Annotated in this window: 188 protein-coding genes and 2 tRNA genes (2 of these 190 cut by a window edge); 87 read left to right on the forward strand and 103 right to left on the reverse strand. The window is 33.7% G+C overall.

All coding sequences use genetic code 11. The features are described from left to right. Positions 1-1901: the 5' portion of a transketolase family protein gene (locus tag V6246_RS08300; RefSeq protein ID WP_341559979.1), read on the reverse strand. Its footprint begins 136 nt before the window's first position; 1901 of the gene's 2037 nt are visible here — the first part of the coding sequence; the start codon lies at positions 1899-1901; its stop codon lies beyond the left edge, outside the window. Between the two features lie 523 nt (positions 1902-2424). After that, positions 2425-2506, reverse strand: a tRNA-Leu gene (locus V6246_RS08305). A gap of 103 nt (positions 2507-2609) precedes the next feature. Between V6246_RS08305 and V6246_RS08310 the strand changes: the two genes are divergently transcribed. From V6246_RS08310 to V6246_RS08320, 3 genes are all read left to right on the forward strand, one after another. Next, positions 2610-3998: a dipeptidase gene (locus V6246_RS08310; protein WP_341559980.1), complete on the forward strand. Its 1389-nt coding sequence runs from the start codon at positions 2610-2612 to the stop codon at positions 3996-3998. Positions 3999-4247: 249 nt separating this feature from the next. Then, a complete protein-coding gene (locus tag V6246_RS08315; RefSeq protein WP_341559981.1) occupies positions 4248-5114 on the forward strand; it encodes a DMT family transporter in 867 nt (288 codons plus the stop codon). A gap of 120 nt (positions 5115-5234) precedes the next feature. Beyond that, entirely contained in the window at positions 5235-6335 is a 1101-nt protein-coding gene (locus V6246_RS08320) for a DUF4407 domain-containing protein (RefSeq protein WP_341559982.1), read from the forward strand. Between the two features lie 21 nt (positions 6336-6356). Here the strand turns inward: V6246_RS08320 and V6246_RS08325 are convergent, their stop codons facing one another. Continuing rightward, entirely contained in the window at positions 6357-6635 is a 279-nt protein-coding gene (locus V6246_RS08325; protein WP_341559983.1) for a hypothetical protein, read from the reverse strand. Between the two features lie 322 nt (positions 6636-6957). Between V6246_RS08325 and V6246_RS08330 the strand changes: the two genes are divergently transcribed. After that, on the forward strand, positions 6958-7386 hold the full coding sequence (locus V6246_RS08330) for a YybH family protein (RefSeq protein WP_341559984.1): 429 nt from the start codon (positions 6958-6960) through the stop codon (positions 7384-7386). A 33-nt stretch (positions 7387-7419) separates the two neighbouring features. On the opposite strand, the gene V6246_RS08335 is transcribed toward V6246_RS08330, so the two are convergent. Continuing rightward, positions 7420-7716 (reverse strand): thioredoxin family protein, encoded by a 297-nt coding sequence (locus V6246_RS08335; protein ID WP_341559985.1) that lies wholly within the window; start codon positions 7714-7716, stop codon positions 7420-7422. Positions 7717-7837: 121 nt separating this feature from the next. Beyond that, entirely contained in the window at positions 7838-9073 is a 1236-nt protein-coding gene (locus tag V6246_RS08340; RefSeq protein WP_341559986.1) for a metallophosphoesterase, read from the reverse strand. A 279-nt stretch (positions 9074-9352) separates the two neighbouring features. Between V6246_RS08340 and polA the strand changes: the two genes are divergently transcribed. The 4 genes from polA to V6246_RS08360 all read left to right on the forward strand — a co-directional run bounded on the left by polA (position 9353) and on the right by V6246_RS08360 (position 16397). Beyond that, entirely contained in the window at positions 9353-12202 is a 2850-nt protein-coding gene (gene polA / locus V6246_RS08345) for a DNA polymerase I (RefSeq protein ID WP_341559987.1), read from the forward strand. 112 nt (positions 12203-12314) lie between these two features. After that, the gene (locus V6246_RS08350; RefSeq protein WP_341559988.1) at positions 12315-12713 is read left to right on the forward strand and encodes a (deoxy)nucleoside triphosphate pyrophosphohydrolase; all 399 of its coding nucleotides are present in this window, start codon (positions 12315-12317) and stop codon (positions 12711-12713) included. Beyond that, the gene (locus V6246_RS08355; protein WP_341559989.1) at positions 12706-16158 is read left to right on the forward strand and encodes a DUF3427 domain-containing protein; all 3453 of its coding nucleotides are present in this window, start codon (positions 12706-12708) and stop codon (positions 16156-16158) included. Before V6246_RS08350 ends, V6246_RS08355 begins: the two co-directional genes overlap by 8 nt. 92 nt (positions 16159-16250) lie before the next feature. Further along, positions 16251-16397, forward strand: a complete 147-nt coding sequence (locus V6246_RS08360) for a hypothetical protein (protein ID WP_159018502.1) — start codon at positions 16251-16253, stop codon at positions 16395-16397. An 11-nt stretch (positions 16398-16408) separates the two neighbouring features. On the opposite strand, the gene V6246_RS08365 is transcribed toward V6246_RS08360, so the two are convergent. The 4 genes from V6246_RS08365 to V6246_RS08380 form a co-directional block, all read right to left on the reverse strand. Next, positions 16409-17215 (reverse strand): tryptophan-rich sensory protein, encoded by an 807-nt coding sequence (locus tag V6246_RS08365; protein ID WP_341559990.1) that lies wholly within the window; start codon positions 17213-17215, stop codon positions 16409-16411. A 75-nt stretch (positions 17216-17290) separates the two neighbouring features. After that, a complete protein-coding gene (locus tag V6246_RS08370) occupies positions 17291-19243 on the reverse strand; it encodes a YgiQ family radical SAM protein (protein ID WP_341559991.1) in 1953 nt (650 codons plus the stop codon). Between the two features lie 177 nt (positions 19244-19420). Then, positions 19421-20110 (reverse strand): hypothetical protein, encoded by a 690-nt coding sequence (locus V6246_RS08375; protein ID WP_341559992.1) that lies wholly within the window; start codon positions 20108-20110, stop codon positions 19421-19423. Positions 20111-20409: 299 nt separating this feature from the next. Continuing rightward, entirely contained in the window at positions 20410-22041 is a 1632-nt protein-coding gene (locus tag V6246_RS08380; protein WP_341559993.1) for an ABC-F family ATP-binding cassette domain-containing protein, read from the reverse strand. Between the two features lie 229 nt (positions 22042-22270). Between V6246_RS08380 and V6246_RS08385 the strand changes: the two genes are divergently transcribed. The 12 genes from V6246_RS08385 to V6246_RS08440 all read left to right on the forward strand — a co-directional run bounded on the left by V6246_RS08385 (position 22271) and on the right by V6246_RS08440 (position 35656). Next, positions 22271-23173, forward strand: a complete 903-nt coding sequence (locus V6246_RS08385) for a hypothetical protein (protein ID WP_341559994.1) — start codon at positions 22271-22273, stop codon at positions 23171-23173. A 212-nt stretch (positions 23174-23385) separates the two neighbouring features. Then, the gene (gene rplM / locus V6246_RS08390) at positions 23386-23841 is read left to right on the forward strand and encodes a 50S ribosomal protein L13 (protein ID WP_159018508.1); all 456 of its coding nucleotides are present in this window, start codon (positions 23386-23388) and stop codon (positions 23839-23841) included. Between the two features lies 1 nt (position 23842). Continuing rightward, the gene (gene rpsI, locus V6246_RS08395) at positions 23843-24229 is read left to right on the forward strand and encodes a 30S ribosomal protein S9 (protein ID WP_042496568.1); all 387 of its coding nucleotides are present in this window, start codon (positions 23843-23845) and stop codon (positions 24227-24229) included. Positions 24230-24419: 190 nt separating this feature from the next. After that, positions 24420-25196, forward strand: a complete 777-nt coding sequence (gene rpsB, locus V6246_RS08400) for a 30S ribosomal protein S2 (RefSeq protein ID WP_042496565.1) — start codon at positions 24420-24422, stop codon at positions 25194-25196. A gap of 86 nt (positions 25197-25282) precedes the next feature. Beyond that, positions 25283-26257 carry a translation elongation factor Ts gene (tsf, locus tag V6246_RS08405; protein ID WP_341559995.1) on the forward strand — a complete coding sequence of 325 codons (975 nt, stop codon included), beginning with the start codon at positions 25283-25285 and terminating at the stop codon, positions 26255-26257. Positions 26258-26785: 528 nt separating this feature from the next. Continuing rightward, complete coding sequence (pyrH, locus tag V6246_RS08410) at positions 26786-27493, forward strand: UMP kinase (RefSeq protein ID WP_159018510.1); 708 nt, start codon at positions 26786-26788, stop codon at positions 27491-27493. 49 nt (positions 27494-27542) lie between these two features. Beyond that, a complete protein-coding gene (gene frr, locus V6246_RS08415) occupies positions 27543-28097 on the forward strand; it encodes a ribosome recycling factor (RefSeq protein ID WP_159018511.1) in 555 nt (184 codons plus the stop codon). Positions 28098-28176: 79 nt separating this feature from the next. After that, positions 28177-29445 (forward strand): hypothetical protein, encoded by a 1269-nt coding sequence (locus V6246_RS08420; protein ID WP_341559996.1) that lies wholly within the window; start codon positions 28177-28179, stop codon positions 29443-29445. 47 nt (positions 29446-29492) lie between these two features. Further along, positions 29493-31901: an efflux RND transporter permease subunit gene (locus V6246_RS08425; protein ID WP_341559997.1), complete on the forward strand. Its 2409-nt coding sequence runs from the start codon at positions 29493-29495 to the stop codon at positions 31899-31901. Positions 31902-32015: 114 nt separating this feature from the next. Continuing rightward, entirely contained in the window at positions 32016-33449 is a 1434-nt protein-coding gene (gene asnS / locus V6246_RS08430) for an asparagine--tRNA ligase (RefSeq protein ID WP_341559998.1), read from the forward strand. Positions 33450-33593: 144 nt separating this feature from the next. After that, positions 33594-35051, forward strand: a complete 1458-nt coding sequence (gene rpoN / locus V6246_RS08435) for an RNA polymerase factor sigma-54 (RefSeq protein ID WP_159018514.1) — start codon at positions 33594-33596, stop codon at positions 35049-35051. After that, the gene (locus tag V6246_RS08440) at positions 35051-35656 is read left to right on the forward strand and encodes a hypothetical protein (RefSeq protein ID WP_341559999.1); all 606 of its coding nucleotides are present in this window, start codon (positions 35051-35053) and stop codon (positions 35654-35656) included. Before rpoN ends, V6246_RS08440 begins: the two co-directional genes overlap by 1 nt. Positions 35657-35812: 156 nt before the next feature. On the opposite strand, the gene V6246_RS08445 is transcribed toward V6246_RS08440, so the two are convergent. The 10 genes from V6246_RS08445 to V6246_RS08490 form a co-directional block, all read right to left on the reverse strand. Next, positions 35813-36517, reverse strand: a complete 705-nt coding sequence (locus tag V6246_RS08445; protein WP_341560000.1) for a porin family protein — start codon at positions 36515-36517, stop codon at positions 35813-35815. Between the two features lie 108 nt (positions 36518-36625). Continuing rightward, positions 36626-37099 (reverse strand): ExbD/TolR family protein, encoded by a 474-nt coding sequence (locus V6246_RS08450; protein WP_341560001.1) that lies wholly within the window; start codon positions 37097-37099, stop codon positions 36626-36628. Between the two features lie 18 nt (positions 37100-37117). Beyond that, positions 37118-37708 (reverse strand): ExbD/TolR family protein, encoded by a 591-nt coding sequence (locus V6246_RS08455; protein ID WP_042502548.1) that lies wholly within the window; start codon positions 37706-37708, stop codon positions 37118-37120. Between the two features lie 3 nt (positions 37709-37711). Then, complete coding sequence (locus V6246_RS08460) at positions 37712-38131, reverse strand: hypothetical protein (RefSeq protein ID WP_341560002.1); 420 nt, start codon at positions 38129-38131, stop codon at positions 37712-37714. 21 nt (positions 38132-38152) lie between these two features. After that, positions 38153-38926 carry a MotA/TolQ/ExbB proton channel family protein gene (locus tag V6246_RS08465; RefSeq protein WP_341560003.1) on the reverse strand — a complete coding sequence of 258 codons (774 nt, stop codon included), beginning with the start codon at positions 38924-38926 and terminating at the stop codon, positions 38153-38155. A 75-nt stretch (positions 38927-39001) separates the two neighbouring features. Further along, a tRNA-Ser gene (locus tag V6246_RS08470) sits at positions 39002-39089 on the reverse strand. A 75-nt stretch (positions 39090-39164) separates the two neighbouring features. Beyond that, positions 39165-40187 carry an asparaginase gene (locus V6246_RS08475; protein ID WP_341560004.1) on the reverse strand — a complete coding sequence of 341 codons (1023 nt, stop codon included), beginning with the start codon at positions 40185-40187 and terminating at the stop codon, positions 39165-39167. Positions 40188-40191: 4 nt separating this feature from the next. Continuing rightward, on the reverse strand, positions 40192-40959 hold the full coding sequence (locus tag V6246_RS08480; protein WP_341560005.1) for a TatD family hydrolase: 768 nt from the start codon (positions 40957-40959) through the stop codon (positions 40192-40194). 125 nt (positions 40960-41084) lie between these two features. Next, positions 41085-41834 (reverse strand): tetratricopeptide repeat protein, encoded by a 750-nt coding sequence (locus V6246_RS08485; RefSeq protein WP_341560006.1) that lies wholly within the window; start codon positions 41832-41834, stop codon positions 41085-41087. A 5-nt stretch (positions 41835-41839) separates the two neighbouring features. Next, positions 41840-42421, reverse strand: a complete 582-nt coding sequence (locus V6246_RS08490; protein ID WP_341560007.1) for an RNA polymerase sigma factor — start codon at positions 42419-42421, stop codon at positions 41840-41842. A gap of 143 nt (positions 42422-42564) precedes the next feature. Between V6246_RS08490 and V6246_RS08495 the strand changes: the two genes are divergently transcribed. From V6246_RS08495 to V6246_RS08520, 6 genes are all read left to right on the forward strand, one after another. Next, entirely contained in the window at positions 42565-43008 is a 444-nt protein-coding gene (locus V6246_RS08495; protein WP_341560008.1) for a hypothetical protein, read from the forward strand. A gap of 83 nt (positions 43009-43091) precedes the next feature. Continuing rightward, the gene (locus V6246_RS08500; RefSeq protein WP_341560009.1) at positions 43092-44069 is read left to right on the forward strand and encodes a hypothetical protein; all 978 of its coding nucleotides are present in this window, start codon (positions 43092-43094) and stop codon (positions 44067-44069) included. A gap of 323 nt (positions 44070-44392) precedes the next feature. Continuing rightward, positions 44393-46345: a DUF7849 domain-containing protein gene (locus V6246_RS08505; protein WP_341560010.1), complete on the forward strand. Its 1953-nt coding sequence runs from the start codon at positions 44393-44395 to the stop codon at positions 46343-46345. 62 nt (positions 46346-46407) lie between these two features. Beyond that, entirely contained in the window at positions 46408-48930 is a 2523-nt protein-coding gene (locus V6246_RS08510) for a CHAT domain-containing protein (RefSeq protein ID WP_341560011.1), read from the forward strand. Continuing rightward, entirely contained in the window at positions 48927-49370 is a 444-nt protein-coding gene (locus V6246_RS08515) for a retropepsin-like aspartic protease family protein (protein WP_341560012.1), read from the forward strand. The genes V6246_RS08510 and V6246_RS08515 overlap by 4 nt, the downstream gene beginning before the upstream one ends. A 51-nt stretch (positions 49371-49421) precedes the next feature. After that, positions 49422-50051, forward strand: a complete 630-nt coding sequence (locus V6246_RS08520) for a response regulator (RefSeq protein ID WP_159018525.1) — start codon at positions 49422-49424, stop codon at positions 50049-50051. 504 nt (positions 50052-50555) lie between these two features. Here the strand turns inward: V6246_RS08520 and odhB are convergent. After that, positions 50556-51761, reverse strand: coding sequence for a 2-oxoglutarate dehydrogenase complex dihydrolipoyllysine-residue succinyltransferase (odhB, locus tag V6246_RS08525; protein WP_159018526.1), 1206 nt, complete (start codon positions 51759-51761; stop codon positions 50556-50558). A 41-nt stretch (positions 51762-51802) separates the two neighbouring features. Beyond that, positions 51803-54541: a 2-oxoglutarate dehydrogenase E1 component gene (locus V6246_RS08530; RefSeq protein WP_341560013.1), complete on the reverse strand. Its 2739-nt coding sequence runs from the start codon at positions 54539-54541 to the stop codon at positions 51803-51805. Between the two features lie 157 nt (positions 54542-54698). Between V6246_RS08530 and V6246_RS08535 the strand changes: the two genes are divergently transcribed. The 4 genes from V6246_RS08535 (at position 54699) to V6246_RS08550 (ending at position 58333) form a co-directional block, all read left to right on the forward strand. Beyond that, positions 54699-55229 carry an alpha-ketoglutarate decarboxylase gene (locus V6246_RS08535; RefSeq protein WP_341560014.1) on the forward strand — a complete coding sequence of 177 codons (531 nt, stop codon included), beginning with the start codon at positions 54699-54701 and terminating at the stop codon, positions 55227-55229. A gap of 157 nt (positions 55230-55386) precedes the next feature. Further along, positions 55387-56835 (forward strand): copper-containing nitrite reductase, encoded by a 1449-nt coding sequence (gene nirK / locus V6246_RS08540; protein WP_074936927.1) that lies wholly within the window; start codon positions 55387-55389, stop codon positions 56833-56835. Positions 56836-56843: 8 nt separating this feature from the next. After that, a complete protein-coding gene (locus V6246_RS08545) occupies positions 56844-57617 on the forward strand; it encodes a formylglycine-generating enzyme family protein (protein WP_341560015.1) in 774 nt (257 codons plus the stop codon). Between the two features lie 5 nt (positions 57618-57622). Further along, positions 57623-58333: an SCO family protein gene (locus V6246_RS08550; RefSeq protein WP_341560016.1), complete on the forward strand. Its 711-nt coding sequence runs from the start codon at positions 57623-57625 to the stop codon at positions 58331-58333. Between the two features lie 41 nt (positions 58334-58374). On the opposite strand, the gene V6246_RS08555 is transcribed toward V6246_RS08550, so the two are convergent. The 6 genes from V6246_RS08555 to V6246_RS08580 all read right to left on the reverse strand — a co-directional run bounded on the left by V6246_RS08555 (position 58375) and on the right by V6246_RS08580 (position 63288). Beyond that, complete coding sequence (locus V6246_RS08555) at positions 58375-59562, reverse strand: hypothetical protein (RefSeq protein ID WP_341560017.1); 1188 nt, start codon at positions 59560-59562, stop codon at positions 58375-58377. Between the two features lie 59 nt (positions 59563-59621). Further along, entirely contained in the window at positions 59622-60443 is an 822-nt protein-coding gene (locus tag V6246_RS08560; RefSeq protein WP_341560018.1) for a universal stress protein, read from the reverse strand. Positions 60444-60643: 200 nt separating this feature from the next. Next, positions 60644-61375: an iron-sulfur cluster repair di-iron protein gene (gene ric, locus V6246_RS08565; protein WP_341560019.1), complete on the reverse strand. Its 732-nt coding sequence runs from the start codon at positions 61373-61375 to the stop codon at positions 60644-60646. A 48-nt stretch (positions 61376-61423) separates the two neighbouring features. After that, entirely contained in the window at positions 61424-61858 is a 435-nt protein-coding gene (locus tag V6246_RS08570) for an RrF2 family transcriptional regulator (RefSeq protein WP_282148527.1), read from the reverse strand. Between the two features lie 68 nt (positions 61859-61926). After that, positions 61927-62277, reverse strand: a complete 351-nt coding sequence (locus tag V6246_RS08575) for a hypothetical protein (RefSeq protein WP_282148810.1) — start codon at positions 62275-62277, stop codon at positions 61927-61929. A 36-nt stretch (positions 62278-62313) separates the two neighbouring features. Then, positions 62314-63288 (reverse strand): polyprenyl synthetase family protein, encoded by a 975-nt coding sequence (locus V6246_RS08580; protein ID WP_341560020.1) that lies wholly within the window; start codon positions 63286-63288, stop codon positions 62314-62316. A gap of 125 nt (positions 63289-63413) precedes the next feature. Between V6246_RS08580 and V6246_RS08585 the strand changes: the two genes are divergently transcribed. From V6246_RS08585 to V6246_RS08600, 4 genes are read left to right on the forward strand one after another with little or no spacing between them, the layout of a single operon-like run. Then, entirely contained in the window at positions 63414-64019 is a 606-nt protein-coding gene (locus V6246_RS08585; RefSeq protein WP_042496500.1) for a TetR/AcrR family transcriptional regulator, read from the forward strand. 1 nt (position 64020) lies between these two features. Beyond that, entirely contained in the window at positions 64021-65361 is a 1341-nt protein-coding gene (locus tag V6246_RS08590; RefSeq protein WP_341560021.1) for a TolC family protein, read from the forward strand. Between the two features lie 39 nt (positions 65362-65400). Continuing rightward, positions 65401-66570, forward strand: coding sequence for an efflux RND transporter periplasmic adaptor subunit (locus V6246_RS08595; RefSeq protein WP_341560022.1), 1170 nt, complete (start codon positions 65401-65403; stop codon positions 66568-66570). Positions 66571-66622: 52 nt separating this feature from the next. Then, positions 66623-70150, forward strand: a complete 3528-nt coding sequence (locus V6246_RS08600) for an efflux RND transporter permease subunit (protein WP_341560023.1) — start codon at positions 66623-66625, stop codon at positions 70148-70150. 293 nt (positions 70151-70443) lie between these two features. On the opposite strand, the gene V6246_RS08605 is transcribed toward V6246_RS08600, so the two are convergent. After that, complete coding sequence (locus tag V6246_RS08605) at positions 70444-73332, reverse strand: TonB-dependent receptor (RefSeq protein ID WP_341560024.1); 2889 nt, start codon at positions 73330-73332, stop codon at positions 70444-70446. A gap of 398 nt (positions 73333-73730) precedes the next feature. Next, complete coding sequence (locus tag V6246_RS08610) at positions 73731-76361, reverse strand: TonB-dependent receptor (RefSeq protein WP_341560025.1); 2631 nt, start codon at positions 76359-76361, stop codon at positions 73731-73733. Positions 76362-76649: 288 nt separating this feature from the next. Here V6246_RS08610 and aspS point away from each other — a divergent pair, with 288 nt between their 5' ends. The 8 genes from aspS to V6246_RS08650 all read left to right on the forward strand — a co-directional run bounded on the left by aspS (position 76650) and on the right by V6246_RS08650 (position 85954). After that, positions 76650-78404 carry an aspartate--tRNA ligase gene (gene aspS, locus V6246_RS08615; RefSeq protein WP_341560026.1) on the forward strand — a complete coding sequence of 585 codons (1755 nt, stop codon included), beginning with the start codon at positions 76650-76652 and terminating at the stop codon, positions 78402-78404. 44 nt (positions 78405-78448) lie between these two features. After that, a complete protein-coding gene (locus tag V6246_RS08620; protein WP_341560027.1) occupies positions 78449-79165 on the forward strand; it encodes a DUF6503 family protein in 717 nt (238 codons plus the stop codon). Between the two features lies 1 nt (position 79166). After that, positions 79167-80960 (forward strand): chloride channel protein, encoded by a 1794-nt coding sequence (locus tag V6246_RS08625; RefSeq protein WP_341560028.1) that lies wholly within the window; start codon positions 79167-79169, stop codon positions 80958-80960. 145 nt (positions 80961-81105) lie between these two features. Then, positions 81106-82893, forward strand: coding sequence for a chloride channel protein (locus tag V6246_RS08630; protein WP_341560029.1), 1788 nt, complete (start codon positions 81106-81108; stop codon positions 82891-82893). A 34-nt stretch (positions 82894-82927) separates the two neighbouring features. After that, positions 82928-83164 (forward strand): hypothetical protein, encoded by a 237-nt coding sequence (locus V6246_RS08635; RefSeq protein WP_341560030.1) that lies wholly within the window; start codon positions 82928-82930, stop codon positions 83162-83164. 89 nt (positions 83165-83253) lie between these two features. Beyond that, the gene (locus V6246_RS08640) at positions 83254-84291 is read left to right on the forward strand and encodes an aldo/keto reductase (protein ID WP_341560031.1); all 1038 of its coding nucleotides are present in this window, start codon (positions 83254-83256) and stop codon (positions 84289-84291) included. Between the two features lie 373 nt (positions 84292-84664). Continuing rightward, the gene (locus V6246_RS08645) at positions 84665-85159 is read left to right on the forward strand and encodes a hypothetical protein (protein ID WP_341560032.1); all 495 of its coding nucleotides are present in this window, start codon (positions 84665-84667) and stop codon (positions 85157-85159) included. Positions 85160-85363: 204 nt separating this feature from the next. Then, on the forward strand, positions 85364-85954 hold the full coding sequence (locus V6246_RS08650; protein ID WP_341560033.1) for a DUF6515 family protein: 591 nt from the start codon (positions 85364-85366) through the stop codon (positions 85952-85954). A 30-nt stretch (positions 85955-85984) separates the two neighbouring features. On the opposite strand, the gene V6246_RS08655 is transcribed toward V6246_RS08650, so the two are convergent. The 3 genes from V6246_RS08655 to V6246_RS08665 all read right to left on the reverse strand — a co-directional run bounded on the left by V6246_RS08655 (position 85985) and on the right by V6246_RS08665 (position 88843). Continuing rightward, on the reverse strand, positions 85985-86371 hold the full coding sequence (locus V6246_RS08655) for a hypothetical protein (RefSeq protein ID WP_341560034.1): 387 nt from the start codon (positions 86369-86371) through the stop codon (positions 85985-85987). A gap of 277 nt (positions 86372-86648) precedes the next feature. Then, positions 86649-88196 (reverse strand): ribonuclease E/G, encoded by a 1548-nt coding sequence (locus V6246_RS08660; protein WP_341560035.1) that lies wholly within the window; start codon positions 88194-88196, stop codon positions 86649-86651. A 356-nt stretch (positions 88197-88552) separates the two neighbouring features. Continuing rightward, complete coding sequence (locus V6246_RS08665) at positions 88553-88843, reverse strand: HU family DNA-binding protein (RefSeq protein WP_042496479.1); 291 nt, start codon at positions 88841-88843, stop codon at positions 88553-88555. A 138-nt stretch (positions 88844-88981) separates the two neighbouring features. Here V6246_RS08665 and mutY point away from each other — a divergent pair, with 138 nt between their 5' ends. From mutY to gldD, 4 genes are all read left to right on the forward strand, one after another. Next, positions 88982-90022: an A/G-specific adenine glycosylase gene (gene mutY / locus V6246_RS08670; RefSeq protein WP_341560036.1), complete on the forward strand. Its 1041-nt coding sequence runs from the start codon at positions 88982-88984 to the stop codon at positions 90020-90022. A gap of 155 nt (positions 90023-90177) precedes the next feature. Beyond that, positions 90178-90627 (forward strand): single-stranded DNA-binding protein, encoded by a 450-nt coding sequence (locus V6246_RS08675; RefSeq protein ID WP_159018551.1) that lies wholly within the window; start codon positions 90178-90180, stop codon positions 90625-90627. A 53-nt stretch (positions 90628-90680) separates the two neighbouring features. Beyond that, on the forward strand, positions 90681-91985 hold the full coding sequence (locus V6246_RS08680; protein ID WP_159018552.1) for a gliding motility-associated protein GldE: 1305 nt from the start codon (positions 90681-90683) through the stop codon (positions 91983-91985). Positions 91986-91987: 2 nt separating this feature from the next. Further along, positions 91988-92569: a gliding motility lipoprotein GldD gene (gldD, locus tag V6246_RS08685; RefSeq protein ID WP_341560037.1), complete on the forward strand. Its 582-nt coding sequence runs from the start codon at positions 91988-91990 to the stop codon at positions 92567-92569. A 56-nt stretch (positions 92570-92625) separates the two neighbouring features. On the opposite strand, the gene V6246_RS08690 is transcribed toward gldD, so the two are convergent. Continuing rightward, positions 92626-93135 carry a heavy-metal-associated domain-containing protein gene (locus V6246_RS08690; RefSeq protein ID WP_341560038.1) on the reverse strand — a complete coding sequence of 170 codons (510 nt, stop codon included), beginning with the start codon at positions 93133-93135 and terminating at the stop codon, positions 92626-92628. A 183-nt stretch (positions 93136-93318) separates the two neighbouring features. On the opposite strand from V6246_RS08690, the gene V6246_RS08695 reads away from it, so the two are divergent. From V6246_RS08695 to V6246_RS08715, 5 genes are all read left to right on the forward strand, one after another. Continuing rightward, on the forward strand, positions 93319-93771 hold the full coding sequence (locus tag V6246_RS08695) for a DUF4199 domain-containing protein (protein WP_341560039.1): 453 nt from the start codon (positions 93319-93321) through the stop codon (positions 93769-93771). Between the two features lie 98 nt (positions 93772-93869). After that, positions 93870-94505 carry a 50S ribosomal protein L21 gene (rplU, locus tag V6246_RS08700; RefSeq protein WP_159018556.1) on the forward strand — a complete coding sequence of 212 codons (636 nt, stop codon included), beginning with the start codon at positions 93870-93872 and terminating at the stop codon, positions 94503-94505. A 41-nt stretch (positions 94506-94546) separates the two neighbouring features. Further along, a complete protein-coding gene (gene rpmA, locus V6246_RS08705) occupies positions 94547-94807 on the forward strand; it encodes a 50S ribosomal protein L27 (RefSeq protein ID WP_158846950.1) in 261 nt (86 codons plus the stop codon). 216 nt (positions 94808-95023) lie between these two features. Then, positions 95024-97867 carry a TonB-dependent receptor gene (locus V6246_RS08710; protein ID WP_341560040.1) on the forward strand — a complete coding sequence of 948 codons (2844 nt, stop codon included), beginning with the start codon at positions 95024-95026 and terminating at the stop codon, positions 97865-97867. 5 nt (positions 97868-97872) lie between these two features. Beyond that, positions 97873-98886, forward strand: coding sequence for a phytase (locus V6246_RS08715; RefSeq protein WP_341560041.1), 1014 nt, complete (start codon positions 97873-97875; stop codon positions 98884-98886). Positions 98887-98942: 56 nt separating this feature from the next. Here V6246_RS08715 and V6246_RS08720 read toward each other — a convergent pair whose 3' ends face one another. Then, positions 98943-99404 carry a DUF1569 domain-containing protein gene (locus V6246_RS08720; RefSeq protein WP_341560042.1) on the reverse strand — a complete coding sequence of 154 codons (462 nt, stop codon included), beginning with the start codon at positions 99402-99404 and terminating at the stop codon, positions 98943-98945. 102 nt (positions 99405-99506) lie between these two features. On the opposite strand from V6246_RS08720, the gene V6246_RS08725 reads away from it, so the two are divergent. From V6246_RS08725 to V6246_RS08735, 3 genes are all read left to right on the forward strand, one after another. Next, the gene (locus V6246_RS08725) at positions 99507-99776 is read left to right on the forward strand and encodes a hypothetical protein (protein WP_341560043.1); all 270 of its coding nucleotides are present in this window, start codon (positions 99507-99509) and stop codon (positions 99774-99776) included. 108 nt (positions 99777-99884) lie between these two features. After that, positions 99885-100094 (forward strand): putative signal transducing protein, encoded by a 210-nt coding sequence (locus V6246_RS08730; protein WP_341560044.1) that lies wholly within the window; start codon positions 99885-99887, stop codon positions 100092-100094. Positions 100095-100366: 272 nt separating this feature from the next. Beyond that, positions 100367-101368, forward strand: coding sequence for an NAD-dependent epimerase/dehydratase family protein (locus tag V6246_RS08735; protein WP_341560045.1), 1002 nt, complete (start codon positions 100367-100369; stop codon positions 101366-101368). Here V6246_RS08735 and V6246_RS08740 read toward each other — a convergent pair. Genes V6246_RS08740 through V6246_RS08750 form a run of 3 tightly spaced genes read right to left on the reverse strand, consistent with a single transcriptional unit; the run spans position 101334 to position 104058 of the window. Continuing rightward, the gene (locus tag V6246_RS08740; RefSeq protein ID WP_341560046.1) at positions 101334-101984 is read right to left on the reverse strand and encodes a DUF4296 domain-containing protein; all 651 of its coding nucleotides are present in this window, start codon (positions 101982-101984) and stop codon (positions 101334-101336) included. The two genes, V6246_RS08735 and V6246_RS08740, sit on opposite strands and share 35 nt — an antisense overlap. Next, the gene (locus V6246_RS08745) at positions 101981-103327 is read right to left on the reverse strand and encodes a dihydroorotase (protein WP_159018561.1); all 1347 of its coding nucleotides are present in this window, start codon (positions 103325-103327) and stop codon (positions 101981-101983) included. The genes V6246_RS08740 and V6246_RS08745 overlap by 4 nt, the downstream gene beginning before the upstream one ends. A gap of 8 nt (positions 103328-103335) precedes the next feature. Continuing rightward, positions 103336-104058 carry a polyprenol monophosphomannose synthase gene (locus V6246_RS08750; protein WP_341560706.1) on the reverse strand — a complete coding sequence of 241 codons (723 nt, stop codon included), beginning with the start codon at positions 104056-104058 and terminating at the stop codon, positions 103336-103338. 118 nt (positions 104059-104176) lie between these two features. Here V6246_RS08750 and V6246_RS08755 point away from each other — a divergent pair, with 118 nt between their 5' ends. Both V6246_RS08755 and V6246_RS08760 read left to right on the forward strand, forming a co-directional pair. Then, positions 104177-104824, forward strand: coding sequence for a DUF4271 domain-containing protein (locus V6246_RS08755; protein ID WP_341560047.1), 648 nt, complete (start codon positions 104177-104179; stop codon positions 104822-104824). Positions 104825-104847: 23 nt separating this feature from the next. Continuing rightward, positions 104848-105597 (forward strand): uroporphyrinogen-III synthase, encoded by a 750-nt coding sequence (locus tag V6246_RS08760; protein ID WP_042496453.1) that lies wholly within the window; start codon positions 104848-104850, stop codon positions 105595-105597. A gap of 84 nt (positions 105598-105681) precedes the next feature. Here the strand turns inward: V6246_RS08760 and V6246_RS08765 are convergent, their stop codons facing one another. The 3 genes from V6246_RS08765 to V6246_RS08775 all read right to left on the reverse strand — a co-directional run bounded on the left by V6246_RS08765 (position 105682) and on the right by V6246_RS08775 (position 108552). Then, entirely contained in the window at positions 105682-107286 is a 1605-nt protein-coding gene (locus tag V6246_RS08765) for a S41 family peptidase (RefSeq protein ID WP_341560048.1), read from the reverse strand. Then, a complete protein-coding gene (locus V6246_RS08770; protein WP_042496452.1) occupies positions 107283-107717 on the reverse strand; it encodes a deoxycytidylate deaminase in 435 nt (144 codons plus the stop codon). The genes V6246_RS08765 and V6246_RS08770 overlap by 4 nt, the downstream gene beginning before the upstream one ends. A 244-nt stretch (positions 107718-107961) precedes the next feature. Continuing rightward, a complete protein-coding gene (locus tag V6246_RS08775; RefSeq protein WP_042496450.1) occupies positions 107962-108552 on the reverse strand; it encodes a HupE/UreJ family protein in 591 nt (196 codons plus the stop codon). A gap of 248 nt (positions 108553-108800) precedes the next feature. On the opposite strand from V6246_RS08775, the gene V6246_RS08780 reads away from it, so the two are divergent. Then, positions 108801-109319, forward strand: coding sequence for a hypothetical protein (locus V6246_RS08780; RefSeq protein ID WP_341560049.1), 519 nt, complete (start codon positions 108801-108803; stop codon positions 109317-109319). Positions 109320-109445: 126 nt separating this feature from the next. Beyond that, complete coding sequence (locus V6246_RS08785) at positions 109446-111536, forward strand: M13 family metallopeptidase (RefSeq protein ID WP_341560050.1); 2091 nt, start codon at positions 109446-109448, stop codon at positions 111534-111536. 74 nt (positions 111537-111610) lie between these two features. Here V6246_RS08785 and V6246_RS08790 read toward each other — a convergent pair whose 3' ends face one another. Both V6246_RS08790 and V6246_RS08795 read right to left on the reverse strand, forming a co-directional pair. Next, complete coding sequence (locus V6246_RS08790; protein WP_341560051.1) at positions 111611-112324, reverse strand: hypothetical protein; 714 nt, start codon at positions 112322-112324, stop codon at positions 111611-111613. 75 nt (positions 112325-112399) lie between these two features. Continuing rightward, positions 112400-114700 carry a M28 family peptidase gene (locus V6246_RS08795; RefSeq protein WP_341560052.1) on the reverse strand — a complete coding sequence of 767 codons (2301 nt, stop codon included), beginning with the start codon at positions 114698-114700 and terminating at the stop codon, positions 112400-112402. A 132-nt stretch (positions 114701-114832) separates the two neighbouring features. Between V6246_RS08795 and V6246_RS08800 the strand changes: the two genes are divergently transcribed. Next, complete coding sequence (locus V6246_RS08800) at positions 114833-115300, forward strand: CBS domain-containing protein (RefSeq protein ID WP_042502489.1); 468 nt, start codon at positions 114833-114835, stop codon at positions 115298-115300. Positions 115301-115305: 5 nt separating this feature from the next. On the opposite strand, the gene V6246_RS08805 is transcribed toward V6246_RS08800, so the two are convergent. The 12 genes from V6246_RS08805 to V6246_RS08860 all read right to left on the reverse strand — a co-directional run bounded on the left by V6246_RS08805 (position 115306) and on the right by V6246_RS08860 (position 124778). After that, on the reverse strand, positions 115306-116016 hold the full coding sequence (locus V6246_RS08805; protein ID WP_341560053.1) for a hypothetical protein: 711 nt from the start codon (positions 116014-116016) through the stop codon (positions 115306-115308). Between the two features lie 7 nt (positions 116017-116023). Continuing rightward, a complete protein-coding gene (locus tag V6246_RS08810) occupies positions 116024-116374 on the reverse strand; it encodes a hypothetical protein (protein WP_341560054.1) in 351 nt (116 codons plus the stop codon). Between the two features lie 67 nt (positions 116375-116441). Beyond that, positions 116442-116936 carry a hypothetical protein gene (locus V6246_RS08815; protein ID WP_341560055.1) on the reverse strand — a complete coding sequence of 165 codons (495 nt, stop codon included), beginning with the start codon at positions 116934-116936 and terminating at the stop codon, positions 116442-116444. A gap of 35 nt (positions 116937-116971) precedes the next feature. Further along, a complete protein-coding gene (locus V6246_RS08820) occupies positions 116972-117418 on the reverse strand; it encodes a GNAT family N-acetyltransferase (protein WP_341560056.1) in 447 nt (148 codons plus the stop codon). 144 nt (positions 117419-117562) lie between these two features. Further along, positions 117563-118486: a septum formation inhibitor Maf gene (locus tag V6246_RS08825; RefSeq protein ID WP_341560057.1), complete on the reverse strand. Its 924-nt coding sequence runs from the start codon at positions 118484-118486 to the stop codon at positions 117563-117565. Positions 118487-118560: 74 nt separating this feature from the next. Beyond that, positions 118561-118947, reverse strand: coding sequence for a VOC family protein (locus V6246_RS08830; RefSeq protein ID WP_341560058.1), 387 nt, complete (start codon positions 118945-118947; stop codon positions 118561-118563). A gap of 103 nt (positions 118948-119050) precedes the next feature. Beyond that, positions 119051-120205 carry an alpha/beta fold hydrolase gene (locus V6246_RS08835; protein WP_341560059.1) on the reverse strand — a complete coding sequence of 385 codons (1155 nt, stop codon included), beginning with the start codon at positions 120203-120205 and terminating at the stop codon, positions 119051-119053. A 97-nt stretch (positions 120206-120302) separates the two neighbouring features. Continuing rightward, entirely contained in the window at positions 120303-120914 is a 612-nt protein-coding gene (locus V6246_RS08840; protein WP_341560060.1) for a hypothetical protein, read from the reverse strand. Positions 120915-120987: 73 nt separating this feature from the next. Next, the gene (locus V6246_RS08845; RefSeq protein ID WP_341560061.1) at positions 120988-121449 is read right to left on the reverse strand and encodes a hypothetical protein; all 462 of its coding nucleotides are present in this window, start codon (positions 121447-121449) and stop codon (positions 120988-120990) included. Positions 121450-121684: 235 nt separating this feature from the next. Further along, a complete protein-coding gene (locus tag V6246_RS08850; RefSeq protein ID WP_341560062.1) occupies positions 121685-122986 on the reverse strand; it encodes an erythromycin esterase family protein in 1302 nt (433 codons plus the stop codon). 213 nt (positions 122987-123199) lie between these two features. Next, on the reverse strand, positions 123200-123844 hold the full coding sequence (locus V6246_RS08855) for a hypothetical protein (protein ID WP_341560063.1): 645 nt from the start codon (positions 123842-123844) through the stop codon (positions 123200-123202). Continuing rightward, complete coding sequence (locus V6246_RS08860; protein ID WP_341560064.1) at positions 123822-124778, reverse strand: hypothetical protein; 957 nt, start codon at positions 124776-124778, stop codon at positions 123822-123824. Before V6246_RS08860 ends, V6246_RS08855 begins: the two co-directional genes overlap by 23 nt. A gap of 256 nt (positions 124779-125034) precedes the next feature. Between V6246_RS08860 and V6246_RS08865 the strand changes: the two genes are divergently transcribed. Together V6246_RS08865 and V6246_RS08870 are read left to right on the forward strand one after the other, a co-directional pair. Beyond that, positions 125035-125367: a single-stranded DNA-binding protein gene (locus V6246_RS08865; protein WP_159018578.1), complete on the forward strand. Its 333-nt coding sequence runs from the start codon at positions 125035-125037 to the stop codon at positions 125365-125367. Between the two features lie 290 nt (positions 125368-125657). Then, positions 125658-128024 (forward strand): hybrid sensor histidine kinase/response regulator, encoded by a 2367-nt coding sequence (locus V6246_RS08870; RefSeq protein ID WP_341560065.1) that lies wholly within the window; start codon positions 125658-125660, stop codon positions 128022-128024. Between the two features lie 14 nt (positions 128025-128038). On the opposite strand, the gene nadB is transcribed toward V6246_RS08870, so the two are convergent. The 3 genes from nadB to V6246_RS08885 form a co-directional block, all read right to left on the reverse strand. Further along, positions 128039-129595, reverse strand: a complete 1557-nt coding sequence (gene nadB, locus V6246_RS08875) for an L-aspartate oxidase (RefSeq protein WP_341560066.1) — start codon at positions 129593-129595, stop codon at positions 128039-128041. Between the two features lies 1 nt (position 129596). After that, entirely contained in the window at positions 129597-130523 is a 927-nt protein-coding gene (gene nadA / locus V6246_RS08880) for a quinolinate synthase NadA (protein ID WP_341560067.1), read from the reverse strand. Between the two features lie 188 nt (positions 130524-130711). Next, positions 130712-132520 carry a hypothetical protein gene (locus V6246_RS08885; protein ID WP_341560068.1) on the reverse strand — a complete coding sequence of 603 codons (1809 nt, stop codon included), beginning with the start codon at positions 132518-132520 and terminating at the stop codon, positions 130712-130714. 286 nt (positions 132521-132806) lie between these two features. Here V6246_RS08885 and V6246_RS08890 point away from each other — a divergent pair, with 286 nt between their 5' ends. Then, complete coding sequence (locus V6246_RS08890) at positions 132807-135395, forward strand: phosphoenolpyruvate carboxylase (RefSeq protein WP_341560069.1); 2589 nt, start codon at positions 132807-132809, stop codon at positions 135393-135395. Between the two features lie 360 nt (positions 135396-135755). Here the strand turns inward: V6246_RS08890 and V6246_RS08895 are convergent, their stop codons facing one another. The 4 genes from V6246_RS08895 to V6246_RS08910 form a co-directional block, all read right to left on the reverse strand. Further along, complete coding sequence (locus V6246_RS08895; RefSeq protein WP_159018583.1) at positions 135756-136988, reverse strand: ammonium transporter; 1233 nt, start codon at positions 136986-136988, stop codon at positions 135756-135758. 22 nt (positions 136989-137010) lie between these two features. Then, positions 137011-137349, reverse strand: coding sequence for a P-II family nitrogen regulator (locus tag V6246_RS08900; protein WP_042502472.1), 339 nt, complete (start codon positions 137347-137349; stop codon positions 137011-137013). A gap of 155 nt (positions 137350-137504) precedes the next feature. After that, on the reverse strand, positions 137505-138794 hold the full coding sequence (locus V6246_RS08905) for an ammonium transporter (protein ID WP_159021089.1): 1290 nt from the start codon (positions 138792-138794) through the stop codon (positions 137505-137507). Between the two features lie 80 nt (positions 138795-138874). After that, on the reverse strand, positions 138875-139879 hold the full coding sequence (locus V6246_RS08910) for an outer membrane beta-barrel protein (protein WP_341560070.1): 1005 nt from the start codon (positions 139877-139879) through the stop codon (positions 138875-138877). Positions 139880-140331: 452 nt separating this feature from the next. On the opposite strand from V6246_RS08910, the gene gltB reads away from it, so the two are divergent. Beyond that, positions 140332-144846: a glutamate synthase large subunit gene (gene gltB, locus V6246_RS08915; RefSeq protein ID WP_341560071.1), complete on the forward strand. Its 4515-nt coding sequence runs from the start codon at positions 140332-140334 to the stop codon at positions 144844-144846. 3 nt (positions 144847-144849) lie between these two features. Next, a complete protein-coding gene (locus tag V6246_RS08920; RefSeq protein ID WP_341560072.1) occupies positions 144850-146313 on the forward strand; it encodes a glutamate synthase subunit beta in 1464 nt (487 codons plus the stop codon). Positions 146314-146598: 285 nt separating this feature from the next. Here V6246_RS08920 and fbp read toward each other — a convergent pair whose 3' ends face one another. After that, positions 146599-147606 (reverse strand): class 1 fructose-bisphosphatase, encoded by a 1008-nt coding sequence (gene fbp, locus V6246_RS08925; protein ID WP_074936831.1) that lies wholly within the window; start codon positions 147604-147606, stop codon positions 146599-146601. Between the two features lie 124 nt (positions 147607-147730). Between fbp and V6246_RS08930 the strand changes: the two genes are divergently transcribed. The 3 genes from V6246_RS08930 to V6246_RS08940 are packed head-to-tail and all read left to right on the forward strand — an operon-like array spanning position 147731 to position 151359. Further along, positions 147731-148216: a GNAT family N-acetyltransferase gene (locus V6246_RS08930; RefSeq protein ID WP_159018587.1), complete on the forward strand. Its 486-nt coding sequence runs from the start codon at positions 147731-147733 to the stop codon at positions 148214-148216. A 25-nt stretch (positions 148217-148241) separates the two neighbouring features. Next, positions 148242-149492, forward strand: a complete 1251-nt coding sequence (locus V6246_RS08935; RefSeq protein WP_341560073.1) for an aspartate kinase — start codon at positions 148242-148244, stop codon at positions 149490-149492. A 31-nt stretch (positions 149493-149523) separates the two neighbouring features. Beyond that, the gene (locus V6246_RS08940) at positions 149524-151359 is read left to right on the forward strand and encodes a lysophospholipid acyltransferase family protein (RefSeq protein WP_341560074.1); all 1836 of its coding nucleotides are present in this window, start codon (positions 149524-149526) and stop codon (positions 151357-151359) included. Between the two features lie 79 nt (positions 151360-151438). On the opposite strand, the gene V6246_RS08945 is transcribed toward V6246_RS08940, so the two are convergent. The 6 genes from V6246_RS08945 to dgt form a co-directional block, all read right to left on the reverse strand. Continuing rightward, a complete protein-coding gene (locus V6246_RS08945; RefSeq protein WP_341560075.1) occupies positions 151439-151804 on the reverse strand; it encodes a TM2 domain-containing protein in 366 nt (121 codons plus the stop codon). 67 nt (positions 151805-151871) lie between these two features. After that, the gene (locus V6246_RS08950; protein WP_341560076.1) at positions 151872-152636 is read right to left on the reverse strand and encodes a sulfite exporter TauE/SafE family protein; all 765 of its coding nucleotides are present in this window, start codon (positions 152634-152636) and stop codon (positions 151872-151874) included. A 32-nt stretch (positions 152637-152668) separates the two neighbouring features. Next, complete coding sequence (locus tag V6246_RS08955; protein ID WP_159018590.1) at positions 152669-153052, reverse strand: VOC family protein; 384 nt, start codon at positions 153050-153052, stop codon at positions 152669-152671. A 33-nt stretch (positions 153053-153085) separates the two neighbouring features. Continuing rightward, positions 153086-153541, reverse strand: a complete 456-nt coding sequence (locus V6246_RS08960) for a DUF1801 domain-containing protein (RefSeq protein ID WP_341560077.1) — start codon at positions 153539-153541, stop codon at positions 153086-153088. 24 nt (positions 153542-153565) lie between these two features. Continuing rightward, positions 153566-154501 carry a 2-hydroxyacid dehydrogenase gene (locus V6246_RS08965; protein WP_341560078.1) on the reverse strand — a complete coding sequence of 312 codons (936 nt, stop codon included), beginning with the start codon at positions 154499-154501 and terminating at the stop codon, positions 153566-153568. A 164-nt stretch (positions 154502-154665) separates the two neighbouring features. Continuing rightward, a complete protein-coding gene (gene dgt / locus V6246_RS08970; protein ID WP_341560079.1) occupies positions 154666-156006 on the reverse strand; it encodes a dGTP triphosphohydrolase in 1341 nt (446 codons plus the stop codon). A 167-nt stretch (positions 156007-156173) separates the two neighbouring features. Here dgt and V6246_RS08975 point away from each other — a divergent pair, with 167 nt between their 5' ends. The 3 genes from V6246_RS08975 to V6246_RS08985 all read left to right on the forward strand — a co-directional run bounded on the left by V6246_RS08975 (position 156174) and on the right by V6246_RS08985 (position 161861). Then, the gene (locus V6246_RS08975) at positions 156174-156566 is read left to right on the forward strand and encodes a carboxypeptidase-like regulatory domain-containing protein (RefSeq protein ID WP_341560080.1); all 393 of its coding nucleotides are present in this window, start codon (positions 156174-156176) and stop codon (positions 156564-156566) included. A gap of 269 nt (positions 156567-156835) precedes the next feature. Continuing rightward, the gene (locus tag V6246_RS08980) at positions 156836-159574 is read left to right on the forward strand and encodes a TonB-dependent receptor (RefSeq protein WP_341560081.1); all 2739 of its coding nucleotides are present in this window, start codon (positions 156836-156838) and stop codon (positions 159572-159574) included. 271 nt (positions 159575-159845) lie between these two features. Continuing rightward, complete coding sequence (locus V6246_RS08985; RefSeq protein ID WP_341560082.1) at positions 159846-161861, forward strand: hypothetical protein; 2016 nt, start codon at positions 159846-159848, stop codon at positions 161859-161861. A gap of 73 nt (positions 161862-161934) precedes the next feature. Here the strand turns inward: V6246_RS08985 and V6246_RS08990 are convergent, their stop codons facing one another. After that, positions 161935-162249, reverse strand: coding sequence for a nicotinic acid mononucleotide adenyltransferase (locus V6246_RS08990; RefSeq protein WP_341560083.1), 315 nt, complete (start codon positions 162247-162249; stop codon positions 161935-161937). 389 nt (positions 162250-162638) lie between these two features. Here V6246_RS08990 and V6246_RS08995 point away from each other — a divergent pair, with 389 nt between their 5' ends. From V6246_RS08995 to ppnP, 3 genes are all read left to right on the forward strand, one after another. Further along, complete coding sequence (locus tag V6246_RS08995) at positions 162639-163829, forward strand: porin (protein ID WP_341560084.1); 1191 nt, start codon at positions 162639-162641, stop codon at positions 163827-163829. 72 nt (positions 163830-163901) lie between these two features. Further along, complete coding sequence (locus tag V6246_RS09000; RefSeq protein WP_341560707.1) at positions 163902-166208, forward strand: inorganic phosphate transporter; 2307 nt, start codon at positions 163902-163904, stop codon at positions 166206-166208. A gap of 85 nt (positions 166209-166293) precedes the next feature. After that, positions 166294-166575 (forward strand): pyrimidine/purine nucleoside phosphorylase, encoded by a 282-nt coding sequence (gene ppnP, locus V6246_RS09005; protein ID WP_159018599.1) that lies wholly within the window; start codon positions 166294-166296, stop codon positions 166573-166575. An 84-nt stretch (positions 166576-166659) separates the two neighbouring features. On the opposite strand, the gene V6246_RS09010 is transcribed toward ppnP, so the two are convergent. The 4 genes from V6246_RS09010 to V6246_RS09025 form a co-directional block, all read right to left on the reverse strand. After that, positions 166660-167400, reverse strand: coding sequence for a succinate dehydrogenase/fumarate reductase iron-sulfur subunit (locus V6246_RS09010; protein ID WP_304405480.1), 741 nt, complete (start codon positions 167398-167400; stop codon positions 166660-166662). A 12-nt stretch (positions 167401-167412) separates the two neighbouring features. Continuing rightward, a complete protein-coding gene (locus tag V6246_RS09015; RefSeq protein WP_341560085.1) occupies positions 167413-169425 on the reverse strand; it encodes a fumarate reductase/succinate dehydrogenase flavoprotein subunit in 2013 nt (670 codons plus the stop codon). Positions 169426-169437: 12 nt separating this feature from the next. Next, positions 169438-170115: a succinate dehydrogenase cytochrome b subunit gene (locus V6246_RS09020; RefSeq protein ID WP_341560086.1), complete on the reverse strand. Its 678-nt coding sequence runs from the start codon at positions 170113-170115 to the stop codon at positions 169438-169440. Between the two features lie 182 nt (positions 170116-170297). Next, positions 170298-172025 (reverse strand): T9SS type A sorting domain-containing protein, encoded by a 1728-nt coding sequence (locus V6246_RS09025; protein WP_341560087.1) that lies wholly within the window; start codon positions 172023-172025, stop codon positions 170298-170300. A 153-nt stretch (positions 172026-172178) separates the two neighbouring features. On the opposite strand from V6246_RS09025, the gene V6246_RS09030 reads away from it, so the two are divergent. Further along, positions 172179-173471: an aminopeptidase P family protein gene (locus tag V6246_RS09030; protein ID WP_341560088.1), complete on the forward strand. Its 1293-nt coding sequence runs from the start codon at positions 172179-172181 to the stop codon at positions 173469-173471. 97 nt (positions 173472-173568) lie between these two features. Here V6246_RS09030 and V6246_RS09035 read toward each other — a convergent pair whose 3' ends face one another. From V6246_RS09035 to V6246_RS09050, 4 genes are all read right to left on the reverse strand, one after another. Then, positions 173569-178002: a chemotaxis protein CheB gene (locus tag V6246_RS09035; RefSeq protein WP_341560089.1), complete on the reverse strand. Its 4434-nt coding sequence runs from the start codon at positions 178000-178002 to the stop codon at positions 173569-173571. A gap of 132 nt (positions 178003-178134) precedes the next feature. Next, positions 178135-178713: a nicotinate (nicotinamide) nucleotide adenylyltransferase gene (gene nadD, locus V6246_RS09040; protein WP_341560090.1), complete on the reverse strand. Its 579-nt coding sequence runs from the start codon at positions 178711-178713 to the stop codon at positions 178135-178137. A 12-nt stretch (positions 178714-178725) separates the two neighbouring features. Continuing rightward, positions 178726-179313 carry a guanylate kinase gene (gene gmk, locus V6246_RS09045; protein ID WP_341560091.1) on the reverse strand — a complete coding sequence of 196 codons (588 nt, stop codon included), beginning with the start codon at positions 179311-179313 and terminating at the stop codon, positions 178726-178728. Positions 179314-179331: 18 nt separating this feature from the next. Then, the gene (locus V6246_RS09050; RefSeq protein WP_341560092.1) at positions 179332-180189 is read right to left on the reverse strand and encodes a YicC/YloC family endoribonuclease; all 858 of its coding nucleotides are present in this window, start codon (positions 180187-180189) and stop codon (positions 179332-179334) included. 155 nt (positions 180190-180344) lie between these two features. On the opposite strand from V6246_RS09050, the gene V6246_RS09055 reads away from it, so the two are divergent. After that, positions 180345-181460 carry a formylglycine-generating enzyme family protein gene (locus V6246_RS09055; protein WP_341560093.1) on the forward strand — a complete coding sequence of 372 codons (1116 nt, stop codon included), beginning with the start codon at positions 180345-180347 and terminating at the stop codon, positions 181458-181460. Positions 181461-181552: 92 nt separating this feature from the next. Here the strand turns inward: V6246_RS09055 and dinB are convergent, their stop codons facing one another. Together dinB and V6246_RS09065 are read right to left on the reverse strand one after the other, a co-directional pair. Then, positions 181553-182770: a DNA polymerase IV gene (dinB, locus tag V6246_RS09060; protein ID WP_341560094.1), complete on the reverse strand. Its 1218-nt coding sequence runs from the start codon at positions 182768-182770 to the stop codon at positions 181553-181555. 303 nt (positions 182771-183073) lie between these two features. Further along, a complete protein-coding gene (locus tag V6246_RS09065) occupies positions 183074-185431 on the reverse strand; it encodes a prolyl oligopeptidase family serine peptidase (RefSeq protein WP_341560095.1) in 2358 nt (785 codons plus the stop codon). 309 nt (positions 185432-185740) lie between these two features. Between V6246_RS09065 and nhaA the strand changes: the two genes are divergently transcribed. From nhaA to V6246_RS09100, 7 genes are all read left to right on the forward strand, one after another. Beyond that, on the forward strand, positions 185741-187048 hold the full coding sequence (nhaA, locus tag V6246_RS09070) for a Na+/H+ antiporter NhaA (protein WP_341560096.1): 1308 nt from the start codon (positions 185741-185743) through the stop codon (positions 187046-187048). A gap of 165 nt (positions 187049-187213) precedes the next feature. After that, positions 187214-187717, forward strand: coding sequence for a GbsR/MarR family transcriptional regulator (locus V6246_RS09075; RefSeq protein WP_341560097.1), 504 nt, complete (start codon positions 187214-187216; stop codon positions 187715-187717). A gap of 13 nt (positions 187718-187730) precedes the next feature. Next, positions 187731-188864, forward strand: coding sequence for an efflux RND transporter periplasmic adaptor subunit (locus V6246_RS09080; protein ID WP_341560098.1), 1134 nt, complete (start codon positions 187731-187733; stop codon positions 188862-188864). Positions 188865-188886: 22 nt separating this feature from the next. Then, positions 188887-192024: an efflux RND transporter permease subunit gene (locus V6246_RS09085; RefSeq protein ID WP_341560099.1), complete on the forward strand. Its 3138-nt coding sequence runs from the start codon at positions 188887-188889 to the stop codon at positions 192022-192024. A 4-nt stretch (positions 192025-192028) separates the two neighbouring features. Then, positions 192029-193444, forward strand: a complete 1416-nt coding sequence (locus V6246_RS09090) for an efflux transporter outer membrane subunit (protein WP_341560100.1) — start codon at positions 192029-192031, stop codon at positions 193442-193444. A gap of 6 nt (positions 193445-193450) precedes the next feature. Next, positions 193451-194044 (forward strand): TetR/AcrR family transcriptional regulator, encoded by a 594-nt coding sequence (locus V6246_RS09095; RefSeq protein ID WP_341560101.1) that lies wholly within the window; start codon positions 193451-193453, stop codon positions 194042-194044. Positions 194045-194061: 17 nt separating this feature from the next. Further along, positions 194062-194457 carry a hypothetical protein gene (locus V6246_RS09100; RefSeq protein ID WP_042502440.1) on the forward strand — a complete coding sequence of 132 codons (396 nt, stop codon included), beginning with the start codon at positions 194062-194064 and terminating at the stop codon, positions 194455-194457. 30 nt (positions 194458-194487) lie between these two features. On the opposite strand, the gene V6246_RS09105 is transcribed toward V6246_RS09100, so the two are convergent. The 3 genes from V6246_RS09105 to V6246_RS09115 all read right to left on the reverse strand — a co-directional run bounded on the left by V6246_RS09105 (position 194488) and on the right by V6246_RS09115 (position 198453). Continuing rightward, positions 194488-196614 carry a Tex family protein gene (locus V6246_RS09105; RefSeq protein ID WP_341560102.1) on the reverse strand — a complete coding sequence of 709 codons (2127 nt, stop codon included), beginning with the start codon at positions 196612-196614 and terminating at the stop codon, positions 194488-194490. A 192-nt stretch (positions 196615-196806) separates the two neighbouring features. Further along, a complete protein-coding gene (lysM, locus tag V6246_RS09110) occupies positions 196807-197304 on the reverse strand; it encodes a peptidoglycan-binding protein LysM (protein WP_159018618.1) in 498 nt (165 codons plus the stop codon). 204 nt (positions 197305-197508) lie between these two features. Beyond that, entirely contained in the window at positions 197509-198453 is a 945-nt protein-coding gene (locus V6246_RS09115) for a nicotinic acid mononucleotide adenyltransferase (protein WP_341560103.1), read from the reverse strand. A gap of 176 nt (positions 198454-198629) precedes the next feature. Between V6246_RS09115 and V6246_RS09120 the strand changes: the two genes are divergently transcribed. Next, positions 198630-199631 carry an NAD(P)H-dependent glycerol-3-phosphate dehydrogenase gene (locus V6246_RS09120; protein ID WP_074936793.1) on the forward strand — a complete coding sequence of 334 codons (1002 nt, stop codon included), beginning with the start codon at positions 198630-198632 and terminating at the stop codon, positions 199629-199631. A 140-nt stretch (positions 199632-199771) separates the two neighbouring features. Here the strand turns inward: V6246_RS09120 and V6246_RS09125 are convergent, their stop codons facing one another. The 6 genes from V6246_RS09125 to amaB all read right to left on the reverse strand — a co-directional run bounded on the left by V6246_RS09125 (position 199772) and on the right by amaB (position 207335). Continuing rightward, positions 199772-201142 (reverse strand): hypothetical protein, encoded by a 1371-nt coding sequence (locus V6246_RS09125; RefSeq protein WP_341560104.1) that lies wholly within the window; start codon positions 201140-201142, stop codon positions 199772-199774. 100 nt (positions 201143-201242) lie between these two features. Then, the gene (locus tag V6246_RS09130; RefSeq protein ID WP_341560105.1) at positions 201243-202433 is read right to left on the reverse strand and encodes a DUF1501 domain-containing protein; all 1191 of its coding nucleotides are present in this window, start codon (positions 202431-202433) and stop codon (positions 201243-201245) included. A 2-nt stretch (positions 202434-202435) separates the two neighbouring features. Continuing rightward, a complete protein-coding gene (locus tag V6246_RS09135) occupies positions 202436-203815 on the reverse strand; it encodes a DUF1800 domain-containing protein (RefSeq protein ID WP_341560106.1) in 1380 nt (459 codons plus the stop codon). A 263-nt stretch (positions 203816-204078) separates the two neighbouring features. Further along, positions 204079-204681 (reverse strand): hypothetical protein, encoded by a 603-nt coding sequence (locus V6246_RS09140; RefSeq protein WP_341560107.1) that lies wholly within the window; start codon positions 204679-204681, stop codon positions 204079-204081. Positions 204682-204701: 20 nt separating this feature from the next. Then, complete coding sequence (locus V6246_RS09145) at positions 204702-205637, reverse strand: OmpA family protein (protein ID WP_341560108.1); 936 nt, start codon at positions 205635-205637, stop codon at positions 204702-204704. A gap of 135 nt (positions 205638-205772) precedes the next feature. After that, complete coding sequence (amaB, locus tag V6246_RS09150; protein WP_341560109.1) at positions 205773-207335, reverse strand: L-piperidine-6-carboxylate dehydrogenase; 1563 nt, start codon at positions 207333-207335, stop codon at positions 205773-205775. A gap of 269 nt (positions 207336-207604) precedes the next feature. Between amaB and V6246_RS09155 the strand changes: the two genes are divergently transcribed. Next, positions 207605-213178 (forward strand): alpha-2-macroglobulin family protein, encoded by a 5574-nt coding sequence (locus V6246_RS09155; protein WP_341560110.1) that lies wholly within the window; start codon positions 207605-207607, stop codon positions 213176-213178. An 84-nt stretch (positions 213179-213262) separates the two neighbouring features. On the opposite strand, the gene V6246_RS09160 is transcribed toward V6246_RS09155, so the two are convergent. From V6246_RS09160 to V6246_RS09170, 3 genes are all read right to left on the reverse strand, one after another. Then, the gene (locus tag V6246_RS09160; RefSeq protein ID WP_341560111.1) at positions 213263-213889 is read right to left on the reverse strand and encodes a carbonic anhydrase; all 627 of its coding nucleotides are present in this window, start codon (positions 213887-213889) and stop codon (positions 213263-213265) included. Positions 213890-213926: 37 nt separating this feature from the next. After that, a complete protein-coding gene (locus tag V6246_RS09165; RefSeq protein WP_341560112.1) occupies positions 213927-215789 on the reverse strand; it encodes a SulP family inorganic anion transporter in 1863 nt (620 codons plus the stop codon). 71 nt (positions 215790-215860) lie between these two features. Continuing rightward, the gene (locus tag V6246_RS09170; protein WP_341560708.1) at positions 215861-216508 is read right to left on the reverse strand and encodes a DUF2490 domain-containing protein; all 648 of its coding nucleotides are present in this window, start codon (positions 216506-216508) and stop codon (positions 215861-215863) included. Between V6246_RS09170 and V6246_RS09175 the strand changes: the two genes are divergently transcribed. Continuing rightward, a complete protein-coding gene (locus V6246_RS09175) occupies positions 216495-216542 on the forward strand; it encodes a hypothetical protein (RefSeq protein ID WP_227805568.1) in 48 nt (15 codons plus the stop codon). The genes V6246_RS09170 and V6246_RS09175 overlap by 14 nt on opposite strands. A 5-nt stretch (positions 216543-216547) precedes the next feature. Here V6246_RS09175 and V6246_RS09180 read toward each other — a convergent pair whose 3' ends face one another. From V6246_RS09180 to V6246_RS09235, 12 genes are all read right to left on the reverse strand, one after another. Then, the gene (locus tag V6246_RS09180; RefSeq protein ID WP_341560113.1) at positions 216548-217174 is read right to left on the reverse strand and encodes a carbonic anhydrase family protein; all 627 of its coding nucleotides are present in this window, start codon (positions 217172-217174) and stop codon (positions 216548-216550) included. Between the two features lie 21 nt (positions 217175-217195). Beyond that, positions 217196-218011, reverse strand: a complete 816-nt coding sequence (locus tag V6246_RS09185) for a universal stress protein (RefSeq protein WP_341560114.1) — start codon at positions 218009-218011, stop codon at positions 217196-217198. Positions 218012-218022: 11 nt separating this feature from the next. Further along, positions 218023-219615: a SulP family inorganic anion transporter gene (locus tag V6246_RS09190; RefSeq protein ID WP_341560709.1), complete on the reverse strand. Its 1593-nt coding sequence runs from the start codon at positions 219613-219615 to the stop codon at positions 218023-218025. A gap of 101 nt (positions 219616-219716) precedes the next feature. Then, positions 219717-220013 carry a hypothetical protein gene (locus V6246_RS09195; RefSeq protein ID WP_159018633.1) on the reverse strand — a complete coding sequence of 99 codons (297 nt, stop codon included), beginning with the start codon at positions 220011-220013 and terminating at the stop codon, positions 219717-219719. A gap of 65 nt (positions 220014-220078) precedes the next feature. Further along, positions 220079-220837 carry a tetratricopeptide repeat protein gene (locus V6246_RS09200; protein WP_341560115.1) on the reverse strand — a complete coding sequence of 253 codons (759 nt, stop codon included), beginning with the start codon at positions 220835-220837 and terminating at the stop codon, positions 220079-220081. 1 nt (position 220838) lies between these two features. Further along, complete coding sequence (locus tag V6246_RS09205; RefSeq protein ID WP_341560116.1) at positions 220839-222605, reverse strand: BatD family protein; 1767 nt, start codon at positions 222603-222605, stop codon at positions 220839-220841. Positions 222606-222670: 65 nt separating this feature from the next. Beyond that, positions 222671-223540 carry a tetratricopeptide repeat protein gene (locus V6246_RS09210; RefSeq protein ID WP_341560117.1) on the reverse strand — a complete coding sequence of 290 codons (870 nt, stop codon included), beginning with the start codon at positions 223538-223540 and terminating at the stop codon, positions 222671-222673. A 56-nt stretch (positions 223541-223596) separates the two neighbouring features. After that, the gene (locus tag V6246_RS09215) at positions 223597-224634 is read right to left on the reverse strand and encodes a vWA domain-containing protein (protein ID WP_042496050.1); all 1038 of its coding nucleotides are present in this window, start codon (positions 224632-224634) and stop codon (positions 223597-223599) included. 89 nt (positions 224635-224723) lie between these two features. Beyond that, positions 224724-225731, reverse strand: a complete 1008-nt coding sequence (locus V6246_RS09220) for a vWA domain-containing protein (RefSeq protein WP_159018637.1) — start codon at positions 225729-225731, stop codon at positions 224724-224726. Next, on the reverse strand, positions 225731-227374 hold the full coding sequence (locus tag V6246_RS09225) for a hypothetical protein (RefSeq protein WP_445818996.1): 1644 nt from the start codon (positions 227372-227374) through the stop codon (positions 225731-225733). The genes V6246_RS09220 and V6246_RS09225 overlap by 1 nt, the downstream gene beginning before the upstream one ends. A gap of 73 nt (positions 227375-227447) precedes the next feature. Further along, positions 227448-228314, reverse strand: coding sequence for a DUF58 domain-containing protein (locus V6246_RS09230; protein ID WP_074936765.1), 867 nt, complete (start codon positions 228312-228314; stop codon positions 227448-227450). 99 nt (positions 228315-228413) lie between these two features. Further along, on the reverse strand, positions 228414-229415 hold the full coding sequence (locus V6246_RS09235) for an AAA family ATPase (RefSeq protein WP_159018638.1): 1002 nt from the start codon (positions 229413-229415) through the stop codon (positions 228414-228416). 273 nt (positions 229416-229688) lie between these two features. Between V6246_RS09235 and V6246_RS09240 the strand changes: the two genes are divergently transcribed. Beyond that, positions 229689-230441, forward strand: a complete 753-nt coding sequence (locus tag V6246_RS09240; protein ID WP_341560119.1) for an SDR family NAD(P)-dependent oxidoreductase — start codon at positions 229689-229691, stop codon at positions 230439-230441. Then, positions 230438-230686 carry the start of an HD domain-containing protein gene (locus V6246_RS09245; protein WP_341560120.1) on the forward strand. The gene runs 381 nt beyond the window's last position, so only the first 249 of its 630 coding nucleotides appear in the window; its start codon is at positions 230438-230440; its stop codon lies off the right edge, out of view. The genes V6246_RS09240 and V6246_RS09245 overlap by 4 nt, the downstream gene beginning before the upstream one ends.

A 230686-nucleotide genomic window follows, 5' to 3' on the forward strand; every position in this document is an offset into this window, starting at 1 on the left:
AAACCTTCTAAGTTTACAGGTAAACCAGCTGTTAAACCAAATAATGGTGTGTTAGCAGGAATTACAGAGTTTTGGTATGCTTTAGATTGTAATCTAAAAACACCTTCTGAAATTACCGAAGCAATATTCACTTTTAAGTTGTTTTGAGATTCTAATATTTCGGCTGCTGCAAATAATGTAGCAACTTCAGATCCGTTTGCGATTAAAACCACATCTGGATTTTCAACTTCTTTTACTAAATAACCACCTTTTTCTGCAGCTAAAGCCTCTTCATATCTTGAAGATCCTTGAGGTTCGATATCTTTAATACCTTGACGAGAAAGTATTAAACCTGTTGGTGTATTTTTATTTTCTAAAGCCATTTTCCAAGCGACGCTAGTTTCTGCAGAATCTGCAGGACGTAATGCTAAGAAACTTGGGTTTCCGCTATGGTTCTTTAATTTTTCTAATAAACGAATTTGAGCTTCTTGCTCAACGGGTTGGTGTGTTGGTCCATCTTCACCTACTCTAAAAGCATCGTGAGTCCAAACATATTTTACACCTAATTCTTGAATACCACTTAAACGAATAGCTGGTTTCATATAATCTGAAAACACAAAGAATGTTGCTACAACCGGAATAATTCCGCCGTGAAGCGCAATACCATTTGCAATACAAGCCATGGTTAACTCAGCAACACCTGCTTGTAAGAATGACCCTGTGAAATCACCTTTTTTAAGTGCATGTGTTTTCTTTAAGAATCCGTCAGTTTTATCAGAGTTTGATAAATCGGCAGAAGAAACAATCATGTTTTCTACATTTTCGGCTAAGTAACCTAAAATACCAGAAGATGCTGCTCTTGTTGCTAAACCTGCTTTATGTTCTACTGAAGCGAAATCTAATTCTGGTAACTCACCAGAAAGGAAGAAATCTAATTTTGTAGCTAAAGCTTCGTTTGCTATTCTCCAAGTTGCTATTTCTGCTTTCTTTTCAGCAGCTTTTGCTGTTTTTTCTGCAACTAAGTTTTTATAAAATTCTTGAACGTCATCGAAAATATCGAAAGGACTTTCAGTATTTGCTCCCAAATTAGCTAAGGTTTTTGCGTAATCTGCTCCGGTAGCTCCAATAGGCTGTCCGTGTAATTCACAATGTCCTTCAAACATGCTACCATCTGCAGTAACACAACCTTTACCCATTATTGTTTTACCAATAATTAATGTTGGTTTTTCAGTTTGGTTATTAGCATCTGTTAATGCTTTTCTTATTTCATCGTGGTTATGGCCATCGATAGTTACTACATTCCAACCCCAAGCTTCATACTTCATTGCGGTATCTTCTGTAGTTACCTCATCTGTAGGTGTAGATAATTGAATATCGTTAGAATCGAAAAACATAATAAAGTTACTCAACCCTAAATGCCCAGCTATACGCCCAGCACCTTGAGAAATTTCTTCTTGAATACCACCATCAGAAATAAAACCATATATTTTATGATTCATCCAATCTCCAAAACGTGCTTCTAAAAACTTAGCTGCAATTGCTGCTCCCACACCCATAGTGTGCCCTTGACCTAATGGTCCAGATGTATTTTCAATACCACGTTTTACATCAACTTCTGGATGACCTGGTGTAATAGAACCCCATTGTCTGAAATTAGCAACATCATCCTTTGCATAGTTACCTAATAGGTAATATTGTGCATACATTAAGGTTGATAAGTGACCAGCATCCATGAAAAAACGATCTCTAAACGCCCATTCCATATCTGTTGGATCATAATTAAAGAACTCTGAGTATAAGACGTGCATAAAGTCACCTCCACCCATTGGACCACCTGGATGACCTGATTTCGCTTTTTCTACCATTGCTACAGCTAATGCTCTAATATTATCTGCTGCTCGTTGATCAATTTGTTTGTTCATTTTAAATTTATGGTTAATTTTTAATAACTCTAACTTTAATAGATTCACTATTTCAAAACAATTAAAACCGTTATAAAATAGTACACTGCAAATGTAGTAATTAAAATATAATTAAGTGTCGGCAAAACACTTAATTATTAAAACACTAAATTTTGCGCCGTAAAAATACATCTAATTAAACGATAGGCATAATAAACATGTAACGTTTTATACAACAAATGAAGCTTTTTGTTAATAATTTTAGTTTTAAATTGAATAATTAAAAGATAATTTGCCTTATTATTTTTATTTCACAGAAATACCTTCATATAAACGTGAAATTTTTAATTGAACCAAAAAAGGAAAATTTAAGATGAAGCGCTCTAATATTTAACCTTATTCCGAAGAATTTGCAACACCACAAATTTCAACACATCGAATTTGTAATACAATACGGTTTTATTTTGAAGCCATAAAAACCGCAATACCAAACTATTAAACACAAAAAAGCCGACTAAAAATTAGTCGGCTTTTTTTGTTACTGTGCGGGCGGGGAGACTCGAACTCCCACACCGTGAGGCACTAGATCCTAAGTCTAGCGTGTCTACCAATTCCACCACGCCCGCTTAAGGACTGCAAATATAAACAAGATTTTCAAATTGCAAACTTCTTTGCACAAAAAAACATTCTTTTTTTTATACTTTTGATAAAATAAAGAAAAACAAGCCCATGAACAGTATTCAAAACTACATATTAGAGCATAAAAATAGATTTTTAGACGAACTCATCGAGCTTCTTAAAATTCCATCCATTAGTGCGGACTCCGCATACAAAAACGATGTATTAAAAACAGCCGATGCTGTAAAACTAAGATTAGAACAAGCAGGATGCGATAGCGTAGAAATTTGCGAAACAGATGGCTACCCTATTGTTTACGGACAAAAAATAATAGATAAAAACCTACCAACTGTACTTGTTTATGGACATTACGATGTACAACCGCCAGATCCAATAAATCTTTGGGATTCGCCTCCATTCGAACCCGTTATTAAAAAAACAGAAAAACATCCCGACGGTGCTATTTTTGCACGTGGCGCTTGTGACGATAAAGGCCAAATGTACATGCATGTAAAAGCGATGGAATTTATGACTTCCACTAACCAACTACCATGCAACGTAAAATTCATGATAGAAGGCGAAGAGGAAGTTGGCAGCGCTAATCTAGCCACCTTTGTAAAAAACAACCACGATAAACTTAAAAACGACGTTATTTTAATTTCCGATACTGGAATGATTGCTAACGATGTGCCATCAATAACCACAGGTTTACGTGGCTTAAGTTATGTAGAAGTTGAAGTTACAGGTCCGAATCGCGATTTACACTCTGGACTTTACGGTGGCGCAGTAGCCAACCCGATAAACGTGCTAACAAAAATAATTGCTTCATTACACGACGAAGACAATCATATCACCATTCCTGGTTTTTACGATAACGTAGAAGATCTCTCTACAGAAGAGCGCGCCCAAATGGCAAAAGCACCTTTCAGTTTAGAAAATTACAAAAAAGCATTAGATATCAACGCCGTATATGGCGAAACAGGTTACACCACAAACGAGCGCAACGCCATACGCCCAACACTAGATGTTAACGGTATTTGGGGAGGTTACACTGGCGAAGGCGCAAAAACCGTAATAGCCAGTAAAGCTTACGCCAAAATATCTATGCGTTTAGTACCAAACCAAGATTGGGAAAACATCACGCAACTTTTCAAAACCCATTTCGAAAGCATCGCACCCCAAGGCGTAACCGTAAAAGTAACACCACATCACGGTGGCCAAGGCTACGTAACACCAATAGACAGCATAGGTTACAAAGCTGCAAGCCATGCTTACAAAGACACTTTCGGAAAAACACCAATACCACAACGTAGTGGCGGCAGCATACCAATTGTTGCACTATTCGAACAAGAATTAAAAAGCAAAACCATACTCATGGGCTTTGGTTTAGACAGCGATGCCATACACTCACCAAACGAACATTTCGGAGTTTGGAACTACTTAAAAGGCATAGAAACCATTCCGTTATTCTATAAATATTTCACCGAGTTTTCAAAATAAATAATTTGGGCGTTACCACAACCTCGCTTTTAAGGGCGAGGTTATGGTCGGGCTTTTGGCAGTCGCTTTTTTGCACACCAAGTTCAGTTCTATTTATTTTTCACAAAGGTCAAACCAAGTTTCATCTTAATTAAGAAAATATAAGCTCGTACAAAAAGAGCTTCAACAAAGCCTCAATCCCTAACGCGTTCCAATCCTGCACAATTAGTAATCCACACAAAGTAAGTAGCATATTTGCAACACACACAAATGAAAAACCAACACAACAATCATTTATTTCTACTCGCTTTAGCCACATTACTTATTAGCACATCTGGCACATTAGGTAAATTTATAGATTTACCAACACCAGTAATTATATGGGGACGCAGCGCGATAGCCGCAGTATTTCTATTCGCGTTTTGTTGGTATAAAAAATTCAGCATCAAGATAAAATCAAAAAAAGATGCACCCACCATAATTTTAGGTGCTTCACTTTTAGCACTGCATTGGGTAACCTACTTTTATGCATTAAAATTATCAAACGTTGCCTTAGGCATGCTAGCCATGTTTACATTTCCGGTAATAACCGCATTACTCGAACCCTTTTTCACCAAATCGAAATTAAACCCAATACACATACTATTAGGTTTTATGGTTTTACTAGGCGTCTATATATTAGCGCCAGATTTAAACCTAGAAAATACGCACCTAAAAGGAATTCTTTACGGTATATTTTCAGCCTTATGCTACGCTTTAAGAAACCTCATTTTAAAAGGCCATGTAGATAATTATAACGGCACCGTACTCATGACGCAGCAAGCCATAATAGTTGCCATAATACTTATTCCTGTCATGTTTACCATGGATATTAGTAATCTACAAAGCCAGTTTCCCTACCTTATTATATTAGGCTTGGTAACTACAGCCATTGGTCATTCATTATTTATTGGTAGCTTAAAACATTTTTCAGTAAGTACCGCAAGTATCATTGGTAGCGCACAACCTATATGTGGTATTATTATCGCCTTTTTCTTTTTAAACGAAATACCTACTATAAACACTTTTATAGGTGGCGCTTTAATTTTGGCTACAGTTGTTATCGAAAGTATTCGATCTAGAAAGGCTAATTCTTAATAAAAAGAACATCCATACTTTGAAAGCCTCGTTAATTCGAGGCTTTTTTTTTATACAATTTTGTAACAAAACACCTGCTTTAACGTTCTAATAGTCAATCAATCAAAAATCAATCACATTATGCTAAAGCAATTCTTCATCATTTGCTCTGGCGCCGACACCGATATTCTAGAGCAATGCTCTAAAGGTGAACAAAATAAATATGCGGGCATTGGCGCAACCGTTTTTTTTACTGCACTCATGGCTTTTATAGCCGCCAGTTATGCACTCTACACTGTTTTCGACAATTACTACGCTGCCATTGGCTTCGGTTTTATTTGGGGATTACTTATTTTTAATTTAGACCGTTACATTGTTTCTACAATCAAGAAAACCGGTCGTTTTTTAGACGAGTTACTCCAAGCCACACCAAGAATTATGCTTGCTGTAATTATAGCCATTGTAATTTCTAAGCCTTTAGAATTAAAGATTTTTGAAAAAGAAATTAATCAGGTTTTATTAGAACAGAAAAACCATTTAACCTTAGCCAATCAAAATCAAATATTAGCACAGTTTAATCCTGAAATAACCACTCTAGAAACAAATATAACAACTCTAGAAAGCGAGGTTATCAATAAAGAAGCTGAGGTTAATACACTTTATAACACGTACATCGCAGAGGCCGAAGGCACAGCAGGAACTAATCGCTTAGGCAAAGGCCCTGTTTATAAAGAAAAAAGAGAAAAGCATGATGCTCTACTTGCCGAACTTCAGCAATTAAAATTAGAAAATAAAGAGAAAAAAGCAAATTTAGAAGATCAGATTGCTACTCTAAAAACAAATTACCAATTACAGGTTGACACTACGCAACCTGTAATTAATAATTTTGATGGGTTAATGGCGCGTGTAAACGCTCTAGGCACCTTATCATGGATGCCTTCATTTTTTATTTTTCTGTTGTTTTTAGCAATAGAAACTTCACCCATTTTCGCGAAATTATTATCGCCAAAAGGGCCTTACGATTTTAAATTAGAAGATCTAGAAATGGCTATTAAAACCCATGTTCTTCCAAATAAAAATCAACGAGAAGCTCTACTAAAAACAGATAACGCCATTAACGACCGTGTTTATGCCGACTTAAAAACCGAAGACGAACTTTACACTTATAAACGTGCAAAAACGAGAGAACTTATGCAGTTACAGGCCGATGCTTTTTTCAAACATCAAAAGAACATTTTATAGTTTATAGGCTAACACCAATAATTATGCAGCCACATTGGTTTTAAAATGATTGTATAAGTCTTTACTACCAAAACCAATAATAGCCATACTTTTATTTTTTGCTACGGCTTCGTTGTGTAATTCTGTTAAAGCTTTTACACCGTGTCGATCCATACTTTCAACATCTTCTATACTGATGGTAAGCGTGCTTACACGACTAAAAATATCTTGAAATTCGTTTTGAAAAACAGATAAACTCTTTTTATTTAGTTCACCTTTAATCTTGAAAAAGTTGTTGCAGTTTGTAATACGTAAATCCATAATAAGTTAATTTTTTAGTTAGACAATAAATCTGAGGGAAACATAATCAATTGATTATGAGATAAAAGTATATTATTAAAGAGTTACGCGAAGAATTTTTTCGATTAAAAGAATTCATCCTTGGACGAAAAATAATTACGTGTCAATTTAACCGATGAGTAACCTACTTAAACATCATTTTAAAACAAAAACATCAAAATACAGCAAGAACTAGAATCACTTATTAGCACTTTAACTATATTTCGTTATCATAAACCCATTTTCCATTTCCCTTTTAATTTCAGCATAGATTTGGTATCAAATTTTTTATATAAATTGCAACATGAAAAAAATAGTTCTACTCATCTGTCTTATTTCCGCTTTCAATAGTTATTCTCAAAACGAAGAAAAAGATATAAAAGCTATTAATAAAGTATTAAAAGCACAGCGTATTGCTTGGTCTAAGCACGACTTAGAAGGCTATATGGAAGGGTATTGGAAAAGTGATTCTCTTAAGTTTTACGGTAAAAACGGGGTAACTTACGGCTGGGAAGATACTTTTGATCGTTACGAAAAAAGCTATCCAACCAAAGATCATACGGGGACTTTAAGTTTTAAAATTAACGACATTACCAAAATAAGCGCAGATGCTTATTATGTACTTGGTGAGTTTCATTTAAAACGTGAAGTTGGTAATGCAGACGGTATTTTCATGCTAATTTTCAAGCGCATCAATGGCGAGTGGAAAATTGTTGCAGACACCTCTTGCTAAACTTGTAAAAGCAGCAAAGTATCACCTTACTTATTACAAATATTCTTCAATAACACTAATAAGTGTGTTTGCATCTTGCGTTCCGGTATGGCGCCATTTCATTTCACCATCTTTATAAACAATTAAAGTTGGCAGGCCTTTTACGCGTAACGCTTCTGTTAATTCTTGGTTTTTTTCGACATCAATTTTTATCACCTTAGCTTTATCTCCCAAGGCTGCTGCTACATCTCGTAAAACGTCGTGCATAGCTTTAGATGGCTCACTCTCTTCTGCAAAAAAATCTAGCAGTACAGGTGTATTAACATCGATAAGTTCCCCAAATTTTGACATATTATAAAGTTTTTTTGTCTATTTAATAGTTTTCTAATTGGATAGAAAATCGTGATTAAAAATTCTATTTGATTATTATAAATATAAACAATTTAAGATAAACAGCAACAACAAAGGCCGTTTAAACCGGTTCGGCACCTTTCTTAAGTTCTATTACAGTAATTTCTGGCCAAATACCAACACGCCCAGGGAAAGCCAAATAGCCAAAACCACGATTTACGTTTATGTACTGCCCCATTTCTTTGTAAATACCAGCCCAATATTTATAGCGCCATTTTACCGGACTCCATTTAAACCAACCCGGAATTTCAATTCCAAATTGCATACCATGTGTGTGTCCGCTTAATGTTAAATGATAATGATAATCATCGTCAATCACCTTTTTCTCCCAGTGCGACGGATCGTGACTCATTAAAATTTTAAAATCGTTTTTATCAATAGTAGCGGCTGCTTTCTGCAAATCGCCTGCAGTTTTAAAACCACCAGCACCCCAGTTTTCAACACCCACTAAAGCAATACGCTCACCATTTTTTTCAAGATATTTACTTTCGTTCAGTAAAAGGTTAAACCCTATTTCTTTCTGTAAAGCCTTTAAATCTTCAAGATTTTGATGTTTCGCTTCATCCGATTCCCAATTTACATAATCGCCATAATCGTGATTTCCTAATACAGAATACAAGCCATCTTTAGCTTTCAACTTATTAAAAACCGTTTTATAAGGCACCAATTCTTCAGCTTTATTATTTACAATATCGCCTGTAAATAAAATCACATCACTTTCCTGTTCGTTAATTAAATCTACAGCATATTTCACCTTTTCCATATTATCAAAACTTCCGGAATGGATATCACTAATTTGCGTTAGTTTATAACCATCAAAAGCAGCCGGTAAATCTTCAAAATGCAATGTGTATTTTAAAACTTTATAATTGTAGCGTCCTTTATAAATACCATAAATTATAGAAGCCAACGGAATGGCTGCCAAGCCTAAAGCCACTTTACTTATAAATTGGCGACGCGATGCAAAGTAATTCCCTTTTGCAGCTTCGCCTACCGTAAAATAACGATACAGAGCTTGTGGCACACGAAAAACATCTTCGAAAAACACGCCTAAAACCAAAACCATTTTTGGCACTAAAAGCGCTATAAAAAACCCAATGGCATAAGAGTGCGCATGTGTAAAACCATTACGACGACTAAAGCCATAAAATTGAAACACAAAATTGCCAATAATTAATACCGTAATTACCCAATATAGTAGATGTATCCAGTTGTTTTTAACCACCGTTTTAAAGGCCTGAAAGGCGTAATAATCGGCAATCAGGAAAACAGCTAAAAATATAATCCAACGTAGCATATGCTCTTTTTTTCATCAAAGATAATGGTATTACCAATTAATGCTTGCCATAGCAAATGGATTTAACGAATTGTTAAGAGTCTTCATTTAAAACAAACACCCATATTTTATTGACAAAATGCCGCGTTCTTATCAAGAGTTTTATAAAAATTTCTGAAGTTTTAATTAAAATGAAAACGAGAATTTTCGACTAAAACATTTTAACACGTTTAGGGCATTCAAACTTTAAATTATAACCATAACTTTTTGTAGTTTTGAAATTCTATCAAAATTTATAAAATGTCCGATAACAAACGCGTATTTCTAGTTGATGCCTTTGCATTAATTTTCCGTGGCTACTATGCCTTTATAAAGAACCCAAGAATAAACTCTAAAGGCACTGATACCTCAGCAATTTTAGGATTTATGAACTCACTTTTAGACGTTATTAAACGTGAGCGACCAGACCACTTAGCCGTTTGTTTCGATAAAGGTGGTAGTGCCGACCGTGTAGAAATGTTTGAGGCTTACAAAGCCAATAGAGATGAAACTCCGGAGGCTATAAAAATTGCCGTGCCTATAATCCAAGAGATTTTAAAAGCCATGCACATCCCTATTATGGTAAAAGCAGGTTTCGAGGCCGATGATGTTATTGGTACACTAGCCAAACAAGCAGAAAAAGAAGGTTACCAAACTTTTATGGTAACACCAGATAAGGATTTCGCACAGTTGGTTAGCGAAAATATATTTATGTACCGCCCAATGTTTGGTGGCGGATACGAAACTTGGGGTATTCCCGAAGTACAGAAAAAGTTTGAAGTTACCGATCCATTACAAGTTATCGATTTTCTTGGCATGATGGGTGATGCCAGTGATAACATACCAGGATTACCCGGCGTTGGCGAAAAAACAGCTAAAAAATTCTTGGCCGCTTATGGGTCTATGGAAAACCTTTTTGAACACACCCACGAGCTAAAAGGTAAAATGAAAGAGAAAATTGAAGCCAATAAAGAATTGGGTTTACTTTCTAAAAAATTAGCAACCATTATGCTGGATGTTCCGGTGGAATTTAATGCGAAAGATTTCGAATTAGATCAACCCGATATCCCTAAGGTTACAGAAATTTTCGAAGAGTTAGAGTTTAGACGCCTTATAGATAATTTCACAAAAACTTTTGCAGCTCAAGCAGCAGCAACTTCAACAGAAACTAACGAAAAAAGCAACGAAGAAAAAGCGACACCAAAAGAAGAAGCTTCGGCTGGTGCAGGGCAATTTTCATTGTTTGGTGGCGATCCATCGAGTACAACTAAAGAAGAAACTGTTACCGAGCATACCCGAAAAACAGCCGAAAACACTTCGCATTTTTACCAAAGTGTGGCAGAAGGTATGGGCACAAAATTATTTCTTAAAAATTTAATGAGTCAAACCTCGGTGTGTTTTGATACCGAAACTACAGGCTTAAACCCACTAACCGCAGAACTCGTTGGTATTTCATTTTCATGGGAAACAGGAAAAGGATTCTATTTACCGTTTCCGGAAGATAAAACCGAAGCCCAAGCCCTTATCGAGCAAGTGCGTCCGTTTTTTGAAAGCGAAAGCATCGAAAAAATTGGTCAGAATTTAAAATACGACATCAAAGTTCTTGCAAAATATAATATTGAAGTCCGCGGTAAACTTTTTGATACCATGCTGGCCCATTATCTTATTAATCCAGATATGCGCCACAATATGGATATCTTGGCTGAAACGTATTTAAACTACACGCCAATTTCCATTACCGAGCTTATTGGTAAAAAAGGAAAAAACCAATTATCTATGCGCGATGTGCCTCTGGAAAAACAAACGGAATACGCTGTTGAAGATGCCGATATTACCCTGCAACTCAAAGAACATTTTACAAACGAACTCGGCGAAGCCAATACTCAAAAATTATTCGATGAGATTGAAATCCCGTTACTTCGTGTGCTTGCCGCAATGGAATTAGAAGGGATTAATCTTGATAAAGATTTCCTTAATTCTTTAGCCGAAGCTTTAAATAACGATATTGAAACTTTAGAAAAAAGCATTTACGATGCCGCTGGCGAAGAATTTAATATTGCCTCGCCAAAGCAATTAGGTATTGTGCTCTTTGAAAACCTAAAACTGGTAGATAAACCTAAAAAAACTAAAACAGGACAGTACGCTACAGGCGAAGATATTTTATCTTACCTCGCTAAAGATCATGCTATAATTCAAAATATTTTGGATTATCGTGGTTTAGCAAAACTGAAAAGCACTTACGTCGATGCCTTACCGCTACAAGTAGAACCATCTACAGGCCGTGTACATACCGATTACATGCAAACCGTTGCCGCTACAGGCCGTTTAAGTAGTAACAACCCCAACTTACAGAATATACCAATACGTACCGAGCGTGGTCGCCAAGTGCGTAAAGCCTTTGTGCCAAGAAGTGAAGAGTACACGCTATTAGCGGCCGATTACAGCCAAATAGAATTACGTATTATTGCCGCTTTAAGTAAGGAAGAAACCATGATTTCTGCCTTTAAAAACGGCGAAGATATTCACGCCTCTACCGCATCGAAAGTATTTAATGTGCCTTTAGATGAAGTTACACGCGAGCAACGTAGCAACGCAAAAACCGTAAACTTCGGGATTATCTATGGCGTGTCTGCCTTTGGGTTAAGCAACCAAACCGATTTATCGCGAGGGGAAGCCAAAGAACTTATTGACACCTATTACGAAACCTACCCAAAACTACGCGCATACATCAGCGAGCAAGTCGATTTTGCACGCGATAATGGTTATGTACAAACCGTTTTAGGTCGTCGTCGCTATTTAAAAGATATTAATTCTAGAAATGGCGTGGTACGTGGTGCCGCAGAACGTAATGCCGTAAACGCGCCTATACAAGGTTCTGCTGCCGACATTATTAAAATTGCCATGATTAACATTTTTAACAAACTTAATGCTGGTAATTTTAAAACTAAAATGCTACTACAAGTACATGATGAATTGGTTTTCGATGTATACAAACCAGAACTTGAAAGTATAAAAACTTTAGTAAAAACCGAAATGGAAAATGCTTATACATTAGAAGTGCCACTAGATGTTGAAATTGATACTGGGTTGAACTGGTTGGAAGCGCATTAGTGATTAATTTATTTTAGTTGAAATGAGGAAAACCGTAAAATAAATTAATCCTCTTAGTTTATTTTTGAAACAGATTTTCTAGGTTTTTAAATAAAAAGGATAGAGTTTTAAAATGAAGAAAATTGAAGTTGTAGCAGCAATAATATATTATAAAAATGAAATTTTTTGTGTGCAAAGACCCAAAAACAAGCTAAGTTATATTTCAGAAAAATTTGAGTTTCCTGGAGGAAAAATTGAAAAAGGAGAATCAAAAGAAGAAGCTTTACGAAGAGAACTTATTGAGGAATTAAATTTTTATCCAATTAAGATTGATAATTTATTTGAAACTGTTATTCATGAATATCCTGATTTTGAATTAACAATGCATAGTTTCAAATGTTATTCTGAGACAAAGAATATTCGATTGAATGAGCATATTTCTTCTGAATGGTTAACTGTGAAAAACTTAGAAAAACTTGATTGGGCAGAAGCAGACATTCCAATAGTTAATAGATTAATTGAGAATGAATAAATTATTTAATGATAATTTTAGAGATAGTTTACTAACAGGATTCATCGACAAATCATTAGATTCTGATGCCCTTTATCAACCTGAGTTACTAGTAAACAGAAAAATTCCTCGAAAGAAAGTTCTATCAACAATTATTAAAGAATTAGAAAACTGCGAGAGCTTTTTTATATCTGTTGCTTTTGTTACAACAAGTGGTGTTGCCACTTTAATAAATACTCTTAAAACCCTTGAAGAAAAAGGAGTTAAAGGAAAAATCCTTGTTTCTCAATATCTAAATTTCACACAGCCGGAAGCCCTAAAAAGACTTTCACAGTTTTCAAACATTGAATTAAAAATAATAACTAAAGAAAACTCACATTCGAAAGGTTACATTTTTAAATACTCTGAATACTACAATTTAATTATAGGAAGTAGCAACTTAACTTCCTCTGCATTATCTACTAATAAAGAATGGAATATGAAGGTTTCTGCAAGAAACTCAAGTTCTATAGTAGATAAAGTGATTAATGAATTTCAAGATGATTTTAAGATAGGTGAAATTGTAAATGAAACTTATATTGAAAAATATGAAGAAATTTACAAAAAGCAATTTCTAGTTCACAAAAAAACCGAAGAAGAATTATCTGAAAAACTTAATGTAGAAATTGCGCCGAACTCAATGCAAATAGAAGCATTAGGAAACCTAGAAAACTTAAGAAAAGATGAAAACAACAAAGCTTTAATAATTTCTGCAACAGGAACAGGTAAAACATATTTAGCTGCTTTCGATGCTAAAGCTTTCAATCCCAAAAAACTATTATTTGTAGTACATAGATTAAACATTGCAAAAAAAGCAATGGAAACCTTTACAACTATTTTTGGAAAGTCTAAAACCATGGGCTTATATTCTGGAAACCAAAGAGAACTAGATAAGGATTTTGTATTTTCTACTGTTCAAACAATTTCTAAACCAAATCATTTAGAACGATTCGATAAAGAATTCTTCGATTATATTATTATCGATGAGTCTCATCGTTCAGGAGCAGATTCATATATAAGACTAATAGAATATTTCAATCCAAGCTTTCTTCTTGGTATGACCGCAACACCTGATAGAACAGACGACAAAGATATTTACAGTTTGTTTGACCATAATATAGCTTATGAGATTAGACTTAATAAAGCTATGGAAGAGAATATGCTTATTCCTTTTCATTACTACGGCGTAACTGATTTATCAGTTAATGATGAAATTCTCGAAAGTGAATCAGATTTTAGACTTTTAACTGCTGAAGAAAGAGTCAATAAAATTATTTCTAAAATTGAGTTTTATGGTTCTGATAATGGAATAACAAGGGGTTTAATTTTTTGCTCCAAAAAAGAGGAAGCAAAAGAATTATCAGATAAATTTAACCAAAAAGGTTACAAAACAGTTGCTCTAATTGGAGAAAGTTCAGAAGACGAAAGAACAAATGCGATAAAGCTATTAGAAAGTGACGATTTATCAATCAAATTAGATTACATTTTTACTATAAATATTTTTAATGAAGGAATTGATATCCCAAAAATCAATCAAGTCATTATGATTCGCCCGACCCAATCAGCGATAATATTCATTCAGCAATTAGGGAGAGGATTAAGAAAGACAAACAACAAATATTATTTAACTATTATTGATTTTATTGGCAATTATAAAAACAACTATTTAATACCAATAGCGTTGTATGGTGACACCTCATTCAATAAAGACAAAATAAGAAAGTTGATTTCAGAAGGCAGCAGTATGATTCCAGGTGAATCAACTATCAATTTTGACGAAATTACTAAAGAAAGAATCTATGCTTCAATTGATTCTGCAAAAATGCAATTATTAGCCGATTTAAAAATCGATTATAATAATTTAAAAAGTCGAATTGGACGTATTCCGATGATGATGGACTTTGTTATAAATGATTCAAGAGACCCATATTTATATGTTAATCACTCAAAGTCATATTTTAACTTTTTAAATAAAACCGAAAAGGATTTCGGTTCAACTTTAAGTGAAATACAAATAAAACTTTTAGAATTATTTTCAAAAGAAATAAATAATTCTAAAAGAGTAGAAGAATCAATTATACTTAAAGAAACAATAGCTTCTGGGGTCTATAACGTTAAAACACTAAAAACTGAAATTAGAGAGAAATACAACTATAACATATCGGAAGCGACTATTAATTCATGTGTTTCTAATATTAATTTTGAGTTTATCAGAGAGAAAAAAGATGGGAAATTGGTGTCTGTTAAAGATATTTATAATTTGAACATTCTAAAATTAGAAAAGAACATATTCTCATTAAAAAATGAATTTAAAACACTTTTAAACGATTCTAATTTTAAATATTTTTTATTAGATACAATAGAATATTCACTTTATAATTTCAACAAAAACTTTGACACAAATAAATGGAATAATGGATTTCATTTATATAGAAAGTACTCGAGAAAAGATGTTTTTAGGATTTTAAATTTTTCTGAAAATCCAGTTGCTCAAAATGTGGGCGGTTACTTAGTCAGTTCCGATAATAAATATTGTCCAATATTCGTAAATTATCATAAAGAAGAAGATATCTCTGAATCGACTAAATATGAAGACGAATTCGTGAATCAAAAGGAATTCGACTGGATGTCAAAATCCAACAGAAAAATAGAAAGTAAAGATGTCCAATCTATCCTTGGTAATAATGGTACAATTCGACTTCCTCTTTTTATCAAGAAGAATAACGATGAAGGTACCGACTTCTACTTCATGGGGGATATTAAACCTCAAAAAAAGAGCGTTGAACAAACAAAAATGAATAGTGATAGTGGAAAAAAAGTTTCTGTAGTCAAAATTCGTTTTGATTTAGAAAACCCAGTATCTGATTCTATGTATAAATATTTGGAGGAAAATCCAGATATAAAAACAAAACAAATGGTTAATCAACAGCCAATAGAAAACAAAGCTATTCAACTAAAGATTAATATACCAGAAACAGAATCAATTCACACCATTCCTCTTTACAATTTTTATGCAGCAGCAGGAAGCTTTAGCGAAATGCAAGACGAAAAAGAATACAGTTTAACAGCCGTTCCTGAGAGATATGCTACAAATGAGTATTTTGCATGTAAAGTAATTGGTGAATCTATGAATAAGGTGATTCCCAATAATTCAATATGCATATTCAAAAAAAATGTAACTGGTTCTCGTGGTGGTAAAATTTTATTAATAGAAAATAGTGATTCTTTCGACCCAGATTTTAATTCAGCCTTTACAGTAAAAACTTATTCAAGTGAAAAAACTATTACAGAAGAAGGTTGGCAACATTCTTCTATTGTTTTGAAGCCTAATTCCAATGACAATAGCTTTAAAAACATAATTCTTGATGAAGAGAACTCTAAAGAAATGAGAGTAATTGGAGAATTTGTAAAGGTTTTAAATGAATAACAAAATTCAACCCTCAATCCAGTCAAAATAAATATTTATCAAGTCATTCAACAATGAACTTTATCCATAATTTGTTCTTAAAAATATAAATTATGATAATTACAAAAGTATTAGGACTTACAAGTACATTAACAAAGAGTAAAAAAGCTAAAATTGCAATTCTACTTATAGAAGTCGCTGTGTTAGCACATGCTGTAGCCACAAGAAAAGGGAAAACTCAGAAAAAATTAAAAAAGTAGAACGTTAGGCTTTAGTTTTTTCTAGCATCTAAATACTCCTTACACTTAATCGCAGGGTTTGTTTCTCGGTTAATAAAAGCATGCGTAGAGCTGCTTATAATTAAAATTGCAGCAGCAACTCCTGCAGTATAAGCCACAGCAGTATTGGCGTCGCTATTAGCTACATAAATAGCAATTAAAGCCCAAGCACCTACGAGTGCAAACTCGCGCATGTTTCGTTTCCAGGTTACCATTAAGTTTATTATGGTTGCAATACCTATTAATGCTATAGTCCAAAATGTTGGTGATAAACCGAAACCATCCCAATTATATTTTACTAAAACGGCCGATACATTTGCAATACTAGCCACGGTAATCCAGCCGCTATAAATTACAAAGGGCCACCATAAAAATAGAATAACAGAAATTGGCTCGTCTACCAATTCCATGCTGTTTTTAAGCACAATTTGTAGTAGCGATAATAGAATGATAAAGATAAATATGGAAGATATTAAGGTGTAACCGTAAATCCAGGTTACAATCCAAGCACAATTTGCAATGCAAGAGATTAGAAACCACCAACCTGTTTTTAAAATAAAATCGTCGTTTCTAACGTTTACAAATAGACTGCGCCCTTGGTAGATAATAAACCCTAACAAGAGTAAATAGATTATTCCCCAAATGGAAAACGCATAACCTGCAGGAGTAAATAAGGTGTTATAATCTTTAGAAACTTCCCCTATGGTAGTGCTATTTAATAAACCTGTGTTAGACAAATAGTTCATTACAATAACACACACAAAAGCGACACCGTTAATGATTTGTAATTGTTTTTTCATTGTAATAATATAACAAAAATAAAACGATTTGAAAATACTGTGTGCAAAAATTCTACTTACCGCTTGGTGTATAAATTAACGACGCTTCTTCTTACTTTTAAACTTTGCTTTGTTTTTGCGCTTATTAAACGGCACAGCATCATCAAAGGTGTGTTTAGCATCTCCAGTAGGTGTGTTTTTACGCCACTTCTCGGTTTTCTCAGGTAGTAACACTTTTAGTAAATCTTGACGCCCCAATTTGTTTAAAGTCTTTTTAATCCAGTCTTTATTTTCATCTTTATACCAGAAGAAAAAACGGTGTTGTTCGTCTTTCTCTTTTCTAGTAATAGGCGTATTTACTTTTTTAAGCGTGTATGGATGGTAACCACTGTAATAAATTACCGTAGCCACCGTCATTGGTGTTGGAGTAAACCCTTGTACTTGCTCTAACTGGAAACCCATATCTTTAGTTTCGGCAGCTAGGTTTGCCATATCTTCTACTTCACAAGCGGGATGATTCGAAATAAAATAAGGGATTAACTGAAGCTTTAAACCTTTAGCTATATTAATTTTATCGAAACGCTCTTTAAACTTATGGAAATAAGAAAACGATGGTTTACGCATCAGTTTTAATACCGGATCACTGGTATGTTCTGGCGCTACTTTAAGTCGGCCCGAAACGTGATTCGTCATCACCTCTTCCGTGTAAGCATCAAGCTCTTTTGGGTCGGCATTTTTATTAAATTCTGGCACCAACATATCGTGGCGAATTCCCGAACCAATAAATGACTTTTTAACTTTAGGATGACTATCAACAGCCTGGTATAATTCGGTTAAAGGCTTGTGAGATGTATCTAAATTGCTACAAATTACTGGCGAAATACAACTAGGCGCCACACATTTGTCGCAAATAGATTGCACTTTCCCTTTCATTTGATACATGTTGGCACTTGGCCCTCCAATATCAGATAAATACCCTTTAAAATCTGGCATATTAGCCACCGTATCTACTTCTTTTAAAATAGACTCTTTACTACGCGATGCAATAAATTTTCCTTGGTGTGCCGATATGGTACAGAAGCTACAGCCTCCAAAACATCCACGGTGAATGTTAATAGAAAACTTTATCATTTCGAAAGCCGGAATAGGCCCACGTTTATTATATTTTGGATGTGGTAATCGTGTATATGGATAATCGAAAGAGGCATCAATCTCGCTTTCCGTCATGGTTGGATAAGGCGGATTAATCATCAATGTTTTATCTCCAATTTTCTGAAAAATACGTCGCGCTGCCAATTTATTGGACTCCTGCTCTATCACTTTAAAGTTAGACGCATATTTTTTCTTATCCTGTAAACAAACCTCATGCGAGGCTATCTCAACATCTTCCCAATTACTATTTTTTGGTATTTTTTCACCTTCATCTAAAAGTACAGCCGTTTGTAATACCGTATTTATACTACTAAAAGGCACGCCTCGTTCTAGCAAACGCACTACTTCACGCAAGGGTTGTTCACCCATACCGTAAACCAACATATCCGCTTTCGAAGTTTCTAAAATAGAAGGTAATAACTTATCGCTCCAATAATCGTAATGTGTAACACGACGTAAAGACGCCTCAATACCACCAATTAGAACGGGAGTATCTGGCCATTTTTCCTTTAAAATTTTAGAATAAACGGTTGTCGCGTAATCCGGACGAAACCCAATATCACCGTTTGGTGTATAAGCATCCTTATCACGGCGTTTTTTATTCGCGTTATAATTACTAATCATGGGGTCCATACAACCACCTGTAACACCAAAAAACATTTTTGGCTGTCCCATTTTAACAAAATCCTGAAGATTATCGTTCACATTAGGTTGTGGCACAATAGCAACACGCAAGCCAAAACTCTCTAGCATACGCCCAATAACTGCAGGTCCAAAAGTTGGGTGATCTACATAAGCATCGCCACTAAATAGGATAACGTCTAGCGCTTCCCATCTGCGTATTTTCACCTCTTTGTTTGTGGTAGGTAACCAATCCGAAAGTTTTAAATCTTGCATAACGCTGCAAAAATAGTCAAAAATAGCCGCCTAAACATGATAACTCAATTAATTTGGGCGTTCCTCAAGGGTTGGGTGCTATTCGTTGGTTTGTATTGTGTATGTTGAACTTGTAGTTCTAAATATGGATAATAAGCTTCAGCCTAAGTTGGCGTGCTTAAAACACATCCATTTAATCTATAAAGAAGATAACTCGTTACCAGCAGGTAGTGTTTTATTAAAATCTTTTACTGCTGCTGTATCATAAATCATTTCTTCGCTACGATCTAAGTATACGGCGTAAACAACTAACGTGTTTTTCTTTCCGATACGTGTTGTTAAATCTAGCTCGTTTTTTCTAATTAAAGCATCTTTACGTTTTTCTGTAAACACATTGTATTTACTAGAACTATATTTAAATGCTACGGTAGATACAACACGATAAAACTTGATTTTTTTCTCTTTAACTTCTACTGGAGCCTCAGGAACTTCAACAACCTCTACTACAGCAGGCTTTTTTTCTTTAAGAACAGCAACTTCTGCCGCTTCGGTAGTTTCGTAATTTTCGCTTGAACTTAAACCTACAATATCTAAATTGAATACTTTAACATCGCCATTTACATAAACCATTGCTGTATATACACCTGTTTTAACTTGATCTAAATCGATGGCAATACTTTTTGCTTGATTTGGGAATACACGTTGTTCCAAAGTTTCTTTATTGTACAAAAGCACTTTATTGATAACGTATTTAGAGTCTTCTAAAGCTAATGTATTGTTGGTGATAGTTTGCCCTAAATTTAATGAGGCGTGTATGTTGGGCTGCAATTTACTTTGTGCATTTAAGCCTAATGTAAATAACGCAAAAGCGATTAATATTTTGTTCATAACGTTAAGTTTCTGGTTGAACTTCCTTTTAAATTCTTAGATCTTGAGGGGGATTATCGTAATTTTTTAACCATAACACACTGACAAATTATTGAATTAGAAGTATTACCATCTAATCGTTACAGATATACTATAATTATACCGCAAAGATAATTTGAAAATGAAGTCTGAAAAAATGGTTTAGAAGTAAAAACCTTTTTTTTAGATGAAGCAATAAAAAATTAGGTTAATCGACTTAAAAGGCAAGAAAACTGAATTTTGCCTTTAGATGAAATAACTAGAAAGTAAGATAAACAGAACTACAAATCGATAGCTTTTAGACTTTCTATCCTGTTTCTAACCAAGAAATCGTCAATTGTTTCAAAATGTTCAATAACACGTTTTTCTTTAAATTCGAATACTTTATTTGATAAACCTTGTAGAAAATCTCTATCATGCGACACCAAAATAAGCGTGCCATCAAAATCTTGTAACGCTTCTTTTAAAACATCTTTCGATTTTAAATCTAAGTGATTTGTAGGCTCATCGAGAATAAGCAAGTTAACCGGCTCTAGTAAAAGTTTCACCATAGCTAATCTTGTTTTTTCACCACCAGAAAGCACACTTACTTTTTTATCGATATCGTCGCCTTTAAACATAAAACGACCTAAAATATTTTTAATTTGCGTACGCACATCGCCTTTAGCAACCTCGTCTACGGTTTGAAAAATGGTTAATTCTTCATCCAACAAAGCGGCTTGGTTTTGGGCAAAATACCCAACCTTTACATTATGCCCTAAACTGCATTCGCCTTCTACATCAATTTCGCCTAAAATAGCTTTAATCATAGTAGATTTACCTTCACCATTTCGACCTACAAAACATACTTTTTCACCACGGGCAATAGACATATTAGCATCATGAAATACCACATGCTCTCCATAAGATTTTGAAACATCTTTAACTGTAACCGGATAATCGCCAGAACGCTGTGTTTTTGGAAAACGTAATTTTAATGCCGACGTATCAACATCGTCCACTTCAATAATTTCTAATTTTTCCAGCATACGCTCACGCGATGTTACTTGGTTGGTTTTAGAAAACGTACCCTTAAAACGATCTATAAACGCTTGGTTATCGGCAATAAAACGCTGTTGTTCTTGGTAAGCCTTTATTTGATGTGCACGCCTATCTTCTCGCAATTGCAAGTAATGTGTGTAATTGGCTTTATAATCGTAAATGCGCCCCATAGTGACTTCTATGGTGCGGTTTGTAATATTATCAATAAAGGCTTTATCGTGAGATATAACGACTACGGCTTTAGCTTTGTTCAGTAAAAAATCTTCTAACCAAATTACAGATTCGATATCGATGTGGTTGGTAGGCTCATCTAGTAATATAAGGTCTGGTTTCTGTAATAAAATTTTAGCTAATTCTATACGCATACGCCATCCACCACTAAATTCGTTGGTGTTTCTAGTAAAATCTTCCTGCTTAAAACCTAAACCTTTTAAGGCTTTTTCAACTTCAGCATCATAATTTACATCTTCTAGAGCATAATATTTTTCACCTAAATCGGATACACGCTCAATAATTTTCATGTACTCGTCCGATTCATAATCTGTACGTGTTTCCAATTGTTTATTTAAACCTTCCATTTCGTCACGCATGGTATACACGTGGCTAAACGCTTTAGAAGCTTCATCGAAAACGGTAGTGTCATCTTCAGTTAATAAATGCTGTGGTAAATAAGCAATAATAGCTTCTTTTGGGCAACGTACATGCCCGCGAGTAGATTTTTGCACACCAGCAATGATTTTCATCATTGTTGATTTTCCAGCACCATTTTTCCCCATTAAGGCAATTTTATCATTCTCATTAATAGTAAACGATACATCACTAAATAGCGTGGTTCCACTAAATTCTACTGCTAAATTATCAACTGAAATCATATTATATGTATAAGAATGCGCAAAACTAACAAAAGAGATTCATTAGAAAACATAATAATTTCAAAAATTATTGAATTAAAGCCCTTCACCTAACAACATAAAAACAAATGATTTACACAAAAAAACATTCTAAAACCTTACAAACACAAAATAAACCTTAACATATACTTTGTAATGAATAGTTATTCAAATCGTCCTATAATCTCAATAATCAAAAAAAAAGAATGCTATGAAAACTAAATTATTTTTAACTTTAATTACCGTGTTCAGTATTGCAATACAAAACACACAAGCCCAAATTAACCCTGACGGATTTTTTAACAAAAAAGGAGAAGCAAACATTGCTGTTTCTTATACGTTTGCTACTTATGAAAAATTCTATTTAGGCCTTGATGAAGTAGATGCTGTACCTGCACACAACCAAATTGACCAGAACATATATAATGTATATGCTAATTATGGTATTACAGATAACCTTACTGTAATTGCAAACCTACCTTATATTGATGCAGAAGGACAAGGCGTTGCAGATCCTGTAAATGGGACTACAGAACAATCTAACCTACAAGATGTAAGCTTATTGGTAAAATGGGCGCCTTTTGTAACTCAACACAAAAATGGTACAACTACATTTGTTGTAGCAGTAGGAGGATCTTATGCTTTTGATTACGAACCTACAGGAATACTTTCTCTTGGTAACGGTGCGTCGTCTATTGATACAAAATTAGGTTTACAATATAATAACAACTCTGGTTTCTTCGGAAATGCATTTGTTGGTCACTCTATGAGAGGAGAAGCTGATAATAACTTAGGCCTAGGTGATGGTGCTAAATTTGATGTACCAAATAGTGTTAACGCACAAATTAAATTAGGATACGCAGGAAAAGCATTTTATGCAGATGCTTGGTTTGATGCTCAAAAAAGTAACGGCAGCTTAGATATTAACTCGCCAAACTTTGCAGGTAACTTTCCGGAAACTAAAGTAAGTTTTTCTAGAGTTGGTTTAAACCTTTACGCACCAATAACTAAAACAATAGGTGTTAGTCTTGGTTCTGGCACTATAGTTAGTGGTAGAAATATTGGTAAAGGCACTTACTATTCTGGTGGACTAGTAATAGGTTTAGGTAAATAAACTTAAAGGACGCTTCAATTAGAAAAGCCAGATAAAACATACTTATCTGGCTTTTTTAGTTAACAAATGTTACCATAGGTTAAACCCTTAAATATCAATACTTTTAATTTTATTAAAAGAATATAACCACACTATTTGGTAATCAAATATATAATCGTAAATTTGCAAACTCTTTTTAAGAGAGGAATGTTTAATAAAAATAAATTAAAAACGTGGACACATTAAGCTACAAAACGATTTCAGCTAACAAAGCAACTGCAGATAAGCAGTGGGTTTTAGTTGACGCTGAAGGACAAGCACTTGGTCGTTTAGCTTCTAAAGTTGCAAAACTTTTAAGAGGTAAACACAAGCCAAACTTCACACCTCACGTTGATTGTGGTGATAACGTAATTGTTATCAACGCAGAAAAAATCAGTTTATCTGGTAACAAATGGAACGCTAAAACGTACATTCGTCACACTGGGTATCCAGGAGGTCAAAGAAGTTTAACTGCTACAGAATTGTTTGGAAAAGATCCTGCAAGAGTAGTAGAAAAATCAGTTAAAGGAATGCTACCTAAAAACAAATTAGGTGCTGAGTTATTCCGTAATCTTACCGTTGTTGTTGGAACAGCTCATAAACATGAAGCTCAAAAACCAGCTGTAATTAATCTAGAAGAATTTAAATAACATGGAAGTAATTCACAAAATTGGCCGTAGAAAGACGGCTGTTGCTCGTGCTTATGTTTCTACAGGAACAGGAAACATTACGATTAATAAAAAAGACTTAACTAACTATTTCCCTACAGCTACTTTACAGTACAAGGTAAATCAGCCTTTAGTTTTGACTAACAATGACAGCAACTTTGATATTACAGTAAATGTATATGGAGGTGGTATTACTGGACAAGCTGAGGCTGTTCGTTTAGCAATTTCTCGCGCAATGTGTGAGTTAGATGCTGAGAACAGATTAATCTTAAAGCCAGAAGGTTTATTAACTAGAGACCCTAGAATGGTTGAACGTAAGAAATTCGGTCAGAAAAAAGCGCGTAAGAAATTCCAATTCTCGAAACGTTAATATCCTGGACGTGGTTCAGGATCTGTTTTTCAGATGCCTGGTATCATTTCAAACAAAATAAAAAAACAAGTTATTGTTGTCCTATTATGTTTAAAACAAATAGGATTTAGTTTAGCATCTAAATGAAGCCAAAAGCGTAAAGTGAAATGGAACATTGCTAATTCAACAGAACGTAAACTATTATTACAAAATGGCAGTAGAAGTAAAAGAATTACTTGAAGCAGGTGTGCATTTCGGACACCTTACACGTAAGTGGGACCCAAACATGGCGCCTTACGTATATATGGAACGTAACGGTATCCATATTATCAACTTATACAAAACAGCAGCTAAAATTGATGAAGCTGGAGAAGCATTAGCAAAAATTGCTAACTCTGGTCGTAAAATTTTATTTGTTGCAACAAAAAAACAAGCTAAAGATATCGTTGCTGAAAAAGCGGGATCTATTAACATGCCTTACATCACTGAAAGATGGCCTGGTGGAATGTTAACTAACTTTGTTACTATTAGAAAAGCTGTTAAAAAAATGGCTACTATTGATAGAATGAAGAAAGATGGTACGTTTTTAACGTTATCTAAAAAAGAGCGTTTACAAGTAGATCGTTTAAGAGCGAAGTTAGAAAAAAACTTAGGTTCTATTACTGATATGACTCGTTTACCTGGAGCTTTATTTGTTGTAGATATTAAGCGTGAGCATATCGCGATTAAAGAAGCACAAAAATTAAACATTCCAATTTTTGCAATGGTTGATACAAACTCTGATCCACGCCAAGTGGATTACGTTATCCCTGCAAATGACGATGCTTCTAAATCGATTGATAAAATTTTATCTCACGTAACTTCTGCAATATCTGAAGGATTAGCTGAGCGTAAAGCTGATAAAGATGCTGCTGCATCTGCAAAAGAGGAAACTCCAAAAGCAAAAGCTGCACCAGCACCAAAAGCATCTGCTGAAGAAGAAGAATAAAATAACATTAACAAAACACAAATAAGTCGTTTAGTACTTTTCTTTGTTGAAAATATATTGAACGACTTTTTTAAATTCTAATAACTATGAGTACTACAGTAAAAATTACAGCCGCTGAAGTAAACAAATTAAGACAAGCTACTGGCGCAGGAATGATGGACTGCAAAAAAGCTTTAGTTGAAGCGGAAGGCGATTTCGATAAAGCAATCGAAGTTTTACGTAAAAAAGGACAAAAAGTAGCTGAAAAAAGAGCCGATAGAGACTCTTCTGAAGGTGCTGCTGTTTCTAAAATTAACGCAGACCAAACTGAAGGTGTTGCTATTGTTTTAGGTTGTGAAACTGATTTTGTTGGTAAAAACGAAAACTTTTTAGCTTTAGCTAGCCAATTAGGTGATATCGCTTTAACAGTAGATTCTAAAGAAGCTTTTTTAGCTGCTGATTTTGAAGGCATGACTGTTGCTGAAAAATTAATTGAGCAAACTGGTGTAATTGGTGAAAAACTAGATATTACTAGTTTTGAAAAATTACAAGCACCTTTTGTTGGAACTTACGTTCACATCAACAAAATTGCTGCATTAGTTGGTTTATCTGCAAAAGTTGATAACGCTGATACTTTAGTTAAAGATGTAGCTATGCAAGTAGCATCAATGGGAGCAAGCACATTATCTTACAAAGATTTTGATCCTGCTTTTGTAGCATCAGAAACTGAAGCAAGAATTGCTGTTATTGAAAAAGACAATATTGAATTAGGTCGTTTAGGTAAAACACAAAAAAACGTACCTCAATTTATTTCTATGGCTCAATTAACTCCAGAAGTTTTAGCTAAAGCTGAAGAAGCTGCTAAAGAGGAATTAAAAGCTGAAGGAAAACCAGAACAAATCTGGGATAGAATTTTACCTGGTAAAATGGAGCGTTTTGTTTCTGACAACACAACATTAGACCAAGAAAAATGTTTATTAGATCAAAATTTCATTAAAGACGAAAAATCTAACGTAGCAAAATACGTTGCATCTTACGGCGAAGTTGAAATTACAGATTTCAAACGTGTATCTGTTGGATAATTAATTATTCAATTTTCGTTTACACGGAAATAAAACATAAAAACCACTACTCTTTTTTTAGATGTAGTGGTTTTTTTATGCTTTAAATTGAACCTCATTTATATCTTAACTAAAAGATTAAAACAAGTATAATTACAGAATGTAATATCATGTCTTCTTCTATCGACATGACGGTTGCCTTTAACAATCATTATTAATCAACCTTTACTTGGCAGCCATATAACTGTAATTGGCAAACACACGCGGGAGAGATAGTAACGGCATCCTTTTTAAAACTATAAACCTATAACCCTGCTATTTAAGTTCAAATTAAGTAAACATAAAAGTCCATTGGGTGATAAAACCCTATTTTAAAAAGATATAGTGGATAGCTCGGTTTTTATTTTTCTTAAAAACCCGCCCAAAACATTTTAACTCTATTGAAATTACTGCTTGGTATTCCTTGTAATAAATTCAAAAAAATAAAAATTTTATGTAGCTTTGCTAAACTTTTGTTTCCGCTTAAGCGAACATCTCATAATTCATAAAATGAAATATAAAAGAATACTTTTAAAACTTTCAGGCGAGGCCTTAATGGGTGAACGTCAATACGGTATAGATCCAGAACGTCTAGCCGAATACGCACAAGACATTAAAACCATTACAGACCAAGGCGTACAAGTAGCCGTAGTTATTGGAGGTGGAAACATTTTTAGAGGTGTTGCTGGAGCTAGTAAAGGTATGGATCGGGTTCAAGGTGATTACATGGGTATGCTAGCCACAGTAATTAACGGCTTAGCATTACAAGGCGCTTTAGAAGATGCCGATATACCAACAAGATTGCAAACTGCCATTAAAATAAACGAAGTAGCCGAACCTTTTATTAGAAGAAAAGCTATGCGCCATTTAGAAAAAGGTCGTGTTGTTATTTTTGGAGGTGGAACAGGAAATCCGTATTTTACAACAGATTCTGCAGCCGTTTTAAGAGCTATTGAAATAGAAGCAGATGTTATTTTAAAAGGAACACGTGTAGATGGGATTTACAATGTAGATCCGGAAAAAGACTCTAAAGCCGTAAAATTCGATAATATTTCTTTTGATGATGTATTACGTAAAGGCTTAAAAGTAATGGATACTACAGCATTCACTTTAAGTCAGGAAAACAAATTACCAATTATTGTTTTCGATATGAATAAACCTGGTAATCTACTTAAAGTTGTTGCTGGTGAAAAAATAGGTACTGAAGTAAACCTATAAAATTTGGCGCAATTTTTGAAATAGCTAAACCATATTAAAGTAAAAAACAATGGAAGACATTCAATTTATATTAGACAGCACGCAAGAAGCTATGGATAACGCCCTTAAGCATCTTGAAAAGCAATTTGTAAACATTAGAGCTGGTAAAGCTAGCCCTGCAATGCTTGGGAGCGTAATGGTAAACTATTACGGGTCTCAAACACCAATTGGCCAAGTAGCCAATATAAACACACCAGATGGTAGAACAATAACGGTACAACCATGGGAAAAAAACATGCTACAAGAAATTGAGCGTGGTATTGCTTATGCAAACCTTGGTTTTAACCCAATGAACAATGGAGACATTATTATTATAAGCGTACCACCTTTAACAGAAGAGCGTCGTAGAGATTTAGCAAAACAAGCTAAAGCTGAAGCTGAAGATGCTAAAGTAAGTATCCGTACGGCCCGTAAAGATGCCAACAACGACATTAAGAAAAATGAAGATGTATCGGAAGATTTAAAAAAGAATGCTGAAATAGACGTACAACAAATAACGGATAAGCACGTTAAAAAAGTGGATGAACTTTTCGATGCAAAAGAAAAGGAAATCATGACTGTGTAATTATAGTTTTATTTCAGTTTAAAAAATATAAAGCGGCAAATTTGTCGCTTTTTTTATCACTTTACTCCTTTCTCTCTAGATGAAACATTGTATTCTGTTTTTATTTATTTTATTCTCGGTCGCGCTAAGTGCGCAAATAGAAAATGAAGGTACTAAAGAACCCGCACAAGATTCTATTAAAAAGAAAGCCTTTGTAAAATCATTGGGTAATGGTTTTTTTCCAACAAAATATTTTAATTTCGATTTAAGATATTTGGTAAAATACAACCAATACGAAGGTGTTAGAACCGGTTTAGGAGCAGAAACTAATAAGGCTTTTTCAGAGAAATACCGTTTAAACACCTATCTTGTTTATGGTTTTAGAGACCGTAGATTTAAATACAGCTTAGGTGGTGGTTTTAGAGTCGCAGAGGCTACAAATACTTGGGTTAATTTATCATACACCGATGATTTACAAGAAACAGGAAGCACTAAGTTTTTAACAGACAATCGTTTCTTTCAGTTTTTTGAACCTCGATTGCTTAACATCGATTTATTTCATAAACACATTACCAAGCTCATTTCTCTAGAACATGAGTTTACTCCTAAAATTTTAAGTGAAACTGAGTTTTCAATCAGTAAAATAGATCCAACCTATGCTTACGGTTTCAACCTTAACGGAGATGTTTACAACAATTTCGATATTACTTCGGCAAAAACGGCTTTGCAGTGGAGTCCGTTTAGTAAGTTCGAATCTACCGAATATGGTGTAAAACAAACCAAAGACGGTTACCCTAAATTCACGCTGCAATACACAAAAAGTTTTAAAAGTGTTATAAAAGGTGATTTCAACTTTTCGAAATTAGATTTCAGAAGCATTTACGAAATAGGAGATCCGAAGGGAGCGCATTCTAGAATCACCGTAGTTTCTGGTATTTCCGGTGGAGATACACCCTTAACTCATTTATACCACGCCTACCCTAACAACATTACAAAAGAAACCATTTTACAGCGTTTTTCTGTTGCCGGTTTAAACAGTTTTGAAACTATGTTTTTTAACGAATTCTTTTCCGATAGGTTCGCTACTTTTCAATTTAAACATTACTTAACACCCTTTAATATTTCGGAACGTTACAAACCACAAATGGTTTTAATAACGCGGTATGCTATTGGTGACATGAACAACCCTGAACGCCACGAAGGTGTTCCTTTTGGTTCCTTAGAAAAAGGATATACCGAATCGGGTTTCGAACTTAATAAATTACTATTTGGTTTTGGTTTAAGCTTTACCTATCGCTATGGCGCCTACCACTTGCCCGAAATTGGTGACAATGTAGCTTTTAAGTTTACATTTAACGTCTCTTTGTGAGGTAATCTGCTCCTTTTTTCTACCTTTGCGCATCTTTTAAATAGAGCATGCTTAAACTTTTTACAAAGGACTTTTGGGACGTTATTGCTAGAGTTATTTTACGCAATAAAATTATTATACTTGTAGCTATTCTGGCTACAACAATTTTCTTCAGCCAGCAATGGGATAATATGAGGTTTACCTATACCGAGGCAAACTTACTTCCTGACGATCATGAAGTTAATATTATTTACAACGATTTTCTGGAGGTTTTTGGAGAAGAGGGCAATTTAATTGTTCTTGGTGTAAAAGACTCTACTCTTTTTACTGTTGAAAAACTAAATGCTTGGAACAACCTAACGGAAAGTTTCAAGAACTCATCAGATGCTGTAGAATCTGTAATTTCCATAAAAAAGCTTCAAAAATTAGTAAAAGATACAGAAAATGAAAAGTTTACTTTAGAACCTTTTATTAAAGATTCTATCACTTCAATGGCACAAATTGAGGTTTTAGAAAACGATCTTTTCAAGAAATATCCTTTTTACGATAATTTCTTATTCAACAAAGACACAAAAACAATTCGATCGGCCATTTACATGAACAAGGCCATTGTAAATACTTCGGCTCGAAAAGATTTTGTAATGGATGTTTTAATTCCTAGAGTTGAAGCCTTCGAAGCCAAATACGATTTAGATGTACGTATATCCGGGATGCCATACATTAGAACCTTAAACTCAACTAATATTGTTGACGAAATAGGTCTATTTATTGGTGCTGCCTTATTAGTTACTTCTATAATATTCTTTTTCTTCTTTAGATCTTTCCGCGCCACTTTTATATCTCTTATTGTAGTGTGTATTGGTGTTATGTGGACCTTAGGAATTATTGGTTTATTAAATTATGAAATCACTGTTTTAACGGCTTTAATTCCGCCATTAATAATTGTTATTGGGATACCCAACTGTATTTTCCTAATTAACAAATACCAACACGAAGTTAAGCTACATGGTAACAAAGCCAAATCTTTACAACGTGTAATTACCAAAATTGGTAATGCGACTTTAATGACAAACGTAACTACAGCTTGTGGTTTCGCGACATTCATTCTTACGGAAAGCAAGCTACTTAAAGAGTTTGGTTTAGTTGCGTCGCTTAGTATTTTGTCAATTTTTATATTGTGTATTCTTATTATTCCAATTATATATTCATTTTTACCTTATCCAAAAGACCGTCATTTAGAGCACCTAAATAAAAGATGGATTGGTGGTTTTGTAAACTGGATGGAGCTTATGGTAAGAAAAAAACGTATTGCCATTTACATTACTTCATTAATACTACTTATATTAAGTATTATTGGCGTTTATCAAATAAAAATTTCGGGTAGCTTAATTGAAGATATGCCGCAAGAATCGGAATTTGTTAACGATATCCGTTTCTTTGAAAGTGAATTTAATGGTATTATGCCATTAGAAATCATGATAGATACCAAGCGCAAAAAAGGCGTTATGAAACTATCGACTCTAAAACGCATGAACGAGCTGGAAGATCTTATTATAGAAACTCCAGAACTATCGAAACCTATATCTGTAGTTGGTTTAGTTAAGTATTCAAAACAAGCTTATTATAACGGTAATACCAAGTTTTATCAATTACCAACTTCACAAGAAAATAGTTTTATTTTAAGCTATGCTAAAAACTCAACTTCTAGCACAGATTTACTAAGTAATTTTGTAGATAGCACAGGCCAATATGCCCGCATCACTACATTTATTAAAGATGTTGGTACAGATAGAATGGAGCGCATTCAAGAAGATCTTCAAACTAAAATAGATAAAGTTTTTCCTAAAGAGCGTTACACGGTAACCATGACTGGGAAAGCTCTAGTTTTCCAAAAAGGAACAAAATACTTGGTTAAAAACTTAGCTATTTCTTTATCATTAGCCATTTTACTTATTGCCTTATTTATGGCATACATGTTCCGTTCAGGAAAAATGATTCTTATTTCATTAATACCAAACTTGCTTCCATTAGTGATAACAGCAGGTTTAATGGGTTATTTAGGCGTACCAATAAAGCCATCTACCATATTAGTGTTTAGTATTGCTTTTGGTATTTCTGTAGATGATACTATTCACTTCTTGGCAAAATACCGCCAAGAATTACAAGCCAATAACTGGAAAATTAAAATATCGGTTTATGGTGCTTTACGCGAAACTGGCGTGAGTATGTTCTACACATCTATTGTGTTATTCTTTGGTTTTTCGGTATTCACAATCTCTAGTTTTGGAGGTACAGTAGCACTCGGTGCTTTAGTATCGGCCACTCTGTTGTTCGCAATGCTTTCTAACCTGTTATTATTACCGTCTTTATTACTTTCTTTAGAGCGCAGTATTGCTAATAAAGAAGTGTTACGCGAACCTTCGATTAACATTATCCCAGAAGAAGACGAAAATACAGACGAGAAACAGCCGTTTTAATTACACTTTAAAACAACAATTAGCTATAAATTCGAAATTTTCATAATTTTTCGAATTTATTATTTGAATTTTAAGTACTGAAACCATTATATTTACAGTTCAAAACTAGTTTCTATGCAATCACCTACAGTTTCAGAATTACTATCGCAAAACACTTCTTTACTTGAAGTTGAAATAAAAGGCTGGGTTAGAACCTTTAGAGCAAATCGCTTTATTGCCTTAAATGATGGTTCTACGATAAATAATATTCAGTGCGTTGTAGATTTTGAAAACTTTGATGAAGCCCTTTTAAAACGCGTAACCACAGGTGCCGCAGTACACATAAAAGGAGAATTAGTTGAAAGCCAAGGTAAAGGTCAAAAAGTTGAAATTCAGGTAAAACATTTAGAAGTTTTAGGAGATTCCGATCCGGAAACTTACCCTATTCAGCCTAAAAAACACTCTTTTGAGTTTTTAAGAGAAAATGCTCATTTACGCACCAGAACCAATACGTTTAGTGCTGTAATGCGTTTACGCTCATCATTATCTTTCGCTATCCATAAATATTTTAACGAAAACGGATTTTACTATATGCACGCGCCTATTATTACGGGTAGTGATGCAGAAGGTGCTGGAGAAATGTTTAAAGTCTCTAGTTTAGATAATAAAAATTTACCTTTAACTGAAGAAGGCAAAGTAGATTACACTAAAGATTTCTTCGGAAAGGAAACTAATCTAACCGTATCTGGCCAATTAGAAGCTGAAACTTATGCCATGTCGTTAGGTAAAGTATATACTTTTGGACCTACTTTTAGAGCCGAAAACTCAAATACATCAAGACATTTAGCTGAATTCTGGATGATAGAGCCAGAAGTGGCTTTTATGGATTTAGCAGGCAATATGGATCTTGCTGAAGACTTTATGAAATCGGTAATCACCTATGTTTTAGAACATAATCGTGAAGATTTAGAGTTTTTAGAAAAACGTCTATTAGACGAAGAAAAAGTAAAACCTCAGGCTGAACGTAGTGATATGAGTTTAATTGAAAAATTAAACTTTGTAACAGAAAACAACTTCAAACGTGTTAGTTACACGGAAGCTATTGATATTTTGAGAAATTCTAAACCAAATAAAAAGAAGAAATTCAAATATTTAGTTGAAGAATGGGGAATGGATTTACAAAGTGAACATGAACGTTTTTTAGTTGAAAAACACTTTAAATGTCCTGTTATTTTATTCGATTACCCAGCAGATATTAAAGCCTTTTACATGCGTTTAAATGACGATGGTAAAACCGTACGTGCTATGGATATTCTTTTCCCTGGTATTGGTGAAATTGTTGGTGGAGCGCAACGTGAAGAGCGTTTAGACATCTTAAAACAAAGAATGGCAGCCATAGACATTCCAGAAGAAGATCTTTGGTGGTACATGGATTTACGTAAATACGGAACAGCTGTACACTCTGGTTTTGGTTTAGGTTTTGAGCGTTTAGTGATGTTTGCAACCGGTATGGGCAATATTAGAGACGTAATTCCTTTTCCAAGAACACCGCAAAACGCAGAGTTTTAGTAAAATTTAACTTGATAATTCCGCTTATACTTGGCGATTATTCATGCTTTTATTTATCTTTGATTAGGACTAACTAATCTAAACCTTTGATTTGTTTATTACTTATCATTATATTTAGTTGCCCATTCAATCTTAATAAAAATCATGCTTAAGCAATATTTACAATTTAAACTCTCGCAAAAACTGTCGCCGCAGCAAATTCAGTTAATGAAACTGATACAATTGCCTACGCAAGCTTTTGAGCAACGTTTAAAACAAGAATTAGAAGAAAACCCAGCACTAGAAGGCGGTAAAGAAGAAAACGATAGTGACTACGATTCTGATTTAGATAATTCTGACGATATTAATGATAATGATTCAATAAATGCTGAAGACATTAATGTTGATGAATACTTAAGTGACGATGAAATTCCAGATTACCGCACTCAAGCCAATAATTACAGTGCCGATGATGAAGAAAAAACGATGCCTTATGCAGCGGGAACTTCATTTACGCAACACTTAATTAATCAATTAAACACCTACAGATTATCTGAAGAAGAACGAGACATTGCTGAATTCCTAGTTGGAAGTGTTGATGAGAGTGGCTATATACGCAGAGAGTTAAGCGACATTATGGACGATTTAGCCTTCACACAAAACGTATATACCGAAGAGCAAAACATTGAAAAGGTTTTAAAAATTGTACATCAATTAGACCCAGCAGGTGTTGGAGCAAGAAACCTTCAAGAGTGTTTAAGCATACAATTACATCGAAAAGACAAAACACCCGATACAGAGTTAGCAATAAATATTATCGATTCTGCTTTCGATCAATTTACTAAAAAGCATTATAAAAAATTACTTCAGAAATTTAATATTACTGAAGAACAATTAAAAGATGCTATAAAAGAAATTGAACATTTAAATCCTAAACCTGGTGGATCTTATGCCGGGAATAATCGTATTGTTGAGCACGTAGTTCCAGATTTTGCCATTAAAATTGTTGATGGTGAACTTGAGCTTACCTTAAACGGACGTAACGCTCCAGAGCTTCATGTTTCTAGAGAGTACAACAATATGCTTACAGGATATAAAGAATCTAAAGACAAATCGAAATCTCAAAAAGATGCCGTTGTTTTTATAAAGCAAAAATTAGATGCAGCAAAATGGTTTATTGAAGCTATAAAACAGCGTCAACAGACCCTATTTGTTACCATGAGTTCTATTATGCATTACCAAAGCGAGTACTTTTTAACTGGTGATGAGCGTAATTTAAAACCCATGATTTTAAAAGATATTGCCGACGAAATCTCAATGGACGTTTCTACCGTTTCACGTGTTGCTAACAGCAAATATGTTGACACACCTTACGGAACGAAACTGATTAAGGAATTCTTTTCGGAATCTATGAAGAATGATCAAGGTGAAGATGTTTCAACTCGCGAAATTAAAAAGATTCTAGAAACAGTAATTGAAGAAGAAAATAAGAAGAAGCCTTTAACAGATGAAACCTTAGCTTCTATTTTAAAAGAAAAAGGATATCCAATTGCTAGAAGAACGGTTGCTAAATATAGAGAACAACTTGATATTCCTGTAGCGCGATTACGTAAAAAAATATAATGGATAAGTTACTTAAGAGTATTTCATATATTTTTCATCCCTTATTGATGCCTATTATTGGCGTGGCATTTTACTATTATATCTCGCCGCGTTTTATAGCAGAGCAGATTTTACATGCCAAGCTTATTTCATTATTAATACTCACCATTATACTTCCTATTTTAATGTTTTTTTTACTAAGAACTTTAGGAAAAGCACAAACTATTCATCTAAAAACCACGCGGGAACGTATTTATCCACTAGCTTTAAATTGTTTTATTACTATTTTGGTAATTAAGCGGGTTATAACAATAACACAATCGTTAGAACTGTATTACTTTTTTGTTGGTATATTAATTTCGAATATGGCCTGTTTAACGCTCGCTGTTTTTAAATTTAAGGCAAGTATACACATGATCGGTATTTCGGGACTATTCATGTTCTTTATAGCTATAGGCGTGCAGTTTGGTATCAACATTACAGGAACTCTTGCTTTTATCGCTTTAGCCATTGGTGCTGTAGCAACATCTAGGTTACACTTAAACGCTCACACCTCGAGAGAATTGATTTTCGGTTTTTTTGTTGGATTAATTCCGCAGCTATTGCTGATTAATTTCTGGATGTAGATTAATATATACTTGAACCTTCTAAGGTGTTAGAAACAACAATTAATTTACTTTGACGATTTAAGTAACCAATTAGGCCTTAATTATAACCATTTCCCTTTAGATCACTAAATTGGAGGCTTTATATCCTTTAGGTAAAGTCCAAGAGATTTCAAATTACAAAACATAAAACATTAGTCCAACTTTAATGGCGTGCATATCTATTCTACTACCATCAATCTGAGCGCCATTAGAAAAAACAGGACTTAAAGCATAATACAAATGTAAATTCCATGTATTATATCCAGCACTTAAGGTTAATCCATATTCAAACTTATTAAAGTCTGAGATATCGGTGTATTTAAAGCTTCCTAAATCACCATCGTACTTCGCGGCATGTGATAACATGTAACTAAACTTAAAACCGGCATAAATACGCCAAAAATCATAACTAGTAGCTGTAGATGTACGCCATCTAAACTCCAAAGGCACCTCTATAAAGTTACTAGAAAACCTATTTTTAGTAAATGTATCAGAATCGTCGATTACACTATAACTTACTACACCTGCATCGTCTTTTTGAATCAGTAAATTTTGGTTATATGAGTTTGCAGAAAGTCCGATGCCTAAACCAATGGCTTTATTCCTAGCGGCATTTATTGGCATATCTTTAATAAAACCTAAATGAAACCCGGTTGAAAAACCACTTTGCTTTACATCTTCTGGTCTTAAACCAAGTAAATTATAAGTAACACCAAAGTAAAATTGGTCTTCTTTATACTTATTATCAACTTCGGTCTCAACAACATCTTCATTTTGCGAAAAACACAAACAAGAATTCGCACAAAACAACATGACCATTACAAATTTAATTCTTCTCATTTTGAAACTTATATTATGGTAAGTTACCAATTGCTACTATTATATAAAAGCAAAAGGCGTTTTGAGTATCTCAAAACGCCTTTTACTATAAAATTAAGAGTGTAAAATTTACCTTCCAACAACACTACCCTTTTTAGTGGTGTAGTTTATTTTTAGAGCATTAACTTTACGTAGTTCTTGTTTAATGTCACCAATTAATCCCATATTAGCATCACTATCAACTTTTAAAGCTGTAGTTAAATATGGTACTAATTCCTCTCTTTTAGTTGCGCGTTCTGCATTAATAAACGCAGCGATCTCTTTAACATCAGCAAACTTATCATTCAATTGAATTCTTGACTCGTTTCCATATTGTCTATAGTTCTCACTTGGCTTACCTGCATAAATGTACATTACCAAATCTTTTTTGTCAAGTTTTTCAACTTGATCAGCAAATGGTAAATTATTTTCAATCATTAAAGTATTTTGCCTCATTACTGTGGCTACCATGAAAAAGAATAATAACATAAATACAATATCTGGTAAAGACGCCGTATTAACCGCCGGTATTTCACCACCTTTTTTCTTTTTAAATTTAGACATAGTTTATAAATGTTAAAATTATTTCTGTACTTCTGATAGCTTTTGAGGATACTCAGCTTTGATCTGATCAATCTTCTTCTTTAAAGCTTCTTTATTCCCTGGCCAGTTTACATCCTTTTGATTTGCTTCCATCTCAACGAATGACATACCGAATTGTGCCTGGGCTCTCGCGTTTCTTAAATCGTTATATGCTGCTACTAATTCATTCTGTACAGCGATATAAGTTTTATAAGTAGTTTCTCTATCATTAGCTAAAGAGATGATCGCTTTGTCTGGATTATCCGAAGACTCAGGATCTCTTGGACCTTTACAATAATCACAAGATTTATCACCGCCATTATCTAAAAAAGCAATGGCTGCTTTACGTAAATCTTTAAGTTGCATCGGTTCATCTTCAACTAATAAATCATCATTCTTATTTACAATAACTGTAAAAATATTTTTTTGCTTAATAACAGGTGGATCTGTTTGTTCTTCCATTGGAGGCAGTTTTCTGTTAATACCAGAATCTGTTTCAATAGTTGTTGTTACTAAGAAAAATATTAATAATAAGAAAGCAATGTCGGCCATTGAGCCTGCATTAACTTCTGGTGCTGCTCTTTTTGCCATAATTTATTTATTTAATATTTTTTTCACACCACCGAATAGCATTGATCCAATTGCTATAACTGCTAAAACATAAAATGCATATAAACCAGCACCTACGTTTTTAGAAATACCTTCGGTAATACCAAGACCTTTGTCATTAAATGGTTGTAGATCTAAATCTGTACCAGATGACAAGCCGTAGCTTATAAAAATGATTGCTAAAAAGGCTCCTACAGACATCAAAGTTTTCTTGATATCTCCAGTAACTAACCCTTTCAAAACAAATATTACAACTAATGCTATTACTAATCCTAGTACAGCATAGGTAATATAAAGTATATTATCAATCATAGATTCCGACCCAGTCATGATCATTAGCGCAAAGATAGAGCCAAGAATCGCGAGAGCGAAAGCTACGATTTTTATTATTTTGTGAGTATTCATAATTTTTTCAGTTTTAAATTATTACTTTTTGTGTCTAATCAATAGATCCATTAACGTGATAGAAGCATCTTCCATATCGTTAACAATACTATCAATTTTAGCAATAATATAATTGTAAAAAATTTGAAGAATAATTGCCACTACTAAACCAAATACTGTTGTTAAAAGTGCTACTTTAATACCACCTGCAACAAGAGAAGGTTGCATATCACCAGCAGCTTCAATTTTATCAAAGGCTTGAATCATACCAATTACCGTACCCATGAAACCAAGCATTGGTGCAAGAGCGATAAATAATGAAATCCAAGATACGTTTTTCTCTAATTGTCCCATTTGAACACCACCGTAAGCTACAACAGCTTTCTCAGCAGCTTCGATACCTTCATCAGTTCTATCTAAACCTTGGTAGTAGATAGATGCGATAGGTCCTTTTGTATTTCTACAAACTTCTTTAGCAGCTTCAACACCACCAGATGCAAGAGCATCTTCTACAGATTGTGTTAACTTTTTAGTGTTTGTAGATGATAAGTTTAAAAAGATAATTCTCTCAATAGCAATTGCTAATCCAAGAATTAAACATAATAATACAATACCCATAAATCCTGGACCACCTTCAATAAAACGTTTTTTCAAATCTTGATGAAAACCAACGTCTGCCGCAGGAGCTTCATCATCTTGAGTTAAAGTAGTAGTTACAGTCGTTACAGCTGTACTTGTGTTTGCAATTGTTGTTGCATTTGCAGTTCCGAATGCCACCATTACAGTAATGGCAAGGATAGAAAATAATCTTTTCATGATCTAGATCTTAATTTTATTAGTTAAAGTGTTAAAGATATAAAAAAAAAGCAATTAAAAATAAAAAAATTTAAGCAGAGAGGAAGGGATTCGAACCCTCGATACCCTTTTGAGGTATACACACTTTCCAGGCGTGCGCCTTCGACCACTCGGCCACCTCTCTTTTTTTTTAACAGCTTTTATTCTGGGGATGAAATAACAAAAAAAACTTTGAACGCTAAAATTTTAACAGTTAATTTTAAGTCAATTCTCCAACTAAAGATGTTTCATAGGTGATTTTGAAGCTTTTAGCCTCTACATTTTTTCCTAATAGATACATTAACTTAGCTAGTGCGGCCTCTGTTGTTATGTCTTTTCCGGAGATTACACCTGCTTTTTTTAACATATCACTGGTCTCATAATGCCCCATCATGACACTTCCGCCCGAACATTGGGTAATATTTATAATATGTATGCCTTTTTCAATGGTCTTTTTTAACATATTAATGAACCACATTTCGGTAGTACAGTTTCCAGAACCGTAGGTTTCTAAGATAACCGCTTTTAAATTGGGGGTTTTAAAAATATTTTTTAAAACGACTTTAGAAATACCTGGATAGAGTTTAATTAATGCAATATTTTCATCTAAATTCTTATGAACCTCCAAAACTTTGCTTCCGTTAGGTTGGTATAAATGTTTATGGTTTATTTTTAAGTGCACACCCGACTCCGCCAAGTCTGGATAATTAAACGATGCAAATGCCTGAAAATGCTCGGCATTAATTTTGGTTGTTCTATTGGCGCGATACAGTTTATATTCAAAATACAAACACACCTCCTTTATTAAAGGTTTACCATCCTCTTGTAAGGATGCCACTTGTATAGATGTTATTAAATTCTCTTTAGCATCGGTACGTAAATCGCCAATAGGCAATTGAGAACCAGTAAATATCACTGGTTTTGCTAAGTTTTCTAGCATAAAACTTAGTGCAGATGCTGTGTAACTCATAGTATCACTACCATGAAGTACAACAAAACCATCAAAATCATTATACTTTTCTTCGATAACCTCTGCCATTTGAACCCAATATTTCGGATTCATATTACTAGAGTCAATAGGTTCATCAAAAGAAAACGTTTCGATATTACAATCTAACAACTGCAACTCTGGTATGTTTTTTATAATATTTTTAAAATTAAATACTTTTAGCGCACCGGTTTTAAAGTCTTTTACCATGCCAATGGTGCCACCTGTATATATAAGGAGTATGTTTGGTTTCATAACATTAAACTTTAAAAATAGATTTTGAATTTTCTGTGGTAATTTCAGCCAACGTTTCTTCTGGCATTTGATAAATAGTTGCTAGTTTTTCTAACACCTTTATTATATAGGCACTTTCGTTGCGCTTTCCTCTAAATGGTGTAGGAGCTAAATATGGTGCATCGGTTTCTAAAACAATATGTTTTAAATCTATTTCATTTAAAAACTGATCTATTTTTCCGTTTTTAAAAGTTGACACACCACCAATACCTAATTTCATATTATAAGAAATAGCCTGATGCGCTTGCTCTAAACTTCCAGTAAAACAATGAAACACGCCAAATAAATCGTCTCCTTTTTCACTTTCCAAAACTTCAAAAACTTCATCGAAGGCCTCTCTGCAATGTATAACAATAGGCAAACCATATTGTTTTGCTAATTGTATTTGATGCTTAAATGCTACTTTTTGAATATCTAAAGTTGTTTTATCCCAATATAAATCGATGCCAATTTCGCCAACAGCATAAAATTTATGCGTAGCAAGCATGTGCTCTATATGGTTTAACTCTTCTTTATAGTTTTCCTTTACATGTGTTGGATGCAAACCAGACATTAAAAACATATTGTCCGGATAGTCTTTCTCTAACTGAAGCATCGCTTTAGTATACGTAGAATCTATAGCTGGTATAAAAAACCTGGTAACGCCTTGCTCTATTGCTCGGTTTATCACCTCGCTTCTATCGTCATCAAAAGCTTCACTATATAAATGGGTATGCGTATCTGTAATAATCATTCGGTAAAAATAATGAAGTATTTAAATTTGCCGAGGTATTTATCAATTAGATTAATAAAAAAAGACCTGCAAAGCGATAAACTTAACAGGTCTTTTGTATCCTAATTTATTTTTAAGCGTTGTTGTTAATCTAATTTATTCAGCAATTTCTGCGCACGCTCATAATCTTCAGCATCTTCAGGTATTGTTTTTAAAATATCTATACATGCCAAAACATCTTCTTGTTTTAATTTACTTAAGGCTAAATACCAAATGGCTTTATTTTTATATGCTGAATTTTCATTAGCGATTTCAGTTAACAATTCATCTGCCTTATCATAATCACTCAACTCAATATTACTAATAGCACTGTATAAGTTTAACTCGGCATTGCTTGGATCTATTTGACTTAATTGGGCAAAAGCTTTTTCCGCGGAAGCGAAATCTTTAGAATTAAAGGCGTTTTCGGCCGTTTTTAATAAATCGTCATTTTCGCCTCTAACCGTTAAACTTATAGTATCGTAATTATTAAAGTCGCCATAAGATGGGTTTGAAAACTCACCAAAAGTAAAAACTCCAAGCATTATAATCACGCAGGCGGCAATGGCATATTTATAGAATGTGAACGATTTTTTACTCGTTTTTTCTCCGGAAACAGTTTCGTCTTTTTGAATAAAATATTTACTCGATATACTTTTTAAATTCTCTTTAAAAGCTTCCGATTCGGTTTCATTCCCAAATTTATCACTTAAATAATGAGACAAATTTTTATAGGTTTGAAACGCTTCCGCGAAAGCGCTATCAGTTTTTAATTTATTCTCGAACACCTCGAGCTCTGCTTGATTTAGGCTGCCCGCAAGATATTCTTCAAATTGTATATAATTTTCTTTTTCCATGATGGTTAATTGTTAAACTGGTTAAATTTGGGAGACTCACGAACCAACTCGGTTAGTTTACCAATGCACAATGATTTCTTTTTACGTGCATAGGCATAGGTTACATTTAAACTTGCTGCAACTTCTTCCATCGATTTTATTTTGAAAGTAGCTTTTAACAAATCTTGACATGCATTACCTAGTTTTTCGAACATTTCGGCAAATAAAGCTTGTTTTTCTCCAAATACCGAGGTTTCAAATGCTAGTTCTTGAGCCTCATCTCCTTTAGATAAAACCTCTTCGTTAATTGTTACCTCTTTATTCGATGTTTTTTTCAAAACATTGAGCCACTTCCGTTTACATAACAAGAAAAAATAAGCATCAAAAGGGCAGGTTAATTTCAAACCTTTTTCGCTTGCTTGGTTATAAATAGTAACCAGTGTGTCTTGCACAACATCCTGAGCCTGATCGCGACTACCACTATTCTGCTTAATATAATTAACCACTTTTGGCACAAATTTATCGTAGATGGCTTGTATAACAAAACTGTTGTTTTTTAATAAGCCATCAATATATTTTTGGTCTTCGTGTATTTTTTTTTCACTCATTACCCCTTGTATTTGCTACTAATGTAAAAAAACTTTCAAAAAAAAGGGTAACAATTTTAAAATGGTTTTGATATAAGGGTGTAACAGTCAAATTGACTAACAATTTTAAAACTAATAATAACAACAATAAACATTTAGAACTTATGAGAAATTCAATTTTAATTATCGGAACCGTAGTATTATCAATATTAAATATGAATGCTACTAATGAAAAAACAAACCTTAACACAGTAACAGAAATTAATGCTAACACAGCAAACAATATTGCACAAATTTTTGATTGGGAAGTTAAAACGAATAAAGGCACTTACTCCGGAACAGCTTTAAGTTTCGAAAATGCTAAACGTATGATTTCTTATTCGAGTAGCGGAGAGGTGGTGAAAAACAAAAAAATTACAAGCTATTTTATGCTAGAAGCCGACTTAAACAACTCTACAAACAGAAATTACTTTTGGGAAGTTAAAACTACAAGCGGAACAGCAAAAGGATACTCATCTAGTGAAGCTTATGCACAAAAAATGATTGCTCTTGTAGCCTCTGGAGATGTTATTGTAGAAAAATTAATAATGAGCCAACCACAACAATAAATTAAAATTAGAACCAAAAACAGGGTAACAAAACAAGTGCCCTGATTATATAAAAGAGAAGAACATATTAAAACCCAATAATCATGAAAAATTTAAAACACATTTTAAGCACTTTATTTGTATCAGCTCTAGTTTTCACAAGCTGTTCAACAAAAGAAGAAAACGATACTGAAATTATTATTCCAGCAACCGCTGCCGAGTTTAAAAACATACAAGACGATGCTTTGGAAGGCTTAACACAAACATTTCAGTTTGATGCCGCCGATGGATCGATAACTTTAACTTCAGAAAACGGGGTAGATATTAGCCTCAACACAGCTAATTTAACATTAAACGGAAACCCTATTACTGGCGCCATAGATTTAGAATTTGTTGAATTATTTGACAGAGCCAACATGCTAGTTACCAACAAACCTACTATGGGACTTATGGCAGACGGTAACAAAGCTTTACTAATTTCTGGTGGTGAGTTTTTTATAAATGCCACACAAAACGGTGCGGATTTACAACTAAACGGCACCATGCAATTAGGGATTCCTGCTAATTTAACGGGAGATATTGATCCAGACATGATTTTATGGGACGGAAATATTGACGAAAATGGTGATTTAGTTTGGGAAGAAGCCCAAAATGAAAATGGTGACGAACGCGGTGTATTTGCAGAACACACCAATTACTATGCTTTTATTGGCGACTTTGGTTGGACTAACGTAGATCGTTTTTATAACGACCCAAGAGAAAAAACAACCATTTTAGTTGCTGTTCCAGAAGGTTACGACAACACCAATAGCAGTGTATATTTATCTTACGATGGTGAACCTGCGGCATTAGCAAACTTAGACACTTACGATGCGAGTACAGGGTTATTTAGCGAACATTACGGACAAATTCCAGTTGGATTAGAATGTCATGTTATTTTTGTAAGCGAAGATGCTGGCAACTGGAAATACGCCGTACAAGCCGCAACCATAGTAGAAAATGGCATTATCACTATTACCGAAAGTGAAACTACAACCGTAACACAAGCACAACTTGCAGCTATTATTAACGCACTACCATAACACCTTTTTTGCCCCACTGTGCTCGTCTACTCAAAACGAGACAGACCTAACCTAATTTTTAACCCAGAAACTTTTGTTTCTGGGTTTTTAACTTGAAAAAAGCCAATTAAATAGGGTAACAAAAAGCATTTCTTTTTGATATAATAGTATGAAGAAGAATCTCTTTTTAAAAATATTAATAATCTGTATTGTAGTTATACTCTGGGCAAACCTAGTTGTAATCTACACGCACTTTTTTAAGTGAAAAAGACGTTAAAAACACTTTATAATTTTTATCGACATTCTCTTTTGTATATTTATGAGCATATTAACTAAATGGTACTATGAAAAAATACAACTTCTTACTTTTAACGATAGTCTTCCCTTTATTTATTTTTGGTCAACAACCCATTACCGACACTATTACTAGAACCGCTACAATTAAAGCAAACGTTACCAATAACTCCGTTTTATTAACACCAGAAACACCTGCTTTAACACAAATAGCTGGTGCTCCAAAAGCTTTTTATACCCATTACTGGGAAATGGGAGATGGCGCATACAGTACAGATCCCGAACCAAAGCACACCTACAAAAAGAAAGGTGAATATGAAGTAAAACTTTGGGCAACCAATAATTACGACACCGGAAAACCACCAACAACGCGTCCTAAAAAAATAAACATCACTTCCGTTACCGATGATTATCAAGATGAAGCTTCTTTGGAAGACGATTTCACGCTTAAAAGAAATAGAGAACCAGTTCCTGAAGAAGAAATCGTAACCATTTTAAGCTACAAAAACATAAACAACTATACTACCAACGGGAAAATATTTCTGTTTTATAATGAGCATAAATACAAAGCTGATAATTTCGAGTTAACAGAAACTAGACTACATAATAACGAAAAAAACATATCAACCGATGCTTTTGCTTACACCAAAAACGTTGAAAATAATAACACCTATTTAGCATCTTCAAATAGCGAAATCACAAATTTTAGAAATGTAGAACAAGATTCTACCCTAAAAACCAATTTACCACTAACCTTATCAGAAGCTAAATCCATATACAAAAACTGGCGTGTTCTGGAATTTGATAACATGCAACCCGAAGAAGAACGTAATATCTTTTTCAGCTTAAAAACCACACCAGAAATGGTAAAAGATACCAGTGCCATAATTTCTGTTCGTGGTATTTATATTCCTGATGCTAATTACGACAATCATAAAGTGAAAGACATGGAAATGGAAATTGTAACCTCGCACGACCCCAATAAAATGTCGTCTAACGCTACATTTATGAATTATCGTTTGGTGCGTTTTAAAACTTTAAAGTATAAAATAAAGTTTCAAAATAATGGTGAAGGACCTGCAAATACAATCCGTTTAGAAACTGATATTCCAGACATGTTAGACAAATCGACCTTGAAGGTTCTCGATATGTATCCCAAATGTGAAATATGCCCTAAGCGTGAAGTACTCTACAGTTGCCTCGATACTGCGTTCACAAAAACGCAAGCTATTTTCACCTTTAAAAACATTTACTTACCTGGTAGCGAACAGAAAAACGTAAAAGAATACGATTCTACAAAAGGCTTTGTGCAATACAGCATAAAATTTGCTAAGGATTTTCATAAAACAAAAACAAAAAGTAAAACGGCTATTATTTTTGATAAAAACGATCCCATAATTACTAATTATTCCACCACTCGATTTTTGCCAGGAATATCCATTGGCGCCAAAATGGGTTACAATTCCTTTACCGATTTACGAAATTCCGAAAGTTATTTTATAGGAGCAACACTTTCTCCTTATAAATCGTACAGATTATATTGGCAAGTTGAACTTATGAATAATTTTCATAATTACGATAGTAACATCGAAGTAACAGAAGAGTTTGTAGACGGACCACAAGGTTTTCGCTTCTTTCAAAGTACTACAACCGAAACCTCTAACAAAAACATAGACTGGGACGTTCCCGTTTTACTGCGCTACAATTTAAACAACTATATTGGTCTTGGTGCAGGTGTACAAAACACTATATCTGTAAGTGAAAAATCTACTCAAAATACACTTATTGAACAGTTTGATGGTGACACATCTGAAGGTGATCCATTTAACACCTTTACAGAAACTAGCAGCACAAACGAATCTTTCACAAACTTAAGGACCGGTTTATTATTTGAAGCTACAGCTGGTTTTGCAAGGATAGGCCCTAGTGTAGGCGCACGATATATTCTAAATTTTGAAGACGATTTTAACTACTGGCAATTTTATGCTATATGGAAGTTTTAAGTATTACAATCTATAAAAACCAAAACTGCGGTTTTGGATAAATACATGATTTTCAATATAACATGAAAACATTTAGCTTTCTTCTTTTTTTTATAACGTCACTTAGTTTCTCTCAAAATTTAGAGGAAACTATTTATTTAGCTACGGAGACTTTTATTAAAGCGCCTAACAACAATACATTTAGGGTTTTAAATAAACAAGAAGAAACCTTTAAACGGCAAGTAAAATCGAAAGACGAACAATTAGCTCTCGTGTTTTTACAAACACACAAAGGCTTTTACTTATTTCAAGAATCGGATTTATCAAAAGCAATTTCTACTTACGAAGATGCTCTAAATCGCTATAATAGTAAAGAACTCTCTCTAATTTCAGATTTCGATATTATTGAAAATTGCTTAAATCCGCTCGGTACATTATACACCAAAACTGGCGATTTCACTAATGCCTTAAACACCATAAATCAATATATATACTTAGCTAAAAACAACAAAAACAGCTCACACCAAATAAGTGGCTTCATTAATTTAGCTAAACTATATTACACTTTAGGCAAACATGAAACAGCAATAAGCACAGTGGAAGAAGGCTTAAAAATCAAACCTATTACTCAATTACAAAAAACACGACTACTTCAAATAAAAACAGAATGTCTTGCTGCTTTAAATCAATTAAACAATACTTCAATTACAGATAGCGACAGAAATAATTATTTATTTCATCTGAAAACCAAAAGTTTTAAACAGGCCTTTATAGCTTTTTCATCATATAAGAAAAACCAATTAAAGCAAGGTGTTACAAAACGTAAAATAGCACAACTAGATATTGAAGAAGCCCAACTCCACTACCTTTTAAAACAACCAAACGAAGCCATAAAATACTTGCACGCTGCAATAAAAACATTATTACCGGCGCACGACAGCAATAACTTACCGAATAAAAATCAATTATTTGCCGATAATATCTTTATTGATATTTTCGATATGTATGCTGAAATTGAAACAAACCCAAAAATAGCTCTAGAAAGTTTAGACCTTAGTTTTTATGTTTCTAATTTAATGCAAAACAGCTGGACCTCTCAAGAAACTAAGATATTAAACGAAACAAATAATCGTATACGAAGCGAAAAAAGCATAGACATTCTATATGATACCTATGCTAAAACAAATAACAAAACACTTTTAAAAAGAGCACTAGAATATGCCGAAAGCAGCAAATCTTCGGTGTTGAAAACTATGTTTTTAAAAAAAACACGCTTACAACAATTCCCTAATGACAATTTACTTCTAGAAGAGTTTCAGCTTTTAAAAACTCAAGAACAGCTTACAAGCTTATTAATAAAAGATGGTTTGTCAGCTTCAAAAATCAACAATTTAAGTAGTAAACTTAGTAGTATTAGTATTCAATTAAAAAAGCTTAATTTAAAGATTTTAAAAAAATACCCAGACACTAATGAGCCTTTTAATTTCAACACTTTAAAATCTAAATTAAAAAAAGATAACGCCGTATTAATCGAATATTTTTATGGAAAAAACAGCATCTATCAATTTATAATTTCAGAGCAAGACATAAATTTAAATCGTATCCATTTCACCTTAGATACTAAACAACAAGTTTCTAATTTCATCGACTTATTTAACAAGGCGTCAACCATAAATAATGATATCCATAATTACACAACACAAGCTTTTGAGGTTTATAAGCTATTAAATTTTGACAAGGCTCCTTCAAGCAAAAACATAATTATAATTCCTGACGGTCTAATCAACTTTATCCCTTTCGAGGCTTTATTAACAAACAAAACCAAAACAACATCGTATTCTAAAATGCCTTTTTTAATTAAAAAGCAAAACGTTGTTTACAACAGTAGTATTGTTTTGTATTTAAATGAAAACGCAAAGCAAAACACGAATACCGTTTTAGGTTTTTTTCCGGTTTTTGAAAATGAAACTCAAGCATTAACCTATTCTGTTAAAGAAGCTGAAGCTATTGAAAAACACATGTCTTCAAAATTATTTATGAAAGCGAAAGCTAGTAAAAGCAACTTCTTCACAAACGCTCCAAACTATGGCGTTATACATTTATCAACACATGCAAGTAGTGGCGATTTTGTAACATCATCAAATTTATCCTTTTTTGACGACACCTTGTTTTTGAACGAACTCTACAGTTTAGATTTAAGCCCCGATTTAGTCGTTTTAAGCGCCTGTGAAACAGGTGTTGGTAAATTATACAAAGGTGAAGGTGCTATGAGCATAGCGCGCGGATTTCAATATGCAGGTGCTCAAAATATTTTATTTTCACTTTGGCAAATAAACGATTTATCTACGGCTCAAATTATGGAGTCTTTTTACAAAAACTACAGTACATCACAATCTGCATATACTGCCAACCAAGCTTCTAAAATAAGCTATATTGAAAACGAGTCGATTAATAATTCTAAAAAATCACCGTATTATTGGAGTGCTTTTGTTTGTTACGGAGACCTTACGGAAGTTAAATCGCAAAACTTCACAATTTATATTTGCATTGGTATATTTATTGTACTGTTTATAGTACTTTTAGCAATGAAATTAAAGCGTAAATGACAACAAACCTCCAAGAATTTCTTTTAAATAAGGGTTACACCAAAGTAAAACTTCATTTAACGAAAACAAATCATTTTGAAATAAAGGCCTCCATTAATGGCAGAAAAGGCTTGTTTATTTTAGATACTGGAGCTTCGAGTTCTTGCGTTGGTTTTGAAGCGATTGAAACCTTTAATCTCAATGCCGAAGACTCTCTAATTAAAGCCGCAGGTGCTGGAGCAACAGACATGGAAACCAAAATGTCTAAAAAAAACAAAGTAAAAATTGGTAAATGGAGTCACAACAAAGTTGTTCTGGTTTTATTCAACCTATCTCATGTTAATACAGCTCTTATAAACCACAATGCAAAACCGGTAGACGGTATAATTGGTGCCGATATTTTGAAAAAAGCAAAAGGCATAATTGATTATGAAAAGAAATACTTGTATTTAAAGTTATAATTATTTAAATTACTTCCAAATAGCAATTAACCTCTTCCTAGCAAATAAATAATGAACACAAATATCGTCATAGCAGATGATCATCCGTTAATGCTGCGCGGTCTTACCGATTTTTTAACCAACAAAGGTTTTAATATTATTGGAAGCGCCGAAGATGGTAAAGCGGCCTATAATTTAATTATAAAATTAGAGCCAGAAATTGCCATTCTTGATATTAGAATGCCCTTTAAAACAGGTTTAGAAATTGCTGAAGCTTGTAAAAAGCATAATCTTCCCACCAAAATTATACTTATTACTTTTGATAAAGAAGAAGAAGTGTACGACCAAGCCATTCAATCTGGGGTATACGGATATATTTTAAAGGAATTTGCTGTTGAAGAAATTGAAACCTGTATCCAACACGTACTAGACGGAAAACGCTATTTTAGTGAAGAAATAGCATCTTACCTAAACCACAATAACAACGCGAGACCAAAGAATTTAGGACTTTTAACTAAATCTGAATTAAGAATTGTACGATTAATATCGGAAAGCAAAACAAGCCAAACCATTGCCGAAGAACTTTCTATTTCGGTAAGAACGGTAGATAAACACCGTAGTAATATAGTTTCTAAATTAAATTTGGATAAAAAACCAACATCGCTTGCCATTTGGGCAACTGTAAACAAAGAATTTTTATAAAAATAAGTAGAAGTGCGTATTTTTTCTTACGCAAATATAGTATATCTTTACAGTGCTATTAATTAGTTCTTAGGGAGAATTAAAAAAAGACTCTAAATCATTGTGATTTAGGGTCTTTTGCTTTTTATTACTTTCCATAATATGGATAAAGATGTGCTTCATATTAAACACCATCTTCTCCGCAAAAATACGTACAATTGCGTATTTTTTTTTTCGAGTCTGTAACATACCTTTACGGTGCTATTAATTACCAACAAATCTAGCGCAAGTCAAACCCTTAAAATTCTCGACAAATGCTTAAAGATCAAATCATGGAAGAAAAGAGCAACCCTGTAAATAAACTAGCACTCGCTGTTGTTTTTATTTTGGCTGTCGTAATTGTATCGTTTAACTTATATATGTTGTTGTCTTAGTCTCTCTCAATTAAAACGACTAAAACAAATAAAAAAAGGGTATTTCATAAATATGAAACACCCTTTTTTGTACCTGAAATATTATTATTCCTTAAAGCTCTAAAGCCTTTTTAATATCATTATTCATCAATAATTCTGTTGGGTTTTCTAAAGCTTCTTTTACAGCAACTAAGAATCCTACACTTTCTTTACCATCAATAATTCTATGATCATAAGATAAGGCAACGTACATTATTGGACGAATTACAACTTGACCATCGATTGCCACAGGGCGCTCTACAATGTTGTGCATTCCTAAAATTCCACTTTGTGGAGGGTTAATAATAGGTGTAGATAACATACTACCAAATACACCACCGTTAGTGATTGTAAATGTACCACCCGTCATTTCATCAACTGTAATCTGACCGTCTCTTGCACGAAGTGCTAAACGTTTCACTTCAGACTCTACACCTCTAAATGATAAGTTTTCCGCATTACGAATTACTGGTACCATTAAACCTTTTGGTCCTGATACAGCTATACTAATATCGCAAAAATCGTATGATAACATTTCTTTACCATCCATCATTGAATTCACTGCTGGATACATTTCTAAAGCTCTAACAACTGCTAAAGTAAAGAAACTCATAAATCCTAAACCAACACCATGTTTTGCTTTAAACGTTTCTTTATACTCAGAACGTAATGCAAAAATAGGAGACATATCAACCTCGTTAAACGTGGTTAACATAGCTGTTGTGTTTTTCACCTCAACTAAACGCTCTGCTACTTTTCTGCGTAACATAGACATTTTACTTCTTGAAGTACCACGACTACCACCAGTTGGTGTTCCCATAGAAGGCACTGCATTTACAGCATCATCTTTAGTAATACGACCTGCTTTACCAGTTCCAGAAACAGATGCAGCATCAATTCCTTTTTCAGCTAATACTTTTTTAGCAGCAGGACTTGCAGAACCTGTTGCATAAGTTTTAGCTTCAGCAGCTTTTGGCGCTTCTGCTTTTGGTGCTTCCACCTTAGCTTCTGCTTTTGGTGCTTCACCACCTGCCGGTTTCTCTGCACTTGTATCAATTAAACAAACTACAGCTCCAACTTCTACAGCGTCACCTTCTTCCGCTTTAAGCGTAATAATTCCGCTAACTTCTGCTGGTAATTCTAAGGTTGCTTTATCACTATCAACTTCTGCAATAGCTTGGTCTTTTTCAACGTAATCGCCGTCTTCAACTAACCAACTTGCTATTTCTACTTCTGTGATAGATTCGCCTGGTGAAGGCACTTTCATTTCTAAAATCATTTTTTATAATTTTAATGGTATATGAATTTTATTCTTTTTATTTAATTTCCAAAAACTTCATCGATTACACGACGTTGTCTTCTTTTATCTCTAGTACTAGATCCTGGTGCCGGTACAGAATTAAATGGACGCGATGCTACTTCTAACTTCACTAAATCCATACGCTGTGCCATGTGGCTCCAAGCCCCCATGTTTCTTGGTTCTTCTTGAGCCCAAACATAATGTTCTATATTTGGATACCTATCTATTACGCTTTGTATTTTTTCTAAATGAAGTGGGAATAACTGCTCTATCCTTACTAAAGCAACATCTTCATTTCCTAATTCTTCTCTTTCAGCTAATAAATCGTAATAAAATTTCCCTGTACAGAATACTAATTTCTTAACATTTGTTGGATTAATAGTATCGTCGATTACTTCTTCAAACTGACCTGAAGCTAAGTCTGATAAACTAGACACTGCTTTTGGATGACGTAATAAACTTTTTGGAGTGAAAACAATTAATGGTTTTCTATAATTACGTTTCATTTGACGACGCAACAAGTGATACATATTACCTGGCGTTGTACAATCTGCTACAATCATATTATCCATTCCACATAACTGTAAGTAACGCTCTATTCTTGCCGATGAATGCTCAGAACCTTGCCCCTCGTAACCATGTGGTAATAATACAACAATACCGTTTTGTGATTTCCATTTATCTTCCGCAGCCGATAAATATTGATCGAATATAATTTGAGCTCCATTACTAAAATCTCCAAATTGGGCTTCCCAAATGGTTAATGTATTTGGGTTTGCCATGGCATAACCATAATCGAAACCTAACACACCGTATTCTGATAAAAAGGAATTATAAATATCCATTTTACCTTTATTTTCAGGATTAGTATTTAATAAATTAATACGTTCTTCTGAAATTTCATCGCGCAAAATAGCATGACGGTGGCTAAATGTACCACGCTCTACATCTTGCCCAGAAATACGAACATTGAATCCTTCTTCTAGTAAACTTCCGTAAGCTAAAGTTTCTGCCATACCCCAATCTAAGGTATCGCTTTCGAAAACCATTTTTTCACGTCCGGCAAGTATACGCTCAGCTTTACGTAAAAACTTAACACCTTTAGGAACTGTTGAAACAATTTTAGAAATTTCCTCTAACCTTTCTTTTGGATAACCTGTATCTTCAGAAATAAGCATAGACTCTTCACCTTGACGTTCAAAATCTGTCCAGCGTTCTTGCATAAACTCACGAACTATAGAAGATTTAGCTTCTTTAGCTTTGGTATACTCAGCTTCTAAAGTTTCTTTAAAATCAGAAATAATACCATCAACATAAGCTTGATCAATAGTCTTTTCGGCTATTAATTTATCTGCATAAAGCTTAAACGGGTTAGAGTGCTTTGCAATTTCTTTATATAATTTAGGTTGTGTAAATCTTGGTTCATCACCTTCATTATGGCCATATTTTCTATACCCTAATAAATCGATGTATACATCTTTTTTGTATCGCATTCTGTATTCTAATGCCATTTCTACGGCATGAACAACAGCTTCTGCATCATCAGCATTTACGTGTAAAACTGGAGATAACGTTACTTTAGCAACATCTGTACAATATGTACTAGAACGTGCATCTAAGTAATTGGTTGTAAACCCAATTTGGTTATTTACAACAATATGTACAGTTCCTCCGGTTTTATAACCTGCTAACTGACTCATTTGAGCCACCTCGTAAACAATACCTTGACCAGCAATAGCGGCATCGCCATGTACTATTATCGGTAATATTTTAGAATCATCACCATCATAATCCGCATCAATTTTTGCTCTTGTAATCCCTTCGGCTACTGGAGCAACGGTTTCTAAATGTGATGGGTTTGGCACCAAATTCATCTTGATATCTTTTCCGTTTTGGTAAGTTTTATCAAGTGTTAATCCTAAGTGATATTTTACGTCACCATCAATATCCATATCTTCAAAATCTTTACCATCAAACTCACTAAAAAGCTCATGTAAAGGTTTTCTAAAAATATTAACCAATGTGTTTAGACGTCCACGGTGTGCCATACCTAATACACATTCTTTAACACCATATTTTTCTACGGCATAAAAAAGCACATTACTTATAGCAGGAATTAAAGACTCTCCTCCTTCTAAAGAAAAACGTTTTTGCCCAACATATTTAGTTTGCAAAAAGTTTTCGAAAGTAACCGCTTGGTTTAATTTTGAAAGTATATATTTTTTTGTTTCAGCCGAAAAATTTGGCTGATTATCATTTCGGTTAAGTTGTCCTTGCCACCAAGCAATAACTTCTGGGTTACGCAAGTACATATACTCTACACCAATAGAACTACAATATATATTGTCTAGGTGTATAATAATTTCACGAAGTGTTCTAGTACCAATACCTAAAATTTCTCCGGCAGTAAAAACGGTATCTAAATCGTTTGCGTTAAGTCCGAAATTCGAGATTTCTAGAGTTGGTGAATAGGTACGACGATCACGTACTGGGTTTGTTTTAGTAAACAAATGCCCACGCATTCTGTAGCCATCAATAAGTCTTACAACTTGAAACTCTTTTTGAAGTTGCTCTGGCACATCTGCCGAAACACCTCCTGTTGTTTCCCCGTCTAATTCCGAGTTTTCGCTACCAAAATCATAACCTTGAAAAAAGGCTCTCCAGCTTGGTTCTACCGAATCTGGGTTTTGTAAATATTGATCGTATAAGTCAGCAAAATATGCTGTGTGTGCTGTATTTAAAAATGAAAATTTATCCATTGCTATTTTTAATCCCTTGTAGGTTAGTCAAAATATTTTTCAAAAATACAACTTTTAGTAAAATTAGAGGTTTCTTTAACTATATTTATAGCAAATAATGTTCATTTCACGAATATGGCAGTGAAAACTGTTAAATTATTAATCATTTCTAATTCTTATGAAACTTTTTTTCCCAATTAACAAAGCAGTTATTGTTTTTTCAATATTTTTTATATCTCTGGTTAACCAATCTAATTCTCAAAACTTCAAAAGCGATTTTTGGGAGCATGTAAGATATGGTGGTGGTATTGGTTTAAATTTTGGAGACGGATTTTTCAGTGGCACTTTAGCTCCAAATGCAGTTTACGAGTTTAATAACTCCTTTTCTTTAGGTATAGGTGTAAATGGCACTTACAACAGTCAGAAAAATGTTTATAAATCTACTATTTTAGGAGGAAGCTTAATTGGTTTTTACAACCCGATTAACGAAATTCAATTATCTGCCGAGTTCGAACACCTTAATGTAAACCGTAGATATAATGTAAACTTAAATATCCCAAACGATAACTATTGGATTCCTGCCTTATATTTTGGAGCCGGTTATAGAAGCGGCAACGTTACTTTTGGTATTCGTTACGATGTATTGTACGACCAGGATAAAAGTATATATTCTGAAGCTTGGGCCCCATTTGTACGGTTTTACTTCTAAAAACAAGAACACTTATTATACGAGCTAATGCTTTACTTATAAAACTGACTTTTGTCATATTTTACGAGTAAGCTTAGTATTATTTTTGATAAATCTTAATTAAGATAAATTTATCCTAATTGAAAAATTAAATAAAATCACTAAAAAAATAATACTAATGAGACCATCCAACCTTTTATTAAGCTTAACTTTTCTAAGCACCCTACTATTAACGTCTTGTTTTAAATCGAAAGAACAGGAGTATGAAAATACCGCAGACATACCTGTAAGCAGAGAAATGATTGCAGAGTTAACATCTCCGCCAAACGTACCAACTCCAGTTGGCCGACGTAAAGCAAAAAAACTGATTGTAAAAATGGAGATTCTTGAAAAAGAAGGCGAAATGACAGACGGTGTAAAATATATGTACTGGACATTTGGAGGCACCGTACCAGGCAGTTTTATTAGAACTCGTGTTGGTGACGAGGTAGAATTTCATTTACAAAACCACCCAGACAACAAATTACCACATAATATAGATATGCACGCCGTAACTGGCCCTGGTGGTGGAGCAGAATCTTCTTTTGTAGCACCTGGCCACGAAAAAACCTTCAGCTTTAAAACCTTAAATCCTGGTTTATACGTTTATCACTGTGCTACAGCTCCTGTTGGAATGCATATTGCCAACGGTATGTATGGCTTAATTTTAGTAGAACCAGAAGGCGGCTTACCTCCTGTAGATAAAGAATATTACATTATGCAAGGTGATTTTTACACTAAAGGCGCTAACGGCGAACGTGGCTTACAACCTTTTGATATGCAAAAAGCCGTTGACGAAAAAGCCGATTACGTGGTTTTTAACGGAAAAGTAGGCGCTCTTACTGGCGACAATGCATTAACAGCCAAAGTAGGCGAAACCGTGAGACTCTTTGTTGGTAATGGTGGACCAGGATTAGTATCTTCCTTTCATGTTATTGGTGAAATATTCGATAGAGTACATGTAGAAGGCGGCGATCTTATTAACGAAAACGTACAAACCACATTAATTCCTGCCGGTGGCGCTGCCATGATGGAGTTTAAAGTTGAAGTACCTGGTACATTTATTTTAGTAGACCACTCTATTTTTAGAGCCTTTAATAAAGGAGCCTTAGGAATGCTTAAAGTTGAAGGAGAGAAAAACAAAACACTTTATTCTGGCGAAATACGCGATGATATTTACTTACCAGAAGGTCCTGGAATACAAAACATGCCAACAACAGATGAAATTATAGCTTCGGAAATTCCTGCAAAATCGTTTGAAGAACAAATGGAATTTGGAAAACAAGCCTATATGCAAACTTGTTTTGCTTGTCACCAGGGTGAAGGCCAAGGTATTCCACATGCCTTTCCTCCATTAGCAAAATCCGATTATTTAAATGCAGATGTAGATCGTGCTATCGGTATTGTTCTTCATGGTAAAACCGGCGAAATTACGGTTAATGGCGAAACTTATAATAGTGTTATGACAAGACAAATGCTATCTTCAGATGAAATAGCAAACGTACTAACCTATGTATACAACAGCTGGGGTAACTCTAAAAAAGTAGTTACAAAAGAAATGGTAGACAAAGTAAAAAACAGTAAATAATTAATATTATGAAAAACCTAACCTTTAGATTCTTGCTTGTTTTGTTGGTTGTCCAAACATTGGCGCATAGCCAATCTAAAGGTATGGTTTTTATAGAAGGTAGCCGATATATTCCTCTATATAGCAGGGACTCGACGGTTGTAGAAGTTAAAGATTTCGAAATGGACATCTACCCTGTTACAAATTTAGAATATCTCAATTTTTTAAAAGAAAATCCAAAATGGCAAAAATCTAACATTCTAAAACTATTTTCGGATAAAAGCTATTTGGCAAACTGGAATTCTAATTTAGAATTAAAATCTACAGAAAATTTAAACAGTCCAGCAACCTATATATCTTGGTATGCCGCTAAAGCCTATTGCGAATGTCAAGGCAAGCGCTTGCCAACCGTAGACGAATGGGAATATGCAGCCATGGCAGACGAAACCACAAGAGATGCACGCGTTAAACCATCGTTTAATAAAAAAATACTAGCTTGGTATGAAGCTCCGCACTCTAATGAAGACACTATCGGGTTACATCCAAAAAATGTTTGGGGTGTTTACGATTTACACGGTTTGGTTTGGGAATGGACACTCGATTTCAACTCTGTTTTAATTACAGGCGAATCGCGAAAAGATGTTGATAAAGATTCTAATTTATTTTGTGGAAGCGCCTCTTTAAACGCTACCGATTTAATGAACTATGCTGCATTTATGCGTTACGCTATACGCGGAAGCTTAAAAGCAAAATACGCTATGAAAAACCTAGGCTTCCGTTGCTTGAAACCTGTTAAAAATTAATTATTATGAAAGCATTAAAATTCATCCTTATACTATTTACTTCAGGGTTGTTAATACAAAGCTGCAAGTCTGATAAAAATACTGAAGTTTCTCAAGTTTTTAAATGCCCAATGGCCTGCGAAGGTGATAAAACTTATAGCGCATCAGGGAATTGCGCTGTTTGCAAAATGGATTTAGTAGCTATTAATGAAACTGCTAAAATTATAAAAGACGATGATAACATTTCCGAGGAATCGATATTTAACCTAACCTCAAAATGGCAAACCGAAGAAAACAAAACCATTGAACTCAAAGCACTAAAAGGAAAAACTTTAGTGATGGTAATGATTTACACCTCGTGCAAAGCAGCATGCCCAAGATTAGTTGCCGATATGCGGAACATTGAAGCACAACTTCCTTCCGAGAAAATTAAAGATATTCAGTTTGTTTTAATAAGTATCGATCCATTAACCGATACACCAAAACGCTTAAAATCTTTCGCTATTGAAAATATTATGGATGGTGAACAGTGGATGTTTTTGCAAGGCACAGAAAGTAGCGTTCGCGAATTTGCTAATGTACTTTCTATGAAATACAAACAAATTTCACCTATAGATTTCTCGCACTCTAATATTATAAGTGTATTTAATCCGGCTGGTGAATTAATACATCAACAAGAAGGTTTGGGCGTTAATAATAAAGAAACTATTGAAACCATACTTAAAACGGTGCATTAATAGGTGTATTACATTTCTGTTTACAACTAAAACAAAACCTTTTAATCTTGTTTTTTTCGAATTAAATTAAACAGTATTAAAGTGATTCCGAAAGGCAATAAAATACTGAAATAAAACAATAATTGGTAATAATTTGGTAGCAACCCGCTTCCTGTAAAAAACTTATATCCCTGAATAAGCAACATTAATTCCGTTAAAACAAAACCTCCTAAAAAACTATATATCCCAAGATAAGCAGTTTTAGAATAAGACAGTAAATTGTTTTTCAGAATGAAGGCAAACAAAAACCCAGAAACCACACCAAGCATTAATAAATGGATAAAACCAATTACAAAATTGCGATGTCCATAAACCGCATTGGCAAATTCCGGAAAAATAGAAGATGCTTGACAAATGGTTTTTAAAACAAAACACAGCACAGCAAAACGATACAAATTAATTACAACAAGATTATCTCCACTAGCCACTTTATTCTCCTTAAACTTAATAAGTTTTACAAATAAAACAAGTAGAACTAATTGTAACACAACGCCAACACCATTTATCCAAGGGAATACCATATGCGGTGCAAACCACTGAATAGGTAGAGCAAACGTTAATACAGTTGACACGATTAAAACCCAATAGAAAGCACTAAATAATTTAGAATTTTCTATTTTAAAAAGATGAAAAAACACAGCCAAAACAGCAATTAAGAACCAACCATTAAATTGAAAATGTAAAAAAAATTGAATTGCTATTTGATAAAACGCAGAAGCTTGCCCCAACATAGAAACAGCAGGCCCTAAACACCAAACTCCAATGGTAGAGCTTACCATAAACACGAGCGCTGTTTTTAATAAACGGCTAGTAACTGGCGATTCCGTTTTATGATGTTTCCAAACTAAGTAAGCAAAATAATAACTACAAAAAATATGCAAGGTTGAAAATGAAATTGAAACCATAGCATAACCTTGAAAAGGAAAACTTAAAACCATACCCAAAACAGCAAACTGAGTAACCCAAAATAACTTGTTGTATACCGGCTTTTTTTCAGGAATAAAATAATGTACAATACAAACATAAAGCATTAAATACACCCAACCCAACATAGCAACGTGAGAGTGCGCATGGGTTAAAAACCTATAATTTAAACTTATAGAATCTAAAAAGGAATAACGCAAAGCTAAACCCAATAAGGCTGCAATTAAGAAATTAAATAAACAAATTACTACTAACTTTTTAGGCATTATTATGGTTTCTGGCACACTAAATATAGTAAACCTTTTTATGGTAAATAAATATAAAACTAATTGTGCAACACGAGTATAGGTTTTGATAATTTAGAAATATTGATTTTAGTATTTCCTTTTGAAAACAAATGCTCTAAAAAGCCTTCATGCCTTACAAACAAAGCCATAAAATCTACAGTATTTGTTTGCAGATAACTTAATACAGCATAATCTATAGGTACCATGTTTACAACATTATATTTACAATTTAATATAGATAAGCTAGATCTATCTTGTTTTACTATGTCTAGATTTTCTTTATTCGGCATAAGCCTTAAAACATTAAGATGTAATTGATAGGTTTCCATAAACTCTAACAAATCGGTAAATTGATTTCCGTCTATAACATCTCTAGGCCCAACAGATAAAAGTAACTCCTTAATAGGTGTAAACCTGTAACCTTCTGGAATAGCCAATATTTTACAATCCACTTTCCTGATAACATTAATGGTATTACTACCTAATAAAATTTCTTTGGCACCAGTAGCACCATTGGTTCCCATAACAACAAAGTCTATATTTCTGCTTACTACAGCCTGATTAATAGCATCAATAAATACATCAAAATCAATATAAATTTCAAATTGATAATCGAAGTTTTTATACGTATTCTCTAATTCTGCTTTTAGCACATAAAGTTTCCCTTTAGGCTCTCGCGTAATAGATTGATAAATACTTTCACCAGGGAAACGCATTAAATCATCGGAAGTGAAACTCCCCATTTTATGCACATTCATGAGATGAAATTTACATTTTTGATTCTTAAAAAAATGCATGGCGTAATGTATGGCGTTTATGGAATTAGCCGAAAAATCCGAAAGTAAGAGTATATTTTTCATAATGGTGCCGATTAGTTCTTCAATTTATTTTAAAAAAACCAGAAAAAACATGACCAAAATCACATAAATACCAATTAAGCAAATAGTTACACACTTAAACCTTATCAAAAACCAATGCTTATAGACAAACAAAAACCCTAAAATATTATAAAATTAATACAGTAGGGTTTTTAAATTAAAACAAGAATTACACGTTACTTTTAAACAAAGCGCTTCTCTAATTTTATCGCCTCTGGAAATAAAATATTATTTTCTAAATGTATGTGTAAATGCAAATCTTTCTCAAACTCATCGAGCATGGCGTAGGTTACCTTATAAGTATTACAAGCATCTGCCGGCGGGTTGTAATTATCTGTAAGTCCAGCTATTTGTCTAAAACGTTCACCTTCATTATCATGTTCACTCATCATCATGGCTATTGGGTTTTCAACAGTACCAAAATGTGGTGCTTGCACAGCGCCATCATCTAAAGTCGCCTTCACCATTTTTTTTATAAAAGGAAAAAGGACAAGTTCTTCTTTTTTAAGATGAGCCGATAATTCTCCAGCCGAAGCTATAAACAATTCGTTCACTTTAAAAAGTTCGGGATGGCGTTCTCCATGCACTCTGCAAAGCTTATCTAAAAACTGGCGCAGCACCGGTATTTTCTCTTCTACGTATCTATGGTGGGTTTTTTCAATATATTCTGCTAGCAAATCTAATGGCCAAGATTTATAATCTATAGATTGGCCAGTAGTTGTGCTCAGTACAGACTCCAATTCTTCTAATAACATATTACTATCTATTCCCTTTTTTTCGCAAGCAGCTTCCACAGATCGATTACCGTTACAGCAAAAATCTATTTTATACTTAGAAAAAACAGCAGCAGTTCTAAAATCTTCTGCTACAAATTGCCCGATGTGTTTTTGTGCGTCTTTATGTAGTGTTTCCATAATTATTTTATTTCGGATAAATTTATCCTATTTATATTCAAATTTTTTTTATGTCTTTAAAAATGCAGACCCCGATTTAATATTAAGCGCCAACTCTTCTAAAGTAGTGTTTTCCAACATATTCTGAAGTTCATCTCTAACAATTTTAAATTTATCGTGTGCCGGACATGGGTGATTTTCATCACATTTTTCCAAACCTAAACCGCAGCCCATATAAATACTATCACCATCGATCGCTTTTACAATTTGAGCTAATTTAACCTGACTAATTCTATCTTTTTGTATTTCAAAACCACCGTAAGCCCCTTTAACAGAACTCACAATATCATTACGTACTAAAGATTGTAATATTTTTGCAGTAAATGCCTGAGGCGAATTAATTTTCTCGGCTATTTCTTTGGGACTAACACGCTTGTCTTCATAGGATTTTGTAGCAATAAAAATTGCTGCTTTAATTCCGTACTCACAAGCTTTAGAAAACATAATACTTATTTTATAATACAAATATATGAAGATATTTTTAAATAGGATAAAAACATCTTTATTAAATTTTAAGAATATTTATTTTTAAACCAAACCTTCTGCCACTCGCGTTTCAAAATTAAAAACATAACTTCTTCCGATAGTTTTAAAACATCATCTCCATTCAAAGCTTTCACATCTTTTTCAGGAACATCTATAATGTAAAGCAAATTTAAATACTCGTTAAATTTTTCTTGAATAAGCTTGTACACCGTTTCATGAAGTAACAACTTCAAGCTAGACGGTAAAACTTCTTCATGAAAATCTAAATCTACATTGGCCAACAAAAAGTCTTTGTTAAGCTGTAAAATCAGTTTTTCATATAAATTTAAAGCATTTGCTTCTTCAATTAAATGATCAAAACTAGTGGGTAACTGCATCATGTAAATTTACACTTCCGTGGAAAAAATAAAAACTTAAACCGTACGGTTCATTAAATTACTACCAAACGTTTTAAGTATGGCTTTTTTAGGCTCCGGAATATTTAAAGATTCCAACACTGCAAAGGCTTTTTCAGTATAAGCTAGTATCGCCTTTTTAGTCGCTTCCGCCGAACCTGAATTTACAAAGTATTGTTTTGCAGTTTCTATTTTAGTTGTAACATCTTCCGGATTAGAAGCAAATAATTGGCTTAACGCCACACTATCTTCCTCATTAGAAAACTCTAAAGCTTTTAAATATAAATAGGTTTTTTTATTCTCAATAATATCACCACCAACTTGCTTTCCAAAGGTTTTTGGATCACCAAAAGCATCTAAATAATCGTCTTGTAATTGAAATGCTATACCTAAATAACGACCAAAACTATAAATATTACCCTGATCTTCTTTTGAAGCTTTCGCAACAATGGCACCCATTTTCATGGCAGCAGCAACTAAAACCGCGGTTTTGTATTCAATCATTTTCAAATACTCAGGTACACTAACATCTGTTCTAGTTTCAAAATCAACATCATATTGCTGACCCTCACAAACCTCTAAAGCCGTTTTGCTAAATAACTTAGCAAGCTCTAAAAAAACCGGAGCCTCGTAATTTTCAAAAAGTTGGTACGCCATAATAAGCATAGCATCTCCCGAAAGTATAGCTGTATTTATATCCCATTTTTCGTGTACCGTTTCATGTCCTCTACGTAAAGGTGCATCGTCCATAATATCATCATGAACTAAAGAAAAGTTATGAAACACCTCAATGCTTAAAGCGGCGTTTAAAGCATCTTTATAATCGTCTCCAAAAATATCGGCAGCCATTAAAGTTAAAACTGGCCTTAACCTTTTGCCGCCTAACTCCAAAATATATTGAATTGGCGCGTAAAGATTTTCAGGCTCTTTTACAGTAGAATACGTTTCTAAATATTCTATAAACTCGTGTTGGTATTTTTCTATTGAAAGCATCGCGCAAAAATAAAGGAATTGAACATATTAAAAACCCTGAAAGTAAATTTAATATTAAAAAATGATTAAAACTCAGGAAACTATTTTTGTTTTTAAAGTTTCCTGTTGTACATTTGCCACGAATTATGAGAGAAAAAATAGTACATAAAGCCACCGATTTATTTTTAAACCTAGGATTTAAAAGTGTTACAATGGACGATATTGCTCACGAAATGGGCATATCTAAAAAAACCATTTACGTGCATTTCGCCAACAAAACCAAGTTAGTAGAAGCGGTTTCGTTTTCTGTTTTCGATGTTATTTGCAATGGTATAGACAATATTTGCTGCAATTCGATAAACCCTATTGAGGAATTATACGATATAAAAATGTTTGTAATGAATCATTTAGAGAGTGAAAAATCGTCTCCTCAATTTCAACTTAAAAAATATTACCCTCAAATTTATGCGACACTGCATTTAAAACAATTTGAAAAAATGCACGATTCCGTTAGTGATAGCCTTCAAAAAGGTATTGACACCGGCCTATTTCGTGCCAATATAGATATCAATTTTATTTCTAGAATGTATTTTAATGGAATGACGGGTATTAAGGATGGCACCATATTTCCAACAGATTTATTCTCTATGGATTACTTGATGGAAAGCTACTTAGAATACCACTTAAGAGCCATTGTTACCGAAAAAGGATTTGAAACTTTAAATAAATTTATAACAAAAACTCAATCATAAAATGAAAAACAAACTAATTATATTTTTTAGTTTATTAGTTTCTATAACGGCTATTTCGCAAGAAGAAACCAATAGCTTCTCTTTGGATGCTGCTATAGATTTTGCTCTTGAAAATAACAGAACGGCAAAAAACGCTTCCAGAGATATAGATGCCGCGAAGGAACAAAAATGGGAAACTACTGCAGCAGGTTTACCACAACTTAATGCAGCCGTAGATTACCAAAATAGTATAAAACAGCAATTACAAGTTGTTGAAGCCTCTGCTTTTGGTGGTCCTGAAGGCGAATACACAGCGCTTGCTTTAGGCTTGGAACAGAGCTTAATTGGTTCTGCGACTTTAAGTCAGTTACTTTTCGATGGTTCTTATATTGTTGGTTTACAATCGGCCAAAGTATATTTAGAAATATCTAAAAATGCTAAAACTAAAACAGATTTAGAAGTTAAAAAAGCAGTAGTTAATGCTTATGGCAACGTATTGCTAACAGAAGAAAGTGTTGCTATTTTAGAACGTAACAAAACTGCGCTTCAAAAAAACCTAGATGAAATTACTAAAATTTACGAAAATGGTTTAGAGGAAGAAGAAAGTGTAGAGCAATTAAAAATAACCTTATCAAGCATTAAAAGCACCCTAAACAATAGCATTAGATTGAAAAAAGTAGCTTACCAAATGCTTAATATTACTTTAGGTCTAGATATTGATAATAATACAGTGCTTACCGACAACCTTGAAACATTAACAGCGCAAAACATCGATTTAGAGTTAATTGATAATCCATTTAATATAGAAAACACCATAGATTATAAAATTGCCGAAAACGATAAAACATCTAAGGAGTTATTATTAAAATTAGAGAAATACAAAAACCTACCTACAATTAGCGCTTTTTTAAGTGGTGGTTATACTGCTTACAGCCCAGAATTTACGTTTTTAGATAGTGATCAAAAATACTATGGTTATGCTATTTTTGGAGCAAAATTAAGTGTTCCTATTTTTACTTCTGGAGCAACAAAATCTAAAATACAACGTGCTAAAATAAACTTAGAAAAGGCTGAAGATGATTTAACAGAAACCGAGCAACAATTAAAACTTCAAATCGCATCGGCTAAAAGTGATTATCAATTTGCTATCGAAGAGTATTCAAATAAAAAGGAAAACTTAAACCTTGCCGAGCGTATTGAAACTAAAAACCAAACCAAGTTTTTTGAAGGTATTGCTTCTAGTTTCGATTTAAGACAAGCACAAACCCAACTTTACTCGGCACAACAAGAGTTTTTACAAGCCATGCTTAATGTTATAAACAACAAAGTGGCTTTAGAAACTATATCTAATCAAATAAACTAATTCATCATCAAAATAAAATTTACTAAAATCAACAATACAATGAAACATATATATTCACTCTTAGCCATAGCGTTAGTTCTTTCTTCTTGTGGTAGCGAAAAAAAGCAATCTGTAGAAGATGTTATTGCAACCAATAATTTGGAATTAATTCATCAAAAGAAAGCCGAATTAGAAACTATCGAGCAAGAACTTGCGGGACAATTAAAACTTTTAGAAATAAAAATTAAGGAAATAGATCCTTTAGAAAAAATCCCTTTAATAACTACTTTTGAAGTTAAACATTCCCTTTTTCAACACTATGTAGAATTACAAGGTAACGTAGACACAAAACAAAACATTGTTATTTACCCAGAATATTCGGGCGTTTTATCTAATGTATATGTTAAAGAAGGGCAACGTGTAACCAAAGGGCAATCGCTTGCTAAAATTGACGATGGTGGATTAAACCAACAATTAGCTCAATTAAAAATTCAAACCGCTTTAGCAAAAACAACCTTTGAACGTCAAGAACGTTTATGGAACCAAAAAATAGGTAGTGAAATTCAATACCTACAAGCCAAAGCTAATTTTGATGCACAAGAACAAGCCGTTGGACAACTACAACAACAGTTAAGTAAAACTATAGTTAGAGCTCCTTTTTCAGGAACTATAGATGATGTTATTACAGAGCAAGGTAGTGTAGTTTCTCCAGGACAATCGCAACTTTTCCGTATTGTAAACCTTCAAGATATGTACATTGAAACCGACGTACCTGAGCGTTACATTACTGAACTAGCACCAGGGAAAGATGTAAAAGTAGACTTCCCTATTCTTAACAAACAAATAGATGCTAAAGTGCGTCAGGCAGGAAACTTTATCAACCCATCAAACCGTACGTTTAAAGTTGAAATAGCTATCGATAATAAAGATAGAACTATTAAACCTAACCTAACGGCGAAGCTTAAAATTAACGATTACACTAACGATAATGCTATACTTATTCCGCAAAGTATTATTTCAGAAAATGCAGAAGGCAAACAATATGTTTACGCTATTAGTGATAAAGCCGATAACCAAGCTAAAGCAAAACGTGTTTTTATTGAAACAGGAAAAACGCAAGGCGATTATATAGAAATTCTTTCTGGACTAGAAAACGGAAGCGAAATTATAAACGAAGGTGCCAGAAGTGTAAAAGATGGACAAAGCGTAAAGATTTTAAACATTGAATAAAATCATTCTAAATTCTAGACCAATAATACTAACGTCTAAAGATTAAATACTGATGACTAAAAAGAAGAAAGAAGTACTAAAAGAATTTCGCTTAGCGTCTTGGGCCATAGACAATAAAACAACAATGTATGTTTTAATTGCGCTCATACTTTTTCTTGGAACAGGTTCTTACTTTAGCATGCCTAGAGAGAACTTTCCGGAAATTAAAGAAACCAAAATTTATATTAGCTCTATTTACCCTGGGAATACTGCCGAGGATATTGAAAAACTAATAACCGACCCAATTGAGGATAAATTAAAAACCTTAAGTAATGTTGTTGAAATCACCTCAACATCGCAAGAAGATTACTCTATTGTAGTTGTAGAATTCGATGAAAAAATTACCGTTGAAGCTGCCAAACAAAAGGTTAAAGATGAAATAGATTCGGAATCTTCGGGAGAAGATTGGCCTACATTTAACGGAGCCAAGGTAGAACCTAATGTTTTCGATTTAAGTATGTCGGAAGAAATACCCATTCTCAACATTAATATCTCTGGCGATTATCCTGTAGATAGACTTAAGGAATTTGGGGAATATCTTGAAGATGAAATTGAAAACCTTCAAGAAATTAAACAAGTTGATATTCGTGGCGCCCAAGAAAAAGAAGTTGAAGTTGCTGTAGACATCTACCAAATGATGGCGGCTCAAGTAAGTTTCGATGATATTCTAAATGCCATAGGAAGAGAAAACATGACTATGTCTGCCGGGAATTTAATTTCTAGTGGACAACGACGTACCATTCGAATTTTAGGTGAAATTGAAGATCCAAAAGAGCTAGAAGGCTTTGTTGTAAAATCTGAAATGAACAACCCTATTTACTTAAAAGATGTTGCTAAAGTAAGTTTTAAAGACGAAGACAAAACCACTTACGCTAGAGAATTCGGCCATCAAGTGGTTATGCTAGACGTTAAAAAACGTGCTGGCAAAAACATGGTTGCAGCGGCAGAACAAATAGAAGTTATTGTTAGCGATGCCATAAAAAATGTATTTCCACCCGATCTTAAAGTTACTATTGCTAACGATCAATCGTCTAAAACCATTGGGCAAGTAGACGATTTAGTAAACAATATTATTTTTGGTATTATACTAGTTGTTACCGTTTTAATGTTCTTTTTAGGATTTAAAAACGCACTTTTTGTTGGTTTTGCCATCCCGATGTCTATGTTTATGTCTTTAATGATACTAGACTTATTAGGCTACACCATGAACACCATGATCCTTTTCGGACTTATTATGGGCCTTGGTATGCTAGTAGATAACGGTATTGTAGTAGTAGAAAACGTATATCGCCTTATGAGTGAAGAAGGCATGAGCCGTATTGAAGCTGCTAAAAAAGGGATTGGCGAAATTGCTTACCCAATTATTATATCTACAGCAACTACAGTTGCCGCCTTTATTCCTTTAGGTTTATGGCCAGGTGTTATGGGGCAGTTTATGAAATACTTCCCGATTACGCTTTCAGTAGTTTTAGGATCTTCATTATTTGTGGCTATCTTTTTCAACTCTGTTTTAGTATCTAAATACATGACAGTTGAGGATAAAAACATGCCTTTAAAACAAATTGTTAGAATTTCGGCAATATTCGGAATTATCGGACTCTTAATTATGTTCTTCGGTGGTAGTTACAATGCCTTAGGGACACTAATGGTATTTGTTGTTGTCCTACTTTGGATCTACCGCTTATTCCTTAGAAACTGGTCTAATAGTTTTCAAAATAAAGTACTACCGCTTTGGGAGAAAGCTTACGAGAAATCACTTCGTTATGCATTAAGCGGCAAAAAACCAATACTTATTACTGTTGGTACTTTTATCTTATTAATTGTTGCCTTTATGGGCTTTGGTGCATCGGTAGGCAGCCAACGTACCAAAGTAGAATTTTTCCCAGACAATAAGCCAAATCAAATTATTGTTTACATAGAATATCCAGAAGGTACTGATATTAAAAAAACCAACGCCATTACAAAAGAAATCGAAGGTCGTGTTTATAAAATATTGAACGACGAGGTTTACATGAATGGTGATTTCAACTTTTTAACCGAAAGTGCTGTATCTCAAGTTGGAGAAGGCGCAGGAAATCCGCAAACTGATGGTGGTTCTGCTGCAGAAATGCCACACCGCGCAAAAATTACCGCGAGTATGCGCGAGTACAAATTCAGAGAAGGTGCAGATAGCCAAGAGCTTCTTAAAAAGGTGCAAGCCGATTTAAAAGATGTTTATCCTGGTATTGCTATTTCAGTTGAAAAAGATGCTAACGGACCACCTGCAGGTTACCCTATTAATGTTGAATTAGAAGGAAATGATTATAGCGAACTTATTGCTACAGCAGAAAGTATGCGCGATTTTATAAACTCTAAAAACGTTCAAGGTATAGATGAATTAAAGATTGATGTAAATAAATCTAAACCCTCTATGCAAGTTATTGTTGACCGAAAAAAGGCCGGAGAACTAGGTGTTTCCACAGGGCAAGTTGGTCAACAATTACGTAATGCAATCTTCGGATCTAAAGCTGGTATTTACAAAGAAGATGGTGAAGATTACGATATCTATGTACGTTTCAATAAAGAAGATCGTTATAATACTAGTGCTATTTTCAATCAGAAAATGACATTTAGAGACATGGCTTCTGGGCAAGTTAAAGAGATTCCGGTTTCTGCAGTTGCCAAACAAAGTAATACCTCTGGTTTTAGTGCTATAAAACATAAAGATGTAAAACGTGTTGTAACGCTTTACTCTGCATTGGCTCCTGGTTATACTGATGCCGCTGCTATTGTTTCTAAAATACAGAATGAAATGAAAAGCTTTACCCAAAAGCCTTCTGATGTTACTATAGATTATACGGGGCAAATTGAAGAACAAAACAAACAAATGGCCTTTTTAATGGGCGCCTTTTTTACAGGTTTGGGTTTAATTTTCTTCATATTAATATTCCAATTTAACTCGGTGTCGAAACCAGGAATTATTATGCTAGCCATCTTTTTAAGCTTAATTGGTGTGTTTGGTGGTATAGTACTTACCGGGAGTTCTTTCGTTATCATGATGACCATGATGGGAATTATTTCACTTGCCGGAATTGTAGTAAACAACGGTGTGGTACTATTAGATTACACCCAACTTTTAATAGATAGAAAGAAAGCGAAACATAATCTAGAAGAAGATCAGTATTTACAAACCGCTGAACTACTAGAAGCTATTATTACAGGAGGAAAAGCGCGTTTACGTCCAGTATTATTAACAGCTATAACAACAATTCTAGGGTTAGTACCGTTAGCTATTGGATTAAACATTAACTTTTTTACCTTATTTAGTGAATTCAACCCTCACATCTATATGGGTGGAGATAACGTTATTTTCTGGGGACCACTAGCATGGACTGTGATTTATGGTTTATTTATTGCAACCTTTTTAACATTAGTTGTTGTGCCTATTTTATTTTACTTGGTAACAAGATCTAAAATGAAAATATACAGCAACCGTGTTGTTGCATTAAAACCAATTGATGACAAAGAAGTTTTTAATACGAATAAAAGAATAGAAGAATAATTTAATTGTGTGACTAACTCGATTAATAGCGAAAACCCAGACTTTCTTAATTGAAGCGTCTGGGTTTTTAGTTTTTAAGAAGAATTAAACAAAACATTCCGCTATATAGAACAGATTCATACAAAAGGAAACGTGTGCGACTCCTCCTAGTATCGGCATGACTTAAATACATGTAATCACCTCTCGTCATTTTAGAGCAAAGAGAAATCACATAATGATAATTTGATAAACTAAAAAAAGCCTCGTAAATCGATTGATTTACGAGGCTTTTAAGATTAATAAATACTTTCTTCTTATTTTAAAATAAATGTTAATCTACCAAAAACATAACGTCCGTTAAAACCAAATTGAGAGGTTCTACGTGAAAATATAAATTGATCTCCGTATTGAGAACCTTCAAAAGGAACTTCATCTGGATAAACATCTAATAAGTTATTAGCTCCTGCTGTCAGTTTTAAGTTATCAGAAAAACTATAAGTTAAAGATAAATCTGTAATAATTTTTTCTCCGTAAGTAACTGGTGTGGTTGAACCTCTAAAATCAGGATCATTTACTGAACCAAAATATACGTTACGTAACATAAAATTCCAATCACCATTAGAGTAGTTATTCGTTAAATTCACCTTAGCTCTTGGCATTGCATCTTCAATATAACCTTTAAGTGTTTCATCTAAAATTTCTGTTCCAAGAATAGATTTAACATTCTTCACTTCTGTTTTAGAAAACGTTCCAGATAATATATTATTTAAAGTTCCATTAGTACCAATACTTGTTTTATGATCTATTACAATATCTAACCCTCTAGACTCTGTATCAAAACCATTAGTAAAAAATTTAGCAGCACCTGCAGCGGCAGCATCAAAAATATCTTGTTGCTCCGTTGTAGACGGCGTATAACTTCTTGTTATACCGACTCTATCATCAACATTAACCATATATCCATCAATAGTTATTTTTAAACCAGCGCTCGGTATTTTAGCAGTAAACCCTAAACTAGCGTTAAAAGAAGTTTCTTCTTCCAATTCTGGAATCGACAACAAATCGGCTAATCTACTATTGTTTGCAAAAGTTCCTTGCTCAATTGGAATACCTGCAACAAATTGCGTTGCGGTAGCATTAAAATAAATTTGATGTAAATCTGGAGCTCTAAAACCCGTACTTATTGCACCACGTATAGCACTATTCTCCGTTAATTTATATCTACCAGATAGTTTCCAGTTAAAGGTTTTACCAAAATCATTAAAATTCTCGTAACGTAATGCAGCACTTAATAAAAAAGCTTCAGTTAAATCTGCCTCTAAATCAACATAAGCCGCAAAACTATTTCTGTTTTGATCCACTTCATTTTCTGGTCTATATCCAGGAAAAACTTGAGCTCCACCAGGAACACCTTCACCAAAATAACTCGTTAAAATATTACTCGCATCTGTGTAGTTTGTTACAATTTCTCCGTTTGTATCATATTTTGAATAAGAAGCCTCTTCGCCTGCAATTAATTGATAATTTTCAAGCCTATATTCAGCACCAAAAGCAACATTTAAACCTTCAAAAGTATCTTCATAAAAATTTGACAAATCGAAGTTTGTTGTGTTTTGCGCAAATGAAAACCCACCAGCTTCAAATTCTGTTGGAGAAGAAGCACCTAAAGTTGCATTAACCGTATTTTTAATAGTAAAATCGAAACTATTCACACCGTAAGTATTAGAGAAATCTATATCCCAATCACCTATTTTACCTTTAATACCGGCAGCTATAGATTTATCTATAACACGAGAAGCTATATGTGGTAAAAACCCATTTGCAAAAGCTTCAGTATTAGCTCTACCATCTGTATAAGCTGGTCTTCTATAAAAACCTGCCGCAGAACCATCTCTAAAACTCATGCCTCCAAAAGAGTAAATAGCAGAACCATTATCGTCTAAAGGTATTTCCATGTTCATCATAAACTGTCCACTTCTTAATTTAGACTGCCCTACTTTCATTCTAAAATCATCACGAGTTAAACCACGTTGTGCTAATTCATAATCAGAAATAGGTGAAGAATTTGATGTGTCACCCACAAAAGTTGCCGAATCTGAATTAATAATATCTAAAAAAGAATCGCCTGCCGCAACACCATTATCATAAACAGTTTGTAATGTTGGATCTAAACCAGCAACATAATTAGCTAAATCACTTGGATCCATAGCAAAAGCATTATCGTAACCTAAAGTTCTTGTAGCAATATCAAACATTGTATAAATAGGTTGTCCCATTGAATCACTTCTGTTAGTTGCACCTCTTGTACTTAAAGACCCAGTAAAGTTAATATAACCACCATTGTCTCCTAGATCTACACCATAGTTAGCATCAATTTGAAATTTTTCACCATCAGTCCCTCCTTCATTATACTGATTAGAGTGCTTACTCATATTTGCACCCGAATTCACGTTTAAAGTCAGCTCGTTTGTTGCTTTTTTAAGAACAAGGTTAATTACACCAGCAATAGCATCAGAACCATATTGGGCAGCTGCACCATCTCTTAAAACCTCTATTCTTTCTATTGAAGCCGTAGGAATCGAATTCATATCTGTACCAACTGTACCTGTACCAACTGTACCATTTACATTTACTAATGAAGATTTATGTCTTCTTTTACCATTAATTAAAACCAAAACTTGATCTGGCCCTAAACCTCTTAAAGAGGCCGGATCAACGTGATCTGTACCGTCTGAAACCGTTTGAGTTGTTGATGTAAATGAAGGCGCAACATAATTTAAAATCTCAGTAATAGTTGTTTGAGGTCCTGATGTAGCAATTTGCGACATATCAATAACATCTACTGGCACAGGTGTATCAATAGATGTTCTAGATTTATTTCTAGACCCTATTAATACAACCTCGTTTAAGGCAACACCAGATTGCATGGTAACATTCATAACCATACCTGTAACGGTTTTGTCTTGCGTTTCATAACCTACGTACGAAAACACTAAAACATCACCTTTTTTTGCATTTACGCTATACTTTCCGTCAAAATCTGTGGTTGTACCCGTAGACGTACCTTTTACAATTACAGAAACCCCTGGTAAGGCTCCAGAGTCGTCTTTTACAGTTCCTGAAATTTCTTGGGCTAATGCCGCTCCTGATAGACCTATACAAAATAGAAACATCAGACATTTTAAATGTAGAATTTTACTCATAGTTATAATTTATTTGAATTAGTTCTAGCTAAGATATGCATATTATCTTGTAATTTAAACACTTACCGATAAAACATCACTTACAAAACAGCTTTTTAACAGTAAAAACCTACAAATTAAAGAAATGTTTTTGAGTCATTATTTTTCGAAATAAAAAAATAAAAAATATTACAAACCCATAACAATCAGCATCCTAAAAAATAAACAGTCAACTATTCGCGAAAAAATAAAACGTCCAATTAACGTTTTATTAGCGTTTGAGAATTATTTTAAATTTTCTAAAAAAAATGTTAAACTTAAAACAAAACCCCAGATTTTGGTGTTTTTTCCAAAATCTGGGGTTTCCATAAAATAGAAACGCTTAAATAAACATCTCTGCTAAAACAATAAAATGATCTCTAGAATTTAAAGGCTAAGCTTGCATTTAAAACAGTACCATTAAACCCAAATTGATTTACTTCCCAAGGGTATTTAAAACGACCTCCAAGATCGGTAACCACATCACCTTTAGCATCCAATTCATCTGGATATACATTAAGTAAATTATTTACAGAAATGTTACCCGATAGTTTTTCACTAAACTCATAACCAACAATTAAATCGGTGATTACTTTTCCGGCAAAAGTTTGATCCAATGCAGGACTACTGCCGTGTTGCCAGGTAACTTCTCCAAAATAAGTGTTATTCAAAATAAAATTCCATTTATTCAAATCATAATCTAAACCTAATAATACTTTAGATTTCGGTCTAGATGATGTAATTCTAGCCTGTTCTTTTCTACTAAAAATATCATAGCCGTTTGCAGCAAATATAGGAGGCGTATCAATCTCTCCTTTAATTGTAGTCTCGTTAAAGTTAGCAGCTAACGCAGCATTCAAAATACCTTCACCTAATTCAATATTAGTGTAGTTAATCACTAAATCAACACCCGAAGTATTAGTACTTACAGCGTTTACGAAAAACTTCAAACTTGTAATAGAATTAGCCGCCAACACACTCTCAACAGGATTCATTGACGAGTCATCTCCATCAAACCCAATTTCACCAGTAAATAAAACACGATCATCAACTTTAACATTATAAAAATCCGCTGAAACAGAAAGGTTAGATTTAATTTTATATGTAATACCAGCCGATATATTTTTAGACGTTTCTGCCGTAAGTTGTGGCACACCTAAATCTTCTCTAATAACAGGATCTACATTATTAAATGTTCCTTGGTTAGAAATACTTCCTCCGGAAACTAAAGTTTGCACATTACTTAAATATATTTGATGTAAAGATGGTGCTCTAAACCCAGTACTATAAGAAGCTCTCAATGCCCCTTTATCTCCTAAAGAATAACGCCCACTAACTTTCCATGATACGTTATCGCCAAAATCGCTAAAATCTTCGTAACGAATAGCCCCACCAATCAATAAAGCATCTGTTGGCTCCCACTCTAAATCTCCATAAACACCATAATTATGTCTATCGGCGCGCACTGCATTAGATGGCTGCAAACCAGGGAAAGATTGTGCATTACCATTCCCAGTAGGGTTGTAATAAGATGCCGCATCTCCCGCTCTAGCAGAAAAGTTTTCTTGCTTAATTTCTGCCCCAAAAGCAACATTAACCTTACCTAAAACTCTTGAAAAATCTAAATTCGCTAACGTATTACTAAACGTATAACCTCCAACTGCAAATTCTGTAGGACTGCTGGCTCCCAAATCTGGATTTAACGTGTTGTTTACATCATAATCAATTCTATTTCTTCCGTAAGTTCCACTAAAATCTACATCGAAATTAAATAGTTTCCATTTTACACCAGCTGTTAAATTGTTATCCATAACATCGGTTTCAAAAGTAGGCTGGAATCCATTATAATCTGAACCCGCTTCGTGTAATAAATTAAACGGATCTCCTACCCAATAAGGCGCTCTGTATAAAGCGAAACTTGTACCTTGTCTAGAAGTAAAACCACCAAAAGAATAAAACTCACCAGAATCATTATTAAACGGAATTCCTGCATTAAAAAACAAATCGATTTTTTTTAACTCAGGCTGACCAACATTCATTCCTAAATCTGGATTATCGGCTAACCAAGCTCCCCAAGTTGGATCATCAGCTCCTACTCCAATTAAAGCATCTGTTCCTGGAGATCCCGGTCTATTCGTTTTTTTCTGTTCATAATATCCAGCAGTAACATTTAAATATCCTCCGTTTTCACCAGTTAAACCTGTGTTTAAATCGACTCCAAAATTAAAACCATCGCCTTCAGTCGTAACACCAGAGTTTACGTTTACCGTAGTATATTCAACATTCTTTTTCAATACCATATTAATTACACCAGCAATCGCATCCGATCCATATTGTGCCGAAGCTCCATCACGCAAAACCTCGATACGCTCAATAGCTGCCGCTGGAATACTTTTTAAATCTACACCAACTTCACCTTTTCCTGGTGTATCATTAATATAAACTAAAGCACTTTGATTTTTACGCTTTCCGTTAACTAAAACCAACGTTCTACTTGGCCCTAAACCACGTAAATCTGCTGGATCAAAATGCGCTGTTGCATCAGATACGGCTTGAGTTGTAGAATTGAAAGATGGCACCTTATACGTTAACATTTTATCTATCGTTGGTTGCCCTGTGCTACGCATTTCATCTAAACCTATATTATCAATAGGCACAGGAGAATCTAAAATAGTTCTCGGTTTCGATCTATTTCCTGTTAATACAACAGCATCTAGAGCAACGCCAGATTGCATAGTCACATTCATTTTATTTCCGGTAACGGTATTTTCTTGTGTCTCATAACCCACATAAGAAAACACTAAAACAGCTCCATTACTAGCATTAATGTTATACTTGCCATCAAAGTCCGTGGTGGTTCCACTAGACGTTCCCTGTACAATTACCGATACACCTGGCAACGCGCCAGAATCGTCTTTAACCACACCGGTTACTTGTTGTGCAATTAATAAAGCTGGAGCACTCAAAAAAAAGAGGAACATCAACCATTTTGTGTTCAAAAATTTACTCATAATGTTATTTTATTTAAAAGTTAGTTAATGCTAATATATGCATATAATTATTTCATTTACAAGAATATCGCAAAATTTTAAGCATAATAATTAGATTATAACATCGTTAAGCACAAAAAACCAAAGTATCAGTAAATGCCTAAGCCATTTTATTAACGCATTACACTTTTACAATCTCAATCCATTTTACCAACTCACGAGTTTAAAAGCTTCATTTACTTAAAAAAACAATTATAAAAATTTATACTACGCCGTATTTCATTAAATTTGCACCTCAATTTTACAACAATGTACAGAAGTCATAATTGCGGCGAATTAACAGCCACACATATTAACACAGAAGTAACCCTATCTGGTTGGGTTCAAAAGTCTAGAGATAAAGGTTTTATTGTTTGGGTCGATTTACGTGACCGTTATGGTATTACACAACTTGTTTTTGATGAAGAGCGCACTAGTAAACATTTAATAGAGCAAGCCCAAAACTTAGGTCGTGAATTTGTAATTCAGGTGAAAGGAACGGTAATTGAACGTGCTTCAAAAAACCAAAATATCCCAACAGGGGATATTGAGATTTTAGTTTCAGATTTAAAGATCTTGAACAAATCTGTAATTCCTCCATTTACTATTGAAGATAAAACGGACGGTGGCGAAGACATTAGAATGAAATATCGCTATTTAGATATTCGTCGTAATCCAGTAAAAAACAGTTTAATTTTTAGATCTAAAGTTTCTCAAGAAGTTAGAAACTATTTATCTAAAGAAGGTTTTATTGAAGTTGAAACACCATATTTAATAAAATCTACACCAGAAGGCGCAAGAGATTTCGTAGTACCATCTCGTATGAATGCTGGTGAATTCTACGCACTTCCACAATCGCCACAAACCTTTAAACAATTACTTATGGTTGGTGGTATGGATAAGTATTTTCAAATTGTAAAATGCTTTAGAGATGAAGATTTACGTGCCGACCGTCAGCCAGAATTCACACAAATTGATTGTGAAATGGCCTTTGTTGAGCAAGAAGATATTTTAAATGTTTTTGAAGGTTTAACCCGTCACTTACTACAGGAAGTTAATGGTGTTTCCATTGATAAATTCCCAAGAATGCTTTACGATGATGCCATGCGTTTATACGGAAACGATAAACCAGACATCCGTTTTGGAATGGAATTTGGCGAATTAAATACTGTAACACAACATAAAGAATTTGGCGTTTTTAATAATGCAGAATTAGTTGTTGGTATTGCTGTACCCGGCGGAAATAGCTACACAAGAAAAGAAATTGATAAATTAATAGATTGGGTTAAGCGTCCACAAGTTGGTGCTTTAGGCATGATTTACTCACGTTGTAATGATGATGGAACCTTTAAATCTTCAGTAGATAAATTTTACGATCAAGACGATTTAGCAAAATGGGCAGAAGTTACCGGTGCTAAAGCAGGCGATTTAGTTTGTGTACTTTCTGGCGATAAAAATAAAGTACGCGCACAATTAAGTGCTTTACGTATGGAATTAGCAGAACGTTTAGGTTTACGCGACCCGAAAGTATTTGCTCCTTTATGGGTTATCGATTTTCCTTTACTGGAACTTGATGAAGAAACCGGGCATTACCACGCCATGCACCACCCGTTTACATCTCCTAAACCAGGTCAACTAGAATTACTAGACACGAACCCAGGTGATGTAAAAGCAAATGCATACGATTTGGTTTTAAACGGAAACGAAATTGGCGGAGGATCTATTCGTATTCACGATAAAGAAACACAAGCCACAATGTTTAAACATTTAGGTTTTTCTGAAGAAGAAGCAAAAGCACAATTTGGTTTCTTAATGGATGCCTTTCAATACGGAGCACCGCCACACGGTGGTTTAGCTTTTGGACTAGACAGACTGGTTGCCATTTTAGGAGGCCAAGAAACCATTCGAGATTTTATTGCTTTCCCAAAAAATAACTCAGGACGCGATGTAATGATTGATGCGCCTGCTCGAATTGATGATGATCAATTAACAGAATTGAGTTTAAAGCTTAATTTAAAATCATAATATTAAAATCCTGCTTTTGCAGGATTTTTTAGTAAACTGAATATATGAAAAACTTAACCTTCTTTTTATTAGTTTTCGCTTCAACAATAGCTCTAGCTCAAACTATAACAGGACCAGAATTATTAAAAAAATCGATCCAATTTCACGATCCAAATAGCAGTTGGGAAACTTTCGATGGTCGTTTTACGGTTAGCTTGAAAATGCCAAACAAACCCGAGCGACAAAGCAATATCACAATAAGCTTACCTAAAGAATATTTTTCTTTAAAAACCGTAAAAGACAGCCTAGTAATAGAATCTATTATTAATAAATTAGACTGCACGCTATCTATAAATGGAAGCACCGATTTATCTGAAGCATTAAAAAAAGAACACAACCTAAATTGTAAACGCGCCAATTTATTTAAAGACTACTACACCTATCTATATGGTTTACCAATGAAATTAAATGATGAGGGCACTATTATAGATCCAAACGTAACTCAAAAAACATTTAAAGGAAAAGACTATTTAGTTCTAAAGGCAACCTACTCCAAAGAAGTAGGTAAAGATACTTGGTATTTCTACTTCAACCCCAAAACCTACGCTATGGAGGTTTATCAGTTTTTTAAAGATGAAACTAAAAACGATGGCGAATATATTTTGCTAACCGATTTAGAGACTATAAACGGAATTAAAATGCCAAAAAATAGAGCTTGGTATTACAACAAAAACGATAAGTATTTAGCTACCGATATTTTATCGAAAAACGCATCAAATTAAAATGCCTAAACAAACCGTTTTAAAGAAAATACTAATTTGGAGAGCTAAGCATATTTCCAAAAAGCAATTTGTATACCTATTAAGTATTATTATAGGTTTTACCGCAGGTATGGGTGCGGTTGTTTTAAAAAATCTAACCCACTTTATTCAGCATTTACTAGAGGCTAAACTAATAAAACACTACCATCACGCATTCTATTTCCTATTTCCTATTCTAGGTTTAACCTTAGTGTATTTAGGTATAAAATATATTATACGAAACAAGGTAAGTCACGGTATTCCTTCTACGCTTTATGCTATTTCAAAACGTAAGGCAATCATGAAACCTTTTCAAATGTTTGGCTCTATTTTAACAGCACCTTTAACCGTTGGTTTTGGTGGATCGGTAGGACTAGAAGGGCCAACTGTTGCAACAGGTGCAGCATTAGGTTCAAACATTGCCAGAATGTTCCACATGAACCAAACCACAAGAACACTACTTGTGGGTTGTGCTGCTGCTGGAGCCATGAGTTCTATTTTCAAAGCTCCCATTGCCGCCATTATTTTTGCGATAGAAGTGTTTAGCTTAGATCTAACTATTGCTTCAATGTTACCATTATTATTAGCATCTCTTTCGGCAATTTTAACTTCTCAATTTTTCTTTGGAGACGATGTAATTTTACCATTTAGAATTGAAGACAAATTCTACCTTTCCGATGCACCATTTTACATCCTTTTAGGGGTTATAGCTGCTTTTATTTCTATTTACTTCACTGAAGTTTACGATCGCATCCAAAAGCTTTTTGATTCATTAAAATCGCCTATTAAAAAATTAATAGTTGGTGGTACCGGTATTGGTTTATTGGTTTATTTAATTCCGCCATTATACGGTGAAGGGTTCGATGTAATCAATAACTTAATTGTTGGCAATCCACAAAAAGCGCTTGAAAACAACATCTTCGGTTTAGATTTATCAAACATCTGGAATGTTATTTTACTTCTTATAGCACTTATGCTTTTCAAAATTGTTGCTAGCGCGCTTACCTTTGGTGCTGGTGGTGTTGGTGGAATTTTTGCACCAACTTTATTTATGGGTAGTATTATGGGCTTTTGTTTATCTAAAATCATCAATCATAGTGGTTTATTAAGCACACCGCTTTCAGAAAGTAATTTCACCTTAGTTGGCATGGCCGGCCTTTTAGCAGGAGTACTACACGCGCCGCTTACAGCCATATTTTTAATTGCAGAACTTACAGGAGGCTACGAGCTTTTTGTACCGCTAATGTTAACGTCAACCATTTCTTTTAGTATTACAAAATACTTCAAACCCCATTCCGTTTACAACATGGAATTAGGCCGAAAAGGAGAATTAATAACTCACGATAAAGATCATGCGGTTCTAACTTTAATGGATATTGATAGAGTTATTGAAACCAACTTTACGGTTTTATATCCAACAATGACTTTAGAAGAAATTATTCAAAAGGCTGTAAAAAAATCAAAACGAAATATTTATCCGGTTATTAACAAGGAAAGTAAAAAACTAGTAGGTATTATTTTATTAGATGATTTACGCTCTATTATGTTCGATCAGTCACTTTACAAAGAAGTTACAGCATCAGACTTAATGCAAAAACCACCCGAAGTTATTAATTTGGATAAGGATAAAATGACCGATATTATGAAGAAATTCCAAGACAGTAGCGCATGGAATTTACCAGTTAAAAAAGATGGAAAATATTATGGTTTCATAACAAAATCGAAACTTTTAACATCATACAGGCGTCAATTGATAAATTTACAAGCCGAATCTTAAATCTAATTTTTTATTCAAAACCAAAATTTGTCCGATAATATCATGTAATGCCAAAAAAATTATTGAAATTCGTGTATTGGTGTCAAAACATGCAAATACAAACCATTATCAGTAAGTGATACAGACGTTTTAGTAATTTTAAACCATGCCTACAACTACTAAAAAAAGACTACGTAAATTTTTAATTTGGAAATACAAACATGTTTCCGAACCTCAATTTGTGTATATACTTAGTATTCTAGCTGGTTTTTTAGCCGGAATGGGCACCGTTGTACTTAAAAATCTCACACACTACATCCGCTTACTTTTTGAGTACGAAACGTTCAAAAATCATCACCACGCGCTCTATTTTATTTTTCCTATCATTGGGTTGCTACTTGTTTATATTATAAAACAAACCTGGTTAAAAAAACATATTGGCCACGGTATATCTTCAACGCTACATGCTATTTCAAAGTTAAATGGCATTATACCGCGATATAATATCTACGCATCATTAATAACAGCACCGTTAACAGCTGGTTTTGGTGGTTCGGTAGGTCTACAAGGCCCTGCCGTTAGTGTGGGTTCTGCGTTAGGATCCAATGCCGCTCGCCTGTTTCATATGAGCAGTAAAACAAGACTTCTACTCATTGGCTGCGCTGCTACAGGAGCTATGGCATCAATGTTTAAAGCCCCAATTGCGGCCATTGTATTTGCTGTAGAAATTTTTAGTTTAGACATTGCTTTCACATCATTAGTTCCTTTACTACTTGCATCAGTTTCTGCCGTGTTAACATCTTACATGTTTTTAGGAACCGATGTTTTACTACGTTTTGAACTAACCGATAAATTTGAAATTAAAGACATAGGTTTCTATGTACTTCTTGGTTTGGTAACAGCCATAGCATCAGTATATTTTTCTAAAGTCTTTTTTGCGATAACCAACTTCTTTAAACAGTTTGAAAGCAGAGCAGTCCGCCTTATCATTGGAGGTTTAGCCATAGGCACCATGTTGTATTTTATTCCGCCATTATACGGTGAAGGTTATGGATTAATGAACAACTTATTAAAAGGCGACCATTTAGCCGCTATTGGCAAAACACCTTTTGATTTAGACCTCTCAAATATCTGGATTGTTATTGCCCTACTTATTGGTATTTCAATATTTAAAGCCATTGCCATGACGACTACTTTTGGAGCCGGTGGTGTTGGCGGTGTGTTTATCCCAACATTAGTTATGGGCAGCGCTTTAGGAAATGCTTTTGCCAAAATTATTAACAACATCGGACTCGGATTTCACGTTTCAGAATCTAATTTCACGCTTATTGGAATGACGGGCTTAATGGCAGGTGTACTACACGCACCACTTACAGCTATTTTCCTTATTGCTGAAATCACGAGTGGTTATGAACTTTTTGTGCCATTAATGCTTGTTTCTGCTATATCTTTCAGTTTTACAAAATATTTTATTTCGCATTCTATCTACACCTTGAAATTAGCTGAACGTGGCGAATTAATGACTCATGACAAAGACCAAAATGTACTTATGGTTTTAGATATCGATAAAGTTATTGAAACTAATTTTATAACGCTAAAGCCAGAAATGAAATTGGGAGATATCCTGAATAATGCAGTAGCAAAATCTTCTAGAAACCATTTTCCGGTGGTTAATGACGAACATGAATTTCTTGGTGTAATTAGACTAGATGATGTACGACATATTATGTTCAATTCCGATCTATATGAAACCGTAACAGCCGAAAGCCTTATGCATGCAGATGCCGGAATTATAGAATACGATGCCGATAACATGAACACCATAATGGAGAAATTTAAAACCAGTGGTGCCTGGAATTTACCAGTTATTAAAAAAGGTAAATACTTTGGATATATTTCTAAATCTAAACTTTTAACCGCATACAGACAACAGCTTATAAAATTCACAAAATAACGCTGTTCACCATAAAAAAAGAATAAATTAAAGCATGAAATACCTTATCACAATATTAACCATAGCAGCATTTACCAGTATTCTTCTCGGATTTTTTTTAGAAGTAGATTACGCTCAAAAACTTATAGGTTTTGGGGTTACCGGACTCTTCTTGGTTGTTTTCCCTATATTTTCATACTACCGATGGAAAGATAAAGACCCTAAAGACTATATGCTTACTAAAGAGAATTTAGATAAAATGAACGCATCGCAACGCGACAAAAAATCTTAAATTCTAAATAAACCTCTGGAGATGGACAGGAACTGTTTACTTCTTTTCATTACTAAAACTTCAAATTAAACTTACTCTCAAAACAACACATGAAATACACAACACTTCCAAATACAGATATAAAAGTTAGTAAAATATGTTTAGGCTCCATGACATGGGGAAACCAAAATAGTGAAGCTGAAGGTCATTCACAATTAGATTTCGCATTAGAACAAGGTGTTAATTTTATTGATACTGCCGAACTATATCCTGTTCCCGCAACAGCCGAAACACAAGGCCGAACTAGTAAAGTTATTGGCACTTGGTTGAAAAAAACAGGCCATAGAGAGAAAGTGATTTTAGCATCTAAAATTGCAGGTGTTGGCGATTACACAGCTCACATTCGCACAACTGGTTTTAGTCCGAAAGCTATTGACGATGCTGTTAATGGAGAATTAAAACGCCTACAAACCGACTATATAGATTTGTTCCAGTTACATTGGCCAGAAAGACAAACAAATTATTTTGGAACACGCGACTACAAACACAATCCGGACGATGCTTGGAAAGATAACTTTAATGAGATTTTAAATACTTTAGATCGCATTATCAAATCTGGTAAAATTCGTCATATCGGTATGTCTAACGAAAAAGCTTGGGGAGCCATGCGTTACCTAGCAGAATCTAAAATTAACAACTTGCCAAGAATGGCAACCATACAAAATGCCTATTCTTTAATAAACCGTGTTTTTGAAGGTGACATGGCAGAAGTTTCAATACGCGAAAACTTAGGCTTACTAGCCTATTCTCCTATGGCATTTGGTGTGCTATCTGGTAAATACATAAAGGGAACCGAAGCTAAAAACTCCAGACTAAACCTATTTCCTAGATTTGCAAGATACAGCAGTCCGCAGGCTACCGAAGCCACAAAACGTTACTTAAAGATCGCGGAAGACAATAATATGTCGCTTGCAGAAATGTCGCTTGCCTTTGTTAATCAACGCCCGTTTCTTACTAGTAATATTATTGGAGCAACAAATTTAGAGCAGTTAAAAGAAAACATAAACACTATTAACATCACGTTAAGTGAAGACGTTTTAGAACAAATAAATGCAGTGCATGCAGAGATACCAAACCCTGCTCCATAAAACTAATTTTCTTTTTGTAAGCGGCCGACTGATAAAAATAGATTTTTTATTTATTTAAAATGAATATAAAAAACAATTTTGAATGACAATTATCTAGTGTTTTATACTTATTTCCAATAAATTAACAATCTTTTAAACACAGTACCAGATTTCACGTTAGCCAATGCGTTTGAACATTAAAACACTAATTACAGTTTCTATTATTCTACTTTTAGTAAGCTCGTATTCTATATATCACGAATATCTTGAGACCAGTAGAATATTGCGGCTTACAACTGCTATTAGTTTTTTTATTTTATTTCTGATAAATAAAGGCTATAGATATTACAAATTACTCTTTGCTTTTTTATGCTTTATTGTTTCAGATGTTTTTATGTTATTCTACGAAAATATTGTACTCAATAAACTCACTTCATTAGTAACGGTTATAGGTTATGTTACCCTTATCAACTACATAATTAAAAAAGTACAGGTAAAAAACCTCAATAAATACATTATCAGCTTTTTTGTTGCCTTAATTCTTTTTAACGTTTACAAACTATACGACATTATTCACACTATTAAATACGTGCTTTTAGATCATGTTCAAGAAATGTTACTCTACATGTACGGAGCATCATTAATAACTATGTGTGCACTATCTGTTAATCATAATTTTAAAGAAAACACTAAACGCTCTATGTACTTCATGCTTGCAACATTTAGCTTAGCACTGTCAGATCTGTGTGCTTTTACAGGCTATTATCACAAGATTTATTCAGTTTACTACGCAGATCGGGCTTTTTACATTTTAGCTCTATATTTTATTGTTCGCCACACGCATCAACTCTCACAGAAGGAAGACGAACCTATATTTTTCGAAGAATAATAAGCCTCTTCAGCTTTTATTAGAGTAAAAACACAACAACTTAAAAAACACTTTATTTCACTAACAGACAAACAAATAAGCCTCAAAAACAGCTAATAATACAGTATCCATAAGTGATAAAGAAATGTTAAACTCCATATAACGATTAAACACTACAGTTTTTATATGGTCTAAATGGTATTAATAACATTAAAAAAAATTATCATGAAGACTATATTAAAAACAACCATTGCCCTTTTATTAGTATTAGGTTTTTCAGCAACAAGTGTTGCTCAAAACAATAAAAAAAACACAAAACGAACAACTGTTACTAAAACCGTAACAAAAACTACAGCCAAGGCAAAGCCTATTTCACGAAGTAAAGTGACTTACAAAACACCTACAAGAAAAGTAGTATCGGTTAGAAGTATACCAAAATCTTCTGTGGCTATAAAGCATAATGGTACTTCTATTTATTATACCAACAATAAGTTTTTTAGATTAAATGGTGGTCGTTATTTACCAGTTGTACCAACTGCTGGTTTTCAAATAAAAACACTTCCGGTAGGTTACAAAAGAATTAATTTTAACAACAGAAGCTATTTTACTCATAACGGTATTTACTTCACTCAGGTTAACAATTATTATGAAGTTATTACTCCAGAAATTGGAACTGTAGTTTATGAACTACCAGAAGATGGTGAAAAAGTAACCATTGATGGCGCGAGATATTACGAGTTTAATGATGTGCTTTATGAAAAAGTTCAGATAGACGGTACTAGAGCTTACGAGGTTATTGGCTTTATTGAAAACTAATTAATCTTTTGTATTTATGGTATAAAGGATCTATTCGTCTAAAAACTCGTAACCTTCTAGCCAGCTTACAGCGGCCTCGTGCGTAGAAAACACTTTGTATTTATACTTTTTATTTCTAGCAATTGCACCATAAAGCGTGCTTATTGCGGCAGTTGCGGGGCTGTTTATTACAACAGCGCTTACTACGATAGTGTAGCATTTTAAAGACTCTGTTTTTACTTTATTAAAGGATTTTAATGCTTTGTATGAAAATGAAAAGGTAGCGTCTCTAGCATCAACCATAGTTCTTAATTGCCTTGGGTAACTTGTTTTCTCTTGAAAAGATTTTAAGTAACCAACGATGTCGTGCATACTAACATCGTCTTTAAATTGAGTTTCTAGAATTTTTAATTCTTCGTTATAAACGGAATGTATCATGCGAGGTTAAGTTTGTAATATTTTTTTGGGTTTGCAAATGTATACATTACAGACTATTATATTTAACATGATTACCGTAAAGTACTAAAAATTAACGAAACACGACTAAATTAGTCGATAAACTGCGTTAGGGATTGGAGCATTGTTGGAGCTCTTTTTGTGTGGTTGCACCTATGCAACACAAAAAAGCGACTGCGGAAAGCCCGACCCTTGTGGTAACGCCCAAAATATATTGCATAAAAAAACCCTTACTAGATATTAGTAAGGGTTTTTTATATTATTTAATTTGATTACCATTTTCATCGAAAAAATGATATTCTAGATACGTGTAAGCATCTCTTGGTAAAATTTTAACCCATTTTTTGTGTTCAAAAAACCATTTTGAACGCATAGATGGAAAGCCCTTGGTAATAAAGGCTGCTATAAAAGGATGTGTGTTTAATGTCAGCTTTTTATAGTCTTTTTTAATAAGTCTTTCTAGGTCGTGAGTAATTTTTTCCACGATACCTATTGGTGCTTCTACCTCGGAACCATTAATTATCACGTCGGGATTTTCCTCTCGTGTTTTAATGTTCATTTCTGGTCGAACGCGTTGTCTCGTTATTTGTATTAGTCCAAATTTACTTGGTGGCAATATTTTGTGTTTTGCCCTATCATCCTTCATTTCGTCACGTAAGTGATTGAAGAGTTTTTGCCTGTTCTCAGCATTGGTCATGTCTATAAAATCGACTACAATTATGCCTCCCATATCGCGTAAACGCAATTGGCGAGCCATTTCGGTAGCTGCGATTAAATTAACCTCTAGCGCTGTGTCTTCTTGACTGTTGGCTTTATTAGATCGGTTTCCGCTGTTTACATCAATAACGTGAAGGGCTTCGGTATGTTCTATTACCAAATAGGCGCCTTTTGCCATAGATACGGTTTTACCAAACGATGTTTTAATTTGTCGTTCGATGCCGAATTTTTCGAAAATCGGGGTTTTGGACTGGTGCAATTTAACGATTGATTCTTTTTTAGGTGCAATTTCTTGCAAATAGTCTTTAATTTGATCGAAAAGCGTTTCATCATCCACGGTAATTCCTGTAAAGGTATCGTTGAATATATCTCGTAAAATTGATGAGGCTTTATTCATTTCGCCCAATACTTTACTGGGGTGTTGTGCTTTCGGTAATTTTTTACACATTGCGGTCCAACGACCTAACAATGTTTGTAAATCTTTATCCAGTTCGGCTACTTTTTTGCCTTGTGCTACTGTACGAACAATAATACCAAAACCCGGAGGGGTGATGCTTTTTACCAGTCGTTTTAATCGGTCTTTTTCTTCACGGTCTTCTATTTTTTGAGAAATAGAGATACGGTTTGAGAAAGGAACTAAAACAATGTATCTACCAGCTATAGAAAGCTCTGAGCTTATTCTAGGACCTTTTGTAGATATTGGTTCTTTTACTATTTGTACTAATAGCGATTGGTTTGATTTTAAGGCATCGACAATTTTACCGTCTTTATCGATGTCTTTTTCAAATGGGAAATTTTTTAAAGAAAAATCTTTAAGTTTACCTGTGCTTACACGTTTTGTGAATTTTAAAAGTGAAGGTAGTTTTGGTCCTAAATCGTGATAGTGCAAAAATGCATCTTTCTCGTAGCCTACATTAACAAATGAGGCATTTAGACCAGGAACCGTTTTTCTTATTTTGGCAATAAACACATCGCCAACCGAAAAATTGTTACCATCTTCATCTTTCTGTAATTCAATAAGTTTTCCATCTTTTAATAAGGCAAAATCAACATGCTCGGAACTAGATCGAATAATCAATTCTTTATCCATTTTGTTAATTTTTATCCACCTCGAAAAAATCGAGACAGATGGATTATACAATATTTTGGTTTAGTGAATTACTTCACCAAACTCACAGGATTTTTTAATAAATCTGTGGAGTCCATTATTTTTAATTGAATGAACTCATTTCAAAGAACTTTGTTTGTTTTTTAAAACCAAAAAAAGTAGCTAATCTAACTACTTTTTTGATTTATTTTTTCTTCTTGTGACGGTTAGCGCGTCTACGTTTTTTACGTTTGTGAGTTGCTACCTTATGTCTCTTACGTTTTTTACCACTTGGCATAAATAGAGTGTTTTAAAATTAATAATTCTGTAATACTGAAGCGATTCCAGTACTTGTGTTTTTATTTTACGTCTACATTTGTCTTAACGCCTTCTACAAATACTTTTGCAGGCTTAAATGCAGGGATGTTGTGTGCAGGTATTTTAATGGTAGTATTTTTTGAAATATTTCTACCTGTTTTTTCTGCTCTAGTTTTTATGATAAAGCTACCAAAACCTCTTAAATATACATTATCTCCACCTTCTAAAGAAGTTTTTACCTCTTCCATGAATGTCTCAACAGTTGCTTGAACATCTCCTTTTTCAATTCCTAACTTCTCAGAAATTTTTGCTACTATATCAGCCTTTGTCATTATTGCTATTATTTTTAATGTTACTATAAATTCTAAAAGGGATGCAAATATAGGAATTAAATTTTCAATATTTCAAACCTAATTCATTAAAATTTAAGATTATAAACGTTTATTTTTGCAGCCGCTATAAATTCAATTATGATATTCTCAAAAATTTTAATTAACTGGTATTCAATAAATAAGAGAGAATTACCATGGCGAAAAACCACAAACCCTTTTTATATTTGGCTCTCTGAAATAATTTTACAGCAAACTCAGGTTAAGCAAGGGTTACCATATTATGACGCTTTTACCGCTAAATACCCCACAGTTTTCGATTTAGCAAACGCAAATGAGGACGATGTTTTAAAACTTTGGCAAGGCTTAGGGTATTACTCTAGAGCACGAAATTTACACGCTACAGCAAAACACGTGGCAACCAACCTAAATGGTAACTTCCCAAACACCTATAAAGAACTCTTAAAACTAAAAGGTGTTGGCGATTATACCGCAAGCGCTATAGCTTCTATTTGCTTTAACGAAGTTGAGGCTGTAGTAGATGGTAACGTTTACAGAGTATTATCTCGCTATTTTGGAATTTCGACACCTATAAACTCTACTAAAGGTTTAAAAGAATTTAAATTACTTGCCCAGAAATTAATAGATAAGAAACAACCAGCAGAATTTAACCAAGCTATTATGGAGTTTGGCGCTACACAATGTAAACCTAAAAGTCCAGATTGTAGTGTATGCCCTTTTAGTAAAGGTTGTATTGCTTTTAATAAAAACTTAATTGGCGAGTTACCTGTAAAAATTAAATCGGCCAAAGCCAAAAAAAAGCATTTCAATTTTTTAGTTTTTATTTCTGAAGACGAGCAAACCATTTTACAACAACGCCAAGGTAAAGGTATATGGCAAAACTTATATCAATTTCCTTTAGTTGAAACTGAAAGCACTGTAGATCCAAAAAGCTTTAAAACCTTAATAAAAACCCACGAATTACTAGCAAATCAAAAATTCGAATTACTCCTATATAATAAGGATGCTATTGTGCACAAATTATCGCACCAGCATCTTTACACTCAATTTTGGATTGTTAATGTTGAAAAACTCCCTGTAAATGGTATTCCTATGGAAAACATTCGCGATTTTGCTGTTCCTATTTTAATTGGCGATTTTATTGAAGCTTTTAATTTTTAACTAATTAATACGCGCAAACAACATTTTTTTATTAATTTTAGAAAAAGGAATATAAAATCCTTTTTTGCAAAAATAACAATCCACTTCGGTTGATTTAAAATAAAGATAAATAGGAATTATTTATCTATTTTTGCTTTCTCTTAAAACAAGAAATTATGTCTGGAACATTAAATAAAGTTATGCTAATTGGGCATTTAGGCGACGAAGTTAAAATGCACTACTTTGAAGGTGGCGGCTGTGTTGGTCGTTTTCCTTTAGCAACTAACGAAACCTATGTTAGCAAGCAAACTAATGAGCGTGTTACTAACACCGATTGGCATAATATTGTTGTAAGAAATAAAGGCGCAGAAATTTGCGAAAAATATTTAAGCAAAGGTGATAAAGTATATATTGAAGGCCGATTGAAAACCAGAAAATGGCAAGACGAAAAAGGCAACGATAGATACTCTACCGAAATACAATGCAGCGATTTTACTTTTCTTTCAACTAAAAAAGAAAGCGAAAGTAACGCCAACAACGCACCAACACAACAAAAACCTGCTCCCGCGAGTCCGCAACCAGCAAGTAAACCCATTGAAGACACCGATGACGACTTACCATTTTAATTTTATTCTCGATGCTTTTTCGAGAACCCTGTGTTTAACTAAAACTCAAGCTCTTGGATCCTGACCCCACAAGTTTAATTAGTTTATTTGTAGCGATAGATTTTTCTGTTGCCTTAGGATACTTGCTATTATTTTTACTTTTATTTTGCTCTGCTCTTATTTCTGGAGCGGAAGTCGCTTTATTTTCATTATCAAAATCTGATATTGAAGCCGATTTGGAAGCAAAATCTAAACGTATTCAAATTATTTTACAACTTCTAGAACGTCCAAAAAAACTATTAGCTACTATTTTGGTTGCCAATAATTTTATAAACATTGCCGTTGTTATTTTATTCGCCTACCTAAGCAGTAGTTTATTTGAAGGTATTGCAAACCCCGTTTTAAAATTCACTTTAGAAGTTATCATTGTAACTTTCTTAATTTTATTATTTGGCGAGATTTTACCAAAAATTTATGCAAGCAGAAACAACTTAAAATTTGCCAGTTTTATGGCATATCCGTTAAGGGTTTTAGATGTTTTACTTTCACCTATTAGTTTACCTATGCGCAGTGTAACATTAGCCATACACAGCAAATTAGGGAGACAAAAATCGAATTTAAGTATAGATCAATTATCACAAGCTCTAGAACTTACTAGCGAAGAAGACACTACTAAGGAAGAACAACGTATTCTGCAAGGCATTGTATCTTTTGGAAACACAGATACCAAACAAGCCATGCGCCCTAGAATAGATATTTTTGCTCTTAATATTGATCAAAAATACATGGATATTATGCCCGAAATTGTAGAAAACGGCTATTCTAGAATCCCTGTTTATCAAGACAATATAGACAACATAAAAGGTATTCTTTACGTTAAGGATTTACTTCCTTTTATTGACAGAAAACAATTTGATTGGGCCACCTTAATCCGTGAGCCATTTTTTGTTCCTGAAAACAAAAAGCTAGATGATTTAATGGCGGAGTTTCAGGAGAAAAAAGTCCATTTAGCAGTTGTTGTAGATGAGTACGGAGGAACTTCGGGTTTAATTTCTTTAGAAGATATTATTGAAGAAATAGTTGGAGATATTAGTGATGAGTTTGACGATGAAGACTTAAAATACTCCAAACTAGACGATAACAATTACGTTTTTGAAGGCAAAACAGCTTTAAAAGATTTTTATAAAATTATTAAAATTGAAGATGAAACTATTTTTGAAGACCATAAAGGTGAAGCAGAAACAGTTGCAGGCTTTGTTTTAGAGATTTCAAAAAGCTTCCCCAAACTCAATAGTAAAATAAATTTTAAAAATTACGTTTTCACTATTGAGGCTTTAGACAAAAAAAGAATAAGGCTCGTTAAGTTTACAATAACATAATTATGAAAAAGTTTTACGTGTTTTTTTTAGCCATAGCATGCTTATCTTGTAATGAAGATTACATACCTAAACCAAAAGCTTTTCTAAGCTTAGAGTATCCGGCAGCAAGGTATTCTAACGCGCCATTAGAAGCGCTCCCTTTTACGTTTGAAACAAATGCATTAGCCGAGCAAATTAAAGTAAAACCACTACGTGCTTCAACGGAAAGTTATGGTCTAAACATAGAATATTCAACATTAAAAGGCACCATTTTTCTAACCTATAAAGCTATTGAAAACGATAAGAAAAACTTAGCCGATTTTATTGAAGACGCACAAAAGCTAACACTAGAACACACCAAGAAAGCTGATGAAATCCCTGCTTATCCTTATGAAAACAATGAACGTAAGGTTTATGGATTGTTTTCTGAAGTTATAGGAAACGTTGCATCTCCGGCACAATTTTACATTACGGATAGCGTAAACCACTTTTTAACCGCTTCACTTTACTTTAAAACAAAACCAAATTACGATTCCATACTACCAGCATCACACTATTTACAAAATGATATGAAACGCATTATGGAAAGTATAAAATGGAAATAAAAAAAACGCTTCAGTTAAAAAACCAAAGCGTTTAAATATATTATTAAGTAAAAGTACTAAGCTTTTTTAGCACAACAAGCCTCTTTACAATCGGCAGCGCAACTCATTTTCTCTCCTTCTTTTACACCAGCAGTACAACAAGATTTTTCACATCCTGGCTCACATGTTTTTGCTGTTTCTTTTCCTGTTGAAAAAGCATCTACAGTCTTCATATCTTTTACGCTATACATATCAGCAACACTTGCTACCGTTTTAGTAAGAGATTCTGGAGAAACTTTAGCTTCATCATATTCTACCATTGCTAATTTTTTATCAAAATCAACTTTAGAAGATTTTACACCTTCCATTTTAGCTATTTTTTTCTCTATAGTTGCTGCGCATCCCATAGCACATGTCATGCCTTCAATAGTAAATTCTGCTTTAGCATAAGTTGCATTCGGGTCTAACTGAGCTACAGCATCACTAGCATGCTCAACCGTTTTCACTTCAGCTTTAGCTTCATTCTTACAACTAAATGCAAAAACTGTAACCACTGCAAGCATTAAAATATTTTTTATCATTTTCATAACTAGTTTTTTATTTTATTGAAAAACAAAATTACTAAATACTTGTTATTTAGAGCATAGAATTGATATTTTTTTATGATTCTTATAACAGACTGATTACAATATTTACAATCAAAAAACATTTAAATATTATGATAAATCACAATTTTTCACGAAATTGAAAAGGACTAAACTATAAAAACCATGAAAAAAATATCGCTCTCACTTAGATTCGGACTCGTTACAAGTGCTGTATTAATTGCATATTTCTTGCTTCTCGGGCTATTCGATTTACACAAAAATCCACTGTATAGTTTATTTAATTCTGTAATTACTGGTTTTGGTATATATGAAGTTATACGCCTACGTAAATTACAAAACATTAACACCTTTAGTTATGGCGAAGGTTTTAAAACTGGAGTTTTCACTGGTTTTATAGCAACTTTAATTTTTACATCTTTTTTTTTAATTTACTCTACAGAGATAGATCAAGACTATTTACCCGCACTTACCAATTCCATGAACGGAAACTTCAATATTAACGCGGGTTTAATTACATTTATAGTTGCCGTAATGGGTTTAGCCACAACAGTAGTTTCTGCCTTTGTAATTATGCAACGCTTTAAAATAAGCCGAAATATGCCTGAAAAAGAATAAATCGTTTGTAAATTAATTAATTAGCAGTATATTTGCACCCGCTTATGGACAAAATAAGCACATTTTATAAACAAATTAATTAATAAAAACGTTACGCTATGTACGCAATTGTAGAGATAGCAGGGCATCAATTTAAAGTTGAAAAAGACCAAAGAGTTTTTGTTAACCGTTTAGCAACAGAAGAAGGTAAGGAAGTTTCTTTCGACAACGTTCTTTTAATTGCAGATGGTGACAACATAACTGTAGGCGCCCCAGCTATAGATGGAGCACAAGTAAGTGCTAAAATCTTAAGACACCTTAAAGGCAATAAAGTTATTGTTTTCAAAAAGAAAAGACGTAAAGGTTACCGTGTAAAAAATGGTCACCGTCAATCTTTAACGGAAATCGTAATTGAAAGTATTGCTACTTCTGGAGCTAAAAAAGCTGCACCAGTAAAAAAGGCAGAACCAAAAACCGAAGCTAAGCCAGCTGCTAAAAAAGCAACAGGAAAAGCAGACGACTTGAAAAAAGTTGAAGGTATTGGACCAAAAATCGCTGAAACTTTAGTTGCTGCAGGAATTGCAACATTTGCTGAATTAGCAAAAACTGAAGCTTCAAAAATTTCTGAAATCATCGCTGATGTTCGTGGTAACCACGTAACCGACACATGGCCAGCACAAGCTCAATTAGCTGCTGATGGTAAGTGGGATGAGTTGAAAAAATGGCAAGACGAATTAGATGGTGGTAAAGCTTAATTGCTGAATTACTTAAGTATAACAATATAAAACCTTAGATCATGGCTCATAAAAAAGGAGTTGGTAGTTCGAAGAATGGTAGAGAATCAGAATCAAAACGTTTAGGCGTTAAGATATTTGGTGGACAAGCTGCTATTGCTGGAAATATCATTTTAAGACAACGTGGTAACACGCATCACCCAGGTGAAAACGTATACCAAGGAAAAGATCATACATTACATGCATATGTTGATGGTCTTGTAAAATTTACTAAGAAAAAAGATAATAAATCTTACGTTTCTATCGAGCCTTTCGAAGCTTAGAAATTAACGTTCTTAATAAAATAAAAACCCTTTCTGGAAACAGAAAGGGTTTTTGCGTTGATAAAAATCAATATTTACTAAATGTTCTTTTAATGTTAACTACAGATTAAAAGACAGATTTTTCTTCCAGACAGTTAACGTTAACTTAAAAAAGACATAATCCAATTTCATTCTCATTTTTATTATTTCGTCGAGACAAAATAACTAACAATAATCATGAGAAAAAACAATGCAATTTTAATAATAGCGCTACTGCTTTCGTTGATAGGAATATCTCAAGAAGGTAATATTCAAGGTGTTATTACAGATAGCGATGGATTAAAAGTACCTTTCAGTAATATTATAATCGAATCTTTAAAAAAGGGAACAATTTCCGATGTTGATGGAAACTTTACGCTTATTGGCGTTCCTGCTGGTAACCAAACCGTAACAGTAAAATATATTGGTTATGATGATAGTAGCTCAAATATTTTAGTAAAAGCAAACGCAACTTCAACTTTAAACTTCACTATTACTCCAAAAGCATTAGAACTAGATGGTGTAACTATTACAAGTTATGTAAGCGGACAAGCAAAAGCGCTTAATGCACAGAAAAACAAACAAAATATTACGAATGTAGTCTCTACAGATCAAATTGGTAAATTTCCAGATGCTAACATTGGCGATGCTATAAAACGCATACCAGGCATAACCATGCAAGTAGACCAAGGAGAAGCTAGAAACATAATTGTTCGTGGTTTAGCACCGCAATTAAACTCTGTAACTTTAAATGGAAGCCGCATACCTTCCGCCGAAGGCGATAACCGTAATGTACAAATGGATTTAATTCCTGCAGACATGATTCAGCTTATAGAAGTTAGCAAAGCAGTAACACCAGATATGGATGCCGATGCTTTAGGTGGCTCGGTAAACTTAGTAACCCGAACGTCTCCAGAAGGTTTTCGAGTTTCAGCTACAGCAGGATCAGGTGTTAACTACATCTCGAATAAAAAAATACTTAATGGTTCTTTTTTAATAGGAAATAGAAGCGATAACGGAAAATTTAGATGGATGCTTTCCGCATCGGTAAACGATAACGATTTTGGAAGTCATAATTTTGAAGCCGAATGGGAAGATGAATTTGAATATAACGCAAATGATGACGAAGATAATTTAGAGGAAGTAGCCGTTAACCCTTACGCAAAAACCTTTGAAATTAGAGATTATATTGTACAACGTACAAGACGTAGTTTTTCGGCTAACTTAGATTATAAACTAGATCAAAATAACAGCATCTATTTTAAATCTATTTACAACTGGAGAGACGATCGCGAAAACAGGTTTAGATTAGAACATGAAATTCTAGACGGTGAAGATATTGAGCCAGGTGATTTCACAGTAGACTCAAATGGTAACTTAAGCATGTTTCCGGTAGAAGCAAAACGCCAAACTAAAGGAGGTATTGACAACGACAGAAACCAAAACACCAGACTAGAAGATCAACGTATGCAAAACTATAACATTGGTGGTGCACACTTAGTTAACAAACTACAAATAGATTGGATGGCCGCTTATTCTAAAGCTTCTGAAGAGCGTTTAAACGAGCGCTACCTAGAATATGAAAGTGAGTACACCATTAACTACAACAACGACTCTAGACACCCCCTATTTACTCCAGTTAGCAATAACGATGCACTTTACAATAGCTTTGAATTTGGTGAATTAACCGAAGAAAACCAATACACCGAAGAAAAAGATTTTAACGTTGTGGCGAATTTCAAGTTACCTTTAAATTTATTTGACGATAATAACGGATCATTAAAATTTGGTGTAAAAACAAGATTGAAAAATAAAAACAGAGATAACAATTTTATTGAATATAGCCCAGAAGGCTCAAGCTTCGATCTATTAGGCGGTATCCCAACTAGAAATTACAGTAATCCAGATTTTTTAGCAGGTAGTCAATATGCTATTGGATCTTTTGCAACTACCGAATTTTTAGGACAATTAAACTTAAACGATGCTACTTTGTTTGAAGCTGAAGATTTACCAGAAGAATACCTAACGGCAAACTTTGACGTAGACGAAAATGTATTTTCAGGTTACGCCATGACCAGCCAACAAGTAAGCGATAAGCTAAACATTTTACTTGGTATTAGATTAGAGCATACTAGTATTAACAGTACTGGTAACGAAATTATTTTTGATGAAGATGGTGATTTTGCAGGAAGCAATAGTGTTACAGATAAAAACTCGTACACCAATGTTTTACCTGGGTTACATTTAAAATACGATTTAACAAAACAAACCGTTTTACGTTTTGCATGGACCAATACTTTGGCAAGACCAAACTATATTGACCTTGTTCCGTTTAGAGAAATAAACAATGAAGATGAAGAAATTAAGTTAGGAAACTCAGAACTAGATCCAACAACATCTATGAATTTTGATGTTATGGCAGAACATTATTTTAAATCTGTTGGTATTATTTCTGGAGGTGTTTTCTACAAAGATATTCAAGATTTTATTTATGTTTTTCAATATGAAGATGAAAATGAATACGAAGTTTACCAACCTTTTAATGGAGACCAAGCTTCTATTTTAGGATTTGAATTTGCGTTCCAACGTCAGTTAGATTTCTTACCAAGTTTTGCAAGAAACTTAAGTGTTTACTTAAATTACACCCATTTATCATCTAGCGCAGATGGCATTAGAAATGAAGATGGTGAAGAACGCACCGATTTAGATTTACCAAATACAGCGCCAAATATGTTTAACGCATCGTTAGCTTATGCAGACAAAAAATTTAACGCTAGGCTTTCTGGTAATTATTCAGGAGCTTATGTAGATGAAATTGGCGGTCGTGCTTTTGAAGACCGTTATTACGACAAACAATTTTTCTTAGATTTTAACGCTGGTTATAAATTCAACAAAAATCTAAGTATTTACGCAAGTTTAAATAACATAACAAACCAGGCTTTACGTTATTATCAAGGTGAAAAATCGAGAACTATGCAGTCTGAGTCTTATGGACAACGCTTAACTTTTGGCTTAAAATACGATCTATTTAAAAGAAACTAAACATAATGAATTACAATAAAATAATATTACTAGGAAGCCTAACATTATTAACTGCATGCGGCACTCAATTTCCAGAAATTGCACCAGATGTTATTACAGAAAACACGTTGCATGATACTGATGATCCTGCAATTTGGGTAAACCCGAACGATGCTTCAAAAAGTATCATTTTCGGAACAGATAAAGAAACAAATGGCGCTATTTACGCCTTTGATTTAGATGGGAAGATTATAGAAAATAAAACCATTAGAAACATAAAACGACCAAACAATATCGATTTAGAATATGGTTTTAAACTTAACGACTCTACCCAAACCGATATTATCGCCTTTACAGAAAGAGAAAACAAAACCATCCGTTTGTATTCGGTGCCAGATATGAAACCTTTAGACAACGGCGGTTTCCCTGTTTTTGAAAATGAAACCACACCAGAGTTCGATGCTCCAATGGGTATTGCGCTTTATAAATCGCCGAAAACGAATGATATCTACGCTATTGTTGGACGTAAAAACGGTCCAAAAGAAGGCTATTTACATCAATACTTATTAACTTCGGATAGTTTAGGTGTGCACTCAAAACTAGTTAGAACCTTTGGAACTTTTAGTGGTAAAAAAGAAATAGAAGCTATTGCTGTAGATAACGAAACTGGTATGGTTTATTATTCTGATGAGATGCACGGTATTCGTAAGTATCACGCTGAGCCATCGCAAGGAGATAAAGAAATTTATGTTTTTGGAGGTGAATATTTTGAGCGCGATATTGAAGGTATTGCTATTGCAAAATACGCCGACAAATCGTTTTTAATAGTATCTAACCAACAAGCACATACGTTTTGCATTTTCGATTTAAAAACAAATGCTTTTATTAAGGAATTAAATTTAGGCACTTTGGAAACCGACGGCTGCGACGTTACAACAGTGGCTTTAGGTGACAAGTTTCCGAATGGTGTTTTTGTCTCTATGAATGATGAAAAGAATTTCTATTTCCACGATTTAGCAAAGTTGAAATTATTAGAATAAATCACTTTATATTTTAATTAAAAAGGTTCTTTGAAAGTATTTCGAAGAACCTTTTTTTATGATTTTAAAATATCGCGTATAATTTTAAGATGATGATTGGTATGGATTTCTAAAAAACGAACAGTCTGCTTTTTATTGATCATTCCAAACATAGGATGATTGAAATAAGCGTTTTCCGGAAGTGTTTCAAGTTTTTTAATATATGCTCTAGCAACTTGTAATTGATTATGTATTTCTGTTTCTACAATCGTTTCTGGAGGTCTTACTGATTTTGGTGCTCTAGCTTTACCTCTTGGAAAAAAACCTAATTTAAATAACACTACACGCATAAAGCTAAAGTTCGATTTATAGGTTTCGGGATTAGAATCTATAGCTTGCTCACTTACCGAATTAATCACTTTTAGGGCATGATCTAACTGCCAACCTACGGTAGATTTAGAAATTTGGCTATTCTTTTTATCTTTAGAAGAAACACACTTCTCCAGCTTAAATAACATTTCTGTTAAAATAATACTCATTTAATGTTAATTTAATAATTTTATTGAAAGATATTGAATAAATCATTAACTTTAGAGTATTGCATTTGCAATTACTTATTGTTTAACTTAATACTTACGCCTATGCTACCCTTTAGATCTGAAATTAGAAATTCCCCAAACCAGCAAGCTATCAAGATTTTTTTGAGTGATGAAACTTTAGATGCGCGAATTAAAAAACATTTGGAGCATTTTAATGAAATTGATCTTATTGAAATCACAGAAAGTATTGGGCAAAATAGAGTTGGCGAAAATATTACTGTGTTTTTAAAAGATGATGCGGATATCTCCAAGATGAAATCGTCCATAGATTCCAGTTTATGGTGGTATTTTGAAGAAGACCATGTGGACTAATACGGTTTGACCTTGTATAAAAATAATTCTATTTATTATGAAATAACACTTTATTTTAAACGATAAGGTGTTATTATTTTACGTTAAAATTAATACCAAAAAAAATAAATGAGCTTAACAACCATTAAAAAATCGAACTTAGCTTCGGATTTAATTATACTAAAAGGCAAACTAGAATCTGAAGGCATTACCTGTTACTTAAAAAACGAGTTTACAACACAATTAATGCATTATGTACCTACTTGTGAAGTTGAACTTCAGGTGTCAAATTCTGACTTAGAGCGTGTTGAAGAAATAATGAGCACTATGCAGGACTAATGGCATTGTATTACTATTCAACACACACTTATACTTCACATAACTTTACGCGATAGCGATTGCAGCGGCATCCTTTTTGGTGTGAGCCAGACCTTTGTTAATTAGATTTTCTCTTTTGACAATGCCATGACTTTATTAATTTACTAAAACTTAATGCACCTAAAAGATATAGCGGAAAGCGCGGTTTATTTTGGCCACTAAAAGCCAAAATAAAATTGCCCAAATAATACTAAAACACCGACTATGGTTTAAATATTTATTACTTTAGTTGCATGATTTTAGTTACGGGTGGTACGGGTTTGGTTGGTGCACATTTACTGTATAAATTAACTAGCCAAAAGGAAAAAGTTAGAGCAATTTACAGAAGTGAGCACAAGTTGCAACTGGTTAAAAATGTGTTTGCATCGCTTGATGTTAATGCTGAAACGCTTTTTGCTACCATTGAATGGGTTAAGGCCGATATTTTGGATGTTCCAGCACTTCTAGAGGCTTTTGGAGGTATTCGACATGTTTACCACAGCGCTGCTTTTGTATCTTTTGAGCCCAATAAATACCATCTTTTAAGACGAACAAATATTGATGGCACTGCGAATATTGTTAATTTATGCTTATCTGAAGGTGTTGAGAAACTTTGCTACGTAAGCTCGATTGCTACTTTAGGCAGCGAGTTAAATAACAAACCTGTTAGTGAGGAAACTATTTGGAATCCGGAAGCCGATAATAACGCTTATGCTATTACTAAATATGGTGCCGAAATGGAAGTTTGGCGCGGTACTCAAGAAGGTTTGGATGCTGTAATTGTAAATCCTGGAGTTATTTTAGGTTCTGGTTTTTGGGATAATGGCACCGGTAATTTATTTAAGAAAGCAAAAAAAGGATTTCCGTTTTATACCTCGGGAACTATTGCTCTAGTTACTGTTGATGATGTGGTACGATCTATGACCACTTTAATGAATAGCGACATTACTAACGAGCGTTTTGTTTTGGTAGCAGAACATTGGACCTACAAACGTTTTTTGGAAACTTTAGCGACAGCTGTTAATGGGAAACCACCTGAAAAACTAGCACCAAGTTGGTTGCTAAATATAGGTTGGCAATTAGACTGGTTTAAAACTAAACTTACGGGTATGCGCAGGCAATTAACAAGGAATTTGGTGCGCACACTATCTACCGATACGCAGTACAATAGCGATAAAATAAAAACAGCTTTAAATTTTGAATTTAAAGCTGTTGATGATGTTATTCGCGAGACTGGACGTCTATATCTGAAATAGGTTTAACTAATTTAGACTGTATTTTTGAAAATTTTTCGAGGTCTACACTTTCAATTTTCTCCAACACATCGTCGGTAACGGTTTTATTTTCTTCTATAATTTTATTAAACTTCTCTTTTAACAAAGTGGTGTCTAATAAAATTTCTTTTTGAAGACGTGTTTTAATAGAATCGTGAAGTTTTAAATTAGAAATAGAATCTTTTAATGTGGTTAGCATTTGTAAAGAATCTTGTTTTCTTTTTCTAGCAACTTCGGCCTCTTCTTTTTTCTCTAAGTCTTGGTAAAATACTTTTAATGCTTCTAGACTATCTTTTACCTTTTGGTAAATTTCATCGTATTCCTTAATATTAAACGTGTAATATTCGTTGCTTTCGGCAAATTGTAAACTATCTATATTATGTTTTTCAAACACATAGGTTTCCAAATCAACACCATGGCTTTCCATAATGCGTTTATTCGCCATATTGGCCGAACCTACTATTTTTGCATCAATTAAAATATCGACCATTTTTTCCTTAGAAATTAAATTCTTAGGTTTTTTAGGCGCTTTAAATTGGAAACAAGCTGTTACCAATAGCATGATGCTTAAATATGTTAAAAATCGGTTTAAAATCATCTATCGAAAGTTAATCGTTTCGCTGCTTTTACATCGTTAAACTTACCATTTTGGTACACTAAAGCTCCATTTAAAAACGTATGGGTTATTCTAGATTTAAAGGTGGCGCCTTCAAAAGGAGACCATCCACATTTATATAAAATATTATCTTTTTTAACCGTCCATGGGTTGTTTAAGTCTACTAAAACTAAATCGGCAAAATAACCTTCTTTTACATAACCACGTTTTTCTACTTGAAATAGAATAGCTGGATTATGGCACATTTTTTCGACTACCTTTTCAATAGAAATTTTTCCTTTATGGTACATTTCTAACATGGCAGGTATAGCATGTTGCACTAATGGTCCGCCCGATGGTGCTTTTGTGTAAACGTTATTTTTCTCCTCTATAGTATGTGGCGCATGATCTGTTGCTATAACATCGATACGATCGTCTAGTAAAGCTTCCCAAAGTTGATCGCGATCTTCTTTAGTTTTTACGGCAGGATTCCATTTAATTAATGTTCCTTTTTTATCGTAATCTTCATCACTAAACCAAAGGTGATGTATACAAACTTCGGCAGTAATCTTTTTATCTTTTAAAGGAATTTTATTACTGAATAAGTTTGTTTCTTTACCTGTAGATAAGTGAAAAACATGTAGTCTAGCACCTGTTTTTTTAGCCAATTCTATAGCTCTAGAGGATGAAATATAACAAGCCTCTTCACTACGGATAATTGGATGATATTTTAATGGAATATCGTCACCAAATTTATCGATGTGTTCTTGTAAATTCTTTTTTATGGTAGCCTCGTCTTCACAATGTACAGAAATTACCATATCTGTACTTTTAAAAATCTTTTCTAAAACTGCTGGATCATCTACCAACATATTCCCGGTAGAAGAACCTAAAAATAGTTTTAAACCAGCAACCGATTTTGGGTCAACTTTTAAAATTTCTTCTAAATTATCGTTAGTTCCACCAAACATAAACGAGTAATTAGCATAAGATGTTTTAGCTGCTATATCGAACTTCTCCTCTAACTTTTCTACAGTTGTAGTTTGCGGATTGGTATTTGGCATTTCGATAAACGATGTAATACCACCTGCAATAGCCGCTCTAGATTCGGTTTCAATATTTGCCTTTTGCGTTAAACCTGGCTCTCTAAAATGAACCTGATCGTCGATAGCACCTGGTAAAACATATTTACCTTCGGCATCTAACACATGTACATCGGCAGATTTCGCACTTATAGAATCGTTAATTTCTTTAATGTAATTACCCTCAATTAATATATCGCCTTTTACCGTTTTTCCATCGGTAACAATATGAGCGTTTTTAATAAGTGTCGTTCTTAATTTCATAATCTTTCCTATTTTTTAAATAGACTTTTTAGTTTCATTGTAATAACTCCAAAAATAGCTTCGGAAATAATGCCGCCGCTTAATTTAGAAACTCCTTTTGTTCTATCTGTAAAAATCACAGGGACTTCAATAATTTTAAATTGCTTTAAATAAGCTTTAAATTTCATTTCAATTTGAAAGGCGTACCCAATAAATTTAATGGTGTTTAAATCTATAGCTTCTAGCACCTCGCGCTTGTAACACACAAAACCAGCAGTGGTATCATGAATTTGCATTCCGGTGATAATACGCACGTATTTAGACGCACCGTAAGACATTAGCACACGATTCATGGGCCAATTTACGACATTTACACCTGTTTTGTAGCGTGAACCTATAGATACTCCCGCACCTTCTTCCGCGCAAGCGTTGTATAATTTTATTAAATCGGTTGGATTATGTGAAAAATCGGCATCCATTTCAAAAATATAATCATATTTTTTATGGATAGCCCATCTAAAACCATGAATATAAGCGGTACCAAGGCCCGATTTCTCTTTTCTAACTTCCAAAAACAATCGATTAGTAAATACACCCTGAAGTTCCTTAACCTTTAAAGGTGTTAGATCTGGCGAATTATCATCAACAACGAGTACATGAATGTCATCAGACTGAGCAAACACCGCTGTAATAATAGCTTCTATATTTTCTATTTCGTTATATGTTGGTATAATTACAACACTACCCTTCATCATTCTCCTTTTGAAAGCCTACAATTTTTTAGCAAATGTACATTTTTTAAAATACGGGTTCTTTAAAAATTCCTTAATATTTTAGCTGTTTTACTAATAATTATAATAATTTTATACCGTGATTAGAGCTATTCCATCAAACGAACTATTTACCATACTTTTAATTATAGGTATGGCGGTTATTGCTATAGCAAAACTTACTGCGCCTAAACGTTTTACAGACTTCACTTTTGTGGTAATAAACTCTAAGTATCTTAATATTTATGCTCGAGATCAGAAGTTTTTCGACAAGTTTGATGCTCTACTATTTGGAAACTTAATTCTATCGGCATCTGTGTTTAGCTACATTATTTATAAACACACGTATAACATTACCGATGTTTCTATTAATTTAATGTTTAAAATAGCCGTTGGCATATCGGTTTTTATATTAATAAAGGTACTTTTAGAACGCCTTTTAGGTAGTATTTTCTCTATAGATGGGCTCGTAGACCAGTATGTATTTCAAAAAATTAGTTACAAAAACTTTTTAGGTGTTATTTTACTACCCATAAATGCCCTTTTACTTTTTACTTTATCGCCAACAACACAAGTAATATACGGCTTTATTGGCTTGCTTGTTTTAGTTAATTTAATCGGGCTAATAACCTCATTTAAAAGACATCAAAATTTAATAAAAAACAACTTGTTTTATTTTATTTTGTATCTTTGCGCACTTGAAATCGCACCTTATCTATTTTTATATAAGGTTTTGGCTTCAAAATAACAGAATAAAAACTGATTGCGCTTATGAAAGTGAAAACCATTTTAGTATCTCAACCAGAACCTAAAATAGAAAACTCACCTTACTTCGATTTAGAAGAAAAACAAAAGGTGAAAATAGATTTCCGTCCTTTTATTCATGTTGAAGGGGTTTCTGCCAAGGAGATTAGACATCAAAAAATAGATTTAGGCCAGTACACAGCCATTATATTAACAAGTAGAAATGCAGTAGATCACTTTTTTAGAGTGGCCGATGAAATGCGTTTTAAAGTTCCTGATAGTCTTAAATATTTCTGCCAATCGGAAGCCGTTGCTTATTATTTACAAAAATATGTGGTTTATAGAAAACGTAAAATTTATGTTGGAAAACGTACGTTCGCAGAACTTTCTCCACTTATTAAAAAATATAAAGACGAAAAATTCTTGTTACCAACTACCGATAAAGTTAAACCAGAAGTACCAGATACTTTAGATGCTTTAGGTGTACAATGGAAACAAGCTACGTTTTACAAAACTGTTGTTAGTGATTTAACAGATTTAGCTGATGTACTTTACGATATACTTGTATTTTTCAGTCCATCGGGAATAGAGTCTTTATTTCAAAACTTTCCAGATTTTAAACAAAACGATACTCGTATCGCTGTATTTGGAAACACTACAATTAAAGCAGTAGAAGAAAAAGGTTTACGTGTAGATATTGCTGCGCCAACACCAGAAACACCTTCTATGACTATGGCTTTACAGAAATACATTGATAAAGTAAACAAAGGAAAATAAAAATACCTTTTTTAGATGATAACAAAAACGCCCGATTTAATTAAATCGGGCGTTTTTAGTTTTATATAGTAATCTAAATAGTAGTTATTCCTTAACAACTAAACCTTCATCACTTAGTTTAATAACCTCTTCGATCATGGTATCACTCTTGTTAAAGATTTCATCAAATGCACCATCTCCAAATAATTGATCGCCTAGAGTTGCTTTAATAAACTGCTTTATTTCTTTTTGATAAGCTACAAAAGTAATCGCGGTATCTGTTCTTAAATTTAAATAATCTTGAAAGGCAAAAACCATATCGTCTCCCACCTCAAAAGCATCTATAAAATCACGACGCGAAATTGTATCATATTTATGACGATCTTTTTCAAGCTCTTCAAACACAAAATACCCCATAAAACCACGACGCTGTAAAAACGTTAGTGTTTCATTCTGCATACTTGTATCTATAGGCACAAAAACATCTGGAATAATACCACCACCACCGTAAACTACCTTTCCGCCAGGTGTTGTAAACTTTAGCGAATCGGCTACTTGTATTTTTTCAGAATCTAAAAGCTCACCACTTTCAAGACGCTCAAAATAATCATCGTAATAATCTTTATTTCCATTTTTATATGGTCTTTGTATAGAACGTCCGGTTGGTGTATAATAACGAGATACTGTTAAACGTACGGCACTACCATCACCCAATTCCATTTCACGTTGCACTAAACCTTTACCGTAAGAACGTCGCCCTACAATAGTTCCTTTATCGTTATCCTGAATAGCACCCGCAACAATTTCACTAGCAGAAGCAGAGTTCTCATCAATTAACACATAAATTTTACCATCCTCAAAATCACCTTCATCTGTGGCAAAACTTTTGTTTATTTGGCCGCGTCTATTTTTAGTGAATAAAATAAGTTTATCTTCTTCTAAAAACTCGTCTACAATTTTATTTGCAGTATCTAGAAAACCACCAGGATTATCGCGTAAATCCAAAGCAATTTCAATGGCTCCGGCTTCAATTAATTTATCTAAACCTGTTTTAAACTCATCGTAAGTGGTTTCCGCAAAGCGATTCACCTTAATATAACCTAGTTTCTTGGTTAGCATATAAGCCGCATCTACACTTTTAATTGGAATAAGATCGCGCTTTACAGTAATATCCAAAAGTTCCGGCTCACCTTTTCTAAAAACCTTAAGTTTTACATCGGTATCAATACGGCCTTTTAGTTTTTTAACCATATCATTTTCACGAAGTTTACTTCCGTAAAGCGTGTCGCCATCGGCCATCACAATTCTATCACCACCTTTAATACCAGCTTTTTCACTCGGCCCGCCTTCAATAGAACGAATAACGGCAATGGAATCTTTATACGGGTAAAAACTAACGCCAATACCCACAAAATCACCTTTCATGTTCTCGGCAACACCTTCCATTTCTTCCTTAGGAATATACACCGAGTGCGGATCTAAATTTTCTAAAATTCCGTTTACGGTAACGTCAACAATACTATCGGTATTTATATCATCTACGTAATCGTAATCGATATAATCAATAAGCCTATTAAGTTTTTCCTTTTTACTGTTTTTCGTAAAAACACGATCCGAAGACCCCGAAAAACTCAACTTTCCACCAATAAAAATACCCGCAGCAATAGCTACGCCTAAAATCAATGGCAAATATTTTTTTTGATAGGTCATTCTGCTGTTAAATCAACTATTTGTTCGAGTTCAATTCCTGCTTTTTCAAGAAACCTTAAACCCGAATCATCTTTATAAGAATCGTGATAAACCACCTTTACAACACCCGCTTGGTGTATTAATTTACTACATTCCTTACATGGCGACATGGTGATATAAAGTGTTGCACCTTTGCACGATTGCGTAGAAGCTGCAACCTTTAAAATCGCATTGGCCTCGGCATGCAAAACATACCATTTTGTGTATCCTTCATCATCTTCACAAAAATTCTCAAAACCAGACGGTGTTCCATTGTAACCATCCGAAATAATCATACGGTCCTTTACAATTATCGCCCCAACTTGTCGGCGTTTACAATACGATAATTTACCCCATTCTTTCGCAATGCGCAAATAGGCCTTATCATATTTTTGTTGTTTATTTTTTGGCATCAATTCGTTTTAATTATGGCGTTACCCTCATTTTAAATCTCAGGCATTAACCCAAATACAATAGGCTCATTCGGGTCGGGCTTTCCGCTATATCTTTTTCTATTCATTCTCCTGCTTAGGCAGTCGAATTCATAAAAAAAGGATGCCGCATCAATCCCTAACGCAAAACTGTCTGTTCGATTAAACGAATATAGTTCGATTGTATTTTAATTACAACCTCCGTAAGTTAAAGTTTTATCAAAAATTAAGATAAAAAGTCGCTGTTTAGTATCATCGGAATCACTAAACCAACCACAATAGACGAAATAACCATAACCCAGTCGCGTTTAGAAAATCTAAAAATAGTTTGCACCAAATACCCCAAGAACAACACAATAAAAACAATAATTATTTGTGCTAACTCTATACCTAAGGCAAATTCTAAAAGCAATAAAATTTTATTATCGTTGCTTCCTAAAAGCATTTTAAACTCGCGAGCAAAACCTAAACCATGTATTAAACCAAAGAAAAGTGTGGTTAAAAACAATATACCTACCTTTTCTTTTTGAGCTCCTTTACCGGCTGTAAACACATTAAAAAGTGCCGCAACCATAATAGTAACAGGTATTAAAAACTCTACAATAGCACCGTTTACAGTAATTACGCCATAAGCAGCCATTACTAAAGATAAGGTATGCCCTAAAGTAAACATTGTAACTAATAAAAGCACGCGTTTCCAGTCTCTAAACAAGTAAGGAACCGTTAGAACAATTAAAAATAAAACATGATCGTAGGCATTTATATCAAGTACGTGATTGACACCATACTCCACGTTGAACCAAAAATTTTCTAACATATTAATTTCAATTTAGGGATTTCACCAAGTTTATGAAGCTTTCTAAGCTTTAAAACATATTTGGCATTGCATCAAAGATACAATTAATTACAATTATTTTAAAAACACTTTATTTTTTTACAAATCAAGTGTTTATGGCTATTACCTAACTAAAACACAACAAAATATAGTGCCATTTCGTTCTACTTATTACCAAACACATTGCGGATTAGTATATATTTGTAACCTATCTTTTTAATTGAATTATAATGACGTTTAAAATTTTAATCACTCTAAGTATTCTGCTTTCATTTTCGGCGTGTAAAAAAACACAAGACACTGAGGTTGAAATCGAAATTGAAGAAACCACCTCTCAAAACCTTTCAGAAAAAAACATAGCACAACTTAAGTATGTGGAGTACGCCTTAGATGTTAAAACAGAAAAAGCTATTGAAGATTGGGCAGAGTATTTTCAATTAGAAACTCATATTAATAATGTAAAAAAAGGAGATTTAGGTTTTTTCTATGATAATGAGAAAAACATAAAAACACTTTTACGCGATTTAAAAAAAGATATCCCAGAAGCCGTGAATAGCGATGCTACACTAGCTAGAATTTCGGCCTTAGAAACACATCTTTACAAACTAAAAAGCTTATCCAACTTAGAATCTACAAGCAAAGACGAACTGCTTTTAACTATAAAAGATTTCTTAATATCATTTTCTAACTTCAACTTTCAAATGAATCAAAAAATTGAAGCCGATGGTATTAACATAGCTAAACCATAGAACCTTCTTTTTAATCTCATTTTCATTTTTAGACAAATCCGCTTCTATAAAGTAGAATTTATATGTATTTTAGCGCATAAGATTACATCTTAACACTAAAACTCACTATAAACCTAAAAATTGAAAATGAAACCTAATTACCTATCCCTATTAAGTGGGCTTGCTTTTCTTTCTGTTGTCGCTTGTAAAACCGACGAAAAAAAAGAAGCTCTAGCTCAAGTTGAAACTGTACCAGGAATTAACCTAGAATTCATGGATACCACAACCACACCTAACGACGATTTCTTTAGATACGTTAACGGAAAATGGTTAGATAACAACGAAATCCCATCAGACAGAACACGTTGGGGAAGTTTTGACGAACTTAGACAAAAAACTGACGATGATGCGCTTACTATTTTAAAAGCAGCATTATCGACAGATAAAGATTTAAAGAAAACCGAAATTGTTGCAGGCTCCGATCAAGATAAAGCGGTAAAATTATACCAAACTATAATGGATACTATTGCTAGAGATAAGCAAGGTATAGAACCATTAAAACCTTACTTAGCAAAAATTGATGCTATAGAAAACATTCAAGACTTACAAGATTACATTATAGAAATGGAATCTAAAAGTGGTTCTGGTTTTGTTGGTTTTTACGTAGGTGCTCACCCAAAAGACAGCAACAAAAATGTTGGTTACATAGGTGGTGGCAGCTTAGGTTTGCCAGATCGTGATTACTACATTAACGACGATGAAAACTCCAAAGAAATTAGAACTAAATACTTAGCACATATTTCTAAAATGTTACAACATTTAGGAAAAACAGAAGAAAAAGCAAACTCTGAAGCTTTACAAATTTTAGATTTCGAAACACGTTTAGCACAATCGAAAATGGATAAAGTGGAGCGTCGTGATGCACGTAAACGCTTTAACCCAAGATCTATTGCCGATTTACAAAACATGGTACCCGCAATAAACTGGGATGCTTATTTTAAAGGTATTGGTGTAAAATCTATCGATACTGTAATTGTTGGCGAAGTAAAGTATTTTGATGCCTTACAAGGTATTTTAAAAGAAAACAACGTAGCAGATTGGAAAGCTTATTTACGCTGGAACAGCTTTAATGATGCTGCCGGATTATTAAGCACAGATTTAGCTAAAGCGAACTGGGAATTCTATAGTAAAGAACTTCGTGGTGCTAAGGCTCAAAAACCTTTAAACGAACGCGCTTTAGGAACTGTAAACAATACTGTTGGTGAAGCTCTAGGTAAACTATATGTAGAAAACTACTTTCCGCCAGAAGCAAAGGCAAAGGCAGAACGTATGATAAAAAACGTAATTCTTGCTTTTCAAAACAGAATTTCGAATGTATCATGGATGACTGAAGAAACAAAAGAAAAAGCCATTGAAAAACTTCTAGCTCTAAAAGTAAAAATTGCTTACCCTGATCAATGGAAAGATTACGCAGAATTACAAATTGAAGGTCCTCAAGAAAACGGATCGTACTTACAAAACATACTTAACGTTAGAGCTTGGAATCATAAAAAAACCATTGAAGAGCTATCTAAACCAGTAGATAAAAGCGAATGGGGTATGGCTCCACAAGTGGTTAACGCTTATTTTAACCCACCTTACAACGAAATTGTTTTTCCTGCTGCTATTTTACAACCACCATTTTACAATTTTACTGCAGATGATGCTGTAAACTACGGAGGTATTGGAGCTGTAATTGGTCATGAAATTTCACACTGTTTTGATGATTCTGGATCTCGTTATGATAAAAACGGAAACCTAAACAACTGGTGGACCGATGAAGATTTAAAACAATTTGAAGCTTTAGGAAAAAATTTAGCCGATCAATATAGTGCTATTGAAGTTTTACCTGATGTACATATTAACGGTGCTTTTACACTTGGTGAAAACATTGGAGATTTAGGTGGTGTAAATGCTGCTTATGATGCTTTACAAATGGATTTGGAAGCTAACGGAAGGCCAGAACCTATTGATGGTTTTACACCAGAACAACGCTTTTTTATGAGTTGGGCAACCGTTTGGAGAAGCAAGATGAGAGACGATGCTTTAAAGACAAGAATAAAAACAGATCCGCATTCTCCTGGAATGAACAGAGCTGTACAACCTTTACTTAACATCGATGCGTTTTATAGCGCTTTTGATATTAAAGCTGGAGACAACATGTATATTGAACCAGAAAATCGTGTAAAAATCTGGTAATAACATATAATTAATAAAAACAAAAAAGGCGTTTTCTATATTTAGAAAACGCCTTTTTCAATACTATACTATTCTTATTTTTTATCCTGAGCAGCCTGAGCTTGCATCACTTGCTTTTGTCTTAACAACTCTGTTTTAGTAAGCTGTACTAAATTAAAGTTAGGCGCTTCTTTTAAAATACTATCTAAAATATCTACAGCTGGATCGATATTTGCTTTTTTATCTTTATTATAAGTTGCTAAAGCATTTAAATACATAAAAGCCGATTTTAATGGCACTTCATAAGGCGATTGTGTTTCGTAAAAAGCCTTTTTCATATCTGCTTCCGAATTGGCGATACCATAATCAATATGCTTTTGGGCCTCTGCTTGCATATTAGTTTGCATATTTAATTCTGCCAACTCATAAGCTACTAATGGGTTTTGTTCTCTTTTAAACATTTCGTTAAAATGCTCTATAGCTAATTTAGGGCGTTTTACTGCTTTTAAAGACACTGCTTTTACCTCAACTGCAATATCAGAATCGGTAGACATTTTTACAACACCAATTGTGTTTAAAGCCTGCACATATTTACCTTCACTCATATAAATGTAGGCCAATGTATCTTGGCGTGCTTCCGATGGAGACAAAACATTTAAATGTGTCATGGCATTTATAATACCTTGCACATCACCTTGCAGTCTCATTTGCTTATAATATCCTTCGTAATGTTTTAATAAATCTGAATTTGTTTGCGCTTGCATTTGAAAACCGCATGCTACAATAACAAGTAATAAAATCTTTTTCATCTATCTATATTAATTTAAAACGCTAAAACTATAAAAATTTAACATTTAAACTGTTAAAAGATTACCAATATTTTACTATTCGATAGTAATTGATTTTTTAAGAATAACAGCATCATTCAAAACAAAAGGTTTCGGAATCATATCATCAGCTCTTTTAGGAACGTTAAATTTTTCATCTTCTAATAAATTAAAAGAGGTTTCATAAATAACAAATGTTGTTTTTTGTTCCTTCGGAAGTACTAATTGTATATCCAAAGGATCTTCATCTGAAATATAATAGCTAAACAATCTATTAGTTTTACGCTTATTAAACACAAAGCCTGTTTTTTCGTTATCGCGAATAGCAACACCATTTAATTTGGCCGCATTAAAAACATTTGTCGAATCGGAAAACACCTCAATTCTGTTTGCTTTGCGTTGCGGCGTAATACAAAGTTCTACGTGTCTAAATTCGCCAATAATAGTATCATGCCCAATAACCATTTGTGGCGCTTTCAGTGATTTTACCGGTGCTTCTGTAGCATAAGTAAAACTAGTACCGTACTTACTTGCAATGGTATAATCTTTTATGGTTGTGGCGGCCATAGGATGCTCCCCTAAAAAAGGAATAGTCCATCCATCCAAAACGTTATCATAAGTCGCCCAAACTGCTTTATTTTCATCTGCATCCAAAATATAGCACAAACTGTTAGGCTTTGGGTTTCCTGGAGAAAAACCTGAATTAACATGAGCAGAAATTAAAAAGCAAACAGTTGCTAAAAGAAAACCATAAGACCATCTTTTTTTATGTTTGAAAGTAGAGAAAACCGGAATTAAAAGCCCGAATATTAAAACAACCAAAACCATGGAAGAGACCATCATTTTAAGGCCTAAACCTACAGGAAACATTTGCACAAAATTAGCCAGCAATAAAAGTACCGGCAAAGCTAAAATAGCATGACTGATAATACCTGGCTTCCTTTTTCGAAATAAAATGAATAAGCTCAAAAAACCAAAAAATAATGGCACGATTAAAAAACTAGCACCCTCTAAAACAAAGGCAACGGCAACTGAAATAATCAACCAGAAAAATAACGGAACAATAAGCAAACTCGCTGCATTTCCTTCTTTATGGATTTTGCTATACACAAAGAAACAGATTGCTAAAGACAAACAAGTAAAAGCCGCAATATAAGTATGCCCGTTATAACTAAACCCCTGAAGAATTTCGCCATATTGCGGATATATAAATTTTAAAGCCGGCCAAGCATACAAACCAATTATAGCCGAAGCGATAAGCGACACAACAAATGCAAAAAAACCTTTGCCAACATCGGCTCTTTTAAAAACCCGTGTTCTGCCTCCATAAATTAAAAGTCCAATAAACATAACAACCGCTAGAACAACCATAGGTAGTATCCATGAAAATGGGTATTTAATCATTTTTAAAACAGGCACATTAAAATACACAAAGTCTTCATCACTTTTTAAAGCACTTAAATTAGCTTCACTAAAATAATTAAGCATTGGCATTAAATAAGAGCCTTGATGCTCTAATGTTTTTCTATCTAACCGCTCGTAAGTATCCATAGCGGTATGATAATCGAAATGATCGTCTACAAAAGCAAAGTTAAAACCATCGATATCGGCATCTTCACGAAACCGCGTTAAATCGGTATCATTAGGGAGCATTTTATAAATACTATAAAACAATGAGTTACCAACAGGGTATTGCGGATTAGCTTTTACAAAGCCTTCTATTAAACCCGCATTACCTTGGTTAGTTTCAACAAGCATAATACTTGGACCACCACTTCCGCGAGCTTCAAAATTTAAAACTAAGCCTACATTTTTTGCCCATTCGTGTTGATTAACAAAAATATCGGCACCATTTAAACCTAGTTCTTCCGCATCGGAAATAAGAATGATAATATCATTTTTAGGCGTTTCATTTTTACTTAAAAAAGCACGAACACCTTCTAAAACAGTTACAACACCCGAGCCCGCATCACTTGCCCCTATTGAGGAATGTGGATTACTATCATAATGTGTTAATAGTAAAAGTGCTTTGCTATTTTCACGCCCTTTAATTCGCGCAATAATATTTTTAGGTTTTGCTAAATTACCCCAATCGCGAATGGAGTAGGCTTCTTGAATTTGAGTTTCTAAACCTAATTTTTGTAATTGAGTTTCAATATAATTACGTACGTCCAAATGTGCATCACTTCCTAAAAAATGAGGTTCTTTTGAAATTTCTTTAAGATGAACTAAAGCACGTTGTGTAGAAAAATTCTGGTTTACCTCATCTAAACTAGATATATTTTGAGGCAGTAGCGCCAAAAAACTCCAGTAAATTCCGCCAATAATAATGAGCAAAGCGACAGCCTTTTTTATCATAACAACACCTTATAAATTTATATATCTAAATATACAATTTTTATAAATGCCATTATTAGAGTTGATGTTCTTTTAGGAAAATTGGAATAAATTCCCTACATTTAGAATTACTTTAATTAAAACTAAACAACTATGGGGATAAAAAGTTTTCAAGGCGCGCGAAAGCAACAAGCTAACGTAGTCGATAGCACACCACTAAAGGTAAGTGACTATATGACAACAGATTTAATAACATTTACACCAAACCAAACCATAGAAAGCGTCATGCAAAAATTAATTACCCACCGCATTTCTGGAGGGCCGGTTGTTAATGAAAACAACGAATTGATTGGAGTAATTTCTGAAGGAGATTGTATTAAACAAATTAGCGAAAGTCGCTATTACAATATGCCTATGCAGGATAAAACTATTGAAAACCATATTACCATGAATGTGGATACTATTGATGGCAACATGAATATTTTTGATGCTGCCAACAAATTCTTATCTGCTAAACGCCGTAGATTCCCTATTGTTGAAAACGGCAAATTAGTTGGGCAAATTAGTCAAAAAGATGTTCTAAAAGCCGCAATGACTTTAAAGGGACAGAACTGGAAATAAACGCATTACAATACATTTACACGCAACAAAGCTTTTGGTTCATCTGTAACTAAAAGCTTTTGTTTTTTTGTACCTGTTAGTGTTAGTATTTTAGAGTATGAATACCCTTTTATAGGTTCGCTTAAACTTTCCCATTCCGCCATGCCTTTTACAGCAATATTTTCATCAATTTCAATAACTCCTTCCCTGTAACGCATTTGTTTATTAACACCGAACAGCCCTGTGCTTTTCTTACTGTGTTTTTTTAAATAAGCTTCTAAATTCTCTGGGGCATCTTTTCTAAATCCTGAGTTTTTGCTAAAATCTTTTACTAAATGAATGTATTTAGAATCTGCTCTTAAATTAGAAGTTTTTACAATCGCCATCTCACTTGCTGCGGAAATAAAGAAATCTTGACTTTTAACATCGTCAATAATTTTACGCCAACTCTTATCGCCTTTAACCTCAACTACAACATGATAATACACGCATTTTCTGCCGCTTAAAGGCGCAACTAAAGGCTCGCCAACATGCTTGGCCTTACCTATAATTTTTGCGTACTCGTTTCTTTTTATACTGTTTATGCTTTTTTTACGGGTCTTTTTAAACTCCCGAAGCATTCTGTTTTTTTTACTGAAATAATACGACAACAAACCTATTAGGATGATAGTCGAAAACATAAAAACAGGAATTAAAAAGTGCTTATTCTCTTGAAAAAGCGATAAAACATTATCCATAATTTAATTAACTTTCTCGTTTTACTAATGCGTAATAATCGCCTTCGAGTTCTAAATATCCTTGATCGTAAACAAAATAATATACCGTTTGTGCTTTAGTGGTATAAATACTAGTAAAGTAATTAAAATCGAAACCATACTCGATTAATTTAGCACGTGAGGTTCTCGTTTTTTTATCTGGATTTAAGGTTTCTAAAATGCGATAATTTTTCCGAAGTCTATTATTGGTGTTTCTAATTAAGTTTTTACTATCCTTATTTACCCGATTGTTATAAGCATTTCTGCAACCATCGGAACAGAATTTTTTATCAATTCTGCCAACAATTTTATCGCCACACTCTGGACATTCCTTTTGCATAGTGGTTTGTGTTTATACTTACTACATAAAGCCTTTTAGGCATCTAAATACTAAAACTGAGCTTATATTATTTTATTTTTTCGAATTCAAATTGAATTTTCATTTCACCTCCAGATACCATGGCATGCATATTATCTCCATGTTTCCAATATTTTATTTTGTTCGGAAAATCGATTGTATTGTTTTCACACATAAATTGATCTGCAGCATGAGCCACACCTTTAAACGTAACCGATTGTGTTTCTTCCGGAACTTTAACTACTAAATCCCATTGCTTACCAACTTTAACTAAACCTATGTTTTCTTGCTTAATGGTATCTCCATTTTGCATGGTAAAACCAATGCCCGAGTATTCGGTTTTACTAATTTTTTCCCAGTGTTCAAAAGTCGCTTTTCCTTCCTCTTCGTTTAAGCGTTTCCATTTCCCTAATAACCAATCGAAATTCTTAAATTCTTCAACAGTAGTTGTAGGTTTTAAATCTACTTGTACGTTTTCCTTCTTAGTTTCATTACAAGACAGAAACAAAATTGCAACACATAACACCCATACTTTTCTTATCATCTTTAAGTTTTATTGAGGTTTATACTTCCTTAGATTTATATCATTTTTTTAAAACACTTACTATCTTCAACACCCGAATATTGCCCATAATTTAGCATTAAATGATAGCCGTTTTTCTCATACAAGCCAATAGCTTCTGGTTGTTTTATTCCTGTTTCTAAAACACATTGCTTAAACCCGAGTTCTTTGGCCCATTGCTCTAACTCTGCAAGCATCATTGAAGCAACACCTTTTCCTCTACTTTCCTCAGAGGTATACATGCGTTTAATTTCCATAGTGTCTTGGCTAAATTCTTTTATAGCACCGCAGCCAAGTGGTTTTTGATTTTCTAAGGCTACAACCACATATTTAATACGATCTACTTTATTAAATTGAGCATAAAAAGCGTGATCTTCACCGTCTCTTATCGCTAAATCTTTATCTAGCAGTTTTACCAACTCAATAAAATCTGGGTTTTTAGAGTTTGTTCTTAGTATTTTCATTTTAAATTGAATTGCCTAGAGCACATACGAAGCTTGTTTACTTGCCTAATTTAACAAATAAAATTTAAATTTCGTTTCTCCACTAATAATCTTACTTTGAAGATGTTCGGTAAAACAATTATTTAGGCGCAATTCATGTAACCTCTATTTTCCCAATTGTAGTTCAGCTCTTTTAACTTCGTCGGACAACTTCTTTTGGCTCCAATATGGTTCTTGAATACTTTTTTTCAATCTTGCTTCCGTTACTAGCCCGTCTCCATTATCTTCAGTCCATGATAGTATTTTATACGGAAAGTTCTTCTCTACTTCAATAGAAACCTTTCTATCGTAACTTAGATAGGCAATGTTATAAAGTATAGTACTGTCTTGTTCTGTTTTAGTAATTTCGGCCTTTGTCGCTTCTAAATCTTTATAAGCAAAACGACTGTATATCGTTGAAAAAATGATATCAACTTTCCCTAAAGGCAACTGACCTTTATTTAAACGAATACGCGTAATAAGCTCTTCTTCTAGCATAGCTGCGGGAATGGTTTTCTCTGTATCTCCATCGGCTTCAAAATAAGAAAACTGTTTAAAACCGTAATTGCTCCCATCCAGATTAAGCTGAGTAAATGTGTGTCCGCACCATTCCTGAATGCTTGTATTTAACTTTAATGTATTTGGGTATTTTTGAAAATCTACTGGTGTAAAAGAAGAGGTTACAATAGAATAATCGTAAATACCTGTAGTAAATTTTCGAACATGGTTTAATTTCATGACCGGAACTAAATCTTCTCCGGCTTCTTTCGGGTTATCCAACTTCACTTGTTTGCTTATTGAAAAAGGTTCCGTTACAAAGACCAAAACAACTTCACCTTCGCGAATTTCTCCATATCTCGACTGTTTTAATGTGTAACTATTTAATTCTGCTGTACCGCTATACCAATACTTATTAAACTCACTGCTTCGCTGCATGGTTTTCTGTTCTTTTACAGGGGTAGTTTCAGTTGTGGTCGACTTTTTATCGGATTGACAAGCCAAGCAAGAAGAAATTGTAAGGATACAGATTACTTTTAATAGTGAGTTCATATTTTTTTTGAATTATAATAGTCCCTGTGTATGACGCTTTTTAATGAAATAAATTACAAGTAAAAGCCTTTAATTTACTGAACATCATCATTTACTTCAACCCAATATCCATTTGGATCTTGAAAGTAAACCTGCCTGATTCCATCTTTTCGTATGTAATCTTTATTTGGCGTATCGAGCCAATCGGAATACTCAATTTTCAACTCATCTAAATACAATACAAATGCGTTAAAATTAGATGTTGTTAAAGCAAAATGAACAGCCTTATTTGTTTTTATTTCAGCATCTGGAAGCGGAATAAGATGAAGTTGTTTCCCTTCACCTAAAGACAACCATCGTGTTTTAGAACCGGAAGCTGTATTCTCAATTTCTTTAAGCTGAAACAATTTTTGATAAAACGCGGTAGATTGATCTACATCTTTTACAGAAAGCGCTATATGATTGAATAAAAAAGTACTCATGTATTTAATTTTATGACACTCAAATATCGGAATTATTATCATGACAATAAAAAAATAATCTAAATTTCAATTTAAACTAGACTCACTTTAAGGGCTTTAATAACTACTTCTGCTTTATTTGCAACAACATTGTTTTTGCATTTTCATTTTCCGGATTCAATTCAATGGATTTCTCATACGCCTCAATTGCTTCTACTTTTTTATCTGATTGCAATAAAGCCTCACCATAACTATCGTAAGCATTCCAACTATCAGGAAACAGCATGATATTCAATTTAAAAATCTGTAAAGCCTTGTCTAACGCTCCACCTCTCAAAAGCGCATATGCCCATTCATTCAAATCACCTTCCGAATGTTTATTTTCTATTTCAACTTTTTTAGTTTCAATAGACAAATCAATAGCATTATCGAAAGCATTTTTCAAAAACTCCTTTTGTTTCTTCCCGTCTAAGGTTTCGGAGTACGCCTTTATAATTGTATTAATTATTAACCCTGGATTATCTTGAAAAACAGCATGACCACTTCCTTTAGCTAAAACATTTTCTACATTATCATTTTGGTCACCAAATTCTTTGTGAAGTTTTAGCCATCGACCTGAAAGTATTTCAGGGTAACCTGGAAAAGAATTTTTAGGAAAAACATTTATAATTGATATGTTTTTTGGGAATTCCATATTTCGCACATAGCGCATTGTTTCATTGAAATTCACATTTAAATAATAATCACCCGAAGGCTTTTTTATAGTACTAATATCAACATTGCGATCTCTCATTGTTAACAATTCCCCATTCCAGAAATTATTAAGCGTAACATCGATTAAAACAATAGACCTCACTTTTTGAGGGTGTTTATTTGCGTACAATAAATTATAAAGCCCGCCATAAGAATGAGAAACTAGAATAATTTCTTGGTTATAACCCAACCTTAAAAGTCCTGCTTCTAGTTCTTTTACACCGTTTTCTATTCCAAAATCAGATTCATTTTTTAAATTCGGATTTAACTCACTTGTTCCAAACCCAGACCTGTCATAAGTTATTAGTGTTGTACCTGTAACTTCATGAATGTTTTCTAATATATCACTCCAAACAGAAGCATCATTCCCTGCACCTGCTTCAAAAAGAATTGGAGTTCCTTCTCCTTTCATTATTTTGAAATGCATTTTATAACCTCCAACATCTACAAGAGTATCTAAGGTTTGAGAATGCATTGAGATTGATAACAATAAAAATATTACAAATTTAAAATAGAAATATTTCATGCAGTTTGTAGTTTACAATGTTTGGTTAGTGCTATAGTTTGCTCACTTGTATTTTCCGAAGAAAACCAAATGCAACACAAGAGATTTCTTGCTTTAATTACCTCGTCTTTTGTACCTCAAATTCCATACCGTTCCAATTCAACGATATATTGTAGTCCACATTTTTATCTTCAGTAAAATATTCGTGCTTTATCATCCATGTATCAAAGCCTGCTTCAATTGTTAATGTGTCCATATCTAAGTAATAATACACACGACTATTGTATTCTGATATTTCTTTAAATTGATTTTCCTTCAAGAAAAAATCTTTTGCTTGTATAGATGGCAATACATTAATTTTCTTTAGAATATTACTATCACTCTTTTCCCAAGTCTCGATAGTAGATGTTTTTTCATTTTCTGTATAAGAAACAAGTATTAAAGCACCATCAGTTTTGGTTAAAAAAAACAATGTTACTTGAGAAAACGGATGCTTACATGAAATTGTTAATCTTTCTTTATTTTGAAATGAAACTTTCCAATTTGAAGATTCTCCTTTTTTAACCAAATTATTTATTTCTCCAGATGAAATTCCTTCGGTTGTGTTATCAAAAAGAGAAATGGGAGCAGCTGAAAGAAAATCAGTCAATGCGTTTTGCCCATAAGACACCAAAGTTATTAGTGTAATTAGGATAAAAGAAGTTTTCTTAATCAATATTTTTCTATGCATAACAGAAGTATTTATCAAATAGAAAACTCACAAGAGTTTTGGCGAGAACGACATACAATATCATCATCTATAATTATTGGTTGTTTTTCTTCATTCTCTCGAACAGTTCAATTTCAGAAGCATTCAATTTTGATTTCGGAATCGCTATTGCAAATGGTCTTTCTTGATTTAAAGTTAGCCATATACTTTCTTTGTTCAATTCAATATTCTTAATCCAATTCCAATCTTTCAATTCGGTTAAGTCTTTATTGTTATGATTAATTTTGATTTCAGTTTCATTAAATTCTACCGTGGCGTCAAAGTTTATTTTTTTTGCAAAAGTTTTAGCACTTATGTATTGCAAAGGCCACAATATTAAATTGATTCCTGCAAAAAATATTAGCGCTGTTACTATTGGGCTTAATCCGTTTATTGGTTTCAAAAACCCAAGAATTAAAGTCAATATCAAGTATTTCCAGATGGATTTCTTCATAAAAAAGTGAACCTTCGCTTTAAGAATGTTCTCGAAGTTTGATACCAATCTTTGTTTTATCATTTTGTGCTTTTTGTTTTTTTTATATACTCTTTAATCGTCGTGAATACCAATAATTACTTACGAGGTTAATTCTGGCTCTGCAGCTCGCTTTTTTCTATTATAATAAGCCCCAATACCAATTATGGTTATTACCTCTGCTATAATTGATAAATACGAACCTTCGAACCCGAAAGCACTGCCGTTTATTAAATTGTTTAACCCCTTGTGCAGTTTTACGGCTTGTAAAACGTTTTTTCTAGTTTTCTAAATTAGATTCGGGATTCGATATTTTTTTGACAAAAATCAACCCGTCATATGTTTCTGTGTAAATTTTACTAATCATAATCCTGTGTAGTGGTTTAGGTTGATATCCACCACCTGCTATTAATAAATGTTTGTTTTTTTTGCTAAAAAAGTTTGAGGAATCACTTTCATTTGCTTTTTGCAAATCAATAAAATAAATATCTTTATTAGTAAGCATTAATGTTTTAGAGTATGTTTTTTTGAAAGGTTTTTCTATATGATAGGTTTTCCAATAATTACCTTTTTTTTGATCAATTACAAAACCATTAATTTCTCCAGTTCCAAAGTCGAAACCTACACTGTAATAATCATCTTTATAATAATTTTTTAGATGACGACCTAAATTAATAATATTACTTCCAGTGTAATACATTTCTCTTTTATTTATATGCTCATTATGAGCCCATATAAACGCTTTACCATTCTCAGATTCATTTTCTACAATATATTTTACATTTTCAAACATCTTTAAATCTCTAAACTCAATACTTTTAGGATATTCATCTTTAACTAGAGATGCATATTCAGTATAACTTATTAAATAATTTAAGCTTCTTATTAGAGATTTATGTTCTTCATTCTCTGTTTTTATATTTTGTATTTGCTGTTTTAGTTCTTTTAATTTTGGAATCTGAATTATCCACCAACTATCTTTTTTGCTAAAGTCTATCTTCTTATTTGCACAGCTATCTGCAAGAGTTAACAGATCTTTGTCGATTGTTATTTTGTTTGTATCAAGATAATCTCGAATTTCTTGATTAATATTCTTACCAATTTGAATATCCATTCCGTAAAATCGAATTTGGTCTTCTCTCGGTTTATCTGAATTATAGTTTCTCATCCATTGTAAAAGATTTACAATTTCATAGCGTTGCCAAAAGGGAAGATTAAAGTTTCTAGCTATTGTTTGAATATTTCCATTTCCGCCACTTATCCATTCATTTATTCCAGATTCTGCTTGATAAGATTCTTCCATGATGAAAGTTTTCAAACCTTGTGTTTTTACTAAATGCTTGAAGAATTTAGCTTTTAAGTCGAAAAATTCTTTTGTATTATGAGAAGCTTCTCCAAGCCCATAAATTTTAGCATTTGAAAATTTATTAGGTGTATTTTTTTTAAATATTTTTAGTTCAGAATTAGGATTCGCATCTTCAATTTCTATCGAATTATTATTTATCCAATCTATCGTTTCCTTGTTTTGAGAATTCATTAGAAATGGTAAAATAAATATGAAAATTGAAAATATTATTTTCATTCGTAATTTTTGTTTTAAATGTTTTACAACGTTTAGTATAAGAAATGTAGGGCAGAAGATAAGCACTGCATTTCGGGTTTAACACTTAACCAAATATAATATTTTGCTTTTATCTTTTTTATTGAAAATGCTAAATTTTATATTTGGTGGACTTTGTAAATAAACACAGGACTTTGGAGTTAACACAAAAGCCCTATGTTTTTTTATACATTGTTAGGTACAGTTTTCTTGTATATATTTAATTTCATCTTCTGTTACCTTTTGAGGTTTAAAGGTTATTTTATCAGGGCCATCAATACACCCATATATTTTTGGGTTTGAATTATTTGGGTTTTCGGTAAATATTAATGTTATAGTAAATGTTTGTTTCTCTACTTTTCCAATATGAATTTCAGACTTTTTAATTTCATAAATATTACCTTGTTCAATTACTTCTTCACTTATAATGTTAAGATTAAATTTTGAGTCTGTTCTATTTAGTATTCTTGTGTTTTTTTCTTCATATGTGCCTTCATAAAGTGCGTGAGTATATGGTTCTTCATTGAATGAATTAAAAAGTATGTTTTTTATATTACCCATATAAACATAACTCGTAATGTTATAATAATGGTTATGAATATTTAGTTTATCTTGGATTGACTCCCTATTATCTGGCCAAATATGTATTCGGATTTTGGCATCATCACTATACTTGTATAGTTCAGAATAATAAAATCCTAAGGGGTGTTTCAATAAAACTATTTCATTTATTTTATTAATTATCTCTTTACAAGCATTGTGGATTTTATTTGTATCTTTATTAGCATAACTTTCTCTTAATTGAGTAAAATAAAGTTCAGAAAATTGATTTTTTTTCATTTAAAATAGCTGTTAATTCTTTTAGATACTCTTCGTTTAAATTAAAATTATATTCTTCAGAAATCCTTTTAACTAAACTTTCGTCAATTTCCGTTTTTCTATTAATATCTTTTACTTGTTCAATTTCAATTTTTTTTGATTGATTTCCTATTTGTGTAATTTCTTCTTTAAAAGTCTTATACAAAAAAGCATCTTTTGTTGATGAAATAGCAAAATCTCGTTTATCTTCTTTGGTTATAATGCAGTTAAAATCATTAATATCAATTCTAGTTGTAGTATATGTTTTCTTTAAAAATATATCAATTTTAATTAAGTTATACATTGATTTATAAATTATGGCATTGAATATTGTAGCCAAAATTTGAGATTTCAAAAAATCTTCTGTCCAAGTAAAATCTGAATTTATATTTGAATTTAAAGAGTTTTTAAAATTCACATAATTCTTACAGGCATCATCATTTTCATAATCAATTATACATATTTTTAAATTAATAGTAGAATTACTTTTACCAGCTTTTTTTGCTAATTTAGGAATAGTTACGTTTCTGGTGTACCTTCCTGCTCCACCAGAGAAATACCAAAAGGTAGATTTTTTTCTCCCTATTTCAAAACTATCTGAAATTCTTATAGGTTCTATTATTTCAAGTTTACTTTCTTCATCAGGAACTTCAATTTTAAAAAGGAAAATCCCAATTATTATTGAAACTATTAACGAGGTTATTATTTTGTCTATAATCATTGTTAATACCTTTGCGGTTTCATTATGTGGGCACAACAAATGATTATTTATGAAGTATTTTGATGAGAGAAGTGCAATTATTATTAGTATACAATAAATAATAAATGCGTTCCTTTTTTTATTATGTTTTAAGATTGTTTTCATTTTTTTTGAATTGTACCTAACTCCGTATAAACCATACGCAGCCAAATTCATGTTTTAAATTCCCAAGCTAACATACTCAAAAAAACAATAAAAACAGCGGTTTCTGATTCATTTTCAGCTTTTTAACATTCATAAATAATAATCGTTTACAAACGACTACAAACATTTACAAACGATTTTAAGTAATTAATTACCGAATAAAATTTGCAAGCTGTTAGATATTTGCAGTGTTGAAACCATTGAGGTTCAATAGTATTAACTGTTTAACGAGCTTACTATAGATGGTAGGCATTAAAAAATTTAAATTATGAATGCACTTAGAAACAAAGTACAGTTGATTGGTAGATTAGGGCAAGACCCAGAAATTGTAAATTTTACCGATGGTAATAAAATGGCGAAGTTTTCGCTAGCTACCGACGATAGCTACAAAGACAAAAACGGCAACAAAGTAGAACGTGCTTACTGGCACAATATTGTGGTTAGAGGCGGCCTTGTAAAGGTTGTTGAAAACTATGTTACAAAAGGAAAAGAAATTGCCATAGAAGGCAAATTAACAAACCGTAGTTACGATGATAAAGATGGCACTAAACGTTACGTTACCGAAATTGTTTGTAACGAACTCCTTATGCTAGGTAAATAATACTTAACGTAAATACATTTTTTAAAAGCAGCATCTAATTGAGGGATTAGGTGTTGCTTTTTTCTACATCAGTATAGCAAATTAAAAACCACATTGATTAAAATTTAACCCATAAACTTCTGAAATTAAATCTGAAATTTATTTCAATAAAAGCATATTGAAAGAATTTACACCTATTAAAAACATCGTTGAAATACATTTTTAAACGTCAAAATACGATATTAATGTTAATAAAATTTAATAACAAACATTTATTACCTATGTTTGGCCTGTTTAATGCATCCCCCTACATGAAACAGTTTTTAGCTTTAATCTACTTATTCAGTCTGTGCCTGTACGCACAAGACGATGTCTACTTTCCTGAAAAGAGTAAAGGAGAATTATATGAATATGCTCAGTTTACCAACGCTGGTAGCTTAAACATAAAACTTAACGATGTTACCCAAAGCCCACTACTCCATTTTGAAAATTTAGAATCGAACAACCAAAGTGTTGGTTTTACATCTGATAGTTATTGGATTCGTTTTAAACTCCAAAATAGCGGCGCAGAATCTAAAACCTACTATTTAGAAACCGGACGCCCTGTAACCGATCATGCAGAACTTTATCAAATTTCTAAAGCTGAAACTAAAGTGTTTAAAAGTGGTGACCAAATAGATTTTGAAGATAAACAGGTGAAACATAGATCTACAATTTTCAAAATCAATTTACCTCCAAATGAAACTCAACAAATTTATATTCATCTAAAAAGTGATGGAGAAACCATAAACCTACCTTTAAATTTATACAGCGAAGATTCTTTTTGGAAAACAAATTACTTCCAACAATTATTTTTAGGTCTTTTTTATGGCCTACTCCTTTTAGCTGGTATTATTTACTTGTTTTTTTACAGCACCATAAAAGAAAAAGCCTTTTTGTATTATGGTATCTATGTATTTTCAATTTGCTTTATGCAAGCGGCTTTAGATGGTTTTATACACGAGTATATTTTTACAGATGCAAGCTTTCTTAATAGCCGAATAGTACTAATAACCGCCTTGTTTTCTAACTTTTATCTGCTTAAATATTGCGAATATTTTTTACAAGTAGACACGCATTTAAAATCTTTTAAAACGGCATACTACGTAGCTTACGGTATTATTGGATTCTTGTTTACATTGCTATTTGTAAACTCCAAATCTTTAGAAATCGCCTACCCAATAAGTAACTTAAATGGCTTATATAGCTTAATTTTAATACTATCTAGTGTATTTACATTACGCTATAAGCGCATTAAAATAGATCCTTATTTCTCTTTTGGTATTTTGTTTTTAGTAATTGGCTTACTCGGTTTTGTAATGAATAATTTAAGCCTACTACCAAACAACTTTTTCACATTGAATAGCTCTAAATTCGGATCTGGGTTAGAGGTAATTTTCTTATCACTTTCCATGACGAACTTGATAAAATACATGCGTATTCAAAAAGAAAAACTACAAAAAGAAGCGTTAATAAAATCGGAAGAAATAGGTGAGCTTAAAACTTATTTCATGTCTAACATGAGCCACGAACTTAGAACACCTATTAACGCCATTATGGGTATTGCTGAAATTGAATTAGGCCGTCAAAAGAATAAGAAAACAAATGAATCTTTCGAAATCATAAAAAATGCGTCGTTAAGCCTACTAAGTAACGTGAATGATATTATCGATTTTGAAAAAATTGAAAACGATAAATTACATCTAAGCCCTACCGTTTTTAATCCTGCTATTAAATTACAGGAAATTAGCGCCAATTGGAAAATTGAAGCAGAGAAAAAAGGACTCATCTACAAGTTTGATTTAGATAACAGAATTCCAAAAAAAATACTAGCCGACTCCACACGTTTTGTGCAAGTAATAAATAACGTGTTGGCAAATGCTTTAAAATTTACCGACAAAGGGAATATTTATTTTAAGTTGATTTGCAATGAAATAAACGCGGATACCTGCCAGTTTTCTATTCAAATTTCGGACACAGGTATTGGCATAGACCAAAATTCTATAAAAAATGTATTTGAAAGTTTTAGTCAAATGCGACTAAATCATAAACGTGAATTTGGGGGTATTGGCCTAGGCTTAACCATAGTTTACCATATCGTTAAACTATTTGATGGCGAAATAAAAATTACCAGCAAAATAAATCAAGGTACAAACGTATTTATTAATTTAAACTTCCGATACATTTCCGAAGAACAACCTGCAGTAAAAAACATTATTAACTCCCATAAAGACAAGCCTTTGAAAATCTTAATAGCAGAAGACAATAAGATAAACCAAATGGTTTTATCTCGAATTTTAAAGACCAAAAAGAATATTTCATTCACAGTTACCAACAACGGAAAAGAAGCTATAGAAATGCTTAAAACCGAAACTTTTGATATTATTTTAATGGATTTACAAATGCCAATTATGGATGGTTACGAAGCCACATCCATCATTAAAGGCGGCAATTTAGGCTCTGTAATAGCGGGTATCCCAATTATAGCGATAACAGCAGATGCTATAGACGAAACTAGAGCACACGTTCTAAAACTCGGTATGTGCGATTACATTACCAAACCATTGAATCAAGATTTATTATTCGAAAGAATATACACGCACTGCTTCCCAGATGATAATATTTTGAAAATTGCTTAGTTTAAAACTTAGTATTAAACATTATCAATATTAAAATACCCACCTTTATTTTCCTTGCGCTCTATAGATTGGTTTACAATTAAATGAGCAACGTTTAGCATATTACGTAATTCGCACAGCGAGGTTGTTATTTTCGACTTTTTATAAAAAGCCTCTACCTCATCATAAATTAAGTCTAATCGCTTAATAGCACTCTTAAGCCTATCATCACTACGCACAATACCAACATAATCACGCATAATAGCTTGTAATTGTTTTAAATTATGCTGAATAATAACGTGCTCTTTAGCAATAGTTGTACCCTTATCATCCCAGTCAGGAATATCTAAATCAAAAGTTTCTAAAGTATTTTTACTATGAAATTTAAAAATATTATGTGCATAAACCATAGCCTCTAGCAAAGAGTTTGATGCCAACCTATTTGCACCGTGAAGTCCTGTTTTAGTACATTCTCCACAAGAAAATAGATTTTTAATAGATGTTCTTCCATCCATATCTACATCAATACCACCACACAAATAATGCGAGGCTGGCACCACAGGAATCCAATCAGTTTTTATATCAATATGGTTATCTAAACATTTTTGGTAAATATTAGGAAAGTGTGCTTTGAAACCATCAATATCTAAATGAGAACAATCTAAAAACACATGCGTTTCCCCCGATTTTTTAAGCTCACTATCAATACTTTGAGACACAATATCGCGCGACGCTAATTCGGCACGATCATCATAATCAGGCATAAAACGATGTCCATTTTTGTCGCGTAAATACGCTCCAAAACCACGTACGGCCTCAGATATTAAAAAAGAAGATTGATCGCCACGAACATCATACAGAGCTGTAGGATGAAACTGTACAAACTCCATATCGGAAATTTTAGTTTTGGCACGGTATGCCATAGCAATACCATCTCCTGTAGCAATAACAGGGTTAGTGGTGTGTCCGTAAACACGACCAATACCACCAGAAGCTAACAATGTGCTTTTAGCTTTTATGGTGAAAATTTCGCCCGATTTTTGATTTAAAACATAAGCACCATAACAACCTTTCTCTAAAGGCTTAGGCCTTTCAATATGATGATTTGTAATTAAATCGATAGCAAAATGATGCGGTAATAAGGTAATATTTGGTAATTGATGTACACGCTTTAATAAAGCCATTTCAATTTCAAAACCTGTAATATCTTTATGGTGTACAATACGAAATTCCGAATGCCCACCTTCTTTACCTAAATCTAAATTTCCGCTAGCATCTTCATCAAAATTAGCGCCCCATTCTAGTAATTCTTTTAATCGATTTGGCCCTTCATTTACAACCATTTCCACAACCTCCTTACTACAAAGTCCGTCCCCCGCAATTAACGTATCGTCTACATGCTTTTTAAACGAATCTTTTTCGTGATTTAAAACAATGGCCACACCACCTTGAGCATATTTAGTATTAGATTCTTCCTCCGAAGCTTTTGTTACAATAACAACATTTCTCTCGGGGAATTTCTCTGCAATTTTAACCGAAAATGTTAATCCTGCAATACCTGAACCAATTACTAAATAGTCTGCCTTTATCATATTATTTTGAAAGTTCTAACATACGCTCAATTGGCAATAATGCACGTTCACGAATTTTCTCGTCAACATCAATCTGTGGCGATTCGTTAAGCAAACAATCATATAATTTCTGCATGGTATTCATTTTCATGAAATGACATTCACTACAAGCACAAGTATTATCCTCCTTGGCTGGCGCCGGAATTAATTCTGTATCTGGCATTTCTTCTTGCATTTTGTGCAAAATCCCTGCTTCGGTAGCTACAATAAATTTCTCGTTAGCATGCTCTCTAACAAAGTTTATCATTCCAGAGGTAGAACCAATATAAGCAGCCGTATCTAAAATATGAGTTTCAGATTCTGGATGTGCTATAATTTTATGCTCCGGATATTTTTTATGTAATTCAATTAATTTATCGATTGAAAATGCTTCGTGCACAATACAACTACCATCCCAAAGTAGCATATCCCGACCTGTTTCGTTTATTATATATTGTCCTAAATTTCTATCTGGAGCAAATATAATTGGCGTTTCTTTTGGTATAGATTGTACTATTTTCAATGCATTGGAAGATGTACAAACAATATCACTTAGCGCCTTAATTTCAGCCGAACAGTTTACATAAGTAATCACCACATGGTCTGGGTGTTTTTTAGTAAACGCAGCAAAATCTTCTGGAGGACAAGAATCGGCTAAAGAACAACCTGCATTCAAATCTGGTAAAACAACTGTTTTAGATGGGTTTAAAATCTTTGCAGTTTCCGCCATAAAATGCACACCTGCAAACACAATAATATCAGCATCGGTTTCAGCAGCTTTTTGAGACAAGCCTAAACTATCACCAACATAATCGGCAATATCTTGTATTTCTGGCACCTGATAATAGTGCGCCAAAATAACGGCATTCTTCTCTTTTTTTAAGCGTTGTATTTCTTTCACTAAATCCATAGTAATCCTCATTTAACTGCAAATATCTTAATTAAAATGCGTATTAAATTCAGAATACCTTAAAAAAACCATGAGAATAAAAAACCAGCATTCTTTTTATAAAATCATTAAATTATTGTTAAGTAAACTCTTAAATAAATGTCAAAAAACAAAAAGCGTTTTGCGAAAAACCACAAAACGCTTTAGATTTAAGCTTTAATAGTTAAGCTTTCTATTTCTAATTGAATCTCGTTTAACGTTAATTCCCCTTTAAAAAGTTCAGACAAAACAGATGCCTTAATATCTACAAATTCATTTTTTACATCATTAAAAAGCGATTGATAATACGCCACACCGGCTTTCATGTTCTTTGTAAAATTCAATAAGTATTTTTCTTCTTTTTTATTCATCGACACTCGAGCCTCAGCTAGTTTGTTTTTTAAGAAATCGATATAAATATCAAGCTCTTTAATAAACAAATTAGGTCTATCTGTTCTGGAAACCATATTATCTCGCCCGTAAATATGATCGGTCATATTTTTTAAACTCATTACCTTAGAATAATATGCCATATTAGGTCCCGGACAAACAGAAACACCTTCGCCTTCCGTTTTTGTATCTAAACCGTAAGCCAAAAGCGCAGAAGTACCCAAACCAACACAAGTACAAGATTTTTCAATAATTTTATTGTATTGGTTTTGATAATCTTCCGGAGATAATTCTTGGTCTTTTAAAGCTTTTATTTTAAAATGTTGATATTCTCTAGATGCCGTACAAACACCTGTTTCTTTAAACTCTTTGTTCATGGCTACAAATTTCTTTGGGCACGAACTTCCTGGTCTACCTTTATCTATTCTAACCTGCTTTTCAGCATCTTTTGTATTATCTTTTAGATTATTAAAAGGCACACCTAACGGAGAAATATCACTTAAATACAAGTCGCTTTCTTCAGCTTTAGCTAGTTTACTCAGCGTATCTTTATCTACAGTTGTAGCTTCTGGAACTAACAAAAATGGACTACCCCAGCCTACAGAATCTAAGTTGTAATGTTTCATTAAAAACTCATGCTCTTCAAAAGTTCCAACACCTCCTTGTGCTGTAATTTCAAAGTTTAATTCTTGTTTTGGTATGGCTTTATTTTGATTTAAAAGCTCCTGACTTAAAACACTATAAATTGTTTTTTGAAGCTCATCTCTATGCGCTTTAAACTCAGCCAAAACAGGCCCTAAAAGATAACCTTCTGTAGCAAAAGCATGACCGCCACAATTTAAACCAGACTCTATTCTATATTCCGAAACCCATAAGCCTTTTTTGGCTAGAAACTTCCCTTGAATTAAGGCCGATCTATAATCGCTAACCTTTAAAATAATACGTTTTTTAAATGCACCATTTTCATCTGGAAAGAAATCATTAAACTGAGACATATACGCATATAATCTCGGGTTCATACCAGCAGAAAGCACTACAGACGAATTTAATTTACTATTAGCAAAACCACGTAATGCAGCATGTGCATCGTTAAATTCTACAGGTAATTTTTCATCTTTTATATAGTTATCTTTATCAACTTTCGTCATGATATTAACATCAATCGCGCCCATAGATAAATTGTTACTCACCCAGTTTTTAACCTTAGAGAAATCTAATTCTTTAGACGTTAGTTTTTCGAATTCAGCCTTTATTTTAGAGCCATCGGGCAACATGCTGATATAATTAAAAAGTTCTTCGCTTTTTTCTGTCGAAACATTTTTTAATTCTTCAAATTTCTTACCCGCTAAATCGCTAATTAAATTTAAATAAGAGGTAATTCTTTTTGCTCTAAAATCTTCTATTTTATCCGAAATTTCATGGTAAGGCACCTCAAACTTTTCGCTGTACATTTTTCGTAATTTTTCAAGCAGAATATCATCTACCAAAGAAATTACAGAATCCATACCGTATTGCGCAACTTTTAATGGAGTATCTATTGTAAATCCTATTCCCATTACAGGAATATGAAATGAATGTGTGTTTTTCATATTAATTGAATTAATCAACAAATGTAGACTAGGAATAGATTGATAAAAATGACATATATCATACTTTAAGAATGTACAATGTTTTTATTTCTGAGTCTTATTGTAAAGAAAAGCTGAGATTCCAGTATTTGCCATTATAAAGAATATGGCATTATCAACTTTTTTTTTAATTATTCATAATAAGGAATCTACAAACAACAAAAATTGATAAAACTTCAAACAGCTTTCGCTCTTTAAGATTTCCTTTAGTACTTTTATGTTTTAATTTTAGAATAGAAAGAAAAAGATGTCTGTAGAGCCAAAATTAACACGATTTAATCAAAGTGTGTTGTCTAAATACCAAATTTACAATAGTATTTTTATGACACTACCTTTTGATACTATTACAAAAACCGGCGTATTACTGCCGTTGTTTCACGAAACTTGCGAAAAAGGATTTGCACAAGGTGATAACCCAACAACCATTGTAGATACGTTTTTCCAAAAATATCAAGGTCGTAGATCTGAAGAAAGTCAAATAAACCTATTATTCCGTTTTATTCAATATATAGAGCGCCAAGTGGTGTTGTTTGATGCCGTAGAAGATGCTGCTTTCCCTATTGTAAACAATATGGATGGTATTGGCACACTTAGAAACCTTAAAGAAAAAGCAACTTCAGAAAATAAATTAGAACTTCTTCAACAATACCTAGAAGAGTTTAAAGTACGTATTGTTTTAACGGCTCACCCTACTCAATTTTACCCAGGTTCGGTTTTAGGTATTATTACCGATTTATCGAAAGCTGTTAAAGAAAACAACCTAAATGGCATTAACGATTTGTTTGCACAATTAGGGAAAACACCTTTCTTTAAGCGTGAAAAACCAACACCTTATGATGAAGCAAAAAGCTTAATTTGGTATTTAGAAAACGTATTTTACAAATCGTTTGGAGATATTTACAACTATATCCAAACTAACATTTACGACGATACTAAAAAGCATAACGAAATAATTAACATTGGCTTCTGGCCAGGTGGCGATAGAGACGGAAATCCGTTTGTAAAACCGAACACAACAATAAAAGTTGCTAAAAAATTAAAACAAGCTATACTTAAAAAGTATTATGCCGATTTAAAAAACCTAAGACGTAAACTTACGTTTAGAGGTGTAGAAGAGCGTATTATTAAGCTAGAAACTATTTTATACAACTTTAGTATAAACTTAAATACCGAAAAAACAATTACAGCTCAAGAGCTGCTTAACGAATTATTAAGCATTAGAGACGTTATAGAAGCCGACCACCAATCGCTTTACATCAACGAAATTAACAGCTTAATTAATAAAATTAATCTTTTTGGTTTCAACTTTGCAACTTTAGATATTAGACAAGATAGCCGTATTCACCATACCGTGTTCACTACAGTTATCGATAAGTTAATAGAAAACAATCACCCATCGTTTCCTAAAAACTATCACGATTTAACAGATGATGAGCAAGTTAAAATCTTATCAGAAGTAAGTGGAGATAAAATTGATATCGATGTTTTTGAAGACGAAATGGTAAGCAACACGCTTAAAACCATTAAGGCCATCAAAAAAATACAGAAAACTAATGGTGAGCGCGGTGCAAACCGTTACATTATTAGTAACAACCAAACTGCATTAAACGTTATGCAACTTTTTGCAATGCTAAAATTAGTAGCATTCCAAGACTATTTAACGGTAGATGTTGGTCCACTTTTTGAAACTATACCAGATTTAGAAAACGCACCAGACGTAATGGAGCAGCTTTACAGCAACCCTACTTACCGTGCACATCTAGAAAAAAGAGGAAACAAGCAAACTATTATGCTAGGTTTCTCTGACGGAACAAAAGATGGTGGATACCTTATGGCAAACTGGGGTATTTACAAAGCTAAAGAGCGCCTAACAGCCATTTCTAGAAAACATGGTATTACAGCCATTTTCTTTGACGGTCGTGGCGGACCTCCTGCTCGTGGTGGTGGAAAAACACACCAGTTCTACTCATCTTTAGGTCCAACAATCGAGGATAAAGAAGTACAATTAACCATACAAGGGCAAACTATCAGTTCTAATTTCGGAACTCTAGACTCATCTCAATACAACTTAGAACAATTAATAAGTTCTGGTATTTCTAACCGCATTGGCAAAAATAACGAAGCCATGAGTGAGGAAGACAAAATTGTAATGAACGACCTAGCCGAAACAAGTTACACCGCTTACAAAGACTTTAAAGGTCATGCCATGTTTATACCATATTTGGAGCGCATGAGTACTTTAAAATACTATGCAAAAACAAATATTGGTTCACGTCCATCAAAACGAGGCACATCAGATAAGTTAGTCTTTTCAGATTTAAGAGCCATTCCTTTTGTAGGGTCTTGGAGTCAGTTAAAACAAAACGTACCAGGATTCTTTGGTGTTGGTAAAGCATTAAAAGCTTACGAAGACCGCGGAGAATTCCATAAAGTTGAACAACTTTACAACAACTCAAAATTCTTTAAAACACTGTTAGAAAACAGTATGATGTCTTTAACTAAATCGTTTTTCGATTTAACAAAATACATGTCTAAAGACGAAGAATTTGGTGCATTTTGGGATATTATTTATAACGAATACCTATCAACAAAATCCTTACTTTTAAAACTAACCGGTTATAAAGAACTTATGGAAAACGAGCCAGCAGGCCGTGCCTCTATTCAAGTTCGTGAATCTATTGTGTTACCATTGTTAACAATACAACAATACGCGCTTAAAAAGATTCAAGAATTAGAAAAAGCCGAAGTTAGAGACGAAGAACAAATTAAAATATTTGAAAAAATTGTTACCCGTTCATTATTCGGAAACATTAATGCAAGTAGAAACTCTGCATAATAAAACATTCAAATTAAATATAAAAAGCCTCCAACTATGGGGGCTTTTTTACGTTAAAACACCTTCTATTATTTTTATTAGGGCGCAACCCCAAAAAGGGGTCGGGCTATACGCTACAAGTCCGCGCTACCGCAATTACCATTGCAGCAGCTGTGGGCTTTTCACTACTATCCCTTGCGCATATATCGCAGCGATAGTTTAACCATACAAACACTACCCCTAGACGCCAAATAAACAAACAAAAGCATACTGAACATCCAAACGATAACATCTAAAAAATTCATCAAACAAAAAAGGTGTTTTGCATAAAGCAAAACACCTTTTTAAAATAATATAATTGATCAGTTAAATAGTTCTCTTCTAGTGATCGTTAGATCTAAAATCTGGATAAGCTTCCATGCCATGCTCATGAGCATCTAAACCTTCTAGCTCTTCTCTTTCAGAAACTCTAATACCAACAACCTTCTTCAAGGTAAATATAATAATAAAAGAGGTTACTAAACAAAAACCAGCATAACAAGCTACACCAATTAATTGCGCCAAGAAGTTATGTTCTGGGTTTGTAGAAAAGATACCTACTGCTAAAGTTCCCCAAATACCACAAACTAAATGCACAGCAATAGCACCTACAGGATCATCAAGTTTTAAAGCATCTACACAACTAACAGCTAAAACAATAAGTATACCTGCTACAGCACCAATAATAATAGCACTTGTAGGCGACATAACATCTGCCCCAGCAGTAATACCAACTAAACCACCTAAAATACCATTTAAAAACATGGTTAAATCTAGGTTTTTATATTTAATAAAAGTGAATAAAGCAGCAACCACACCACCAGCAGCAGCAGCTAAACACGTTGTTACTAGAGTTAAAGATGTTAATTCCGGATTAGCAGAAAGCACAGACCCTCCGTTAAAACCAAACCATCCTAACCAAAGGATTAAAACACCTGCCGTTGCTAACGGTATATTATGACCAGGAATAGCCTGAGGTTCTCCATTTTTAAATTTACCAATACGCGGGCCTAATAAGAAAACAGCAACTAATGCTGCCCAACCACCTACAGAATGCACTAAGGTAGAACCTGCGAAATCGTAAAAACCTAATTGATCTAAAAATCCGCCACCCCATTTCCATGAGCCAGCAACTGGGTAAACAAACCCAACGTAGATAATAGTAAAAATCATAAAAGGTCCAATTTTCATACGTTCGGCAACAGCTCCAGAAACAATAGTTGCAGCAGTTGCAGCAAACATACCTTGAAACAAGAAATCTGTCCAATACGTATAACCTTCATTATATGTTAAATCTAGAGCACCTTCCGCAGTTAACGGAGCCTCTAAACCAAAGCCTGCAAAACCAAAAATTCCAGCAGAACCTTCAGCAAAACCAGGGTACATTAAATTAAAACCTACTAAACAGTAAAGAAGTAAGCCGATAGTTATTATAAGAATATTTTTAAATAATATGTTTAATGTGTTTTTTTGTCTTGTTAGCCCAATTTCTAAAAATGCAAAACCAGTATGCATAAAGAAAACTAAGGCCGTACAGATCATCATCCATACATTATTTATTGTAAGTAATTCCATTTTGTTAGTTTAATTGTGTTATTTATTTTAATGTGTCACTACCTTTTTCTCCGGTTCTAATTCTGTAACACTCTTGTACATCTGATACAAATATTTTACCATCACCAACTTCTCCTGTTCCAGCAGAGTTAATAATTGTTTTTACGGTAACATCGGCAAAATCATCATTTACAACTATAGATAAATATCTACGTTGTATATCACTAGTACTATAACTAACACCACGATAAACATGCCCCTCTTTTTCGTTTCCAAGACCAGTTACGTCCCAGTAAGAGAAAAATATTACACCAACATCATGCAAAGCTTCTTTCACTACACGATATTTGGATTTCCGAATAATGGCTTCAATTTTTTTCATAATTTCATTTCTTAAATATGTTTAGTTTGTTAAGGTAAAAATTATTTGAATTCTATAAAACTAGAAGTTCAAAAGGTTTTTTTGAATTATCATAAACGCTTAAAAAGATGCCTTTTTGAGGCATCTTTTTAATCATTTATAGTAAATAATAGTTTTTATTCTTCGTCGATCTCTCTTTGTCTCTTACCATGGTAAGCGATAGATCCATGCTCTGTCCAGTCAAGACCAGCAATTTCTTCTTTTTCTGTAACTCTTAATCCAATAGTTTTCTTCATAATAAATAAGAAAACAAAAGACAAAACAATAGCCCAAGCTGCGTAAGCTAAAACTCCAATAGCTTGTGCGCCTAATTGAGCAGCACCTCCACCATTAAGAATTCCAATTCCAGCATCACCATCGATACCCCAAAGACCTATAACTAAAGTTCCCCAAGCACCGCAAATACCGTGTACTGAAATAGCACCTACAGCATCATCAATTTTTAATGTTTTTTCTACAAAACCAATTGAAAATACAACAAGAATACCACCAACAAGACCAGCTAATACAGCACCACCTTCGCTCATGTTTCCACAACCAGCAGTAATACTTACTAAACCAGCAAGTGCACCATTTAAAGTCATACTTAAGTTTGGTTTTCCATTTTTAATCCATGTTAAAAGTAAAGCACCTAAAGCACCAGCAGAAGCTGCTAAGTTTGTTACTAAAACAACTTGAGAAGCTGCAGTAGCATCATCACCACCCCAAGCTAATTGAGAACCACCATTAAAACCGAACCATCCTAACCAAAGAATAAATACACCTAAAGTAGCATACATTTGGTTGTGACCGTGCATTTCAACAGGCTTACCATCTAAGAATTTCCCAATTCTAGGACCTACCATCCAAGCAGCAACAAGTGCAGCCCATCCACCAACAGAGTGAACAATAGATGATCCAGCAAAATCGATAAATTCAGCAGGCATAATACCATCAGTGTTGTTTAACCAACCACCGTTCCATTCCCAACCACCAGCGATAGGGTAAATAAAAGCAGTTAAAACAATACTAAAAATAGCGTAAGTTGTATATTTTGTTCTTCCGGCTACAGCACCAGAAACAATAGTTGCAGCAGTTGCAGCAAATACAGTTTGGAAGAATAAATCGGCAGCACCTTGAGAGAATGTAAAACCTCCCCAGTGGAAAAATCCACCACCTTGATCTGCTCCGTACATTAAAGAGTATCCTATAAACCAGAAGGCTAAAGAACCTACTGCAATATCTAGGAAGTTTTTCATGGCAATGTTTACAGCATTCTTAGAATCTGTCATTCCAGACTCAACTAAGAAAAAACCTGCTTGCATAAAGAATACCAGAATACCAGAGATTAGCATCCACATCATCCCCATATCACCTTCAATAGCAGCGGTATCTTGAATTAATAAAGGTAAATTTAATATTGACATCATATTATATTTTTTTGGTTAGTTAATAATAGCACTATTAAATCCCCGCTTTAAAAACGAGGATTTATAATATTGTAAACTTAGAAAGAGTAAATTGCAGCTAAAGTAAATGCAGCTAAGCTTTTAGAAGCTACCCCATCACTATCTGGAAAATTAATTACATCTTCAGAAGCACTATCTAAACGTAATTCAGGCTTAATAATTAAATTTTCTAAAGCATAACTACCTGTTAATGTTACTCCTAAAATACTCTCGTCTGCTGATAAATTTCCTAAAACTCCTCCATCTTCAAGTTGTTGAAAATATTCTGCTCTTAATCCTACTGTAAAAGAATCAGAAGTTGCTAATTGAGGGTATAATGCCGCGCCGTAAAAACCAGCACCGTCATTATCTTGGTAAGCAGCATTTATCCCTAAAAAGAAATCATCAGACAAATCAAAACCACCTGTATAGTCTACTTCAAATCCAAGACCTGCACCACCATCATAATAAAAGTTTAAGAATTGTCCAGAATACCCTAATTGAGCACCTAATGCATAATCCCCTGTCATGTTATTATTAACATCAGTAACATTCATTAAAGCAGCCATTAAACTAAAATCATCAGATAAAGCAAAATCTGCTTTTAAACCAACATGAGAAAACGGACCATAAGAGAATAAATAAGAAGTACTATAGTTAAAGTTACCTACTGGAGATATTACTTCGTAACCTAAGTACGTATTAAAACGCCCCATTGTTAGTGTTGTGCTTTCAGATACATTCCAATAAGCATATAATTGATTAATAAAAACATCTGAACCCGACCCTACAGCCTGTAAACCTCTAGTTCCAAAAGCTAAATCTGCTACCATACCAGTTGTTGCACCTTCGTAAGAAGCAATAATGTTAGCCATTCCTAATGCAAAACCTGTTTGATCAGCAAATGAAGACTCAGTTGCTGGAGATCCAACATCCGATGCAGTTAAAACAGTTCTGTAGTAAGCATCTACACTACCACTAATTGATAATTTTGATTTCTCTTCTTCCTGTGCAAATAAGCTACATGCTGCAAAAAGCATTGAAAGTGTGATAATTTTTTTCATAATTGTGTTTATTTTAAAGTTATAAGTTATTGGTTTATTCGTTAAGAACACTCCAAAACTAGGGCAAAATATTTTAAACCCCTCAAAAAACAGGGGTAATTCATTAACTTTTATCAATTACATAATTTTATCCCTTGTTTTTTAGGGGTATCTTCATAAATATTTTTATTTTTTGATTTTTCAACAAACACATTGTTTGAATTATTGTCAGTCTTTTACAAAATTTTATAGCATTCTTTCTATTAAAGACACCAAACATTACCATTAATTCATATATCTATAATATTGACTAAAAAAACCGAATTGAGTATTTATTAAAAAACAGACATATTATTGATATATACCTATTTTAATCTTCGCTTCGCCTAAAAAATCGAAATAATGATTTACGGTTATGGTATATTAAATAGGAGTACATATCTTTACAATTCAACTCAAGTTTTTAAACGATTATGCTGAAGAAACAAGGACTCTATTTACCGGAATTTGAACACGAAAACTGTGGCGCTGGTTTTATTTGTAATCTTAAAGGAGAAAAAACAAATCAAATTATTCACGACGCGTTAGAAATTCTAGTAAAATTAGAACACCGTGGTGGCGTTAGTGCCGACGGAAAAACTGGTGATGGTGCTGGTTTATTAATTGATATCCCACACGACTATTTTAAACGCGTATGCGATTTCAATATTCCAGAACAAAGAGAATACGCCGTAGGTATGGTGTTTTTACCAAAGGTAACAAACCAATATAATTTTTGTAAAACTACTTTCGAAAACGAAATTAAAGGGCAAGGGCTTTCTATTTTAGGATGGCGTGAAGTTCCTGTAGATTCGTCTCAACTAGGCCCTATCGCTTTAGCATCTGAACCTAATATTGAGCAGCTATTTGTTGGCAAAACAGAAGACATTACTGATGCCGATTTTAAAGCTAAATTATATGCTGCAAGAAAAATAACAGAACACACTATTAGTCAATCTAAAATTTCTGAAAGCAACTACTTCTACGTACCAAGTTTCTCTACTAGCACGTTAATATATAAAGGTATTATTATGCCTGAAGATATTGGACCATACTATACAGATTTACAACAAATAGATTTAGTAACTCGTTTAGCGCTGGTTCACCAACGTTTCTCAACGAATACTATGCCAACTTGGGAGTTGGCACAACCGTTTAGATACATGTGCCAGAATGGTGAAATTAACACCCTTCGTGGAAATGTGAGTAGAATGCGTGTTCGTGAAGAAATCATGAAATCTGATGTTTTTGGACCGCAAATAGATAAATTATTCCCAATTATTCTTCCAGGAAAATCCGATTCGGCTTCTATGGATATGGTTGTAGAATTATTAACACACACAGGCAGATCGTTACCAGAAATCATGATGATGATGATTCCTGAAGCATGGGAGAAGCATGCTACCATGTCTGAAGAGCGTAAAGCTTTTTACGAGTACAACGCATGTATCATGGAACCTTGGGATGGTCCAGCGTCTGTACCATTTACAGATGGCGATTATGTTGGAGCTTTATTAGATAGAAATGGTTTAAGACCTTCTCGATATACAATAACTAAAAGTGGTAAATTAATCATGTCATCAGAGATTGGTGTGGTTGATATTGCTCCCGAAGATGTTGAAAGACACGGACGTTTAGAGCCAGGAAAAATGTTCTTGGTAGACATGAACAAAGGTCGTATTATCGAAGATGAAGAAATAAAAAGTAAAATTGTTTCAGAAAGACCATATAAAGAATGGTTAGACAATACAAGATTACACTTAAAAGACGTTCCTTATAACAACGAAACCTGTTCGATAGAAACTATTGATATCAAAACAAGACAACGTTTATTTAACTATACGTTTGAAGATATTCAAGAAGTTATTACACCAATGGCAATTGTTGGTAAAGAAGCTTTAGGTTCTATGGGTATCGATACACCATTAGCAGTTTTATCGGATAGACCTCAACTTATTTCAAACTACTTCAAACAATTATTCGCACAAGTAACAAACCCACCGTTAGATGGTATTCGTGAAGAAATTGTAACTGATATTAGTTTAAACCTTGGTAAAGACAGAAATATTTTCAGTATTACCGATAGACAATGTAGAAAACTTAAAATTCAAAATCCGGTAATTTCTAATCCCGATTTAGAAAAAATAAGAAATATTTCAATTGAAGGTTTTAAAGCTGAAACGATTCAAATGTTATATCCAAAAACACAAGGACTTAATGGTCTGGAAGATGCTTTGGAAGACGTTATAGTACAGATAGAAAAAGCATTAGATCGCAAAACAAACATCATTATCCTTTCAGATAGAGGTGTAAATCAAGAATTTGCTCCAATACCTTGTTTATTAGCTTGTTCTTATGTAAACCACCAATTAAACCGTTTACGTAAGCGTTCTTACTTCGATATTATTATCGAATCTGCAGAACCACGTGAGCCACATCATTTTGCAACTTTATTTGGTTATGGCGCATCTGCTGTAAACCCATATATGGTGAACGAAATTATTAGAATGCAAGTTAAAGAAGGCTTCATTACTGGTATGGACGAGCAAAAAGCCGTTGATAATTTCAACAAAGCGATTGGAAAAGGTATTTTAAAAGTAATGAACAAAATCGGGATCTCAACATTACACTCGTATAGAGGTTCTCAAATTTTCGAAATTGTTGGTTTCAACTCTCAATTTGTTGAAAAATATTTCCCATACACCGCTTCTAGAATTGAAGGTATTGGTTTATATGAAATTGAAAAAGAAATTAACGAACGCTATAAACAAGCCTACCCAGATAATTCTATTGATAAAAACTTAGGTTTAAATATTGGTGGTGATTACCGTTGGAGAAGAAATGGCGAACGTCACTTATTCAACCCAACAACAGTTGCTAAACTTCAACAAGCAGTTCGTTTAAGCGACCAAGCTAGTTATGATGTTTACGCAAAAGCAATAAACGAACAGTCGGAAAACTTAATGACCATTCGTGGTTTGTTTGAATTCGATAACTTAGATCCAATTCCTTTAGATGAAGTAGAACCATGGACTGAAATCGTTAAACGATTCAAAACAGGTGCTATGTCTTATGGATCTATTTCTCGTGAAGCACACGAAAACTTAGCCATTGCCATGAACCGTATTGGAGGTAAATCTAATTCTGGTGAAGGTGGAGAAGATCGTAGACGTTTTCAAAAAGATAGTAATGGCGACAGTAGAAACTCTGCAATTAAGCAGGTAGCTTCTGGTCGTTTTGGAGTAACTTCTCACTACTTAACAAGTGCGAAGGAGATTCAAATAAAAATGGCTCAAGGTGCAAAACCTGGAGAAGGTGGACAGTTACCAGGACATAAAGTATTGCCTTGGATTGCTGAAACAAGAAACTCAACACCTTTTGTTGGTTTAATTTCACCACCACCGCATCACGATATTTATTCTATTGAAGATTTAGCACAGCTTATCTACGATTTAAAAAATGCAAATCGTGAAGCAAGAATCAATGTGAAATTAGTTTCAGAAGTTGGTGTAGGTACTATTGCTGCAGGTGTTTCTAAAGCAAAAGCAGATGTAGTTCTTATTTCTGGTTATGATGGAGGAACAGGAGCTTCACCGCTTACCTCTTTAAAACACGCTGGTTTACCTTGGGAACTTGGTTTAGCCGAAGCACAACAAACATTAGTTTTAAACAACCTTAGAAGCCGTATTGTTGTAGAATGTGATGGCCAATTAAAAACAGGTCGTGATGTTGCAATAGCAGCTTTATTAGGAGCTGAAGAATTTGGCTTTGCAACAGCACCATTAGTAGCTTCTGGATGTATCATGATGCGTAAGTGTCATTTAAATACATGCCCAGTTGGTATCGCAACTCAAGATAAAGAGTTACGTAAAAACTTTAAAGGCACACCAGAGCACGTTATTAACTTCTTCTACTATATTGCTGAAGAATTAAGAGCAATCATGGCGCAATTAGGTTTTAGAACTTTAGGAGAAATGGTTGGGCAAACGCACAAAATCAATTCAAATAAAGCTATAAACCACTATAAAGCAAAAGGTTTAGATTTATCAGCTATTTTACACAGACCAGAAGCATACAAGCATATGTCTGTTAAAAATACAGAGCAACAAGATCACAACTTAGATAATGTTATTGATTTCAGAATTCTTAAAGATTCGCATCGCGCACTTTACAGAAAAGAAAAAATGAACTTATCATACCCAATAAAAAACACAGACCGTTCAGTAGGAGCCATTGTAAGTAACGAAATTTCTAAAATTTACGGACACCTTGGTTTACCAGAAGATACTTTAAATATTAAGTTTACAGGTTCTGCCGGTCAAAGTTTTGGAGCTTTTGGTGCACACGGTTTAACATTTATGGTCGATGGAAATACCAACGATTATCTAGGTAAAGGTTTATCTGGTGCTAAATTAATTGTGAAGAAACCTGCTAAAGCAGACTTCTTAGCCGAAAACAACATTATAGTTGGTAACGTTTGTTTATTTGGAGCCGTACAAGGTGAAGCATACATTAACGGTATTGCTGGAGAACGTTTTGCAGTAAGAAACTCTGGAGCAACTACAGTTGTAGAAGGTGTAGGTGATCACTGTTGTGAATACATGACAGGTGGTAAAGTTATTGTTCTTGGATCTACAGGAAGAAACTTTGCAGCTGGTATGAGTGGTGGTATTGCTTATGTTTACGATCCAGAAAACAAATTTGTAAACGGACTTTGTAATACTGAAACTATCGAGTTTGAAGATATTACAGCAGAAGATGCAGAAGATTTAAAAGCAACAATTCAAAAACACGTAACATATACCGAAAGTAAATTAGGTAAACGATTACTAGAAGATTGGGACACAAGCTTAAGCAATTTTGTTCGCGTTATGCCAACAGAATACAAAAGCGCTTTAATACGCTTAGCAACTGAAGAACCAATGGTAGAAGAATTAACAATAGGATAGGAAATGGGAAAAGTAACAGGATTTAAAGAATTTGAAAGACAAGATGAAACTTACACGCCCGTATCAGATCGTGTTAAGGATTATAAAGAATTTACCGTTCCATTAAAAGAAGAAGAGATTACCAAACAAGGTTCTCGTTGTATGGATTGTGGTATTCCATTTTGCCATAGTGGTTGCCCACTTGGTAATTTAATACCAGATTTTAACCATATGGTACATCAAGGTGAGTGGCAAAAAGCCTCTTGGTTATTACACTCAACTAACAATTTCCCGGAATTTACAGGTCGTTTATGTCCTGCTCCATGTGAAAAATCGTGTGTACTAGGTATTATTGAAGATCCCGTGGCTATTGAAAATATTGAAAAAAATATTGTAGAGCGTGCCTTTAAAGAAGGTTGGATTAAACCACAACCACCAAAAACTAGAACAGGAAAAACTGTAGCCGTTGTAGGTTCTGGTCCTGCTGGTTTAGCCGCTGCTCAACAATTAAATAGAGCCGGACACACCGTTACTGTTTTTGAACGTGATGATGAAGTTGGTGGATTATTACGCTACGGAATTCCTAATTTCAAAATGGAAAAAGGAATTATCGATCGTCGTGTAAAAATATTAGAAGCTGAAGGAATCACTTTTAAAACCAATGTAAATGTTGGTGTAAACTATGATGTTAAAGACTTAAAAGCTTTTGACTCTTTAGTATTATGTGGTGGAGCAACCGAAAGAAGAGGCTTACCAACACCTGGTGCAGATGCAGATGGTGTAGTACAAGCTATGGATTTCTTAACACAACAAACTAAAGTCGTATTAGGTAAAGAAGTTAAAGACCAAGTATTAGCAACCGACAAAAACGTAATTGTTATTGGTGGTGGTGATACAGGGTCGGATTGTGTTGGAACATCTAACCGTCATGGTGCAACATCGGTAGTTAATTTTGAAATTATGCCGAAACCACCAGGACACCGTTCTGCAACAACGCCGTGGCCTTTCTGGCCATTGCAGTTAAAAACATCTTCTTCTCACGAGGAAGGCGTTGAGCGTAACTGGTTAATTAACACCAAAGAATTCATAAAAGATGCAAATGGTAAACTAACAGCTTTAAAAACAGTAAATGTTGAATGGAAAATGGTTCCTGGTGAGCGTCCACAACTTATTGAAATTGCAGGTACTGAAAAAACATGGCCTTGTGATTTAGCTTTATTAGCTTTAGGTTTTACAGGACCAGAAAGTACATTAGCCGATAAATTAGGTATTAAAAAGGATGCCCGCTCTAATTACAAAGCAGACTACGGTAAATACCAAACAAACGTGCCAAATATATTTGCTGCTGGAGATATGCGCCGTGGACAATCATTAATTGTTTGGGCTATTTCTGAAGGCCGTGAGGCTGCTAGGCAAGTTGATATTTATTTAATGGGTAAATCTAATTTACCTTCTAAAGATGTTACTGGCGATTTAGTAGCTATGTAATATTGATAATAATATAGTGTACAAAAAATGCGAGCCTTAGAGCTCGCATTTTTTATATCATAATATTTATAATGTGTCACTCCAAATAACTGTTTACATCTTACGGAAACATGTAAATTAGAGCTATTCTTCCTAATTGAATACCCTTAATTTACAGCTAGTAATTTTTTATCTAAAATTAGTTAGTCCAATAACAATAAACTTTATAAAATCAATTTCCAATTTATTGAACAAAAAAAATGCGAACCAAAAGGCTCGCATTTTTCATTATAAACTTATTAGCTATTACTTAGCGTTCTTCATAAACTCTTCACACTTTAACACCATGTTTTTACTACCACAAATAAATGGCACACGCTGGTGAAGCTCTGTCGGATCTACATCCATTGTTCTAGTAAAACCATCACTTGCAAAACCATTAGCTTGCTCAGCTAAAAAGGCCATTGGGTTACATTCATAAAGCAAACGTAATTTCCCATCAGGATTTTTAGAACTTTGTGGGTAAAGGTAAATACCACCTTTTATCATATTTCTATGAAAATCCGACACCAAAGATCCAATATATCGCGAAGTATAAGGTCTATCTCCTTCTTCTTGTTGACAATATTTAATATAATTTTTCACACCTTGAGGAAAGTGAATATAGTTTCCTTCGTTTACAGAATAAATAGTTCCATCTTCTGGAAATTGCATATCAGGATGCGATAAGTAAAACGATCCAATCGCTGGGTTTAAAGTAAAACCATTAACACCGTCTCCTGTTGTGTAAACAAGCATAGTCGATGTACCATAAACCACATAACCAGCTGCTACTTGTTCGCTTCCTTTTTGTAAAAAATCGTCTAAAGTTACAGGTGTTCCTACTGGAGTAACACGTCTGTAAATAGAAAAAATTGTTCCTACAGAAACATTAACATCAATGTTAGACGAACCATCTAAAGGATCAATTAAAACAATATACTTATTTTGATGGTTTTCATCTTGACTGTTTATCGCAATAAAATCATCTTCTTCCTCACTTGCAATCCCACAAACAATATTTCTTTTAGTTAGCGTTTGTATAAACTTATCGTTTGCATAAACATCTAGTTTTTGTTGATCTTCGCCTTGAATATTAGTATCACCAGCAGCACCAATAATATCAACCAGTCCGGCTTTATTTACTTCATGGTTTACAACTTTTGCCGCTAATCGAATAGAATTCAAAAGGCTAGACAATTCGCCCGAGGAATATTTAAACGACGACTGATTTTCAATAATAAACTCTCCTAAAGTTTGTTTTTTGTGAGACATAAAAGTGTTTTGTTTTGTTTGTGCAAATATCTATAAAAAATAAGAAACTACAACGTTTTCGTTAAAGTTATGTACCCAAACATATTTAACTTTAAAGTATATTTGAAAAAATTTAATTTTCATTATGGATTTTACAATAAGAAACGCCAAAAAAGAGGATATGCCACAAGTTCTCCACCTAATCAATGAGTTAGCCGTTTTCGAAAAAGAACCCGATGCGGTTGAAGTTACCTTAGCAGATTTAGAAAATGATGGCTTTGGAACCCAACCCGCTTTTCATTGTTTTGTTGCTGAAACCGATAAAAAAGTAGAAGGTATTGCTCTGGTTTACAACCGTTATTCTACATGGAAAGGTAAAATAATTCATTTAGAAGATTTAATTGTGAGTCAGAAAATGAGAGGTTCGGGTATGGGCACAGCTCTTTTAGACGAAGTTGTAAAATACGGACACAATAAAGGCGTTAAACGTATAAACTGGGAAGTTATTGACTGGAACGAACCAGCTATTGCTTTCTATGAGAAAAAAGGCGCAAACGTTATGCGAGACTGGGATGTAGTTCAATTAGATGAAGCAGGCATAAAAACGTATATTGAAAAATTGAATATCTAAAATCTATTAAACAAAACAAGTAAACATGCAAGTCTATAAATTTGGTGGAGCCTCGGTAAAAGATGCAAATGGTGTAAAAAACATAGCATCTGTATTACAAAAAGTGGGGTATAAAAATACGCTAATAGTTGTTTCGGCTATGGGCAAAACTACCAATGCTCTAGAACTTGTTATTAAAAATTACTTTGAAAATAAGTCAGAATTACAAAGCGCCATACAAGAAGTAAAAAAGTTTCATAATGAAATTTTACTCAATTTATTCCCAAATGAAGACCATATAGTTTTTAAAAAAGTGAATACTTTTTTTGGTGAACTCAACCAGTTTTTAATTAGTAATAAATCGCCCGACTACAGTTTTGTTTACGACCAAGTTATAGGTTTTGGCGAACTTGTTTCAACAACTATAATTAGCGAATATTTAAATCAAATAAACATCGCTAATAATTGGATTGATGTTCGCACACATATCAAAACCGACAATTATTACCGCAGAGCCAACGTAAACTGGAGCGCCACACAGCAATTAATTTCGAGCACATTTAATCGGTCTGCTTTAAACATTACACAAGGTTTTCTAGGAAGTGATGCCAATAATTTCACCACAACATTAGGTAGAGAAGGCAGTGACTATACTGCAGCTATTTACGCCTATTGCTTAAATGCAGAAAGCGTAACCATTTGGAAAGATGTTCCAGGTGTTTTAAATGCCGATCCGCGTTACTTTGAAAACGCTCAACTATTAAACAATATATCGTATCGCGAAGCTATAGAATTGGCTTTTTACGGTGCATCAGTCATTCACCCAAAAACCTTACAACCTCTACAAGGCAAAGAAATTTCGCTGTATGTAAAATCATTTTTAAATCCGGAAGCTAACGGTACTAAAATTGGTAAAAATACCACTTTAGATCCCATGATTCCGTGTTTTATTGTGAAGAAGAATCAGGTTTTAATTTCACTTTCATCCTTAGATTTTTCATATATTGTTGAAGAAAACATTAGCGAAATATTCAGCCTTTTACATCAATACAAGATGAAGGTCGATGTTATTCAAAATTCAGCTATAAGTTTTTCTGTTTGTATCGAAAATAATTACAACAATCTCGATTCATTATTACATCATTTAAAATCAAAATTTAAGGTTGTTTGTCACCAAAACGCCTCGCTTTACACCATTCGCCATTATAACGATTTGGCAATTAATAAAATTGAAACAGACAAAACCGTGTTATTAAAACAGTTAACCCCAGAAACCGTTCAAATAGTTACTGTTTAATTAAAACGTATATTTTAGTACATTTACAGCCATGACCAACTCAACGAACATAGGCTTAGTTACCCCAAAAGAAGTAGCTAAAGCGATAAAACTAGATAAATATGGTTTTATTGGCACTTTTATTGGCTGGCTCCTTATGAAAGTGCTTAAAATATCAACCATAGATAAGTTTTATAAGCGTAATAATCACCTCGAAGGCATCGAGTTTTTAGATAAAATTTTAGAAGAATTTCAAATTAAATTCGAAATACCAGAGGAAGATTTAAAACGCCTACCTAAAGATGGTGCTTATATCACCGTTTCAAACCATCCACTTGGTGGTATCGATGGTGTTTTACTTTTAAAATTAATGCTAGAACAGCGCGACGATTTTAAAATAATAGCTAATTTCTTGCTACACCGCATACAACCTATGCAACCTTATATTATGCCAGTAAACCCTTTTGAGGGGAGAAAAGATGCTAAATCGAGCATTGCTGGTTTTAAAAACTCTATTCTACATTTACGTGCCGGGCATCCGCTAGGTTTGTTTCCTGCCGGAGAAGTTTCAACTTACAGAGACGGGAAATTGGTAATCGATAAACCTTGGGAAGAATCTGCACTAAAATTAATAAAACGTGCCGAAGTACCGGTGGTACCAATATACTTTCATGCTAAAAACAGTAAGTTATTTTACAGGCTTTCTAAAATTAGCGACACCTTTAGAACAGCCAAACTCCCATCGGAGGTTTTAAGTCAAAAACGACGAATTATAAAAGTAAGAATCGGGAAACCTATTTCGGTTGCCGACCAAAAAGAACATGTTTCCTTAGATGATTTTTCTAATTTTTTAAGAAAGAAAACATACATGTTGGCTAATGCTTTTGAAAAGAAATCGAAAATACTAGATAGCATTTCATCTACATTAAAAACACCCAAACCACCTAAAAACATTGTAACACCGGTAGATGCTGCTATTATGACAAAGGAAGTTGAAGCGCTTAGAGCAAGCGACTCTAGACTTCTAGAAAGTAAAAATTACGAGGTATTTTTAGCTCAAGCCAAAGATGCACCAAACATACTACGTGAAATTGGCCGCTTACGCGAAATCACTTTCCGTGAAGTTGGAGAAGGCACTAATGAAGCTATAGATCTAGATGCCTTTGATCAATATTATCACCACATGTTTTTATGGGATCGCGAGCGCAACATACTTGCTGGCGCTTACCGTATGGGCTTAGGCTCTCAAATATTTGAAAAATATGGCATAGACGGCTTCTACCTTCAAGATTTATTTAGATTCGAACCTGAATTATATAAAATGATGAGCCAATCTATAGAAATGGGTCGTGCTTTCATTATTAAAGAATATCAACAAAAACCAATGCCTTTATTTTTACTTTGGAAAGGTATCGTGCACATTACATTGCGTTTTCCAGAACATAAATTTTTAATTGGTGGTGTGAGTATAAGTAATCAGTTTTCTAATTTCTCAAAATCGTTGATGATTGAGTTTATGAAATCGCACTACTACGATCCTTATATTGCGCAATACGTGCACCCTAAAAAGGAATTTAAAGTGAAACTGAAAGATGCCGATAAAGATTTTGTTTTCGATGAAACGGAAGCAGATTTAAACAAATTCGATAAGCTTATTGACGAAATAGAACCAGGTGCATTGCGCCTGCCTGTACTACTTAAAAAGTACATAAAACAAAATGCTCGCTTAGTAGCATTTAACGTAGACCCGCTATTTAACAATGCCGTAGACGGCTTAATGTATATTAAAATAGCCGACTTACCTGAAAGTACAGTTCGCCCAGTAATGGAAGAGTTTCAAGCAGAATTAGAACGTAAGTTTACAGGAAACACAAATACCGAATCTTAATACTTATTTTTAGTTACATAAACTAAAAAAGCTGAAACCATAAGGTTTCAGCTTTTTTATATCTTGAAATGATTGAGGGTTAGAACCAACCTTTCTTTCCAACTTGATATGTGTTATAAAACTCTTCATCAGATTTAGTTAAATAGATGATTCCTTCTATAAATGGAATAATACCAGCTATACCACAAGTAACAAAAGTAGCTACTATTTGAATAATACCTTCTTTAGTATATCCTAAAATAAATTTATGGATTCCTAAACTACCAATTAAAATAGCTACAACACCTGCAACTAATTTTTTATTTTCTGCGTCTAGCACTTCGCTTGCGCCTTTTGAGAATTCTGAAGCTGATTGCTTAGCTTCACCAGCTGCTTTTTTTGCACCATCCTTAGCATCGTCTAACATATCGTTAAGATCGTTGCCTAAATTTTTTTCGTCTGACATTATTATAAGTTAAAATTTATTAGATGTTAAAGGTAATAAAAAAAATATTCTACAAAACTATTAAAACCTAACGAAATAACATTATAAGCCCGCCAATAGCAGTAGATGTAAGAATAAAATTACGATAATTAGCATTTGATATACGTTTTACTAAATACGTGCCTGTAAAAAAACCTATAATCACAACTGGAATTAAAGTAAAATTTAAAACTAAGGTCTGTTTTGTTACCGTACCCCAAACAAAAATATGAAAAGGACATTTAAACACATTAATTATAAAAAACAACCAAGCAGCTGTGCCAATAAATTCGTTTTTTGGAAAACGCATGGCAAGAAAATAAATATTTGAAACGGGTCCGGCCAAATTCCCGATCATAGTTGTAAAACCCGCTAAAAACCCTGTTGTTTTAGAAAACCATTTATTGGTAGGAATGGTCTCTGATTTTTTACGCTCGGTATAAATCATAATTAAAACCGAACCTATTATAATGATAGCCATAAGCCGTTTAAAAACCAATTCGGAAATATCGTTACCCACCCATACACCAACTAGCACACCAACAATCATCCATGGAATTAGCTTTTTAATAATATCCCATTGTGCATGCCGATTATAATAAATTACCGCAAAAATATCGGCGCAAATAAGCATGGGTAACAAAACACCTGTCGATGCTTTTTCGCCAAAAACAAAGGCTAACATAACCACAATAATAATGCCGATGCCTTTTATCCCAGATTTAGACATACCAAGCAAAAATACAGCAAAACCAATGGCTAACCATTGTAATGCAGATAAACTATAATCCTGAATAATTTCTAGGTAAGTCAATTAAATTGAAGTTGTATTGTTGTGCTGGCAATTTACAAAAAAGCACTATCGTTAGGCTCCCATAGCTCAACTTTATTACCATCGTTATCTAAAATCCAGCCGAACTTTCCGTACTCGTATTCTTCAACTTCACCAACAATGGTAACCCCTTCTTCTTTTAAAACTTTAAGTAATTCGTGTAAATTTTCTACACGATAATTAAACATAAAATCTTTTTTAGAAGGCTCGTAGTATTTTGTATCCTCTGGAAAAGGACTCCATTGTGTAGAACAATCTTTCCCCTCTTTATCTTTCCACCAAAACGTGCTACCATAATCATCGGTATTAAAACCTAAATGTTTTTTGTACCAATCTTTTGATGCTTTTGGATCTTTTGTTTTAAAAAACAAACCACCTATTCCTGTTACTCTTTTCATAGCCTTATTTTTTTTCTTCGGAAGAAAGCATTATTATTTTTTTATTGAATTCTCGTAAATTTCAATCCACTCTTGGGCCGTAACTTTTGCTGTTAACTCACCAATTAGCTCAAATGGAATATCTTCCATTTTTTTAAAACGTACACAGCTTTTACCCATATCGAGTTTATACTTACAGCGTTTTGAATACTCGCTAACAAACCAATCCATAAGATCGGGCTTGGCATAAAGCACCATACTATATACGGCTATAAAGTTTTTCTGATTTGCCAAATTCATGAATGGCAGGGGTAATTTATTATCACAATGATAACCGCTAGGATAAACCTTATGCGGAATTACATACCCTAACATCCCGTAACTTATATGTTCTACAACGCCTTTTGGCAAGTTATCGAGAATTTGCTCGCGCAACTTATTTACGGCTACTTTCCGATCTTCGGGTAACGCGTTTAAGTACTCAGTAACGGTTGTAGCTTTAGTTGGCATACTTTTTATTTTGAAAACATAAAGTTAACAAAATTTAGCTAGAACCTTATCTACTATAGTTTGTGCTAGTTTTTCTTTACTTTCTATAGTCCAGCCAGCAACATGCGGTGTTAAGAGCACGTTTTCGGTATCTATTAAATATTGAAAGGCTTCGGGCATGCTACTTGTAAATAAATTCTCGAAAGATGCCTTTTCGTATTCTAAAACATCGAGTCCGGCACCTAGAATTTTTTCAGATTTTAGAGCGTTCATTAAATCGGTAGTCACTACACTTTTTCCGCGTGCTGTATTTATTAGCCAAAATGGTTTTTTAACAGCATTGATAAACTCGGCGTTTATCATGTTTACCGTAAGTGGTGTTTGCGGCGTATGTAAGCTTACTACATCTACTTTTTCTTGAAACTCCGCTAATGTTACTTGTTTTGCATTTGCATCGCCTACATTAGCTTTTATATCGTAACACAACACCTCAACATCGAAACCTCTAAGCTTTTTAGCAAAGGCTTTCCCCATATTTCCGTAACCTATTAACCCAACAGTTTTTCCGTCGAGCTCGATACCTCTATTCGCTTCGCGAAGCCATTTACCTTGGCGTACTTCGGCATCGGCTTTGTTTAGTTTATTAAATAACGAAAGCAACATACCTAAACTATGCTCGCCTACGGCATTACGGTTTCCTTCGGGTGCGGAAACTAAATACACACCTTTTTGTTCGGCATAATCGCAATCTATATTTTCTAAGCCCGCACCTACTCTACCTATAAATTTAAGATTTGTAGCGGCATCTAAAAATTGCTTATCGATGGTGAAACGGCTACGCAAAACAATACCATCATATTCACCAATTTTGGCTTCTATTTCAGGTTTTGTAGAAGTATAATCTTCGTGATTTGTGAAGCCTGCTTGCGCTAATTGCTCAATTAATAATTCGTGATTGGTATCGAGGTGTAGAATTTTCATGAGATAAATTTATAATATTTTAATGACTAGACTTTAAGGTTTAGCCGAATTTGCGTTAGGGATTGAACGGCCTGTTTGAGCTCTTTTTGTGTTGTTGCACCTATTGCAACACAAAAAAGCGAGTAGTGAAAGCCCGACCCTTGGGTAACGCCCAAACTATGGTTTTAAAATCCGATTCCTTTTATTTTTTTGTATTCTAAAATGGCTTTACTATCGGACAGCAAGGATACGTAATAACACACGCTAGATAAGCGTTTATATAGACTTGCGCTGGTAGTATTGATGTTTTTTGGCAGGCTTTTTAGTATAAGTTTGTCGTAATTTGATGCCGTGTTGTTAAACCCATTGTTTACTGCTGTGGCGTAGGTATTTAGTAACGTGTTTATAACGCCGTAACCCGCGATTTCCTTATCTATAACTTCGGTAGATTGGTAAACATTATCGATACTTATTTTTATAATATCGTTTATTTGGGCTTGGTATTGACTTTTATCGAGCAATCCGGTATCGAAAGTGCCATTTAAAATAGCTTCTTCGTTATCCATAAAAATATCTACAGCTTCGTTTATTAACGAGCCAATAGACAGTGCGCGTAGGTAACCTATGCGATCTTCTTTGGTGGAAAGGGCATAGTAATTTTCGGGTCTTATATTATTACGAATAATTTTTGAAAGGTATTCTAATGCATATTCTTCTTGAATAAGCCCAAGGTTGATACCATCTTCAAAATCGATTATGGTGTAACAAATATCATCGGCTGCTTCTACTAAAAAAGCTAATGGATGGCGTGAATAACTTAGGTCGGTTTCACTTCGTTTTATTAAACCAAGTTCGCTTGCGACATCTTGAAAGGCTTCTTTTTCACTTTGGAAAAAACCGTATTTTTTATCGGCTATATGTTTCGTTGGCTTTTTTGGCAAGGACTCTTTTGGGTATTTCATGAAAGCACCAAGTGTGGCGTAACATAATCTTAATCCGCCAAGGCGTCCTGCGCGATCTTCGGTTAAAATTTTGAATCCGTTAGCGTTACCTTCAAAATCGCAAAGGTCTTGATATTCTTTATCTGTTAACTGGCTTCGGAAGTTTTTACCTGCTCCTGTTATAAAAAATTCTCCTATTGCTTTTTCTCCTGAATGTCCGAACGGTGGATTGCCAATATCGTGCGCCAAAGCTGCCGCAGCAACAATAGCACCAAAATCGTTAGCTTGATAGCCTAGTGAACTTTGCAAATGTGGATGCTTTTCTAGTAGTTTTTTACCAACTAAACGGCCAAGTGATCTACCAACAACACTAACCTCTAAACTGTGGGTTAATCTGGTGTGTACAAAATCGGTTTCGGATAATGGAATGACCTGAGTTTTATCTTGTAAACTTCTAAATTCTGATGAAAAAATAACACGATCGTAATCGACCTCGAAGCCTAAACGGGTTTCGTCTTGCTCTTTTCTAATACGTTTATTGGTGTCGCCAAAGCGCTTTAAGGATAGTAATTGCTCCCAGTTCATGGTAAAAATTTATGTGCAGGCAAGATAACATTTCCTATTAAAACATAAATAAAAATTCGCTTAACATTACCGTAACGTTTTAATTACTGTTGTTTAATAATTACGTAACCTTAAAATTACGTTTGTGCCTTTATTTTGCAGAGCAAAATATTTTTATCTAAAAATTAATGAAACATCTTTTTTTAATATTCGCTTTTTTATCATCGGCCATTATGTTCGCTCAAGATGGTGCAACTATTACAGGTAACGTGCTAGACTTAGAGGCTAACAATACACCTTTAGAAATGGCTCGTGTATCTATTAAAGAAACGGGAGATAAAACAATATCGGATCAAGAAGGTAACTTTACACTTAAAGGCTTAAACCCTGGCACATATACCGTATCATTAAGTTTTGTAGGTTATGAAACTAAAACTATAGAAGTTAACGTCGCTGCTAACCGTACTACACAAATTAAAGAATCGCTAGGCGCTAACAGTTTATCTTTAGATGCTTTAATGCTAACCTTAGCAAGCTCGGACAAAAATGAAACGGCTACAATTACTACTGCTAGTAACTAAAACGTTTTACTCACTATATAAAAAAACAGCCTTCGTTTAACGGAGGCTGTTTTTTTTATGGGTAATTCTAAACTATTAAACAAGACTTATTTTATTACTCTCTTTACAAACGTATTTTTTAATGTTAACTGAATGTAAACGATATTAAAGAATACGGCTTTTCAATTAACATTTATCTAACACTTTTATTACAGTTATTTAATCCGTAGGTAACGTTTAGTTTTTAAACCGTTGGTTTCTTTGCAACGACAAAAAAATAGATTATAATAATGAAAAAATTAATACTAGTACTTACGCTTTTAATAACTGCGTTTTCTTTTGCTCAGACAGGATCTATAGTAGGAAAGCTAACAGATAAGGAGTACAACAACGAACCTTTAGCATTTGCCAATGTAATTATTAAAGGGACAACCACAGGTACAACATCGGACTTTGATGGTTTTTATGCTTTAAACAATTTAGAAGCCAAAGCTTATACCATAATAGTAAGTTTTGTTGGGTACGAAACTCAAGAAATACCTGTTACTGTAGTTGCAGGACAAGAATTAAAACTTGATGTAGTAATGAGTGCAAGTGCTGCCTCTTTAGACGAAGTTGTTATTACAACTACAACACGAAGAGCAAGTGAAACAGCGCTGTTATTAGAACAGAAAAAAGCCGTTGTAATAAAAGAAAGTATTGGAGCAGAACGTTTATCTAAAATTGGTGTTTCTGATGCTGCTGTTGCAACTACTAAAATAGCAGGAGTTTCTAAAAGTGAAGGTTCTGGAGATATTTACATTAGAGGTTTAGGTGATAGATACTTATCTACAACCATGAACGGTTTACCAATACCTTCTGATGATGTAAACAACAAAAACATTAACCTTAATTTGTTTTCAACTAACATTATTGAAAATGTTGGAATCAGCAAAACATATTCTACGTCTAGCTACGCAGACCAAACTTCGGGTAATGTTGATATTACTTCAAAAGGCTATTCTAAAAAAGGAGCATCTGTTAGTTTAAGCTCTGGTTACAACACCAATGTATTAGGTTTAGACGGCGGTTTTAAAAGAAGTGTTGCCACAGAAGATGCGACTTTAGGGTTTCATAAAAAAGAATACGCACTTGTAGATTTAATTACAAGACAAAGTTGGGATCCACTTAAACAAAAAAGTACTGGAAATTACGGAATTTCACTTTCTGGTGGTCAAAAATTTGAAGTATTTGGAAAAGAACTTAAAGTATTTGTTGCGGGTTCTCACTCTAAATCTTCAGAATACCAAGAAGGTCTTTTTAGAAGTTACAGATCGAACATCTTAGATAATGAATTTACAGACACCGAATCTTTTACTACTAAAACAAACACAACAGGTTATGTTAATTTAGGATTAAAACTAAATGATGACCATAGACTTAAAATTAGCAGCTTATCTGTTAACACAAGTAATGATAATGTTTACGAGCAAGGTAGAAATGGTGAAGGTTATGTTTTTGATCAAGACCCACAAGAAGATGGCGCTTTTGTAAGAGACCAAAACTTTAAACAAACTATTTTATTAGTAAACCAAATTGAAGGTTCTCACCAAATTAAAGAAAACAACAAACTAACTTGGGCTGCTGGTTACAACTATGTATTAGCACAAGAACCTAATAGAGTTAGAAATGAGGCTAATATTTTAGATGAAAATACCGTGCAATATGCTCACGTTGGAGATTTTCAACAAAGAAAGTCTAGTCAAAAAATTGAGGATACAGAATACAACGCCTATATTAACGACGCCATTTCTTTTGGAACGTTAGATGAAGACGACAACCACCCATTTAAATTAAACTTCGGTGCAAACTTCCGTCAAAAAGACAGAGTATTTAGCTCATTGTTTATTGGTGTTAGAGCAAGAGGTTTTCAAGTACCATCTGTAGATCAATTTTCTGAAACGTTTACTACAGAAAATTTCGAAAACGGCTTAGTTTTAAGAGAAAGAGAAGCCGATAGATACGATGCCGATTTAAACGCTATGGCTGGTTATGCTAATTTAGATTTCCATTTAGGTGAAAAACTTTCGGGTAATGCTGGTGTACGTTTTGAGCGTGATGAGATTAATGTACTTTGGGATGTTGCTAACTACGTTGGTCGTGTTGGTTCTATTAAAAAAGAATACTCTAAATTATACCCAAGTTTAAACTTAAAATACGACTTAAACGATAAACACTCTATTCGTTTTGCTTCTAGTTTAACGCAAACCTTACCAGAATTTAAAGAATTGGCACCTTTCGAATATGTATCACCAACAGGCCGTGTAACAAGAGGTGATCCAGATTTAGAAAAATCGGATGTTTTTAATGTTGATTTCAAATACGAATTTTTCCCTTCAAAAGGACAATTAATTTCTGCTACAGCATTTTATAAAGACATTAAAAACCCTATTAACTTAGCACAAACTAGAGGTTCTTCAGGTATATTTGAATATGCGAACACAGGAGATAACGCTAATATTTTTGGTTTTGAATTTGAAACAAGAGTTGAACTTCTTAAAAATGAAGATGAAGAAAGTCTTTTAGACTTTAACACCAACATTACTAAAATGTGGTTTAATCAAGATTTATTAGAAGATTTTCAATACAAAGGCATCACAGAATCTGATTTACAAGGTGCTTCAGATTTAATCTTAAACAGTTCTTTAAGCTATAACAGTAAAACTGAAAAAGAGTTTAATGCTACATTAACAGGAAACTACTCTTCAGATAAAGTATTCGCTTTAGGATCGCCAGAAGATTTTAGTAATAGTGCCGTACTTTACAATGATGAAATTATTGAAAAAGGATTTTTTACTCTAGATTTCGTTGTAAGTAAAATGCTAACTGAAAAATTACAAATTAAATTAGTTGGTAGAAACTTACTAAACCCAGATATTCAACAAACGCAATTAGTAAGAAACATTAATACAGGTGTTGAAACTGACGAAGTGGTGCTTTCTTATAAAAAAGGAGCACAATTAAACCTAAGCTTAAAATACGATTTTTAATTCTAAACAAGAATCTATTTAAAACCTTCTAAACCTGTAAAATGGTTTTAAAATTATAAAAACAAACCTCAATACATTGTATTGAGGTTTGTTTGTTTATACACTCATCTTAAGTTACAATTAACTATTAACACTCGCTTAACATAAGTACATATTTAGCGAGTTAAAGGTAACTTATGCTTAATATTTAATTAAACAGTAAGCAACATAAATCCACTTAATTTGCAGAATAAACATACACAATAAACCAAAATTTAAATTGAAAATAAAAATGAAAAATTTATTTGTAAAACTACTTAGTATCTCAATGGCCTTTGGTGCTATTACTTTAACGAGTTGTGATTCTGACGATCCAGAACCAATAACTGGCGGTACAACAGAAGTTATGGAGAACCTAGACGCAGGTATTTTAGACGGTACCTTAACTGAAGATTACACATTATCTTCAACTACAACGTATAGCTTAACTGGGCAATTTATTATCGACGATGGTGCAACATTAAATATTCCTGCTGGAACAAAAATTCTTGCTGATAATGGTGGAACAGATGTTTACATCGCAACATTAATGGGAGGAACAATAAACATTAACGGATCTGCTGGAAACCCTGTAATTATGTCTTCTGCAGATGGTAACCCTGGCGATTGGGGCGGATTAACATTATGTGGTAAAGCAACAACCACTGCTGGTGTAGATGCTACTGCTGAAGTTGGTGGATTTATTTATGGTGGTACTGATGATTCTGATAGCTCAGGTATTATTAGATATTTACAAATTTCTGGTACTGGAGCTCAAATTAACTCAGAATCTCAATACAATGGTATTTCTTTTTACGCTGTAGGTTCTGGAACATTAGTAGATAACGTTGCCGTTATTAACGGTGATGATGATGGTGTTGAATTCTTCGGTGGAACTGTTGAAGTAAGCAACTTGTACTTAGAAAACAATAGTGATGATTCTATTGACTGGACTGAAGGTTGGAACGGTAGCATTACTAATGCTTACATCTCTAACACTGTTGCTGGTTTCTCTACTGTTTTTGAAGGCGATAAAGATAACGGTAACCCTGAATTTAATAACATTACAGCTGTATCAACTGTTGGAGGTACTGCATTACAATTTAAGAAAACTTCTGGAGGAACAATATCTGGATTATCTTTAGTTGGTTACGATGTTGATTTAGATATGAAAGATGGTGGTACAACTTCAAACGTGATTTTCTCAGACGGGTATGCACCTGTTGCTATGGTAGAAGATGATGCAAGTACTACGGATGTAGATGAAAGTGTTTACACATTTGCATTAAATACTTCTGTAGTAGCTACTGTTGATCTTTCTGATTTTGATTGGGTAGACACAGATATTTCTTTTGAAAGTAGCTTACTTCAAGGTGCTGTAACTGGTGATGTAACTTTAGATGCCTCTATAGCTTACGTACTTAACTCTTCTTACATCGTTCAAGATGGTGGAAAATTAACAATTCCTGCTGGAACAAAAATTACTGCTAGAGATGGTGGAACAGGAGTTTACATCGCTGTATTACAAGGTGGACAAATAGACATCCAAGGTACAGCTACTAATCCTGTTGTTATTTCTTCTTCATCTGCAAGTCCTGGAGATTGGGGAGGTTTAACAATTTGTGGTAATGCAACAACTACTGCTGGTGTTGATGCAACTGCCGAAGTTGGTGGATTTATTTACGGTGGAACTAATGATGCTGATAACTCTGGTTCTGTAACTTATTTAGTTCTTAAAGGAACTGGAGCACAAATTAACTCGGAGTCTCAATACAATGGTGTTTCGTTATACGCTGTGGGTACAGGAACTACTTTAGAAAACATCTCTGTAATTAACGGTGATGATGATGGTATTGAGTTCTTTGGTGGTACTGTTTCTGTAACTAACATCTACTTAGAAAACAATAGTGATGATGCTGTTGATTGGACTGAAGGATGGAATGGAACTGTAACAAACACATATATTTCTAATACTGTTGAAGGATTCTCTACAGCTTTTGAAGGTGATAAAGATAACGGAAATCCTAAATTTGTAAATGTTACTGCTATTTCTACTGTAGGCGGAACTGCTTTACAATTCAAAAAGACTTCTGGTGCAACTATTACAGACCTTTACTTAAGCGGATATGATACTAACATCGACATGAAAGATGATGGTCCATTAGCTAACGTAATTATCGAAGGTGCTGCTGCAACTACAACAGACGCATACAACACAGGAACTCAAGTAGACATCTCTACTTGGACTTGGATAGATGCTAGCCTATAAAAGGCAAACAACATACAATAAAAAAGCATCCTAATTAGGATGCTTTTTTTGTTTTATACTTTACTATAATAAATTATAATGAAGCTACATTATTTTCGTAGTTCACTACTTTTTTCTTTCCGTCTATAAAGTGAATCCATTTACCAACTTTTTTACCTTCTTTGTAATAAGCTACAGTAGTTTTCTCTCCAGCTTCATCAAAGCTAATCCATTTACCGTCTAACTTACCATCTGCAGTAAAGGCACCCGTTTGGCTTACTTCACCGTTATCATGATAATAAATAGCGTCTATTTGGTTAGTTTCTTTATTTAAAGTTAACGATTTTTCTTTTTGAGCAAAAGTGACTGATGTAAACAATGCTATTGCGATAATTAATATATTTTTCATTTTATATGGGGTTATTGTTAATACGTCTTACACAAATATATAAAACATTTTACATTTACACAACAATTACATAACATTAAATTAACATTAAGAAAGCAACTACTTGTTTATCAGTATTTTATTGTTTTAAAATACAACCTCATTATTAATAATTCCTTAATATTGAGGTTACATTAAAATTAACTTAATAAGAGATATTTGTGCTTGTCCTCGGACAGTTTATTAGCAATTCATTTAATCTATTAGTTTTTGTCGACTACATTATAATGATTTCTAATGAGACCGCCTTAACGTAAGGCGGTCTTTTTTTATTTAAAAATTAATCATAAGGAAACGTTAAGTTAACATTGGTGTTGGTTATTTGCAGTGACAAAAACTAATACTGAATAATGAAACTTAAACTTATCCTGTTTGGACTAGTTTTCTGGTTTATGGCTTTCGCGCAAGCGCAAGAAATTAAAACGGGAAAATTCGGAAACGGCATTTTCAACGTTGTTGGCAAAGACAGCTCTTGGACCATGAAAGTAGGGTTGCGCGTGCAGCTACTAGCTTCTTCTGTTTGGGAAGACGGTGAAAAAAACGACGCTAACTTCTTAATTAGACGCTCTCGACTAAAATTTAATGGTTTTGCATATAGCCCTAAACTAAAATACAAAATAGAATTAGGTTTATCTAACAGAGACCAATCTGGAGCTTCTCAATTTACAGGTAACGCCCCTCGCTATATTTTAGACGCGGTTTTAATGTGGAATTTTCACGAAAACTTCGAACTTTGGGTCGGGCAAACTAAACTTCCAGGAAACAGAGAACGCGTTATTTCTTCGGCAAATTTAGGGCATGTAGATCGCTCTTTACTTAACAGTCGTTTTAACATCGACCGTGATTTCGGATTTCAATTAAGACATCATTTTAACCTTAATGAAAACTTTGTTGTAAGAGAGATATTCTCGTTAGCTCAAGGTGAAGGTCGAAACGTAACCACGGGTAACTTAGGCGGGCACCAATACACTGGCCGTTTAGAGCTATTACCTTTTGGGAATTTTGCTGGCGGTGGCGACTATAAAGGCGCCGATTTAAAAAGAGAAATAACTCCTAAATTAGCACTAGGCGTAAGCTACGATTATAATAACAATGCTGTAAAAACAAGAAGCAACCAAGGCTCTTACATGGAAATCGACACCGGTTTTTTTGAAACTAACATTAGCACACTTTTTATAGACGCTTTTTTTAAATACCGAGGATTCTCTTTTATGGCCGAATATGCCGATAGAACTGCCGACAATCCCTTCGCAACAAACTCAGATGGTACTTTAACAGGTGATATTGTGCAAGTAGGAGATGCTTTAAACTTACAAACTGGATATTTATTAAAGAGTAACTGGGAAGTTTCTGGACGCTACACGAACGTAACCTTAGACAAAAATATTACCAATGTAAACGCCGAAAACCAATATACGCTAGGGCTTTCTAAATATATTGTAGGACATAAATTAAAAATTCAAACCGATTTGAGTTATTTAGATGTCGCAAACGAGAATAACAAAATAATGTATCGCTTACAATGCGATATACACTTTTAAAGAAATAACATTTACATAACACACCAAAATTATATTGTCATGATATTTGCAACCTTATTTCAACCAGACACTATGGATAATATTTATTTGTACATGATTATCGCCTTAGCCATTCTTGCAATTGCAGATTTGGTAGTTGGCGTTAGTAATGATGCAGTAAACTTTTTAAATTCAGCTATTGGCTCAAAAGCCATTTCTTTTAAAACAATCATGATCGTTGCCAGTGTTGGTGTTGCGGTTGGGGCTGTTTTTTCTAGCGGAATGATGGAAGTTGCACGTAAAGGAATTTTTAACCCGAGCGAATTTATGTTTAATGAAATCATGATCATCTTTATGGCGGTTATGATTACGGACATTCTATTGCTAGATTTCTTTAATTCCGTTGGTATGCCAACATCTACAACAGTTTCTATTGTATTCGAATTATTAGGTGCCGCGGTTGCGATTGCCTTAATAAAAATCGGGCATGATGGAGGAGATTTCGGTGATGTTATCAACTACATAAACACTTCTAAGGCCTCCCAAATTATATTTGGAATATTGCTATCAGTGGTCGTCGCATTCTCCGTTGGTGCTTTTGTACAGTGGGTTTCTCGTTTATTATTATCATATAACTTTGAGAACAAAGCGCCATGGGTTGGAGCTTTATTTGGTGGATTTGCTTTAACTTCTATTACTTATTTCATTTTCATGAAAGGGTTAAAAGGCACATCATACGCTAAAGAATCTTTCGATATTTTAGGAGGTGGTACGATGTCTCACTTTTTAGAAACTAAAGTATTTGCTATTGTAGTAGTAAGTTCTATTATATGGTCTTTATTATCACTTGCACTAATTGTATTTGCTAAAACAAACATTTACAAACTTATTATTCTAGTAGGTACCTTTGCATTAGCATTGGCTTTTGCGGGTAACGATTTAGTAAACTTTATTGGTGTACCGGTTGCAGCTTACAATGCGTTTTTAGCCTGGTCGGCATCTGGAGTTCCTGCTTATGAGTTCCCTATGACGGTTTTAGCCGAAAAAGTACCAACCAATAACTGGTTACTTTTTGGAGCAGGGATGATTATGGTTTTAACACTTTGGTTTTCATCGAAAGCAAAGGGTGTTGTAAAAACATCATTAGATTTAGCGAGCCAAAGCGAAACTAAAGAGCGCTTTCAACCTAACTTTTTATCTCGTGGTTTTGTAAGGTCTGCTGTTTTAATATCTCAATTTACAGCTTACATTTTACCAAATAGCTGGCAAGCAAAAATTGACAAACAATTTGAAGTGCCAGTAATTGCAATTTCAAAAAATAAATCTTTAGAATTACCTGCTTTCGATTTAGTTCGAGCAGCTGTAAACTTAATGATTGCTGCGGTTTTAATATCTATAGCAACATCTTACAAATTACCACTTTCTACAACATACGTTACTTTTATGGTAGCCATGGGTTCTTCTCTTGCAGATAGAGCCTGGGGAGCAGAAAGTGCTGTTTATCGTGTCGCAGGTGTTATAAACGTTATTGGTGGTTGGTTCTTTACAGCCTTCAGTGCATTTACTGCTGCCGCTTTAGTAGCTTACTTACTAAACCTGAACATTACAGTAATGTTCCCTATTTTATTAGTAACTGCATTTGCTTTACTTATTAGAAGTTCTATTGTTCATAGTAAAAAATCTAAAGAAGTAAAAGCTGAAGATAGCTTGATAAAAGCTGAAAGTAGCTCTGTACAAGGTGTAATTCACGAAAGTGCTAACAACATAGCCAACGTAGTTAAACGTGGAAATAAAATCTACACAAACGCTATAAACGGTTTAGCAAAACAAGATTTAGTATCGCTTAAAAAGAACCAAAAACAGGTTAATAAACTATCGATAGAATTAGAAGATCTACGTAACAATATTTTCTACTTTATTAAAAATTTAGATGAATCTAGTGTTGGAGCCAGTAACTTCTACATCAATATTTTGGGTTACTTGCAAGATATGGCACAGTCTTTAGAATATATTTCTAAAGTAAGTTATAAGCATATTAATAACAATCACAAAAAACTTAAATTCAACCAAATTAAAGAGTTGAAAGAAGTTGATGCATCTGTAGAAGCTTTATTTCATGATATGAAATTAGCTTTCGATTCTCGTTCTTTTGAAGAAATAGGGAAGATTTTAAGAAGAAAAGAAGAAGTATTTAATATACTATCTGAAAAAATACAGAAACAAGTTGAAAGAACCCGTACTGAAGAATCTAGTCCTAAAAATACCACCCTTTATTTTGGTGTGTTACTAGAAACTAAAGATTTACTTAAAGCAACTATGAGCTTACTGGAAGAATACCACAATGCGCATGATGCTTCGGTTAAACCAGCAACAATTTCTAACAACGACGAAGAAGAATAATTTCATACTCAAATTATACACAAAAAGCACCTACATTTTATAGGTGCTTTTTTATTTTTGTAACTAATTGAAAAATTTAAAGTAAATGATATCTACAAACGAATATTTTGATGGCAACGTTAAATCTATAGGCTACAAATCTGCAACAGGAAAATCTACTATTGGGGTTATGGAAGCAGGAACCTACGAGTTCGGCACATCAGAACATGAAACTATGACGGTTATAGAAGGCGCAATGACAGTTAAATTACCAAACGCAACAGAATGGGTAACTTATAAAGCTGGCGAAGCTTACACAATTGATGCTAATCAAAAATTTCAAGTAAAAGTAAGTGAGCAAACATCATATTTATGTCAATACGCTTAATATCTAAAACGAAAATTTAAGGCATAAAAAAAAGCTTATATCTAATTGATATAAGCTTTTTTTATAAGTGTTATTATCTTGAAGTTATACAGAAGCTTTCATAAGCTCTCTATTCATTCTAGCAATATTGTCTAATGAAATTCCTTTAGGACATTCTACTTCACAAGCACCTGTATTTGTACAGTTTCCAAAACCTTCCAAATCCATTTGCGCTACCATGTTTTGAACACGCTCTGTAGCTTCTACACGACCTTGAGGTAACAATGCATACTGAGATACTTTTGCACCAACAAATAGCATAGCAGATGAGTTTTTACAAGTTGCAACACAAGCACCACAACCAATACAAGTTGCAGCATCCATAGCCTCATCGGCAGCAATTTTAGAAATAGGTAACGAGTTAGCATCTTGCGTATTACCAGAAGTGTTTACCGAAATAAACCCACCTGCTTGTTGAATACGCTCAAAAGATGTTCTGTCTACAACTAAATCTTTTATTACAGGAAATGCAGCAGCTCTAAATGGCTCGATAGTAATAGTATCGCCATCTTTAAACATACGCATATGTAACTGACATGTAGTAATACCACGATCTGGACCATGAGCCTCACCGTTAATATACATAGAACACATACCGCAAATACCCTCACGACAATCGTGATCGAAAGCCACAGGCTCTTCTCCAGTATTTACTAATTGCTCATTCAAAACATCCATCATTTCCAAAAAAGACATGTGTTCTGAAATATCAGTCACTTTATAATCAACCATTTGACCCTTTGAACTTGAGTCTTTTTGTCTCCAAATTTTAAGTGTTAAATTCATAATGTCTTTTTATTATTTGTATGAACGTTGTTTTAGTTCAATATCTTTAAATTCTAATTCTTCTTTGTGTAAAACCGCATCGCCAGGCTCTCCTTTAAATTCCCATGCAGAAACAAAAGCAAAGTCTTTATCGTTACGTTTTGCTTCTCCTTTTTGCGGACCATCTAACTCAGCAGACTCTTCTCTAAAGTGACCACCACAAGATTCTTCTCTTACTAAAGCATCTTTAGCGAATAACTCACCAAGCTCTAAGAAATCGGCAACACGTCCTGCTTTTTCAAGCTCAGGATTCATCTCACTTGATGTTCCAGGAACAGATACTTCTTTCCAAAACTCTTCACGAATGGCTTTAATTTCAACCATTGCTTCTTTTAAACCTTCAGCGTTTCTAGACATTCCACATTTATCCCACATCACTTTTCCAAGTTTCTTGTGGAAGTAATCTACAGATTTTGTTCCTTTATTATTTACAAAGAAATCTATCTTATCTTTTACTTCTTTTTCAGCTTCTTCAAATTCTTTTGAATCTGTTGAAATGGCACCAGTTCTAATATCATCAGCTAAATAATCACCAATAGTATAAGGTAATACAAAGTAACCATCGGCTAAACCTTGCATTAAAGCAGAAGCCCCTAACCTATTTGCACCGTGATCAGAGAAGTTTGCCTCACCAATACAATACAATCCAGGAACGGTAGTCATTAAGTTGTAATCAACCCAAACACCTCCCATTGTGTAATGGACAGCTGGATAAATCATCATAGGAGTTTCGTAAGGGTTTTGATCTATGATTTTCTCATACATCTGGAATAAGTTTCCGTATTTAGCCTTTACAATCTCTTGACCTAATGCTTTAATTTTTTCTTTTGAAGGATTCGTTATGTTATGAATTTTAGCTTGCTCTGACCCGTAACGTTCAAAAGCAGCAGCAAAATCTAAATAAACCGCTTCTCCTGTTGCATTTACTCCGTAACCAGCATCACAACGTTCTTTTGCTGCTCTAGATGCAACATCACGTGGAACTAAGTTACCAAATGCAGGATAACGTCTTTCTAAGTAGTAATCTCTTTCGTCTTCAGACAAATCGGTTGGTTTTTTACGACCTTCACGAATTGCCATAACGTCTTCCATATTCTTTGGAACCCAAATACGACCATCATTACGTAAAGACTCAGACATCAATGTTAATTTAGACTGATAATCTCCTGAACGAGGAATACACGTTGGGTGAATTTGAGTATAACAAGGGTTAGCAAAAAACGCTCCTTTTTTATGTATTTTCCATGCTGCAGTAACATTACTCCCCATGGCATTAGTTGATAAAAAGTATACGTTTCCGTAACCTCCAGTTGCAACAACAACAGCGTGAGCTGAATGACGTTCTATTTCACCAGTTATCAAGTTTCTTGCTATAATACCTCTTGCTTTTCCATCAACTTTTACAACATCAAGCATTTCGTGACGATTGAACATTTCAATCTTTCCACGAGCAATTTGACGGTTCATTGCTGAATAAGCCCCTAATAATAATTGTTGACCTGTTTGACCTTTAGCATAAAATGTTCTAGAAACTAGTACACCACCGAATGAGCGGTTATCTAAAAGACCACCATAATCACGAGCAAAAGGAACTCCTTGTGCCACACATTGGTCAATAATATTTGAAGATACCTCTGCTAAACGATATACGTTTGCTTCACGTGAACGATAATCGCCACCTTTTACAGTATCGTAAAATAATCTATATGTAGAATCACCATCTCCTTGGTAATTTTTAGCAGCATTAATTCCACCTTGTGCAGCAATTGAGTGCGCACGTCTAGGAGAATCTTGATAAGCAAATGCTTTTACATTATATCCTAACTCAGCTAAGGTAGCAGCGGCAGAACCTCCTGCTAAACCTGTACCAACTACAATAACATCGATATGACGTTTGTTTGCTGGATTTACTAAGTTTATTTTGTTTTTATAATCTGTCCATTTATCTTTAATTGGACCTTTTGGTACTCTTGAATCTAAAGCCATAGTATTATAAGATTAATGGTTAAAAAAATGATAAAGCGCAATAACAACAAATCCTAACGGGATAATAATAGAATAGGCTTTACCAATATTTTGTAATGTTTGTTTTCTTCCTGCTGTAGACCCCATAGATTGGAAAGCAGAAGTGAAGCCGTGCATTAAATGCAGTGCTAAAAACACAAAAGCAATTACATAGGCTACTACACGAGCAGGGTTTGAGAATTTGTGAACAAGCTCGTCGTAATAACGAAAACCTTCAACACCATCCATGGTTCCTGACCAATCGCCTTGAATAAATTTTGTGTTAATTTCTGGAAACCAAAAATCGATAAAATGTAATACAACAAATGCTAAAATGGCTACACCACTCCAAATCATGTTTCTGCTCATCCAAGAAGAATTAGCAGCACCATTATTTCTAGCGTAATTAACGCCATTTGCTTTTTTGTTTTTAAGTTCTAAAATGAATCCCATAATAAAATGAAATACCACTCCAAAAATTAAAACAGGTTGCAATGCAAATTGTATTAAAGGATTTGTTCCCATAAAGTGTGACACCTCGTTAAAAGTGTCTGGGCTAAATACCGATAGCATATTAATTGCAAAATGTTGTAACAAGAAAAACATGAGGAAGAATGCAGAAAGTGCCATAGCAACTTTTCTTCCAATTGAAGATTTAAAAAATCCGCTCATTATTTTAAAATTAGTTTATAGTCTTACAAAGGTAGTGAGCAAGCCTATTTTTAACAAGTTTTAAACGGTATTTTATTTTGCATTTAGAATGATTATAATTAAAAAACTCATCTTATATTTTCTTTAAACTAGAAAACATAAGATGAGCTAATTACATCTATAAACCTTTGTAAAAGATTTCTCTATTTCACGATAAGCTTTTTAGTAATTGTAGTTAAATCGGAATTAATATTTACAAAATAAAGTCCTTTAGAAATACCTGATAAACTTATGGATTGCACTCCTGAAGTATTCGAAGCATCGTGTTTAGATATTAAACGTCCATTTACATCGTAAATCACTACAGACTCTAAATTAATTGATGATGCTTTTTTAAGAAAGAACGTCTCACTAGCAGGGTTTGGATATAAATCAATACCACTTTCTAAAACATCTTCTTCTACGCTTAATTGCCCAGAGTATGCTGTCATTAATTGATAATCACAAACGGAATTCGTTGTACTCTTAGCAACAATAATTTCACCTGCTTCTTGATTTGTACTTGACAAAGTTCTTGTAACTTGTCCTGGACCGATATCAAAATCCATAAGATCCTCACTATCTATAACATGATCTAATAAATGCGCATGACCTAACTCGTGCAATACAACACTTTCAAAATCAATATCGAAAAAAGGTAAACCTGGACCATAATCCCAATTCTCTTGACTAGTAAATAAAATATCAACCTCAGCAACAACCCAATCACCACCATTACAACTATCGTAATAAACTATGGTTTCTCCTAAATAACCTTCAGGTAAAGTAGCACTAAACCCAATAAGGTTTAAGTTATCTATCCCCGAATTAGTTTCAGAAGTATCTTCTCCTAATATCCAGTTTATTTTAGTTTCATTACGCCAAGTATTTAATGCTCTAAGAAAAGCTGCAGCTGCTGCTGTATTTCCCGAGAAATCTGAATTCTGACTCCATGTAAAACCGCCATTTCCATTATCTCCATAGTGCTGAGCTAGATATGCTTGATTAGCATTAATATTATTTAATAATGCAAAAGGCACTATTAAAATATCTTCCGAAGTAGATAAATCACCATTAGCATCAACAACAGTAATAATTCCTGTTCCCGCCAAAGATGGCACCTCAACAGTAATTCTAGTATCCGTCCAAGTTAAAACTTGCGTACTTAAAGCATAAGTAGTAGATACTCCTCCATCACTAGAATTTGCAAAACCAACCTTACCTTTTACAGAACCAAACCCTGTTCCTGTAATCGTTAAAACACTTTCAGTACCTGCACTAATCTCACCTGGAGAATATGTAATACTGCTTGGCGCTAAAACTTTTGCACTTTTCGCAGCCTTATTTGCACGCTCTAAAGCATCAAACTCTAAAACTTCAGAAAAATTAGATTTTGTTTTAGATAGAATTTCAGTGTAAACAGATTCTACACTTTCCATTTTATGAAAAGGATTTGTTACAACATTTTTATTTAAATCGTATTTATAAAAACCTTGAACACCTGCGTAAGCTCTAAATGCGTTGGCATGATCAACAGCATCACTAGTTAAAGTAAATACTCCAACATCATTTGTGTCTAAATTTAAACTTGGCGATACTTTTTGCGCCATAGTACCAACAGTACCACCTTTAGTTACAACCTGAACAGTTGTTGCCGGCTGCCCTTTAAACACCTTATAAACCTCAACAGTATTTACTGTATAGATATTAGTGCGATCTGCATTCCAAAAAGATTCTTTTGAAATTACTTTTCCTTCAATAACCAAACTTGAAGATTCAATTTGCTGTGTCAGAGGGATTTCCTGTAGCATCACTTGGGCATTAAGGCTAGTTAAGCCTAAAAAACCGATTAATGCCGAAAGAAGCATTTTTCTTGTGTAATTTTTAATCATAATAACAATTTTTTATAATCGTGTGAGGGTGAATTAATTAGAGCACGCAATTTACTGCTTTTCATTTTTATTATCATGTTTTTTTATTAAAAACTTTTCTTTAAATAAAACCTTTATTTTTGCAGTACAATTCACTTTTAAAAGATTAGAATTATGAAATACAATCCAATTGACAACAAACTCTTTATAAAAAACAGAAAAAACTTTGCTAACAAAATGAAGAGTAACAGCTTAGCTGTTTTCAACTCTAACGATATTTACCCAATAAGTGCCGATAGCACTATGCCTTTTGAGCAGCATCGCGACATTTTTTACCTTAGTGGCGTTGACCAAGAAGAAAGTATTTTGGTATTATTCCCCGATTGCCCAAAAGAAAAACACCGTGAAATTCTTTTTCTAAAAGAAACAAACGAACACATTGCCATTTGGGAAGGAGAAAAACTTACTAAAGAAAAAGCTTTTGAAACCAGCGGAATAAAAACAGTTTACTGGTTACAAGACATGGAAAAAATCATGTTTGAAATCATGACACAATGTGATACCGTTTACATTAACACCAACGAACATTACCGTGCCAATGTAGAAACCGAAACGCGTGAAGATCGTTTTTCAAAATGGCTAAAAGATAAATACCCTGCACATAGCGTAGCAAAAAGCAACCCTATTTTACAACGTTTACGCTCTGTAAAAGACCCAATTGAATTAGATTTAATTCAACAAGCCTGTGATATTACCGAAAAAGGATTTCGTAGAATTTTAAATTTTGTTAAACCAGGTGTTTGGGAATTTGAAATTGAAGCAGAATTTATGCACGAGTTTTTAAGAAACAGATCTAAAAAGTTTGCTTACACACCTATTGTAGCTTCAGGAAACAATGCCAACGTACTACATTACGTAGAAAACAACCAACAATGTAAAGCCGGCGATTTAATTTTATTAGATGTTGGCGCAGAATACGCTAACTACTCTAGCGACATGACGAGAACCATACCTGTTTCTGGTCGTTTTACAGACAGACAAAAAGCTGTTTATAATGCTGTACTAAACGTTAAAAACGAAGCAACAAATATGCTTATACCAGGAACTGACTGGGCTGCTTATCATGCTGAAGTTGGTAAAATAATGACAGGAGAACTATTAAACCTAGGCCTGCTTGATAAAGCGGATGTACAAAATGAAGATCCAGAATGGCCAGCTTACAAAAAATACTTTATGCACGGTACTAGCCACCACATGGGACTAGATACGCACGATTACGGTATTTTAACAGAGCCTATGCAAGAAAACATGGTATTTACTGTGGAGCCTGCTATATACATCCCGAAAGAAGGCTTTGGAATTAGATTAGAAGATGATGTTGTTATCCAAAAAACTGGATCTCCTTTTAATTTAATGAAAAATATTCCTTTAGAGGCTGATGAAATTGAAGACCTAATGAATTCTTAAAAACTAAAAAAAGTCAACACAAAAAAAAAGCTGCCCGAAAAGGCAGCTTTTTTTTATATCTAAAAGATTAATTTCTTTTAATCATCTATTCTTAAAATCAATTTAACCATCTATTTAAAGTTTCGTATAACTGCTCCTTAATAACAGGTTTAGAGAGGAAATCTACACAACCTTTCTTATAACATTTTTCTTTTTCATCAGGCATAACATAAGCCGTTTGCATAATGATTTTTGTTTCGGGGTTTATTTCTAATATTCTTTCCATCGCATCAATACCATTCATTTCCGGCATCCTGATGTCAAGCAAAACAATATCGATATGCGGATTATCCTTAAATATATCTACGGCCGATTTACCCGTGTTTGCGAAAAGAATATCAGCCTCTGTCTTTTTCAATACAATTTTGAACAGCAATTGGATTAACGCATCATCTTCTGCAATTAAAATAGTTTTACCTTTTAAAAACGCTTCACTAATTGGAGCTACAGCTTTCTTGGTTTCCTTTTTAAATGCTGTTGATTTTAATGGTATAGTAAAATCAAATCGAGTACCCTTACCTAACTCTGACGTTAATTTAATTTCCCCTCCCAAAAGCGTAACAATCCCTTTGCTAATAGAAAGCCCTAAACCTGTACCACCATATATTGCACAGTTATCATAATTCACCTGTTTAAAACGCTCAAACACCTCATCGTGCTTACTTACATCAATACCAATACCTTCATCTTTCACAAAGAATTTCAAGTAATCGCTCTCTACAGTAAAACCAAAAGAAATTTCTCCTTTTTCTGAAAATTTTAAAGCATTGTTCAATAAATTAGAAATAACTTGCTGCAATCTTTGCTCATCAGTAATAATAACCAGTTTTTTTAATTCTTCTGGAACATAAGATTTTATTACAATATCATCTTTTCCTTTTACCGCCTTTAATTGATTGTATGTTATTTCAAGATTTTTTATAAGCTTAACCAGATGGCAATCCTTATAAACAATTTTAATTTCGTTAGACTCTATTTTCGCAATATCAATAATATCATCAATTAAATTTAATAATTGCTTTGAGCTTCCGTCAATAATCTCTAAATATTTTAATCGCTGTTTCCTGGTAATATCATCGTTTCTTAATAACTCGGCAAAACCAATAACACCATTCATAGGTGTTCTAATTTCATGACTCATATTAGCCAAGAAATAATTTTTATGGATACTTGCTATTTCAGCCTCTTTTCTTGCCTTAATAAGCTCAGCTTCATATGTTTTATGTTGCGTAATATCTTGCACCGCACCTTTGAGCGCAACAATTTTATCGTTCTCATCCCTTACAGCCTCACCCATAATACAAAGCCAACCTTTTTCGCCACCATTTTTCACAATCTCTAACTCTAAGTCATAAGAAACCCCTTTGGTTTGGCAGGCTTCAATGGCTTTTGATACAGTTTTCCAGCTAGACTTAGTAAACAGTCTACTACTCGACTTAACATCTGGCGGAGGCAAACTAGGGTCAAAACCATATATTTTATACAGCTCCTCTGTCCAACGCACCTTCCCTGTCTCAACATCTAAATACCAACTTCCAACATGGGTAATTTCTTGAGCACGGCAAAGCTCTGCTTCACTTTTCAGCAATTCTGCCTTCTTATTTTTCAACTCAGTAATATCTGCAAATGTAGCAGCAAACTCACCTCTAGCTGGACTAAACAAATGTACCTGATAATGCTTGCCTTCTTTAGTTGAATACTCTTTTATATATTGTTCTTTATCAGAAATTGCAGTTTCTCCAAAGGTTGCTATCCAATCTCCAGGATCATCTTGGATGTACGGCATAATATCCATTAACTTATTACCTACAAAATCTTTTCTTTCTAAACCTATTATTTTCTCAAATGCCGAATTAGCATCTATATAGATCCAGTCTATAGGTTTACCCGTTTTATCTGTTATAATTTCGCCGTGTAAAAATCCTTCGTTTAAATTATCGAAAAGACTTTTATACCTAAGCTCAGACGTTCTAAGTTCTTTTTCGGTTTCTTTAAGCTTATTAATATTATTTAAAGTAATAACAATACCACTTATTTTTTTAGATGAAGTAACAAACGGACTTGCTCTAAATAAATAATAGTTATGGTTTTTATCAGTTAGCTGTTTTTCTATTGTAATAAGTTTTTCTAAAACTAAACTCGAATCCTCTATAATCCCAGCTCTAGTGTCTTCCATAAAGTTTGATGTAAAACTAGAAAGCGGCCTACCATAATCCGATTCATGCAAATTAAAAACTTCCTTAAGTGCAGGCGTAAATTTTCTAATACGCAACTCTGTATCTAGAAACAATGTTGCTATTTCGGTGTTATCTAGCAAGTTTGTTACATCGTTACTTAAATTTGTAAGCTCTTTGTTTTTCTCCTGCATTTCAGAATTTACCGTATACAATTCTTCATTTACAGATTGTAATTCCTCGTTTGTACTTTGAAGCTCTTCATTAGAAGCCATCAGTTCTTCGTTAGATGATTGTAATTCTTCATTACTCGTCTCCAACTCTTCAATAGCGTTTTGTAATTCAGTTTTTACAATTCTAAGTTCGTTTTCTAAATCTTCTAAACGCTGGTTAGATGCCTCATCAACATCTATATTTTTAATAACAAGCGGCTCTTCGTATTCTAACACCTTGTCGTTACTGAACTCTATTAAATAACAGCCATTTAAATCATCATCAATACTAGGTTTATTAAATTTTAAATCGAAAGAGAAATTTTCTGTTCTGGTTTTATTAAGAACGCCTTTAATAACGATATCTTTATTTTCGCTTTCTAACCTTCTAACACCGCTTCTTATAAGACCGGCAACATCTGTATTTACTATTTTTAATAAATTATTTTGAAAAACGCCTTCGTTGTGAGACAAACGCTTTCCTGCATCACCATTGATGAAAAGAATATTGAAGTTTTTATCTATAAAAATAGATGCTGGACTAAATTTTTTACTTAAATATTTATGAAATACTAACTCCGGACTTTCTTTTACTCTATAGCTAGGAGATTGTATTGTTGATATTGGAGTTTTATATGAAATTGTAGAAACCCGCTCTAAACTGGAACTTTGAGACGGATATTTTTTTGTTTCTGAAATATTCTGAAATATTTTCCACTTTACATCAATAGTTTTAAAATGCTTTGACACCGAACCAAGAGACTCACTATTACCTAAAAATAAATAAGAATATTTATTTAGAGCAAACTGAAAATTATGCATCACCTTCTTTTGAATTTTATTATCAAAATAAATGAGTAAGTTTCGGCAAGAAATTAAATCCATTCTAATAAATGGAGGATCTTTTATTAAGTTATGATTCGAGAATACAATTTTCTCTCTAACACGTTTTATAATTTGTATTTTATCGCCAATTTTCAAAAAATATTTATCCAGATATTTCTTTTCAATCTCGTTAGCAATATTGATATTATACATACCAAGCCCGGCAACCGTTAAGGCTCTAGGGTCTATATCTGTACCAAATATTTTAAAATCAATATTAAGTTTATTGCTTTTAATATAATCATCGATTAAAATAGCGATGGAATACACCTCTTCTCCTGTAGAACAACCTGCAATCCATACGCGAACAGCATCATTCATCTCTTTAGCCTCACAAATTGCTGGTATCACTTTAGTTTTTAACAAACTAAAAGCTTCCGTATCTCTAAAAAACCGTGTCACTCCAATTAGAAAATCTTCTTTAAGCGCCTGTTTCTCCTCTACATTACTAGATAAAAAAGTTACATAATCGAATAAATACTCAATATTATTAATATTCATTCGTTTTTCTACTCTACGAATGAGTGTGTTTTTTTTATACTCCCTAAAATCTATTCCAGAAAATTTGTAAACAATAGTAAAAACACTATTCAGTACAGCATCGTCTGATTCTTTATCACTTAATTCTTCTTTTAACAATGATTTTTTTTTAAAATTCCTACTAATTACTTCAGCAATTTTTTCGGGGCTCGAAATATAATCTGCTAAATTAGTTGTTATCGCCGAGTTTGGCATGCCATCAAATTGTGCCGAAACAGGATCCTGCACCACTATAGTACCACCTTGTTCTTTTATGGTGTGTATACCCCTCGAACCATCAGAACCAGTGCCTGATAATATAATACCAACTGATTTTTCTTTATACTCTTCACCTAAAGTATGAAAAAATATATCTATCGGTAAATTCAAATTATTTTTAGGCCCTTTATCAAGAAGATACAACTGGTTACCTTTAATATGAAGGTTTTTATTTCTTTGATTTAAATAAATGCAATTCGGTTTTATAACTTGCTTATCTTCTGTAGTATAGATAGGCATCGTTGTATGCTTGCTAAGCAACTCGGGCATTAAACTTTTAAAATCTGGAGAAAGATGCTGAACAATAATAAACGCCATCCCTGTGTTGTTTGGCAAATGATCAAAGAGCGTCTGTATAGCATCTAAACCACCTGCAGAAGCTCCAATACCAACAACATACAAGTCAGAATTATTAATTTTCATCAAAAAAAATAAATTAGACACCTAAAATATAAAAAAAGAGCAATATTGGGCGTATTTTGTTAACAAAAAAAAAGAAAATTCCTTCAATTGGTGTGGTTTTCATACGGTTATACCGCATTACCCCTACTAATTTTACTTATAAAAATTCATATCGTCCAAATACTCCCACACATTTTCCGGCAACATAGGCTTTACATTTTTACCTGTTTTAATCGCATTTCGAATAAACGTTGAAGACAACTCCATTATTGGTGCATTAACAACATGTATTTTTTCATGGCCCGTAAATTGCGTATCTACTTTGCTTTCCGAAATACGTGGATACACATAAATATCATGGTTTTCTAAAATAACTTCGTAGTTTTTCCATTTATGGAAACTCTTCAAATTATCTTCTCCCATAATTAAAGAAAACTCGTGACTTGGGTACTTTTCTTGTAAGTGTACCAACGTGTTTACCGTGTAATTTGGTTGTGGTAAGTTAAACTCTATATCGCTAGGTTTAAGCTTATCGTAATCTTTTGTAGCCCGATATACCAACTCGAGTCGTTGGTAATTATCGAGCAAACTACTTTTCTTTTTAAATGGATTATGTGGCGTTACTACAAACCAAACCTGATCTAAATCACTATGTTCGGCTATATGGTTTGCGATAACCAAATGCCCAATATGTATAGGGTTAAACGACCCAAAATACAATCCAATTTTCATTAATAAATTATTTTAAGAATTCACAAAATCACTTACTAACGCTTTAGCTTCTGTAAGCGCATGCTCTAGAGTATCATTAACAACAATAACATCAAAAAGTGGTGCTGTTGCCAGCTCGGCCGATGCTTTAGCTACGCGCATATTAATTTTATCGGCACTTTCTGTTTTTCGTTTTTTAAGTCTAATTTTAAGCTCATCAATACTTGGTGGCTTAACAAAAATAGCTAAAGTTTCTTCTGGAAATTTTCTTTTAATTCGTAATCCGCCAGAAACATCAATATCAAAAATTACATTTTTACCTTTTGCCCAAATACGTTCTACTTCGGTTTTTAAGGTGCCATAAAAGTTATCGCGATAAACCTCTTCCCACTCTAAAAACTCATCATGTTTAATTTTAGATTTGAATTCGCTCGCCGAAAGAAAATAATAATCGGTTCCATCTATTTCGGTGCCTCTACTTTCTCTAGAAGTCGCAGAAATAGAAAATTCTAAATTCAACTCATCCAATCCTAATAAATGTCTAACTATGGTTGTTTTCCCCGAACCAGATGGTGCAGAAAACACTATTAGTTTGCCTTGTTTTTTATTTGTTGCTGCCATAAAAAATGATGATTTTCTTTAAAGTACGTTTAATAACTGTTCCTTAATTTTTTCTAATTCATCTTTCATTTGCACTACCAATTGTTGCATTGGTGCATAATTACTTTTTGAACCAATAGTATTTATTTCACGGCCCATTTCTTGACTAATAAACCCTAATTTTTTACCGTTAGATTCTTCCGAATTTATCGATTCTATAAAATAATTTAAATGATTCTTTAAACGCACTTTCTCTTCAGTAATATCAAATTTTTCAATGTAATACACCAATTCTTGCTCAAAGCGGTTTTCATCATATTTTTCTTTAAGTTCCGCAACACCTTTGTGTAAACGTTCGCGAACACCTTCAACACGTTCTGGATCCATTGCTATAACTTGCTCCAAAACATCGCCTATAGTATCTACACGATTAATAAAATCTTGTTCAAGCACCTTACCTTCGTTTAATCGGTAGCTATTTAAATCGGCCACAGCAGTATTAATTTCTGTCGAAATGGTGTTCCATTCGTTTTCGTCTATTTCTTCACGAACCGTATTTAATGCATCAGGAAATTTAACAGCCATTTTTAATAGCTCAATTTCACTACCGCTTACAACTTGCCTTAACTGCTCCATGTATTGCTTAACAACAGGTGTGTTAATTTGGGTAGATGTATCTTCTGCAGTAGCTTCTACATAAATAGAAAAATCTACTTTACCACGCACCAATTTATCGGCCAGAAGTTTTCGAATAGAAAGCTCCTTTTCTCTATAAATAGAAGGCATTCTAGCATTTAAATCTAAACTTTTACTGTTTAAAGATTTTAGTTCGATTGTTATTTTTTTCGTAGGTAATTGTAATACAGATTTTCCGTAACCTGTCATTGAATAAATCATACACCAAATTATATAAGTTGCACAAAGGTAATTAAAACCAAATGGATAGAAAACCGTTTATTAAATGTTAAAATAGATTCTTTGCTAAAAACTTAGATGCCTATTGAATATATTATTGATATTTTTGTTTTTCTCTTAAGTTTAAAACCAACTAAATGAAACAATACGCACATGCCTTTTTAGTGATTTTTATGATTACTGCTGTTTTTGGATGTAAAAATAAAAATGATGAAGCTATTGAGGTCTCTGATAAAACTGAAGCCATAATCGCTAAAAAAGCAATAAATGATAGTATCACCAACAATCCGCCAAAAGGTATGGTTTGGGTTCCTGGAGGTGCATTTTTACAAGGTGCGGTACCTCAAGATGATGTTGCTATGGATCATGAAAAACCTCAACACTCAGTAAAAGTTGATGGTTTTTTTATGGATATCACCGAAGTTACCAATGCCGAGTTTGCTAAATTTATTGACGCTACAGGTTATATAACCATGGCTGAACGTGAAATTGATTGGAACGAAATGAAAAAACAACTTCCTGAAGGTACTCCAAAACCACACGATTCTGTTTTGCAACCAGGTTCTTTAATGTTTAAAAAAACAAAATCGTCGGTTCCTAATCTATACGATTTCTCACAATGGTGGCGCTGGTCTATTGGTACAAACTGGAAACACCCAAGCGGACCAGATAGCAATATAGAAGGTAAAGACAACCACCCTGTTGTACATGTTTGTTATGAAGATGCTGAAGCTTATTGTGTTTGGGCAGGCAGACGCTTACCAACAGAAGCCGAATGGGAATTTGCAGCAAGAGCAAACCAACAAAACACAACCTATTTTTGGGGAGATGATCGCTCTGTTTTATCAAAACAAGCTAATAGTTGGGAAGGCGAATTCCCTGTAAACAACACACTAGAAGATGGTTTTGAACGCACAGCTCCGGTAAAAACTTACCCTGCAAATAATTTTGGATTATTTGATATGGCTGGTAATGTTTGGGAAATGACTACCGATTGGTACAACCTAAATTACTATAATGAAGTTGCTGCTACAAACACAACATTGGTTAACCCAAAAGGAGCAGATAAAGCATACAACCCTAATAACCCATACATAAAAGAAAAAATTATTAAAGGTGGTTCTTTTTTATGTAGCGACTCATACTGCGCTAGTTACAGAGTATCATCGCGTATGGGTACAAGTTTAGACTCATCTGCAGAGCATGTTGGTTTTAGAACCGTTGCTACTCCAGATATGTTAGCTAAAAAGTAAAAGAGAAAATTCAACTTAATAAAACCTTCATTTAATGCTCTAAAGGTATTAAAATGGAGGTTTTTCGTTTTAGGAAATTTTCAGAAGAAAAACTAACGTCTTCTATTTGGTAAAAGCGGCGGTGGCTCACCATTAAACGGGTTCCATCGACTAATACTTTTAGCCTCTAAACCTGCAGCACTCATTATTGCACGATCGCCAAAACGTTCCCGCATTTTATCTATAGCTTCGGTTAAATGAATTTGTTTTTCATTATCCTCAAACAAGTTAACCTGGTGACCTCCTTCTACTAAATGGCTAAATTTCACTCCAATTAAACGCACCAATAATCGGCGATTATATAGTTTTTTGTATAAATCTAAAACAACCGGAATAATATTATGATCCATGGCGCTATACGGAATACGCTGCTGCTGGGTATAGGTTTGAAAATCGGAATACCTAATTTTAAAAGTAACACAAGCGGTTAACTTATTCCCTCTTCGTAATTGGTAAGCTAAATTTTCGGTCATGGCTACAATAATACCTTTTAGCTTCGAGACATCAGTAGTATCTTTATTGAAAGTACGCTCGGTAGAAATAGATTTACGTTCCTGATATTGCACCACCGGACTATGATCTATACCATTAGCTTTTTTCCAAATACTTAAACCATTTTTGCCAAGCACTTTATGCATTAAATCCATTGGCATATCTTGCACCGTTTGAATTCGCTTTACTCCTAAATCGCAAAGTGACTTATAAGTAACCTCGCCAACCATTGGTATTTTACGCACAGAAAGTGGTGCTAAAAAAGGTTTTTCGGTACCCGATAAAATATTAATTTCATTATTAGGTTTAGCCTCTCCAGTTGCTATTTTAGAAACCGTTTTATTAATAGATAAACCAAAGGAAATAGGTAAACCGGTTTCCTTCATGATGCGTTGTCGTAATTCCGAAGCCAATTTATGGCAACCAAAAAACTTATCCATTCCGGTTAAATCGATATAAAACTCATCTATCGACGATTTTTCGTAAAGCGGCACACTTTCTTTTATAACATCGGTAACATCTTTAGAAAAATTACTGTAAACCCCAGAATTTCCTCGTAAAACTACAGCCTCCGGACAAAGAGATTTTGCTAAACGCATTGGCATTGCAGAATGCACACCAAATTTTCGAGCTTCGTAACTGCAAGATGCCACAACACCACGGTCTGATGTACCACCAATAAGCACAGGCTTTCCTATTAAACGACTATCGAGTAGGCGCTCGCAAGACACAAAAAAGGTGTCTAAATCCATGTGAACAATAGATCGGTTTTTACTCATTTTCGGGGTGATTTATGGACGCAAAGCCATGGTGATAATTCTGCATTAAAATTACCATAAAATAAAATACAAACGTCAATTATTTTACTCGAAAACCGAATATAAATCTGAAAAAAGAGGTAAAACACGCTACCCAATTGATTACTAATAATTTGAATTTTTCAATAATTATCACAGCTATCAGAGAATTAATAACGTCAAAATAATCAAAGGTTTATTGTTAATAAATAATTATTTCACACGCTATACATTTCAAACTTCATCTAAAATAATTTGTCCTTATAAATGAAGCAAAATGAGTTATTAATTAAGCGTCTCCTGAAAAAGTTTAAATATGCGTCGGTATTCATCGGACCAGCTCGAAGCTTCAACAAACCCATGACTTTCCATTGGAAAAACAGCTAATTCCCAGTTTTCTTTTTTCAGTTCAATTAAACGTTGAGATAATCGCACCACATCTTGAAAATGGACATTAGTATCAACCATACCATGAAGTATTAATAAATCCCCTTTTAAACCTTCAGCAAAATACAAAGGCGAACTTTGTTGATAAGCTTTAGGATCTTCAAAAGGTGTATTTAAAATAGGTGCTGTATAGCCGTGATTGTAATGTGCCCAATCTGTTACAGAGCGCAACGCCGCACCACTTTTAAAAGTATCGGGCGCATTAAACATAGCCATTAAAGTAATAAACCCACCGTAAGACCCGCCGTAAATACCAAGTCTATCTTTATCGATACCTTGATTTTCAATAAGGTATTTAGCACCATCTACTTGGTCGTCTAAATCCTGCCCACCCATATGGCGGTAAATAGCTGTTCGCCAATCGCGACCATAGCCTTTACTAGCTCTATAATCTATAGCCAAAACCGTGTAACCATTATCTACCAAAATATTATGAAACATATATTCTCTAAAATAGCCCGGCCACCAGCGGTGTACATTTTGTAAATACCCCGCACCATGAACAAATATTACGGCGGCACCATTCTTTTTAGCTTCGGTTGGCTTGTAAAGTGTTGCAGGAACTTTTTCGCCATCGCGAGCGGTGAAGTTTATAATTTCGGAATCTATCCATTTATAAGATTTAAAAGCATCGGTGGTAGATTCGGTTAACTGTGTCATTTTCGCTCCAGCTTTGTTAGGCATCACATATAATTCCCAAGGCTTATTAGTGTAAGAATAACGAATAGCCAGCTTAGTTTCATCTGGCGAAACTGTTACTTCATGCCCACCTTGGCGCGATGTAATTTGTAGCATTTTGCCTCCTTTTACAGGTAAGTGATAAAAGTGTTGTTCGTGCGGACTCACTTTATTGCTTGTTATAAAAAAGGTTTTATGATCTTTTGATAAGCTAACCTCCTGAATTTCGAATTCACCCTGAGTTAACGCTTTTATTTTACCCGAATTTATGTTGGCTGCATACAAGTGTGAATAGCCTGTTTTTTCAGACTGAAACCAAACGTTACTTTCATCTACCCAGCCCATTTCGGCACGAGAAAACCAACCGACTCCAGGGCCACCAATCCATGCATCATCATGTTGTTTATCAATCTGTTTTAAACTTCCATCTTCTAGATTCACGAGCATAATCCAGCGGTCTTTATTATCTTGAGATGTAATATTTACTAATGCTTTTCCATTACCAGAAAACACAGGACTACCTATTTCCACACCTCTCGGATCATCAAAAGTATCTTTATATTCTGATGGATTTTCAGCATATTCTTTTAAGTATTTTGGTTTGTCTTTAATACCGCTTAGCTCATCGGTTTTAATTTGATGGGTCTCTCCGGTTTTAATATTTAAAATCCAAGATTCGTAGCTATTTGGAGTAACCCCAACTTTAGGTCTAGCATTTAAGTTTTCGGTATAACCACTTTCGGTAACGTAACTAGGCACGTTCGTGTTTTTATGTTTTTGAGGAATACTTAAGCTATAAATCACAAAATTTAAATCGGCAGAAATATCAAAATCAACCAAATTTTTATCTTCTAAAAATATAGATTTAGGATGATTAGACACCAATTGTTCGTTTCTATATGTTCTGGCGTCAGTTTCGTTTTTACGCTTTTCGAGGATATTAAAGTATTGTAATTGATCGTCTTCTAGCCATTGCTCTTTCTCGCTAAGTTTAGGCTCCTCCTTTTCACTTTCCGTTTTAAAATTAGTGAGTTGCGTAACAGTACCATTGCTAATATGCCATTGAAATAAATTATTATCTCGCTTATAAATAATCGATTTTTCATCACCCGAAAATACAGGATTAGACTCTCGATCAATAGTATTTGTAATTTGTTTTTTAGAATAGTTACTGGTATTCATTAAAAACAAATCGCCATCTTTTTGGTAAACCATCCATTGTCCGTTTTTGGAATATTCACCTAAATTTGATTTTTTCTTAAGCGCTTCAAACGATATTTTACTTATTTTTTTTGATTCAATATCCACTTGATAAGTAGACGGAATCGTGTCGTTATCGGGATTCCAGCTAAAATAAATAGACTTACTGTTATCGGCCCAGCTAACACGTGTCGGTAAATAACCTACAAAATCGTCTCCTTGCATAATCTCATCAATGCTAAGAGCCGAATCGTTATTAACCTGCCCGAAGGTAATTGCTGTAAAAGCAAGACATAAAAGTGCTATAAGTTGTTTCATATTGAAATTTTAAGATTTTGAAGTAGACAAATTGTTATGTTACGAATTTAGCGGTTTTAGATTGAAGAATGAAACACCTTTTTAAAGTAGTTTTAATATTGTTTAATCAATCTACTTCATAATTACATATCATAGTTTGTTTTTCTAAAAACCCCATCGTAGAATCTAAATAAAAGGCGTTAGATAAGGGGTTGTTTTTTAGTATGTTTTTAATGTTAAATATTCTTTAAAGTCAACAATAGCGTGAGGTTTTTATGATTTCGGAATCTTATATTTGGAGTTAACATTATTTATAAAAACCTTATTTATATGATTAAAAGAGTTTTCCTTACACCCTTTCAAAAATTTGTAAAAATTGAAAGTTTCAGTGGTATTCTACTCATGTTTGCTACGCTTCTTGCTTTGGTTTGGGCAAATTCGCCATATGGGGATAGTTATAGAGAACTTTGGCAATACGACTTAGGAATTATAACAGAAACTTTCGAGTTTAAGAAGCCTTTAATTTTATGGATTAATGATGGGCTGATGGCTATATTCTTCCTTCTAATAGGGTTAGAAATAAAACGAGAGTTATTAATTGGCGAACTTAATACCCCAAAAAAAATAGCCTTTCCGCTGGTTGGTGCTTTAGGAGGGATGTTGGTACCAGTAATTTTCTTTTTAGTTTTAAATCAAAACCCAGAAACTACTAAAGGCTGGGGTATACCCATGGCTACGGACATTGCGTTTTCATTAGCCATTCTAAACGTACTTGGTAAACGTGTACCTTTAAGTCTTAAAATATTTTTAACCGCATTTGCTATTGTAGATGATATAGGCGCCGTTTTAGTTATCGCAATTTTTTATAGTGGAAACATCAATATCACTTTATTGTTGATTGCATTAGCCATGCTTGCGGTTTTATACTTCCTGTCTTATAGAGGGATTTATTCTAAATTTATCATGTTTTTCTTCGGAATTATTATCTGGTTTTTATTCTTAAAGTCTGGTATTCATCCAACCATAGCTGGTATTTTGCTAGCTTTTTCTGTACCAATTAGACAAAAAATTGATACTTCTAAATTTTTAGTAGAACTAGAAAATGTATACAATAATATTAAAACTGCCAGTGTGCTTAAAAAACCCATTCTCTCGCATGAGCAAATTGGCCATGTAGATAATTTAAACGATTGGTCGGCTAAATTTCAGTCGCCATTACAGCATTTAGAACATAGTTTACACGGCTGGGTGGCCTATTTTATCATTCCTATTTTTGCGCTTGCAAATGCTGGTGTGTTAATTTCTGGTTCGGATAATTTAGATACCGCTTTAGTCATCAATATAATAATATGTTTAGTTCTAGGAAAAGGTATAGGGATTACCTCTATTGTATTTATTGCCCAAAAATTAAAATGGATAGAAGTACCTAGCGATATTAGTTTCAAGCAAATTATAGGCGTTGCTTTTTTAGCTGGTATTGGTTTTACAATGGCCATATTTATTGCTAGTTTAGCATTTGTTTCTACACCAGAATTTATCGATTCTGCTAAAATAGGAATCCTTATTGGGTCGTTTATTTCAGCTATTATTGGTTACATTATACTCCGTATAGTCTCCACGAAAGAGCCTGGGGTTTAACCCATTGTTACTTACCTTTTTGAAAAAGCCTACGGGCTTTTTTTTATTTAACAATTTTTTAACTTCGTTTAGTTCGGTTTGTTCCGAACTAAAAATACCTTTGCAAAGATTTTACCTGAAGATAAACCATTTATTTTTCAGAAAAGTATAACAAAACAATTAACAATGAAAGAAAATATCTGTAAACAAAAAATGGGCTTAGTTGAGAAACTAGGTGTGCATTTAGAGACCAGAGAGCAATTAGCACCAGTTGCTGCTCGTATTTTATCTTACATTATACTTACAGGAAAAAGAGGCGCCACCTTTGAAGACATGGTAAGTATTCTTTGCGCAAGTAAAAGTACCATCTCTACACACATTAACCACTTACAAGGTTTAAACAAAATTGAATATTTCACAAAAACTGGTGACCGTAAAAAGTATTTTGTAATTAATAAAGACACCATCATTCAACATGTTGATAGAATGGTAAGCCACTGGCAAGAAGAACGCGAAATACATTTAGAAATTAAAGAATATAAAGAAAAACAGAACAATCTGAAAATTGAGAAAGAAGAAGATAAATTCGACCTCAACTTTCATAACGATTATATAAAATTTATAGATGAAGCTTCTTCCTCTGTAAAAGAATTAAGAGAAAAATTAACAGACAACCAATTCAAACTTTAAAAGTTACTCAAAAATGAAAAAGAATAATTTATACTCCATATTAACACTAAGTCTTATTTTAGTTGTTTCTAGCTGTGGCAACAAAACAGAACAAGCTGCCGCAACGCAACAAGCGCCTCCTCCCGCGTTTCCTGTAACCGCTATACAACAAAAAACAGTAACAGGTTACCAAGAATACCCAACAAATATTGAAGGTATTGTAAACAGTGATGTAAGAGCAAAAGTTTCAGGTTACATCCAAAACGTATTAGTAGATGAAGGCCAAAAAGTTCGTAAAGGGCAATCTTTATTTAGATTAGAAACACAATCTTTAAGTCAAGATGCAGGTGCAGCAAAAGCACGTGTTAATGTGGCACAGGTGGAAGTAGATAAATTAGTTCCTCTTGTAGAAAAAAACATCATTAGTGCGGTGCAATTAGAAACTGCAAAAGCAAATTTAGCACAAGCAAAAGCTACATTAAGTGGTGTATCTGCTAATATTGGTTATGCTACTATTAAAAGCCCAGTAGACGGTTATGTTGGAGCTATTAACTTTAGAGAAGGCGCTTTAATTAGCCCTAGCGACAGTAGCCCATTAACAACGGTTAGTGATATTAGCCAAGTCTATGCCTTTTTCAGTTTTAACGAAGCACAATACATCGATCACTTACAACGCTATGAAGGACAAAACAAAGCAGAACGTATTAAAAACTCTCCAGATTTGAGTTTAGTTTTAGCTAATGGAAAAGTGTATTCTGAAACAGGACGTATTCAAACCAGTACAGGCCAAATTAACGAAAGTACAGGAACTATTAAAATTAGAGCGGCTTTCGATAATCCAAACGAAATTTTAACCAATGGAAACAGTGGTAAAATTAGACTTCCTATAGAGTATAAAAATGCCATTATAGTACCACAATCTGCAACGTTTGAACAACAAAAAGACATTATGGTTTTTACAGTTGATCAAGATAACAAAGTAAAATCTAATATTATAAAAGTACAAGGTACGGTGGGTAACTTATATGTTGTAGAATCTGGACTTAACGTAGGCGATAAGCTTATTGTATCTGGAATTGGAAAACTTAGAGCTGGAATGCCTATTGCTCCGCAAGACACACCTTTTGAGGAGGCTATTAAGCCAGTAGCTGTATTATTTAAAAATTAGAAAACCATAAACTTATTTAGTTATGTTAAAAACATTTATTGAAAGACCCGTTCTTTCAACGGTAATTTCTATTATCATAGTAGTACTTGGTATTATTAGTATATCGAGTCTACCCATAGAGGAATATCCAGATATTGCACCACCAACAATTAAAGTAACGGCATCTTATGCAGGGGCCAATGCAGAAACGGTTTTAGAGAGTGTAATTATCCCGATAGAAGAGCAAATTAATGGTGTTGAAGGAATGAGTTATATCACTTCTACAGCATCTAATACTGGTACAGCAGAAATTACGGTTTATTTTGATCAGGAAGTCGATGCAGATATTGCAGCGGTTAACGTTCAAAACCGTGTATCAAGAGCAAGTGCTTTATTACCTCAAGAAGTACTACAAACAGGTGTAATAACACAAAAGCAAGAAACGAGTGCTTTAATGTTTATTTCAATGTATTCTGAAAATGAAAGCTATGATGCTACATTTATTCAGAATTACTTAAAAATAAACGTAGTACCTGCTATGCAACGTATTAGTGGTGTTGGAGATGTTAGTTTATTCTCTCAACAAGATTACGCTATGCGTATTTGGTTGAAACCTGAAAAATTAGCAACCTATGGTTTAATTCCTTCAGATATTACAGCAGCCTTAGCTGAACAAAACTTAGAAGCAGCTGCAGGTTCTCTAGGGCAAAATAATGGTGAAGCGTTTTCATATACATTAACTTATAGCGGACGTTTTAAAAATGAACAACAATATGCAGATATTGTTATTAAAGCTTTAGGAAACGGAGAATTTCTTCGTTTGAATGATGTAGCAACTATAGAATTAGATGCACAATCGTATGCAGCTAACGCGATGAGTATGGGTAATCCTGCGGTTTTTATGGGTATTTTCCAAACCAAAGGATCGAATGCAAGAGAAATTATTGAAAACATTAAAGTAACACTAGAGTCGGTTAAAAAAGATCTTCCAGAAGGCTTAGATGTTTTTGTACCTTATGATACAAGTTTATTTTTAAATGCATCTATCGAAAAAGTAATTAGCACATTATTAGAAGCCTTTTTACTGGTATTCTTAGTAGTATTCATCTTCTTACAAGATTTTAGATCGACATTAATTCCAGCAATTGCCGTTCCGGTTTCTATTATTGGTACGTTCTTTTTCTTGAATGTTTTTGGATACTCAATAAACCTTTTAACGCTATTCGCGTTAGTACTCGCCATTGGTATTGTGGTGGATGATGCTATTGTGGTTGTGGAAGCCGTGCATGCTAAAATGGACGAAGGTGAAAAGAATCCTAAAAAAGCAACATTAGTAGCCATGAACGAGATTTCTGGTGCTATTATATCAATTACCTTGGTAATGGCAGCCGTATTTATTCCGGTAACGTTTGTAACAGGACCTACAGGTGTATTTTACGAGCAATTTGGGGTAACGTTAATTATTGCTATTTTAATTTCAGCAGTAAACGCATTAACTTTAAGTCCGGCATTATGTGCGCTTTTATTAAAATCTCATAAAGATGATGAAGAGTTAAAAAGTAAAGGCCCGTTAAAACGTTTTTACACACTTTTCAATCGCGGATTTAACGCAACAATACAACGTTACGGTCAATCACTTCAGTTTTTATACAAAGTGAAATGGGTATCTCCTTTATTATTAATTTTAGCAATTGCTGGAATTTTCTGGGCATCTAATACAACACCTACAGGATTTGTACCTAATGAAGATAGAGGTATTATTTTCGCAAACATTGCATTACCAGAAGGATCATCTTTAGACAGAACAGATGCTGTTTCTAGAGACTTATATGGTAAAATAAAAGATATTGAAGGTATTGTAGCTGTAAACTTTATTAAAGGTCGAAGTTTAATTAACGGTACGGGTAGTAACTACGGTTTTGGTATTATAAAACTAGCCGATTGGGCAGATCGTGAAGATGTCGCCACCTCTGTACAATCTATTACAGGTAAATTATTTGGAGTTGCCGCAGGCATAAAAGAAGCAAATATTATTTTCTTCTCGCCTCCAAGCATTCGTGGTTTTGGTAACTCAGCAGGTTTTGAGGTGAATTTACTAGATAAATTTGGTGGTGAATTTAAAGACTTAGATAAAGCGAATAAAGATTTCGCGATGGCTTTAATGTCGCATCCAGAAGTAAAATATGCACAATCGTCTTTTAGCACAAACTATCCACAATACGAAATGGAAGTTAATGTACCATTGGCAAAAGAAAAAGGTGTGCCTATTAACAGTATATTCTCAACTTTACAAGGATATATTGGTGGAATTTACGCTTCAGATTTCTCTCGATTCGGGAAACAATTTAGAGTGTACATTCAAGCATTACCAGATGACAGAGCAGATGTAGATGATTTAAACAGCATGTATGTACGTACAGATTCTGGTGAAATGACGCCAATTACACAGTTTGTAAAATTAGAGCGTGTATACGGACCACAATCGGTAACTCGTTTTAACTTATTCAACTCTACATCTATTACAGGTGCTACAAACGAAGGTTTTAGTACAGGTGATGCAATTAGAGTAATTGAAGAAGAAGTAGCAAAATTACCAAACAATTACACCGTTGCTTATTCTGGTTTAACACGAGAAGAAGTAAGTGCAGGTAACCAAACCATGTTCATTTTCGGATTAAGTATTCTATTTGTATTTTTCTTATTAAGTGCACAATATGAAAGTTACCTATTACCATTTGCTGTAATTTTATCATTACCATTTGGAGTATTTGGAGCTTATATAAGTACGAAGTTCTTAGGGTTAGAAAACAACATTTACTTCCAAATTTCTTTAATAATGCTTATTGGTCTATTAGCCAAAAACGCCATTCTTATTGTAGAAATTGCGCTGCAAAAACGAAGAAAAGGCGAAAGCATTGTAGAAGCAGCTATCGATGGAGCAAAATCACGTTTACGTCCTATTTTAATGACCTCATTTGCATTTATCTTAGGTTTAATGCCGTTAGTATTAGCAAAAGGTGTGGGGTCTGAAGGAAACAAATCTATTGGTACAGGTGCCGTTGGAGGATTACTTATAGGAACCATTTTAGGAGTCTTTGTAATTCCTATCTTATTTATATTATTCCAGTGGTTACAAGAAAAAATTTCTAGTAAACCAGAAGTACAAACTATTGAAGAATAAAATTATGAAATCAATTATAAAACATAAAAACTTCACTAAAACCATGCTATTAGGCTTGGTTTTAGTGACATTACAAAGTTGCTTTGTAGCAAAAGAATACGAACGCCCAGAATTAATTGTAAACGAAGCACTATACAGAACAGATAATTTGCCAACCGATAGTATTTCTATGGCCGATGTATCTTGGAAAACTATTTTTACCGATCCCTTTCTAAATCAATACATAGAAGAAGGGTTAGAAAACAACATGGACGTCCGTATTGCAATTCAACAAATGATTTCAGCGGAAGCTTATGCAAAACAAGGTAAAGCAGGATATTTTCCAACATTAAGCGTTGGACCTAATTATACACGCCAAGAGTTTTCAGAAAATAGTCAGTTTGGATCAATTTTCAGTGGTGGTTTAGATACTTACGATGTTACTGCAGACCTATCTTGGGAAGCTGATATCTGGGGAAAAATACGCAGTAATAAACGTGCTACACAAGCTGCATATTTACAAAGTGTTGCAGGGCATCAAGTTGTAAAAACGCAACTTATTTCTAGCATTGCAAACACATATTACAACCTATTAGCTTTAGATGCACAGTTAGAAGTAACTAAGCAAACTATTGAAACTAGAAAAAGCGGTGTAGAAACTATTAAGGCATTAAAAGATGCTGGAAACGTAACGCAAGTAGCCGTAGACCAAAACGTAGCGCAGTACAACAGTGCTAGAGCTTTACAAATAGATTTAGAAACAGCTATTTTTAAAGCTGAAAACACATTAAGTATCCTATTAGGCAGAAGCGCTCAACATTTTGAACGCAGCAGCTTAGATAATCAACAAACACAACAAGATATTGCTCTTGGTGTTCCTGCAACGTTGCTAAACAATAGACCAGATGTTATGGCTGCCGAGTATGGTTTAATTAATGCTTTTGAGTTAACCAATGTGGCAAACAGTAGCTTTTACCCATCGTTAACTTTAACTGCATCGGGAGGTTTACAAAGTTTAGAGTTAGATAATTTATTTAACACGAGCTCATTATTCGCAACCGTAGTTGGCGGATTAACACAACCTTTATTCAACCAAAGAAAACTTAAAACTCAAAAAGAAGTCGCTCTTGCAAACCAAGAAAGTGCTTTATTAAACTTTAAGAAAACCTTATTAATAGCCGGAAACGAAGTTTCTAACGCGCTGTACACTTATAAAGCCGAAACTGAAAAATTTCAATATAGAAAAAATGAAGTTGAAGCATTGCGTATGGCCGAAACAAACTCTGAAGAGTTACTTAAAAACGGTTATGCCAATTACCTAGATTTATTAACAGCCAGACAAAGTGCTTTAAGCGCAGAGCTTAACGTGATAGACACTAAGTTACAACAGTTAGTTTCTATTGTAGATTTATACGAGGCTCTTGGTGGCGGATGGAAATAGAATAAGATGATTACCAAAAAGGAACTGCTAAGTTGTGCTATAAATAAGTTTACTCAACTAGGAAGCAAACATGTTTCATTAGATGAAATAGCACGGACTTTAGGTATTTCTAAAAAAACAATTTATACGTTTTTTAAAAACAAAGAAGATCTAGTAACTGCTAGTTTAGAGAGTTTATTAAATGAGTATAAAGAAAAAATAAATGGGATTGTTGCTTGCAACAGTAACGATCCTGTTTTTTGTGTTGTTTTAATTTACGAAAGAGGGTTTGAGTATTTAAAATACTTCAAGCCCTCTTTTATTTTTGGCTTAGAAAAGTATTACCCAAAAGCCTTCAAGTTATTTCAGGATTTTACTGAAGAGCTTGCCTTTACTACGGTTTACAACTTACTTAAAGAAGCCAAAATAAACGGACACATTAATCCCGACGTTAATTTGAGATTAGCCGTAAAAATTTACTTTTTACGAATTGATAATGTGGCTTTCAAAAAAAAGGACCTCTTCGATTTATACGGAAAAGACGTTTTATTTAAACACATGGTTATTTATAATTTAAAAGGCATTATTTCCAGCACATATTCTAATCCTTATTTTGAATAGATTTGTATTTTTGCCAAATGAAAGAAGATATCACCATACCAAAAGTTGAAGGCGTTTACGTAGCTATAGTTAACGAATACAACGATATTTATAAAACCCAAGACTGGAATGCTTACATTATAAACGATAAAGACGTCGATTTAGAAATGGTTCTTATCGTTACCGGCGGCTATTCTAAAGACAAAATAACATCTACTTTTAGAAAGAAACTCGACAAACTTCCTAAAAAGAGTTACGCCAAAATAGAATTAATGCACGAAGATTTATTTAAGATTAATAACACATTTAAAGTCTCTTTCTTCGAAGGCAATAAAATGTTCGACAAAACATATTTATTCCGTGAAAACACCATTAATTTAAAAGCACTACAAGCCTTACCTCTTATGCAAGTAAAAGGTGTTTTAGTAAAATAATTCACTCTTTTTTATAGAAACAGAAGGGCTTTATTTATGCAATTTAAGCTGTATACGCTTTCGCGGAACATCAACTTCTAAAACCTTTACAATAATTTGTTGGTGTAAACTTACGTGCTCATTAACATCTTTTACAAAACTATCAGAAAGGTTAGAAACATGAATTAAGCCACTTTCCTTAATACCAACATCAACAAAACACCCAAAGTTGGTAATATTATTTACAATACCAGGTAACAGTTGCCCCTCATGCAAATCGTTAATCGTTTTTATATTTTGATTAAATGTAAACACTTTAGCCTGCTCACGAATATCTAAACCTGGTTTTTCGAGTTCTTTTACAATATCCTCCAGTGTTAATAAACCAACAGTTTCGGTGCAGTAATTTTTTAAATTTATAGTTTGAAGCAGGGCTTTATTGCTAATTAAATCTTGTACAGATGTTTTTAAATCTTTCGCCATTTTAGCAACAACAGCATAACTTTCCGGATGCACCGCAGAATCATCCAACGGGTTTTCAGCATCTTTAATACGTAAAAAAGCAGCACCTTGCTCAAAAGCTTTTCCGCCTAAGCGTGGCACTTTTTTAATTGCTGCTCTAGATTTAAAAACGCCATTTTCATTACGGTAATTAAAAATGTTTTCGGCTAATTTTGGCCCAATTCCAGAGACATAACTCAGTAAGCTTTTACTCGCCGAATTAATATTAACTCCCACCGAATTCACACAATTCTCGACAACAACATCCAATTGCTTTTGCAGTTTACTTTGGTCTACATCGTGCTGATATTGACCAACACCAATAGATTTGGCATCAATTTTAACCAGCTCTGCCAACGGATCTTGTAAACGGCGCCCAATAGACACAGAACCACGAACAGTAACATCGAAATCAGGAAATTCTTCGCGCGCTATTTTAGAGGCCGAATAAATACTTGCTCCAGCTTCGCTAACCACAAAAACCTGCATATCGTTTTTAAAATGCACTTTACGCACCAAAGCTTCGGTTTCTCGCGATGCTGTACCATTACCAATGGCAATAGCCTCAATTTTATAAGCATCACAAAGCGAACTTATTTTTTTCATAGCACCAATACTATCACTTTTTGGAGGGTGCGGATATATGGTTTCGTTGTATTTTAATTGCCCTTGAGCATCTAAACACACCAATTTACAGCCCGATCTAAACCCCGGATCTATGGCTAAAACACGCTTTTCACCAAGTGGCGAACCTAATAACAATTGTCTTAAGTTTTTTGCAAAAACAGTAATAGCAGCTTCATCGGCTTTATCTTTTGCTATTTGCATCGCCTCGTTACTTAAAGATGGTAATAATAAACGCTTGTAAGCATCTTTAATGGCAAGCTGTATTTCTTCCGCGCAAGCGTTGTTACTTTTAATAATACGACGCTCTATGTTATCGAAAGCACGGTCGTGATCTATTTCAACTTTCACGCGAATAAAACCTTCTTTTTCTGCGCGTAAAATGGCTAACAATCTATGAGACGGAATTCTACTCAAGCTTTCTTCCCAATCGAAATAATCACGGAATTTTTGAGCATCCTCATCTTTAGCTTTTGTTTTTACCACTTTCGTGGAAATTATAGCGAAACGCTCTAACTGGCGACGGATGTTATTTCTAATATCGGCACGCTCGTTAATCCACTCGGCAATAATATGCCTAGCGCCTTCCAAAGCATCTTCAACAGAAGGCACTTCACCTTTTACATATTTAAAAGCAATAGATTCTACATCGTTAGCATTTTGGCTCATTATTATTTTCGCCAAAGGTTCCAAACCGTTTAATCTCGCTTTTTCAGCCTTCGTTTTACGGCTCTTTTTATAGGGCAGATATAAATCTTCAAGCGTTGTTAAATCTTGAGTACTTTCTATTTTTTGTTTTAATTCCGTAGTTAAAACCTCTTGTTCTTCTAAAGCTTTTAAAATGGCTTTTTTACGTTTTTCTAAAGCTTCAAATTGTTCTTTAAACTTTACAATATCACCAATTTGAACCTCATCCAAATTTCCCGTACGTTCTTTTCTATAACGCGAAATAAAAGGAATGGTACAGTCTTCATTCAACAAATCAACCGTGTTTTTTACAGATTGTTCTGGTAAGTTGGTGTTCGATATTATATAGGAAACAAGTAATTTCATAAGCTTAAAAAATATAAAAGCGAATGTAATAAAGTTCTATAAAATGTAGCGACTGGGTTAAGGTTTTCTTTTAAAACCAAAAAGACTTTAAACCTCAAAACAATAACTAATTTTTAAGAAGTATTTAAAATTAAAAAGCCAACCCTGTTCAGGTTGGCTTTTAACTTATAACATAAATTTCGTAGGTAATTTTTAGTCTAAGGCAGGTATACGTAATACTTGTCCAGGATATATTTTATCTGGGTCAGTAAGCATAGGCTTATTGGCTTCAAAAATAACCGGGTACTTCATAGCATTTCCGTAATAATTTTTTGCAATTTTTCCTAATGTGTCTCCGCTCGCTACGGTATGGAACTGTGCTTCTGGCTCTACGTTTTCAACCGTCATTTGGTCGTCTACAGTAGCAATACCATTAGAGTTTCCAACTACTAAAATTACTTTTTCTTTAGTAGCTTGATCGTAAGCCTCACCAGTAATGGTAGCGGAATCATCATCAATAAATATATTTAAGTTTTCAACTTTTAATTGTAAGCTCGAAACTGTTTCTTCTAAATTTCTAGCTGCAGCTTCTTCTAATTTAAGTTCTGCTGCTGTAGCCTCTTTTGCTACTTCAGCTGCTTCTTCAGCATCTGTTTTTCCAATTCCAAATACTTTGGCACCTGCGTTTTTTATAAAAGAAAATAATCCCATGTTTAGTTTGTTTTTTTAGAGTTAATTTTGGTTTGAAAGCAATTTAATCAATTATTAAATAGCTTCTATAATTAAGACACTAAATCTTCCGAAGGGTCACATATTTATTTAAAAAAAATAGATAAAAAACATACAAGCACAAAAAAAGCCACTTAAAATACTGGTTTTAAGCGACTTTAAATTAACTAACCTAATTTAATTATTTTATATTCTACTGCTTTCTCTTGGGTTTTCAACGCGTTCTTTTTTAAACTTACGCATTTTATCTTCCGTTGTATTGGTTGCTTTTACTTTAGAGTTTTCAGATTTTAAATATTGTATATATCCTCTACCTACAAACTCGTATTTGGTTCCAGATGCGGCGTGATACAATTCTATTTTTCCATCGCTAATAACACTTAACTCAAACTGTTCATTACTAAAATAATCGTAATCTAAGGTTAAGCTTTTTAAATACATATCGTTATTAAAATCTCCTACGGCATAAAGCCCAGTGTAATCCCAAAACAAATTATTTACGTTTTTACCAGTATTATCTTTAGAGCTTTTAAACTCCGAATCGTTTCCTCCAGCTAAAAACTGTAAGTAGTTTTCGTTATCAAAATCATTTAACGCTCCGTAGTTACTAGTGTAAACTTTTTCCCAAGCATCATACTCTTGTAAAAAATAATGGATATTATCATAAAACACGAAGTCGTAATCAAAAGTATTACGTTGGTAACCATCTAAAAAGTAAGAGGTATCATTATTTGGGTTATACAATTCAATGGTATTATTATCTACTCTATACACATCAAAAGTTTCAAAACCATCAACATCATGATTTACGTCTAAAATTAAATCGTAAGCATTATAAGTAGCCACATCTATACCATATCCGTTTCCGGTATCGCCTAAACCAACAATATTGTTATTAGCATACATTACGCCATTTTTAAACGATATTGTAAATGCTTTTTGTAAAAATGGTGTTTCACCAAAACCCTTAGTGGCGTTAATATCTACATACCACAACTCGTAAGAATTTAATAATTGATTTACCGATATGGTTGGTTCTTCAATATAATCGTCTACTATAACCTCGGTATAGCAAGACGTAAACAGTGTCGCAATTAGAGCAAAGCTCGAAAGTAATTTTATAGTTTTCATGTTGTAATATTTAAGTAAAAATGGCTGCTTTCTATTCTATTGAAAAACAAGCATTTTTAGTGTTTCTATAGAGTAGGTTTCAAAACGCGTGCCAAAAAATAATTTCATTCTGCAAAATCGTTCCATATAAGACTAAAATTTTCCGTATTTTTGATATATAAAATTGATTAGATCTCATGGATAAACCTTTAAAATACGCGGTTTTTGGTGCAGGAAGTTGGGCTACAGCTATTGTAAAAATGCTTAGTGAAAATCTTGACGAAATTGGCTGGTATATGCGCAGTGTTTACACAAAAGAACACCTAATACGCGAGCAACACAATCCAAATTACTTAAGCTCCGTAGAGTTTCATCTAGACCAATTAAAACTAAGTAACGATATAAACGAGATTGCAGAATATGCCGATGTGCTTATTTTTGTAATCCCTTCTGCATTCATACACAGTGAGTTAGAAAAACTCAACGTAAACATAGAAAACAAAACCATAGTATCTGCAGTAAAAGGTATTATGCCAGAAACAGGGTTATTAGTAGGCCAGCATTTTCACGACACCTACAATGTACCCTACGATAATATAGCCGTAATTGCTGGTCCATGCCATGCCGAGGAGGTTGCTTTAGAGCGCCTTTCTTACTTAACTATTTCGTGTTCCGATCAGGTTAAGGCCAAACAAATTGCCGATAATTTATCTTCCGATTACATAAAAACAAAAATTACCGACGATATTATTGGAGTAGAATATGCCGTGATGCTTAAAAACATTTACGCCATAGCAGCCGGAATTGCACACGGATTGGGTTACGGCGACAATTTCCAGAGTGTACTTATGAGTAATTCCATTCGCGAAATGAAACGTTTTATTAAAAAAATGCATAAAATGAAACGTAACATCAACAACTCGGCCTATTTAGGCGATTTATTGGTAACCGGCTACTCCGTGTTTTCTCGAAACCGCATGTTTGGTAACATGATTGGCAAGGGTTACACCGTAAAATCTGCACAAATGGAAATGAGCATGGTAGCCGAAGGTTATTACGCCACAAAATCTGCACATTTACTAAACTCTAAAAACGCAAAAAAGACGCAATTACCTATAATAAATGCTGTTTACGAGATATTATACGAAAACAAAAACCCTAAAAAAGTATTTAAAAAATTAACCGATAAGTTAGATTAAAACAGCATTTGGGCGTTACCCGAAAAGGGTCGGGCTATCACTACTCGCTTTTTTGTGTTGCATAGGTGCAACCACACAAAAAGAGCTTAAACAGGCCGTTCTATCCCTAACGCAAAACCATCTGATGAGGTTGGTTTTTATTAGTTTCTTTTATTTAATCTAGGGTCGCCTGTATTAATATTAAGCTGTGCATCTACAAGTTTTCTTTTTAATAAAGTATTCCTAATAAGTTTAACAATAGCTAGTAAAGCCATAAATAAAACTATAAAACTAAAAAATACCGGAGTAAGATTTCCCTTAAGTTGCCCTTTACGTCTTTCTTGCTCCTCAAAACTAATTAACCTTTCGCTTTTAGGGTTATAAAACCCAAAAACAGTGATTGGCTCCACCAAGCCTTTTTTAATAGTGTAACCCTGATCTTTTGAGACATTTATACAATTATCACTTAGTTTTAAAAGAATTTCTCTTGGTTTTAATTCTTCTAAAATATTTTCCAAACGCTGTGCCTTTGCAAAACGATTTTGATATTCGTTTAAAGCTCTATCAAAAGCCTTATCTACACCCTTTTTCCAAAGCTCATCATTCATGTTTTTAAACATCCCTTTATTATACAAAGGGCTCTCTTTCAAGTTTTTTTCATAAGCTTCTCTATTTGGTTTCTCTATCATTCTAGGCGAAAAATAATAGCGATAACTCGCATTAGCATCCGGATGGTAGTAAATTCGATCTCTCTCAGCTTTAGAAATTACAGCATAGTTACCAGAATAATCAAACGGACGTTTAAATTGATACACCCAAACATCTTTAAGTTCTACATAATCTGCTTTGGTTAACGCTGTTAAATCGTTTACAGAATTAATAACTACAGGGTTATCTTCCGTTTTAAACAACTCATTAACTCGCAAGGCATCACTTAAACCATTTCCAACACATAAAATTAAAACAACCGGTAAAACTAAAAGAAGACTAACAATATTTATAAAAGAAATAGGTTTGGCCTTACTAAGCCCATGTTCTATCTCGTAATCTAGCGAGAGCTCATCATTAACCGAAACCACATACATCATAGCGCCTTCGCTTATACCAACTGCATCATCTCTCAATATATATTCAAAATCTACGGGTTCTTTAAGAGACTTTAAATATTTACGCCAATGCCAAGGTATTTTAACAAAGTGCTCATTAAAAGCATCCTGATATCTCCCATTTTTTCCATGTTGTATATAAATACGGTTATAAACGCCACGCATTCTATAAACTTCAGGCTTTACTTTATGCTTACTATATCCTTTAATGTACCAGCTAAGAAAATATAACAGAATAATTAAAATGCCAAACATTAAATTAATTCCGAAGTTAAATTCATCGAACTCAGCATAAAACACCACAGCAAGCCCTGCAACCACAATAGCAAGTACTACAAAAGCACTCAGTATCAAATTTTTAGAACTAGAAACTTGTTTCGCGATAAATTTTACCTCGTTATCATTGAGATGCCTTCTGTTAAACATAAAGGAGATTTTGAATTTAAGCTACCAAAAATCGGTATTTTAAAGTGAAAAACCCAATAAAAACCAAAGCACCTTCAGAATTAAAACAAGTAGCAACAAACTAAATAAAACCTAATTGATTAAACGATTTGTTAAGTATCTTTTCATCATTAACATCGAGCCATTTGTTTAAAACGGTAGCATAAATGGTACGGAAATCGATTTCAAATTTAAGATCACCATTAGTATCCAAATCACTTAAACTTGCCATATCATTATACAAACCTTGCTTTTTTAATTGGCCACCAATAATAAAAACATTGTTAGATGTACCGTGGTCGGTACCCACATTTGCATTTTGTTTTACACGTCGGCCAAATTCCGAAAAGGTTAAAATTAACGTGTCGTTAAAGGTATTATTAGTTTTTAAATCGTTTACAAAAGCTTCAATACTTTCAGCATAAATATTTAACAATCTATTTTGTGCACCCAACTGGTTTACATGCGTATCAAAACCTCCCAGAGCACTATAAAACACTTTGGTATCGAGCCCAGAATTAATAAACTGTGCCGTTGTTTTTAATTGTTTTGCAAAATAATTTTGTGGATAATCTGTTTTAGAAGAAAAGGTTTTACTCGTTTCATAAATATACTTCGCAGAAGATTCTGCCGAAATCATAGATTTATATAAATACCCCAAATTATGCTCGCTTAAATGGGCGTCATCTTGATGTTTAATAACGTTTTTAAAATAAGGATCTTTAGATAAATTATAAAGTGTTTTAGCATCTTGAGTCGCAATAGCATTCATCTGCTCTCCTTTCATGGCTAGCGATAAACTATCGTTTATTTCAATAGCGCTGTATGGGTGTTTACCATATTGATCTAGATAGCGACCAAGCCAACCACTTTGTGAGTATTTATCAGAATCGGTAGCCGTTTGCCAAATATCCATAGATCTAAAATGCGAACGAATGGGGTTTGGATACCCAACATTGTTTATAACACACAAATTACCATTATCGTAAAGATGTTTTAAGGGTTTTAAACTTTTGTGTAAACCTACCTCATCATTTAATTTTAAAACCTCACTCTTTTTTATTCCTAAACTTGGGCGCGCTTTATAATACAAATCATTTTGATACGGAATTACAGTATTTAACCCATCGTTACCTCCCGAAAGCTGAATAATAACTAAGCGCTTATACCCTAACTGACTTTGAGCAACTTGCTCGAATGCTTTTACAAAACTTGGCACAAAAAACAGACTACTAGCCAGCGACGATTGTTTTAAAAATTTTCTTCTATCCATGATTAACACATTTGATATTCGGGTAACGACATAAGTTGAATACAGTACTCCTGCTTTGAGACTTTACTTAGCGAGTTTAGATACGTGCTTGCTTGATTGCTAATAGTACAAGCCAGCAAACACTTATCTAAATCGGTTATAGCCACATCACTGAAATGTGTATCGAAAACAGCCCAATTAGTTTCGGTTTTAAAACGTTGTCCATACTTCTTTTTAAAAGCTTGCTTACTTTTAAGTATAGACTCATCGGTTTTACTTGCTTTAACCTTAGAAATATAAGCGTTATTTAAAATAATTGACGGTAGTTTTAACCGCAGTGTAATGGTGTTAGAATCTATCCAAGATCGGCCACCTTTCCAACCCGCTACATTGGGTGGGTTTAAAAGTATTTGCCCTAATAATTTCTGAAGATTAAAAAGCTGTTTAGATGATTTAAAATCGACAGGAACTACCGTTTTTAAACCAACCAAAAGTTCTATGGGCGATTTAATTTTGGTTCCCATATTTTCATCATCATAAAACCAATCGGCAAGCATCATATAACGCATTAGGTTTTCGATGTTGTAATCTTTATAAAACATATTGGCCATTTCGTTTACATGCTGTTCGTTAATAGTATCGTTAACAAAGTAGCTATAAATTTTAGTACAAATAAAAGTTGCACATTCCCTTTTTTCAAGGATTAAATCTACAATATCATCACCGTCAAAATTTCCTGTTTTACCAAAAAATATTTTATCAGTTTCATCATGAACACGTTTTTTAAAAACAAATTCACCTTTTAAATTATGGCTATAACCCGTAAACGCTTTCGCACTTTCTTTAATATCATTTTCGGTATAATTACCAACACCTAAAGTAAACAGTTCCATAAGTTCACGAGCAAAATTCTCGTTAGGCTTTTGTTTTTTGTTTTGCTTGGTATTTAAGTATTTAGTCATGGCAGCTTCTTTTGAAATGGCCTTTACAAAATCTTTAAAATTACCCAGCGCATATTCACGAAGTCGGTTATGGAAGTTTTGCGTGTAAACGTAATTATTATCTTCACACACAAAATGATTCGCCCAAAAGAGGGTCATTTTTTCACGAAGTATTTGATTAGAATTTGCTAATCGATCTATCCATGCAATGTTTAACTCCTTTGTTTTTTCTCGACTTAGCTTCTGGAATTTTTTAATATTTTCTTTTGTCTTCTCATAAGTACCACTCAATAATTCATCGAGTTCGGCTGTATCAACTTTTAATGGCGTTACTTTTTGCGATGTTTCAATAATGCCATCAACAATCTTTTTTTTACTTTTTTTAGAAAACTTTTCGAGTTCATTTGGCAGAATACCAAAACCAACACGCCAATACAAATGCTGAATATGATTACTTTTCATAAAATTCAATTTTATTTATTAATCTAAAATATGAAGAAACAAACTTATAACTAATTTGACTTCAACAAATTAAAAAGGTTTAACATACCTTAAGCAAAATACATAGAATAACGTTTACCTTTTAGGTTTTTGTATATTAAAATGAATATATCTACAAAACAACTAAAGACCAAATAATACAATTGCAAATAGCACATAATTAAAAACAAAAAAACCGCTTCGTTAACAGAAGCGGTTTTTGTTTTTATGATAAATTTCGAGTTTTATTTCCCGCCATCTAGCTGGTCTTGCCATTTTGAAAGCTCTTCCCATTTGCCTTCATAAGCTAACTGCGCTTGTTTTGGCCAGGTGCCTGGTTTATGGATTTTATAACGTTCTCCTCCAGAATCTAAAACAGCTTGACATTTTTCTATAGAACATTCAGATAATGCTTTCCATGTTTTAACATCATGATCATGAAATAAACCTTGAATTTTAGGCCCAATACCTTCAACAACCGTTAAATCATCTTCTTTTATTTTTTTACCAAAAACAGCTTTTGCAGCTGCGCCATCGAACACACTTAAAACAACAGGTACCGCAGTTGCTGCTGATAAAGATGCGGCTAATGATGATTTAGTTAACTCTAAAGAAGATTTTACTGAAGCTTCTGCCGCAACAGATGTTGTTAAGGCTGCTTTAGTTGCACTCAAATCACTTTCTAAAGAAACCTTACTTAATCTACAAGCATCTAGCTCTGCTTGCAATGCTCCTATTCTATCTTCACACTCGTTGTGGTTTCCACCACCTAAAAGTTTACCTAATAAGTAACCTAATATTGCACAAATAGCACCGACTAATAATGGGATTAATATACACCAATTCATAATTTTATATTTTTAAGTTTTTAGTTAATTGTAATTACTGTTCTTCTGTTTTCTGCTCTACCTTCTTCCGTAGCATTATCTGCAACAGGAACTTTTGGTCCTTGAGACGATGTTTCAATATTGCTATCTAAAATCCCGTTTTGGGTTAAATATACTTTTGCAAAATCTGCACGTTCCTGACCAAGAACAATATTTCTTGCTGCATCGCCTGTATTATCGGTATGCCCAATAACTTGCATTTTAACTCCTAACTTATCTACACAATGAGAGATATCGGCTATTTTTTGGCGTTGCTCTGCCGTTAAATTAATCGATGCTTGACCTGTTTTAAAATGTAATACTAACGGATTCTCTTTAATAGCATCACATGCGGTTTTTAAGGCTTCCATAGAAGATGCATCAGACGCATCTGCTGTTAACATATTGAATGACACAGGACCAAATAGCGTACTGTTTTCATCTGGATTAATCGTATCATTTAATTTTCCGTTGGTATCAATTTGTTTTGAAGAAACTCCATGCAATACGAAGTAGTTTTTAACGGAGTTTGCCCTTGCCAATCCAAGGTTTGGATATGCAGAATTATTAGTTTCATCACTTCTGTATAACCCAGTTATATTAATATTTTTTAACGGGTTTTCAATAAGATAGTCCTTAAGCTTTAAAACACCATTTTCAATATCTTTAGAAACAGGTTCTTCTATTGAAAAATTTGATGTTTTGAAATTAAAATTATCATTCAGCTTCAAATTAAAATCGCCATTAGCATCGTTAATTAAAAATGCATTTTTGGTAATTTCTTTAATTTTCGGACTTACAACACTCTTAGCCTCGTCTTGGTTATTCGCACCCTTTTCTGCATTGCAGCATACACTACAACATAAAAAATAATACAAAATAGTACCGAGAATAATAGTGAGTACAATCCCTAAAAGATAGGATGTTTTTTTACTCATTAGATTTTGTTTTTTGGTTAGAAAAATATAAGTGTTTACAATATAACACTTTAGCTCATACATTTAGAAACAATAAAACAAAAAAAGTCACATTTGTAGAAATGTGACTTTAAAACAAATTAAATATTTTAAATACTACAACTCAAATTTGATACCTTGAGATAACGGTAATTCTGTAGTATAATTTATAGTATTGGTCTGCCTTCTCATATATACTTTCCAAGCATCAGATCCAGATTCACGGCCACCGCCTGTATCTTTTTCACCTCCAAAAGCACCACCAATTTCAGCACCCGAAGTTCCAATATTTACATTAGCAATTCCACAATCTGATCCTTGAACGGATAAGAAACGCTCGGCTTCTCTTAAATTATTTGTCATAATAGCTGACGATAATCCTTGAGCAACTTCATTCTGAATATCAATAGCATTTTCAACATCTCCCGAGTATTTCAATAAATATAAAACTGGAGCAAATGTTTCGTGTTGTACAATTTTAAAATTAGGTTTAGCTTCTGCAATAGCTGGTTTTACATAACAACCACTTTCAAAACCTACACCAGAGAGTACGCCACCTTCAACTATAATCTCACCGCCTTCTTCCACTACTTTCTCTAATGCATTGTTATACATATTTACGGCGTCGGTATCAATTAACGGCCCAACATGGTTATTTTCGTCTAAAGGATTTCCAATACGTAATTGCTTATAAGCATCTACAATAGCTGTTTTTACTTTATCATAAATATCCTCATGAATTATTAACCTTCTCGTTGATGTACAGCGTTGTCCACAAGTACCAACTGCGCCAAAAACAGCACCAATAACCGTCATTTTTATATCGGCATCTGGCGTTACAATTATAGCATTATTACCTCCAAGCTCTAATAAAGTTTTACCTAAACGGCCTGCAACTTCCTGAGCTACAATCTTCCCCATACGTGTAGAACCCGTTGCAGAAATTAATGGAATTCTTTTGTCTTTCGTCATAAATTCACCAACCTTATAATCGCCATTTATTAAGCAAGAAATACCTTCTGGTAAATTATTTTCAGCAAAAACTTCGGCTGCTATATTTTGGCAAGCTATACCACAAAGCGGTGTTTTTTCGCTTGGTTTCCAAACACAAACATCGCCGCAAATCCATGCTAAAGCCGTATTCCATGCCCAAACAGCTACCGGAAAATTAAAAGCCGAAATAATACCAACCACACCTAAAGCATGATATTGCTCGTACATACGGTGCCCAGGACGCTCAGAATGCATGGTTAAACCATGAAGCTGTCTAGATAAACCTACTGCAAAATCGCAGATATCTATCATTTCTTGAACCTCTCCAAGACCTTCTTGATAACTCTTTCCCATTTCATAAGAAACAAGTTTACCTAAAGCCTCCTTTTTCTCTCTTAATTTATCACCAAACTGACGCACAATCTCTCCACGCTGTGGCGCTGGCATTGTACGCCACGTTTTAAAAGCAGTAGTTGCAGTTTGCATTACCACATCAAAATCGGCTTGAGAAGTTGTTTTAACTTTGCCAATTAATTGCCCATCTACAGGAGAAAAACTTTCAATAACAACACCATCATCATCGTGCGAAAATTGGTTTGAACCTGTTGATGTACCTTCATTTATATTTTGAACGCCTAAAGTTTTTAGCGCGTCGTGTATTCCAAATTTACTTGCTATAGATTCCATGAATTACGGATTTGTAGTTTTTATTTAATTTCTTTTACGAATATACTAATAAAAAGCCGTATTTATTGATATTCACTATCGAATTCAATTAAGAATAATCTTTCTTTTTTCGTTATAAAAACCAAGCAAAATCATCAAAAACCTTTAACTTTATGAACAATTTAACAGAACCCAAAAACCTAAATATTAAAAAACGAACGTAATCTTATAAACAGGCCCTCCTGTTACCCTCCCAAAAGCACGTTCATTTTCATTTAACACATCTATTTATGTCTTTCAAAAAGCTTTTAACCTTTGCCGTATTTGTTACTATTATTGCTTCATGTAAAAAGAAAGTGGTAGAAACCGATAATATTTTCAAATTTAGAGACTATATCAGTTACACCACATCGGGCAGAACTTCGGTAGCCAGTCCTATTCAAATTAATTTAACCAAACCTGTGGAGGGATGGGAAATGAATCAGGAAATTACAGACAATATTGTAACCATAAAACCGCATGTTGAAGGCAAACTTACCGTTGGCAACAACCATACTTTACTATTTACTCCCGACGAACATTTAGATCCAGACACAGAATATACAGTTACCGTAAAACTTGGCAATATTTACAAAAATATGCCAGCAGGCTATAAAGATTACACCTTTCAGTTTAAAACTATAACACCAAATTTTAATATTGAAACTAATAATTTACAATCCTACAGCAAAAAATGGCAATATCTTGAAGGCGTAATAAAATCGGCCGATATGATTACAATTAAAGATGCTAAAACTTTAGTTGAAGCTTCGCAAAACGGCAAAAAACTAAATGTTGTTTTTAATGAAGCTAGCTTAACTGCAAAATATTTCGAATTTAAAATTGATAGTATAAACCGAAAAATTGAAGATGATAACATTCTTGTAAAATGGAATGGAAATGCAATAAAAGCTAGTAATGAAGGTGAAAACACCATCGCTATTCCTGGGGTAAATAATTTTACTATTGTAGAAGTTGATGTTATTCAATCGCCAGAACAACACCTATCTATCAATTTTTCCGATCCTTTACAAAAACAACAAAACTTTGATGGTTTAGTAACCATTCAAAAAAGTAAAAATCCTAAATATATTGTAGACGGTAATGTTTTAAAAGTATATCCTTCTAGCAAATTAGTGGGCAACATTCAGGTTGATGTTTTTCAAGGTATTAAAAATACAGATGGTTACAAATTGAAAAAAACCTTTTCTGAAACCATCGCTTTCGAAGAACTAAAACCTCAAGTTCGCTTAATTAATAGTGGTACTATTTTACCTAATTCCGAAGAATTAAAATTCAATTTTGAAGCCGTAAACTTAAGCGCCGTAGATGTGCGTGTTATCAAGATTTTTGAAGACAATGTGCTTCAACTTCTTCAAGATAACAACTTAAACACAAACAATAAATACGATATAAAAAAGGTTGGTAGACGTATTGCTAAAAAAACTATACAACTGCAATCTGCAGCCGAAAATACAGGTAAATGGAAAGCTTACAGTATCGATTTATCACACTATTTTGAAGCCGATCCCGGAGCTATTTATCGCATTGAATTAAGTTATGAAAAAAGCTATTCGCTTTACGATTGCGAAGCTAACCCTGGTACTTCAAACTCTGAAGATGATGGCTACGATGATTATTACGAAGACGAAGAATATTATGAAGGTAATTATGCTGAAATAGATTCTGAAGACGAAGAATTACGCGAGGAAGCCTACTGGGATAACCTCACATACCGCTACAGAGATTACAACTACAACTGGCGTGAAGAAAACAACCCTTGCCATGATGCTTACTACAACGAAAACAAAATTATATCACAAAACTTATTAGCCTCAAACCTTGGTGTTATAGCAAAACAAGGCGCAAACAATTCTTATTATTTTGCAGTAACTAATATTTTAAATACAGAGCCAGAAGCTAACGCTAAGGTTACTATTTACAATTTCCAGCAACAAGAATTAGCAAGTAGAAATACCGATGAAACCGGATTAACTTTAATAGATTCTGATAAAAAAGCAGCTTTTGCTATTATTTCAAAAGGAAAAAACACAACCTACATAAAGCTTCATGACGGAAACTCATTATCCTTAAGTAAGTTTGATGTTTCGGGAAATCGCTTACAACGTGGGCTTAAAGGTTACATTTATGGAGAGCGTGGTGTATGGCGCCCTGGCGATACTTTGCATTTAACTTTTATGCTTAATGATAACGCTAACAAATTACCAAGTGGTCACCCTGTAAAGTTAGAAATTACCGACCCAAATGGTAAATTGGTTTACAAAAATGTCACTACAGATAACTTAAATAATGTTTTTAAATTTACTGTACCAACAGCGCAAGAAGACAAAACAGGTCAATACAATGCTAAAGTTTCGGTTGGTGGTGCAACATTTTACAAAGGATTAAAAATTGAAACCGTTAAACCAAACCGATTAAAAATTAAAGTTGAATTTGAAGATGATATTCTAACAAGCAACACGCCTTTAAAAGGAACTTTAGATGTAAAATGGTTGCATGGTGCCGTTGGAAAAAACTTAAAAACAGAAATTAAAGCTAAGTTTAGCATGGCTTACACCGCTTTCGAAAACTACAAACAATACACGTTTAACGATCCTACGCGTAATTTTCAAACAGAAGAAACCATTATCTTTGATGGTAAAGTTGACGAAAATGGCTTAGCGACTATTAATAACAAACTCGCTATTGGTAAAAATGCACCAGGCATGCTTAATGCTCAATTTTTGGTTCGCGCCTTCGAAAATGGCGGCGATTTCTCAATGGATGCTTTTACAAAACCATACGCACCTTACGAGTCTTTTGTTGGTTTACGCTCACCTAAAGGCAATGCTTATGGATCATTTTTTACAGACGAAAATCAAGCTTTTGACATTGTTGTAGTCGATGCGAAAGGCAAGCCAATAAAACGAAACAACCTTGAGGTTAAAGTCTATAAAATAGAATGGCGTTGGTGGTGGAATTCATCTTATGATGATTTATCAAGTTACGTTTCTAGTAGCTACCATAAACCATATTCTACCTCAAAAATAAATACGGATGCTAAAGGAAAAGGAACTTTCAACTTAAAAATCCCAAATAACGAGCGCGGACGCTATTTAATTAGAATTTCCGATCCGGTAAGTGGTCATGCTACAGGGCGAACCGCTTATTTCTATAAAAACTGGTGGCAAAACTCGGGATCGACAAATAAAGAAGCTGCAAAAATGCTTATTTTCTCTGCCGATAAAGAAAAATATAATGTTGGCGAAACTGCGAAATTAACTTTTGCTTCTGGTAGTGAAGGTCGTGCTTTAGTAAGTATTGAAAATGGCACCGAAGTTCTAGACACCAAATGGGTGAAAACTCAAAAAGGAGAAACTACTGTAGATGTTGGCATTACTCCAGACATGGCACCAAACGTGTTTGTAAACATATCACTTTTACAACCGCATGCTATTTCGGCTAACGATTTACCAATTCGTTTATACGGAATCATTCCTATTATGGTAGAAGATCCAGAAACCAAACTGGAACCTCAACTTAATATGCCAGATACACTTCAACCGGAACAGAAATTCGACGTTCAAATTTCAGAAAAAAACAATAAAGCCATGACTTACACCATTGCTATGGTAGAAGAAGGCTTGCTAGATTTAACGCGTTTTAAAACACCAAATGCATGGAACGAATTTTACAAACGTGAAGCTTTGGGTGTAAAAACATGGGATGTGTTTGATGATGTTATCGGTGCTTATTCAGGTAGTATCGATCAGGTTTTTGCCATAGGTGGTGATGGTAGTGCTGCCGGTGGAAAAAACAAAAAAGCCAACCGTTTTAAACCTGTTGTGACTTATTTAGGCCCTTTTAAACTAGAAGCTGGAGAAAAGAAAACCCACAGTATAAAATTACCAAATTACATTGGCGCTGTACGTACTATGGTTGTTGCAGGTGATAATAAAAATGAAGCTTACGGAAGTACAGATAAATCTGTAGAAGTTAAAAAGCCTTTAATGGTTTTGGCAACGCTTCCGCGGAAATTGAGTCCTGGTGAAAAAGTAACGCTTCCGGTTACCGTTTTTGCCATGGAACCTAAAGTAAAAAATGTTAGCATTAGTTTAAAATTAAGTAATGGTATTTCGGTTGTTGGTGAACAAAAGAAAGTATTAAATTTTGCTAAACCCGATGAACAAATGACGTATTTTGAACTCGATGTTAGCAAAGCAAAAGGTATAAATACTGTAGAAGTTATTGCAACTGGAAATGGTGAAAAATCGACCTATAAAGTAGAGTTAGACGTAGTAAACCCAAACCCAATAACATCTAAAACCATAGACAAAACATTAGAGGCCAATGCTAGCGAAACTTTAAACTTTTCAACCTTTGGTGTTAGTGGAACAAATGGAGCGACTTTAGAGTTTTCTACCTTACCTCCAATGGATTTTTCTCGTCGATTACAATACCTTATCCAATATCCGCATGGTTGTGTAGAACAAACAACGTCGAGCGTATTTCCACAATTATTTTTAGCAGATATTTTTGATCTTACTTTTGAAAAGAAAAAAGAAATTCAAACTAATATTGAAAACGGAATTAAGCGCTTAGGACATTTTCAAAGACCAAGTGGAGGTCTAAGTTATTGGATTGGTGAAAATACCGCTAACGACTGGGGAACAAGTTACGCTGGGCATTTTATGCTAGAAGCAGAAAAGAAAGGTTTTGTTCTACCCTTAACTTTTAAAAGCAACTGGATTAAATACCAAACACAATCGGCTCGCGATTGGAGACCAAGTTACCGCAGTTATAATTCCGATTTAGCCCAAGCTTATCGTTTATACACCTTAGCTTTAGCTGGAAGTCCAGACTTATCAAGCATGAACCGTTTACGCGAGTTTAGCGAAATATCTAACGAAGCTAAATGGAGATTAGCAGCCGCTTATGCTTTAGCCGGGCAAAAGGAAGCGAGTGATAATATTTCGCAATCGGCAAATATTAACTTCAAACCTTTAAAAAATAATTATTACACCTATGGCTCTGTAGATAGAAATCGTGCTATGGCTTTAGAAACCATGGTACTTACCAAAAATTCTAAAATGCGTGATCTAGCAGAAACCATTGCTAAAGATCTATCGAGCAACCGTTGGATGAGTACACAAACCTCAGCCTTTAGTTTGTTAGCAATGGCTAAAATGGTAAACGCTAATGGCGGAAAAGCATTAAGCTTAAGCTATTCTATTAATGGTAAAACAGAAACCATAACCACTAAAAGTGCAATTGCCTCACGGGAATTACAAGTAAATAATGGAGCCAATAGTATTACCCTTACCAACCAAAAGGACAATTTGGTTTATGTACGTGTTTTAAACTCCGGAAAATTACCTCTAGGTAACGAGATCGCAGAGCAACGTGGTTTAAGTATTTCTGTAGCTTACAAAGATTTGGATGGCAATAAAATAGATGTTTCTAAATTACAACAAGGTCAAGATTTTCTTGCCACAGTACAGGTTAGTAATTTAAAAGATTATAACGTTAATGATATTGCATTAACTCAAATATTTCCATCGGGATGGGAAATTGTAAATACGAGATTTACAGCTTTTGGCAGTAGTGCAACGAGCCAAGCTAGATTTACAGATATTCGTGATGATCGCGTAAATTTCTATTTCGATTTATCTGAAAAAGGAAAGTACAGTACGAAAACATTTAATGTAATGCTGAATGCCGCTTACTTAGGAACTTACTATTTATATGGAGTACAAGCGGAAGCCATGTATGACAATGACTTTTTAGTAAGAACAAAAGGCCAGTGGATTGAGGTTAACAAATAGAACTTAAACTAAAAAAGTCCCGATAGCATTTAAACGCTATCGGGACTTTTTTTATATACCAGATATTAAAAATTATGTATCATTTTAATCCAAATGATAAATCTCCATAATATCGTGTAAATACTTTTCAAAATTAATTTTTAGGTCAATTAGCTTTCCGGTATGTACATCGAACACCCAACCATGCACTTTTAAACCTCTATCTCTATAGGCTTTTTGTACTGCGGCTGTTTTAATAAGGTTAACGCACTGTTCCTTTACATTTAACTCTACTAAACGATCGTATTTTCGCTCTTCGCATTCAATGCTATTTAATTCTAATTTATGAATTCTATATACATCGCGAATATTACGTAACCAACCATTTAGTAAGCCTAAATCTTTAGATTGTAAAGCCGCTTTTACGCCGCCACAACCATAATGACCACAAACAACTACATGATTTACTTTTAAATGAATTACAGCATACTCTACAACACTCATAGCGTTTAAGTCGTTACCCGAAATCATGTTTGCAATATTTCTATGTACAAACACTTCCCCTGGGCCTAAACCCATTAAATCTTCGGCTGTTACACGGCTATCACTACAGCCAATGTAAAGTAATTCTGGATTTTGTCCTTTGCCTAAATTTTCAAAATAATCTTCAGAAGTTTCTAACTGCTTCTTAATCCAAGCCTCGTTATTTTCGAAAACTCTATCTAAATTCATAACTTTTCATCTTTATTTCAGCGAAAGCGAAAACTTTTTAATCATTATCTTTTATATTATTCTTTACCCATTGTAAACAAGATCTAAAATCTTTAAAAATATGTTCATTAGGAATAAAATCTGGAATAATATCAATACGTTCCATCATGTATCGTGGTTGTTTTAATAAGCCCACGAATAGCACTTCAACATTGTTTTTTTTAAGTTCTTGAAGCATATCTTCCATGGCATACAAGCCCGTCTGATCCATATATTGCATACGACCCAATCTTAAAATAACGGTTTTAGCAGTATTTGGGATTTGCAATGTCAATGCCTGAAAATCACTTGTAGACCCAAAGAACAAGGGTCCTTTAAGATGTTTAATAAAAACTTCTTCTTTTAAATTTTCTGGAAAACCAACTTCGTCTGTCCACGTTTCTTCTTTTAAAGACTTCACATCAGAACGCTCTGCTGTTAAGTCTCCAATTTTTTTCATGAACATTAAAGATGCGATAATTAGACCAATACCTACGGCATAAATTAAATCCCAAAAAGTGGATAATAATAAAACCACAAGCATAATAAGCACTTCTGAACTTAGTTTTATTGGTCCGATTTTGATATCACGTGGTAAGCTAGGAATGGCTTTTAAACCTTTGTAATCCATAACTCCAATACCAACAGTTACTAAAATACCTGCTAAAACAGCTGCTGGAATTTTTGATGCTACAGGCCCTAAAGCGAGCATAATTACTAATAGCATAATACCAGCAATCATTCCTGAAAGTTTAGTTTTTCCTCCTGCATTAATATTGACAACAGTACGAATGGTTGCACCTGCACCTGGAATACCTCCAAAAATAGAAGCGATAGTATTACCAATTCCCTGACCAATTAATTCCTTATTTGGCTTGTGTTTGGTTTTTGTCATATTATCGGCAACTACACTAGTTAAAAGTGAATCGATAGCTCCTAAAAGCGCTAAAGTTAGTGCTGTAAATATGTATGGCGTAATTTTACCAAGGCTGAAACCGGTGAACATTTCTAGATGCGGAATAGGAATTCCTCCTGGTATTTCAGAAATAGGACGGTAACCTAAGTTAAATCCATAAGCAATTCCTGATACTACAACTAGTGCCACTAATGTGCTTGGTACCGCTTTAGTAATTCGCTTAAACCCATAAATTATAAATATGGTGGCAAGTGCTAAAGCAAGTTCTAGCCAATTAATATTTTGTAATGCTCGTGGCAATACTTTAAGAGCTCCAACAGTTCCAGAAGCTTCTTTGGCTGCTAATGTTTGAGACTCATTTAATATTTGTTCTGGCGTGATTTTGGCTGCTTGACTAATGGTTTCTTTAAAGTTTTCAAGAACTAAGATACCTTCGCCAGCTTCTTCTTTTAAAATATTTTCTAGTATAACCTCTTCTGCGAGTGGTTTAAATTGTTCTACAAACTCAACATCTTCCTTTGGATAATACCCAATAGATGGTAAAATTTGTGTTAATAGAATAATAACACCAATAGCCGTCATAAACCCTGAAACTACCGGATATGGAATATATCTAATATATTTTCCTAGACCTAAAAGACCTAGACCAACTTGCATTAAGCCAGCTAACATAAAAACGGTTAAAATAGCAGGTAGTGCTTTTTCCACACTACCATCATTCGCGGCTACAATACCTGCAATAACAACCATACTTACGGCTGTCATTGGTGCTGTTGGACCAGAAATTTGCGTACTAGTACCTCCAAATAATGCTGCAAAAAAACTGATAAATATAGCACCATATAATCCAGCTTCTGGCCCTAAACCAGAAGAGACTCCAAAAGCTAAAGCTAATGGCAGTGCTACAATTCCCGCGGTAATTCCACCAAAGGCATCGCCTTTTATATTTGAAAATAAATTCTTCATATACTAATTTTAAACTTTTCCCTAAGTTAGCTTAAATTTTTAACGATTTAAAAAATTAAACTCACATTTTATTAGAAATTAACAAAAGCAATGACATTAATTTGATCCCTACCAGAGGTTTCGAAAAACTGATTCATATACCCCAATTCTAAACGTAATTGTTTAGAAAAGGTATAGCCTAAACCACCATAGACACGATTTCTATCAAACACCGAAGATTCAGTATTTAAAAAGATTTCGTTGTAAGCAGATAGGTATAATGGACTGCTACCATCTTCCTTATACTGAAGTGGTATTTTGATACCTAAAAAATAGCGAAAACGCATTTTAAAATCATCTTCTACAAAACGTTGTTCAAAACGATAACGATGGCTTAAACCAACCTTACCAATACTCTGTTTTGTAGTAAACTGTTGAAAAATACGATGCTCATTTACCGATACTTTTTCGTCTGTGTCTCCAACATAATTTTCCGATAGGATATATCCATAACCTAACAAAACATTGTTTTTCTCATTAATATTATACCCCAAACCAGTACGTAACAACAACTGTTCTAAATCGCCAACAGCGTTATAGTTTCTGTATTGTACCTCGTTGTGAATGTTCCATTTACTATTTAGTTTTTTGTTACCTATGTAAATAAGCCAATTCCCTAAATCGCTCTCTTGAGCCTGAGAAAATAAAGGCAGCATTAATACTAAAATTAATGCTGCCATATTCAACTTCTTCTTCATGTATTTTTATACTTAAAAGTTTTAATAAAAATTAACTGCTCCTGTATTGATATCATACATAGCGCCAATAATTTTTATTTCTCCATTCTTTTCCATTTCGGTAAGTATTGGACTTTCTGCGTGAATTCTATCGATTGTTAATTCAACATTCTTTTTAGATACACTATCAACAAAGTCTAAATTTTTAGAAGTTCTTAAATCTTCTTCTTTAGGCTCCGTAACTGCATTTACAGCTGGTGTAATTTTTTCGATTAACTTAGTTAGGTTACCCATTTCTGCATGATCGCAAGCCCCTTTAATAGCACCACAACTTGTATGGCCTAATACTACAATTAATTTAGTACCGGCAAGTTTACAAGCAAATTCCATGCTACCTAAAATATCTTCATTTACAAAGTTACCAGCAATACGCACACTAAAAACATCACCTAAACCTTGATCGAAAACTAACTCTGCAGATACTCTAGAATCAATACAGCTTAAAATTGTAGCAAAAGGGAACTGCCCTTCACTTGTATCATTTACTTGCTCTAGAAGGTTTCTATTTGCTTTTAAATTCCCTTGAAATCTTTCATTTCCTTCTTTTAAAAATGCAATGGCTTTATCTGGCGTTAATGTCGCTTGTGTTTCTTTTGTATGTGCTTTCATAATATTTTATTATTTATTTTTTTAAACAGCTAATTTTTGTGTACTACCCGTTATAAATAGCGACACGTTAACATTGTTAATTAAGTTTTTAATTTCGGACTTATCATTTGCTGCAGCATCTGCTTTATCGGCACGATTTACAAACAATAAATTTACATGGTTTTTCTCTAAATAATCGGCTAATTTGTTAATGGTGTTATCATTTTTTTCAAACACATAATCAATAGCTTTATTTACAGCATTTTTATCGTCTGCAACGTCTTTGCTGTCTACCAAATTAAAGGACTTTAATGGTTTGGTTGTATTAGCAAGTACATCTTCCGAAAAGGCTTGATTAAAAACTTGAGACTTCCCGTTTAACAAACCAATTTGTAATTCGGTTTCTGGAGCAATCTCGTTTTTATTAGAAGTAATTAACACAGGCCCTTCGTGCATTTTTAACACGAAATCGGTAATATTATCTCCTATCAAGCTAATTACTTTAGAACTTCTTTTACCTAGAACAATAACATCTGGCTTTGTTGCTTTTATATAAGCTTCAATTTCCGATTTTATGTTACCAATTCCAAAATTAGAAGTAATATTAACGTTATACGCCTTATTTAAAGGCGCTATGGTTTCTTTAATTTTATTTCGAGATTGGTTCTGTTCCTGATTTAATGTACGCATAGCCGATAACTGACTGTCGCTAGCAATAACATCGGTTGGCTTTTTTACATGAAATAAATCTACCTCAGCATTTATCATTTTTGATAAACTAACAGCACTTATAATCGTGCTGTTTGTATCCTTTTTTAAATCTGAAAGCACTAAGATTTTAAATTTCTTATTTTTCATAGTGATTTGATTTAGCTTAAACTTAGGTTAGACTTTTCTCTTTCATTAAAAAACTTAATAAAACTTGAAGGATTTTCTACTACACCACGTTTAGAAACCAGTTTAATATCTATGTTTCTTTCTTCGGCTTTTAGTAAGAAATCTTCTAATATCTCAATAATATCATTATCTAGATATCTTGTCTTTATCAAGTTAATCTCTAAATAAGTATCGATAGGTAAGCTATCTAATTCTTTTAAAATGGCTCCTTTATTGAAAAAAGTAACTTCTTCCGCTAAGGTCATTTTAATTTTATGTTTTCCATTACTATTATCCTCAATATGAAGGAAATGCGAATTCTGGTAACTCTTTAAAAGAATAACTACAATACCTACAGTTAACCCTAAACCAATACCCCAAAGTAAATCGATAAATACAATACCTAAAACAGTAACTGTAAAAGGAATAGATTGTTTCCAACCCATTTTATGCATTTTAACAAACAAACTAGGCTTAGCTAATTTATAACCTACAACTAGTAAAATTGCTGCTAACACAGACAACGGAATCATGTTTAGTAATTTTGGGATAACCACTACAGATATTAACAATAAAAAACCGTGAATAATAGTCGATAATTTAGACATACCGCCAGATTGAATATTTGCAGAACTACGCACAATTACCTGTGTAATAGGTAAACCACCTATTAAACCAACAATAATATTACCTGTACCTTGTGCTAATAATTCGCGATTGGTAGGCGTAACGTTTTTATGCGGATCTAATTTATCGGTAGCCTCAACACTTAACAACGTTTCTAAACTAGCCACTAATGCAATAGTAAAAGCAACTACCCATACATCTGGATTTGTAATTGCTGAAAAATTAGGAAAGCTAAATTGACTAAGAAAAGAAGAAAAATCTTCTGGAATTGGAACACTTACTAAATGTGATGATGCAATACTTAATGTATCGTGATCTTGCGTTACCGCGAAATAAACAATACCTGCTACAACAGCTACTAAAGGCCCTTGGATTACTTGAAATATTTTAGCCTTTTTAGCAAGTACCTTATCCCAAAAAAGAATAATTCCTAAACCAATTAAACCAATAACTAGAGACCCTAAAATAATATGATCGGTAATATTTAATATTGCTGAAAACGTATTTTCACCAGAACTTTCAACAAAACTATCAGCACCTTCTAACTCGGCATCGTAACCAAAAAAGTGTGGTATTTGTTTTAAGATAATAATAATACCAATACCAGTTAACATCCCTTTTATTACTGAAGAAGGAAAATAATACCCAATAACTCCAGCTTTTAAAATGCTGAAAATAATTTGGATAACACCACCTAAAACAACTGCAACCAAAAAGTTTTCGTAACCACCTAAGGTGCCAATTGCAGTTAATACAATAGCAGCTAATCCGGCAGCTGGTCCACTAACTCCAAGTTTAGACCCACTTAAAGCACCAACAACAACACCACCGACAACACCGGCAATAACTCCTGAAAATAGTGGCGCACCACTAGCTAATGCAATACCTAAACATAACGGTAATGCAACGAAAAACACAACTATACTCGCAGGTAAGTCGCTCTTAATATTTTTAAACATAGACAAATTCACTTTGGCCGAAGCGTTAGTCTTCAGCAATTTTAATAATTTTTTAATGATCGAATGTAATTGAATACAGCGATTCAATAACTAATAAATTATTAAGCGAATTTTGGGGGAGGAGAAATTAAATTAAGATACGGTTTTGAGTAATTTTTAACATAATAACTTAAATGAATTGCTTCTTCAGCTAAGCTAATAAAATCCTCGTGATCTTGTTTTTCTAGTATAATGTCTTGTACGTTTTTACTTTTTGGATGCCCATTTTCTTCTTCCTCTGCCATAGAGAAAAACAACGATATATCTACCGAATCATCAACCATAGCAATTATGGTTGGCGTCGACAAAAACACCACAAACGCAAATAAAAAGAATATAGAAACTAGGTTTCTCGACATTAATTTTTAAATTTTATCAACCGCTAATATACTATTTAAATTTTACGGTAATAAAAAACACTGTATTAAAATGCTGTTAATGTTTTAATGTCACCAGATGCAAGCCATCCCGTTTTACCATCAGACAGCTTTACTTTACTCCATTTATCAACAGAATCTATAACCTGTACTTTAGTGCCCTCATGAAGTCTGAAAGCCTCTTCACTACGTAAATTAGGCTCACTTTTAACCTGAGTTTCTTGAGCAAAAACTATAGCAGGTTTATCTTTTTTATCTAAAGCATACTTTTGAAAAGCAAACGCTAAACTTACAAATAACAAGATGAGTGATAATACACTACCAATAAAAGTTAAACGTTTACGAACTGTAGTATAAGCGAAATAATAGATTAAAAACAGTATTACAAAAAGAAAAACTAGCACTACTGCTGTTTTCGCCCAGTCATCAAAACTCATGCTGTGTGTTATGCTTTTAAACAACTTAGAGAAACCAACCTCCGGCACAACACCTATGGCATCTACCGTCATGTTTTTAGCAAAAGTCAAGTTGTTTTGTATGTCTTTATCATTTGGAGCTAACTGCAATGCTTTTTCATAATAGAATATGCTTGGCGCAATATTATTAAGCTTGTAATGCGCGTTTGCAAGATTATAATACAAATCGGCAGAATGTTTTTTAGTATTTAAAATAGCATCATATTTTTGGATAGCCTCCGCATATTTACCTTCATTATACAAGGTATTACCTTGCTTAAAAAGCGCATCGCTTTGTGCAAATAATCCAAAACTGAACAAAAACGAAAGTATGTATAGTAACTTCTTCATGTTAACGCGCTTGTTTATCAATTAACGAAATAGTTTTAGCTGCTTTATCATAATCGACTTGCATTGTAACAATATCGATTGGAGTATAACGTGCTAACTCACAACTCTCTAAAATACCTTTAAAATCTTTTATTACCTCAGCATCTACTTCCTTCTTCAAGAGTAATTCTTCAATTTTATCCTTACTTAATTCGTTGGTTTCTATGTGTAACTTTGCTTTTAAATAATTATGCAATGCTTTCTCTAAAGCGATATAAAAGGCTTCTTTTTGACCTAAAGATTTTTTAGCATTACTTAAATATTTCTTAGCAAGTTTATCAGCTTTTCTAATGCGGTTTCCATACACATCGGCATCACGACTTGCTTTTTTATTACGGAAAATAATTGCAATTGGAATTAACAGAAACGGCAGTAATAACAAGTTCCAAAATAAATTGGTTTTAAAAAAATAGCTTGGTGTAATACTCGTAAAATTAGTTTTAGTTTTTATGAAAGCAAATTGGTCGTTATTTAAAACCACAGCTTGTTTATTACTAGCAGTGTTAGTCTCGCTAGTATTTACATTATTTAACGGACCATTTTGAACATCGATTATAATTTCATCTGAATTTAATCTTTTGTACGACTTGGTTTTTAAATCGAAATAAGAAAAAGAAGTACTCGGTATTGGATATTTACCCTTATACTGAGGCACTACGGTATAACTATCGGAAATATCACCTTGCATACCCGCAGAATTTGTTTTAACATTCTCGGCATGTTCTGGCTCATAAACTTCTAAAGAACTTGGTAATGACAGCTTAGGCAACTTAAATAGTTTTAAATTTCCATTACCTTTTACCCCAACTTTTATTTGAAGTGATTCTGAAGCATCTAGCACTTGTTTAGAACTCGTTACATCGAAACTAAAGCTACCAACGGCACCTGTAAAATCTGCTGGTTTACCTTGTTCTGGCAATGGCTTAACAGAAATAGTCTGGTTACCTGCCGATACTACTTTGCTAACACGCGTCATTATAGAGCCACCAAAAATATCACGACGATTGGTTGGCACACGCATAGAAAGGTTTAAGGTAAGCGGCTCTATATTTAGTTCTCCCGTTTTTTGCGGATATAGCACTGTTTTACGAAGCACTAAATAGCGATAATCTTCACCTTTATAAGTTCCGTTTTGAACTTTTTGTCCTTGTGTATTAATGTTCTGACTCCAAAAATCGTTATATCTTGGACTGTCTATTTCGTTCCAGTTATCTACAGCTATATTAGGTGAGACATAAAGCTTATAAACTACAGAAATAGCTTCGTTTAAATACGGATTGGTTTTAGATATTTCGGCAACCAAATGAATGTTTTCTGATGCAATAAAGTTTGGATCGTTCGGGTCCTTAGGTTTATCTACAGCTGCGGTAACTGTAACTTTTACCGGAACCGTTTTGTACACCGTACCATCTATAACAATAGTAGCTTGAGAAACCGTAAAATTACCTCGGCTTTTTGGTGTTAAAAAGTATGTGTATGTTTTTTTATAAGTACGCACACCATTAATCCAGGAGTTACTTACGGATTGGTTGGGCCCACTAACATTAAAGTTTGAAAAATCGGGCGGTGTAAAATTATCGCCATCCTTATTCATTTCAAAATCGATACGTAAACGCTCGTTTAACCCCAATGATTTCTTACTGACTTTAGCTTCAAATTTAACCTGAGCAGAAGCCATACTTGTAATTAGTATGAAAAATATTATGGATATGTGTTTTACTAATTTCATGTTTTAAATTTAAAAATCTTTCCGAATTTTAAAATACTTTAGACTACTGAAAACGGACTGCTAAACTACCAATCCTTATCGGTTTTAACCTTAACACCCTTTACTTTTTCGGCATTCATTTTTTCTTGAACAGCTTGCTCTTGATTATTCATGGCTTCCAGCAAGTTTTTTATTTGCTGTGGAGACATTTGCCCTGGCTGAGGTTTTGGCTGTTGTTGCTCTTTTCTATCTTGATCGCCATCTTTTCCCTTATCTTCCTTTTCATCTTTAGGCTTGCCCTCATCGTCTTTTTTATCGTCGCCTTCTTTCTTGTCTTTATCGCCTTCGTCCTTCTTATCGTCTTTGTTCTCGTCGTCGCCTTTATCTTTATTTTCCTTATCTTCTTTATTGTCTTTATTGTCTTTATTATCCTTCTCGTCCTTTTGATCTTCGTTTTTATCTTCTTTATCGTCCTTATTTTGGTCTTCCTGATCTTGCTGCTCCTTAGCGCATTCTTTAGCCAAGCCTAAGTTGTAACGTGTTTCATCATCTGCAGGATTATTTCTTAAGGCACTTTTAAAAGCCTCAACAGCTTCTTTACATTTTTTACCTTTCATTAAAATAGTTCCTATATTATGGAAGGCTTTATGTTTTTCAGATTTTGATGTTGCTGTAGTAGCAGCTTGTTCTAAACGAAATACAGCCTCATCAAAACTTCCTTTAGTATAATAGGCATTACCTAAATTATAAGCGCCTGCTATACTTTTTGGATTTTCGGAAATTGCTTTTCTATATTCCATTTCGGCTAAAACATAATCGTCTTCATTCACCAAGTTATTCCCTTCGTAAACAAAATCGTTCGCCTTTTTAAGCGCTAATAACTGTGCCTTTTCTTCTTCTTGAGAAAAAGAAGAAAGACTTACCAATAAAACTATAAGTGTTGCTAAGTATTTCATTTTTAAATTCTTCTATCTAAGATAAAAAACTCAGATTTTTTTGTTTGTTAATGAAACTATAAATTCTCATTAAATAAATTCAATTTTTTCAACCAACCTGTTTTTCTCTCTAACAAGAAAACATCTATTAGTAATAAGAAAATCCCTAGGCCTAAAAACCATTGAAATTGATCTTTAAAATCGGCGAATTGTTTGGCTTCAAACTCCGTTTTATCCATACCGTTTAATATTTCACGAATATGTTCAACAACATCATTTGTATTTTTCCCGTTAATGTAAGCACCATTAGCTTCTTCGGCAATTTTCTTTAAGGTGTCTTCATTTAAACGCGTAATTACCGTTTCACCTTGATTATCTTTTTTATAATTTAAAACAATACCGTTTCTTTTGATAGGAATTGGGCCTCCTTTTAAATCTCCCACACCAATGGTAAATATCTTGATACCTTGCTCACTAGCTTGTTCAGCGTAAGCTAAAGCATCTTCACTATGATCTTCCCCATCTGAAATAATGATTAAAACACGATTGGTTTGCTCTTCATTATCAAAATAAGTGGTTGCTAATTTTATGGCTTCGTTTATCGCTGTTCCTTGCGAAGACAGCATATCGGTATTCATGTTGTTTAAAAACATTTTAGCCGATCCATAATCTGTAGTTATAGGTAACTGCGGAAATGCTTTACCTGCGTATGCAATAATACCAACACGATCACTGGCTAAATTATTGATAATTTGCGTTACCAATTGTTTAGATTTCTCTAACCTATTTGGTGCAATATCTTCGGCTAACATACTTTTAGAAACATCGACCGCAAAAACAATATCGACTCCTTCACGCTTTACCGTTTCTAGTTTTGTACCCACTTTTGGGTTTACCAAAGCAATAGTTAAACACAAAAAGGCTAAACTTAAAACCACCACTTTTAAAATGGATTTAAACAACGATTTATTCGGGCTTAAACGCTTTAAGAGTTCTTTATCGGCAAACTTTTTCTGTGTACGGTATCTCCAAAATTGAAGTAACAAAAACAGCACAATTATTACAGGAATAATTGCTAGCGTCCAAAACCATATTTTTTCTTCTAATTGAAACATGTATCAGTTTTCAGTTTTTCAATATTCATTTCGCAGTTAAGCTCGATGCCTAAATTTGTTTATCGAGTTTGCTGCTGTCTAACTTCTTTTTAAACAAAACTCTTAAATAGTGTATTACGTAAAAGTAATTCTAACAACAACAAGAACCCTGCTAAGAGTACTAATGGCCTATATTTTTCTTCGTAATTATAAAATTTAAACTCTTCAACATCTGTTTTTTCAAGCTTATTGATTTCGCTATAAATTTCTTCTAATTTTTTATTATTTGTCGCTCTAAAATATTTTCCACCAGTTGCGGTAGCAATTTCTTTTAATAGCGTTTCGTCTATTTCTACTTTAATTCTGCCGTATTGAAACTGCCCAGTTCTAGGGTCGATAGCCACAGGCGATAATGCCATACCATTTGTACCTAAACCAATAGTGTAAGTTTTAATACCGTATTCTATAGCTAATTCGCTAGCAATTTTTGGATCTATAAATCCTGAATTATTAACACCATCGGTTAGCAAAATAATAACTTTACTTTTCGCTTTACTATCTTTTAATCTATTTACCGATGTAGCTAACCCCATACCGATAGCGGTTCCGCCTTCAATAATATTATTATACTCAATACTTTTTAAAGAGCGCAATACAATAGCTTTATCACTAGTTATTGGTGTTTTGGTATAACTTTCTCCTGCATATTCCACCAAACCAATTCTATCGTTGGGACGGCCTTTAATAAATTCTGCAGCAACTTCTTTTAAGGCATCTAATCTATTTGGACGTAAATCTTTAGCCAACATACTAGCCGAAACATCTATAGCCATTACAATATCGATACCACGTGTTGTTTTTGTTTTAGACGAAACATCTACGGTTTGCGGTCTAGCCAACGCCATAATTAACAACGCTAAAGCCAATAGACGTAACACAAACATAATAGGCTTAAGTTTAGTTAACCAAGAACTAGTTACTTTAAAACCTTTTAAACTAGACATTTTTAACTCTGCCGTTTGCTTGTTGCGCTTAAACGCATACCATACAATTGCCAGAGGCAAAAGCAAAAACAACCAGAAAAATTCTTTATTTACAAACTCGATCCCTTCAAACATTATTCTTCTGCTTTTTTAAGTTCAACTGAATTTAAAATACGCTCCACAATTTTGTCGGCATACTCATCAGTTTTATTCCATACAATGGAAATACGTTGTAAAATATTTTTAGATGAAAATTGCAAAATAACATATTGTCCTTCGTAAAATTCATCGGAATTTAAAATAGGGAAACTCGCCGTGCCATGAGTTTTTAAACCTTCGGCTCCATTTGGTGTTGTAAACTTATCGTTTAACACAGAAATATCGGTAACACCAGCTTGCTCTAATTGTTTTATTGCTCCATTTTGAGCCTGTTCTAAATCAATATCTTCTTCTGGGTTGGCTTGTTTTAAAATTATTGTAGATACATCTACACTAAAGAAGTTTAACAAACTACCATAACTAAAACTCGTAACACTCATTTGAGCTTGAGCTTCTTCTGGAAGCTCTACCGTATTACGTTTTAAAACTTTTGGAGTTGTAATATTAATTGGAGGCACACCGTATGCACTAGTTACCCAATCACCCTCTAAAAGCTCGATACTATCGTGACCAATAATAGTATCTTTAACATAACTAAAACCATATTTTAAAGAAAACCCAACAAAGGTTGCAATCATTAAAAACACAGCAATAACTACGGTTAAAATAATTTTATTACGCTTCTTTTTACGCGCTTGTTCTTCTCTATATTTTTCGTCTAAAAGCTTTTCTTCTTCTGTAGGTTCTGGCAAGGCTTCTTTTACGTGATCTATTTCTATATCAATTGTAGTTCTATCAATTTTTGCCAATTCAATATCCGGCGCAGATTTAGCAAATTTCACTAAATCGGCACGTTTTAATATGCTTTCTAAGTTTTTAATATCTTCTTTACTTAAATCGACTTGATTTCCTTCCTTTAGGATGTTTAATCGTTTAATAAGTTCATCGGTTGTGCTTTCTAAAGCGCGATCGTAAACCTTTTCATCTAAATATTTTCTAATAATAAAGGTTAACTCAGAATAGTAATCTTTTAAATTCTCTTGTTCTAAATATGGACTTTCATCTAAATTCTTTAGAGCTAATTTTGCACGATCGTACGGTGGTAATAAGGCTATTTTTTCTTCTTCGGAAAGCGGCTTTTTACGCCAAATAAACCAATACAACAGAAAGCCTACTACACTAATAATTAAAAGTGTAATTAATAAATACTTCCACCAATTACTAGCCGATTTTTCAACTTCAATAATGGGCTTTATATCGTAAAGGCCTTGTTTTGTTGTATCTATAACAACATTATTAACTTCAACCTTAAGCGAATCGGTAAAAAAAGTTTTTGTACCAATAATTATTTTTTGTCTAGGAATAGTATAAGAACCCGAATCGAATTGAGTTAAGCCGTATTTTTTAACAAGATTGTATTTGTCTTTATTTTTTAAAGTATCTACCCCATAAGATTCAATCATTTCTAAAGGAGAAAACGATTGTCCTTCCGGAAAAACAACTAAACTTGTAGTATCGGTTTCAACTTGAATATGATACGTAATTTGTTCGCCAATTTTTATAGATGTAGAATCTATTGCCGATGTAACTTGAGAAAAAGACAATAGAGAACATAGAAAAAAGAAACTAAAGGCGATTACAGCACGCCTTCCGATAATTTTTGAGCAACCTATGGCCAACTCCTGTTTATTTAATTCTATATTATGTATAGTAATTTGTCTCACGTTTATTTTTTTTAACTGCTAATATTAATTATGCTCTATGTTTAAAATAGCCCAATAATTTTTTTACATAACTTTCGTCAACACGGCAATCTATAGCGCCTGCTCCCGATTTGGTGAAACTTTCTTTATAATATTTTGCCTTTTCGTGATAGAACTTATTATAATTCTTACGTACGGTTTTAGATGATGTATTGACTAGCATAAGCTCGCCCGTTTCTTCATCCTGCATTTGTACAATACCTAAATTAGGAATATCCTCTTCGCGTTTATCGTAAACACGAATGCCAGTAACATCGTGCTTTTTAGCAACAATTTTCATGGTTTGATGGTAATCGTCTGCAATAAAATCAGAAAGCACAAAAGCAATTACTTTCTTCTTCATAACATTTTGCATGAACTTTAAAGCTTCTACTAAATTGGTTTGTTTACTTTCTGGCTTAAACTCTATTAATTCGCGAATAATGCGAAGTACATGCGAACGCCCTTTTTTAGGCGGAATATATAATTCTACCTTATCGGAAAATAAAATAAGGCCAATTTTATCATTGTTCTGTGTTGCCGAAAAAGCTAAAGTTGCTGCAATTTCTGTTACAACTTCATTTTTAAATTGATTCTCGGTTCCAAAAAGTTCTGATCCCGAAACATCAACCATAAGCATCATGGTAAGTTCGCGCTCTTCTTCAAAAACCTTTACATAAGGTTCGTTGTATCGAGCGGTTACATTCCAATCTATATTTCTAACATCGTCTCCAAAATTATACTGGCGAACTTCACTAAAAGTCATACCACGCCCCTTGAAAGTCGAATGATATTCGCCTCCAAAAATATGATCAGACAGCCTACGCGTCTTAATCTCAATTTTTCGTACTTTTTTTAGTAATTCTTTAGTATCCATGTTTTCAGTTTGCAGTGTGCAGTCTTCAGTTAGCAGTCAGAACATATCAGAATTCGAGTAAGCAGCTGCCTACTGAACATTGATTTACTGGTAACTTCTTTATGGTACTTCAATTTCGTTTACAATTTTTGTAATAATATCTACCGAGGTTACATTCTCTGCTTCAGCCTCGTAAGTAATACCAATTCTGTGACGTAACACATCGTAAACTACGGCGCGAACATCTTCTGGAATTACATAACCACGACGTTTAATAAAAGCGTAACATTTAGCTGCAGTTGCTAAGTTAATACTACCACGTGGCGATGCTCCAAAGGAGATTAGTGGTTTTAAATCGTTAAGCTTATATTTTTCTGGATAACGTGTAGCAAAAATAATGTCTAATATATATTTTTCAATTTTCTCATCCATGTAAACCTCACGAGAAGCTGCTTGCGCTCTTAATATTTGCTCTACAGAAACTACAGGGTTTACTTTTTCCCAAGACCCTTTTAGATTAGAACGCATAATAAGTTGCTCCTCATCTAATTTTGGGTAATCTATAACTGTTTTTAGCATAAAACGATCGACTTGAGCTTCTGGTAACGGATATGTTCCTTCTTGCTCAACCGGATTCATAGTTGCCATAACTAAAAATGGTTTATCTAATTTAAAGGTTTCATCACCAATAGTAACCTGCTTTTCTTGCATAGCTTCTAATAATGCCGATTGTACTTTTGCTGGCGCTCTGTTAATCTCATCTGCCAATACAAAGTTTGCAAAAATAGGTCCCTTTTTTATCGAGAAATCATTAATTTTCATGTTGTAAATTAATGTACCCGTAACATCGGCTGGTAATAAATCTGGTGTAAACTGAATACGACTAAAACTACCATCAACCGCTTGTGCCAAGGTATTAATAGCTAATGTTTTTGCTAATCCTGGAACACCTTCTAATAAAATATGTCCTTGCCCTAATAAACCAATAAGTAAACGCTCGACCATATGTTTTTGGCCTACAATTACTTTATTCATTTCTAGCATCAGTAAATCAACAAAAGCACTTTCTTTTTCGATTTTCTCGTTTATGCTCTTAATATCAATTGTACCTGTATCTTCCATTATTTTTATTAATTAAAAAGCCTAATATACAGCCCTTATTTGAGTCGTGCAAATTGTTAATTTTTTTCGTGAGATGCTGTTAAAAATTGGTTAAAAATTAAAGTAAATTCAATGTTTTCGCACTTTAACCTATTATTATGATAAGAAATTCTTAATTATTTTTCAATTCGTTTTAGAAATAGACATATATCTATAATTTTTCATCAAAGTTATTATCATAAAATTGTTTTAAGTATTTTTATACAAGAATTAAATGACGATAAATTAATAAGCATGACTAAAACAGCCCTAATTACAGGCGCAACAAGTGGTATAGGCGAAGCAACAGCTTACGAATTCGCTAAACATGGCATAAAATTAATAATTTGTGGCAGACGGTTAGAACGCCTAAACACTATACAAAAAGCACTAGAACGCTTAACTGATGTACATATTTTAAATTTCGACATTCGCAATAAACAAAGTGTTATTGTCGCTATTGAAAACTTACCCAAAGATTTTAAAAACATAGACATACTAATTAATAATGCTGGTAACGCCCACGGATTAGACCCTATAAACGAAGGAAACCTTGACGACTGGGACGCCATGATGGATATAAACGTAAAAGGTCTGCTTTACGTAAGCAAAGCTATTATTCCACAAATGACGGCTCGAAAATCTGGACATATTATAAACATAGGATCTTCCGCAGGCAAAGAAGTTTACCCCAACGGAAATGTTTACTGCGCAACTAAACATGCCGTTTTAGCAATTACCGAAGGCATGCGCATAGATTTAAATCCGTTCGGAATTAAAGTTGGTGCCGTAAACCCAGGCATGGTAGAAACCGAATTTTCGCAAGTACGGTTTAAAGGAGATCCTGCGGCTAATAATGTTTACAAAGGATTTAAAGCTTTACAAGCCAAAGATGTGGCTGATGTAATTTACTTTGCAATTTCTAGACCTGCACACGTAAACCTTGCCGACATTTTAATGTTTTGTACCGCACAAGCAAGTAGCACTATTGTTAATAAAGAGTCATGATCGATTCCCTAAAACATCAATGGTTTCAGTTAGCAACAAAATATACTAAAGATAATATTTTAGCAGAATCTCTATGGATAGAAATTAAAACACAATATGAGCTTAACGCGAGGTATTATCACAATTTTTCACATATAGATGCCATGCTAAAGCAAGCTGAAATACATAAAGAAGCAATAGAAAATCACGACGCTTTTTTATTTGCAATTTGGTATCATGATATTATTTACAAACCAACCAAACAA

This window comes from Algibacter sp. TI.3.09 (assembly GCF_038154905.1).
Classification (GTDB): Bacteria; Bacteroidota; Bacteroidia; order Flavobacteriales; family Flavobacteriaceae; genus Algibacter.

Coding starts and splice junctions, on each gene's coding strand:
- V6246_RS08310 (WP_341559980.1), top strand. CDS start 2,610: ATGAACAGTATTCAAAACTACATATTAGAGCATAAAAATAGATTTTTA.
- V6246_RS08315 (WP_341559981.1), top strand. CDS start 4,248: ATGAAAAACCAACACAACAATCATTTATTTCTACTCGCTTTAGCCACA.
- V6246_RS08320 (WP_341559982.1), top strand. CDS start 5,235: ATGCTAAAGCAATTCTTCATCATTTGCTCTGGCGCCGACACCGATATT.
- V6246_RS08325 (WP_341559983.1), bottom strand. CDS start 6,635: ATGGATTTACGTATTACAAACTGCAACAACTTTTTCAAGATTAAAGGT.
- V6246_RS08330 (WP_341559984.1), top strand. CDS start 6,958: ATGAAAAAAATAGTTCTACTCATCTGTCTTATTTCCGCTTTCAATAGT.
- V6246_RS08335 (WP_341559985.1), bottom strand. CDS start 7,716: ATGTCAAAATTTGGGGAACTTATCGATGTTAATACACCTGTACTGCTA.
- V6246_RS08340 (WP_341559986.1), bottom strand. CDS start 9,073: ATGCTACGTTGGATTATATTTTTAGCTGTTTTCCTGATTGCCGATTAT.
- polA (WP_341559987.1), top strand. CDS start 9,353: ATGTCCGATAACAAACGCGTATTTCTAGTTGATGCCTTTGCATTAATT.
- V6246_RS08350 (WP_341559988.1), top strand. CDS start 12,315: ATGAAGAAAATTGAAGTTGTAGCAGCAATAATATATTATAAAAATGAA.
- V6246_RS08355 (WP_341559989.1), top strand. CDS start 12,706: ATGAATAAATTATTTAATGATAATTTTAGAGATAGTTTACTAACAGGA.
- V6246_RS08360 (WP_159018502.1), top strand. CDS start 16,251: ATGATAATTACAAAAGTATTAGGACTTACAAGTACATTAACAAAGAGT.
- V6246_RS08365 (WP_341559990.1), bottom strand. CDS start 17,215: ATGAAAAAACAATTACAAATCATTAACGGTGTCGCTTTTGTGTGTGTT.
- V6246_RS08370 (WP_341559991.1), bottom strand. CDS start 19,243: ATGCAAGATTTAAAACTTTCGGATTGGTTACCTACCACAAACAAAGAG.
- V6246_RS08375 (WP_341559992.1), bottom strand. CDS start 20,110: ATGAACAAAATATTAATCGCTTTTGCGTTATTTACATTAGGCTTAAAT.
- V6246_RS08380 (WP_341559993.1), bottom strand. CDS start 22,041: ATGATTTCAGTTGATAATTTAGCAGTAGAATTTAGTGGAACCACGCTA.
- V6246_RS08385 (WP_341559994.1), top strand. CDS start 22,271: ATGAAAACTAAATTATTTTTAACTTTAATTACCGTGTTCAGTATTGCA.
- rpsI (WP_042496568.1), top strand. CDS start 23,843: ATGGAAGTAATTCACAAAATTGGCCGTAGAAAGACGGCTGTTGCTCGT.
- rpsB (WP_042496565.1), top strand. CDS start 24,420: ATGGCAGTAGAAGTAAAAGAATTACTTGAAGCAGGTGTGCATTTCGGA.
- tsf (WP_341559995.1), top strand. CDS start 25,283: ATGAGTACTACAGTAAAAATTACAGCCGCTGAAGTAAACAAATTAAGA.
- pyrH (WP_159018510.1), top strand. CDS start 26,786: ATGAAATATAAAAGAATACTTTTAAAACTTTCAGGCGAGGCCTTAATG.
- frr (WP_159018511.1), top strand. CDS start 27,543: ATGGAAGACATTCAATTTATATTAGACAGCACGCAAGAAGCTATGGAT.
- V6246_RS08420 (WP_341559996.1), top strand. CDS start 28,177: ATGAAACATTGTATTCTGTTTTTATTTATTTTATTCTCGGTCGCGCTA.
- V6246_RS08425 (WP_341559997.1), top strand. CDS start 29,493: ATGCTTAAACTTTTTACAAAGGACTTTTGGGACGTTATTGCTAGAGTT.
- asnS (WP_341559998.1), top strand. CDS start 32,016: ATGCAATCACCTACAGTTTCAGAATTACTATCGCAAAACACTTCTTTA.
- rpoN (WP_159018514.1), top strand. CDS start 33,594: ATGCTTAAGCAATATTTACAATTTAAACTCTCGCAAAAACTGTCGCCG.
- V6246_RS08440 (WP_341559999.1), top strand. CDS start 35,051: ATGGATAAGTTACTTAAGAGTATTTCATATATTTTTCATCCCTTATTG.
- V6246_RS08445 (WP_341560000.1), bottom strand. CDS start 36,517: ATGAGAAGAATTAAATTTGTAATGGTCATGTTGTTTTGTGCGAATTCT.
- V6246_RS08450 (WP_341560001.1), bottom strand. CDS start 37,099: ATGTCTAAATTTAAAAAGAAAAAAGGTGGTGAAATACCGGCGGTTAAT.
- V6246_RS08455 (WP_042502548.1), bottom strand. CDS start 37,708: ATGGCAAAAAGAGCAGCACCAGAAGTTAATGCAGGCTCAATGGCCGAC.
- V6246_RS08460 (WP_341560002.1), bottom strand. CDS start 38,131: ATGAATACTCACAAAATAATAAAAATCGTAGCTTTCGCTCTCGCGATT.
- V6246_RS08465 (WP_341560003.1), bottom strand. CDS start 38,926: ATGAAAAGATTATTTTCTATCCTTGCCATTACTGTAATGGTGGCATTC.
- V6246_RS08475 (WP_341560004.1), bottom strand. CDS start 40,187: ATGAAACCAAACATACTCCTTATATATACAGGTGGCACCATTGGCATG.
- V6246_RS08480 (WP_341560005.1), bottom strand. CDS start 40,959: ATGATTATTACAGATACGCATACCCATTTATATAGTGAAGCTTTTGAT.
- V6246_RS08485 (WP_341560006.1), bottom strand. CDS start 41,834: ATGGAAAAAGAAAATTATATACAATTTGAAGAATATCTTGCGGGCAGC.
- V6246_RS08490 (WP_341560007.1), bottom strand. CDS start 42,421: ATGAGTGAAAAAAAAATACACGAAGACCAAAAATATATTGATGGCTTA.
- V6246_RS08495 (WP_341560008.1), top strand. CDS start 42,565: ATGAGAAATTCAATTTTAATTATCGGAACCGTAGTATTATCAATATTA.
- V6246_RS08500 (WP_341560009.1), top strand. CDS start 43,092: ATGAAAAATTTAAAACACATTTTAAGCACTTTATTTGTATCAGCTCTA.
- V6246_RS08505 (WP_341560010.1), top strand. CDS start 44,393: ATGAAAAAATACAACTTCTTACTTTTAACGATAGTCTTCCCTTTATTT.
- V6246_RS08510 (WP_341560011.1), top strand. CDS start 46,408: ATGAAAACATTTAGCTTTCTTCTTTTTTTTATAACGTCACTTAGTTTC.
- V6246_RS08515 (WP_341560012.1), top strand. CDS start 48,927: ATGACAACAAACCTCCAAGAATTTCTTTTAAATAAGGGTTACACCAAA.
- V6246_RS08520 (WP_159018525.1), top strand. CDS start 49,422: ATGAACACAAATATCGTCATAGCAGATGATCATCCGTTAATGCTGCGC.
- odhB (WP_159018526.1), bottom strand. CDS start 51,761: ATGATTTTAGAAATGAAAGTGCCTTCACCAGGCGAATCTATCACAGAA.
- V6246_RS08530 (WP_341560013.1), bottom strand. CDS start 54,541: ATGGATAAATTTTCATTTTTAAATACAGCACACACAGCATATTTTGCT.
- V6246_RS08535 (WP_341560014.1), top strand. CDS start 54,699: ATGAAACTTTTTTTCCCAATTAACAAAGCAGTTATTGTTTTTTCAATA.
- nirK (WP_074936927.1), top strand. CDS start 55,387: ATGAGACCATCCAACCTTTTATTAAGCTTAACTTTTCTAAGCACCCTA.
- V6246_RS08545 (WP_341560015.1), top strand. CDS start 56,844: ATGAAAAACCTAACCTTTAGATTCTTGCTTGTTTTGTTGGTTGTCCAA.
- V6246_RS08550 (WP_341560016.1), top strand. CDS start 57,623: ATGAAAGCATTAAAATTCATCCTTATACTATTTACTTCAGGGTTGTTA.
- V6246_RS08555 (WP_341560017.1), bottom strand. CDS start 59,562: ATGCCTAAAAAGTTAGTAGTAATTTGTTTATTTAATTTCTTAATTGCA.
- V6246_RS08560 (WP_341560018.1), bottom strand. CDS start 60,443: ATGAAAAATATACTCTTACTTTCGGATTTTTCGGCTAATTCCATAAAC.
- ric (WP_341560019.1), bottom strand. CDS start 61,375: ATGGAAACACTACATAAAGACGCACAAAAACACATCGGGCAATTTGTA.
- V6246_RS08570 (WP_282148527.1), bottom strand. CDS start 61,858: ATGTTTTCTAAAGCTTGTGAGTACGGAATTAAAGCAGCAATTTTTATT.
- V6246_RS08575 (WP_282148810.1), bottom strand. CDS start 62,277: ATGCAGTTACCCACTAGTTTTGATCATTTAATTGAAGAAGCAAATGCT.
- V6246_RS08580 (WP_341560020.1), bottom strand. CDS start 63,288: ATGCTTTCAATAGAAAAATACCAACACGAGTTTATAGAATATTTAGAA.
- V6246_RS08585 (WP_042496500.1), top strand. CDS start 63,414: ATGAGAGAAAAAATAGTACATAAAGCCACCGATTTATTTTTAAACCTA.
- V6246_RS08590 (WP_341560021.1), top strand. CDS start 64,021: ATGAAAAACAAACTAATTATATTTTTTAGTTTATTAGTTTCTATAACG.
- V6246_RS08595 (WP_341560022.1), top strand. CDS start 65,401: ATGAAACATATATATTCACTCTTAGCCATAGCGTTAGTTCTTTCTTCT.
- V6246_RS08600 (WP_341560023.1), top strand. CDS start 66,623: ATGACTAAAAAGAAGAAAGAAGTACTAAAAGAATTTCGCTTAGCGTCT.
- V6246_RS08605 (WP_341560024.1), bottom strand. CDS start 73,332: ATGAGTAAAATTCTACATTTAAAATGTCTGATGTTTCTATTTTGTATA.
- V6246_RS08610 (WP_341560025.1), bottom strand. CDS start 76,361: ATGAGTAAATTTTTGAACACAAAATGGTTGATGTTCCTCTTTTTTTTG.
- aspS (WP_341560026.1), top strand. CDS start 76,650: ATGTACAGAAGTCATAATTGCGGCGAATTAACAGCCACACATATTAAC.
- V6246_RS08620 (WP_341560027.1), top strand. CDS start 78,449: ATGAAAAACTTAACCTTCTTTTTATTAGTTTTCGCTTCAACAATAGCT.
- V6246_RS08625 (WP_341560028.1), top strand. CDS start 79,167: ATGCCTAAACAAACCGTTTTAAAGAAAATACTAATTTGGAGAGCTAAG.
- V6246_RS08630 (WP_341560029.1), top strand. CDS start 81,106: ATGCCTACAACTACTAAAAAAAGACTACGTAAATTTTTAATTTGGAAA.
- V6246_RS08635 (WP_341560030.1), top strand. CDS start 82,928: ATGAAATACCTTATCACAATATTAACCATAGCAGCATTTACCAGTATT.
- V6246_RS08640 (WP_341560031.1), top strand. CDS start 83,254: ATGAAATACACAACACTTCCAAATACAGATATAAAAGTTAGTAAAATA.
- V6246_RS08645 (WP_341560032.1), top strand. CDS start 84,665: ATGTTATTCTACGAAAATATTGTACTCAATAAACTCACTTCATTAGTA.
- V6246_RS08650 (WP_341560033.1), top strand. CDS start 85,364: ATGAAGACTATATTAAAAACAACCATTGCCCTTTTATTAGTATTAGGT.
- V6246_RS08655 (WP_341560034.1), bottom strand. CDS start 86,371: ATGATACATTCCGTTTATAACGAAGAATTAAAAATTCTAGAAACTCAA.
- V6246_RS08660 (WP_341560035.1), bottom strand. CDS start 88,196: ATGGATAAAGAATTGATTATTCGATCTAGTTCCGAGCATGTTGATTTT.
- V6246_RS08665 (WP_042496479.1), bottom strand. CDS start 88,843: ATGACAAAGGCTGATATAGTAGCAAAAATTTCTGAGAAGTTAGGAATT.
- mutY (WP_341560036.1), top strand. CDS start 88,982: ATGATATTCTCAAAAATTTTAATTAACTGGTATTCAATAAATAAGAGA.
- V6246_RS08675 (WP_159018551.1), top strand. CDS start 90,178: ATGTCTGGAACATTAAATAAAGTTATGCTAATTGGGCATTTAGGCGAC.
- gldD (WP_341560037.1), top strand. CDS start 91,988: ATGAAAAAGTTTTACGTGTTTTTTTTAGCCATAGCATGCTTATCTTGT.
- V6246_RS08690 (WP_341560038.1), bottom strand. CDS start 93,135: ATGAAAATGATAAAAAATATTTTAATGCTTGCAGTGGTTACAGTTTTT.
- V6246_RS08695 (WP_341560039.1), top strand. CDS start 93,319: ATGAAAAAAATATCGCTCTCACTTAGATTCGGACTCGTTACAAGTGCT.
- rplU (WP_159018556.1), top strand. CDS start 93,870: ATGTACGCAATTGTAGAGATAGCAGGGCATCAATTTAAAGTTGAAAAA.
- rpmA (WP_158846950.1), top strand. CDS start 94,547: ATGGCTCATAAAAAAGGAGTTGGTAGTTCGAAGAATGGTAGAGAATCA.
- V6246_RS08710 (WP_341560040.1), top strand. CDS start 95,024: ATGAGAAAAAACAATGCAATTTTAATAATAGCGCTACTGCTTTCGTTG.
- V6246_RS08715 (WP_341560041.1), top strand. CDS start 97,873: ATGAATTACAATAAAATAATATTACTAGGAAGCCTAACATTATTAACT.
- V6246_RS08720 (WP_341560042.1), bottom strand. CDS start 99,404: ATGAGTATTATTTTAACAGAAATGTTATTTAAGCTGGAGAAGTGTGTT.
- V6246_RS08725 (WP_341560043.1), top strand. CDS start 99,507: ATGCTACCCTTTAGATCTGAAATTAGAAATTCCCCAAACCAGCAAGCT.
- V6246_RS08730 (WP_341560044.1), top strand. CDS start 99,885: ATGAGCTTAACAACCATTAAAAAATCGAACTTAGCTTCGGATTTAATT.
- V6246_RS08735 (WP_341560045.1), top strand. CDS start 100,367: ATGATTTTAGTTACGGGTGGTACGGGTTTGGTTGGTGCACATTTACTG.
- V6246_RS08740 (WP_341560046.1), bottom strand. CDS start 101,984: ATGATTTTAAACCGATTTTTAACATATTTAAGCATCATGCTATTGGTA.
- V6246_RS08745 (WP_159018561.1), bottom strand. CDS start 103,327: ATGAAATTAAGAACGACACTTATTAAAAACGCTCATATTGTTACCGAT.
- V6246_RS08750 (WP_341560706.1), bottom strand. CDS start 104,058: ATGAAGGGTAGTGTTGTAATTATACCAACATATAACGAAATAGAAAAT.
- V6246_RS08760 (WP_042496453.1), top strand. CDS start 104,848: ATGAAAGTGAAAACCATTTTAGTATCTCAACCAGAACCTAAAATAGAA.
- V6246_RS08765 (WP_341560048.1), bottom strand. CDS start 107,286: ATGACCTATCAAAAAAAATATTTGCCATTGATTTTAGGCGTAGCTATT.
- V6246_RS08770 (WP_042496452.1), bottom strand. CDS start 107,717: ATGCCAAAAAATAAACAACAAAAATATGATAAGGCCTATTTGCGCATT.
- V6246_RS08775 (WP_042496450.1), bottom strand. CDS start 108,552: ATGTTAGAAAATTTTTGGTTCAACGTGGAGTATGGTGTCAATCACGTA.
- V6246_RS08780 (WP_341560049.1), top strand. CDS start 108,801: ATGACGTTTAAAATTTTAATCACTCTAAGTATTCTGCTTTCATTTTCG.
- V6246_RS08785 (WP_341560050.1), top strand. CDS start 109,446: ATGAAACCTAATTACCTATCCCTATTAAGTGGGCTTGCTTTTCTTTCT.
- V6246_RS08790 (WP_341560051.1), bottom strand. CDS start 112,324: ATGAAAAAGATTTTATTACTTGTTATTGTAGCATGCGGTTTTCAAATG.
- V6246_RS08795 (WP_341560052.1), bottom strand. CDS start 114,700: ATGATAAAAAAGGCTGTCGCTTTGCTCATTATTATTGGCGGAATTTAC.
- V6246_RS08800 (WP_042502489.1), top strand. CDS start 114,833: ATGGGGATAAAAAGTTTTCAAGGCGCGCGAAAGCAACAAGCTAACGTA.
- V6246_RS08805 (WP_341560053.1), bottom strand. CDS start 116,016: ATGGATAATGTTTTATCGCTTTTTCAAGAGAATAAGCACTTTTTAATT.
- V6246_RS08810 (WP_341560054.1), bottom strand. CDS start 116,374: ATGCAAAAGGAATGTCCAGAGTGTGGCGATAAAATTGTTGGCAGAATT.
- V6246_RS08815 (WP_341560055.1), bottom strand. CDS start 116,936: ATGATAAGAAAAGTATGGGTGTTATGTGTTGCAATTTTGTTTCTGTCT.
- V6246_RS08820 (WP_341560056.1), bottom strand. CDS start 117,418: ATGAAAATACTAAGAACAAACTCTAAAAACCCAGATTTTATTGAGTTG.
- V6246_RS08825 (WP_341560057.1), bottom strand. CDS start 118,486: ATGAACTCACTATTAAAAGTAATCTGTATCCTTACAATTTCTTCTTGC.
- V6246_RS08830 (WP_341560058.1), bottom strand. CDS start 118,947: ATGAGTACTTTTTTATTCAATCATATAGCGCTTTCTGTAAAAGATGTA.
- V6246_RS08835 (WP_341560059.1), bottom strand. CDS start 120,205: ATGAAATATTTCTATTTTAAATTTGTAATATTTTTATTGTTATCAATC.
- V6246_RS08840 (WP_341560060.1), bottom strand. CDS start 120,914: ATGCATAGAAAAATATTGATTAAGAAAACTTCTTTTATCCTAATTACA.
- V6246_RS08845 (WP_341560061.1), bottom strand. CDS start 121,449: ATGATAAAACAAAGATTGGTATCAAACTTCGAGAACATTCTTAAAGCG.
- V6246_RS08850 (WP_341560062.1), bottom strand. CDS start 122,986: ATGAAAATAATATTTTCAATTTTCATATTTATTTTACCATTTCTAATG.
- V6246_RS08855 (WP_341560063.1), bottom strand. CDS start 123,844: ATGAAAAAAAATCAATTTTCTGAACTTTATTTTACTCAATTAAGAGAA.
- V6246_RS08860 (WP_341560064.1), bottom strand. CDS start 124,778: ATGAATTTGGCTGCGTATGGTTTATACGGAGTTAGGTACAATTCAAAA.
- V6246_RS08865 (WP_159018578.1), top strand. CDS start 125,035: ATGAATGCACTTAGAAACAAAGTACAGTTGATTGGTAGATTAGGGCAA.
- V6246_RS08870 (WP_341560065.1), top strand. CDS start 125,658: ATGAAACAGTTTTTAGCTTTAATCTACTTATTCAGTCTGTGCCTGTAC.
- nadB (WP_341560066.1), bottom strand. CDS start 129,595: ATGATAAAGGCAGACTATTTAGTAATTGGTTCAGGTATTGCAGGATTA.
- nadA (WP_341560067.1), bottom strand. CDS start 130,523: ATGGATTTAGTGAAAGAAATACAACGCTTAAAAAAAGAGAAGAATGCC.
- V6246_RS08885 (WP_341560068.1), bottom strand. CDS start 132,520: ATGAAAAACACACATTCATTTCATATTCCTGTAATGGGAATAGGATTT.
- V6246_RS08890 (WP_341560069.1), top strand. CDS start 132,807: ATGTCTGTAGAGCCAAAATTAACACGATTTAATCAAAGTGTGTTGTCT.
- V6246_RS08895 (WP_159018583.1), bottom strand. CDS start 136,988: ATGGAATTACTTACAATAAATAATGTATGGATGATGATCTGTACGGCC.
- V6246_RS08900 (WP_042502472.1), bottom strand. CDS start 137,349: ATGAAAAAAATTGAAGCCATTATTCGGAAATCCAAATATCGTGTAGTG.
- V6246_RS08905 (WP_159021089.1), bottom strand. CDS start 138,794: ATGTCAATATTAAATTTACCTTTATTAATTCAAGATACCGCTGCTATT.
- V6246_RS08910 (WP_341560070.1), bottom strand. CDS start 139,879: ATGAAAAAAATTATCACACTTTCAATGCTTTTTGCAGCATGTAGCTTA.
- gltB (WP_341560071.1), top strand. CDS start 140,332: ATGCTGAAGAAACAAGGACTCTATTTACCGGAATTTGAACACGAAAAC.
- V6246_RS08920 (WP_341560072.1), top strand. CDS start 144,850: ATGGGAAAAGTAACAGGATTTAAAGAATTTGAAAGACAAGATGAAACT.
- fbp (WP_074936831.1), bottom strand. CDS start 147,606: ATGTCTCACAAAAAACAAACTTTAGGAGAGTTTATTATTGAAAATCAG.
- V6246_RS08930 (WP_159018587.1), top strand. CDS start 147,731: ATGGATTTTACAATAAGAAACGCCAAAAAAGAGGATATGCCACAAGTT.
- V6246_RS08935 (WP_341560073.1), top strand. CDS start 148,242: ATGCAAGTCTATAAATTTGGTGGAGCCTCGGTAAAAGATGCAAATGGT.
- V6246_RS08940 (WP_341560074.1), top strand. CDS start 149,524: ATGACCAACTCAACGAACATAGGCTTAGTTACCCCAAAAGAAGTAGCT.
- V6246_RS08945 (WP_341560075.1), bottom strand. CDS start 151,804: ATGTCAGACGAAAAAAATTTAGGCAACGATCTTAACGATATGTTAGAC.
- V6246_RS08955 (WP_159018590.1), bottom strand. CDS start 153,052: ATGAAAAGAGTAACAGGAATAGGTGGTTTGTTTTTTAAAACAAAAGAT.
- V6246_RS08960 (WP_341560077.1), bottom strand. CDS start 153,541: ATGCCAACTAAAGCTACAACCGTTACTGAGTACTTAAACGCGTTACCC.
- V6246_RS08965 (WP_341560078.1), bottom strand. CDS start 154,501: ATGAAAATTCTACACCTCGATACCAATCACGAATTATTAATTGAGCAA.
- dgt (WP_341560079.1), bottom strand. CDS start 156,006: ATGAACTGGGAGCAATTACTATCCTTAAAGCGCTTTGGCGACACCAAT.
- V6246_RS08975 (WP_341560080.1), top strand. CDS start 156,174: ATGAAACATCTTTTTTTAATATTCGCTTTTTTATCATCGGCCATTATG.
- V6246_RS08980 (WP_341560081.1), top strand. CDS start 156,836: ATGAAAAAATTAATACTAGTACTTACGCTTTTAATAACTGCGTTTTCT.
- V6246_RS08985 (WP_341560082.1), top strand. CDS start 159,846: ATGAAAAATTTATTTGTAAAACTACTTAGTATCTCAATGGCCTTTGGT.
- V6246_RS08990 (WP_341560083.1), bottom strand. CDS start 162,249: ATGAAAAATATATTAATTATCGCAATAGCATTGTTTACATCAGTCACT.
- V6246_RS08995 (WP_341560084.1), top strand. CDS start 162,639: ATGAAACTTAAACTTATCCTGTTTGGACTAGTTTTCTGGTTTATGGCT.
- V6246_RS09000 (WP_341560707.1), top strand. CDS start 163,902: ATGGATAATATTTATTTGTACATGATTATCGCCTTAGCCATTCTTGCA.
- ppnP (WP_159018599.1), top strand. CDS start 166,294: ATGATATCTACAAACGAATATTTTGATGGCAACGTTAAATCTATAGGC.
- V6246_RS09010 (WP_304405480.1), bottom strand. CDS start 167,400: ATGAATTTAACACTTAAAATTTGGAGACAAAAAGACTCAAGTTCAAAG.
- V6246_RS09015 (WP_341560085.1), bottom strand. CDS start 169,425: ATGGCTTTAGATTCAAGAGTACCAAAAGGTCCAATTAAAGATAAATGG.
- V6246_RS09020 (WP_341560086.1), bottom strand. CDS start 170,115: ATGAGCGGATTTTTTAAATCTTCAATTGGAAGAAAAGTTGCTATGGCA.
- V6246_RS09025 (WP_341560087.1), bottom strand. CDS start 172,025: ATGATTAAAAATTACACAAGAAAAATGCTTCTTTCGGCATTAATCGGT.
- V6246_RS09030 (WP_341560088.1), top strand. CDS start 172,179: ATGAAATACAATCCAATTGACAACAAACTCTTTATAAAAAACAGAAAA.
- V6246_RS09035 (WP_341560089.1), bottom strand. CDS start 178,002: ATGAAAATTAATAATTCTGACTTGTATGTTGTTGGTATTGGAGCTTCT.
- nadD (WP_341560090.1), bottom strand. CDS start 178,713: ATGAAAATTGGATTGTATTTTGGGTCGTTTAACCCTATACATATTGGG.
- gmk (WP_341560091.1), bottom strand. CDS start 179,313: ATGGCAGCAACAAATAAAAAACAAGGCAAACTAATAGTGTTTTCTGCA.
- V6246_RS09050 (WP_341560092.1), bottom strand. CDS start 180,189: ATGATTTATTCAATGACAGGTTACGGAAAATCTGTATTACAATTACCT.
- V6246_RS09055 (WP_341560093.1), top strand. CDS start 180,345: ATGAAACAATACGCACATGCCTTTTTAGTGATTTTTATGATTACTGCT.
- dinB (WP_341560094.1), bottom strand. CDS start 182,770: ATGAGTAAAAACCGATCTATTGTTCACATGGATTTAGACACCTTTTTT.
- V6246_RS09065 (WP_341560095.1), bottom strand. CDS start 185,431: ATGAAACAACTTATAGCACTTTTATGTCTTGCTTTTACAGCAATTACC.
- nhaA (WP_341560096.1), top strand. CDS start 185,741: ATGATTAAAAGAGTTTTCCTTACACCCTTTCAAAAATTTGTAAAAATT.
- V6246_RS09075 (WP_341560097.1), top strand. CDS start 187,214: ATGAAAGAAAATATCTGTAAACAAAAAATGGGCTTAGTTGAGAAACTA.
- V6246_RS09080 (WP_341560098.1), top strand. CDS start 187,731: ATGAAAAAGAATAATTTATACTCCATATTAACACTAAGTCTTATTTTA.
- V6246_RS09085 (WP_341560099.1), top strand. CDS start 188,887: ATGTTAAAAACATTTATTGAAAGACCCGTTCTTTCAACGGTAATTTCT.
- V6246_RS09090 (WP_341560100.1), top strand. CDS start 192,029: ATGAAATCAATTATAAAACATAAAAACTTCACTAAAACCATGCTATTA.
- V6246_RS09095 (WP_341560101.1), top strand. CDS start 193,451: ATGATTACCAAAAAGGAACTGCTAAGTTGTGCTATAAATAAGTTTACT.
- V6246_RS09100 (WP_042502440.1), top strand. CDS start 194,062: ATGAAAGAAGATATCACCATACCAAAAGTTGAAGGCGTTTACGTAGCT.
- V6246_RS09105 (WP_341560102.1), bottom strand. CDS start 196,614: ATGAAATTACTTGTTTCCTATATAATATCGAACACCAACTTACCAGAA.
- lysM (WP_159018618.1), bottom strand. CDS start 197,304: ATGGGATTATTTTCTTTTATAAAAAACGCAGGTGCCAAAGTATTTGGA.
- V6246_RS09115 (WP_341560103.1), bottom strand. CDS start 198,453: ATGAAAACTATAAAATTACTTTCGAGCTTTGCTCTAATTGCGACACTG.
- V6246_RS09120 (WP_074936793.1), top strand. CDS start 198,630: ATGGATAAACCTTTAAAATACGCGGTTTTTGGTGCAGGAAGTTGGGCT.
- V6246_RS09125 (WP_341560104.1), bottom strand. CDS start 201,142: ATGTTTAACAGAAGGCATCTCAATGATAACGAGGTAAAATTTATCGCG.
- V6246_RS09130 (WP_341560105.1), bottom strand. CDS start 202,433: ATGGATAGAAGAAAATTTTTAAAACAATCGTCGCTGGCTAGTAGTCTG.
- V6246_RS09135 (WP_341560106.1), bottom strand. CDS start 203,815: ATGAAAAGTAATCATATTCAGCATTTGTATTGGCGTGTTGGTTTTGGT.
- V6246_RS09140 (WP_341560107.1), bottom strand. CDS start 204,681: ATGAATTGGTGTATATTAATCCCATTATTAGTCGGTGCTATTTGTGCA.
- V6246_RS09145 (WP_341560108.1), bottom strand. CDS start 205,637: ATGAGTAAAAAAACATCCTATCTTTTAGGGATTGTACTCACTATTATT.
- amaB (WP_341560109.1), bottom strand. CDS start 207,335: ATGGAATCTATAGCAAGTAAATTTGGAATACACGACGCGCTAAAAACT.
- V6246_RS09155 (WP_341560110.1), top strand. CDS start 207,605: ATGTCTTTCAAAAAGCTTTTAACCTTTGCCGTATTTGTTACTATTATT.
- V6246_RS09160 (WP_341560111.1), bottom strand. CDS start 213,889: ATGAATTTAGATAGAGTTTTCGAAAATAACGAGGCTTGGATTAAGAAG.
- V6246_RS09165 (WP_341560112.1), bottom strand. CDS start 215,789: ATGAAGAATTTATTTTCAAATATAAAAGGCGATGCCTTTGGTGGAATT.
- V6246_RS09170 (WP_341560708.1), bottom strand. CDS start 216,508: ATGGCAGCATTAATTTTAGTATTAATGCTGCCTTTATTTTCTCAGGCT.
- V6246_RS09180 (WP_341560113.1), bottom strand. CDS start 217,174: ATGAAAGCACATACAAAAGAAACACAAGCGACATTAACGCCAGATAAA.
- V6246_RS09185 (WP_341560114.1), bottom strand. CDS start 218,011: ATGAAAAATAAGAAATTTAAAATCTTAGTGCTTTCAGATTTAAAAAAG.
- V6246_RS09190 (WP_341560709.1), bottom strand. CDS start 219,615: ATGTTTAAAAATATTAAGAGCGACTTACCTGCGAGTATAGTTGTGTTT.
- V6246_RS09195 (WP_159018633.1), bottom strand. CDS start 220,013: ATGTCGAGAAACCTAGTTTCTATATTCTTTTTATTTGCGTTTGTGGTG.
- V6246_RS09200 (WP_341560115.1), bottom strand. CDS start 220,837: ATGAAGAAGTTACTATACATACTTTCGTTTTTGTTCAGTTTTGGATTA.
- V6246_RS09205 (WP_341560116.1), bottom strand. CDS start 222,605: ATGAAATTAGTAAAACACATATCCATAATATTTTTCATACTAATTACA.
- V6246_RS09210 (WP_341560117.1), bottom strand. CDS start 223,540: ATGAAATACTTAGCAACACTTATAGTTTTATTGGTAAGTCTTTCTTCT.
- V6246_RS09215 (WP_042496050.1), bottom strand. CDS start 224,634: ATGTTTCAATTAGAAGAAAAAATATGGTTTTGGACGCTAGCAATTATT.
- V6246_RS09220 (WP_159018637.1), bottom strand. CDS start 225,731: ATGTTTGAAGGGATCGAGTTTGTAAATAAAGAATTTTTCTGGTTGTTT.
- V6246_RS09230 (WP_074936765.1), bottom strand. CDS start 228,314: ATGGATACTAAAGAATTACTAAAAAAAGTACGAAAAATTGAGATTAAG.
- V6246_RS09235 (WP_159018638.1), bottom strand. CDS start 229,415: ATGGAAGATACAGGTACAATTGATATTAAGAGCATAAACGAGAAAATC.
- V6246_RS09240 (WP_341560119.1), top strand. CDS start 229,689: ATGACTAAAACAGCCCTAATTACAGGCGCAACAAGTGGTATAGGCGAA.